This is a genomic window from Sulfurospirillum sp. E15m (assembly GCF_059415145.1).
Genome location: NZ_JCAHZS010000007.1, coordinates 1 through 173,286, shown reverse-complemented (window position 1 = coordinate 173,286; position 173,286 = coordinate 1). Strand labels below are relative to the sequence as shown.

The 173,286-nt window shown below is 38.7% G+C and carries 198 protein-coding genes, 2 tRNA genes and 3 pseudogenes; 147 read left to right on the top strand and 56 right to left on the bottom strand.

The genetic code is table 11. The features are described from left to right. The 6 genes from AC5SLP_RS10770 to AC5SLP_RS10745 form a co-directional block, all read left to right on the top strand. On the top strand, positions 1-414 hold a 414-nt coding region (locus AC5SLP_RS10770; RefSeq protein WP_495255150.1), incomplete at its 5' end, for a formate dehydrogenase subunit gamma. Positions 415-524: 110 nt separating this feature from the next. Continuing rightward, the gene (fdhD, locus tag AC5SLP_RS10765; protein WP_495255149.1) at positions 525-1,307 is read left to right on the top strand and encodes a formate dehydrogenase accessory sulfurtransferase FdhD; all 783 of its coding nucleotides are present in this window, start codon (positions 525-527) and stop codon (positions 1,305-1,307) included. Continuing rightward, entirely contained in the window at positions 1,300-2,037 is a 738-nt protein-coding gene (locus AC5SLP_RS10760) for a winged helix-turn-helix domain-containing protein (protein WP_495255148.1), read from the top strand. Before fdhD ends, AC5SLP_RS10760 begins: the two co-directional genes overlap by 8 nt. A gap of 217 nt (positions 2,038-2,254) precedes the next feature. After that, complete coding sequence (wtpA, locus tag AC5SLP_RS10755) at positions 2,255-3,205, top strand: tungstate ABC transporter substrate-binding protein WtpA (RefSeq protein ID WP_495255147.1); 951 nt, start codon at positions 2,255-2,257, stop codon at positions 3,203-3,205. Next, positions 3,202-4,185, top strand: coding sequence for an ABC transporter ATP-binding protein (locus AC5SLP_RS10750; protein WP_495255146.1), 984 nt, complete (start codon positions 3,202-3,204; stop codon positions 4,183-4,185). Before wtpA ends, AC5SLP_RS10750 begins: the two co-directional genes overlap by 4 nt. Beyond that, positions 4,182-4,952: an ABC transporter permease gene (locus AC5SLP_RS10745; protein ID WP_495255145.1), complete on the top strand. Its 771-nt coding sequence runs from the start codon at positions 4,182-4,184 to the stop codon at positions 4,950-4,952. Before AC5SLP_RS10750 ends, AC5SLP_RS10745 begins: the two co-directional genes overlap by 4 nt. Before the next feature lie 30 nt (positions 4,953-4,982). Here the strand turns inward: AC5SLP_RS10745 and AC5SLP_RS10740 are convergent, their stop codons facing one another. The 4 genes from AC5SLP_RS10740 to AC5SLP_RS10725 form a co-directional block, all read right to left on the bottom strand. Further along, positions 4,983-6,122 (bottom strand): MFS transporter, encoded by a 1,140-nt coding sequence (locus AC5SLP_RS10740; RefSeq protein ID WP_495255144.1) that lies wholly within the window; start codon positions 6,120-6,122, stop codon positions 4,983-4,985. An 8-nt stretch (positions 6,123-6,130) separates the two neighbouring features. After that, positions 6,131-6,544 carry a MarR family winged helix-turn-helix transcriptional regulator gene (locus AC5SLP_RS10735; RefSeq protein WP_495255143.1) on the bottom strand — a complete coding sequence of 138 codons (414 nt, stop codon included), beginning with the start codon at positions 6,542-6,544 and terminating at the stop codon, positions 6,131-6,133. Between the two features lie 122 nt (positions 6,545-6,666). Then, the gene (locus AC5SLP_RS10730; RefSeq protein ID WP_495255142.1) at positions 6,667-8,907 is read right to left on the bottom strand and encodes a diguanylate cyclase domain-containing protein; all 2,241 of its coding nucleotides are present in this window, start codon (positions 8,905-8,907) and stop codon (positions 6,667-6,669) included. After that, a complete protein-coding gene (locus AC5SLP_RS10725) occupies positions 8,907-9,692 on the bottom strand; it encodes a substrate-binding periplasmic protein (RefSeq protein WP_495255141.1) in 786 nt (261 codons plus the stop codon). Before AC5SLP_RS10725 ends, AC5SLP_RS10730 begins: the two co-directional genes overlap by 1 nt. 123 nt (positions 9,693-9,815) lie before the next feature. On the opposite strand from AC5SLP_RS10725, the gene AC5SLP_RS10720 reads away from it, so the two are divergent. The 3 genes from AC5SLP_RS10720 (at position 9,816) to selD (ending at position 11,804) form a co-directional block, all read left to right on the top strand. Beyond that, positions 9,816-10,004: a sodium-dependent tyrosine transporter gene (locus AC5SLP_RS10720; RefSeq protein WP_495255140.1), complete on the top strand. Its 189-nt coding sequence runs from the start codon at positions 9,816-9,818 to the stop codon at positions 10,002-10,004. Between the two features lie 80 nt (positions 10,005-10,084). Continuing rightward, a complete protein-coding gene (gene yedF / locus AC5SLP_RS10715; RefSeq protein WP_495255139.1) occupies positions 10,085-10,675 on the top strand; it encodes a sulfurtransferase-like selenium metabolism protein YedF in 591 nt (196 codons plus the stop codon). Positions 10,676-10,772: 97 nt separating this feature from the next. Continuing rightward, positions 10,773-11,804 carry a selenide, water dikinase SelD gene (selD, locus tag AC5SLP_RS10710; protein WP_495255138.1) on the top strand — a complete coding sequence of 344 codons (1,032 nt, stop codon included), beginning with the start codon at positions 10,773-10,775 and terminating at the stop codon, positions 11,802-11,804. A 24-nt stretch (positions 11,805-11,828) separates the two neighbouring features. On the opposite strand, the gene AC5SLP_RS10705 is transcribed toward selD, so the two are convergent. Both AC5SLP_RS10705 and AC5SLP_RS10700 read right to left on the bottom strand, forming a co-directional pair. Then, positions 11,829-12,137 carry a DUF1104 domain-containing protein gene (locus AC5SLP_RS10705; RefSeq protein ID WP_495255137.1) on the bottom strand — a complete coding sequence of 103 codons (309 nt, stop codon included), beginning with the start codon at positions 12,135-12,137 and terminating at the stop codon, positions 11,829-11,831. 142 nt (positions 12,138-12,279) lie between these two features. Next, the gene (locus tag AC5SLP_RS10700; protein WP_495255136.1) at positions 12,280-12,468 is read right to left on the bottom strand and encodes a hypothetical protein; all 189 of its coding nucleotides are present in this window, start codon (positions 12,466-12,468) and stop codon (positions 12,280-12,282) included. 142 nt (positions 12,469-12,610) lie between these two features. On the opposite strand from AC5SLP_RS10700, the gene AC5SLP_RS10695 reads away from it, so the two are divergent. Continuing rightward, entirely contained in the window at positions 12,611-12,958 is a 348-nt protein-coding gene (locus AC5SLP_RS10695; RefSeq protein WP_495255135.1) for a hypothetical protein, read from the top strand. Positions 12,959-12,962: 4 nt separating this feature from the next. Here AC5SLP_RS10695 and AC5SLP_RS10690 read toward each other — a convergent pair. Continuing rightward, positions 12,963-13,061 (bottom strand) — tRNA-Sec (locus AC5SLP_RS10690). Positions 13,062-13,153: 92 nt separating this feature from the next. On the opposite strand from AC5SLP_RS10690, the gene AC5SLP_RS10685 reads away from it, so the two are divergent. From AC5SLP_RS10685 to AC5SLP_RS10660, 6 genes are all read left to right on the top strand, one after another. Continuing rightward, complete coding sequence (locus AC5SLP_RS10685) at positions 13,154-13,765, top strand: lytic transglycosylase domain-containing protein (protein ID WP_495255134.1); 612 nt, start codon at positions 13,154-13,156, stop codon at positions 13,763-13,765. A 340-nt stretch (positions 13,766-14,105) separates the two neighbouring features. Next, positions 14,106-16,118, top strand: a complete 2,013-nt coding sequence (locus tag AC5SLP_RS10680; RefSeq protein WP_495255133.1) for a sensor histidine kinase — start codon at positions 14,106-14,108, stop codon at positions 16,116-16,118. Positions 16,119-16,120: 2 nt separating this feature from the next. After that, positions 16,121-16,813: a response regulator transcription factor gene (locus tag AC5SLP_RS10675; RefSeq protein WP_495255132.1), complete on the top strand. Its 693-nt coding sequence runs from the start codon at positions 16,121-16,123 to the stop codon at positions 16,811-16,813. A gap of 141 nt (positions 16,814-16,954) precedes the next feature. Further along, positions 16,955-18,496, top strand: a complete 1,542-nt coding sequence (locus AC5SLP_RS10670) for a flavocytochrome c (RefSeq protein ID WP_495255131.1) — start codon at positions 16,955-16,957, stop codon at positions 18,494-18,496. 66 nt (positions 18,497-18,562) lie between these two features. Then, a complete protein-coding gene (locus tag AC5SLP_RS10665; RefSeq protein WP_495255130.1) occupies positions 18,563-18,967 on the top strand; it encodes a cytochrome c3 family protein in 405 nt (134 codons plus the stop codon). Then, a complete protein-coding gene (locus AC5SLP_RS10660; RefSeq protein ID WP_495255129.1) occupies positions 18,964-19,584 on the top strand; it encodes a cytochrome c3 family protein in 621 nt (206 codons plus the stop codon). The genes AC5SLP_RS10665 and AC5SLP_RS10660 overlap by 4 nt, the downstream gene beginning before the upstream one ends. 176 nt (positions 19,585-19,760) lie before the next feature. Here AC5SLP_RS10660 and AC5SLP_RS10655 read toward each other — a convergent pair whose 3' ends face one another. The 9 genes from AC5SLP_RS10655 to AC5SLP_RS10615 form a co-directional block, all read right to left on the bottom strand. Further along, positions 19,761-20,408, bottom strand: coding sequence for a response regulator transcription factor (locus AC5SLP_RS10655; RefSeq protein WP_495255128.1), 648 nt, complete (start codon positions 20,406-20,408; stop codon positions 19,761-19,763). Next, positions 20,405-22,252 carry a sensor histidine kinase gene (locus tag AC5SLP_RS10650; RefSeq protein WP_495255127.1) on the bottom strand — a complete coding sequence of 616 codons (1,848 nt, stop codon included), beginning with the start codon at positions 22,250-22,252 and terminating at the stop codon, positions 20,405-20,407. The genes AC5SLP_RS10655 and AC5SLP_RS10650 overlap by 4 nt, the downstream gene beginning before the upstream one ends. A 100-nt stretch (positions 22,253-22,352) precedes the next feature. Beyond that, entirely contained in the window at positions 22,353-23,375 is a 1,023-nt protein-coding gene (locus AC5SLP_RS10645) for a type II asparaginase (protein ID WP_495255156.1), read from the bottom strand. Positions 23,376-23,497: 122 nt separating this feature from the next. Further along, a complete protein-coding gene (locus AC5SLP_RS10640) occupies positions 23,498-24,799 on the bottom strand; it encodes an anaerobic C4-dicarboxylate transporter (RefSeq protein ID WP_495255126.1) in 1,302 nt (433 codons plus the stop codon). An 87-nt stretch (positions 24,800-24,886) separates the two neighbouring features. Continuing rightward, the gene (gene aspA, locus AC5SLP_RS10635) at positions 24,887-26,317 is read right to left on the bottom strand and encodes an aspartate ammonia-lyase (protein WP_495255125.1); all 1,431 of its coding nucleotides are present in this window, start codon (positions 26,315-26,317) and stop codon (positions 24,887-24,889) included. Positions 26,318-26,605: 288 nt separating this feature from the next. Beyond that, a complete protein-coding gene (gene aspA / locus AC5SLP_RS10630; protein WP_495255124.1) occupies positions 26,606-28,036 on the bottom strand; it encodes an aspartate ammonia-lyase in 1,431 nt (476 codons plus the stop codon). Between the two features lie 79 nt (positions 28,037-28,115). Next, the gene (locus AC5SLP_RS10625; RefSeq protein WP_495255123.1) at positions 28,116-28,772 is read right to left on the bottom strand and encodes an SDR family NAD(P)-dependent oxidoreductase; all 657 of its coding nucleotides are present in this window, start codon (positions 28,770-28,772) and stop codon (positions 28,116-28,118) included. 104 nt (positions 28,773-28,876) lie between these two features. After that, positions 28,877-30,145, bottom strand: a complete 1,269-nt coding sequence (locus tag AC5SLP_RS10620) for an SPL family radical SAM protein (protein ID WP_495255122.1) — start codon at positions 30,143-30,145, stop codon at positions 28,877-28,879. Then, positions 30,135-30,764 carry a phosphorylase family protein gene (locus tag AC5SLP_RS10615; RefSeq protein WP_495255121.1) on the bottom strand — a complete coding sequence of 210 codons (630 nt, stop codon included), beginning with the start codon at positions 30,762-30,764 and terminating at the stop codon, positions 30,135-30,137. Before AC5SLP_RS10615 ends, AC5SLP_RS10620 begins: the two co-directional genes overlap by 11 nt. Before the next feature lie 87 nt (positions 30,765-30,851). On the opposite strand from AC5SLP_RS10615, the gene AC5SLP_RS10610 reads away from it, so the two are divergent. From AC5SLP_RS10610 to AC5SLP_RS10580, 7 genes are all read left to right on the top strand, one after another. Beyond that, positions 30,852-31,121: a metal-sensing transcriptional repressor gene (locus AC5SLP_RS10610; RefSeq protein ID WP_495255120.1), complete on the top strand. Its 270-nt coding sequence runs from the start codon at positions 30,852-30,854 to the stop codon at positions 31,119-31,121. An 8-nt stretch (positions 31,122-31,129) separates the two neighbouring features. Beyond that, positions 31,130-32,239, top strand: coding sequence for a nickel/cobalt efflux transporter (locus AC5SLP_RS10605; protein WP_495255119.1), 1,110 nt, complete (start codon positions 31,130-31,132; stop codon positions 32,237-32,239). A 23-nt stretch (positions 32,240-32,262) separates the two neighbouring features. Beyond that, positions 32,263-32,922, top strand: coding sequence for a response regulator transcription factor (locus AC5SLP_RS10600; protein ID WP_495255118.1), 660 nt, complete (start codon positions 32,263-32,265; stop codon positions 32,920-32,922). Then, on the top strand, positions 32,912-34,132 hold the full coding sequence (locus AC5SLP_RS10595) for an ATP-binding protein (RefSeq protein ID WP_495255117.1): 1,221 nt from the start codon (positions 32,912-32,914) through the stop codon (positions 34,130-34,132). Before AC5SLP_RS10600 ends, AC5SLP_RS10595 begins: the two co-directional genes overlap by 11 nt. An 88-nt stretch (positions 34,133-34,220) precedes the next feature. Then, a complete protein-coding gene (locus tag AC5SLP_RS10590) occupies positions 34,221-34,658 on the top strand; it encodes a hypothetical protein (protein ID WP_495255116.1) in 438 nt (145 codons plus the stop codon). 9 nt (positions 34,659-34,667) lie between these two features. Beyond that, positions 34,668-35,180 carry a cytochrome b gene (locus AC5SLP_RS10585; protein ID WP_495255115.1) on the top strand — a complete coding sequence of 171 codons (513 nt, stop codon included), beginning with the start codon at positions 34,668-34,670 and terminating at the stop codon, positions 35,178-35,180. A 10-nt stretch (positions 35,181-35,190) separates the two neighbouring features. Next, positions 35,191-35,655: a hypothetical protein gene (locus tag AC5SLP_RS10580; RefSeq protein ID WP_495255114.1), complete on the top strand. Its 465-nt coding sequence runs from the start codon at positions 35,191-35,193 to the stop codon at positions 35,653-35,655. A 75-nt stretch (positions 35,656-35,730) separates the two neighbouring features. Here AC5SLP_RS10580 and AC5SLP_RS10575 read toward each other — a convergent pair whose 3' ends face one another. The 3 genes from AC5SLP_RS10575 to AC5SLP_RS10565 all read right to left on the bottom strand — a co-directional run bounded on the left by AC5SLP_RS10575 (position 35,731) and on the right by AC5SLP_RS10565 (position 38,543). After that, entirely contained in the window at positions 35,731-36,477 is a 747-nt protein-coding gene (locus AC5SLP_RS10575; protein WP_495255113.1) for an acyl-CoA dehydratase activase, read from the bottom strand. Positions 36,478-36,488: 11 nt separating this feature from the next. After that, positions 36,489-37,808 carry a double-cubane-cluster-containing anaerobic reductase gene (locus AC5SLP_RS10570; RefSeq protein WP_495255112.1) on the bottom strand — a complete coding sequence of 440 codons (1,320 nt, stop codon included), beginning with the start codon at positions 37,806-37,808 and terminating at the stop codon, positions 36,489-36,491. 162 nt (positions 37,809-37,970) lie between these two features. After that, positions 37,971-38,543, bottom strand: coding sequence for a flavin reductase family protein (locus AC5SLP_RS10565; protein ID WP_495255111.1), 573 nt, complete (start codon positions 38,541-38,543; stop codon positions 37,971-37,973). A 120-nt stretch (positions 38,544-38,663) separates the two neighbouring features. Between AC5SLP_RS10565 and AC5SLP_RS10560 the strand changes: the two genes are divergently transcribed. Together AC5SLP_RS10560 and AC5SLP_RS10555 are read left to right on the top strand one after the other, a co-directional pair. Further along, complete coding sequence (locus AC5SLP_RS10560) at positions 38,664-39,410, top strand: hypothetical protein (RefSeq protein WP_495255110.1); 747 nt, start codon at positions 38,664-38,666, stop codon at positions 39,408-39,410. A 74-nt stretch (positions 39,411-39,484) separates the two neighbouring features. Next, a complete protein-coding gene (locus AC5SLP_RS10555; protein WP_495255109.1) occupies positions 39,485-40,252 on the top strand; it encodes an undecaprenyl-diphosphate phosphatase in 768 nt (255 codons plus the stop codon). Between the two features lie 50 nt (positions 40,253-40,302). Here the strand turns inward: AC5SLP_RS10555 and AC5SLP_RS10550 are convergent, their stop codons facing one another. After that, positions 40,303-40,887, bottom strand: a complete 585-nt coding sequence (locus AC5SLP_RS10550) for a DUF134 domain-containing protein (RefSeq protein ID WP_495255108.1) — start codon at positions 40,885-40,887, stop codon at positions 40,303-40,305. Positions 40,888-41,006: 119 nt separating this feature from the next. Between AC5SLP_RS10550 and AC5SLP_RS10545 the strand changes: the two genes are divergently transcribed. The 6 genes and pseudogenes from AC5SLP_RS10545 to AC5SLP_RS10520 all read left to right on the top strand — a co-directional run bounded on the left by AC5SLP_RS10545 (position 41,007) and on the right by AC5SLP_RS10520 (position 46,543). Next, entirely contained in the window at positions 41,007-41,474 is a 468-nt protein-coding gene (locus tag AC5SLP_RS10545) for a NifB/NifX family molybdenum-iron cluster-binding protein (RefSeq protein ID WP_495255107.1), read from the top strand. A 158-nt stretch (positions 41,475-41,632) separates the two neighbouring features. Continuing rightward, a pseudogene (locus AC5SLP_RS10540) lies at positions 41,633-42,526 on the top strand (methyl-accepting chemotaxis protein); the annotation flags it as partial. Positions 42,527-42,529: 3 nt separating this feature from the next. After that, positions 42,530-42,955 (top strand): CZB domain-containing protein, encoded by a 426-nt coding sequence (locus AC5SLP_RS10535; protein ID WP_495255155.1) that lies wholly within the window; start codon positions 42,530-42,532, stop codon positions 42,953-42,955. Between the two features lie 2 nt (positions 42,956-42,957). After that, positions 42,958-43,326, top strand: coding sequence for a response regulator (locus AC5SLP_RS10530; RefSeq protein ID WP_495255106.1), 369 nt, complete (start codon positions 42,958-42,960; stop codon positions 43,324-43,326). Positions 43,327-43,335: 9 nt separating this feature from the next. Beyond that, the gene (locus AC5SLP_RS10525; RefSeq protein WP_495255105.1) at positions 43,336-45,027 is read left to right on the top strand and encodes a PAS domain-containing sensor histidine kinase; all 1,692 of its coding nucleotides are present in this window, start codon (positions 43,336-43,338) and stop codon (positions 45,025-45,027) included. Next, on the top strand, positions 45,017-46,543 hold the full coding sequence (locus AC5SLP_RS10520; protein WP_495255104.1) for a PAS domain-containing sensor histidine kinase: 1,527 nt from the start codon (positions 45,017-45,019) through the stop codon (positions 46,541-46,543). Before AC5SLP_RS10525 ends, AC5SLP_RS10520 begins: the two co-directional genes overlap by 11 nt. A 39-nt stretch (positions 46,544-46,582) precedes the next feature. Here AC5SLP_RS10520 and AC5SLP_RS10515 read toward each other — a convergent pair whose 3' ends face one another. Further along, a complete protein-coding gene (locus tag AC5SLP_RS10515) occupies positions 46,583-47,773 on the bottom strand; it encodes an EAL domain-containing protein (protein ID WP_495255103.1) in 1,191 nt (396 codons plus the stop codon). A gap of 410 nt (positions 47,774-48,183) precedes the next feature. Between AC5SLP_RS10515 and nikA the strand changes: the two genes are divergently transcribed. Genes nikA through AC5SLP_RS10485 form a run of 6 tightly spaced genes read left to right on the top strand, consistent with a single transcriptional unit; the run spans position 48,184 to position 53,621 of the window. After that, the gene (nikA, locus tag AC5SLP_RS10510; RefSeq protein WP_495255102.1) at positions 48,184-49,776 is read left to right on the top strand and encodes a nickel ABC transporter substrate-binding protein; all 1,593 of its coding nucleotides are present in this window, start codon (positions 48,184-48,186) and stop codon (positions 49,774-49,776) included. 12 nt (positions 49,777-49,788) lie between these two features. Next, positions 49,789-50,721 (top strand): nickel/cobalt ABC transporter permease, encoded by a 933-nt coding sequence (gene opp1B / locus AC5SLP_RS10505; RefSeq protein ID WP_495255101.1) that lies wholly within the window; start codon positions 49,789-49,791, stop codon positions 50,719-50,721. Beyond that, positions 50,718-51,563 carry a nickel/cobalt ABC transporter permease gene (gene opp1C, locus AC5SLP_RS10500; RefSeq protein WP_495255100.1) on the top strand — a complete coding sequence of 282 codons (846 nt, stop codon included), beginning with the start codon at positions 50,718-50,720 and terminating at the stop codon, positions 51,561-51,563. Before opp1B ends, opp1C begins: the two co-directional genes overlap by 4 nt. Then, positions 51,560-52,351 carry an ATP-binding cassette domain-containing protein gene (locus tag AC5SLP_RS10495; protein WP_495255099.1) on the top strand — a complete coding sequence of 264 codons (792 nt, stop codon included), beginning with the start codon at positions 51,560-51,562 and terminating at the stop codon, positions 52,349-52,351. Before opp1C ends, AC5SLP_RS10495 begins: the two co-directional genes overlap by 4 nt. Then, positions 52,339-53,061: an ABC transporter ATP-binding protein gene (locus AC5SLP_RS10490; protein WP_495255098.1), complete on the top strand. Its 723-nt coding sequence runs from the start codon at positions 52,339-52,341 to the stop codon at positions 53,059-53,061. Before AC5SLP_RS10495 ends, AC5SLP_RS10490 begins: the two co-directional genes overlap by 13 nt. 20 nt (positions 53,062-53,081) lie before the next feature. Next, entirely contained in the window at positions 53,082-53,621 is a 540-nt protein-coding gene (locus tag AC5SLP_RS10485; protein ID WP_495255097.1) for a GNAT family N-acetyltransferase, read from the top strand. Here the strand turns inward: AC5SLP_RS10485 and AC5SLP_RS10480 are convergent, their stop codons facing one another. The 5 genes from AC5SLP_RS10480 to rarD form a co-directional block, all read right to left on the bottom strand. Further along, positions 53,622-54,095: a DNA-deoxyinosine glycosylase gene (locus AC5SLP_RS10480; RefSeq protein ID WP_495255096.1), complete on the bottom strand. Its 474-nt coding sequence runs from the start codon at positions 54,093-54,095 to the stop codon at positions 53,622-53,624. It abuts the gene before it with no gap. A 41-nt stretch (positions 54,096-54,136) separates the two neighbouring features. Next, on the bottom strand, positions 54,137-55,696 hold the full coding sequence (locus AC5SLP_RS10475) for a phosphoethanolamine transferase (RefSeq protein ID WP_495255095.1): 1,560 nt from the start codon (positions 55,694-55,696) through the stop codon (positions 54,137-54,139). 63 nt (positions 55,697-55,759) lie between these two features. Continuing rightward, positions 55,760-57,160, bottom strand: a complete 1,401-nt coding sequence (locus AC5SLP_RS10470; RefSeq protein ID WP_495255094.1) for a sensor histidine kinase — start codon at positions 57,158-57,160, stop codon at positions 55,760-55,762. Beyond that, on the bottom strand, positions 57,153-57,818 hold the full coding sequence (locus tag AC5SLP_RS10465) for a response regulator transcription factor (protein ID WP_495255093.1): 666 nt from the start codon (positions 57,816-57,818) through the stop codon (positions 57,153-57,155). The genes AC5SLP_RS10470 and AC5SLP_RS10465 overlap by 8 nt, the downstream gene beginning before the upstream one ends. Further along, positions 57,818-58,714 (bottom strand): EamA family transporter RarD, encoded by an 897-nt coding sequence (gene rarD, locus AC5SLP_RS10460; RefSeq protein WP_495255092.1) that lies wholly within the window; start codon positions 58,712-58,714, stop codon positions 57,818-57,820. The genes AC5SLP_RS10465 and rarD overlap by 1 nt, the downstream gene beginning before the upstream one ends. A 130-nt stretch (positions 58,715-58,844) precedes the next feature. Between rarD and AC5SLP_RS10455 the strand changes: the two genes are divergently transcribed. Together AC5SLP_RS10455 and AC5SLP_RS10450 are read left to right on the top strand one after the other, a co-directional pair. Beyond that, entirely contained in the window at positions 58,845-60,959 is a 2,115-nt protein-coding gene (locus AC5SLP_RS10455) for a diguanylate cyclase domain-containing protein (RefSeq protein ID WP_495255091.1), read from the top strand. After that, complete coding sequence (locus AC5SLP_RS10450; protein WP_495255090.1) at positions 60,956-61,297, top strand: arsenate reductase family protein; 342 nt, start codon at positions 60,956-60,958, stop codon at positions 61,295-61,297. Before AC5SLP_RS10455 ends, AC5SLP_RS10450 begins: the two co-directional genes overlap by 4 nt. Here the strand turns inward: AC5SLP_RS10450 and AC5SLP_RS10445 are convergent. Next, positions 61,294-61,917 (bottom strand): LysE family transporter, encoded by a 624-nt coding sequence (locus AC5SLP_RS10445; RefSeq protein ID WP_495255089.1) that lies wholly within the window; start codon positions 61,915-61,917, stop codon positions 61,294-61,296. The genes AC5SLP_RS10450 and AC5SLP_RS10445 overlap by 4 nt on opposite strands. 115 nt (positions 61,918-62,032) lie before the next feature. Here AC5SLP_RS10445 and AC5SLP_RS10440 point away from each other — a divergent pair, with 115 nt between their 5' ends. Genes AC5SLP_RS10440 through AC5SLP_RS10415 form a run of 6 tightly spaced genes read left to right on the top strand, consistent with a single transcriptional unit; the run spans position 62,033 to position 66,468 of the window. After that, entirely contained in the window at positions 62,033-62,344 is a 312-nt protein-coding gene (locus tag AC5SLP_RS10440; RefSeq protein WP_495255088.1) for a hypothetical protein, read from the top strand. Beyond that, positions 62,334-63,521 (top strand): ABC transporter permease, encoded by a 1,188-nt coding sequence (locus tag AC5SLP_RS10435; protein ID WP_495255087.1) that lies wholly within the window; start codon positions 62,334-62,336, stop codon positions 63,519-63,521. Before AC5SLP_RS10440 ends, AC5SLP_RS10435 begins: the two co-directional genes overlap by 11 nt. Next, on the top strand, positions 63,518-64,186 hold the full coding sequence (locus AC5SLP_RS10430; protein ID WP_495255086.1) for an ABC transporter ATP-binding protein: 669 nt from the start codon (positions 63,518-63,520) through the stop codon (positions 64,184-64,186). The genes AC5SLP_RS10435 and AC5SLP_RS10430 overlap by 4 nt, the downstream gene beginning before the upstream one ends. Beyond that, positions 64,183-65,145 carry a hypothetical protein gene (locus AC5SLP_RS10425; RefSeq protein WP_495255085.1) on the top strand — a complete coding sequence of 321 codons (963 nt, stop codon included), beginning with the start codon at positions 64,183-64,185 and terminating at the stop codon, positions 65,143-65,145. The genes AC5SLP_RS10430 and AC5SLP_RS10425 overlap by 4 nt, the downstream gene beginning before the upstream one ends. Then, a complete protein-coding gene (locus AC5SLP_RS10420) occupies positions 65,142-65,648 on the top strand; it encodes a hypothetical protein (RefSeq protein WP_495255084.1) in 507 nt (168 codons plus the stop codon). The genes AC5SLP_RS10425 and AC5SLP_RS10420 overlap by 4 nt, the downstream gene beginning before the upstream one ends. Position 65,649: 1 nt before the next feature. Further along, positions 65,650-66,468 (top strand): TIGR01777 family oxidoreductase, encoded by an 819-nt coding sequence (locus AC5SLP_RS10415; RefSeq protein ID WP_495255083.1) that lies wholly within the window; start codon positions 65,650-65,652, stop codon positions 66,466-66,468. On the opposite strand, the gene AC5SLP_RS10410 is transcribed toward AC5SLP_RS10415, so the two are convergent. Further along, positions 66,465-67,091 carry a LysE family translocator gene (locus AC5SLP_RS10410; RefSeq protein WP_495255082.1) on the bottom strand — a complete coding sequence of 209 codons (627 nt, stop codon included), beginning with the start codon at positions 67,089-67,091 and terminating at the stop codon, positions 66,465-66,467. The two genes, AC5SLP_RS10415 and AC5SLP_RS10410, sit on opposite strands and share 4 nt — an antisense overlap. A gap of 328 nt (positions 67,092-67,419) precedes the next feature. Between AC5SLP_RS10410 and AC5SLP_RS10405 the strand changes: the two genes are divergently transcribed. Both AC5SLP_RS10405 and AC5SLP_RS10400 read left to right on the top strand, forming a co-directional pair. After that, positions 67,420-67,866: a hypothetical protein gene (locus tag AC5SLP_RS10405; protein WP_495255081.1), complete on the top strand. Its 447-nt coding sequence runs from the start codon at positions 67,420-67,422 to the stop codon at positions 67,864-67,866. 10 nt (positions 67,867-67,876) lie between these two features. Beyond that, positions 67,877-68,383 carry a flavodoxin gene (locus AC5SLP_RS10400; RefSeq protein WP_495255080.1) on the top strand — a complete coding sequence of 169 codons (507 nt, stop codon included), beginning with the start codon at positions 67,877-67,879 and terminating at the stop codon, positions 68,381-68,383. Between the two features lie 125 nt (positions 68,384-68,508). On the opposite strand, the gene AC5SLP_RS10395 is transcribed toward AC5SLP_RS10400, so the two are convergent. From AC5SLP_RS10395 to AC5SLP_RS10385, 3 genes are read right to left on the bottom strand one after another with little or no spacing between them, the layout of a single operon-like run. Next, positions 68,509-69,018, bottom strand: coding sequence for a DUF1007 family protein (locus AC5SLP_RS10395; protein WP_495255079.1), 510 nt, complete (start codon positions 69,016-69,018; stop codon positions 68,509-68,511). Positions 69,019-69,027: 9 nt separating this feature from the next. Beyond that, on the bottom strand, positions 69,028-70,479 hold the full coding sequence (locus AC5SLP_RS10390; protein WP_495255078.1) for a HoxN/HupN/NixA family nickel/cobalt transporter: 1,452 nt from the start codon (positions 70,477-70,479) through the stop codon (positions 69,028-69,030). After that, on the bottom strand, positions 70,480-71,226 hold the full coding sequence (locus AC5SLP_RS10385; protein WP_495255077.1) for a nickel/cobalt transporter: 747 nt from the start codon (positions 71,224-71,226) through the stop codon (positions 70,480-70,482). Between the two features lie 158 nt (positions 71,227-71,384). On the opposite strand from AC5SLP_RS10385, the gene AC5SLP_RS10380 reads away from it, so the two are divergent. From AC5SLP_RS10380 to AC5SLP_RS10205, 36 genes are all read left to right on the top strand, one after another. After that, positions 71,385-71,702 (top strand): DUF2325 domain-containing protein, encoded by a 318-nt coding sequence (locus tag AC5SLP_RS10380; protein WP_495255076.1) that lies wholly within the window; start codon positions 71,385-71,387, stop codon positions 71,700-71,702. A gap of 12 nt (positions 71,703-71,714) precedes the next feature. Then, on the top strand, positions 71,715-72,452 hold the full coding sequence (locus AC5SLP_RS10375; RefSeq protein ID WP_495255075.1) for an EAL domain-containing protein: 738 nt from the start codon (positions 71,715-71,717) through the stop codon (positions 72,450-72,452). A gap of 11 nt (positions 72,453-72,463) precedes the next feature. Beyond that, positions 72,464-72,889, top strand: coding sequence for a TonB-system energizer ExbB (exbB, locus tag AC5SLP_RS10370; RefSeq protein ID WP_495255074.1), 426 nt, complete (start codon positions 72,464-72,466; stop codon positions 72,887-72,889). After that, entirely contained in the window at positions 72,876-73,259 is a 384-nt protein-coding gene (locus tag AC5SLP_RS10365) for a biopolymer transporter ExbD (protein ID WP_495255073.1), read from the top strand. The genes exbB and AC5SLP_RS10365 overlap by 14 nt, the downstream gene beginning before the upstream one ends. Then, a complete protein-coding gene (hemP, locus tag AC5SLP_RS10360; protein WP_495255072.1) occupies positions 73,252-73,386 on the top strand; it encodes a hemin uptake protein HemP in 135 nt (44 codons plus the stop codon). Before AC5SLP_RS10365 ends, hemP begins: the two co-directional genes overlap by 8 nt. 10 nt (positions 73,387-73,396) lie before the next feature. Then, positions 73,397-74,080 (top strand): TonB family protein, encoded by a 684-nt coding sequence (locus tag AC5SLP_RS10355; RefSeq protein WP_495255071.1) that lies wholly within the window; start codon positions 73,397-73,399, stop codon positions 74,078-74,080. A gap of 62 nt (positions 74,081-74,142) precedes the next feature. Beyond that, on the top strand, positions 74,143-76,296 hold the full coding sequence (locus tag AC5SLP_RS10350; RefSeq protein WP_495255070.1) for a TonB-dependent siderophore receptor: 2,154 nt from the start codon (positions 74,143-74,145) through the stop codon (positions 76,294-76,296). Beyond that, on the top strand, positions 76,296-77,450 hold the full coding sequence (locus AC5SLP_RS10345; protein ID WP_495255069.1) for a PepSY-associated TM helix domain-containing protein: 1,155 nt from the start codon (positions 76,296-76,298) through the stop codon (positions 77,448-77,450). Before AC5SLP_RS10350 ends, AC5SLP_RS10345 begins: the two co-directional genes overlap by 1 nt. A gap of 77 nt (positions 77,451-77,527) precedes the next feature. Further along, on the top strand, positions 77,528-77,947 hold the full coding sequence (locus tag AC5SLP_RS10340; RefSeq protein ID WP_495255068.1) for a hypothetical protein: 420 nt from the start codon (positions 77,528-77,530) through the stop codon (positions 77,945-77,947). Between the two features lie 152 nt (positions 77,948-78,099). Continuing rightward, entirely contained in the window at positions 78,100-79,227 is a 1,128-nt protein-coding gene (locus tag AC5SLP_RS10335) for an Opr family porin (protein WP_495255067.1), read from the top strand. 10 nt (positions 79,228-79,237) lie between these two features. Next, positions 79,238-79,747: a Fur family transcriptional regulator gene (locus AC5SLP_RS10330; RefSeq protein ID WP_495255066.1), complete on the top strand. Its 510-nt coding sequence runs from the start codon at positions 79,238-79,240 to the stop codon at positions 79,745-79,747. A gap of 71 nt (positions 79,748-79,818) precedes the next feature. Next, positions 79,819-80,136, top strand: a complete 318-nt coding sequence (locus tag AC5SLP_RS10325) for an HMA2 domain-containing protein (RefSeq protein WP_495255065.1) — start codon at positions 79,819-79,821, stop codon at positions 80,134-80,136. A gap of 1 nt (position 80,137) precedes the next feature. Then, positions 80,138-80,803, top strand: a complete 666-nt coding sequence (locus AC5SLP_RS10320; RefSeq protein ID WP_495255064.1) for a ferritin-like domain-containing protein — start codon at positions 80,138-80,140, stop codon at positions 80,801-80,803. 30 nt (positions 80,804-80,833) lie between these two features. Next, positions 80,834-81,040, top strand: coding sequence for a hypothetical protein (locus AC5SLP_RS10315; RefSeq protein ID WP_495255063.1), 207 nt, complete (start codon positions 80,834-80,836; stop codon positions 81,038-81,040). Next, positions 81,037-81,381, top strand: a complete 345-nt coding sequence (locus AC5SLP_RS10310; RefSeq protein WP_495255062.1) for a magnetosome protein MamC family protein — start codon at positions 81,037-81,039, stop codon at positions 81,379-81,381. The genes AC5SLP_RS10315 and AC5SLP_RS10310 overlap by 4 nt, the downstream gene beginning before the upstream one ends. Beyond that, entirely contained in the window at positions 81,381-81,701 is a 321-nt protein-coding gene (locus AC5SLP_RS10305; protein ID WP_495255061.1) for a YtxH domain-containing protein, read from the top strand. Before AC5SLP_RS10310 ends, AC5SLP_RS10305 begins: the two co-directional genes overlap by 1 nt. A 5-nt stretch (positions 81,702-81,706) precedes the next feature. Continuing rightward, positions 81,707-83,833, top strand: a complete 2,127-nt coding sequence (locus AC5SLP_RS10300; RefSeq protein WP_495255060.1) for a heavy metal translocating P-type ATPase — start codon at positions 81,707-81,709, stop codon at positions 83,831-83,833. A 100-nt stretch (positions 83,834-83,933) separates the two neighbouring features. Continuing rightward, positions 83,934-84,260: a hypothetical protein gene (locus tag AC5SLP_RS10295; RefSeq protein ID WP_495255059.1), complete on the top strand. Its 327-nt coding sequence runs from the start codon at positions 83,934-83,936 to the stop codon at positions 84,258-84,260. Between the two features lie 344 nt (positions 84,261-84,604). Continuing rightward, a complete protein-coding gene (locus AC5SLP_RS10290) occupies positions 84,605-85,045 on the top strand; it encodes a metallophosphoesterase (RefSeq protein WP_495255154.1) in 441 nt (146 codons plus the stop codon). A gap of 82 nt (positions 85,046-85,127) precedes the next feature. Continuing rightward, complete coding sequence (locus AC5SLP_RS10285) at positions 85,128-86,567, top strand: hypothetical protein (RefSeq protein WP_495255058.1); 1,440 nt, start codon at positions 85,128-85,130, stop codon at positions 86,565-86,567. Between the two features lie 261 nt (positions 86,568-86,828). Next, on the top strand, positions 86,829-87,833 hold the full coding sequence (locus AC5SLP_RS10280) for a virulence RhuM family protein (RefSeq protein ID WP_495255057.1): 1,005 nt from the start codon (positions 86,829-86,831) through the stop codon (positions 87,831-87,833). A gap of 165 nt (positions 87,834-87,998) precedes the next feature. Then, positions 87,999-89,441, top strand: coding sequence for a dGTPase (gene dgt, locus AC5SLP_RS10275; protein WP_495255056.1), 1,443 nt, complete (start codon positions 87,999-88,001; stop codon positions 89,439-89,441). A 306-nt stretch (positions 89,442-89,747) separates the two neighbouring features. Continuing rightward, a complete protein-coding gene (locus AC5SLP_RS10270) occupies positions 89,748-90,527 on the top strand; it encodes a cytochrome c biogenesis CcdA family protein (RefSeq protein ID WP_495255055.1) in 780 nt (259 codons plus the stop codon). A 1-nt stretch (position 90,528) separates the two neighbouring features. Beyond that, the gene (locus tag AC5SLP_RS10265; RefSeq protein ID WP_495255054.1) at positions 90,529-90,924 is read left to right on the top strand and encodes a thioredoxin family protein; all 396 of its coding nucleotides are present in this window, start codon (positions 90,529-90,531) and stop codon (positions 90,922-90,924) included. A gap of 4 nt (positions 90,925-90,928) precedes the next feature. After that, complete coding sequence (locus tag AC5SLP_RS10260; RefSeq protein ID WP_495255053.1) at positions 90,929-91,537, top strand: pentapeptide repeat-containing protein; 609 nt, start codon at positions 90,929-90,931, stop codon at positions 91,535-91,537. Continuing rightward, on the top strand, positions 91,528-92,265 hold the full coding sequence (locus AC5SLP_RS10255; protein ID WP_495255052.1) for an alpha/beta hydrolase: 738 nt from the start codon (positions 91,528-91,530) through the stop codon (positions 92,263-92,265). The genes AC5SLP_RS10260 and AC5SLP_RS10255 overlap by 10 nt, the downstream gene beginning before the upstream one ends. Before the next feature lie 51 nt (positions 92,266-92,316). Further along, the gene (gene soxC / locus AC5SLP_RS10250) at positions 92,317-93,630 is read left to right on the top strand and encodes a sulfite dehydrogenase (protein ID WP_495255051.1); all 1,314 of its coding nucleotides are present in this window, start codon (positions 92,317-92,319) and stop codon (positions 93,628-93,630) included. Continuing rightward, positions 93,608-94,726, top strand: a complete 1,119-nt coding sequence (locus AC5SLP_RS10245) for a c-type cytochrome (protein WP_495255050.1) — start codon at positions 93,608-93,610, stop codon at positions 94,724-94,726. The genes soxC and AC5SLP_RS10245 overlap by 23 nt, the downstream gene beginning before the upstream one ends. A 10-nt stretch (positions 94,727-94,736) precedes the next feature. Next, positions 94,737-95,105, top strand: coding sequence for a sulfur oxidation c-type cytochrome SoxX (soxX, locus tag AC5SLP_RS10240; RefSeq protein WP_495255049.1), 369 nt, complete (start codon positions 94,737-94,739; stop codon positions 95,103-95,105). 15 nt (positions 95,106-95,120) lie between these two features. Then, positions 95,121-95,573 carry a thiosulfate oxidation carrier protein SoxY gene (soxY, locus tag AC5SLP_RS10235; protein ID WP_495255048.1) on the top strand — a complete coding sequence of 151 codons (453 nt, stop codon included), beginning with the start codon at positions 95,121-95,123 and terminating at the stop codon, positions 95,571-95,573. Between the two features lie 51 nt (positions 95,574-95,624). Then, positions 95,625-95,918, top strand: coding sequence for a thiosulfate oxidation carrier complex protein SoxZ (soxZ, locus tag AC5SLP_RS10230; protein WP_495255047.1), 294 nt, complete (start codon positions 95,625-95,627; stop codon positions 95,916-95,918). Between the two features lie 102 nt (positions 95,919-96,020). Beyond that, a complete protein-coding gene (gene soxA / locus AC5SLP_RS10225) occupies positions 96,021-96,929 on the top strand; it encodes a sulfur oxidation c-type cytochrome SoxA (RefSeq protein WP_495255046.1) in 909 nt (302 codons plus the stop codon). Between the two features lie 11 nt (positions 96,930-96,940). Beyond that, on the top strand, positions 96,941-97,267 hold the full coding sequence (locus AC5SLP_RS10220) for a hypothetical protein (protein ID WP_495255045.1): 327 nt from the start codon (positions 96,941-96,943) through the stop codon (positions 97,265-97,267). A gap of 13 nt (positions 97,268-97,280) precedes the next feature. Then, positions 97,281-99,071, top strand: coding sequence for a thiosulfohydrolase SoxB (gene soxB / locus AC5SLP_RS10215; RefSeq protein ID WP_495255044.1), 1,791 nt, complete (start codon positions 97,281-97,283; stop codon positions 99,069-99,071). Positions 99,072-99,118: 47 nt separating this feature from the next. Next, entirely contained in the window at positions 99,119-99,556 is a 438-nt protein-coding gene (locus AC5SLP_RS10210; RefSeq protein WP_495255043.1) for a DsrE family protein, read from the top strand. Continuing rightward, positions 99,540-99,974 carry an MOSC domain-containing protein gene (locus AC5SLP_RS10205; protein WP_495255042.1) on the top strand — a complete coding sequence of 145 codons (435 nt, stop codon included), beginning with the start codon at positions 99,540-99,542 and terminating at the stop codon, positions 99,972-99,974. The genes AC5SLP_RS10210 and AC5SLP_RS10205 overlap by 17 nt, the downstream gene beginning before the upstream one ends. Before the next feature lie 93 nt (positions 99,975-100,067). Here the strand turns inward: AC5SLP_RS10205 and AC5SLP_RS10200 are convergent, their stop codons facing one another. From AC5SLP_RS10200 to AC5SLP_RS10185, 4 genes are all read right to left on the bottom strand, one after another. After that, entirely contained in the window at positions 100,068-101,303 is a 1,236-nt protein-coding gene (locus tag AC5SLP_RS10200; protein ID WP_495255041.1) for an OprD family outer membrane porin, read from the bottom strand. Positions 101,304-101,374: 71 nt separating this feature from the next. After that, complete coding sequence (locus tag AC5SLP_RS10195) at positions 101,375-102,217, bottom strand: dimethyl sulfoxide reductase anchor subunit family protein (RefSeq protein WP_495255040.1); 843 nt, start codon at positions 102,215-102,217, stop codon at positions 101,375-101,377. Then, positions 102,210-102,842 (bottom strand): 4Fe-4S dicluster domain-containing protein, encoded by a 633-nt coding sequence (locus tag AC5SLP_RS10190; protein ID WP_495255039.1) that lies wholly within the window; start codon positions 102,840-102,842, stop codon positions 102,210-102,212. Before AC5SLP_RS10190 ends, AC5SLP_RS10195 begins: the two co-directional genes overlap by 8 nt. 21 nt (positions 102,843-102,863) lie before the next feature. Next, positions 102,864-105,554: a molybdopterin-containing oxidoreductase family protein gene (locus tag AC5SLP_RS10185; protein WP_495255038.1), complete on the bottom strand. Its 2,691-nt coding sequence runs from the start codon at positions 105,552-105,554 to the stop codon at positions 102,864-102,866. A 602-nt stretch (positions 105,555-106,156) separates the two neighbouring features. Here AC5SLP_RS10185 and AC5SLP_RS10180 point away from each other — a divergent pair. After that, entirely contained in the window at positions 106,157-106,453 is a 297-nt protein-coding gene (locus AC5SLP_RS10180; protein WP_495255037.1) for a transposase, read from the top strand. Positions 106,454-106,533: 80 nt separating this feature from the next. Here AC5SLP_RS10180 and AC5SLP_RS10175 read toward each other — a convergent pair whose 3' ends face one another. The 5 genes from AC5SLP_RS10175 to AC5SLP_RS10155 are packed head-to-tail and all read right to left on the bottom strand — an operon-like array spanning position 106,534 to position 110,473. After that, positions 106,534-107,580, bottom strand: coding sequence for a 4Fe-4S binding protein (locus AC5SLP_RS10175; RefSeq protein ID WP_495255036.1), 1,047 nt, complete (start codon positions 107,578-107,580; stop codon positions 106,534-106,536). A 22-nt stretch (positions 107,581-107,602) separates the two neighbouring features. Further along, positions 107,603-108,481 carry a 4Fe-4S binding protein gene (locus tag AC5SLP_RS10170; protein ID WP_495255035.1) on the bottom strand — a complete coding sequence of 293 codons (879 nt, stop codon included), beginning with the start codon at positions 108,479-108,481 and terminating at the stop codon, positions 107,603-107,605. Positions 108,482-108,483: 2 nt separating this feature from the next. Then, positions 108,484-109,110 carry a 4Fe-4S dicluster domain-containing protein gene (locus AC5SLP_RS10165; protein WP_495255034.1) on the bottom strand — a complete coding sequence of 209 codons (627 nt, stop codon included), beginning with the start codon at positions 109,108-109,110 and terminating at the stop codon, positions 108,484-108,486. A gap of 15 nt (positions 109,111-109,125) precedes the next feature. After that, positions 109,126-109,872, bottom strand: coding sequence for a TorD/DmsD family molecular chaperone (locus AC5SLP_RS10160; RefSeq protein ID WP_495255033.1), 747 nt, complete (start codon positions 109,870-109,872; stop codon positions 109,126-109,128). Positions 109,873-109,906: 34 nt separating this feature from the next. Next, on the bottom strand, positions 109,907-110,473 hold the full coding sequence (locus tag AC5SLP_RS10155; RefSeq protein ID WP_495255032.1) for a hypothetical protein: 567 nt from the start codon (positions 110,471-110,473) through the stop codon (positions 109,907-109,909). A gap of 402 nt (positions 110,474-110,875) precedes the next feature. On the opposite strand from AC5SLP_RS10155, the gene AC5SLP_RS10150 reads away from it, so the two are divergent. Further along, complete coding sequence (locus AC5SLP_RS10150) at positions 110,876-111,544, top strand: transposase (RefSeq protein WP_495255031.1); 669 nt, start codon at positions 110,876-110,878, stop codon at positions 111,542-111,544. On the opposite strand, the gene AC5SLP_RS10145 is transcribed toward AC5SLP_RS10150, so the two are convergent. After that, a complete protein-coding gene (locus tag AC5SLP_RS10145; RefSeq protein WP_495255030.1) occupies positions 111,539-111,901 on the bottom strand; it encodes a transposase in 363 nt (120 codons plus the stop codon). The genes AC5SLP_RS10150 and AC5SLP_RS10145 overlap by 6 nt on opposite strands. A gap of 180 nt (positions 111,902-112,081) precedes the next feature. Between AC5SLP_RS10145 and AC5SLP_RS10140 the strand changes: the two genes are divergently transcribed. Then, positions 112,082-112,753 (top strand): response regulator transcription factor, encoded by a 672-nt coding sequence (locus tag AC5SLP_RS10140; RefSeq protein ID WP_495255029.1) that lies wholly within the window; start codon positions 112,082-112,084, stop codon positions 112,751-112,753. Then, positions 112,746-114,050 carry an ArsS family sensor histidine kinase gene (locus tag AC5SLP_RS10135; protein ID WP_495255028.1) on the top strand — a complete coding sequence of 435 codons (1,305 nt, stop codon included), beginning with the start codon at positions 112,746-112,748 and terminating at the stop codon, positions 114,048-114,050. The genes AC5SLP_RS10140 and AC5SLP_RS10135 overlap by 8 nt, the downstream gene beginning before the upstream one ends. A gap of 214 nt (positions 114,051-114,264) precedes the next feature. Here the strand turns inward: AC5SLP_RS10135 and AC5SLP_RS10130 are convergent, their stop codons facing one another. Further along, positions 114,265-115,620 (bottom strand): DUF4145 domain-containing protein, encoded by a 1,356-nt coding sequence (locus AC5SLP_RS10130; RefSeq protein WP_495255027.1) that lies wholly within the window; start codon positions 115,618-115,620, stop codon positions 114,265-114,267. 194 nt (positions 115,621-115,814) lie between these two features. On the opposite strand from AC5SLP_RS10130, the gene AC5SLP_RS10125 reads away from it, so the two are divergent. The 6 genes from AC5SLP_RS10125 (at position 115,815) to AC5SLP_RS10100 (ending at position 121,684) form a co-directional block, all read left to right on the top strand. Continuing rightward, complete coding sequence (locus tag AC5SLP_RS10125; RefSeq protein ID WP_495255026.1) at positions 115,815-117,689, top strand: DUF262 domain-containing protein; 1,875 nt, start codon at positions 115,815-115,817, stop codon at positions 117,687-117,689. 26 nt (positions 117,690-117,715) lie between these two features. Next, positions 117,716-118,651: a hypothetical protein gene (locus AC5SLP_RS10120; protein WP_495255025.1), complete on the top strand. Its 936-nt coding sequence runs from the start codon at positions 117,716-117,718 to the stop codon at positions 118,649-118,651. Positions 118,652-118,803: 152 nt separating this feature from the next. Further along, on the top strand, positions 118,804-119,013 hold the full coding sequence (locus tag AC5SLP_RS10115; protein ID WP_495255024.1) for a hypothetical protein: 210 nt from the start codon (positions 118,804-118,806) through the stop codon (positions 119,011-119,013). Continuing rightward, on the top strand, positions 119,003-120,364 hold the full coding sequence (locus AC5SLP_RS10110) for a hypothetical protein (RefSeq protein WP_495255023.1): 1,362 nt from the start codon (positions 119,003-119,005) through the stop codon (positions 120,362-120,364). Before AC5SLP_RS10115 ends, AC5SLP_RS10110 begins: the two co-directional genes overlap by 11 nt. Further along, positions 120,361-120,582: a helix-turn-helix domain-containing protein gene (locus AC5SLP_RS10105; RefSeq protein WP_495255022.1), complete on the top strand. Its 222-nt coding sequence runs from the start codon at positions 120,361-120,363 to the stop codon at positions 120,580-120,582. The genes AC5SLP_RS10110 and AC5SLP_RS10105 overlap by 4 nt, the downstream gene beginning before the upstream one ends. Before the next feature lie 25 nt (positions 120,583-120,607). Then, positions 120,608-121,684, top strand: coding sequence for a tyrosine-type recombinase/integrase (locus tag AC5SLP_RS10100; RefSeq protein WP_495255021.1), 1,077 nt, complete (start codon positions 120,608-120,610; stop codon positions 121,682-121,684). Between the two features lie 4 nt (positions 121,685-121,688). Here AC5SLP_RS10100 and AC5SLP_RS10095 read toward each other — a convergent pair. Both AC5SLP_RS10095 and AC5SLP_RS10090 read right to left on the bottom strand, forming a co-directional pair. Continuing rightward, a tRNA-Ala gene (locus AC5SLP_RS10095) sits at positions 121,689-121,764 on the bottom strand. 51 nt (positions 121,765-121,815) lie between these two features. After that, positions 121,816-122,346, bottom strand: a complete 531-nt coding sequence (locus AC5SLP_RS10090; protein ID WP_495255020.1) for a J domain-containing protein — start codon at positions 122,344-122,346, stop codon at positions 121,816-121,818. 159 nt (positions 122,347-122,505) lie between these two features. Between AC5SLP_RS10090 and AC5SLP_RS10085 the strand changes: the two genes are divergently transcribed. From AC5SLP_RS10085 to AC5SLP_RS10035, 11 genes are all read left to right on the top strand, one after another. Next, positions 122,506-122,892, top strand: coding sequence for a response regulator (locus AC5SLP_RS10085; RefSeq protein WP_495255019.1), 387 nt, complete (start codon positions 122,506-122,508; stop codon positions 122,890-122,892). A 2-nt stretch (positions 122,893-122,894) separates the two neighbouring features. Then, a complete protein-coding gene (locus AC5SLP_RS10080) occupies positions 122,895-123,407 on the top strand; it encodes a chemotaxis protein CheW (protein ID WP_495255018.1) in 513 nt (170 codons plus the stop codon). Next, the gene (locus AC5SLP_RS10075) at positions 123,408-125,387 is read left to right on the top strand and encodes a HAMP domain-containing methyl-accepting chemotaxis protein (RefSeq protein ID WP_495255017.1); all 1,980 of its coding nucleotides are present in this window, start codon (positions 123,408-123,410) and stop codon (positions 125,385-125,387) included. A 67-nt stretch (positions 125,388-125,454) separates the two neighbouring features. Next, on the top strand, positions 125,455-125,724 hold the full coding sequence (locus AC5SLP_RS10070; protein WP_495255016.1) for a hypothetical protein: 270 nt from the start codon (positions 125,455-125,457) through the stop codon (positions 125,722-125,724). Beyond that, positions 125,717-127,777 (top strand): chemotaxis protein CheA, encoded by a 2,061-nt coding sequence (locus AC5SLP_RS10065; RefSeq protein ID WP_495255015.1) that lies wholly within the window; start codon positions 125,717-125,719, stop codon positions 127,775-127,777. Before AC5SLP_RS10070 ends, AC5SLP_RS10065 begins: the two co-directional genes overlap by 8 nt. Further along, a complete protein-coding gene (locus AC5SLP_RS10060) occupies positions 127,777-128,604 on the top strand; it encodes a CheR family methyltransferase (RefSeq protein ID WP_495255014.1) in 828 nt (275 codons plus the stop codon). Before AC5SLP_RS10065 ends, AC5SLP_RS10060 begins: the two co-directional genes overlap by 1 nt. 1 nt (position 128,605) lies before the next feature. Then, positions 128,606-129,517 (top strand): sensor histidine kinase, encoded by a 912-nt coding sequence (locus tag AC5SLP_RS10055; protein WP_495255013.1) that lies wholly within the window; start codon positions 128,606-128,608, stop codon positions 129,515-129,517. After that, positions 129,517-129,987 (top strand): chemotaxis protein CheD, encoded by a 471-nt coding sequence (locus AC5SLP_RS10050; protein WP_495255012.1) that lies wholly within the window; start codon positions 129,517-129,519, stop codon positions 129,985-129,987. The genes AC5SLP_RS10055 and AC5SLP_RS10050 overlap by 1 nt, the downstream gene beginning before the upstream one ends. Further along, a complete protein-coding gene (locus tag AC5SLP_RS10045) occupies positions 129,980-131,002 on the top strand; it encodes a protein-glutamate methylesterase/protein-glutamine glutaminase (protein WP_495255011.1) in 1,023 nt (340 codons plus the stop codon). Before AC5SLP_RS10050 ends, AC5SLP_RS10045 begins: the two co-directional genes overlap by 8 nt. Positions 131,003-131,011: 9 nt before the next feature. Next, positions 131,012-132,532 carry a PAS domain-containing sensor histidine kinase gene (locus AC5SLP_RS10040; protein WP_495255010.1) on the top strand — a complete coding sequence of 507 codons (1,521 nt, stop codon included), beginning with the start codon at positions 131,012-131,014 and terminating at the stop codon, positions 132,530-132,532. Continuing rightward, positions 132,525-133,811 carry a response regulator gene (locus tag AC5SLP_RS10035; protein WP_495255009.1) on the top strand — a complete coding sequence of 429 codons (1,287 nt, stop codon included), beginning with the start codon at positions 132,525-132,527 and terminating at the stop codon, positions 133,809-133,811. The genes AC5SLP_RS10040 and AC5SLP_RS10035 overlap by 8 nt, the downstream gene beginning before the upstream one ends. Positions 133,812-133,855: 44 nt before the next feature. On the opposite strand, the gene AC5SLP_RS10030 is transcribed toward AC5SLP_RS10035, so the two are convergent. The 5 genes from AC5SLP_RS10030 to dnaG all read right to left on the bottom strand — a co-directional run bounded on the left by AC5SLP_RS10030 (position 133,856) and on the right by dnaG (position 138,549). Continuing rightward, entirely contained in the window at positions 133,856-134,884 is a 1,029-nt protein-coding gene (locus AC5SLP_RS10030) for a diguanylate cyclase domain-containing protein (protein ID WP_495255008.1), read from the bottom strand. A 2-nt stretch (positions 134,885-134,886) separates the two neighbouring features. Beyond that, a complete protein-coding gene (locus tag AC5SLP_RS10025; RefSeq protein WP_495255007.1) occupies positions 134,887-135,486 on the bottom strand; it encodes a chemotaxis protein CheC in 600 nt (199 codons plus the stop codon). Then, positions 135,487-135,867, bottom strand: coding sequence for a response regulator (locus AC5SLP_RS10020; RefSeq protein ID WP_495255006.1), 381 nt, complete (start codon positions 135,865-135,867; stop codon positions 135,487-135,489). Between the two features lie 62 nt (positions 135,868-135,929). Then, positions 135,930-136,913: an argininosuccinate synthase domain-containing protein gene (locus AC5SLP_RS10015; RefSeq protein WP_495255005.1), complete on the bottom strand. Its 984-nt coding sequence runs from the start codon at positions 136,911-136,913 to the stop codon at positions 135,930-135,932. Further along, entirely contained in the window at positions 136,891-138,549 is a 1,659-nt protein-coding gene (gene dnaG / locus AC5SLP_RS10010; RefSeq protein WP_495255004.1) for a DNA primase, read from the bottom strand. Before dnaG ends, AC5SLP_RS10015 begins: the two co-directional genes overlap by 23 nt. 102 nt (positions 138,550-138,651) lie before the next feature. On the opposite strand from dnaG, the gene AC5SLP_RS10005 reads away from it, so the two are divergent. The 4 genes from AC5SLP_RS10005 to aroC are packed head-to-tail and all read left to right on the top strand — an operon-like array spanning position 138,652 to position 141,900. Then, on the top strand, positions 138,652-139,698 hold the full coding sequence (locus tag AC5SLP_RS10005; protein ID WP_495255003.1) for a tetratricopeptide repeat protein: 1,047 nt from the start codon (positions 138,652-138,654) through the stop codon (positions 139,696-139,698). Next, positions 139,673-140,098 carry a ribonuclease HI gene (gene rnhA / locus AC5SLP_RS10000; protein WP_495255002.1) on the top strand — a complete coding sequence of 142 codons (426 nt, stop codon included), beginning with the start codon at positions 139,673-139,675 and terminating at the stop codon, positions 140,096-140,098. Before AC5SLP_RS10005 ends, rnhA begins: the two co-directional genes overlap by 26 nt. 9 nt (positions 140,099-140,107) lie before the next feature. Next, on the top strand, positions 140,108-140,830 hold the full coding sequence (gene rnc, locus AC5SLP_RS09995; protein ID WP_495255153.1) for a ribonuclease III: 723 nt from the start codon (positions 140,108-140,110) through the stop codon (positions 140,828-140,830). After that, complete coding sequence (gene aroC / locus AC5SLP_RS09990) at positions 140,827-141,900, top strand: chorismate synthase (RefSeq protein ID WP_495255001.1); 1,074 nt, start codon at positions 140,827-140,829, stop codon at positions 141,898-141,900. The genes rnc and aroC overlap by 4 nt, the downstream gene beginning before the upstream one ends. A 6-nt stretch (positions 141,901-141,906) precedes the next feature. Here aroC and AC5SLP_RS09985 read toward each other — a convergent pair whose 3' ends face one another. The 4 genes from AC5SLP_RS09985 to rnhB all read right to left on the bottom strand — a co-directional run bounded on the left by AC5SLP_RS09985 (position 141,907) and on the right by rnhB (position 146,783). Further along, positions 141,907-143,478 (bottom strand): transporter substrate-binding domain-containing protein, encoded by a 1,572-nt coding sequence (locus AC5SLP_RS09985; RefSeq protein ID WP_495255000.1) that lies wholly within the window; start codon positions 143,476-143,478, stop codon positions 141,907-141,909. A gap of 92 nt (positions 143,479-143,570) precedes the next feature. Further along, positions 143,571-145,676, bottom strand: a complete 2,106-nt coding sequence (gene feoB, locus AC5SLP_RS09980) for a ferrous iron transport protein B (protein ID WP_495254999.1) — start codon at positions 145,674-145,676, stop codon at positions 143,571-143,573. Further along, complete coding sequence (locus AC5SLP_RS09975; RefSeq protein ID WP_495254998.1) at positions 145,673-145,900, bottom strand: FeoA family protein; 228 nt, start codon at positions 145,898-145,900, stop codon at positions 145,673-145,675. The genes feoB and AC5SLP_RS09975 overlap by 4 nt, the downstream gene beginning before the upstream one ends. Positions 145,901-146,234: 334 nt before the next feature. Next, positions 146,235-146,783, bottom strand: coding sequence for a ribonuclease HII (rnhB, locus tag AC5SLP_RS09970; protein WP_495254997.1), 549 nt, complete (start codon positions 146,781-146,783; stop codon positions 146,235-146,237). A gap of 64 nt (positions 146,784-146,847) precedes the next feature. Here rnhB and AC5SLP_RS09965 point away from each other — a divergent pair, with 64 nt between their 5' ends. Beyond that, entirely contained in the window at positions 146,848-148,098 is a 1,251-nt protein-coding gene (locus tag AC5SLP_RS09965) for a SpoIIE family protein phosphatase (RefSeq protein WP_495254996.1), read from the top strand. Here the strand turns inward: AC5SLP_RS09965 and AC5SLP_RS09960 are convergent. Beyond that, entirely contained in the window at positions 148,087-149,160 is a 1,074-nt protein-coding gene (locus AC5SLP_RS09960) for an AAA family ATPase (protein ID WP_495254995.1), read from the bottom strand. The two genes, AC5SLP_RS09965 and AC5SLP_RS09960, sit on opposite strands and share 12 nt — an antisense overlap. Positions 149,161-149,331: 171 nt before the next feature. On the opposite strand from AC5SLP_RS09960, the gene rpsJ reads away from it, so the two are divergent. From rpsJ to AC5SLP_RS09770, 38 genes and pseudogenes are all read left to right on the top strand, one after another. After that, on the top strand, positions 149,332-149,643 hold the full coding sequence (gene rpsJ, locus AC5SLP_RS09955; RefSeq protein ID WP_012857732.1) for a 30S ribosomal protein S10: 312 nt from the start codon (positions 149,332-149,334) through the stop codon (positions 149,641-149,643). A gap of 9 nt (positions 149,644-149,652) precedes the next feature. Further along, positions 149,653-150,231, top strand: a complete 579-nt coding sequence (rplC, locus tag AC5SLP_RS09950; protein WP_495254994.1) for a 50S ribosomal protein L3 — start codon at positions 149,653-149,655, stop codon at positions 150,229-150,231. After that, positions 150,228-150,842, top strand: coding sequence for a 50S ribosomal protein L4 (rplD, locus tag AC5SLP_RS09945; protein WP_495254993.1), 615 nt, complete (start codon positions 150,228-150,230; stop codon positions 150,840-150,842). The genes rplC and rplD overlap by 4 nt, the downstream gene beginning before the upstream one ends. Positions 150,843-150,844: 2 nt before the next feature. Beyond that, a complete protein-coding gene (locus AC5SLP_RS09940; protein ID WP_025345777.1) occupies positions 150,845-151,126 on the top strand; it encodes a 50S ribosomal protein L23 in 282 nt (93 codons plus the stop codon). A 2-nt stretch (positions 151,127-151,128) separates the two neighbouring features. Next, positions 151,129-151,959, top strand: coding sequence for a 50S ribosomal protein L2 (gene rplB / locus AC5SLP_RS09935; RefSeq protein ID WP_495254992.1), 831 nt, complete (start codon positions 151,129-151,131; stop codon positions 151,957-151,959). Continuing rightward, positions 151,960-152,241 carry a 30S ribosomal protein S19 gene (gene rpsS / locus AC5SLP_RS09930; protein WP_495254991.1) on the top strand — a complete coding sequence of 94 codons (282 nt, stop codon included), beginning with the start codon at positions 151,960-151,962 and terminating at the stop codon, positions 152,239-152,241. It begins immediately after the preceding gene. Between the two features lie 7 nt (positions 152,242-152,248). Next, a pseudogene (gene rplV / locus AC5SLP_RS09925) lies at positions 152,249-152,578 on the top strand (50S ribosomal protein L22); the annotation flags it as partial. 4 nt (positions 152,579-152,582) lie between these two features. Then, positions 152,583-153,296: a 30S ribosomal protein S3 gene (gene rpsC, locus AC5SLP_RS09920; protein ID WP_495254990.1), complete on the top strand. Its 714-nt coding sequence runs from the start codon at positions 152,583-152,585 to the stop codon at positions 153,294-153,296. Further along, the gene (gene rplP / locus AC5SLP_RS09915) at positions 153,296-153,721 is read left to right on the top strand and encodes a 50S ribosomal protein L16 (protein ID WP_025345772.1); all 426 of its coding nucleotides are present in this window, start codon (positions 153,296-153,298) and stop codon (positions 153,719-153,721) included. The genes rpsC and rplP overlap by 1 nt, the downstream gene beginning before the upstream one ends. Further along, the gene (gene rpmC, locus AC5SLP_RS09910; protein WP_495254989.1) at positions 153,708-153,896 is read left to right on the top strand and encodes a 50S ribosomal protein L29; all 189 of its coding nucleotides are present in this window, start codon (positions 153,708-153,710) and stop codon (positions 153,894-153,896) included. The genes rplP and rpmC overlap by 14 nt, the downstream gene beginning before the upstream one ends. A 9-nt stretch (positions 153,897-153,905) precedes the next feature. Beyond that, positions 153,906-154,157, top strand: coding sequence for a 30S ribosomal protein S17 (gene rpsQ / locus AC5SLP_RS09905; protein WP_495254988.1), 252 nt, complete (start codon positions 153,906-153,908; stop codon positions 154,155-154,157). After that, positions 154,157-154,525, top strand: coding sequence for a 50S ribosomal protein L14 (rplN, locus tag AC5SLP_RS09900; RefSeq protein WP_495254987.1), 369 nt, complete (start codon positions 154,157-154,159; stop codon positions 154,523-154,525). Before rpsQ ends, rplN begins: the two co-directional genes overlap by 1 nt. Beyond that, complete coding sequence (gene rplX, locus AC5SLP_RS09895) at positions 154,525-154,761, top strand: 50S ribosomal protein L24 (protein WP_263833948.1); 237 nt, start codon at positions 154,525-154,527, stop codon at positions 154,759-154,761. The genes rplN and rplX overlap by 1 nt, the downstream gene beginning before the upstream one ends. Further along, on the top strand, positions 154,761-155,306 hold the full coding sequence (gene rplE, locus AC5SLP_RS09890; RefSeq protein WP_495254986.1) for a 50S ribosomal protein L5: 546 nt from the start codon (positions 154,761-154,763) through the stop codon (positions 155,304-155,306). The genes rplX and rplE overlap by 1 nt, the downstream gene beginning before the upstream one ends. 1 nt (position 155,307) lies before the next feature. After that, positions 155,308-155,493: a type Z 30S ribosomal protein S14 gene (locus AC5SLP_RS09885; RefSeq protein ID WP_495254985.1), complete on the top strand. Its 186-nt coding sequence runs from the start codon at positions 155,308-155,310 to the stop codon at positions 155,491-155,493. 11 nt (positions 155,494-155,504) lie between these two features. Then, a complete protein-coding gene (gene rpsH, locus AC5SLP_RS09880) occupies positions 155,505-155,900 on the top strand; it encodes a 30S ribosomal protein S8 (protein WP_495254984.1) in 396 nt (131 codons plus the stop codon). A 72-nt stretch (positions 155,901-155,972) separates the two neighbouring features. Beyond that, positions 155,973-156,509, top strand: a complete 537-nt coding sequence (rplF, locus tag AC5SLP_RS09875; RefSeq protein ID WP_495254983.1) for a 50S ribosomal protein L6 — start codon at positions 155,973-155,975, stop codon at positions 156,507-156,509. A gap of 10 nt (positions 156,510-156,519) precedes the next feature. Further along, positions 156,520-156,876: a 50S ribosomal protein L18 gene (gene rplR / locus AC5SLP_RS09870; protein WP_495254982.1), complete on the top strand. Its 357-nt coding sequence runs from the start codon at positions 156,520-156,522 to the stop codon at positions 156,874-156,876. A 25-nt stretch (positions 156,877-156,901) separates the two neighbouring features. Further along, positions 156,902-157,345, top strand: a complete 444-nt coding sequence (gene rpsE / locus AC5SLP_RS09865) for a 30S ribosomal protein S5 (protein ID WP_012857714.1) — start codon at positions 156,902-156,904, stop codon at positions 157,343-157,345. Positions 157,346-157,365: 20 nt separating this feature from the next. Continuing rightward, positions 157,366-157,770 (top strand): 50S ribosomal protein L15, encoded by a 405-nt coding sequence (rplO, locus tag AC5SLP_RS09860; protein WP_495254981.1) that lies wholly within the window; start codon positions 157,366-157,368, stop codon positions 157,768-157,770. Continuing rightward, a complete protein-coding gene (secY, locus tag AC5SLP_RS09855) occupies positions 157,767-159,029 on the top strand; it encodes a preprotein translocase subunit SecY (protein WP_495254980.1) in 1,263 nt (420 codons plus the stop codon). The genes rplO and secY overlap by 4 nt, the downstream gene beginning before the upstream one ends. Before the next feature lie 4 nt (positions 159,030-159,033). Beyond that, the gene (gene map / locus AC5SLP_RS09850; RefSeq protein WP_495254979.1) at positions 159,034-159,792 is read left to right on the top strand and encodes a type I methionyl aminopeptidase; all 759 of its coding nucleotides are present in this window, start codon (positions 159,034-159,036) and stop codon (positions 159,790-159,792) included. Positions 159,793-159,808: 16 nt separating this feature from the next. Beyond that, a complete protein-coding gene (infA, locus tag AC5SLP_RS09845) occupies positions 159,809-160,027 on the top strand; it encodes a translation initiation factor IF-1 (protein ID WP_012857710.1) in 219 nt (72 codons plus the stop codon). A gap of 162 nt (positions 160,028-160,189) precedes the next feature. Further along, a complete protein-coding gene (rpmJ, locus tag AC5SLP_RS09840; RefSeq protein ID WP_038533455.1) occupies positions 160,190-160,303 on the top strand; it encodes a 50S ribosomal protein L36 in 114 nt (37 codons plus the stop codon). Between the two features lie 2 nt (positions 160,304-160,305). Beyond that, positions 160,306-160,674 (top strand): 30S ribosomal protein S13, encoded by a 369-nt coding sequence (gene rpsM / locus AC5SLP_RS09835; protein WP_495254978.1) that lies wholly within the window; start codon positions 160,306-160,308, stop codon positions 160,672-160,674. Between the two features lie 21 nt (positions 160,675-160,695). Beyond that, positions 160,696-161,088 (top strand): 30S ribosomal protein S11, encoded by a 393-nt coding sequence (gene rpsK / locus AC5SLP_RS09830; protein ID WP_039673494.1) that lies wholly within the window; start codon positions 160,696-160,698, stop codon positions 161,086-161,088. 74 nt (positions 161,089-161,162) lie between these two features. Beyond that, positions 161,163-161,789: a 30S ribosomal protein S4 gene (gene rpsD, locus AC5SLP_RS09825; RefSeq protein WP_495254977.1), complete on the top strand. Its 627-nt coding sequence runs from the start codon at positions 161,163-161,165 to the stop codon at positions 161,787-161,789. Between the two features lie 15 nt (positions 161,790-161,804). Continuing rightward, positions 161,805-162,818 (top strand): DNA-directed RNA polymerase subunit alpha, encoded by a 1,014-nt coding sequence (locus AC5SLP_RS09820; protein ID WP_495254976.1) that lies wholly within the window; start codon positions 161,805-161,807, stop codon positions 162,816-162,818. A gap of 3 nt (positions 162,819-162,821) precedes the next feature. Next, a complete protein-coding gene (gene rplQ, locus AC5SLP_RS09815; protein ID WP_495254975.1) occupies positions 162,822-163,172 on the top strand; it encodes a 50S ribosomal protein L17 in 351 nt (116 codons plus the stop codon). A gap of 150 nt (positions 163,173-163,322) precedes the next feature. Beyond that, entirely contained in the window at positions 163,323-163,604 is a 282-nt protein-coding gene (locus AC5SLP_RS09810; protein ID WP_495254974.1) for a NifU family protein, read from the top strand. Then, positions 163,604-164,167, top strand: coding sequence for a tetratricopeptide repeat protein (locus AC5SLP_RS09805; protein ID WP_495254973.1), 564 nt, complete (start codon positions 163,604-163,606; stop codon positions 164,165-164,167). The genes AC5SLP_RS09810 and AC5SLP_RS09805 overlap by 1 nt, the downstream gene beginning before the upstream one ends. Positions 164,168-164,176: 9 nt before the next feature. Then, positions 164,177-165,490 carry a UDP-N-acetylmuramoyl-L-alanyl-D-glutamate--2,6-diaminopimelate ligase gene (locus tag AC5SLP_RS09800; protein ID WP_495254972.1) on the top strand — a complete coding sequence of 438 codons (1,314 nt, stop codon included), beginning with the start codon at positions 164,177-164,179 and terminating at the stop codon, positions 165,488-165,490. A gap of 44 nt (positions 165,491-165,534) precedes the next feature. Continuing rightward, positions 165,535-165,900 (top strand): aspartate 1-decarboxylase, encoded by a 366-nt coding sequence (gene panD / locus AC5SLP_RS09795; protein WP_495254971.1) that lies wholly within the window; start codon positions 165,535-165,537, stop codon positions 165,898-165,900. Beyond that, on the top strand, positions 165,900-166,217 hold the full coding sequence (locus AC5SLP_RS09790; RefSeq protein ID WP_495254970.1) for a YbaB/EbfC family nucleoid-associated protein: 318 nt from the start codon (positions 165,900-165,902) through the stop codon (positions 166,215-166,217). Before panD ends, AC5SLP_RS09790 begins: the two co-directional genes overlap by 1 nt. 10 nt (positions 166,218-166,227) lie before the next feature. Further along, a complete protein-coding gene (locus tag AC5SLP_RS09785) occupies positions 166,228-167,310 on the top strand; it encodes a DUF7488 domain-containing protein (RefSeq protein ID WP_495254969.1) in 1,083 nt (360 codons plus the stop codon). Positions 167,311-167,325: 15 nt separating this feature from the next. Then, on the top strand, positions 167,326-168,186 hold the full coding sequence (locus tag AC5SLP_RS09780; RefSeq protein ID WP_495255152.1) for a polyprenyl synthetase family protein: 861 nt from the start codon (positions 167,326-167,328) through the stop codon (positions 168,184-168,186). 23 nt (positions 168,187-168,209) lie between these two features. Further along, entirely contained in the window at positions 168,210-170,168 is a 1,959-nt protein-coding gene (gene tkt, locus AC5SLP_RS09775; RefSeq protein WP_495255151.1) for a transketolase, read from the top strand. A gap of 1 nt (position 170,169) precedes the next feature. After that, positions 170,170-170,826: an HAD family hydrolase gene (locus AC5SLP_RS09770; RefSeq protein ID WP_495254968.1), complete on the top strand. Its 657-nt coding sequence runs from the start codon at positions 170,170-170,172 to the stop codon at positions 170,824-170,826. An 11-nt stretch (positions 170,827-170,837) separates the two neighbouring features. On the opposite strand, the gene AC5SLP_RS09765 is transcribed toward AC5SLP_RS09770, so the two are convergent. Together AC5SLP_RS09765 and AC5SLP_RS09760 are read right to left on the bottom strand one after the other, a co-directional pair. Next, on the bottom strand, positions 170,838-172,721 hold the full coding sequence (locus AC5SLP_RS09765) for a methyl-accepting chemotaxis protein (RefSeq protein ID WP_495254967.1): 1,884 nt from the start codon (positions 172,719-172,721) through the stop codon (positions 170,838-170,840). A gap of 152 nt (positions 172,722-172,873) precedes the next feature. Beyond that, positions 172,874-173,286: pseudogene (locus tag AC5SLP_RS09760) on the bottom strand (methyl-accepting chemotaxis protein); the annotation flags it as partial.

The following is a 173,286-nucleotide window of genomic DNA, read 5'->3' as shown; positions in this document are numbered from 1 at the left end:
AATTCAGATGATATTAAATGGATGATGATTGTAGGAGGTTACCTCTCCAAAGAGAAAAAACCTGTTCCTGCAGGAAAGTTTAATGCAGGACAAAAAGCATGGTTCTGGATTGCAATGCCAGGTGGTATTATTATGATTCTTACCGGAGGGTTGATGTATTTTCTAAATCTTAACCTCTCACCAATAGCAACCTCTTTTGGTCTAAACCAAATAGATTTGCTTCGTATCAGTGCGATGATTCATAATATCTTAGGTATGGTTGTAGCTACCTTCTTTATGGTACACGTTTATATGGCAGCTATTGCTATTAAAGGAGCAATTTACTCTATGATTAACGGATACAAAGAAGAAGAGGAAGTTGCAATACTTCACAGCTCTTGGTATAAGCAACTCAAGGACCAAGGTAAGATATAAAGGTTTTATAAATTTTAAAAATTAATGTAGCGTACTTTTTTAAGAATAGTACGCTACAATTTTTTTGACGATAAATATGCCCTTTCGGCATAGTATTTTGAGGAAAACATATGGAAGCCGTTTTTTCAACAACGATCACTAAGATCAAAGGGAAAGAGACGTTTGAGCGAGAAGATACACTTGTTCGTGAAATTAAACTAGAGCTTTATGTGAACGGTGAAAAGGTGGGAGCCGTTATGGCGACACCTGTGGATCAAGAAGCATTGGCGATTGGTTATTTGATGAGTGAAAACATCATTGAAAGTTTTAAAGATGTCTCTTCACTCAAGCTTCTTAATGATGGTATGCGCGTTGAAATTGAAGCCAAAGTCAATGAGGATAACATTAAAAAACTGAATGCCGAAGGCGTTGTTATCAGTGGGTGCGGAAGAAGTATGACGGCTAACATTGACCCAGAAGCCATTGAAGCTAAAGTCATTAAAAGTGATTTTACGCTTGATGCTTCACTGTTGTGCAAAGAGATGAGTCAGTTTTATACGGAGTGCCCTTTGTATGAGCAAACGGGGTGTGTTCATACCGCGAAACTTTTTACCGATGAGCATACGTTTTTTATTGGTGAAGATATTGCACAGCACAATACCATTGATAAAGTGGTTGGAAAAGCTCAAATGGCAGGTATTGATGTTAGCAATGCTTTTTTGATGGTAAGCGGAAGGCTCTCTTCTGAAATGGTAGCCAAAGCGGTTATGCATCAAATTCCTATCTTAGCATCACGCACCGCATCGACGTGTTTGGGGCTGATGATTGCCGAAAAATTTGGATTGACACTCATCGGTTTTGTCAGAGGTGATACGATGAATGTTTATCGACATCCAAGGAGAATTCATGTCTGAAATGGAAGAACTCATTAAAAAATACCTCAATGACAAAGGTAAACTCGATTGTAGTGACGCCTTTAAAATTTCTGCAAAGCTTAAATGTTCTTCGCTAGAAGTGGGTGCGTGTGCCAAAGCGATGGATATACGCATCGATGCTTGTGAGCTTGGTCAATTTGGCAAGCTTGAAGGCGGCATCTATGATGTCGAAGCCGAAAACCGCCTGAAACCACTGTTAGATGAAAAAAATCGTGTTACATGTAAAGCAGCGCGTGCTGCCGCTGCTGGCATTGGTTTGAAAAAAATCAGAGGCACGCTTAAAGAGAAAAACTATGACGTCACTTTTTGTGAGTTAGGCTGTTTTAAAGAAAAAGAGCGACCACGCTTGTATGTCAAAACCAAAACGTGGATTGAAAATGCCGAAGGGGAACTGCTTTTTGGAAAAGGCAAAACAGAAATTTTAGAGCTGATTGAAACAGAAGGCTCTATCTCTAAAGCGTCTGAAATTATCGGTATGAATTATAAAAAAGCATGGACGCATATCAAAATTTTGCAAAAGAACATTAATGATGTGATGGTACAAACCAAACAAGGTGGCGGCGAAGATGCAGGTACGACACTCACCCCAGTTGCCCGTGAATTTATGAAGAATTATCGTCAGCTACAAGCAGATATCGAAAATTATGCCAACGAGCGGTTCAAAGAACTTTTCTTAAAACCACGAAACGAGAAAGAGTTTAAATCCTAAAGCAAAGAGCCAATACATTTTCATTGTGGTAGGCTATTTTGGCGCTATGCAAGTTTTGTAGAATTTCTTCAGAGTGAAAATATCGGTTATGAACGTGATGTTAAAGGTTGATTTTTAGCATCACGCATTGATGGAATATGCTAAAAATACATAGTACATGGTCTTATGTTATGCCTTAAGTTTTAAGGTATTGCATAACATCTACTAAGGAGTAAATATGAAAAAAATGTTGTTGCTAAGCGGATTGGCACTCAGTATGTTGATGGCCAAAGAGCCTGTTGTTGTCTTTCATGCAGGAAGTTTGTCTGTACCATTTGCTGAGATAGAAAAAGTATTTGAAGAAAAATATCCTCAATACGATGTTCAACGTGAACCAAGTGGTAGTGTTGCCGCGGCCCGTAAAGTCACTGACCTAGGACGCAGTGCCGATGTTATGGGAAGTGCAGATTATAAAGTGATTGATACTATGCTTATCCCAAAATATGCAAAATTTAACGCTCAATTTGCCACCAATGAGATGGTTCTTGCTTATACTGACAAATCCAAATATGCTAAAGAGATTAACGATAAAAACTGGCCTGATATTTTCTTAAAAGAGGGTGTTGTGGTAGGTCACTCCAATCCAAATCTTGACCCATGCGGATACCGTTCAATGCTTGTAACGATGCTGGCTGAAAAATATTATGTCAAACCAGGATTTTACAATAAACTTTTTGGATACGGCGATCATTATGAAGTCGGTGAAGAAAACAACAAAAAAGTGGTTGTAAGACCCAAAGAGACAGACTTACTCGGTCTTTTAGAAGCAGGTCAATACGATTATCTTTACATCTATAAATCCGTAGCAGACCAACACCACCTCAAATATGTGACATTACCTGAAGCGGTTTCATTAAAAAGTGCACGTTATGATGACGTTTATAGCCAAGTCTCTTTCAATATTGACGGGAAAAAACCAGGTCAAGTGGTAGAACAAAAAGGTGCGCCTATGGTCTATGGATTAACCGTGTTTGAAAACGACAAAAACCCTGTAAATAAAGCGGGCGCAATTGCGTTTGTAAACTTTGTCTTATCTCCAGAGGGACAAGCGATTATGAAGAAAAATGGACAAGATGCGATGAATCCTCCAGTGATTACAGGAGATGCTTCTATTTTAGGAAAAAAATGAGTTTTCTCTCTTTGCAAGCCCTTGCATGTCATGTAGGGGCCTTTCATCTTCAAGATATTAGTTTTGATGTGGGCGAGGGTGAGTATTTTGTCATTTTAGGTCACAGTGGTGCAGGTAAAACCGTCATTTTGGAGTCTATTGCAGGATTGCACAATGTGGGTGGGAAGATTTTATATAACCATGAAGATATTACATGTAAAGTTCCAGAAGAACGTTCGGTGGGGTTTGTTTATCAAGACTTTGCGTTGTTTCCGAACTTAACAGTCCGTGAAAATATCCGTTTTGCGGGACGTTATAAGCACATTGAAGATGCTGAAGCTTTATTTGAAGATTTGATTGAATTTTTGGGATTGGAAAAACTTTTAGACAGACGTATCGATAATCTTTCTGGTGGAGAAAAGCAGCGCATTGCCATTGCACGTGCCATTTTTGCGCGCCCTAAAATTTTACTACTGGATGAACCACTCAGTGCCATTGACCCGACATTTCGTAATGCGATTATGAAGTTTCTCAAAGATATTCATAGACGCTACGGGCTTACAACATTACATGTAACGCACAATTTTCGTGAAGCCTCTTACTTAGCTGATCGCATTGCCATTGTGATGGATGGGAAAATTCAACAAGTGGGCTCAGCTAATGAAGTGCTCTCGCATCCAAGTTCTCTTAAAGTGGCTGAGTTTTTAGGATTTAAAAATATTTTTCCTGCTTCATTGATTGAAGATGATAGCACAAAACTTTTCTCCATTGACCCGAATGATATTTTGGTTTCAAAAGAAGAACCTGTGGCATGTGACTACCGCTTTGAGGGCGTGTTAGACGAATGTATGGGCATTGTCGATCATTTTAAACTTTTTATCACGGTGGGTGAAAATCAATTTTTTGTCAAAATGCTGAAACGTGAGCATGAAGGCTGTTCTATTAATCGCGGTGAAACCATTTACATTGGGTTTAATCGAAAGGATGTATGTTACCTATGAAACGATATTGGTTTACAACGTTTTTAGCGCTTTTGGGGCTTGTGATGCTTCTTTTCTTGACGACGCCTTTGTTTAAGATGCTCATTGGCAATGATATTGCCACTTTGCTTAAAACATTAGGGGAAGCAGATGTCTCAGCGTCGGTTATTCTCACGATGAAGGTTTCTTTGTTTTCAACACTGTTTGCTTTAGTCACAGGGCTTCCATTGGCGTATTTAATTGCACGTTATGAGTTTTTTGGTCGTTCTTTTTTGGAAACATTGGTTGATATTCCGATTATGATTCCACACACTGCCGCGGGTATTGCACTCTTAGTTGCGTTTGGCAGTGGTCGAATCGGTGATTTTTTCGGTTATTTTGGGATTAAATTCATTGGCTCTGAAGCGGGCATTATGATAGCGATGATGTTTCTCTCGGCTACATTTCTTATCAATGGCGCTAAAGAGGGATTCAAAAAAGTGGATGTAAAGCTGGAAAAAGTAGCTAGAACATTAGGGGCGAGTCCTCTAAAAGTCTTTTTTGCCATCTCTTTGCCCAATGCAAAAAAAGACATCGTCAATGGTTGTTTGATGATGTGGGGAAGGGGTCTTGGCGAATTTGGCGCGGTGGTCATTTTAGTCTATCATCCGATGACAGCACCTGTATTGATTTATGATCGTTTCACGAGCTTTGGATTGCAGTACTCTGCACCGGTTGCTGGGGTAATGATTATCCTCTCCATCTTTGTTTTCTTAACCGTAAGATTTATTAATAATAAACTTCGCTAAAAGAACCATCTTTAAAGATGGTTCTTTATTTTAGACATATTTCTTAGCCGTATGTCTAATGATAGTGAATGAAAGAAGCGCTAAAAGTGCCGCCACAAGATAGGGCAGTTTCATGCCAAAGCTCTCACCGATAAATCCTGAGGCAATGGGCGCGAGTGCGGCTCCTGTCCAACGTAAAAAATTGTATCCACCTGAGACGATATTGCGCTCAAAATGGCTTTGCATGACATACGTTGTAAAGAGCGAGTTACTGATACCTGAGAGCAGACCACTTAAGACAATCAAAAATGACATAAACGACAATGAATTGGCACTCATAAGTAAAATCAAAACCGTCATAAAGCATAAAAGAGTGGCAGGAATAATTTTTTTAGCATGCCAGTAGCGCTCTAATTTGGTACTCAAAAAAACCGAGCCAATCGCAAGTGCAAGTCCCCATCCAAAAAAGAGCAAGCCAATTTCAATAGGACTCATGTGAATGACAAGCGGCGAATAGGCTAAAACCACAAAAAATCCATAATAATACAACATTGCGGCAACAGCGATTTTAAGAAACTTAGCATCTTTGAAAAGGGCTTTTAATTCTTTTAGACCTGCTGGTTTATGGGATTTCTTCTCTTTAGGTTCTTGCACAAAGAAAATGACCAATACAAAGGCGAGAAAGGTTAAAGCGCCTGTCACTAAAAAAGGATAACGCCAAGAGTATTGCCCTACAAAACCACCCAAAAGAGGTCCTGAAGCAATGCCAAACCCGATGGAGCCCTCAAAGAGACCAATCGCTTTGTGTTGGTCACTTGAGAGCGCGATGAGAAGAATGAGGGCGGTTGCAAAAAAGTGCGCATTGCCATATCCCCAGCCTGCTCTAAAAAGTGCTAAAGAGGTAATATTTTGTGCCATAGAGCATAAAATAGCAGAGATAGAGACGATGCCAAGCCCTAATGCCATAATTTTTTTATCCCCAAATTTACTCGCAAGCATCCCTGCTGGAATCATGATCAGTGCCATCATAAAGATGTACGTGGTAAACAGAAGTTCGACTTGCCAGTTGGTCGCACCTAGATGTTGTGCAATATCAGGGAGGATGGGATCAACCACGCCCATACCCATAAAGGCAAGGAAGGTTGCAAAAACGGTAACTTTTTGTGCGATGTTATTGTGTGAATGACTCATAAAATGCCTTACGATAATTTTTCTAAAAGTAAGAAGAGAAGTTCTTTCTCTTCGGAAGTTAATTTTTGTGCTAACGTTTCTCGAAATGCTATGACTTTTGCTTCCGTGCTTTCTAAAATAGCTTTACCTTGTTCTGTGACTTCGATGACATTGACACGCTTATCGCCTTTGATCGATTTTTTGACGATAAAATCTTTTTTTTCTAACGAATCCAAGGTGCGACTAATGGTGGTGGCACTTTTGTTAAGCATCGTGGCTAACGTAGTTTGATTGGCTTGGTCGCATGAGGTTAAAATTTCTAGTAAAATTCTCTGCTCAGGCGCAATACCATCTTCACTGAGTATCGAGGTGATTGCTTGGTTGATTTTATTTGCTGTGCGTGCGATACGAAAACCGACACTTTCTTGAACGGATTGTTTCATTGGGAACTCCAATTTATTTGCATATGCAATTATTGCATATGCAATCTTTTGTCTGCATTAAAAATTTTTGCTGGAAAATTTCTGCAAAAGAACATTAAATGGATTGGTATGTGGTGTAAAAATTAAGAGATAATGTCAAAAAAGTAGATGGAGTTGCGCCCTTTATCTTTGGCATTATACATCGCTTGGTCAGCTTCTTTGAGAATGTTATGCGTGTCTTTGGTAACGTCATCGCCAAAAAGTGTACATCCTATACTTGCACCTAAAACATAATTTCCATGTGTTAAAGAATATGGCTCGCACAGCAAAGCAAGAATCTTTGTGGCAATGGCTTGCGTCAAATAAAAAGCAATGCCTCGTTGATTTCCCAAATTAGGCAGAATAACAATAAATTCGTCTCCGCCTAAACGAGCGGCAAAATCACTTTGGCGTATGCAATCTTTTAATCTTGCAGCCGCTTGAATGAGAAGCATATCTCCTGCGTCATGTCCAAAAGTGTCGTTTAACTCTTTGAAATGGTCCAAATCAATAAAAAGTAGTGCTCCAAAGTTTTTATCTTCATAGCTTTTTTTGAGTGTTCTGTTAAGCGTATCATCCAAAAGCCGTCTGTTGGCAAGATGTGTGAGTGGGTCATAATATGCCATTTCTTGAATCTCTTTTTGCGCAACTTTGTGCGTTGTAATATCGCTGAAATTGGCTAAATAGTGCGTAACGATGCCAGCATCATCACGAATGGCTGTAATCGTGATGTACTCTGCATACACTTCCCCATTTTTACGTTTATTCCACATTTCTCCTTGCCAAAATCCTTTGGTTCGTAATGCCCTCCACATATCATTGTAAAAGGCTTGATTGTGGTGACCTGAGCGTAAAATACGAGGAGTTTTGCCCAGAATATCGGATTCATTGTAGCCCGTGATTCGACTAAATGCTTCATTGACTTTTAAAACTTTTTCATCTGCGTCGGTGATTAAAATTGCCTCTTGTGTTTCAAACGCAACCGCTGTTAAATGCAACTGTTCGGCTTTCTTTTGTGCGTCTATATTGATATAAACACCCATGAGCATTAAAGGTTCATGCGTGGAGGTGTATTCGGTGACTTTTCCTCTGGCTTGTATCCATTGCCACTCTCCTTGTGCTGTTTGCATACGTCGTTCTATCAAAAAACTGTGATGCGCAAGGAGTTGTTCTTTAATCGCAAAGAACATAGCCGCCGATTCTTCAGGGTGCGTTAGTTCGTAAATTTTTTCCAGCGATGTTGGAAACGCATTAGGCGTATAACCTAACAGTAAAAAACACTGGGTATCCCATGTAATTTCGTTGGTGATGAGATTCCATGTCCACAGCCCTGTATTGGTTGCTTCCATGGCTAAACGAAACTGTTTTTCATATGCCAATTGTTGTTTTTGTCTCTCATTTTCCCTCGCATAGCGAATAATGAGTGTTAAGGCCAAGCTTCCTATGAGCGTGAGGAGTAAGATACTAATACCTAGCACCTTTTGTCGTTCTTGGTCCCAATACCCCAGCGCATTTTTTTCATCGGTTTTTACTTCCATAACGAAAGGGAAAAAACGTGCTACTTTATAAACGTTTAACGCCGAATGATTTTGTTTCATCATATGATTAAAAAAATCCTCACTATCCAGAGGATGTGTCGCTGAAAAGTGCGAGATTCCCAGTGGCGTCGCTTGGTTGGTTGAAAAGAGTAAAATTCCATCCAATCGCCATAAAGAGACAAATCCTTGATCTTGTGGCAAAAGGGTTATGTAACGATTGGCAAGATAATCCATATTGAGATTGGCAATAATATAATACGGTTTCTTATTGAAAAATACTTTCTTTAAAATAGGAAGAAAAAAAAGCTCTTTAGCAAGAACAGGAGAAGAGGGTGTACTCATACGTGCATTATCGAAATCTCTACCGCTCCAAGGAACTCCTATCCTCAGTAAAGGATTTGATCCAAACGGAATGGGTAAAAAATTTTCCAGAGATATCTTTTTACCTAAGTTTTGTGCGTGTGAACTTGCTGTAATGTCGCCATTGGTATCCAGAAGGGATAATGAGCGGAGATAAGGAGCATTTTGTAAAAGTTCCGTCAAAATGGGTGTGATAGCTTGCGTACTGGAAATATTTTCACTCAACAAGGCTATGCGGTCAATTGTAATATCAAGGTGTTGAAGCAGTTGTGAAAAATGCTCTTCAAGGGTAGTCGCATGCAGTATTGCAACATGACGATGCGTTTGGATAGCCTCTTGGCGCAAGTTTGACAAAGTTATAATGATTAAACCTATCATGAGTGCAACCGTAAAAAAACCAATGAGGATATACCGAAAAATCTTTTGATGCGGTAGCAAGGCGTTCATCATTCATCCGTAACGATAATAGGCTCTAAATGGTGACGCGAAGCGGCTTGTAAAAGTCTGCCATCTTTTTTAATGGCTTTGATAAATGCTTCGACACGCTCATATAACGCTGGTTCATCTTTGTTCAATGCCCAACCGTATTGTGTCATATGAAAGGGTTTTGTCGGGCGAATCAGCTTTGCCCATTCGCGCTGTTCAATCATTCGCATACCAAACGGATAGTCTGTCATAAAAACATCCGCACGTCCTGATTCAACTTCTTGTTCTCTTGCGTGCATGGAATCGACAATCAATAATGTTGCTTTTTTAAGCTCTTTTTGCATTACTGCCACATGGTAGGTTCCTTTGGCAACAGCGACCACCACGCCTTCTTGGTCAATATCGTCCCACGTGTGAATGCGTCGATTACTTTTCGTGGTAATCGCGTAAATATCACTGGCAAGATGCGGTGTTGTGAGTTTGAGTTTGGCTTCACGTTCAGGCGTATGCCCTATGGCAAACATAGCAATGTCACAACGCTTTTTGGTCACATCATCAACAAGCGTTGCAAATGAGCTTGCAATAAATTCAATATTGACACCTAAGGTCTGGGCAAACTCATGCGCCAAATCAACATCAATGCCAATCAGTTTTTGGGTACGAGGATCCACATACGAGATGCCATAATATTCTGGCCAAATGCATACACGTATTTTATGACTTTGTTCAATCGAAGTGAGTGCATCTGCGCTGAGCGGAGAAAAAAGTGTACAAATAATCAAAAAGATCCAAAGAAAATACTTCATGCCCGTGACCTTTTTATGGCAAAAAATAAGATACTTTACAGTATAACACAAAATCATTACCTATATTTAGTATTTACAAAAATCGTGCTACAATGAGGTCACTTATTGACACAAGGAGCAAACATGTTTGTAAAATTAAATGATAGAGTGTACCTCAATGCAGATCGTATTACGCGTATTAAAATCGACGAAGTACAAGATGGCATTCGTGTACGTTTTTATGAAGGGCAAGTGCAAGTGGCAAAAAGCCAAAAATTTCCTTCTGTCGAAGCAGCAAGTGCTTGGATAGAGAATATGATGAATAAAAAATAAAAGAGACATCTGTCTCTTTCCCTCTTTTCGATAGGTCTACGGTGTAGACAAACTTAATTTTAACTATGGAGAAAAAAATCATGAAAATCGATTGCAGTGGCTTGGCATGTCCAGAGCCAGTTTTACGTACTAAAAAAGCATTAGAAGAACTTCCGAATGATTCTGTCTTGGAAGTGATGGTCAGCTCGGTTGCCTCTAAAGAAAACGTTCTTCGTTTTGCACAAAACGGTGGATTTGATGCACGCGCAGAAGATGTGGGCGAGGGTAAAAGCCTTGTGACGATTGTCAAAGGGTTTGCATGTAATGTTGTTGCAAAAAGCACAGAGGACGCATTTTTAGATAAAACACTCTTTTTAAAAAGCGATAAAGTGGGTGACGGTGAGTTGGGTGCTAAATTAATCGTCGGTTTTTTAAAATCGACCTTAGAGCTTCCTAAGCTTCCAAAACGTGTTGTGTGTGTTAATCAGGCGGTTCTTTTAACCACAGCAGATGAAAGTGCTCCTATTATGGAAGTGCTTAAAGCCCTTGAAGCAAAAGGCGTTGAAATTTATTCCTGTGGCGTGTGTTTAGAATTCTATGGCGTCACCGATAAACTAAAAGTTGGTAAAATCGGCAATGCCTATGGCACGATTGAAATGTTGTTTGGTGGAGAAGGAACCATTTCACTTTAGTGGTATTGCATTCAATGCTATGAATAGAGTTTAAAAGCAAAGTTCACCGTATTTCTTGTTCATTGTATGTTCAAGAAGTTTGAAATTAAGGTATTAAATGAACAACGAAGCAAAATTGACGAAATTTGTCAAAGCTGCAGGTTGTGCTGCCAAGCTGGGTCCGGGCGACCTCACAGAAGCGATAGGTGGCTTAAACTGCACGCATGAAAATGTTCTTGTCGGTATGGATGAAAGCGATGATGCGAGTGTCTATAAACTGGACGATGAACGTGCACTCGTACAAACGGTTGATATCATCACGCCGGTTGTGGATGACCCTTATGTGTATGGACAAATTGCCGCTGCAAACTCACTCAGTGATGTTTTTGCAATGGGTGGAGAGGTTGCCACCGCTTTAAATATTGTTGGATTTGATGGATGCCATCAGCCTCGTTCTGTTTTAAAAGAGATTTTAGCCGGTGGCGAAAGTAAAGTGAGAGAATGCGGTGGCGTCATTATTGGTGGGCACACCATAGAAGCACCCGAAATGACGTATGGGTTAAGCGTCACGGGTTTTGTGCATCCTCAAAAAATTTATCGCAATAATACGCCAAGAGTAGGCGATGTACTCATCATCACAAAACCGCTTGGTATGGGCATCTTAACCACAGCAATTAAAGCAGATATGCTCGAGAGTCATGTGGTTGAGAAGGTGGCGTCTTTACTGGCGACTTTAAACCATAAAGCGTCACGTATTATGCAACAATATGATGTGAGTGCGTGTACGGATGTCACTGGATTTGGTCTTTTTGGACACGCGTACGAAATGAGTTTTAATCGTGTCAGCATCGCGTTTGATATGAGCGCGATACCGATTGTAGAAGAAGCCAGAGCAATGGCAGATATGGGTATTATCCCTGCGGGTGCTTATACAAATAAAGCCTACCTGAGTGATAAAGTCGATGCCAAAGTGTCGCATCGCGATGAAATTATGCTGTACGACGCACAGACATCAGGTGGTCTTTTAATCGCTGTTTCAAAAAGTGATGCGCCAAAACTTTTACGCCATCTTCACAATGAAGGATTGGCTTATAGTGCAATCATCGCTGAAATACAGCCACTAGGAGTGAAACCGTTAGTTTACATGTAAGGAAAAATCCTTACATGTAAAAGTTTAGCGTCCCCCGCGTCCGCCACCTCTACCGCCGTTTCCCATGCCACCACCTAGGCCATTCCCCATTCCTCCAGCATTGGAGCCCATGCTTCCTGTTGCTGGATTTGATGTGCGTGATTGCGTGAGTGTTTGGCGTTCTTCTTGACTCATTGTTCGCATTTTCTCCTGCATGGCAGCTTGAAATGCGGCACGATCTTCAACAGGCACAGAACCTCGCATTGCAGCAAGTTGTGTCGCACTCATAGCCGAATAATCCGTTGCCATTAAACTGCATCCTAACACACACAGTGTCATCAACACTTTTTTCATAAAAGCCCCCTTTAAATGAACTATAAGAGCAGTATAAAGCATAAGTGTTAGTTATGTGTTAATTCATATATAATGATTTTACTAAAAAAGAGTGTTGGGTTAAAACGAGAGAAGAGATAGCATGACGCTATCTCTTAAGAGCTTACGCCTTGAGATCAAGGTTCTGCCCAATGCCTTCTGATGCAAGTCCAGATACCTGTGTTGATGAAGTTTCTGTTGGCTTAGGAAGAGATTCCATCAGTTGTGCAACCATCTTTTCTTGAACCTTCGTCGCTTGCTTCAATACAGGAATACCAGTACTTACAGAGCCGCTTGTGCCTAGTGCGTCCATGAACTACTCCTTCTATAGAGCTAATCCTATATCGACATATTTCAAGGAACTCTGTAGTACAATAAAAACGATTGGAATTGGAAATGCTTATAAACCGTGAAGAAATTGTTATAGTCCATATTGATTCTTTGAAGGACGATACATGGAACCAAGATATTATCTTTTATGCCCTCTTTGCAGTTACGAAACAGAACATATTACGCTTTCAAGAAGCTATCGACATACACGTTTGAGAAAAAAGTGGATGGTCTGTTTGGATTGCAGACATCTTCAAGAAAAGTCGCATCCCAAGAAGATTCTTTTTCATGCTTTTTACCTGCTATGGTTACATGTAAAACATTTATTTACACACAGGCGTAAGCATAAAACAACAGTGATACCCAAATTATTACAAAAACCTATGTGTCATCACTGCCATAGTCATCATCTCTTAGATTGGGATGGGCATTGCCCAAAATGCGGAAGTGCTTTTTTAAAAAAAGTCGTATAATTGTTGGCGAGAGGGTGTAGGAATCGAACCTACCGGCAAACGGTCAACCGCCCACCCAATCGGCTTTGAAGGCCGTGGTGCACACCAGAGTCACATACCCCCCAGAAAGGAAATTATTGTAACCAAGTAATGCTTTATAGAGAATAAAGTTTGCTTTATTTATAATGGAAAATCACACAATAAAAGGAGATTTGTATGCTTTTGCGTTTCATTGCATTTATGTGTATGCCTCTTTTTATATGGGCGCAAAGTGAAAATATATGGGTCAAAGTAGGGCAGATTTACGGTATTGAACCAAGACTTCTTTACTCTATCGCTAAAGTTGAAAGCGATTTAGACCGCTATGTGGTTGCTTTTAGTGCCAATAAAATGTCACCCAAGCAAGCACAAGAACTGCAACTTTTTTTGAAGCAAAAAGGCATTGAAAGCAAGCAATATTCTCAAGTGATTTCTATTAAGAGTAAAAATAAGTACGAAGCAAGTCATGTCGTACATTTTCTCTACACGCGCAACTATCCACGGTTTGATATGGGCATTATGCAAATCAACTCAATTCATAAGCCACTGTTAGATCGCGCCAATATCTCATTTTATGATTTGTTTGACCCTAAGATTAATATTCAAGTGGGTGCTTATATCTTGGCGACCTGTTTTCAACGCCATAAAAATAATAAAGACGCTATCAATGCCTATAATGGCAAGATAGATGACAACCCTTATTCGGCGAAGGTCTTCTCCGAGTTTAAAAAGCTTTACAGCACTTACCAAAAAGATAAAACCAAACTCTACTACCGCAATCCTTCTTAAATGACTCAAATAAAAATCAACTTTTTGTACTAATTTATAAATAATGAAAAAATGGATGGATAGCTTTTAATTTTCTCGCTATTTTAGATAATGAGAAAGGTAATTTTAAAAGTTGAAATTAGCATTACTATGCTCTGATAATCTTTTTATAAAATGATTATCAGAGCAGTAGGCTCTTTAATGAAAAAAGCTTAACTTGAATTAAAATAGGGCAACTTCATAAAGGCAAATTTTACAATAATTTATAATAATAAATTATTATTTATATTATAAAATAAAATAAAAATAAATTTTTTGCTATAATATTACTGTTTTCATTTAAGAGTTTAAGTAAAAAGCTATGACAAAATACTTATTAAAGAATAGCAAAATAATTTTTTTCTTTAGTGTTGGTTTCTTCGTTTTGATTATTGCAAATTATTGGGTAAATTTATATGTACTTAAAGGTAGTATCTATGATTTGCAAGTTCAATCTATGCGAGATATATCAAATCACATTAATAAATGGCTAGAAACCAAAATAGATGCTATTCATATAACGCAGGCGTTCATCGTAGAATTAAGCCCAGATAATGATAAAAAGCGAATTTGTGAGATTTTGCAGAATTGTTCTCGAATGGCAGGTTTTGCTAGTATGTTTATTGGCTATAACAATACTATGACTATTTCAAGCAAAAATGGCTATATTCTCCAATCCTATCATAATATTTCAAATTTTTGGTATCAAACAACTATTTTGAATAATAAAGTAACTATTACAGAACCTTACAAAGATGATGAGCTACAAGATATGGTTGTCTCTATTTGTATGCCTTTTAATAAAAAAAATAATTTACAAGGCGTCTTATGTGGCACTCTTCCTATAGAATATATTAAATCAGAAATTTTAGATATTTCGTTACCGTATGATGGCAACGCTTTTATTGTAGATCAGAATCAACATATATTAGCCCATAAAGATGATAAGAAGCTTTTTAATACGTTTACATATAATTTAAATCAACATTCATGTACGCTTACAACCGATAATTGTGATTATGAAAAATATATTTTTTCTTATGCGTATATAGAGTTTCCTAAATGGTATATTATTGCACAGCTTGATAAAAAAAAGCTTTATGAAAAAGTTGATTTACAATTGGAAATCAATATTCTCATTTACGGTATTAGTTTAACATTATTTTTGATTTTGAATCTTTTTTATAATTACCGTGGGTATAAAAATGCGGAAAAACTTATCAGAGCTCAAACACTTATTCATAGCTTTATTGATCATAATGAAAAAGGTTTTTTAATTGCAGATAATGATCAAAATGTCACATACTACAATCAACAGTTTTTTAATTTATTACATGTAACAAAAATCAAACCAGAAAAATCTTTTCCTTCGGTCAAAAATCTTTTAGTTAATTACTTCCCACGAAAAACTCAACACGATATAGCGAACAAAATTCAGACAATACTTAAAAAGCAGATAACATGTGAAACTAAGTTTAATATTTGTTATGAAAATACAACTATTGCTTTTCTATGCACCTTATCACCTGTGATAAATACTCAATGTATATGTCAAGGAATTATTATAATCTTAGAGGATATAACTCAAAAAGAAAAAGCAAAACTAGAGAAGAAAGAACAAGAAGATATTCTCTTTCAACAATCTAAAATGGCAGACTTAGGAGAGATGATTGGTGCGATATCGCATCAATGGCGACAGCCTTTGAATGCTATTTCCATTATGATGGGGAATTTATTGCAATTTAAAGAAATGGGATGTCTCGATGATGCAATTTTTGAAGAAAACATTAATCGTACTCTCTGTAATGTTCATTATTTATCTAATACATTAGATACATTCAGAAATTTTTATAAACCTTCTCAAAATTTACAACTATTCAACATAGAAGAAACTGTGAAGGAGACGCTTTTAATTATTGATCCTTATTTTAAAAGCTCAGAGATTACTATTAAAATTAGTAAAGAGATACAAAATGATCTTTGTCATAATTATAAAAATGAATTTCAACAAATTATTGCTAGTTTGATGTTAAATGCAAAAGATGCATTGCTTGAAACAAACAAAAATCAGAATAAACAAATTAATATACGTATTGAAGAAACAGATACAGCGTATCATCTTAAAATAGGAGATAATGGCCCAGGTATAAAAACTACTTTTCGCCCTATGCTTTTTAAGCCTTTTAAAACAACCAAAGGAGTAAAAGGGACTGGAAATGGTCTCTATATTTCTCAATTGATTGCGCGAAGAAAATTACAAGGTGAACTCTCTCTCTTATCTTATGAAAATCCAACTATATTTCTGCTATCGATACTAAAAAATAAGGAAGAATGATAATGCTTGATATTAAGGTATTAAAAAAACTTTCTACAATTCATGTTCTTATTGTAGAAGATGATGAAATGACTGCACATGCTTTACGTCAATCTTTGGTGATGTATTGCCGGCGTGTTGAAGTTGCGGGGAATGGTATGCTTGGATTTGAGATATTTGAACGTAGTAAACCTGATGTTGTTATTGCAGACATTCAACTTCCTGAAATCAATGGACTTGAAATGGTTGCGGCAATGCATAAAATCTCACCTCATTTACCTGTTATAATCATTACATCGTATGATAATTCTGAAAATATTTCTGAAAGCATTAATCAAAGAGCTTATAGTTACTTACGCAAACCGATTCGGATTGAAGATCTTCAAACAGTACTACTAATGGCTACAAAAGATATTTGTAATACCAATATACTCTTAGGACGTGGTTTTAGTTATGACTGTAAAAGAAAATTTCTTTTTAATCGAAATCAAGAAAGAATCGTTTTAACAAAGCAAGAAAGAGACCTTTTGCATTTATTAATCTCAAATATAAATACCATCGTAGAATATTCAATAATTGAGAGTTACGTTTGGCAAGAAAAAAGTATGAGTATTGAGGCTTTGCGTATGTGTGTTCAAAAAATCAGAAAAAAAATATATTATGCTTTGATAGAAAACATTTCTGGCTATGGCTATCGACTCAATACGCCGTCATGATCATAACTCAATACTGCTCCCAATCTCACATAAATATTTTATAAATAATAATAATTATATTTTTTATGTTCGAAAAAATTACTTTTTTATTATTTTATTATGTTTAAATTCTTATGTAATAAAATATTAAGGAGGTCTATTATGGCTGATATTTCAAGACGTAAGTTTTTTAAAGTTAGTGCTATGGGTGCTGGTATTTTAGCTCTTGGAAATGGTGTTGCAAATGCGGCATCTGTGTCTCCAAATAATGTTAAATATGATGATGAGTATGATGTTGTCATTATTGGTTCTGGTTTTGCGGCTCTTGCTGCGGCAATTACTTCAGTTGAAAAAGGCAATAAAGTTGTTGTTGTTGAAAAGATGGGGCGTTTGGGAGGTAACTCAATTATTAATGGTGGTCTTTTAGCTGTTGTCAATAGTCCTAAACAAAAAACAGAAGGTGTTAAGGATTCTGTTGAATTGTATACTAAAGATACTATGAAAGCAGGGCTTAACCTCAATCACCCTGAAAACCTTAAAGTCATTGCAGAACGTGGAAATGATGCTCTCAAATTAGTCGAAAAATGCGGTGCTAAATTTTACGAAAAACTTTCACATTTAGGAGGACATTCTGTCCCTAGAACTTATTTAACGGCGAATGGCAGTGGTTCTGGTATTGTACAACCAATGCTTGCTTATCTGGAAAAATTACCAGGTGCTGTTATTAAAAGTAGAACAAAATTTGATGATTTTATTCTTGATGATAGTGGCCGTGTTGTCGGAGTTATTGTCAGAGAAAATTATAAGTTTGATATGAAAGCGTTAGATGATAATGCAGAAAATAAAACGGGTGATCGAAAATACTATAAAGCGAAAAAAGCCGTTGTTTTAGCCAGTGGTGGGTTTTCACGTGATGTCTTTTTCCGAAACATGCAAGACCCTGGTATTCCTGTCGAAACAGATTCTACAAATCAGCCAGGAGCAACAGCAGAAGTACTCCTTAAAGCATTTGATATCGGTGCTGTACCAGTTCAAGTATCTTGGATTCAATTTGGCCCTTGGGCATGTCCTGATGAAAAGGGATTTGGTTCAGCTTCAAATTTTAATATCAACGCTACCTTTAGATACGGAATTTCTGTCAATCCGAAGACAGGTAAGCGATTTATGAATGAACTTGCAGACCGCCGTACACGTGCTCAAGCAATGTTTAAAGTGATCAACGGCGATGAAAAAAACTATCCTATTAATATTTGTGATCAAGTGGCTGTTGATAAAATTATCCCTGATATTGCAGAAAAAGCTATTCAATCAGGTGTTGTTAAAAAATACAATACAATTGATGAGATAGCCGCTACTTATAAAATATCTCCAGTGGAGCTTAAAAAGACGATAGAAGCTTATAATAGTTATGTCACTGCAAAAAAAGACCCTGAATTTGGAAAACCTGTTAATGAAGTGGAAGGTGTTCAAATTATCAAAGCACCTTTTTACGCTACGAAAGGTGTGCCAAAACTTCATCATACCATGGGTGGATTAAAAATTAATACGAAAGCTCAAGTCATATCAACAAAAACAAAAAAACCAATCCCAGGCCTCTATGCTGCAGGTGAAATCACAGGTGGAACCCATGGTGCTAGTCGGCTAGGAAGCTGTTCTATTCCTGATTGTCTTGTCTTTGGTATGGTAGCTGGAGAAAATATTTAAGTGATGAAACAGGCACATCATTTAATGAGTGTCTTTTGTTTTCCTTTATTCTTGTCAAGTATATGTATGACAATAATATTTGCAGGAGAAGATAATGCTTCTCTTGCAAATGCAAACGAAAGTGAAATCAAAGTGACACAAGAACAAAAAGAGAAGTATCCTTTAAAGCCAATTCATGCAAGCCTCTCTTTAAAGTGTGTCTTTTGTCATGAAGGACAAGGCAATAACGTAGAAGAGTTTAAAGTTGTTAGAGAAACTACATGTCTTGAATGTCATGGAACAAAACAGAAGCTTGCTGAACGATTAGGGATGATCGGTACTATTAATGCAAATCCACACAATTCAATTCATGATGGAACAAGATTAGCATGTGATGAATGTCATAATGAACATAAGCCTTCAACAAATATGTGTGCTGAATGCCATGAAAAAGAGATTCAAACCAATATGTGGATGAGGCAAACACCATGAAACGAAAACTATTTATCTTAATGTTTATAGGTATAGGTATTTTAATAGGTGTGATTCTTTGCTATGGTACTTATTATGGTATGCATAAAACGAGTGATGAAAAATTTTGTGTATTATGCCATGAAATGGATACTATGGTTATAGCCTATACAGAGGATGTTCATGGTGGCAAGGGCAAGGTAGGTGCAAGTGCGAAATGCGTTGATTGTCATCTTCCTCATGATAATCTCATAGGGTATATTTTTACAAAAGCACGTAATGGTATTGTTGAAGGAAGTATTCATCTTTTCGGAAATCCAGAAGATATTAATTGGTTGGAAAAAAGACATTATAGAGCAAGTTTTGTTTTTGATAAAGGTTGTTTAGAATGTCATGGTAATATTCTAAATAATATATCTTCCACCGCACAAGCACAAAAAATGCATAAGCATTATCAAAGTTTACAAGGAACAGAGAAAGAAATTAAATGTGTTTCATGTCATATTGATGCTGGTCATAAAGGGCTAAGAAATATATTAAACTATTATATGCCTGAGCACGATTCATATAAGGCACAGATGGCTCAGAAGAAGAAAGAAGTACAAGAAAAATATCAAAAAATTGGTATTAAACAATAAGACTCAGCAGAATAATTTCACTATTGCTCTGCTGAGTTGATTTTTAGACATCATTAAGTATGCTCAAAATTTATGCCACGATCAAGACATATCATAAGTTTAAAATTTGATTGAGTTTACCCTCAAAATGAGAAGGTTAGATTCAAATTTTGTCTTGAGAGAGAATATTAAAATTTTTATAGTTCCCCTAAACGGTATCCTACTTCTTTAATCATCTCAATAGCACCCTCAGGTAATTTTTTACGTAATCGTTTAATGAGTGCACGCATATTGAGTACACTGGTCTCTTCGCCTTCCCAAACATACTCTTCAAGTTCGTTAAACGTGATGACACGGTGTCGGTCTTTGATAAAAAGGTCTAAAAACATGCACTCTTTTTTTGCGAGTTTTATCTCTTCATTATTCGGGTCAAACAAGCGGTGATTGACAAGGTCGTAGTTGTAGCCTATCCACAATGCGATAGTTTGGGATGGCTTGTGGCAGAGCTTTTTGACTTTTTGCACCAACTCATAAATGAAAAAAGGCTTTTTAAGGTAATCATCACAGCCAATTTCATAAGACATCTGAATTTTCTCTAAGTCATGATTGGAGCTGATGATAATGGCTGGTATGTCCTTGTGGTATAACCGAATGGTCTCTAAAATAGAGATGCCATCAATGGAGGGAACATTAATATCCAGAATAAAACAGTGATAACCGCGGTTTAATGCGTCTAATGCTTGTTCGCCATCCATAAACACATCCACACTATAACCCTCTTTGATGAGGACACTTTTAATCACATTGGCAAGGCGTTCGTTATCTTCTAAGACTAAAATTTTCATAGTTCACTTCCTAAAATGATTGTAAAACATGCACCTTCGCCATGATTGGAAGCGAAAATGCGACCACCCATCTTATCTTCGATGATAAGTCTTGACATATAAAGTCCTATCCCGTGTCCTTGTTCTTTGGTTGTAAAGTAAGCATTAAAAATGTGAGGGAGCTTATCTTCAGGTATGCCTCCTGCGTTATCTTCAATCGTGATAAAGAGGTATTTCGTTTGATTGTAAAGCGTGATATGAATGAGCCCTCGTTTAATTTTTTTGGCGTCGCGCGCCTCTTTGATTTCGTCTTTTGCGTTATTGACAATGTTTAAAAGGGTTTGCATAAACTCATTTTTATAGCCACTAATCATTAAATTCGTTGCATTGCTGACATCAACGGTCACATCAATGTAATTGTATTTAATCGTATGGTTAATGATTTTAAGCATGGTTTCGACTGCCTCGCTCGCGTCGAACACTGTTTTAGTCGTTGAAGGCATAATAAATTTTTGAAAATCATTGATGGTGTCGGTCATATAGCGTACTTGCACCATAATGTCATGGACGTATTGATTGTTTTGTTCATCATCTTGCGCTTCACAACTGTAAACATGCTCTTGCGCAATCGTGGCTATTTCGACTAAAGGATTTTTCCATTGGTGTGCAATGGAAGAAAAAATCTCCCCGATTTCGGCCAGCTTAGACTGTTGGATGATAAACTGCTGATGTTTATTTTTTTGCAATTCAATCGCGCGTAACTCTTTTTCAGAACGAATCCGCATATAAATGTTGTGAATCAACCCTAAAATAAGAAAGACTAAAAAAGGTGATATCAAGAAAACGGCATCTATAAACTTGCGATATTTATCAAAAAACGTTTGAGGTGCATTGACCAAATCAAATTTTTTGACGGCACTGTTGGGGTAAATGTCAAATTGTTTCAATTTCTGAACGTCAAATTGGTAGCTATATTCGTTAAAAACTTGAACGGTGAGGGGTGCTACTTTGTGGTCTAAAATATTAATTGCCATTTGCCCCGTTTGCATTCCTAAATTTTTAACAAGAACCAACTTCCCGCCAATAGCACCTTTACCGATAAAGAGTGTATCGGTGATAAAGACAGGCAACTCGCTTTTGTTAATCATAGAAGCGATTTGACTGTTCTTATACAGATTCCCATTGCGGTCATTGTAAAAACGAATAAAAAAGACGGCTTCATCAGGGTTAGGTTTAGAAAAACGCTCTTCAAGTTCTGTGAGTGTTGATTGGCGGATGTATTCAATTTCAAATTGCGCATTATGCTCGTGGATGGCTTCTTTGATAAACGGTTCACTATCATCGCCATTAGCGCTGGTGTCATTAATGATGTAGAGTTTTTTAAGATGCGGTAGCATTTTAGAAATCATCGGAATGGTCTCAGGAATGGCACGTTTTTCTAAAATACCATACATCCTGTCTTCAATCTGTTGTGCGCGTGCGTCGTTAGGATCAAACTGCTCCAAACCCGTAAATAAAACAGGTTCGTTTGTAAAAAGCTTATGGTAGTATTTGATAACAAAGTCGTATGCAAAATTATCCAAAGCGATGATGAGGTCATAATTATGTTTTTTGAGTTGAAGTTTATAGAGTTCGCGAAGCTTGGTGTAATACTCTTCAGAGCTGATGCGCTTAGAGTCCATATACCAAACATTGATAGTGATTTCGGGATGATTGTAAAAGACTTTTTCCATACCAGAGAGCACATCGTCGCTCCACTGAAAGCCTCGATGGTAAGAGTTTATAATGAGGATTTTTTTATCATGGGCGAAAAGCGGCAAAGCACCCAGAAGCATGATCAAACTGATCAAAAGAATTTTTTTCATCCTGTCCTCTGCTTAAAATTTTGGGAGGTCATTATAACACCAACCTTTTTACATGTAAAGGTGCTCCATCCTATGCCGCCAAGCAGGATGGAGCATTTTTTTAATACTCTAAGAACATTTTTTGAAGTGCTTTTTTATCGTTGGTTTTCGTAAGTCCCAACATTAAAAGAACACGTGCTTTTTGTGGATTAAGCGTAGTGGTTGCAATAAAACCATACTTCGCATCATCGACTTCACCTTCAAGGGTTGTACTTCCACTTCCGACACGGCTACTACGAGCGACAACCACACCTTTTTTAACTGCTTCTGCGAGTGCATCTTGAGTTAAAGGGAAAGGATTGCCATTACCCATACCTGCATGAATGATGCCTTTTGCGCCTGCAGCAACAGCTGCTTTTACCATGACGTCTGTATCACTTGGATGTCCATAAACGATATCAACACGTGGTAAATCTTCAAGTTTACTGACATCAAATTCAGTTGCAACGGTGTGTTTACGTGTTGGTTGCATATAATACTCTACATTGCCGTAATAAACCGTACCAATTTTACCTGAGTTTGGCGAAGCAAAAGCATTCACGGATGTTGTGTTTACTTTAGTGACTTCTCTTGCACTGTGGATTTCATCGTTCATAACAACTACAACACCTTTACCGGTTGTCTCTTTGTTGATAGCGACATTGACTGCGTTAAAAAGGTTCATCGGACCATCTGCACTCATAGATGTTGAGGAACGCATTGCCGCTACAAATACAACAGGTTTTTTACTTTTAACAGTTAAATCAAGAAAGTATGAAGTCTCTTCAACGGTATCGGTTCCGTGTGTAATGACAACGCCGTCAATATCCGGTTGTGCTAAAAGCTCATTGACACGTTTTGCAAGTTTTAACCAGACTTGGTTGGTCATCTCTTGTGAACCAATATTAGAGATTTGCTCACCTTTAATGGTTGCCATTTTATTGATTTCTGGTACCGCGGCTAAGAGTTTATCTACGGTAACAGCACCCGCTGAATAAGAGCTTTTAAGCTCAGACGTTCCCGCTCCTGCAATCGTTCCGCCCGTTGCTAAAATGGCAATCGTTGGTTTTGCCATGAGTGAAGAGGCACCAATAAGTGCAACCATAAGTGATGTTTTAAGAAAATTCATCCTAATACTCCTTTTTGTAAAGTTGGTTTACATGTAAATAACACGGCTTATGAGCATTGCCCAAAAGCCGTTATAAAAAGAGTTCCCTAAGGGCTCTTTTACAGAATCATACCGCCGATAACAAAGGCAAAAACAACAGAAAGAGCAATCGCAATAACACCAGGAATGATGAATGGATGGTTAAATACAAATTTACCGATACGCGTTGAGCCTGTATCATCCATTTCAACCGCTGCGATGAGTGTTGGATACGTTGGAAGAACAAAAAGCGCGCTTACAGCCGCAAAAGATGCTACAACAGTTAGAGGTGAAACTCCTAGCAACAATGCACTTGGAATCAACGCTTTTGTCGTTGCTGCTTGTGAATAAAGAAGCGTACTTGCAAAGAAAAGAACCACTGCTAACATCCATGGATAAACATTTAAAAGGTCACCGGCAACTGCTTTAATTTGAGCGATGTGGTTAGCTACAAATGTATCACCAAGCCATGCAACACCTAAAACACAGATACATGCGCTCATACCTGATTTAAACGTTGCAGAGTTAAGTACTTGTGCACATTCGATTTTCGTAAAGAAAGAGATGAATGTTGCTGCTGCAAACATGAAAAGCATAATCGCTTCGTTTCTTGGAACAACAGGGTGTTTAATAACGCCTACTTTATCACTAATCAATGTCGCATAGGTAACAACTGCTAGGATAGAGATAAGGAAAATCGCAACAGAAAGCTTGGCACCTGGTTTGATTTCAAGTTTTGTAGCGCCTCTTGTTTTAACTAAGCCTTTTGCCAATCTTTCTTGATAAACAGGATCATCTTTAAGCTCTTTACCTAAAAAGTTAGAAACAAATGCTGCGACCATACATGCTAAAAACGATGAAGGAATACAGACAGCTAAGAGTTCAAGATAACCGATACCTTGTTTTTCCAACGCACCGCTTAAGAAAACAACAGCCGCAGAAATTGGAGAAGCTGTAATGGCAATTTGTGAAGCAACAACCGCGATACTCAAAGGACGAGACGGGCGAATGCCTTGCTCTTTTGCTACTTCTGCAATAACAGGTAAGGTTGAAAACGCTGTATGACCGGTTCCTGCAAAAAATGTCATAACATACGTCACGATAGGAGCTAGGAAAGTGATTTGTTTAGGGTTTTTGCGTAAGATTTTTTCCGCAATACTGACCATATAATCCAGTCCGCCTGCTACTTGCATCGCACCAATGGCTGCAATAACAGACATAATGATAAGAATAACATCGATAGGAATTGATCCTAATTTTAAGCCCATGCCAAGTGTTAAAACAAGAACACCTAGCCCTCCAGCATACCCAATACCAATACTACCAAGTCTTGCACCAAAAAAGATGGCGGCAAGAACGACAATGACTTCTAACCATAACATGGTAACTCCTTTTAATAGGTTTCTTTCATGGTTTAAAAGAACCATCAAAGAAACCTAACGTTGGGGCATTTCTGCCCCAAATCGTTGTTAGCGTTTTTCGAATTTATCTTTCTCTGAAAGACCAAAGTTACGAGGTTTAATCATATTTTCTGGTTTGATAATGTCATCAAGTTCTTCTTTTTTGAGAAGTCCTTTTTCCAAAACGATGTCATAAACAGAACCACCACTATCAAGTGCTTCTTTAGCCACTTTGGTTGAGTTTTCATATCCGATAAATGGGTTAAGTGCTGTTACAAGACCGATACTATTAAGTACCAATGCTTTACATCTCTCAGGATTTGCAGTAATTCCATCAACGCAGGTGTAAGCCAACGTCTCAAATGCATTTTTCATCATGTTGATAGAGTTGAAAATGTTAAACGCGATAACCGGTTCAAATACGTTTAGTTGAAGCTGACCGCCTTCACATGCCATAGTAACTGTGATGTCTGAACCAATGACTTGGAAACAAACTTGGTTTACTACTTCTGGGATAACAGGATTGACTTTACCCGGCATAATGGAGCTACCTGGTTGCATTGCTGGAAGGTTGATTTCGCCAAAGCCTGTACGAGGGCCAGAGCTAAGTAAGCGAAGGTCGTTACAAATTTTTGACATTTTGGTTGCAACGCGTTTAAGAACACCAGAGATTTGTACATAAGCACCTGTATCTTGGGTTGCTTCAACTAAGTCACCTGCTGTTACAAAAGGGCGACCTGTCACTTCTTGAAGTTTAGCTTCAACCGTTTTTGCATAATCAGGATGCGCGTTGATACCTGTACCAATCGCTGTGGCACCCATGTTGATTTCACGAACCAATTGTCTTGCTTCGCTTACACGTTGAACGTCTTCACCAATCATAACGGCATACGTTCTAAATTCTTGCTCCAATGTCATAGGAACAGCGTCTTGCAATTGGGTTCTACCCATTTTGATAACATCTTTAAATTCTGTTGCTTTTTTTGCAAAAGAGTCTTTAATGATGACCATAGATTCGTTAAGTTCTCCAAGTTTTTCATAAAGTGCGATTCTTAGAGCTGTTGGGTAGGCGTCGTTTGTTGATTGAGAGAGGTTTACATCGTTGTTTGGGTGTAGGAATTTATACTCGCCTTTTTGGTGTCCCATCAGCTCTAAGCCGATATTCGCAATGACTTCGTTGGCATTCATATTGGTTGAAGTACCCGCTCCGCCTTGGATCATATCTACCACGAATTGGTCGTGGTATCTACCTGCAATGATCTCGTCGCACGCTTCACAGATAGCGTTTTTCTTGTTCTCTGCCAAAAGTTCTAGTTCAAAGTTTGCCAAAGCGGCTGCTTTTTTAACTTTTGCCAAAGAGATAATAAAAGTAGGGAAACTTTTTAAAGTAACACCTGTAATGTGAAAGTTCTCAGCCGCACGTGCGGTTTGAACACCATAATAACATTCGTTTGAAATTTCTTTATCACCGATAAGGTCATGTTCGATTCTAGTAGACATTTTGTCTCCTTAAGATTTAAAGGTGATGGAAGTTTAAACCTCTAAAGAGACTTGAAAATGACTTTTCGGCATTTTTTTAAAAAATATTTGAAAGATGCTAATTAATTTTAATATCTAAAAAATATGCAGATAAAAGCTTACATGTAAAAAAGAAGAGGAAGATGCCTTAATTGCTTTTTAGGATAATTTAGGATAAAAAGCACCGGAGGTGCGCGGGCTTCCTGTCGAAGGAAACCCAGCGCTAGCGAAGAGCTTGAAGCTTTGCTGTGAGCACGTCTAAAAAATACGTTAGAGTTTAACGAATTTGTCTTTTTCTGAAAGACCAAAATTTCGGGGTTGAATCATGTTTTCTGGCTTGATAATCTCATCGAGTTCTTCTTTAGCCAACAAACCTTTTTCCAAAACGATGTCATACACAGAACCACCTGTTGCGAGTGCTTCTTTGGCGACCATTGTGGAGTTTTCATAGCCTAAATAAGGATTAAGCGCCGTGACCAAACCGATACTGTTTAAAACAAGCGATTTACAACGTTCCGTATTGGCTGTGATGCCATCGACGCAACTATATGCCAACGTTTCAAACGCATTTTTCATCATATTGATAGAATTAAAAAGGTTAAACGCGATGACAGGTTCAAACACATTGAGTTGAAGCTGACCGCCTTCACACGCCATGGTCACGGTGATATCTGAACCAATGACTTGGAAGCAGACTTGATTCACCACTTCTGGGATAACGGGATTGACTTTTCCCGGCATGATGGAGCTGCCCGGTTGCATCGCTGGAAGGTTGATTTCGCCAAAACCGGTACGAGGACCAGAGCTTAGAAGACGTAAATCGTTGCAGATTTTTGACATTTTGGTGGCAACGCGTTTAAGCACACCCGATACTTGCACGTACGCCCCCGTGTCTTGGGTTGCTTCAATAAGGTCGCTTGCGGTGATAAAAGGGCGTCCCGTCACTTCTTGGAGTTTGGCTTCAACCGTTTTGGCATAATCAGGGTGCGCGTTAATACCTGTACCAATCGCCGTTGCGCCCATATTGATTTCACGAACCAACTGTTTGGCTTCATGCACACGCTCGATATCTTCGCCTATCATAATGGCATAGGTTCTAAATTCTTGCTCCAATGTCATAGGAACAGCGTCTTGCAGTTGGGTGCGACCCATTTTAATGACATCTTTAAACTCGCTGGCTTTTTTAGCAAATGACTTTTTGATAATCGCCATAGACTCACCAAGTTCGCCCAGTTTCTCAAATAAAGCAATGCGAAGCGCGGTAGGGTAGGCGTCATTTGTGGATTGAGAGAGATTGACATCGTTGTTTGGATGGAGAAATTTGTACTCACCTTTTTGGTGTCCCATCAGTTCCAAGCCGATGTTGGCAATGACTTCGTTGGCATTCATATTGGTAGATGTTCCCGCTCCGCCTTGAATCATATCGACCACGAACTGGTCGTGGAATTTGCCTGATATAATCAGGTCGCATGCTTCAACAATGGCATTTTTCTTTGGTTCAGAGAGTAAATTAAGTTCATAATTGGCAAGGGCTGCTGCTTTTTTAACGTTGGCTAAAGAGGTGATAAAGGTTGGAAAGTTGGAAAGGGTAACCCCCGTGATGTGAAAGTTCTCTGCCGCACGCGCGGTTTGAACACCATAATAACATTCGTTTGAAATTTCTTTGTCGCCGATTAGATCGTGTTCGATTCTAGTAGACACACATTCTCCTTGTGATTGTAAATTCACTTTCGCGTCTCATTATAACATGAGCGCATTGTAAAATCTTTACATGTAAAGATTACTTTTTTGCAATGCCCACTTTTTGAGGTCGGATAGTCAAATCAGTCACAACACCCTTGATTTGTAATACATCTAAGATACTTTGTGCAATGGTTTCAGGCAGTAAATGGGTATTTTCATCGTCACTTGGAGCAAAATGTAAGTTGTTGAAAAAAGGTGTTTGGGTCATATCGGGATTGATAGAGGTGACTTTTACACCACTTTTACGCACTTCCTCAAAAAGGCAGTGCCCAAAATCACGTAATCCACTTTTGGTAGCGGTATACAAAGCCGAGTATTTTGCATGGCGGGTAGCCTCGATGGACGTAATATTGATGATATGACCACTTTGTGTTTGTAATGAGCGCAAGCAAAGGCTTGAGAGCATGATAGGCGCACTCAAATTAACATCTATCAGGTTTTTGATTTTAGCAACGCTTAGTGTTTCATGGGGGTCAAACAATCCAATACCTGCGCAGTTGATAAGTACATCGACTTCATGGGTTTTAAGCCACGACTTAACGACAGTTTCAAGCTTCTCACCATCTCGTAGGTCACAGAGTATGTCTGCTTCGTTTCGCCCGATATTAAACACCTCATAGCCTTTACATGTAAGCGTGTTTTTAATCGCTTTACCAATGCCGCTACTACCACCGCTCATTAACACTGTTTTCATTGTTTTCCTTATCATTGTGCAATCGTCGCGAAGAAAAAACCTGAATGAAACACTTTGAGCCGATGGGATAAAAAGCATATGTGTTTTAGGGTTCCCATCGTGTCTCAACCTTGTTGAGAAAAGGTTTGTTTCGAAAGCTGACGATTATTTATTTTATCGCTATATGTCTTTAACATCGCTTCCTCAAAAGCTTCATTATCAGTATACTCATGCCCGAAAACCTTTTGCCACAAACTCTCATCTTCCATGCATAAATAAAAAAAGACATCCTTGTGCCAAGGCTTAAAAGCTTGGTAGAGTGTGCTAAACATCTCTTCTTTGAGTGAAAGAGGGTAGGAGTATTTGCCGTTAGCATCGACAAGCGGCATTTGCAGAATTTTACTGTTCTGCGCTCTTAAGCGGATTTTTTTTAGAACAGGCTTGATGAACGTGAGCGTTCCCATGGAAACGAGCGCGACCTCTTTGCATGTAAAAAGGTTCGTCAGTTCATGAGCGATAGCAGTGTAGGCTTCTTGCCAGCCTTCAAATAAAACAATAGGGTGAAAATGAAATCCAACGAGCACGCCTTTATCTGCCAAAGCTCTAGCACTTTGGATGCGCGCTTTCAAGCTTGCGGCACGCTTTTCTTCATTGTCGATGATGACCTGCGGATTGAGTGACCATGTACAGATAACATTTTTGGGTACGTTGTTTTCCAAAAGATAAGCGATATTATCAGACTTGCTTTTGAGTTCTACAATCACGTTAGGGTGTTTGCGAGCAAAAGCAAAAAGCGCTTCTAAAACACCCACGCGGTTGCCCCACATCAGTGAATCCGATGATTGACCTGTGCCGATGTGATACGTTTTTGTGGGGTCAAGTTCTAGACGTTCTAGTTTTTGCGCGAATGTTTTGTCAAATGTGATGGTGTTGTTTTTGTAAAAGCTCTGAATCGAACAGTACGAGCAGTCAAATCCACAACTCTCCACAGCGTCCAAGGTCATTAAGTTGCAACAACGTGTTTTAGGCGAAGCCACAGGACAACTGCCAAGACCCAAACTCTCTTTTTTGACTTCTACGACCTTGAAGCTCTCTTTTTGAAAATCTATCGGCGTTTGAGGGTAGCGTTTCAGGTTGGTTTTTAATGCTTCGTAATGGTTTTGAAGGTGCGTCAGTGTCTCTTTTTTATGTTCTTTATCTTCCCAGAGCATGGCAATATCTTCATTCCACATTTGTAAATCAATGGCGATAATGATGCAATTTTGAATTTCAGAAAAACTCAAACGATAGGTATTGGCCTTGTTCCGTAAGAACGTTTGCGTTTTTACATGTAATTTTTCAAATGCCGTATTTTCACAGGCTTTTTCAAAATGCGCTTGTCTATCATCTAACATATTTTCCCCATAATTTTAAACTTTTGTTTATCCAGTTTCCCACATCACTTTTGCTTGGAATGCTCCCATCGCAATAATCAGAGACGACCTTAAAGACGTACCTTTCAATGGTGTTTGGAATGGCATCTAAAAAGGCTTTCGCTTCCATATCGACCAGTGTCGTTTTTATGGAGGAATCGCTGTAAGTCGCGCACTCGACACGGTTGCTCACGACGGGAGCCCCGAAACGCTCCGCTTTTTCGTCCCGACGGAGCGAAAGTGTTTCGTTTGGACTTCGGCGCATGCCTTTTTCAATAGGATTTTTATGGCTTGAAAGTGTTGCAAAAGGAATACCTAGATTTTTATGTGAAGTGCAAAAGAATGTGCCTTTAGCGATAGTCGCATCCGTGCATCCTGCGATGCCCACATTGATGGCAACTTCGGGCTCATAAAGGCTCAATGCATACGTAAGTGCCGCTTGTGTGTTTTCACTTCCCATACCTGAGACGATAAGCGCGACGTTTTCGTTTTCATACAGGTTGTACGGTTGCTTGGCTGTACATGTAAGCCCAAAGTACCCAACGATGGGCTTGGCTTCGGCGACAAGGGCAGTATGAATAAGAATAGAAATGGTACGCACGGATAAACCTTTATTTTTATGTGGTCATTATAGACAATCTTTGAAAAAATTGCTATAATTATCCTATCCCCTAGTATAGGATATAAAATGTCACAACATACTTCACACGACGAGGTTGTCAAACGGCTCAAACGCGCCCACGGGCATCTGCATAGCGTCATCGCGATGCTTGAAAGTGAGCGTTCGTGTACCGATATCGCACAACAACTGCATGCCGTCGAAAAGGCTGTCAATAACGCTAAAAAATTACTCATTCACGATCATATCGATCATTGTTTAGATGGAGCCGTGGGTGAGGGGAGTTTGAGTTCCAAAGAGATTCTCAACGAATTTAAACTCATTACAAAATACCTCTAGAGAAAAATATGGATATTACTTCTTTGATTAGTGAGGGTGCAAACCTCTGGATTTTACTGCCGAGTGCCATCGTTTTAGGCGCTTTGCATGGGCTTGAGCCAGGACATTCCAAGACGATGATGGCTTCTTTTATTATCGCGATTCGAGGAAGCGTCTGGCAAGCCGCGATGCTTGGCGTTGCAGCTACGATTTCGCATACGGCGATTGTTTGGATCATCGCGTTAGCAGGTCTTTATTTTGGAGCACAGTACAGCGACGGCGCCATCGAGCCTTATTTGCAAATTGCCTCTTCCATCATTATCTTAGCCATTGCCGCGTGGATGATACGCCAAACCTATAAAGACCAACACGCATGCTTAAATCATTGCCATGACGACCATCATCACCATCACGATGAAATCTTCACGATAGAGACGCAAGTGGGTGTTATCGAACTGTCGATTTTTGAAGAGAACCAGCCACCGAAATTTTACATCAAAAGTGATGTGCAATCTTCTTTGGCGCACGATAAAATCATTCTTCAAACCGAGCGCAAAGATGGAAGCGTTCAATCCTTTTCGTTTGCCCGTCACGGTGATGGTTTAGAGTCTTTGGAAGCAATCCCCGAGCCGCATGAATTTATCGCTCGCCTTTTTTTCACGCACGAGGGTGAGAGCGAACACTACGACGTTGAGTTTGTCGAACACCATCACGAACACGTTCATGAGGAGCTTGTCGGTCTTGATATCACGGCACCTGGCTACCAAGACGCGCACGAACTTGCCCACGCCAATGATATTCGCAAACGCTTTGCCAATCAAGAAGTCACGAACTTTCAAATTCTTCTTTTTGGATTGACAGGTGGACTTATTCCATGTCCTGCAACCATCACGGTCTTACTGTTGTGCCTTCATCTCAAAAAAGTGACGATGGGTGCCGTATTGGTGTTAGGCTTTAGTATCGGGTTGGCACTCACGTTGGTGCTTACGGGCGTTATTGCAGCGCTAAGTATTCGTTACATGTCAAAGCGATTTAGCGGTTTTGGCGATATCGTGAGAAAAGCGCCTTATTTTTCCAGTGCGATTATTGTTTTAATTGGTCTGTATATCGGATATGAGGGATTGTCGCATTTAGGTTAGGAGATATTTCAAAAGGATGAAAAATGAAGCGTCTTTTGCTCATTGAAGACGATGAAGAGTTTGCATGTTTGATTCAGGCTTTTTTGGCTCAACGAAGCTTACATGTTGATATGTGTAATGATCCTTTTTTAGCTCTTGTTACGCCACTTGAGCCGTACAGCCTTATTCTTTTAGATTTAGGCTTACCAGGGATGGACGGTTTGGAGGTGTGCAGAGAGCTAAGAAAAAAGAGTCAAATCCCTATCATCATCTCTTCGGCTCGAAACAGCACTGCCGACAAAGTCATGGGGCTTCAAATCGGCGCGGACGATTATCTACCAAAACCGTATGACCCAGATGAGCTTTACGCACGCATTAGTAGTTTGCTTCGCCGTGTCAATGCATTTAGCAACGAAAAGCAGAAAAGGGCTTTTATGATTGACGCACAAGCCCATGACGTCATTTTTTTAGAGCATCCTTTGCTGCTGACCGAAGCGGAATTTGAAGTCGCTTCGCAATTGGTAAAACAAAACGGCCATGTTATCTCAAAAGAGCAGTTGCTCTACGATGCTCCTGCCATCTCTTCGATGGAAGGAAAAAGTTTGGAGATGATTATCAGTAAGATTCGTGCTAAAGTAAAGCCATATTCTTCGAAAGAACACATCGTCGCATTGCGAGGAAGGGGGTATCGTCTTGTTGAATAATATCAAACGCTCACTTTTAGGGCAAATTCGCTTGCTATTTGTTGTATCTTTTGTCGTTATTCTTGGATTGTGGGGCTATTTTTATCTGCGCCAAACACATTTGCAAAATGAGCACGCCATGGCACGTTACTTTAGTATCGCAAGTTCATTACAACCTTTTTTGTTTCAGTCGTATCCTTTAACGAACAAAGAGCTGCAAGAGTATCATGTAACTTTGTTTACGCAAGCGCTTAGCACCAAAGCCAAGATACAAGAGCACAGAGGCGACGATATCAAAGGGTTTACGATTTTTGAGGAGAACGGAAAACACATTTTACACGTGTATAACCCTATCGGAGAGATTTACCTTGAAGATAAAGAAGAGGATTATACCCTTAGCCTCATTCATACCATTTTTTTAGCTCTCCTTGGCATCCAAAGCATTTTGTTGGTTGTTTCACAAAGACTGTTGCATCCAATTTTAGAGATGGGGCAAAAACTTAAAGAGCTTCAACAGGGTGATTTTTCAAAATTGTCCATTCATTCTTCCTATAAAGAGTTACAACAAATCGAGCATTCCTACAATCATGCGATTGATTATATTCATTACTTGGTGCAAACCAGAGAGATGTTCAATAAAATATTGATGCATGAGCTTAAAACACCACTTGCAAAAGGGATGTTTTACCTGAAAAATGTACCCTCAACACAAAGTCATGCAGATATCAAAAAGGTGTTTGAAACCATTAATTCGCAACTCGATACCTTCCGCATGCTCGAAGAACTCATCGCCTATAAAGGGGAGGTCTCATGCGAGGAACACTCTGTTGTAACCGTCTTAAATCACGCTATAAAAACCTTACATGTAAAGAAAGATGAAACGATAGATGTTCATCAAAGTTGTGAAACCTGTTTGATACAAGGCGATGGCGCATTATGGCAGATTTGTTTTAAAAACCTCATGGACAATGCTTTGCGTTATTCGCCCAATCATCATGTTTTTATTGAATGCTCACAGACGGCTATAACGTTTGTGAATGAAGGTGAGCCTTTACCCCTAGATATTTCTGCTCCTATTCGTGATTGGAAAATAGAGCGCTCAAAAAATCATCGAAGTACAAGCGGATATGGTTTTGGGTTATTTATTGTTAAAAATATTATTGAATTGCACGGGTACACTTTGCGTTATCATTATGAAAATCACCGTCTCGCTTTAAGTATCCAAATCTAAACGCTATTTACCTTCATTTACCTTCGCTTGGGAAAGAGGTTACCTTCATCTTTTATACTTTCATCATATATCAAAAAAAGGATTAACGATGAAAGCAAAACTTATCACACTTGGTTTAACGGTTATGGTAGCATCAAGCTCTCTGTATGCTTTTGGAGGAGTGCAAGGGTGGAATTGCGATAGTAAGCAAAACAGAATGCCTTTTTCGCAACCCATGTCTTTTAACGGTAACAGTATGCGAGACATTATGATGACGCTCTCTAGCATGGACTTATCCAAAACGCAATGGAGTGAAATTCGAAAAGTGATGTTTGAGATGCGCGATCAGCACTTTGATGCATCGGCTGAAAAAGCATCGGTAGAGGTGATTCATAAAGACGGCAGTTTTGACAAAGAGCATTTTATCAAAAACAGAACGTCTTTGTCCAAAGAGATGATTGATACTCAAGCCAAGAGTATCGAAAAAATCTTAAGTATCCTCACAGAAGCTCAACGTAAATCGTTAGCCGACAAGCTTGCGATTTAAGGAGCCGTTATGACACGCTATACATCACGCTCCATCTTCCTCCATTGGCTTAGTGGGGGATTGCTTGCATTTCTTTTGGTGACGGGTACGTTCGTTTTATCCGATATCCCCAATACGGTTGAAAAACTTGGTTCTTTGAAAATACATATGATTTTAGGCATCGTTGCGACGCTAGTAAGCGTGGTGCGCATTTTTGTCATCATTAAATCGCCAAAGCCCGAAGTATTGCTGATGAGTCCATTGCGCGCTAAGCTCATGCACGCCAATCATATAGCGATTTACGCGGTTATTCTTGCTGTTGGAATAAGCGGCCTTATGTTGGCGCAAAGTGCTTCTTTAGGTCAGATGATTTTTTTTGGAGTAGAAAAAGAGTTATACAGTAGTTTTCACGATTTTGGCGTGGGAGTCGTGCATGGTTTTTTAACCAAAGTGCTTCTCTTTTTAGTTGTGATGCATATTGTAGGAGTGTTTTCTTATACGCTAAGTCATCAGAGCAACATTATAAAACGCATGTGGTTTTAAAGGAGTATAGATGCGTAAATATAATTTTTTAGGAACTTTGATATTAGGTACTGCTATTGCATGCACTAGTTTGGTTGCAGAGGAAAAGACAGCCGATGATTTGGTCGCAAGCATGCAAAAAGAAGACATTACTTACGCGCAACTCATGAGCGGAATGGGTATGGCGTATGAGAGTATTCAAAACGGTGTCATCAGCATGAATAAGCTGCTGGTTGATCGAGGAATCTATTTTATCCGTACCCATCCTGCTCCCAAACAAAAGCCATGGGTGATTATGGATAAAGAGGACCAAGAGGGATTTAAAGCGATGTTGGTCTATTACGATAAAAAGATGGACGAAGATGTTGCTGTTATTGAAAAAGCAACACAGCAAAAAGATTGGATCAAAGCTTATGAAGGTGCGAAAGAGCTAGGCAATAGCTGTCTTTCGTGCCATATGGCGTCTAAAGATAACGTCAAATACGTGATGAAGTAATCTCTTATCAAAGAGAGTCTATTCTCTCTTTGATTGGATGCATTTTTACTACACATGTGAACTTACATGTAAAAACTACTGCATCACCTCAAATCCCGAAAGTGCCGCACCGACGGCGCCGATGAGTTGGGGATGATTTGGAATGATGATTTTACGCTCAAGTTTAAGTTCAAGCATATGGTGCAAGAAAGGATTGAGTGCGCCACCACCCGTGAAGACGATGCAGTCATCTTCTTTCACGACAAATTTTTTAGCCATGGATGCCAAACGAGAGGCGATGGATTCATGCACGCCATAGCAAATATTTGCTAGCTTCTCTTTTTTGGCGATGAGCGAGATGACCTCGGATTCTGCAAAAACGGCGCACATGCTTGAAATGGTCAGTTCCTTGTCGTACGCAAACCCAGCTTTGGCAAAGGCTTCCATCTCCAAGCCTAAGCGATTGGCGGCGATCTCTAAAAATTTGCCCGTACCAGCCGCACATTTGTCGTTCATACGAAAGTCGGTAAAGCCACCATCATCGCCCATTTTGATGACTTTGCTGTCTTGTCCGCCTAAGTCGATGACGGTTTTGACCTCATTGTGAAAAAAGTATGCCCCTTTGGCATGCGCTTTGATTTCACTGATGACAGGAGCTCCATGTGAATCTGCTAGCATATGCCGTCCGTAGCCCGTGGCGACGAGCATCTTAACCTCTTTGTCCGCCAAATACTCGCCCACGATGACATCTTGATTAAAAATGGTTGGGATCACCGCATGATGGGTGATCTCCTTCTCTTTTCCGATACCGATGATTTTTGTATAGGTTGAGCCTATATCCACGCCCCAAAACATTATTTTGACTGGAACGCTTGCGCTTTTTGTTTAAACGTAATGCTCTCCAAAAAGGCCTCCACACGGGTTTTGATCTGTCCTGCATCTTCCGGTGAGTAGTCCGACTCAATGACGAGGCACGGGATGCCTTCTTTCGCTAAGGCTTCGGTCACAAGGTGTGATTCGACATTGTAGGTGTGGCAGAAAGAGAGCGTGTAATAAATCACACCATCAGCTTTTCTATCTTTGTACATTTGCACGATTTTATCGGTTCTACCTTGATTTGGCGTGAAGCAGGCACAGTCGATTTTAGAGTAGCGTTTCATCAAGCGTTCGTAAAGTTCATCTTCGCTCTGAACGCCTTCGATGTCCACATTGTCTTTAAAGTAACGATGACCGATGCAACCTTCTTCATTGATGATGCACGCCCCTGAGCCCTCAACGGCGGTGTGAAGTTTCCAGTTTGGAGGAGCAATTGGAGTACCTAAAACCATGATACGAGGCGTATTTTCAGGAAAAACGCTCACTTTTTCTTTGATGCGCTCATCCAGTTCATCGCAGAGCTCATTCACTTTTTCTGTAAAGCGTTTTGGGTCATCTAAAAAGCTCATTTGGCTGATGAAAAGCGCGTCTTTACCGCTAATAGGCATAACGTCTGGGTGCATACCACGAAGCGTATCAAGACGTTTCATCGCGTCGCGTTTAGCGTTGATGACTTTAACGCCTTCAAGCATCTCGGCAAGGCTGAGCTTTTTCTCCGCTACTTCTTCGATGTGCTCTTTAAACTCTTTAATCTCCTCTTGCCACATTTTTAGGTCACGTTCGCGTTTCATGTGAGGAATATTCATCACATGCACAGGGTGGTGTTTGCCCAAAAGTTCCCATGTTTTTTTCTTCGCTTCACAAGTGGTTTCACCGTAGATAAAATCAGCGGATTGGGTGTACGCACAGGTGTGTTGGAGTTTGAAGCCATAAGCGGATTTGATGAGCGGGCAGATGTTGCGAGGCAGTTCGCTTTCCGCGTCTGCAATAGGAGGATTGGCCCCGCCACAGAGTCCAAAACACGCTCCGCCTGCACCGACAACAATTTCTTCGGGAACGAAGATACAAAACGTCCCCACGGCAGGTTTTTTTTGTGCTTTAAGTGCGTTAATCTCAGCAATGCGTTCGGCTTGGATTTCACTCATAAACCAGTCAAAATACGCCATCGCTTTGGGACGATTGGGTTGGCTCATAAAACCTGCTTGATACCCTGCAAGTCCCATGCCCATCATTTTTGCGTGACGTTCAACATCAACACCAATACTTTCGAGTAAATCTTTATGGAGTTCAACACCCATTTTGTTTCCTTGTATGAAAATGTAGTGCTGTGTGGGTTTACATGTAAAGCGGTAAGCAGAAAAAAGAGTGCTACTTCATGTATGTCTAAGCCTTAGACTAACAGCAATTAATGTATTGTATAGCACTCAAGATTAAAATTTGGTAAATTATACTTTACCAAATTAAGAGATAATTTCTCCGTTTATAAGAAATTTTCCACCCACACGTCCAACATTTTCCAGTGTTACATGTAACGCTTCATCGATGACGTCATCGGCATAATAAGCATGCTCTACTAGCAGTAAACACGGCGTGGTTTCACTGCCTTTTATGGGCATGGTTTTAACAAAACTGCAAAAGAGTGCGGCTTTAGTTTTGTGAACCATCATGGGATACTCTGCGATGATTTTCTCCCCTTCAATTCCAAACGTTTTAAATTCACTCTGCTCGTAATCAAGTGCTTGAGCGCTTTGACTCATCACCTCTTTGAGCTCTTTGGAGACAAAATTAATAGTGACTTTTGAGCCTGCTAAAAAGTTCGCCAGTGTGTCTTTAGGATTTCCATTTTCTTTTTTGCCGATGGAGACAATGAGCATCGGAGGATTGGAAGAAAGCGGTATAAAATAGCTAAAAGGAGCTAGGTTGGTGATGCCTTCATGTTCGGTGCTGATCCACGCAATGGGGCGAGGCGTGACAGTGTTGGAGATGAGTTTATAGATGCTATTGACATCTAGTTTTGAAAAGTCTAAAAGCATGATTTTCCTTTTACATGTAAAAAGCAATTTTAGCATAGAAAATCAGTGTTTATCGGTATGTTTTTTGCTTTTAACTCTTTGCAATCAGCCTTTTTAAACGTATCGTTAGGGGGGTGAAAAATGTATGTACATGAAAGCGGCGTGAATTATACGCTTTATCTTCAAAATGACAAATTTGCAAATGAATTTCTTAATGAACATTCATTGTTTATTGGGATAGCAGGTGAAAACTATGCTCAAGATACAGCATCATCGGATTTAGGAAGTTACCTCAAAAAAGTGGTCGATAGTGTTCCCGAACTTAAAGCAGCCATGGACACAAGCAGTGCGAGTCTTACCGTTTTTATCTTACCCGAAAGCACCTCTTCTGTTGTTAAAGATGCCGTAAGCCAAACCACTGATAAAATGCTCGATGAAGGTACGGATGAAACTATTCTCAAAAGTATTTTGGGTATTGTAAAAGATAATTATTCTTTTGATATCGAATATGGTCCCGCTGTTTCACATATTAAAAATGACACAGTAAACTATGATATGGACGCACTCAACACTGTTCTTTCTAAATTCAAAGATATTTATAGCTCGAACACTGAACTTGCAAATGGACTGGGTAAGTTTTCCCAGTATGTGAATGAAATCTACGATTTTTTAAAGCATGAAGCCAATCCTACAAGCGATGAAGAAATAGCGAATGCTACAACAGATGAGACGAAAAATGATTTGGTTGATACTTTAATGCAAGAGATGGATAAGAGCGAAGAGGACAAAACATTTGGAGATAAAGAACTGGATAAAAAACTCTACAAAAAGTACATCAAATCTTTAACCACTACACTTAAGGGCAACTTACTTCAACAAAGCAGTTAAGCCATTTTTTTACATGTAAAGACTAACGTCTAGTATGCTACAATCTCATATTTATTTTACATGTAGGATTTTTCGTGGATATTTTGCAATCGGTTATTATGGGAATCGTGGAAGGTTTTACCGAATTTTTGCCTATCTCTTCTACTGGGCATATGATTATCGTAGGTGATTGGCTGGGTGTCAAGCAAGACAGTGTGGTAAAGGCGTATGAGATTATCATTCAGTTTGCGGCGATTTTAGCCGTTGTGCTCAATTATAAAGAAAAATTTTCTCCCAAAAAAATTACTTTATGGATGAAACTAGCGGTTGCTTTTTTCCCTTTAGGCGCGGTAGGGTTTTTATTTGCAAAGCAAGTCAAAGCGATGTTTAGCATCGAGATTGTGGCGTTGATGTTTATTATCGGCGGTATCATTTTTTTAGTGGTCGAAAAATTTTACAAACCCAAAGAGCATTTTATTGACGATGTGGAAAAAGTGAGTTATAAACAAGCCCTTTGGATTGGTGTCGCCCAAGTGTTTGCCCTCATTCCTGGTACGAGTAGAGCAGGCTCAACCATTATCGGCGCGATGTTGGTAGGGCTGACACGCAAAGCCAGCGCAGAGTTTTCATTTCTTCTTGCGTTCCCCGTTATGTGCGCAACTACTGCATACGATTTGGTGAAACATCGCCATGAACTCTTTACCGATGCCAATTTTACAGTCCTTGTGGTAGGATTTGTGGTTGCGTTTATCGTCGCCTATGCGACTATCAAACTCTTTTTGAAATTTTTAGAGAATTTTACGTTTGTCGGGTTTGGTATTTACCGCATTGTGTTTGGTTTGGTACTCTTAGCGTTTTATTAAGCTTCTTATCGTGAGAGAGACAAAGACAGCGTTCATGTTTGTCTTTGTCTCTAAAAAAGTTTGATAATTTCTTCTTCGCTGATACTCTCTTTGATAATCACCTGAATACCCCCCGTTGCGAGTGTATTTTTGAGCCCTTGTCCTAAGGCAGAAGTCAAGAAAAAATTAACTCCGTGTTGTTGAAAAATAGGGGTTAATGAGAGGGGTGGTTTTGCTTCTTGAAAATACACAGGATTGTCTATACAAAGAGAATTTTCAATATGTCGGTCTTGAACGGTAAAGATAAAGATGTATTTGCCTTTAGGGCTTAAATGCGTAAAATGCGCTTTATCATCACAGCAAAAGGCAACGGTATAACGATCTCTTTTGACTTCAAGGTGAAGCTGATGCCCGCATAAAAGTGCTAAAGCGACTTTTTGTCGTGCCATTTTGATAATACGTGCAAATGTCGGGCGCGAGACTTCCATTTTTGCCGCGGCATCTTCTTGGTACAACCCTAATAAATCCATCAAATACAACGCTTCAATCTCTTCAGGTATCAAGGTGACAGGTTCATCTTGCACATTGCCCTTGGGAGTAAAACGGGTGACAATAGGCTGATAAGAGGTCAATCGTTTGCATTTCTGACGTGGCATTAGCATACCTTGTGTATAAATTATTAAGGTATCTTAGCATATTTTGGTTGAATATACTTGACATATGTTCATTTAAAGTGCTATTATTTTGAACATATGACCAATTAAGGAGTTTTATTATGATTGCTGCTGCTGTTAAAACCGATAAAGAAAAGGGTGTTTTATCACCACTTTTTGGGAAAGCGAAGTTCTTTTCAATTATTGATGATGTGGGAAACATTACCACGTATAAAAATACATTTGAAGGTGGTATGAAAGTAGCCCGTTGGATAAAAGGCTTAGGCGTGACAATACTTATCGCGAACCATTTAGGAGAAAAGCCGTTTCATGCGCTTCAAAATGCAGGCATTAAAGTCTATTTTGCAGGGAAAGAACGTATTGAACTAGACGATGCTTTAGAAAAAATGAAAGCTGGTGAACTCGAAGAGGTCAATAGTACAAATTATATGGCTCTTCTCGGTGAGGAGGCAGATGAACATAATAAAGCCCATGCAAAGCATTCATGTTGTGGACATAGCCATCGCCATGGAAATGAAAATGCACTCTCTAAAAAAACGGCTCATCGAGGAAGTCATTTTCACCTTTAAAAGCTTTCATTGGGGTATTTACATGTAAGATAGAGAAAAAGTAACACTCTGTGACATAAATGTTTAAAATAAAAGCATTTGCTTTACATGTAACCGTAATTATCATGTTATAGTTATAAATTATAATCATTTTAAATTACGTGTTTAAGGGGTTTGAGATGTTTTTTCAAAAAAAAGAGCCTGAAGAGCTTTATACCCTGAGAAAAGAGATAGAAGCACTCAAAGCTGAAAATGTACTGCTTCAATCCTTGATACAATTTTCGCAAGAAGAGATGATTGTCGTTGTGGATAAATCGCGCACGATTGTCATGCAAAATGATTTAGCCAAAGCAACCATTAAAGACCCTGTAAAACTCGGTTCTTCTTTGAATGAAAACGATCAATCTATCAGCATGGACGGATGCCAAGGTGCGGTATCGTCAAAACGTTTAAATGCCGATTTGGTAGCGTATAGCATCATCAAAACCGATGTCCGCAATGCCAAAGATAGCAATATCCTTACAATGCATCAAAACTCAATTGCAGGCGCACTTAAAAACTCTCAAGCTACTTTTTCCGAAATATTAGAAGACCTCAAAATAATGAAAGAAGAGTCTGCTCAAATCTCACTTGAATCAAGAGAAGGACTCGACCTTGCAAGTAAATCTTCCTCTGCGATGGATAAACTTAGCGTATTGATGAATGATGTTGTCGGTAACGCAAAATCGCTTTTAGAGAGAAGCAAAGAGATATCAAGCGTGGTTCAGCTTATCGAAGATATTGCCGACCAAACGAATCTTTTAGCGTTGAATGCAGCGATTGAAGCCGCACGCGCGGGGGAACACGGACGAGGGTTTGCCGTTGTTGCCGATGAAGTACGCAATTTAGCAGAACGCACTCAAAAAGCAACCAAAGAGATAGCCATGGTTGTTCAAACTATGCAACAAGAATCTTCTGATACCGAGCAAAGTACGATGGAAGTCAGCAAAATTGCTCAGACAACAAAAACACATACGGATGATTTAAAAAGAAAAATTGTCTCTTTTGAAAAAAATGCAACGCGCTCAACATTTGAGGTGAGCCACTTAAGCGATAAAATATTTGCCTCTTTAGCAAAAATTGACCATGTTATTTACAAAAACAATGTCTATGCACTTCTTTTTGGCGAAAAAAATGAGTTTAAAGCCTCAACGCACCACGACTGTCGTCTGGGACATTGGTACGAAAACGGCATTGGTAAAGAGGAGTTTCATAGCACGCCTTCGTATGGTAAACTTGAAAATCCTCACGCGAAAGTTCATGAGATTGCCAATCGTTTGGCGAAAGAGTGTGGCGGAGATAAAGCCATCTGCTCTAAAGCAGAAATTGAAGCAATGGTCAAAGAGATTGAACATGCAAGTGGCGATGTCTTCGTGACACTCGATGCTATGGTAGAAGAAAAAGCAAAAACCCTGATGCTTGAAGCAAAAGAGCATCTTTTTGATAAATCGATAAAGGTATGAGCATGAGTAAAGTGATCAAAGTAGCCGTGATTGACGATGAGCAAGACATCTTGGATATGATTGAAAAATATCTTAAACGTTCATCGGGATTTGATGTAACACTCTTTAACAACCCTCACAACGCAGTTTCGCGCATTGATAAAAGTTATGACGTGGTTCTTCTTGATATCATGATGCCACAAATGAACGGCTTGGATGTTTTAAAGTCGCTTCACGATAAAGCGCCTCAGCTTAAAATTATTATGATGACAGCGTATTCAACGTTGGATAAAGTCTTAAAATCGCATCGAGAAGGTGCAACACACTATATTATGAAACCATTTTCTTCTATGAAAGCGTTAGAAGAGAAGATATTAGAATTGGTTCAGTAAGAGTTCTGTGTGAAAGATTTACTTGCTAAGATCGCTGATTTAGAGCAAGAAATAGATGTACTAAAAAGCCAAAATAGGCGTATTTTAGAGTGCGCGGTTATTGAAAAAAAAGAGTTGGAAAAGCTTGCCAAAAAAGCAAAACTCTATTTTAACAATGCTGATTTAGGGTATATTATTCTCGACAAGCATCAAAATATTATTGATGTCAATGAAACCTTTACTACACTGCTTGGTTACACGAAAGAAGAGGTCTTTAGTCTGTCACTGAACCACTTTTTTACGGCACAAAAGCGATACGATAAATGGTTGCAAGAGCATTTAACAAGATGTGATTGCGAAAATGTGTGTAACCTTGAATACCGTCTGCGTAAAAAAAATCGCCTTACTTTTTGGGCGGAGCTTTTTGGTCGAAAATTTGTCGATGAGGGTGAGGATTTTACAATTTGGAGTGTACGAGACATCTCATTGCGCGTTAAATCACGTAATACCATTGCAAAACTCAACCTCAAGTACCAAAAACAACTGCGCGATATAGAAGCTATCTTAGACATCATTCCTGTTCCCGTTTTTATTAAAGACCGCCACTTTAAATACATAGGATGCAGTAGAGCTTTTTGTAATTTTTTTGGATTGGAGAAAGAAGATATTATCGGAAAAACGGTTTTTGAGCTTTATCCAGAATCGCTGGCACGTATCTATCAGACTAAAGACGAAGAGATGCGTTTCGGAAATCTTCAAGTTTATAAAATCACAACACCAAGCCATTTGGGGCGAAAAGAGATGACGCTGGAGATTCAAAAAAAGAGCATTATGAAAGAGGGTGAATTTGACGGTTTCATCGGTGTTATTATCGATATAACCGAATCGGAAAAACAAGAGCTTTATCTACAAAATCGCATCAGCGAAGAGGTTAAGAAAAATTTAAAAATTCAAGCGCTCTATCAAGAGGAGATGATTCGAAATGCCAAATTTAGCGCTATTGGACAGATGGCAGCGGGTATTACGCATGAAATCAATACGCCTTTGACGTACATCAAAGGCAACTTTGAGATGTTGGTAGAAGATATAGCGCTTTATATGAATGAAACGCCTCGCAAAAATTTAATTCTCCAAGATACGAAAACGATTCAAGAAGGTATTGAGCGTATCGAAAGCATCATAGAGACAATGCGAGAGGCATCCCAAAAGAGCCGTGAGCAAAAAGAGCGTGTTAATGTCTATGAAAGCGTTATTTCCGCATTGATTTTATCGTACAACCGTTCCAAACAAGTGGTCACCATTACCATTAATAAGGTTCCTTTCTCTTTGACGACTTCTAAGCAAGCTTATCATTTTACATGTAATCTTCAAAAGCAACGTATTGAGCAAGTGTGGATTATTATTTTAAATAATGCCTTGGATGAGCTTGTCAAAATTGACTCTTTTGAAAAGCGCGCTTTAAACATTGATGTTTTTGAAGAAAAAGAGCATGTAATCGTTCGCTTTCAAGACAACGCTGGAGGCATCGATTCTAAGATATTGCCACGAATTTTTGAACCGTTTGAAAGCACCAAGGAGAGCTCTGGTATCGGGATAGGACTCAATATCGCTCAACAAATTGTTTTGCAAAATGGCGGCGAGATTGTTGCGTTTAATAAACATAATGGCGCGGTGTTTGCGGTACGATTTCCACTGAGCAAAGAAGAACATCATGAGTTCTAATTTTTTAGACACCTTATATAACACGATGCGTGAGGGAATGTACGCATTTGATAGCGATGGCAAAATAACCCATTTTAATCCATCGGCTCAATCCATTCTAGGCTATAGCGAAGAAGAGCTTTTAGGGCAAATAGGTCACTTTATTTTTCATGCGCATCATGGAAACCAAGGACTGCTTCAATGCTCTTTGTATAAAGCGTTTTTACAAAATATGCCGTATGAGGGCGAAGAGGTTTTTCTTACCAAAGAGGGGCGTTTTGTCCATGTTTACGTCAGAGCCAATCCCCTTATGAGAGAGAACGTTAAAGAAGGATACGTTGTCATTTTTTGGGACATCAATGCTCAAAAATCTATTGAAAACAGTTTGGTATTTGAAGAGGTAAAAAACCGAATGTTTCACGAACAGAGCGATGCGGACGAGAGCGAAGCGTTTTATGAACAAATCTTTGAAACGGCCAATCTTGGTATCTGTTTGATTGACAAAGAAGGACGTTTTGTTGCTTTGAACCCAACGTGTTGTAAGATTTATGGGTACTCGGAAGCAGAATTGATTGGCAAATCGTGTACGCTAGTCGTTCCGCCTGAAAATAAGCAACACATGCAATCGTTACACCACGATTTTATGGCAGGCGCGTTGCATGAATTTAGCAATGAATGGGAAATCGTACGCAAAGACGGCACACGGATTTTTGTGTATGCTTCCGTCGGTATTTTACGCAATATTATTGGCGGACCTTATAAAATCACTACGATTTTTGATATTACACCGATGATAGATGCAAGGCGTGTCCAAAAAGAGCAAGAAGCGATGCTGGTTCAGCAAAATAAACTGGCGGCGATGGGTGAGCTCATCGGACATATTGCCCATCAATGGCGACAACCTCTTAATGTCATTAACCTCACAACGCTTGATTTAAAACTCAAACATGAACTCGGCTCTTTACATGTAAACCATCTCAGTGACTCTTTGCAAAACATACAAATGATTACCGAGCAGATGAGTCAGACCATTGATGATTTTATGAATTTTTATAAACCAAATAAAGAGAAAAAAAGCTTTTATCTCCATGAAACGATTTCCTATGCGACCCATATTATTTCAGCGCAATTGGCACTTGAAGGTATCCAACTCTCTTTAAATATCGACCATTCTGTCAAAGTCCATGGCTTAAGCAGTGAACTGCAACAAGTCATTTTAAATCTGATTTCCAATGCCAAAGATGCGTTTGCATCCAAAACATTAGATACAAAGCAGATTTGTATTTTTGTGTGGAATAGCCCCCAACGTGTGGAGCTGTGTATTGAAGATAATGCCGGCGGTATCGATGAGGCGTTAATGGAGCGTATTTTTGAGCCTTATTTTACGACAAAAGGACAATTGCAAGGCAGCGGTATAGGTCTTTACATCTGTTCGATGATTATGAAACAGAGTTTTAATGGATTGATTCGCGTGGAAAATATTAGCTATGAAGATAAAAAAATTGGTGCACGCTTTATTTTAGAATTTCCAAAGTAACACTCTTGATGAATTCTGCACTTGAATTACCAAAGCATCTTAAGAAAGTGTTTGCACTTTAAGGTCTAAACACAAGATTTTTTCTTCGTTATTTAAAACAAATTTTTGTGCAAACGTGCGGCACATACGCCCTGACGCACGGGAAATGTATTTTTGGCTGAGGTAATTACCCCGTTTGGATTCTTTGGTGATATAAAAGTACTCTTTGAGCGCATGATTGTCCCCATCGCGCGCGGGTTGAAAAAACTCATTGGTATCGGCACTGATGTATGTTTTTCCTTCTTGAATGCCTGTGTTCGCATCAATACAATAAATAGCTTCCAAAGGATCAAACTCTTTTAAAAACTCCGATAAATCGACATCTTTAGAGGTTTTAATCGTTTCAATAATCGTGTATGTGTACGCCTTGGCACTTTGAATAAGAAACTCTTTGTGTTGCATAGAGGCTCTGACATTTTGGGTGTGCTTCTCACCAATAAGAATAATTTTCTCATCTAAGAGTGCCTTATCATAAGGTGTTCCGCTAGGTCGCGCAAACCAAAATCCTTGAAAGAGGTCAATGTCAAGCTTCAATGAACGCAATATCTCCTCTTCTTCTTCCACCCCTTCTGCTAAGACAAGCGCTCCAATGTTAAAGCACATATTGGCGATGGATTTTAAAATCTCTTTATGAATAAAATTCAGATGGACGTTATAGACGATGGAACGATCCACTTTGACGACATGCGGCAGTACGGTTGAAATACGGTCAAAATTGGCATTGCCTGCACCAAAATCATCCAAGGCAATTAGAAAACCACGTTGCTTATAAAAATCGCAAAATTGCTTGAGACGTTCACTGTTTTGGATCTGATACTCTTTAATCTCAATCACAATGTGTGAAGGCGGAATACCAATATCGTTCGCTAAAGCGCAAAAAGCAAAATCGTTAAAGCTAATCATGCTATCTAAAAGATGCGATTCAAAATTAAGAAATAAGAGAAGCTCACTGTTCTTTTCGAGTAAGGGTTTAAATGCAATAAGCGCAAGCGTGCGTACATATTTGTCAAGTTCAAACGAGAGATTTTCTTTTTTAGCTTGGTCAAAGACGAAAATGGGTGAAAGTGGTTCGTTGTTTTCATCATGTGCGCGCATCAGCGCTTCAAGCCCAATGACTTTAGCACTTCGAATAGAAACAATCGGTTGAAAATAGATGCAGATACTATTTTCATTAATCAATTTTGAAACCACAATAATGCCTTTTCTTGGTCTGAGGGAACATTATAACATGCGCATTTTTTTCCAGTTGATTAAAAAATAGGCAGATTTTTCTTCTTAAATTGAGTGGTTTATAAGGAATTACCTCTACGGTTTATAAAGAAATGGCAAGTTTTTCTTAACGAAATAAAAGATGTCAGGCTCGATAGGAGCGTAAAACTTGCTAGTAAATGCGTATCTGTATTGGTAACGTAACGAAGTATTTCATCTATTGTAAGAAAGTTTTTATGACATGTAATATTGCTTTTAAAAGCATCAAAGAGAAAATTTAACGCCACTATACCTGAATGAGATTTGATAATTGAGCGCTTATTTAATACTAAAATAAAATTAGTGTGTTATAATAATACTAAATAAATATTAATATTATGAATTGGAGTTGTATGAATCTCTCTTTTAGAACGGCTATCAAGATAGTTTTAATCGCTATTGCCCTGTTTTTTATAGGTTGCCAAAGTAAGCCAAAAAGTGTATTTGATGGTAAAAACGAATTGGTCTATGCGAGTACTAAAGATATACGCAATATCAACCCTCACCTCTATGGGGGTGAAATGTCTGCTCAAAATATGGTTTTTGAATCCTTGGTTATCAATACGTCAGAAGGCGTTAAGCCATGGTTGGCTGAGAGTTGGGAGATTCGTGATGGTGGGAAAACTTATCTTTTTCATCTGCGCAAAGGTGTGAAATTTAGTGATGGTTCTGCGTTTAATGCCACTGTTGTGAAACAAAACATTGACGCTGTTTTAGAAAATCGTTCAAGGCATGCGTGGTTAGAGCTGGTCAATGAAATCAATGGCAGTGAAGTTGTTGATGAATACACTTACAAATTAAGTCTCAAAAACGCGTATTATCCGACATTATTGGAGCTTTCGATGACAAGACCTTTTCGTTTTATCGCTTCAAGCTGTTTTAGAGAAGGTAGTACAAAGAATGGCGTCAATGGTTATATTGGTACGGGTCCTTGGATTTTGGAGAAACATGAAAAGAATGCCATGGCGCTATTTGTTCGCAATCCTCATTACTGGGGTGAAAAGCCAAAATTACAGAGTATAAAATGGCGTGTCATGCCCGATCATCAGACGATTTTATTGGCGCTTCAAAAAGGCGAGATTGATCTCATTTTTGGTGCTGATGGCGATATGATTGACTTGAATGCTTTTGAAGTGCTTCAAAAAGAAGGTAAATACACAACGCTTTTGAGTCAGCCTACAGCTTCAAGAGCTATTTTAATCAATACAAAACAACCGATTACGCATGATGCAAACGTACGTGAAGCTTTGCAACATGCTGTCAATAAAAATGCGATTATAGAGGGTATTTTAAATCACTCTGAAACAATAGCACACACGCTTTTCTCCCCCACAACGCCTTACTGTAATGTTGGACTTCAGCCAAAACTGTTTGATTTAGCGCAAGCAAAAGCCCTATTGGATGAAGCAGGCTGGAAGATGGATGATGCAACAAATTTCCGCAGCAAAGAGGGCGTGCCACTTTGCTTGCGCCTTTATTTCAATGCGAAAAATGCGCAAGAGAAAACAATTAGTGAATACATACAAAGCAATTTCAAAGAGATTGGCGTAGAGCTTAAAATCATTGGAGAAGAAAAACAGTCCTTTCTGGATCGACAAAAAAGCGGTGATTTTGACCTCCAATACGCGCTTTCATGGGGAAGCCCTTACGATCCACAGTCTTACATCTCTTCTTGGCGTATGGCGGCACATGGTGATTACCAAGCGCAATTAGGTTTGGAACGCAAGACTTGGGTCGATGAGAGCATTCAAGCAATACTTATTGAACCAGATATTACAAAACGGCAAGCGCTTTATGCACAGTTACTCCACTATATCCACGATGAAAATGTCTATATTCCGCTGAGTTATTCACGTACCAAAGCGGTGTTTACACCACATCTTAAAGGGGTTATTTTTAATCCTTCGCAGTATGAAATTGCCTTTGAAAAGATGTATTTTGAATAAAAAAGAGATGTAATGCTTCGCTATGCCTTCAAACGTTTAGTATTGATAGTGCCCTTATTGGTGGGAATCTCTTTAGTGACATTTACACTCATCAACCTGAGTCCAAGTGATCCTGCGGAGGTGGCACTGAGGGTGAATGACATTACCCCAACCGCAGAGGCAATAGCGCAAATGCATCAAGAACTAGGGCTCGATAAACCTATTGTAGAGCGCTATACCTTATGGCTTAATGCTCTTGTGCATGGTGATTTTGGAGTGAGTTACGCTACCAAAAGACCGGTCTTAGAAGAGATACTGCATGCACTGCCGACAACCTTAATGCTCGCATCTCTCTGTTTGGTTTTGATTGTTTCGTTTGGGCTTGGTTTTGGGATACTGTGTGCTTTATATGAAGGCACATGGCTTGATACATTGGTACGAGGGCTAGTCTTTTTTTTCACAGCCATGCCCAGTTTTTGGATAGGATTGTTGTTGATCTGGTTTTTTGCATTTTATATGGGAGTGCTACCTACGAGTGGGTTGGAGCATGCAAGTGGCATTGTATTGCCTGCTATTACGTTATCGCTGAGTTATGTTGCCACCTATATTCGGCTGATGCGCAACACCATGATTGAGACGCAGCATGAACCTTATGTGCTCTACGCACGGGCAAGGGGGCTTAGTGAGCGGGTGATTACAAAGCATATCGTGCGAAATGCGTTACATCCTTTTATGGTGGCTCTTGGTATGTCCATTCCTAAATTGATTGCAGGGACGGTCATTGTAGAAAATATTTTTGCTCTGCCTGGCATTGGAAGGGTGTGCGTAAGCGCCATTTTTAGCAGGGATTATCCGATGATTCAAGCGTATGTTTTGTTTATGGCTCTGCTGTTTATGCTTTTTAATTTAGCCGTTGATTTATTAGCCACGCACTTTGACCCTCGTTTAAGAAGAAGAATCGCATGACTCTCTTTTGGCATAAGCTCAAAAAAGATCCGTTAGCACTAAGCGCACTTGTGATTATTTTTGGGGTAATTCTTTTGGGAATATTGGTGCCTTATATTGCTCCTAATGATCCGCTAGAACCACATTTAAATGAGAAATTTTCGGCATGGAGTGCCACATACCCACTCGGCAGTGACCACCTAGGAAGATGCTTGTTGTCAAGGCTTTTGTATGGCATTCGAACAACGCTTTTTCTAGCACTGTTGGCGATGACACTTACCATTACTTTGGGAACGATTTTCGGGCTAGCCGCAGGCTTTTGTCGCAAAGTTGAAGAGAGCATAATGCGGTTGTGCGATGTGATGCTTTCTTTCCCCAGTGAGTTGTTAATCCTAGCCGTTGTGGGAATGTTAGGTGCTGGCATAAAACATGTTATTATTGCTAATGTCATCGCAAAAGTGGCGTGGTATACGCGTATGATTTATTCGTTTGTCATTTTACATCGACAGAAAAACTACCTTTTGTTTTCACGTGTTGCAGGGGTCTCTTCATGGACAATTATGCGTAAACATCTCTTTCCTTTTATCGTGGATGATGTGGTGATGCTTGCGACACTTGATACAGGTTGGGTCATCTTAAGCATTAGCGCTCTCTCGTTTCTAGGACTTGGCGTACAAGCGCCCACCCCTGAATGGGGAATGATGCTGAGTGAAGCTAAAAATGTAATGAGTATCTATCCGTTGCAGATGATTCCCTCTGGAGTAGCGATTTTAATAGTGGTTGCGGCTTTTAACTTTTTGGGCGATAGCATACGTGATGCGCTTGATCCTAAACACTATCTTCTGCCTAAGAGTATCGTATGAGTCTGCTTTGTATCCAAGACCTTTCAATAACCGATGTGCGAACCAATACAGTACTGGTTAAAAATCTCTGTTTTGAACTCTCTTTGGGACAGGTGTTTGGAATAATCGGTGAGAGTGGTAGTGGAAAATCCCTTACATGTAAAGCAATTTTAGGATTGAATCCCTCATGGTTGAAACCTTCAGGCAGTATCCTTTTTGAGGGAAAGGAACTTATAGGCGCATCTGAGATCACTTTACGTCAGGTACGAGGTAAAAAGATTGCGATGGTGATGCAAGATGCAATCAATGCGTTTGACCCACTGTATCGTGTGGGCGAGCAAATGGTAGAGAGCTTGTGTGAGGTGAATGAAAAGTCGCATGCGAGAACGCGTAGTCTCGCATGGCTTTTTAATATGGGATTTAAAGAACCAGAGGTGGTGTTTAGAAGTTATGCCCATCAGCTTTCAGGTGGGATGCTTCAACGCGTGATGATTGCTCTTGCACTTGCGCAAGAGACACAAATCATCATCGCGGATGAGCCAACATCGGCATTGGATGTTATTCATCAACGCCAAATGATTGATATTTTTGCCTCTTTGCGCGATGAAAAACGCTCATTACTCTTTGTCTCACACGATCTTGCCATTGTTTCGCATCTTGCCGATAAGGTTCTTGTGATGAGAGAAGGTGAGGGCGTTGAATGCCAAGACACCCAAATGCTTTTTGAAAATCCACACCATGATTATACGCGCTACCTCATTCAAATGCGTCGCATGCTTTCACAAAGGTTTCATCAATGCTTCGCGTAGAGAATGTCTGTAAAGAGTACACCAAAGGGGTACGCATTTTAGAGGGGCTTAGTTTTGAGATGGCCGCTCATACATGTGTAGGATTAATTGGGGAGAGTGGGAGTGGAAAGAGTACGCTTTCACGGCTTATTTTGGGTTTAGAGAGAGCAAATTCAGGGTCAATTTTCATGGACAATGTACCAATTCATGCGTGGCATAAAAACAATCATGGAAGAATGAGTGTGGTATTTCAAGATTATACCACCTCCGTTAATCCACGCTTTTGTGTTGAACAGATACTGCAAGAGCCTCTGTGGCCGTTGCATCAAGAACTGTCGCATCAAGAACTGCAAGCATTGTTGCAAAGCGTGGAATTACCTTCAACATTTTTACATCGTTATGGGCATGAACTGAGTGGAGGGCAACTGCAAAGAGTCTGCTTAGCGCGTGCATTGGTCAGCAAACCTCAGTTTTTACTCTTAGATGAAGCGCTCAGTTCTTTGGATGTCTGTGTTCAAGCACATATGATTACGCTTTTAAAGCACATTCAAGAAGAGAAGCAGATGAGTTTTTTGCTGATTGCGCATGATATACAAAGTGTTTGTGCGTTGTGCGAGTCTATGATGGTTCTTTATGAGGGAAAGATTGTGGAGACGCTACGAAGTGATGCCCTGAGTGAAGCCAAGCATCCATACACGCAAAAATTATTAGAATCAATTCTCTCTTTTTAGATGAGAAATTAAGGAGCCAAATGATGTTACATGTAAAACCTATCGTATATGAGCAAGTCAATGACACAACACAGTTAAAAGCGGAGCTTTTTTTACAACAGCAGTGCCAATTACACTATGGAGATAAAATAACACCTGAACGTTATGAAGAGCTCTTTTTTCGTCTGAAACAGGAGATGAAGCGCACAGATCACAGGCTGTTGCTTGCTCTTAATGAAGACCACGAAGTGGTAGGGTGCATCACGCTTTCTCGTTACGATAATCGCATAGCATCTCTGAAAGAGCGCTATGATCAAGGAAACGTGGCAGAAGTAAGTCGTTGTTATGTGCATGAACGCTATCGACGAAGAGGCATTGGTGCGCAGTTGTTTGAACAAGCATGCTCTTTTGCCAAAGCAAAAAAGTATGCGATGCTCTATTTGCATACTCACTATTTTTTACCGGGAGGCTTCTCTTTTTGGCGCGCCATGGGATTTGAAATCACCGTGGATGAAGGGGGAAGTTGGCAAACCGTTCATATGGAACGTTTGGTAGAAGACGAAGCGCTCCGTTACGCGTAGTTACTGCGTGATAATACTCCAAGCGTTGATGAGTGTTTCCAAAGAACATGCCGCGTTTGCGGGGCTGGTGGAAGGAAGCTTAATAATGGGTCGATGGGTTGTTGCCTCACAGTACGTTTGGTAAAGCTTATGAGCCATCGCGCCATTGGCATAGATGTGTTGAATATTACTTTGCTCTAACAAATTGGTAAAGTCCATCGGTACAACATTTTTGATGCTACTATCGCTGGAACCTGTGATTTCGCAACTTTGAATGACATCCCAAAGGGCGATATGGTTAGCTAAGAGCATCGCTTTTTTTGCTTCGACGGTTGTAGGAAGTGGTGTTTTCGTAAGCGTGGCGATGACTTTCCAAAAGCGATTTTGAGGATGCGCATAGAAAAAATGCTGCTCACGGGATTTAACAGAGGGAAACGTGCCTAAAATAAGCACGTTTGAATGAGAATTATAAACGGGGTCAATCGTATGATGCATCTGTTTTCTTTTACATGTAAAATTGTTGTGTAGTACGAATTTTAGTGTAAAAGGTCTAAATTTGGCAAATACTCTTTTGTGTGGACGTTAAAAAGTCCTAAGATCGTATGAAACAGATTGTCTTGTGAAAAGCGCTCGGTTGCTTTTACATGTAAAGCGTCTAATTTTGCCTTTTGGCCATTGCCTAGGTAGATAACTGCTGGAACGTGTTTCTGCGCGTCGGGCGCTATAAGATAGGGCATCCCATGAAGGTAGATACCATTTTCACCCAAAGATTCACCGTGGTCTGATACATAAATCAAAGAGGTTTCATACTTGTCTTCGTTGGCTTTTAATAAATCAATCGTTTTATTTACAAAATAATCGGTATAAAGAATCGTGTTGTTGTAGGTATTGACAATTTGCTCATGCGAACATTTATCGAGTTCTTGCGTGTCACATGTGGGTGTGAAGCGTTTAAATGCAGCGGGATAACGTTTAAAATAGGTCGGTCCATGGCTTCCTTCTTGGTGCAACACAATAAAGGTATCTTCATAAGCTTGATCGACATTACTTTGAAAATCTTGCAATAAAACCTCATCAAACGTTTTTCCACCGTACTCTTTAACATCTTTCATCCGTTTAGCGACTTGCTTATCTCCGCCTGAATTATTGTCTCTCCAAAAAACACGAACACCCGTTTTTGCCAAAACATCTACAAGGTTTTCGTAGTACTCTTTATCACTGCTCCACTCATCGTGACCGTATTTGGAAAACATACAAGGTACGGAAATCGCCGTTGCGGTACCACAAGAGTAAAAATCAGAAAATGAGACAATGTCGTTTCGTTTAGAAAGTAATGGGTTGGTTGCAACATCGTATCCATCCAATGAAAAATTTTGAGCGCGAGCCGTTTCCCCGACGATAAATACGACCAATTTTTTCTTTGCTTCACTGGTCCTAGTTGCATCGGTTGCAATGGCTTGAAAGGTTGGTTTTGGTTTGATTTCGCCGTAGATGAATTTTCCAAGTGATGCAAGTGGAAAATAAGGATTCAGATACATTTTGAGTTCATGGTGATTACGAAAAAAGGAGCTATAGGTTTTACTCACGCCCATATAGAGTCCTACCGTTGCAAGTAGGGTAATGAGAACGACAAACGCTTTTTTCAGAAACTCTTTAGGATAACTCTCAAAATTGATACGCACTTTAAGAATGAAAAATGAGACAATCAATGCTAGTACGAGATAGATAGTGAGTCGAAGCGTGATAAGGTCTAAGACTTCATGCATATCAGTTTGAGCGGCATTGGTGAACATGTTTTTATCAAGAACCGTGCCAAACGTATCGATAAAATAACTGCTCAGCGTACTGGATAGCAATAAGAAGATAAGAATCAGTCGAAAAGCAAGTTTATTGGCAAAAAGCAAAAGAAAGTTTAAAATACATATCAGCATCAACAATAAGACAAAAGGAGAACTGTACATCAAAAAATAGTTTTTTTCATCCAAGGCAAAATGAAATACTTTTGAAAAAAAAGTAATGTTAAAGAAGAGGACGGTACTTACTGCCGCGAGAAAAATCGTTTTTTGGGTTGGAGAGAGAAAAAGCTTGAAGAGCATTACAAAAATCCTTATTATTTTAAATGAAGGTATTGTACCTAACAAGCATGAATTGTAGATGAATTAAAAAGTAATGGCTATTTGTGTGGAGATTTCTTTCGTGCTCGAAATATGAATCGTAAAGTCATGCAACTCAATAATGGATTTGACTAACGCTAGTCCTAGTCCACTCCCTTTTGCCGTCTGTTTTCCTTGCTCACTGCGGTAAAATTGTTCAAAAACATGTTCGAGTGCGTCTTTATCAATGCCAATGCCTTGGTCTTGAATGCATAAGTGATTTTTTTCAAGTGTAATGTGCACTTCTGAGTTCGGGTGGGAGTATTTAATCGCGTTATCGATAAGATTGGCGAACGCGATTTTAAGCAGTGTCGCGTTGCCTTGTCGGCTTAAAGGCTCTAAAAAATCTAATTTAAGCACAATAGAACGTCCTTTTGCAAGCACCTCTTTTTCTTGAATGGCATCGAGTAAAATTTCATCAATATAGACTTCCGTAAAATGTTTTTTAAGGTCCACTGTGGTGTTGCTAGATAAAAAAAGAATTTTTTCGATGACCTCTTGAAGGTGACTTACCTCTTTGTCCACATCGCTTAAAATGGCTTGGTACTCTTCAGGAGTACGCACTTTCCGAAGGCCTACTTCCACTTCTCCTTTTATGATAGTCAGAGGCGTTTTAAGCTCATGCGAGGCATTTTGCCCAAATTGCTTTACCTGTTCATAAGCGTGTTGCAGTTCATGTAAGAGGGTATTAAAGGTTTCAATCAAATCATCGACTTCATACGCAACATCTGATTTTGGGATAATGCTTTTAGTATCTTGCATACTTATTTTTTTGGCGGCATTGGTCACCGTTTGAACACTAGAGAGTGATTTTGAGATCAGGTAATAGGCAAGAAGTAAGATGACTCCTAGCAGCAACGAGAGTCCAACCCATAGCGTAGCAATCAGTTCTTTAATCTGTGGGGTATGTTTCTCGTAGGGAAGCGCGCATTGTAAAAAGATGAGTTGTTCCCCTTTATCGGCCAAAAAAAGTGTTCCAATCCGAATTTTACGTTGCGTGAGTTTTGGAAGAGCCATGCTCGAAAATGTGATTTTATCAGAGCGATTGGTGACTTGATGCAATAAGGTTTCAGTGACTTCAAGGCTTTCGTCTTTTAAATCCAAAGAGCGCATATCGATATTGGTACTATTGAGTCTTAAATCAAAGGTGACGACTTGTGTGTATAAAAGAGGCATATCAAATTCATCTTTAACTGCGTTAATCATTGTTTCAATATGCTCAGGATTTTCCGTATATTCGTGTTTGATGTCTTTGAGTACTGTAAAAAGCGAGCTATCGAGAGATTGTTTATAAGAGTTTTCAAGGGTGTGAACCACCACATATCCAAAGCTGTAAAAAAAGATGAATAAAATAATAAAAAGAGCCAGAAGCAATCGTACTTTTAAATTTTTAAATACATTAGTCATGAAGAGAATAGCCTAAATTTCGATGTGTTACAATCAATTTGGTTTCGTTGTTCTTATCAATCTTCGCACGTAAGCGGTACATATAAACATTGATGATATTGCTGTTGATGTTTTGGTCGGTATTAAAGAGTTGTTCTTCGAGCGTTTTTTCTTCGATAATGGCATTTTTATGGCGCATCAAGTACTCTAACAGCACATACTCTTTAGCCGTTAAAACAATGATTTCGCCGCCTCTTATCACTGTTTTGGTCAAGGGATTTAATTCAAGGTCGGCTGCTTTAAGCACAGGTTCTTTATGGTCGTTTTTACGCAGTTGTACATGAATGCGCGCAAGCAACTCTTCAAAACTAAACGGTTTTGTAAGATAATCATCTGCCCCTGTGTTAAGCAATGTGACTTTATCACTGATAGTACTTTTCGCACTGAGCATGATAATCGGTGTCGCGATTTTCTGGGTGCGAAGTTTTTGACAGACTTCATCACCTTGTATGCCTTTGAGCATAATATCTAAAATAATGACATCGTAAAGGTTGGTTGTTGCAAGATAGATGGCATCCTCGCCATTGTCACATACGTCCACACAAAAGTATTCTTCTTCCAACCCTTTTTTTAAAAAAGAAGCAATTTTGGGGTCATCTTCAACAATTAAGAGTTTCATTAAGCCTCTTTTATCCCTCTTTTCTTAAAGTAAGCGTCCAGACTAAAGATAAGCAGTGCTACCCAAATAAGCACAAAGCTGATTAATTTTTCTGGAACCAAAACCTCATTATAGACAAAAATTGCCAATAAAAAAGAAACGGTTGGGCTAATGTATTGAAAAAACCCCAAATGCATCAACGAGATTTTTGTTGCTGCTGCGTTAAACCATAGCAACGGTAAAACGGTGATAACGCCTGCTAAGACTAAGAGCCATGAGGTGCTATCAGGAGGGAAAATAAAGGCATTTTCGTGCTGAAAAACCAAATAGCTAAAATAGCCAAGTGCAAGGGGTAAAAGAATGAGTGTTTCAATATACAAACCTGTCATAGAAGGGAGATTGATTTTTTTACGAATGAGACCGTAAAAACCAAAGCTAAAGGCTAACGTTAAAGAGACAATGGGGACCGTTCCTAGTGTTATCATCTGATAGGCAATCGCAAAAAAGGCTAAAGCAATGGCTATTTTTTGCCAAAAAGTGGGGTGTTCTTTAAAAAAGATAATGCCTAAAGCAAAATTGACTAAAGGATTGATGTAATAACCAAGACTTGATTCAGCAATCATATTGTTTGAAACCGCCCAGATGAAAACCAACCAATTAATCGAAACGAGTAACGCTGTCAAAACTAAGTATTTGATTTTATGAATATCGCGTACAAGTAATTTAAATGCTCCAAACTGACGGCTGAAAACAATCATTCCAAAAAGAAGAAATACTGACCATATAATGCGATGAGCCAGCACTTCACCCGCAGAAACGTGTTGGATAAGTTTAAAATAAATCGGGATAAGTCCCCAAAAGCCAAAGGCAAGTAAAGCATAAATATACCCTTGAGCTTCTTGTGATAAATTGCGCATAAAAACCAACTTTAAAAAAGATAAAAAGTATTATAGACGAAAGCAACTTATAAGTAAAAGTTAATCATAGAACTTCATATTATTTTGTAATTAAAGAGTGTTATAATGGTGAAAAATCTAGGAATTGACAATGACTCTCAAATCAAAATTGTACATTTTTATGTCCATACTTTTTGTCATTTTCTCAACCTTAGTTTGGGTTTACTCTTCCTTTTTATTTGAAAATATCAATGAAGAGTGGACAAAACGTTTTGTAAAAAAACAGATTATTTTTGATAAAAACCGAACCCTCTTACCTATTATGCATGAAGAAGCAATCGTCAAAGAGATGGCACACGAACCCGCTATTATTGCTATGGCACAAGATGATATGAATGAAACGCGTAAAGCAAATGGGCTTGCTGTGTTAGAGAAGTATCGCCTAAGGCTTCAAAATCGCACCTATTTTGCAGCTTTTACAAAAAGCGAAAACTACTATTTTAATGACAGCAAAGGCAGTTATAAAGGCAAAGAGTTTCAGTACAAGCTTTCTGCATTGACCAGCAACGATTCGTGGTTTTATACAACCATTGCCGATGATAGGCTTTTTCAAGTAAATGTGGATGTCGATGAAAAGCTAGGCAACACAAAAGTCTGGATCAATTACCTGCTTAAAGTCAATGGTAAAACGATTGGTGTTGTGGGAACAGGGTTTGATTTTAACCAGTTTATTGAAGAATCCGTTGGCATTGAACAAGACGGTGTCCGCAATTTTCTCATTGATTCAAAACTTTTGATTCAACTTGCTAGAGATACAAAATTGGTTGATTATGCCAACTTGACGCAACCCGATGGTGAACATAAAAGTATTGGGCGGTTATTTCCCAAAGATATCAACGCTATTGAGAGCGCCATTGATGAATTACATGTAAAACCTGATGCCATCAAAACACTTTGGGTAGAGTTTGAGGGCAAGAAGCATTTGATGGGAATTGCTTACCTTAAAGAGATTAATTGGTTTAGTCTGACAGTGATTGATTCAAAAGAGCTCGCCATCTTAAAAGACTTTACAATACTTCCAATGCTCAGTATTCTCTTTTTTGTCGCCTTGCTCGCGGTTGGCTTAGCGCTTCATACCTTGGTTTTAAACCCTCTCGACCAACTCAAAACGTCTATGAAGCATGTTGAACATGGAGATTACGATGTGGCGTTTTCTCGTATAGGAAGTGCTGAAATAGCCGCACTCGCAGAACAATTCAAACAGATGGTGCAACATGTCAAAGAGACCAATAACGCATTAGAAGCCAAAGTCAAAGAACGCACGGAAGGCTTGATGCAAAGTGAGAAGAAACTCAATACCATATTAGATACGGTAGAGGCTTTTATTTACATCAAAGATGAACAATACCGTTATGTTTATGCGAATCAAAAGACATGCGAGTATTTTCATAAGTCACTGGATGAGATCATCGGACAAACCGATAGCGCTTTTTTTGATGCGTATACGGCAGAAAAGATTCATAAGATGGACCAAGAAGTCATTGAGCTTGGGCGTAAAATCAGTCGCGAAGAGTCCAATACAAACCATAATCAAGTCACCCGCGTTTTTTTATCGACTAAAATCCCTCTTTTACGAGATGATGGCTCTATTTATGCGTTATGCGGTATCTCAACGGACATTACTGAGCGTAAAAAACAAGAAGAGATTATCAAAACATTTGCATTTCATGATACACTAACGCAACTGCCCAATCGAAGACTCTTTGATGAACGCTTAGAGCTTTTACTAGGATTGTGTCGAAGAAGTCATAAATATGGCGCTTTGATTATTGTTGATTTGGATAATTTCAAACCGTTAAATGATTTTTGTGGGCATCAAGCCGGAGATGCATTGTTGGTTGAGGTGGCTCAGAGGTTGCGTCATTGTGTTCGTGAAACAGATACCGTGGCACGTTTTGGCGGCGATGAGTTCGTCATAGCACTTGGCGAATTAGATGAAAACAGTATTGTGGCGTATCAAGAAGCCTATAAAATTGCCTTTAAAATTTTGGTTCAGTTGGGCAATCCTTATGTCATTACGGTCACTTCGGATGATGAACAGATGCAGACTATTGAGCATCGGTGTACGGCGAGTATTGGTGTGACGCTTTTTGGTCACGAGAAGCAAAATAAAGACCAGATATTTAATGAAGCCGACAAAGCAATGTTTGAAGCCAAAGAAAAAGGGCGAAATCGCATCGAATTTTATGAGGAGTACAGTGTATGATTAAAGTGTATGGAATTACAACCTGTGGGAGTGTTAAAAAAGCGACGGCTTTTTTAAAAGCGCATCAAAAAGCCTATGAATTTGTGGATTTGAAAAGTGTTGCAATCCCTGCGGCAAAACGTCAAGAGTGGCTCTCAAAACAGAGCATGAGCGTTCTTTTTAATACAAAAGGAACAAAGTTCAAAACGCTAAAATTGGATAAAACAATGAGCGATAGTGAAAAAGAAGGGTGGCTCGAAAAAGAACAACTACTCTACAAACGCCCCATCATCGAGTGTGACGATGGAACGCTTGTCGTTGGTTTTGATGAAGCGTTGTATGCGCAAAAATTTGCTTAAGCACGCTTGGCGGTTGAGATAAAAAAGGCCGCCACGAGTAAAAAAGCGCCCGTGATACGATTTTGAATTTTAATCGCGCGAATGGATTTAATGACATTTTTAAGACGGGAGGCTAAAGAGCTATACCCTGTCATCACGATAATATCAACGCAAATGAGTGTGGCGCAAATAATCGTAAATTGCTTTAATAATGGCTCGTTTGGATTTAAAAATTGAGGGATAAATGCCACTAAAAAAACAGTCGCTTTGATATTGGTAAGATTGATAAGCGTCGCTTGGAAGTATGCACGTGAGGCTGAAAAGGCTTTAATATGCTCTGCTTCACTTGGCAAATGCGGCTTTTCAATAAATTTCATTACGCCTAAAAAGACCAAATAGACAACACCAATCCATTTGATAATATTAAACAATAGAAGAGATTTTAAAATCAAAGAGCCTAGGCCAATGACAACCACAAATGTTTGAATCAAAAGTCCTGTTTGAAGCCCAAAAATAGCCGCGTATGAGCGTTTTAAACCGTATTTTAGACCATAATTCATTGAAACAACGGCTCCAGCACCCGGAGAGACACTGATTAAAATCGAAGCCACTAACATCGTTAGCCAAATATCAAGAGGCATACTACATCCTTGAAGAAGTTTTGCAAAGCATTATTTTAACACACGAGGGCTTATGGGGTATTGATAAATGAGCCTACGTGTGGTACAATCTTCTCTTATTTCAAAGGGAGGCGTGATGCGAGCAAGAGGTGTGCTTTTAGCAGGGTTTATCATTCTTAGTGTCACGATAATGGCACAAATCACCTACTTCTCAAAAACACATGCCCTATCTCCCGAATCTATTATATGTAAAGAGTCTTTCACAAGCCTTGTGGGGCTTCCTGATCTTGCTTTAGTGAGTGAAGCGCACTTCATTCGCCATCGGAGTTTGAGCGATGTTTTTTCAGCGTTTGCCGACGCGCCTGAACTGTTGGAGTATTTTCCTTCCACCTTTGTCTATCATGCCGCGTCTTTGCCCATTCCTTCAAGGATAGAACGTGCGCATTAGTCTCAATTTTTTACTCTTAGAGTATGCACTGCGCGCTTTAATCCGCCAACGGGGCAAAAGTTTTTTCATTTTTATCATCTTAAGTCTGCTTATTTTTTTACTTGCTTCTATTCTTATGATTGCCGATGCGATTAAACTAGAACTCAATACCACCCTTAAAACGTTGCCCGAAATTACGTTACAACGCTTTGTGGCAGGCAAACAAAGTGACGTGAGCATCGACAGGGTAGATGCTTTGCTTGAAATTGCAGGCGTGAGCCGTGTTGTTCCACGCATTTGGGGGTATTACTATTTTAAACCCGCGGGGGTTAATTTCTCAGTCGTGGGTGTGGATGCTTTTGAGGAGCCGTACAAAGAGCGTTTAGGCGCCTTATTGCAAAATGTCAATCTAAAAGCACTGGAAAAAGATGAAGCGATGATTGTCGGGGAAGGCGTGAAAAGGGTACTTGAAGAGAACTACTATACTGATTTTTTTAATTTTATTACCGAAAAAGGCACATGGAAAAAAGTCTCTATCGCAGGCGTTTTTCACTCCAACCTCTCTTTAGAATCCAATGACTTGATTTTAATGCCCAAAAAAATGGTGTATGAGATTTTTGGCATGGATAGAAACAGAGCCACCGATATTGTGGTACATGTGGCAAATCCAAAAGAAATTGCAACGATAGTGCAAAAAATTACGGAAAAATACCCCGATATGCGCGCAATCACGCAAGATGATATCCGTGTGAGCTATCAAAATATCTTTGATTATAAAAGTGGATTTTTTCTTTCGCTCTTTAGCGTCTGTGCCTTTGCTTTTTTTATCATTATCTATGATAAAACCAGTGGTTTAAGTTCAGAAGAGAAACGAGAAATCGGTATTTTAAAAGCGCTTGGTTGGGGCATGGATGAAATCATGAAAGAGAAATTTTATGAGAGCTTTATTCTCTCTTTGAGTGCTTTTTTAGTTGGAGTTTGCGCAGCGCTCTTTTTTGTTTATGGTTTGCACGCACCTCTTTTACGAGCGGTGTTTATCGGTTACTCGGAGCTAAAACCTTCGTTTGTTCTTCCTTTTAGCCTTAATGCAACGATGCTCGTACTACTTTTTTTCCTAAGCGTTCCTATTTACGTTGCGGCAACCCTGATTCCTGCATGGCGCGCTTCAACGCTTGATGCCGATGAGGTGATGCGATGATTGTGCTGAATGATGTAAGCAAAACATTTGCGCAAGGTGATGAGATATGCCATGCTTTAGAGCATATTTTTTTACATGTAAAAGAGGGTGAATGCGTGGTGATACGAGGGGCGAGTGGCAGTGGAAAGAGTACATTGCTCTCTTTAATTGCAGGATTGTCAAAGCCTACCAGTGGTGAAGTCAATGTCATGGGAAAAGAAATATCCAAATTGCCGGAGCATTTAAGTGCCCAGTTTAGACGCGCGCATATAGGATTTATCTTTCAGAAATTTCATTTAATTCCTAGTTTAACTGTTGAAGAAAATATCATAGCGCCTCTTATCCCAGACAATCCTCCGTTAAAAACCTTATCTGAAAAAGCTCATGCTGCTATGAATCAGTTTGAGCTTACATCAAAAGCCAAACGTGCTATCAAGCAGCTTTCAGGAGGAGAACAACAGCGCGTTGCGATTGCGCGTGCTTTGATTAACACGCCTTCTATCGTCCTTGCTGATGAGCCAACGGCCAATCTGGACGCAAAACTATCAAAAGCATTAATGGAGCAGTTGTCAGAATTAAAACGCCGTGGTGTGACGCTCATTATTGCCACACACGACCCACTCTTTTTTGAACAGCCTTTTGTCGATAGAATCGTAGAACTACGCAATGGGAACGTTGTGTCATGAGTTTAACGCCTCAAATCGTTGCGCTGTTAGTGCTTGATGTCATTTTTATCTTCTTTGGGCTGATCGCTTTTTTTCTCAGTGCAAAAATTGCATTGCTATGGAATGCCAAAGCAACAACACCTCTTCAGTATAAGCTGTATCAGCAAAGCTACTTGGTGGCAGTTATCATCAAGTATTTGTTTGTGCTTAAATTGCCGTTGTTTCTCTTTTTTATCTTCACGTGCGATACGCTCTCATCCATCATCACGGGTGCGATGTGTGCGAGCGGGGTCGTAAACTCCGTTGATTTTGGACTCAATTTAACACTCTTTAAACTGGTCAATCTCTATCTTTTTGGATTTTGGCTCCTTTTGCACCACGCCGATATGAAAGAGGAAACGCAGCCTTTTACGAAGCTAAAATTTTTTCTTTTTACTTTGTTTGCCATACCGCTTTTTGTGGAAATTTTCTTAGAAATCGACTTTTTTACAAGCCTGAATATCAGCAAAATTGTCAGCTGTTGTGGTACCTTATTTTCTGCGGCAAGCACTTCGTCCGTGTCGTTGCTTTTCTTGGTGGATGCCAACGTCTGGATGCTTCTTTTTTACGCGAGTTTTGCTGTGGTCATCGTGGCTTATAAAGTGAAAAACACGCCACTTTTAATTCTTTCCAATATCTTTTTATGTTTTTTTGCTATTGTGTCGCTCATTTTATTCTTTAGCCCTTACGTGTATGAACTTCCGACGCATCATTGTCCGTTTTGTTTGTTGCAAAGCGACTATTTTTATGTGGGATATGGCTTGTACACGCTTTTGTTTATCGGAACGTTTTATGGTATTTGCGGAGGTATTTTAGATGTGCTGCGCCATACAAAAACAAAGCGTTTTTTTGATATATCTCTCGTGGTCAATGCGCTGTATGTCATCAGTATCTCAGCGTATCCTTTGAGTTATTATGTGCGAAATGGAGTGTGGTTATGAAGCGTTATTCGGGTATTTTAGTTTTAATTTTATTTCCGTTGATTGCTCTTGGTAGCGTCTTTTGGTTTTTACATGTAAAACATCAACTCCCTACGGATATTACGAATACAGAGGCAAAGCCGTTGGAATTTAAAGACAATACAATTCAATGCCCCGAATGCCATATGTATTTAGTCGGCAAGAAGCATACGGCGCAAATCATTACGGCTGATAAAAAAACACATTTTTTTGATGACGTTGGTTGTGCTATACTGTGGCTCAAAACAGAAAAAATAGACCCTTTTCAAACAACGTTTTTCGTGTTTAGTAACGATACCAATCGTTATATTGACGCCTTTAAAGCGAGCTATACGTTGGATGATGAAACACCTATGAAATATGGCTTTGGAGCCTATGAAAATGCAAAAGAAGGCATGATAGACTTTCGTTCGATGCGCTTGCGTATGCTTCGAGGCGAAACGATGCAAGACCCAAAAATTAGACAACATCTGAAAGGACATTAACATGAAAGTAGCAATGAACGGAGCGAGTGGATTTGTCGCAAACGCACTTAAACAAGCTTTTCCTGATTTTGTGGTGATTGAACGTCATGATGACGTCGCAACGATTGTTGCGAAACTGCAAGGTGTGGACGCCGTTTTTAATCTTGCAGGTGCGCCCATTGTCGCAAAATGGGATGAAGACTATAAAAAAGTGCTTTATTCCAGTCGCATTGAAACCACGAAAACACTGGTTGAAGCAATCAATCAAAGCGATATCAAGCATTTTATCTCCACCTCTGCCGTTGGTATTTACCCTAACAATGTGCCTTGTGATGAGCAGAGTCAAAAATTTGGAGAAGATTTTTTAGGCACACTCGCTCTTGCATGGGAGAGAGAAGCGCAAAAATGTACGAAATGCACCACGATTTTACGCTTTGGGGTTGTGTTAGGGAAAGAGGGTGGCGCTTTGGATAAAATGTTGCCAGCCTTTAAAATGGGTATGGGCGGCATCATCGGTGATGGGAGCATGGTAACGAGTTGGATAGCCTTAGAGGATTTAGTCGCCATCTATGCGTTTGTACTTGAAAACCATTTAGAAGGGATTTTCAATGCCACGGCACCGCAACCGCTCACAAACTTTAAATTTACAAAAATCTTAGGAAAAGTGTTGCATCGACCTACGTTTATCCCTGTGCCTGCATTTATCATTAAAATGCTTTTTGGAGAAGGTTCTACGGTTTTATTGGACAGTAAAGAGGTCTATCCTAAAGCCCTTTTGGAAAAAGGTTTTGTCTTTCAATACCCTGATTTACAGAGTGCTTTAACAAAGATACTCTCTTAGCGTTTTTCTAAAAAGAGTCTAATACCAAGTCCTATCATGACGATGCCAGAGATGGCATCTAAACTTTGGCGTACACTCTTTTTCGTGATAAAACCGTTGGCGGAGACAATCGTATACACCAAAATGCCTTGCCAAATCGTCCCTACGATAAAATGTAAAAGGGCTAAGAAGAGCGATTGAAGCAGTGCGGAGTGTTCATGCGAAATGAATTGCGGTAAAAACGCCATGTAAAAAATGACCGCTTTGGGGTTGAGAACATTCGACAAAAATCCCTCTCTAAGAGACGTCCAAAATCGAAATGGTTTTTGTGCGATGTGTTTTTGATGTACCCCTTTGGCATTCCAAAACGATTTGAGTGACGAAAAACCAAGCCACAATAAATAGAGCGCCCCTAAGGTTTTAAGAAGCATAAACGCAGTGGCTGAGTAAAGCAAAACCGCGGAGATACCCACCGCTGAAAGTGTTGCATGCACAAAAAGCCCTGAGCAAATCCCCAGACTTGAAACAAGACCATCTTTCGCACCACCTCTTAGTGTATTGCGCATAACGATCATCGTATCCGCACCCGGTGTCATTGTAAGCAGCGTAATCGCGATAAAAAATGTAACAAGATCAAGTGGCATCGTAGACTTCTTTGTAAAAATTGTGAAGAAATCATACCGAAAAAGCATTTAAACAAAAGAGTGTGAAAGCTATTTCCTTGCAGGAAAATTTTAGCTATTTTGCTTTATATAATGCACCAAAGATTATTACATGTAACTATTTTTATCAACGTTTTTTGCGCCATTAAAAATACAGTGCCTTTTTCTATCTTGCCATGTTAAGTCTTTTAAAATCCCTAAAATAGGGAACTGTACACTTTTTTAAATTTATTTTGAACGCAAAAAAGTTTATTTTCTTGACTTATTAATTGAAAACGGTTATCATTTCAAAAATAAACAAGGAGCCAAAATGTCCGAAGCCCTTTCAACGTTAAATGAAATCAGTCAGCGTTTTGATAAAACCGATTTAGAACTACTCGCATCGCATCCGCAGTTTTGCTTTACCATCAATTCGTATGAATTGTTTGCACACCATGTTTTTCATCGTGTTAAGCGTCAAAATCCCGACAAGTTCATCACGCAAGATGCGCTAAGCATTGTCATTGAAAGTGAAGAATGTGCCGATGCTTTGCATCTTTATCCGACATGGAAAATAATCGAGCAACGTGTGGATATGGAAGCGTGCGAAGAGATCAATCAAGCGATAGAGCGTTTAGAATCTAAAGAGTGCAAGCATATCTACTTACTGTTTCCTCGCAATGAAAATTTTAGAAAACATGTTCCCATTAGGAGTCCAAAGCTTGATGCCTTGGGACTAGAATACACCCTTAAACTGGTACCTTATACAATTTATTAGGAGAAATATTATGAAAATAGGCATATTTTATGGCAGTACAAACGGCAATACCGCTGAAGCGGCTAGTATCATTCAAAAACAATTAGGTGCTGATTTATACGATGTGGGTAAACTTAAAAACGGTGATGATTTGGCACAGTATGATTTACTCATCTTAGGCACATCGACATGGTATGACGGTGAATTGCAAGATGATTGGGAATCGTTTATGAGCCATCTGATTAAAGCTGATTTGGAAGGCAAAAAAGTAGCCCTGTTTGGCTTAGGTGACCAAGAGAGTTACAGCAGTGATTTCGTCAGTGGGATGCGTTTGATTTATGATAAAGTCATCGAAAAAGGCGCTCATGTCATTGGCTCATGGGATGATGTTGGTTACAGTTATGACCATTCGGCTTCTATCATTGATGGTAAATTTGTGGGGCTTGTATTGGATGAAGAGAACCAAAGTGATTTAACCTCTAGTCGTATTGACGCGTGGTGCAAACAACTTGAACTGTCATTAAAGGAGAGCGCATGAGTGTGCCAGTTTTGCTTCTAAAAGAAAGCATCGCTTCGTCTAAAAATGCACCTCATGTGCAACAACCGCGCAAAGAAAAACTGCTTTTTTGCAAATGTACGTGCTAAGAAGAGGGCTTCCTCTTCTTACTCGTTAATGCTCACTTTATATCCGTAGTAAAAATCCGCGTCATACCCCTCAACTTTGCAGGTAATTGGACTTTTACATGTAATAAATTCAGGGCGCACGACCATCGCCACATACATCTCTCCGTCGTAAAAACGCAGTTCATAGTGCTTGAGTTTTGGTTTGGGAATGGAAAAAATATAAATAACTTTATTGTCCTGAAATGCTGCAAAAAAATCATTCACCGTGGTGATGTCTAATTCATCGTTCCCATCAAAAATATGACAAAAATAACTGTATGGCGCTAACGTATTGAAATGGTCTTTTCTCATAAAAGCGATCTCTTTTTCGTCTAACTTTTTGTCTTTATTTTTATCGTAATCGCTCATGAGCATGGACGATGTCATCTCATCAAACGAGAAGACAAGTAAAATTTTATCGCTTTGGACATCGACATGCGCATCGACAAAAACATGCGGATGCGCCAAGAGGATAGATGAGAAAGTTACAAGCCACACAAGGTATCGCATCGTGTTTTCCTAGGCAATGAGTAACAAAAGACCAAGGATGAGCATCAGCCCAAGTCCAATGATTTCTGAATAATCAAAAATACGTAACGATTTATTTTGAAATCGTTTTTTGAGAAAGATAGTCGAAAAAGCGGCTATGGCGATGACACTGCTCATGCCAAAACTCATGGCTAACGCGGCTAAAAAGCCTAACGCATACGCGCCACTACTGAGAGCAAAAATAAAAATAGCGACTGTACCGGGGCAAGGGACAATGCTTGCGCTTAAAACAACACCCCATTCGGTACTCTGTGACTTAGGTGAACATGCCGCGCAACTACATGTAAAAGGATGGGCTGAAAACGCAACAATTTTGGGCTGTTTACGGGATATTTTGATTTTTTTGCTTCCCAAATAAATGACGATAGCGATGATGACAACCGCAGAAAGTTTAGTCGCATAAAACGTAACATTATTGAAAAATGCATTGAAAAAAAGATCAAAAACGGTATAGATAACGACGGTTAAAATAAATGCCGCAAAGGTATGCGCAATGCCTATTAAAGCGGCCATGCTCAGTGCTTTTGAGTAACGATGTTCCGATGCAAAAAGGTAAGAGCTGACCAATGTTTTTCCATGTCCTGGACCTGCCGCATGTAAAATACCATATAAAAATGCGGAACCTAAAAAGAGAATATATCCGATGAAAGAGCTTTTTTCTTTGAGCTGACTCATCATAGTTTGCACCTCTTTTTGCAGTAACGTTAAATGCTCTTTGAGCCATGTGAGCCATGACGATGGTGTCGCATTTTGCTGTATTTGAGGCGCTGTGATATGTGGGGTGTTTGTCGTTACGGGAGTGATGGTTTGCTGTTGAGGCTGTTGTACACTGCTTTGAGCAGCATCGGCATTGGTGATTTTTATAAACGCGATATAGCTGTTAATATTGGACTCTAGTGCAAAAGGTTTGGCGATGGAGTGTTCAACTTGATGAATGAGGAAAAGGAAAAATCCCTCTTTGTCTTCAATCGTAAACGAAAATTCGTCTCCGATTTTAAAAGGCTGTTGCACTAAAACCGTAAAGCGAAAAATCAGCTCTTGGTTGGTTAAAAATAACTGCGTGTGATTGACATGAATCGGCAGATGCTTTACCGCCGCATTTTTGTCGGTATTGTCTGTATATTCGATGGAGGTAAGGTAGTGTTTTTTTGAAATGTAATTTTCTAAAACAATCTGGATATGTTTTAATTCATCAGGGTCAATCTTTTTGTTGCCATTGTCATCGTAACGCTCTAGCAATGTTTTGACAAATTCTTGGCTAAAGTGCCACTCAAACGTCGCTGTGTCGATTTGGGATGGCGTGCCGTCTAACAAGATTTTGACGGTTGCAGAAGGGGTATAAAGTGCGCATAAGGCACAGGCAAAAAGATGATACGGCAGTGCAATAAAGAGACATGCGAAAAGAAATTTTTTTATACTCATTTAAAAAGCCCTTTTTGGCATAGGATTGGATAAAAACCAAAGTCCTAAAAGAATGATAAATATAGCCCCTAAAAGGCGAATAACCCAAAACCATTTGGGTTGGGTTGTGATTTTACGTGAAGATTGCACAATGTGCGTGAGAAGACCCGCAAGTGAGATACTAAGCCCCATGCCAATGCTCATAAAAAGAGCGGCGACCATTCCAATGGCAATATGACCTAGCGTGATGGCGAAAAAAGAGAGGGTAATAACACCCGGACAAGGCACAACGCCTGCTAAAAAAACGACACCAAAACGGCTTTTATGCGCCGAAATTGTTTCGGTTCGAATGCGTTTGTCTTTCCAAACTTCATACACCAACCAACAGCCCATTAACAAAATCAGTCCACCTGAAATTTGAAATAATGGAGGATTGACATCGCGAAAGAGTTTGGTTGCGCTCACTTGAATGAAGTAAGTTGCGACTAAGGTGACGGTGAGTGCGGAAAGCGCATGCACGATGGCGATTAAAAAGCCAATTTGGAAGACATGCGAACGCTTGGTCGGATTGGCTAAAAGGTAGCCTGCAACCAATGCTTTGCCGTGTCCAGGTCCTAGGGCGTGGATAACACCGTAACCAAAAGCAAGAGCGAAGATGAAAATCATCGGTTGAATATTTCCTGCATCAATGGCATGAAAATGGTTTGAAAGTTGTGCGTTAAAGTAGCGATTTGCTTCGGCAAATGTGATGGCAATAGAAGAAAGCATGCGTGTCTCCAAAGTTTAAGAAAGCGCCATTATAGCTTAGTTTTTTAAACAAAGAATCCTGAAAATAAATCATAAAGTGATAACAATTCTCAAAGTTATTAAAAATTAAGCTGACTTATTTTATTATTTCAATAACAATTATCAAAAAAGGAGAAACGATGTCGGTACTTGTCATTGGTGGCGATAAAATTGATTCAATTTCGTCTGTATTGCAAGATTTCTCTTTTCACAAAATTACCCATTGGGATGCGCGCAATCCTTCGGTGGTTAAAAAAGAGATTCCACAAGATGTTCAGCTTGTCATTATGCTGACCAATTTTTTAAATCACAATGCGATGAATAAATTCAAAAACGAAGCAAAGCGCAAAGCGATTGAATTTATTTGTGCCAAACGTAGTGAAAGTTCTGTTTTTTGTGAGTTGTGTAAAAAATACAGCCCTGATGGATGTATGCTCGAAAAAGCGTTACGAAAATAAAGAGAGGGTTAGATGTCGTTACCACCGTTAAATAATGAAATGAAATTGAGTTATGAAGATATTTTTTGGATGATTGAGCGTAAAAGCTTTTGGGTGGAATATGAGCCTTTGATTGATATGCAAGACGGCGATATTTTTGGCTATGAAGCGCTTGCAAGGTTTGTGTTACATGGTCAAAATATTGCGCCTTCTCCTGTTCTTGAAGTGGCACACCAAGTGAACGAGCTTTTTTTCAAGTTGGAAAAAGCGCTTAAAATTGAGCAGTTAAAACATAGACCCAAAGAGGGCATGTTGTTTTTAAATATCGACCCACACAATTTTAGCGATGGCGAAAAAATAGCGTATTGGCATGATTTGTTTGAAGACCAAGAGGCGTTGTGCATCGAAGTGACTGAAAACACCGATGGCATGCAAACCCTGCTGCTTTCTCACTGTTTGGATGAGATTCAAAAAAGCGGTGTTCCCATCGCGCAAGACGACATCGGCAATGACCAAAAGCCGTTCTGTTTTGACCTGACGCGAAGAGCGGAGTTTTTGAAGTTTGATCGCACATGGCTCACTAAAATTAAAGCATGCAGGGATTACCAAGAAATTTTAAAAGGGTTTATGGCGTTTGCCAAAGCGCAAAAGAAAAAGTGCGTGTTAGAAGGCATTGAGAGTGAAGAGGATTTTGCGATTGCAAAGGCATTGGGCGTTGATTTTGTGCAGGGGTATCTTTTTAAACACCTCAATCATCAATCACGCCATTAAAAGAGGAATGAATGGACAGTATCAAATTAGCGGTGGATTACGGAGCTTTAGGCGTTTTATTGCTGATGAGCATTTTAGTGGTTGGGTATGCGTTTGAGCGCATGCTGTTTTTCAAATCTTTACATGTAAAAGCGTTTAAAAGTAAATATGCCTTGGAACGTGAAGTTTCCAAAAATCTGACTATCATCTCTTTGATTGGTTCAAACGCTCCTTATGTGGGGCTTTTGGGAACGGTTGGGGGCATTATGGTCGTTTTTTATGAAATCGGTATCAGCGGAGGCGCTTTAGATACCTCAAAAGTGATTGTGGGTTTAGCATTAGCGCTTAAAGTAACTGCGGCAGGACTCATTGTCGCGATTCCGTCCACGATGATTTACGGCGCTTTTTTACGCAAAGTCGATGTGGCGTTAAGTGAGTGGGAAGATGAAGTCGCTTAAAAGAGTGGAGGGCATCAACGTTGTGCCGCTCATCGACATTATGTTGGTTTTGCTTACGATTGTGATGACGGTTTCTTCTTTTATCGCGCTGGGGAAAATCGAAATATCGCTTCCTCAAGCAACCCATTTTTCCAAAGTGGAGCCAAAATTTTACGAGATAGGCATTAACGCGGATCATCAGTTTTTTATCAACAATGAATTAACACCAAAAGATGAACTTTCCAATAAATTTGAGAGTTTAACTAAAGAAGATTCGGTGGCGATTAGTGCCGATAAAATGGCGGCTTATGAAGATTTTATCTATGTAATTGACCTTTTAAAAGCCAAAGAGATTGAAAAAATTGGCATGGTGGTTCATAAAAATGAATAACACTGAAATCAAACACATTGATTCCAAAAAACTGTTCGAAGCGGCAACGGTGGTTCACATTATTCACAATGGCGCAGTCTATCAACTGCGCATCACCAAAGAAAATAAACTGATTTTGACAAAGTAAAGGAGCTAAAATGGTACATCAACACTATGTGATTGCAAAGCGTTATGAAAATAAAGCCCTTTTGCTTTCTTTCTTTTTACATGTAATCGTTGTGGGGTTTTATTTTTTGATGATGCGAGAGCATACGTTTGAGATAGCGGCTCCCAAAACCGTTGTGTTAGAAATTGCTTCCATTGAGCGCGTATTGCCAAAGCCTATGCCTCCTCTTCCTGAAGTCAAAAACGTTGAGCCGATAAAGCCTGTTGAAGAGGTCAAACCAAAGAGTATTTCTAAACCAAAGCCTATCGTAAAACATGAAGTGAGTGTGCCAAAGCCTGTACAAGAAGTGGTAGAGCCTACACCTGTGATGGAGCATTCTGTCGTTACACCGCCACAAGAGGTAGTGCCTTCTGCTCCTGTGACGACACAAGAGCCGTTTGTCAAAACCGATTTTGAAATTATTCGCGACAAAGTTTTGGCACGCTTGGTGTATCCTAGTGCGGCAAAAAGAATGCGACTTAATGGTGTCGTACATGTCGCTCTTGTGATAGGAACCGATGGTTACTTAATCAGCGCTACGATACAGCAAAGTTCGGGAAAAGAACTTTTGGATAATGCCGCTTTAGCAGCTGCAAATAAACTCAAGGGCATCGTATTACCTAAGCCTCAGATAATCAGTACGGTCATTTTGCCCATCGCCTTTAAAATCAAATAATTTTATACTTAGCCAGCCTAACGCCAGCCATAGTGAACTAAACTCATATCAAAGGATAGTCTATGTCTATGGTTCAGCGGATTAAGGCAGTAAGCCTTATCGCTTCATTGATGCTTTGCAATACATTACACGCGGCAAGCGCAAACGAACAAAATTATGATACAAATACAAGTGATGCGAGTACACTTGAGGGCATTTCCATCACCGCCAGCGATGATGCCTCAGCCATTACGGAGGGAACAGGCTCTTACACCACCAAACGGATGAATACCTCTACAAAACTGGGTCTCTCTAGCAGAGAAACACCGCAAACTGTCACTGTCTTAACGAGCCAAAAGCTTGAAGATTTAGGGGTCAGTTCGTATCAAGAGATGCTAAATTCTGTCACAGGTGTCACCCTAAACCGATGGGATGAGCGGGTGTATCCTACCGCGCGTGGGTTTGATGTGGATTATTACCTGCTCGATGGAATGCCTACTTATTCTATCTCTGATACGACGGCAAGCGATATGGATTTGTCCATTTATGACCGTGTAGAAGTGGTTAAAGGGGCGAATGGCTTGATGACAGGAGCAGGAAATCCCTCTGTGGGGCTTAATTTTATTCGCAAACATGCCAACTCCAAAGAGGTCAAAGGCGATATTGAAGTAAGCGCTGGGTCATGGGATGCGTACAGCTCCATGATGGATGTTTCCGCACCGCTTAATGAAGAGGGAAGCGTTCGAGGGCGAATTGTTGCCAAACACGAAGATAAAAATTCGTTTATGAACGGCTATAACAAAACCAACGATGTCGTGTACGGTGTCGTGGATATGGACTTAAGCGATACGACCTATCTCTCCATCGCAGCGGAGTACCAAAAGTTAGATAGAAGTGGTATTCGTTGGGGTGGCTTGCCTGCGTTTTACAGCGATGGAACACGAACCCATTTTTCAAGGTCCGATACGGTGAGCGAAGACTGGACGTATTGGAACGATGAGACCAAAAGCGTCTATCTTGATTTTAAACAGTACCTCTACAACGATATCTCTTTAAATCTTTCGTATTCGTATCGAAAACTGTACAGTGAATCGTCATTGCTCTATTTTGGTGGCACGGTGGATAAAGACAGCGGCATCGGTGAAGGCTCTGTCTATCGGTACGTGAATGAAGCGCTTTATAATGAACAAAACATCGATGTGTACGTTTCAGCACCTTTTACACTCGGCAATTTGGAGCATGAAATTCTCTTTGGCATGATGCGCAATACCAGCGATTTGAAGTACAACAATTGGGGTATGGATTTTCCTTCTTCGAGTTTAGCCTCGCCGTTTATCAACCTTTATAACATCAATGTCGCCAATCCTAATTTATCGATGGATTATGCAACAACCCCCGATAAAACAACACAAATGGGCATGTATGTGGCAGGTAAGTTCTCTTTGAGCGACTCTTTAAAGCTGGTTACGGGGGTGAGGGTGTCGAACTGGAAATATAAAAGCGAAGACGGTACGGGCAATCGGGAATTTAATGACGAACTAACGCCGTATGTGGGCTTGATTTACAATCTCAATGAAAACCATTCGGTTTATGTCAGTTACACGGACATCTTTAAACCGCAAGATAAACGCGATGTGAATGGTAATTATCTTGACCCAATTCAGGGGAAAAACTATGAAACGGGCATCAAGGGAGAGTATTTTGATAAACGCCTCAACGCCTCTTTGTCCGTTTTTAGAATTGAGCAAGAAAATGTGGCAGAGGAAATCTCTGGCGTGTTTGTCCCAGGCACAACCGATACGGCGTACCGTGCAGTTTCTGGCGTGGTCAGCAAAGGTTTTGAACTCGATATCAACGGTGAAATCACCGATAATTGGAATGTAAGCTTTGGTGTCGCTAACTTTGAAGCAGAAGATGCCGATGGAAATAAAGTACAAACCAAATCTTCACGAACCATGGCTAATTTATTTACCAAATATACCATTTCGCAGTTTGGTTTTGGTCTTGGGTTTAATTATCGAAGTAAAATTTATACGGGAAGTGGCGCTACGGAAATTACACAAGATGCGTATGTTTTAACCAATGCGATGATTTCGTATAAAATTGATAAAAACATGAAATTACAGCTCAATGTCAATAATATTTTTGATAAAAAATACTACGAAGGCATTGCCTCCGATGGCATGGTATATGGCGCGCCACGAAACGCGACCCTTAGTTTCAAATACAGCTTCTAATGCGTCTGTTTTTTCTTAAACTGCATCGTTATTTTGGCATCGTGATAGGGGGATTTATCCTTATCGCGAGCCTTACAGGCTCCGCAGTTGCCTTTTATCATCCCTTAGATGCGCTTATCAATCCTTGGCAAAAAAGTATCTCCAAAGACGACAAAACGCCTCATGACCCTTTGAACCTTATTGATGCCGTAGAATTACATGTAAAAGATGCCAAAGTCGCGTGGGTGAGTCTTTCGTTGTCGCATCAGAGTTCATGGCTTTACTTTTTAGAAGGGGCACAGCCGAAGAAGTTTCCAACGAACAATGAAGTGTATGTCAATCCTTACAACGGCGAAATCAAAGGCATGCGCTCGTGGGGCGACATTCGCCAAGGCATCACCAACTTGATGCCGTTTTTATACGCACTGCATTACAGCATGGCACTAGGCACGTTTGGAACAGGACTGATGGGCTTTTTTGCACTCTTTTGGTGTGGGGCTATTCTCATCGGGGTCTATCTTACGCTCCCAAAACGTCAGGGTAAAGGATGGAAAGAGTGGAAAAAAACGTGGCAATGGCGCAACTCTTCGACGATGCATGGCAAACAGTATCATTGGCATAAAACAGGCGGACTGTGGCTCTTGGGATTGATGTTACTTCTCTCCTACTCATCTTTTGCACTCAATTTGCCTAAACTGCACCAAAAGTTTTTGGGAGAGAGCAATTTTCAACGTGAACACGAGCAGGTCAAACCGCTTAAAAAGCCTCTCATAAACCCTAAAATGAATTGGTACGATGCAAGAGAACAGGGCAGAGTTTTAATGGCGGAGGTTGCCAATAAAGAAGACTTTGACGTGCTTGAAGAAAGCGCTTTGATGTACGAAAGAGAAGAGGGCATGTACGTTTATACCGTTAAAAGTACGCGTGACATTTCACAAGAGCATGGCTCAACCAGCGTCTATTTTGATGCTAATCATGGGAACTTTCTTGCTTCGTTCATTCCCACAGGCAAAAAAGCGGGAGACACGCTCACGCAATGGCTGTATGCCTTGCATCAAGGCGTGCTTTTTGGAACTGCTCATAAGGTTGTTCTTTTTCTTTTAGGCATTGCAAGCAGTTTTTTTGTCATTAGCGGATATTATCTCTGGTGGAAAAAAAGAAAACCAAAACAGTGAGGAAAAAAGAGGCAAACGAACGCCTAAAAATGTGCGCAAGATAGATTATACTGTTACATATTTTTTAAAGGAAAGCGATGAATTTTCTCATCATGGCAAAACTGTTTCATATTGCTTCGGCGATTTTGTTTATCGGATGTGTCTATTTTCGTACCTTTATTTTACCAAAGGCATTGGTGACGTTAGGAGGCGAGCGTTTTGAAGCAATGGAAAGCGCTCTGTCACCTCGCACACGTTTGATGGGAAAAATCAACACGACCATTTTGCTTTTCAGCGGTCTTTTTTTAGCGTATAACTATTTTGAGCCGACCAATGTACTTTTACATGTAAAGATGACGCTAGGGCTTGTCGTTGTGACAATGTTCTGGTGCGCACCGCTCATCATGCATCGTTTTATGGGCGAGAAAAAACGCAAAATCAAGACAGTATATCATCACAGTATGTTTGCATTGATGGTGTGCATTGTCATTCTTTCCCAAACCATGTTCACCCTTTAAATACTTTTTTACATGTAAACCCTTTTACATAATCCCACACATGAAATGCATTCCTAATTTTATATTTGATAATAAGTATCATATTATTAAACATTAAGCTCTTTTAGTTTATTATTCGATAATAGTTATCAATAATAAAAAGGAGATATTGGATGCAATTACGGTATTCACACGTTTTAGTGGCGTTATGTTTAGGGAGTACACTTGGTTTTGCAACGGAAGCAACAAATTTAGAAGAGGTATTCACCAAAGGGGAACTTACAGGAAGCATCGGCTGGTTTGGGCAAAGTGTCGATGCCAAAGGCAGTACGCCTAACAGCGGTTTTTCAAATGGCTATTTAAACGTTGGTTTTGAGACAGCGCCTCTGTATGGCATTAGTGTCGGCGTATCGGGTTGGGGCAGTGCAAAAACCAGCGAAAAGAACGATGATGATTACAAAAGCACGATAGAAGACAGCAGTGTTCTTTCTCAAGCGTATATCAAAATTGAGCATGAAGGCATGGGCAAAGTAATTCTTGGTCGTCAAGCAGTGGATTTTAATTGGCTGACCGACTACATCGATGGTGCAACGGCAGAAATCAGCGCGGTTGAAAATCTTGTCGTAAGTCTTGCTTGGGCACGCAAATATTCAGTGGTAGATATTGATGAAATCTCAGAAGATTTTAGCAAGCTCAACGGCAACAAAGGCATCTACATGCTTGATGTCAAATACACACCTATCGAAGCGTTAGAACTCAATCCGTATCTTTATTATGGCGATGATTTATTGAGTGCGTATGGTCTTAAAACAACCCTCAAACTAGAACCAATGGACGATGTAAAAACAGAAACAGTGCTTCACTATGTAGCGATAAACAGCGATGTGGTTGATGTCAAAGATGGTGCGTTCACTCAAGTAGAACAAGGCGTTGAATTTTTAGGTGCTAATGTCGCTCTAGGTTACATCAAAGTCGATAAAGACGGCATGGCAGGACTAGGAGAATTTGGTGACCAACTACCTTTTGAAGAGGGCAATCACGTCATGGACGCCGATGCCAAAACGCCATATGTGCGTGCTGAGTATGAAATAGAAGGCGTAAAATTGGGCGCGATTTACGGTGAAACAAAGTATCTTGATGCCGCATTAGCCAGCAAGATAAAAGAAAAAGAGCTCAATCTCAGCGTTGGGTATGAGTGGATTAAAAACCTTGAAACTTCTCTCATGTACGTCAATGTCGATAACGACGAAAAGTCTGAGAGTTACAATGCCATCAAAGCGCATATCGTCTATACCTTTTAAGGAAGCGTGATTGTCTGAAGCCACGATGGAGGAGAAGGAAGATAATTTTTCTACCGCTTCTTTTGAAAACTTTTACACCTATTTTTTAAAGCTCACAACTAAAGTAGGGATTCGCAACTCGAGCAAACGCGAATCCTTGCTGCGAGCGCTTTATGCTTGCGAGACGTACCTAAGCGCTGAGCAGATTCATGCCTTACTGTATGGAGAATACCGTATACGCATCTCTTTAGCAACGGTCTATAAAATTTTGGCTTTTTTTGAAAGCATCGATGTCATCAGTACGGTTATGACGTATCCTCATAAACTTAAAAAATATAAACTCAAGCGCGCTGTGCATCATGACCATTTGCTCTGTCTAAAATGCGGAACCATTACACGTTTTTACGATGCGACTTTGGAAAAAATTCAAGACGAGATTCTTGCCACACATCGTTTTAAAGGAACTCATCATACATTAACGTTGTACGGCCTTTGTGAACAATGCCAAGAAAAAGAAAAACGATTGATAGCTAAAAATTGATAATAATTCTTAAAAAATATTAAGCCAAGATTTATTCTCTCACTCTAAAATGTACTCATTAAAGGATGCTTATGAACGTTAGCGCAGAAAAATTAATAGAGCTTGGAGCCTATTTTTCGATTGTTCATCATATTAAAGGGCGCATTCGTTTGCGTGTGAGTCCTAAGATTAAAGAGCACAAGCATCATGTAGGTATTGAAGACATTGAAGCTTTGCCTGCTCGAATTGATGGAATCAAGTCGATTAAGATCAATAAAATCATTGGCTCTTTAACCATCGAATACGACCATGCCGTTTTTCCTGACCACTTATGGGAAAACCTCGTCGCAGGCAAAGAGCTGGATGAAATCATCGCCATTATCGACCAACTTGCAAAGGAGATCGTCTGATATGAAAAAAATTCCCATACCACAAGATACGACATCATTAGAAGAGGCGTTGCAGAAGGCATTTGATGATGAAGTAAAAGCGTATGAAACGTACCGTGCGGTCATTGAAAAATTTGGCTCGGTTTTTCCTTTTGTAAACATTGTTCAAGCCGAACAAACGCATCAAAACGCGCTTATCGCCGTTGCCGCGGTGCATGACATCTCTTTAATTCGCACAGAAATAGAACCCATCCATCTCCCTAAAACCCTTCAGGAATGCTGTGAGTTAGGCATTGCTGCGGAGATTGGGAACATTCAACTCTATGATGAATTACTTTTACATGTAAAAACGCATCCTGATGTACAAGACTTATTTTACAGGCTACAAGCCGCTTCGTATAACAACCATTTACCCGCTTTTAGAAACGGTGTCGTCTCGTACGCTTCACCAAAAACAACTCCCGAAGCGAATGCTAACCCGATGGGAGCACTCGAAGGAATGATGGGGCAGTGGGGCGAACTGAGCCAAATGGCGCAAAAAATTGCCAAAGGTGAAGTCAGCCACGAAGAGATGAGCAAGCTTTTAAGCTCCAACTTTTCCCTGATTGCAGGCGCACTTGTAGGTGCTGTTGGGGCGAGTGTACTTGGAAGTGTCCTTAACCCAGAAGATGACAAAACCAAAGCGTAAGCTTTTTAATAATCAATTCAAGGAGAAACCATGTTACCCTTTATCGTAGGTGCAATAGCAGGCGCTGCTACTGTGATCGCTTTTAGTAAGAAAAAAGAGCTAAGAGAAGGTCTTGAGCAAGGCGTGTGCAAAGCCAAAGAAGTTGTGGGAGATGTTAAGAAAAGTGTTGGTGACACGCTTGAGTGCGTGAAGTCCAAAAAAGCATTACATGTAAAAACAAAAGAGGAGGGACAATGAGCCCAAATATCACGATTAACACAGGAACTCCACGCAGTGTCGCTGGCAATATGATCAGTGGGGCATTTGCCGCTGGTATGGTTGCAACGGCGCTTTCATACACCAAATACAAACAAGCTGAGCTGAGCAAAGAAGAAGCGATTAAACAAAGTCTCAAACTCACCCTTCAAGGTGGCATTGCAACAGGAAGTGCGATTGCCGCGGCAAATGCACTTGGGCGCAACAGTTGGCTAGGGCTTTTAGGCTCGCTCAGTGTTGGGCTCGCAGGGATTTACGGTGTTGAAAAATTCTACGACAAAACATGTGCGTGTACCCCATCAACCGAAGAGGAAATGAACTAATGGAACTTTTAAATTCACTCGATAACAATCCATACATTGGCGGCAATGCTACTAACGAAGGCGCCCATGAAGCCAAAAATGGTGCTGATATGTTAGGCGCTATGACACCTGAGCATCTTTTAGGTGCATTTAATACCAAACAATTTGTCCTAGGCGCTCTCATCGGTGCGGTAGGTGCGTATTTACTCACGAATGAAAATGCGCAAAAAAACCTTTTCAAGACCATCGCAAAAGGCACAGAGATGTTCCAAGCAGGCATTGAAGAGATGAAAGAGCGTTTTGAAGATGCCAAGGCTGAGCTAGCATCTAAAGAAGCGTAGATTTTATGCACCAAACACGCCTGATTCATCAAACGCCCAAGCGACTGCGCTACGTCACGCCTGCTCTTCGTCAGACGAATGCCCATCGCCTGAGCATGGATCTTAAAAAAATAGAAGGCGTACGCGAGGTTCGTGTTAATTCCAAAATTGGTTCGGTCATTTTGGAAGGTGAACACTTGGACGCAAACGCTTTGTTAAAACACCTTCAAACCCTCGATATTGCGCCGTATCAGATTTGCGATACCTCAATCAATGCGTGTTTTAACGACCATGACGAGAAGCCTAGCATCAAAGGAATGGTACGCTCAGGCATGGCTTTGGCGTTTCAGCCGTTCATTCCTCAACCGCGATTGAAACTTGCCGTGAGTACGCTTGCAAGTATTCCTCTGTTAAAAGAGGGATTTTTTGAGCTTTTCAGCGAAGGATTAACCTCCAAAGTGCTCGAAGCGATGGCGGTGGGTGTCTCTTTAGCGCGTAGAGATTACAGCGCGGCGAACAGCACGAACGTGATGCTTGAAATCGGAGAATACATCGAAGAAACCACCGTTCATAAAAGTGATGATCTCATCAAAGAGCTAGCCAAACCCAATATCGAAGAGGTGTGGGTAGAAGTGGAAGAGAATGGTAAACGCACCGAAAAGCGCATCAGCACTTCTGAGGTGAAAGTCGGTGACATCGTCATCGTAGGCTCTGGCGATACGATCCCCATTGATGGACATATCATTGATGGAACCGCGTCCATTAACCAAGTGTCGATGACAGGAGAGGCGGAGCCTGTGAAAAAAGAGCGTGGTGGACGTGTCATCTCTGGAACGATTGTGGAAGCAGGGCGCATACGCATTTGGGCGGAGCAAGTGGGGGATGATACCGCGACACAACGCATCAGACACTACATCAAAAGTTCTCTCGATGAAAAATCTGCTATCGGTCTAAAAGCGACCCATTTGGCAGACAAACTCGTCCCGATTACTTTGGGTATGGCAGGACTTTCGTATCTGATATGTCAAGATATGGCAAGTGTGGCAGCGGTTTTACAGGCGGACTATTCGTGCGCATTGAAACTGGCTACGCCTGTGGCATTTAAAAATTCACTCTCCATCGCTGGACATCATGGCATCCTCATCAAAGGGGCGAAAGCACTCGAAGCATTGTCACATGTCGATACGTTTGTATTTGATAAAACAGGTACATTAACGCATGGTGAACTTGAAGTGGTTGAAATTTGTTCGTTTGATACTGCCTGGAGTGAAGAGGCAATCTTAAACCTCACTGCCAGTGCGGAAGAGCACTACTTTCACCCTGTGGCAGAAGCCGTGGTCAAAGCAGCCAAAGAGCGCGGTTTTGTGCATATGCACCATGATGAGGTCGAGTTTATCGTAGCGCATGGTGTTCGCACCCAAATCAATGGTAAAAATGCAGTCATAGGCAGTCGTCACTTTTTAGAAGAAGATGAACAGGTCTCTTTTAAAGAACATGAAGTCAAAATTGCAAAGTGTTTGGAAGATGGCAAAATTTTGCTCTACATCGCGTATGACAACAAACTTTTAGGTACCATCGGAATGATGGATCGCGTACGGGCTAATGCCAAAGAAGCCCTTTTAAAACTTCGCGCATTAGGTGCAAAAGAGATCGTCATGCTCACGGGCGATGTGGAAGACAAAGCACACGCTTTAGCCAAAGAGCTTGGCATCGACACCGTGTATGCAAAACTCTTACCTACCGATAAATCAAGCATTGTGCAAGCACTCAAAGAGAGCGGAAAACAAGTCGCGTTTGTGGGCGATGGCATCAATGATGCCCCCGCACTTATGAACGCCAATGTGGGCATTAGCATGTATAAAGGCGCGGATATTGCCAAAGCAACCGCCGATATTAGCTTGCTCAAAGATGACATCGAAGCGGTGGTCGAAGCAAAAATGCTTGCCAACAAAACGATGGCACGCATCAATGGCAATTTTAATGCCACTGTTGGCATTAACAGTTTCATCTTAATCGGGGCGGCAGTTGGATGGTTAAGTCCTGTGAAAACGGCGTTTTTACATAATGGCACGACCATTGGATTATTACTGAGTTCCATGCAAAAAATTCGTATTGAAAAAGCTAAGCTGAGTCTTAGGGGAGGGGTTTTATAATTATGATAACATATATCATAAAGGACATCTATGCCTCTTCTCTTTCCCCTTGGAATCGCCGCGGTTTTAACCTTGGCATTAACATATGAGACAGGAAAAAATGCAAAACGAAAATTTGACAAAAAAAGAGCTAAAGCTACCAAGCTTTAAAACGTGGGACTTAGACACTAAAAAAGAGGTCTCAAAAATCGGCATGACCGCTTCGATGGCGATAGTCGTAGGAACCTCGTTTGGGATGAAATCTAAGGTGATGAAAAACCTTCACATCGGTGCGGGAGTGGCGTTGGTTGGTTTTTCACTGTGGCATCATATGCTCTACCAACCACCTAAAAAAAGCAGCACAAAAGTAGCGGTACAAGAGACAACGCCTACACGTGAGGTAAGCCCTACAAAACCTAAGAGAACGCGTAAACCAAAAGAGGCATAGACCTCTTTAAATGGTTTAAAACAAACTTATTAACGATAATGTATATAAAAAATGACATCATTTAGGAATTATTTACAAACGGTTCACATCTTGTTTAGTCTAAGGTTCTATACTTTCACTTGTAAGACAATTACCTCCTTTTTGTAGATAATCTAACCATTTTAAGGCAAACGCTCGAATTGCCCGGTTCGAGCGTTTCTTTTTCTTCAAAACTTCCCAAATCTCTCTTTTTTCATCACAAATTTTTCTTCACTTGTATTAATATTGGCTATAATCGAATAGACTTTTTTCAATTGGTTATGAAAAAAGTCTAACTAATAATACAAAGAAGTACCGTGAAACTGATGAATCTTGCGGACACGCATTTAGGCTTTAACGATTTAGACATTATCAATGAGCTAGGCATCAACCAACGAGAGGCTGATTTTTACGATGCTTTTACGCAAGTCATTGAACAAATCAAAGCAATAAAACCTGACTACACCATCCACACGGGTGATCTTTTTCACCGTACTCATCCCTCTAATTTTACCTTTACAAAATATGCACAATATCTCGCCAACCTAGTGCTTCGCATCGCCATCTTAAAAACACTCAGTGAACTAAGCGGTGCCAGTAGCGTGGGATTTTTAGCGTTTGATGAAGTCTTTGGAAGCCAAGATGAAAACCGAAAAATGGAAATCTTAGAAGCGTTTCATACCATAAAAGAACAGTACAGACAGATATTTTTGATAAGCCATGAGATGGAGATAAAAGAGATGTTTGAGAGAGTTGTGGAGTTGTAGAGAAAAAATATATTTCTCATAATTCTTGAATTATGTATCTAATATTAAAATACATAATATTTTTGATAAATAGAGATAAAAAATGTTTAAAATATATTATAAAAACAATAACCAACAATACTATAATTCAATACACAAAACTACAATTGAAGATGTTATGGAAAGCATTTTTAAATACGGGAAAAGTGTTCCATATATAATGGTTACAGATGATAATGACCTTTGTGTTATTGAAACAAAACATGGAAAAATAATCTATCCCCCTGATATTTATTTTTTAGAACAATGTTCTATTCTAAACTTAGATAACATTCAATACAATATCGATTTTTTAATTTCTGCGTACAATGAGGCTTTAGAACTAATTAGTAAAGGCAATACGATACCTTACCTCGAAGAACTGGATGAAGAAATACATGTAGTTGCAGCAATGAAAAATACAGAGCTACCCTCTTTGGGTTATAAACCTCAATATTTGATTGAAGAAGATTCTAATTTTTTTGAAGAAAGTGCATTGCCAGATTTTTTTAATTCTCTAGACGAAAAAATGCAACTAGGCGAAACTTTGATAATTATGCCAGTATCACGTGTATTGTTTCAAGGGATATTGAACTTAGAAAATTTTGTTTTTATTGCCCCTCACGCAATAAAATATAAAAAGATTTTTAAGGAATCAAAAGCTTTTTTTAATAATAACTTGAGAGCTATGCAAAGTAAAACTACATTTTTTAACTTAGACACTTTGGAAAATAGTTTTTGTATTGCTTTTACATATCCATTGGATTGGGATAAATTCCAGAAGCAAGATCATAAAGATGATATAGGCTTATTGCAAATTTTATCTGACAGAGTAGAGTCTATTCTAGATGTAGTAAGATTAGAATATTGTAGATTACATTTTCCAGATGAATTACCAGGTGAAGCTGGCACTTGGGGAATGAATGATTACCTTGGGGCTCTTGTTTATAATAAGAAATATACTGCTAGTCTGTGCTATTTAATTGCAGGGTCAGCAATTGAGTCTACAAAAATAGTAAAAGGACTTGGGCTAGAGATTCAAAATATTTCTTCAGACATAAACTATGAAAATGATGCATCAAGTGAAATGTTAAGTGTTATTAAATATTCATTAAAACTTTATAGAGATGCTTTATATGCTAATAGTAAAACTACAAAGTACGTTAAAATAATGACACTATTTGAATACATGGGATCTCCTTATAAATATATGAAGTTTCAAGATATTAAAACAAATATTATATGTTTTGTAGCAAAAGATAAAAGAGAATATCATAGATTAAGCGATAGGTTTAAAGTACTTTCACAATCTTATCGAACAGAAATTATCCATAATGGAAAAACTTTGGAAGAGATTATAACTAACTATGATGAGAGAATAGAGCTACTAAAAGAGCTTGAAGGCTATGTTATAAGTGTATTTGATATATTTGTTGAGAATAAACATCTAACATGGGAAGCTTTTGTTATAAAAAGAAATGCAAAGATACAATCTTTTTCATAAATTATCTTTTAGAACAAAAACGGGGACGAGGCAACTTTAAATTGATGTATAGTTAAATTTAGAGGCTAATTTTGAAGACTATGAGGCATAAATACCTTTACATGTAAACCCACTTTAAATGAAGGTGACGCAAAGAAATTTGACGTGGGTTGTTGCGTTGTAAGGCATTTCATATTGAAATTTTTTCAAAGCAATGGAGCGACGAAGAGTAAAATAGTTGTAAAAATGGAATGTTACACATGAATAATAAGGTTGCACTAGATGGATAAACTCATAAGAAACTCGACTGCTGAATTTTTGATATTTACCTCACAAAGTGGTGAAAATAGCATCGAAGTAAAAGTTTTTGAAGAGTCGGTTTGGCTGACGCAAACGATGATAGCTCAGCTTTTTGATAAAGGTCGAACAACTATAATTGAGCATCTTAAAAATATATTTGAGAGTGAAGAGTTAGTTGAAAAATCAGTATGTCGGGAATTCCGACATACTGCCAATGATGGTAAAACCTATAACACAAAATACTATAACCTAGATGCCATCATTTCTGTAGGGTATAGAGTAAACTCCAAAAAAGCGACACAGTTCAGGCAGTGGGCGACAAGCGTACTGAAAGAGTTTGCTATCAAAGGGTTTGTGCTTGATAAAAAGCGACTCGAAAACGGTACCTTTTTAGGAAAAAACTACTTTGATAAACTCTTAGAAGAGATACGAGAGATTCGCCTGAGTGAGCGGATGTTTTATCAGAAGATTACAGACATATATGCGACTAGTGTGGACTACAACAAAGACGACGAGACGACTAAAACGTTTTTTGCAAAGGTGCAGAACAAACTTCATTTTGCCATTCATGGACATACGGCGGCGGAACTTATCTACAATAGAGCAGATAGTGAGAAAGAACACATGGGGCTAACTTCGTGGGATAATGCACCTAGTGGAAAGGTGCTTAAATCAGATGTTACCGTAGCGAAAAATTATCTTTCAAAAGAAGAACTTGACTCCCTTGGTCGAATCGTCAATGCTTTTTTAGACCTCGCAGAAAATAGAGCCAAGAGAAATATCCCTATGAGTATGGAAGATTGGGCTAAAAGACTCGATGCCTTTTTGGAGTTCGATGATAGAGAAATTTTGCACGATGCAGGAAAAATTACTAAAAAGATAGCAGACGAAAAAGCTTTGAGCGAATTTGAAAAATACCGTGTCGTTCAAGATAGACTTTTTAGGAGTGATTTTGACAAACTATTGCTAGAAGTGGACACTAAATAACATGTCCTTCTCCAAATCCCTCTGAACAGGTGCCAAGGCAAGATATAACTTTACATCTAAATATTTTGGGAACGCAAAATGTGGTGCGAGAGCAAGTTATTGAAATATTTTGAACTTGATACTTTTGCTATGGTTAGGGTACTTAGAAAATTAAAAAGGTAAGTGATGATAAATTACAGCAAAAAACTAACCACCGATAGAGAATTTTATCCTATTGAAAATCTGGAGTATTCCATCGAGAGTGACCGAGGGCGGATTCTTTCTGCTCCTGCGTTTAGGCGGCTTCAAAAGCGTACACAGGTGTTTGCGTTGGAGCTCAATGCTTCGATTCGTACGCGTTTGACGCACTCTTTGGAAGTGTCTCAGACGGCGCGGTTTATTGCTAAAAGTATTTTGAGTAAGCTCAAAGAAAAAGGCTTGCACGCTTATGGATTGGATGGGCTTGAAAATGCCTTTGTCTCCACGGCAGAAATGACGAGCCTGCTGCACGACATCGGCAATCCTCCTTTTGGGCACTTTGCAGAGCAGACGATCAACAAGTGGATGAGTGAAAATGCGTTGCCGTTGCTTGAAAAGATGCCCTCTACTTCCGATGAAACCACAGAGCTTAAAGCGATGCTTGCACAAGATTTGAGCCATTATGACGGTAACGCCCAAGCGATTCGAGTCATTAGCAAATTGCAACGCCTCAACCTCTCTTATACGCAAATCGCTTCGGTGGTGAAATACACGCGTGGGGCTTATGAAGCCAAGCCAAAAAAAGGCGAAGCGCTTGATTATCTGATGAAAAAGCCAGGGTTTTATTACAGCGAAAAAAGTTTTATTGAGAAGATTCAAAAGGCTTTACATGTAAAACACGGACACCGTTTTCCACTCACGTACATCATGGAAGCCGCAGATGACATCTCTTACCTCACGGCGGATTTGGAAGACTCGGTGGAGAAAGGCATTTTGAGTTTGGATAAGGTGTATGAGCTCATCAAATCAGAGTGCGAAAAAGAGAGTGAAACGTACTTGATGGAAGTGATTCAAGAGCGGTACAATCAAGCTAAAAAGAACGATGAGCCGTATCAGTTTAGTATGTTTTTTACGCTGGTTCGTGCCAAACTCGTGACCTCTTTAGTGAGCCATGTGGTCGATGTTTATCTGAAAAACCATGACGCGGTTTTTGAGGGGAGATTTAATGCCGCGTTGCTCGAATACGACAAGCAGAGCAAATACTACAAAGCGGTGAAAATCTTACAAAACATCTCGACCAAACACATCTACCAAAACAAAAATGTGCAAACCTTGGAGCTTCAAGGCTACGCCATTATCAATGGGCTTTTGAACATTTACAAACCGCTTTTAGAACTTACATGTAAAGAGTTTGAAGCGCTTTTAAACGATGAGCCTATCGAATGTTTTATCGCAATGCGGTTGATTAAGCGCATCTCTTCTAAGCAAATCGTGGCGTATCAAAACGATGTAAAAGCGTTGGAAGCAAAAGAGAGTGAAAGCGCTCATATTTTGGAGTTTTATTACCGTGCGCGCCTTGTTATTGACTATATCAGCGGTATGACGGATGATTTTGCATTGCATGAGTATAAAACACTCTTAGCACTTTAAGAAATTACATGTAAAACACGTTTATGATTAAATATTTCGTCAAGAATGTGTAAAATTACTCAGGTTAAATTTTTAAAACTGCAAGAAATATGCGTAAAATGCACAATCGATTATGTATGAAAAATGTAAGAAATATGCCAATTTTAGGCCTCTAAACTCAAACAATCCCTTATGTGAACGAAAAAAACAAACTATTTTAATCAGCTATAATTTTAAAAAAAAAATAAAACTAAGTTACAAATTTATGTTATTTTTATAAATATTTAAATTACACTCATTTCAATAGCCGTTCATTGGAGGTTGTAAATGAGTGAAACTCTTTTAGCTGCATTTACGAATGCACCGTACCTTGTTAGCTTTATCGCAGGGATTATTACGTTCCTCAGTCCGTGTGTGTTACCGCTGATTCCTGCGTATCTGTCGTATATTTCTGGGCTTTCATTAGCAGAGCTTAAAGACGACGAAAAAATGAGTTCAAGCACAAAAACCAAAGTTCTCACTGCGTCGCTTCTCTTTATTACGGGGTTTAGTCTTATTTTTATTCTCTTGGGTGCGGCGGCTTCAACATTTATCGGCGAATGGATGCGCAATAAATACGCCGCGATGATTGCAGGCGGTATTATCATCGTTTTTGGTTTACATGTCATGCATGCGATCAATATCAAATTTCTCAACTACGAACAACGCGCGGATTTTGGCGGGATGAAAAAGAGCGAAACAGGGATGTTTCGACACATTTTAAATTTCTTTGCTCCTTTTTTACTCGGCATGTCGTTTGCGCTAGGGTGGACACCGTGCGTGGGACCTCTTTTAGGAGGCATCTTAGGAATGGCTTCGTTTGGCGATGACACCACCAAAGGAACGATACTCATGACGCTTTACGCCGCAGGTTTGGGAGTTCCTTTTTTCCTCAGTGCGCTTTTAACAAGTCGCGCCATTGGCGTGATGAATCGCATGAAACAGCATTTTAAACTCATTGAAATTGTTGCAGGCTCGCTTTTAGTGCTCATTGGTGTCGCCATCGCCACTGGCGGTATTAGCTTGCTCACAGAATTCTTCCTCAATCTCGGTTTTAAAGGAGTGTGATATGAAAAAAATCTTTGCCTTGATGTTACTTCTTAGTTCACTGCTTTTGGCCAGCGATGGTCCAAAGCTTTATCATGATTATAAGTCAGGATTTGAAGCGGCGCAAAAAGAGAAAAAAATGATGATGATTATGATCCATCTCAAAGGGTGTCCTGAGTGTGCGTACATGGAAGATGTCGTCTTTAAAGATGAGAAAGTACGAGCCTATATGGATGCCAATTTTATCAACATTGCCCTTGAGTTTAGAGAAACAGAAGTGCCTGCAAAATACCCACGCATTGGTGTTCCAACGTTTTACATCACTGACAAAGACGGCAATATCGTTGCCAGACAGATTGGTGGAACAAGAAGCGATCGGTTTTTGCAGTTTTTAGAAAAAGCAAAAAGCAAAGGATAAGGTTATGCGAAAAACAGTCATTTTAATCTCCTTTGTGCTTTCATCGCTCTTTGCGAATGAAGCCGTTGATTTGTTGATGAAACACAAAGAGTGTACAGGATGCGATTTGAGTGGGGCGGATTTGAGTGGTATCAAAGCCAAAGGGTTTGTACTCGATAATGCGAACCTTTCACTTGCGACACTGAGTCAGGGTGATTTTAGTGGAGCGAGTTTTGCCAAAGCCAATGTCTCCGATGCCGAAGCCGTTGGTATCAACCTAGAGGGTGCGACGATTTATTCGTCTAATTGGAGCGGAACCAATCTCAAAAATGCACGTTTTGTCAGTGCAGATGCGAAAGGGATGTCGCTGGAAAATGCCAACTTAGAAAATGCGGATATGACAGGTGGACGCTTGTGGGCGGTCAATTTTCAAGGTGCCAATCTTAAAAATACGATTATGGTCGATGCCCAACTGGGCAAAGCAAACATGACGGGTGTTGATTTGAGCCAAGCCAATTTGGACGGTGCGATTTTTTGGGAAACCAAACTTCAAGGAGCGAAACTCATGAAAAAAGATTGTGATGCCGCCAAAAAAGATGGCGCTATTTTGGACATGTTTACCCAATGCATTTAGTCATCCTTTTAGCACTAATGTGCTTCTCTCTTTTTGCTAAAGAGATAACCATTACAAGTGATGATGGCTTTGTGATGCATGGATGGCTTGATTTCCCTGCTCAAAAAGAAGCGCACTATCCCGTCGTCGTATTTGCGCATCAATTTGGCGCGGATCATACGATTTGGAATGAGATGGCTGGGGAGTTTAACCGCAAAGGCTATGCCACGTTGATGGTCGATTTAAGAGGGCATGGCAAGTCAATTATAAAAAATGGCAAGGTCACTAAAATTAGTGCAGACACAAGAATGGACCACATCGCAAGTGCGATTGAAGAGAGTCGAAAAAACGTGGGATTTGAAAAAATCACCAGCGATATGTCGCAGTGGTTGAACAGACTCTCCGATGAAAAAGAGATTGATATGCATAAGCTCATTTTGGTGGGTTCATCGCTTGGTGCAGGAGCCATCATTCCTTTGATGGTTGAAACTGACCCCATCGCATTGATTGCTTTATCACCAGGTGGAGGGGACAGTGAAGCGATTAAGACTTCGCTGATGTATTCAGAATCTCCTTCATTGTTCATCGCAGGGAAAGATGACCCTTTAGGCGCACAAGAGCGTGCTATTGCGTATACGAAAGAAGCTCTTCGCGGTTCTTTGGTGCTCATCTCAAGCGATGGGCATGGAACGGTGTTGTTACCAAGAGTCAAAAATTATATTGATGGCTTTTTAAAAATGAACCATTGATTTACATGTAAAAATGAAAATTTGAAATACCCATGTTTTAGGAGGAGAAATTTGCAAGATAGATATGAAATAGACTCTTTGAAAGAAGAGAGCAGTAGACGAAATTTTTTCAAAAAAAGTTTTCTCTATTCAGCTGCAGCGTTGGCAACGATTGGTAGCGCTACACAGCTCAATGCTGAGTATCAAATCAATCCAAATAACTTGCCTCCGCACAATCCTGATTGGGGATTGAAATGGGGGCGAGATAATAACAGTGAACCGTATGGCATGCCCTCACGGTTTGAGAAACATGTCGTAAGACGTGAAGTTCCTTGGCTCACAGCAGATAAAAAAGCATCGGTCAGCTTTACGCCATGGCAAGATTTAAAAGGCATTATTGTTCCTAATGGGCTTCATTTTACAAGATGTCACGGAGGTGTCATTGACATCAATCCTAAAGAGTATCGTTTACTGATTCATGGCTTGGTGGAAAAAGAGGTCGTTTTAACGCTGGAAGATATTAAACGTTATCCTAGCATTAGCGTCATTCACTCGTTTGAATGCGCGGCGAACAACGGTATGGAGTTTAGGGGACCTGGAATGGATTCGTTGCAAGTCACACATGGTATGTTGGCATGTAGCGAATGGACGGGCGTGCCTTTAAAAACAATCCTAGAAGACATAGGTCTTAAACCCGAAGCAAAATGGATGTTTCCTGAAGGCTCTGACCCCGCAGGTGTTGGACGCTCGATTCCAATTGAGAAAGTTCTTGATGATGCGATGCTCGTGTATGCTCAAAACGGTGAAGCACTTCGTCCAGAACAAGGCTATCCTATCAGACTTTTCTTGCCGGGTTGGGAAGGCGTTATGCAGGTGAAATGGTTGAAACGCTTAAAGTTTGACACCAAATCATGGATGGTACGAGAAGAGAGTACCAAATACACCATGCTGATGAAAGATGGTCATGCCATGATGTATAACTGGGCGTTTGAAGCCAACTCCGTCATTACGTCACCGTGTCCTGAGCGCAACTGGGTGCATCAGAAAAAAGGGCCTATTATGATTGAGGGCATTGCATGGTCAGGCAAAGGAACGATTACCCATGTTGATGTCTCCACCGATGGTGGCAAAACATGGAAAGAAGCTAAATTTACAAGCATACAACTGCCCAAAGCGGTCACACGTTTTGCGCTTAAAATAGAGTGGGATGGAAAGCCAATGTTGCTTCAAAGCAGGGCAACGGACGATACAGGCTTTACGCAACCCACCGCCACACAAATCAATACTGCAAGGGGCAAAGAGGCAGTGTATCATCGAAATGCCATTCAAACATGGGAAGTTAAAAGCAACGGGGAGGTTCACAATGTTCACATCTATGAAGCATAATATCGCGCTAATGGGTGTTATGACACTGCTTTTTGCAACATCAGCGATGAGTGAATCATTGAGCTATACACCCGCCAATCCCGATAAATACCCTTATCCGAGCGAGACAATCGACATGCACGGCAATAAAATCAATAACGACGGCGCGATTAAAAAGCCTCAAAATTTTAATGTCAATCATGTCTATGCCTCGCCCTTTAGCGCCAAAGGATTTCATTTAGGTGAAAAAGCCACCAAAGAGCAAGTCGATGCATGGAATACCGATGTCAGACCGGATGGTAAAGGCTTACCAGAGGGCAGTATGAGTGTTTCCAAAGGTTCGGAAGTCTTTATCGCCAAATGCGGTGCATGCCATGGCGACTTTGGTGAAGGTGTGGGAAAATTCCCTGTGCTTACGGGTGGTATGAATACCCTCAAACTTCATCCACAAAACGGTGGCGAACCCGGCCCTCAAAAAACCTTTGGAAGTTACCTTCCCTACGTTGCACCGATGTTTTGGTACATCCAAACGGCGATGCCTCTTTCTTCACCTAAGTCACTGACTAACAGTGAAGTGTATGGCATTTTGGGCTACTTGCTCCAAGCCAATGACATTAAAGTCAATGGAAAAGCCATCGAAGATGACACGATTATCGACGCTGCTTTCATTAAAGCGGTGCATATGCCCAATGAAAAAGGGTTTGAATACAACAATCTTCGAAAACCAGACACACACAATACGCGATGTATGAAAGATTGTCTAGATCCTAAAAAGATGACGGTTCAAAAAATTGTCACCGATGGTACGCAAGTCGAACCTGAATTTGGAGAAGAACGCTATTTCTATGGTGACGTCAAAAACAAAAATGAAGGAGAAGTACCTGGAGAAACGACGTATGTGACGTATTGTGCAGGCTGCCACGAGGCCGGTCTTGCGGGTTCTCCAAAATTTGGAGATAAAGCAGCGTGGGCAAAGGTGATGAGTAAAGGCTTAGATACGGTATTAAAGGACGCTATTATGGGAATTGGTGCGATGCCTCCTAAAGGCGGAGCAACAGATCTAAGCGATGATGCAGTGAAAGAAGCTGCATCATACATGATCAACCAAAGTAAATAAAGGAGTAAAGATGATGCCTAAGAAATTAGTACTCGCTCTTTCGTGTACGGCGCTACTGGTAACGGGTATGGTAGCGGCGGAAAAAGAGATGAGTCAAGATGCCAAGATTAAACTTGGAGAAGCCGTCTATAAAGATATATCAAGGGGAAACTGCTTGGCGTGTCATGCGCTAAGAGGTTCAGGCATTGAGCAAGAAGGCAATATGGGACCTAATCTTGCCGACTTTGCAGGAATGCCTGATGAATATTTCTTTAACAAAATTTGGGATCCAAATGTCCAGACTCCCAATTCAATTATGCCACCGCTGGGAAGAAACCTTCGGGTGAGTAAAGATGAAATTAACGCAGTGATTGCGTACATTAAACATACAGCTAAATAAACCTAGGAGAAAAATATGCAAAGAAGAAATTTTATAAAAATGGGCGGATTTCTTGCACTGGGTGCACTTTCGCCATCACTTTACGCAGGGTTTTTAGAAGACCATGCCAAAGCGTTTACCTTTAAAAGCGCCCCTGAAGCGATGGGAGATTTATACGGAAAAGCAAAATCAGCAGCCGATAGTAAAGTCGAGTTAAAAGTCCCTGATATCGCAGAAAATGGTGCGGCTGTGCCTGTGACGATTTCAACGACGCTACCAGATGCCGTGGAGATGTCTATTTTTGTTGAGAAAAACCCTTATCCATTGATTGCCGTTTGGGAAATTCATGAGAACACTATTCCTGATTTTTCAACACGTATCCGAATGGGTGAGACCAGTAATGTTATTTTAGTCGTTAAAACAAAAGACGGCACGCTTCACACGGCAACCAAAGAGGTTAAAGTCACTGTTGGCGGATGTGGCGGTTGATAAACCCCACTAAAAATAACATAGAATATAAATACATCATGGAGAACAACAATGGGAATCAAAGTAATCGCAAAAGTAAAAGATAACGTGGCTGAAGTGAAACTTCTTATCAAACACCCGATGCAAATGGCAAGTACAAAGACCAATAAAACGGCGAAATTTATTAACGAATTGTTGGTTAAACATGGCGGAAAAACAGTCTATACCATGTATCCAAGCGTAGGTATTTCTGAAAATCCTTTTATTAAGTTCATGTTTAAAGGTGCTAAGGTCGGTGATAAAATCGATGTTTCATGGAAAGACAATACAGGCGCAACGGAACAGGGTGAATTTGAGCTTAAATAACACGCTGCAATAGGCTTTTAGTACACAAAAAAGCGGGTACTTGATGCGATGAAGAACATGTTTTTCACGTGCGTCAAGAGCTAAAATGAAAAAGGTGGAACAATGTTAAAAGCAATAGAAAAAATAATTGTAGCATCTACGGTGCTATGTGCCTTCTTAAGTGCAGGGGAATTTGATGTGCAAGCTGAAAAAGATAGGCTTGCGATGCAAAACTATTTTTTAGTTAAGTTTAGTGATCCACTGGGAAAATCTGCCAGTTATTTCCCCTATGTTGATCCTGAAGAGATTAAAAAAGATTATATCTATCCTGTGAAACTTGAAGATTTTGCACACGGGACAGCCGCTTGGTATCGACCAACAAAAGAGCAGCTCAGTGAAATCAATGACTTCCCTCCTTACGAGATACCATTGGATGAGGGAAAAGAGTTGTTCTATAAAAAGTTTGCTAATGGAAAATCGTATTCTGATTGTTTCCCAGACCCTGCAATCAAAAATATGTATCCATTATTTGACACAAGCAAAAATGAGGTAGTCACACTTGGCGTTGCTATCAACGAATGCCGTGCTAAAAATGGTGAAAAACCATTGAAATATGGAAAAGATGATATCGCAAAGATTATGGCGTACATGGCGTTTATGTCACGCGGTAAACCCATCGCCATTAAAATCCCAACAAAAGAGGCGATGGAAGCCTATAACGACGGTAAAAAAGAGTTTTACAAACAACGAGGCTACTTTGCTCTTAATTGTGCGGAATGCCACGTTGCAGGCTCAGGTCAGAGAATTAGAGCAGAAGCATTAAGCCCAACACTTGGAGATGTCACACATTTTCCTGTTTACAGACTCAAGTGGGGTGCATTTGGTACGCTTCAACGAAGACTACAAGGGTGTATCGAAGATACGGGGTCTTTAGCACCAAAAATACAATCCAAAGAGCTTAGAAACTTGGAGTATTTTTTAACATACATGTCAAATGGGTTTAAAATAGATGGCCCAGATACACGTAAGTAAAGGAGAAAACGATGAAAAAGATAGCTTTACTAATCGGTACCATAACACTGTTGCTCCTTACTGGATGTACCACAAACCCTGATGCGCCAATGGAAGCGACGCAACAAAATGCCGAAAAAGCGATTGCGGCGGCTGAAGCGAGATACGCTGAAGCGATTCAAGTGCATATCGCATGGCGAAAAACCCATGAGTTTATCGCTAAGGCTAAAGCAATGGCAAAAGAGGCTAAATACAAAGAGGCGATTGATTTGGCCAATCGTGCCAAATTGGAATCTGACATTGCGTTTCAAGAATCGGCTGAGTATGATAAAACGTGGCCAGATGCTGTCGTAAAGTAAAGGAAAAACGTTCATGAGTTCATTAAACAGAAGAGAGTTTTTCTATCTCTTGAGCATCTTGGGGCTTGGTGGAACGCAAGTATTCGCAAAGTCGCATAAGAGATTGTATGGCATTGATAAACTTGAGGATTATTACACCCTCGAGAATTTCGGTAATGCACGATTTTTACACATTACCGATACGCATGCGCAATTGATGCCGGTCTATTTTAGAGAGCCAAGCGTCAATCTTGGCTTTGGTTCTAATCTTGGAAAGCCTCCACATATCGTAGGCTCTAGTTTTGCAAAACGTTATGGGATTGCCAGCGGAAGCAAAATGGAATATGCGCTAACGTGCCTCAATTACGATGACAATGCTAAACGCTTTAATCGTGTCGGCGGTTTTGCTCAAATTAAGACCTTGGTAGACCACCTTAGAGGCAATTTTGGTGCGGATAAAACACTCTTCTTAGATGGTGGCGACACGTGGCAAGGAAGTTGGACGTCGCTTCAAACCCGTGGGAAAGATATGGTTGAAGCCTTGAATATTTTAGGCGTCGATATCTGTACGGGGCATTGGGAGTTTACCTACACCCAAGAAGAGATTATGGCAAACATTAAGCGCCTCAAATCAGAATTTATTGCACAAAATGTCTTTGTCAAAGAAGAAGCGTTGATGGAAGGCTCTGTGCCAAATGTCTTTGATGAAGACAGTGGCAGAATGTTTAAGCCTTATTCGATGAAAAAAATGGGCAACAACAGGGTCGCTGTCATCGGACAAGCCTTCCCTTACACGACCATTGCCAATCCTCAGCGGTTTATTCCAAATTGGTCGTTTGGTATTAAGCCTGAGGAGATGCAACAGCTTGTGGACACCATCAAAGAAAAAGAGAAGCCCGATGCGATTATCTGTTTGTCTCACAACGGCTACGATGTCGATAAAAAAATGGCAGAAGTGGTCAGTGGCATCGACTTTATCTTAGGCGGTCATACACACGATGGCGTGCCTGAAGCGTACCCTGTGAAGAACGCATCGGGAACAACCTATGTCATGAACTCAGGTTCCAACGGTAAGTTTTTATCGGTGCTTGATTTGGAGATTAAAAACAAAAAAGTGGCTGATTTTAGATACACGCTTTTACCTGTTTTCTCTGACATCGTGCCTGAAGATAAAGTGATGAAAGCGTACATTGAAACTGTTCGCGCACCCTATAAAGCGCTGTTAGAGAAAAAGATAGCCACTACCGATGAAACGCTGTATCGAAGAGGCAATTTCAATGGTACGTTTGACCAAATCATCTGCGATGCTTTGCGCGAGGTCAAAGGTGCAGATATTTCCATGTCTCCAGGGTTTAGATGGGGTACGAGTGTTCCGATGGGACAAGCGATTACGTTTGAAGATATTGCCACCCAAACGGCGATGACCTATCCTGAGACCTATCTGCGTGAGGTTAAGGGGAGCGATATTCATTTTATTCTCGAAGACGTTGCCGATAACTTGTTTAACGAAGACCCTTTCTTGCAACAAGGCGGAGATATGGTGCGAACCGGTGGACTTTCGTATACGATAGACCCTCAGAAAAAGATAGGACAACGCATCACCAATCTCAAGCTTAGCTCTGGTAAAGAGATTGAAGCGTCAAAAGTCTATAAGCTCGCAGGATGGTCTACGGTTGGGTCACAATCGGATGGTGAGCCTATCTGGGATACGGTGACTAAGTATCTTGAAGACCATAAACATATCAAGAGTATCAAGCTTGATTCTCCCGATATTATCGGTATTAAAGACAACCCAGGCATTGAGCTCTCTTTATATAAACGTTAAGATTTCATGGGGTAAGGAATTCCTTTGCCCCATAGTGAGGTGCATACATGAAAAAAATTCTTCTTTTTTTAATGCTCGGTCTGTCATTGTTTGCCAAGATGGATTTTAGTGATCCCAAGCCTAGTTTTGAAACGCCACGGAAATGGGTGATTAAAATTTCTACGAACGACCTTGAAACCATGAATCACACACTCGATGCGGTGAATAATGTGCTCAAAGAGTACCCACCAGAGTCTTTAAAAGTGGCACTTGTCTTTTACTCAAAAGGGTTACGTGCCATTAAAAAAGATTTTGACGTTACGACACTGAGTCGAATTCAATCGCTTAAAGCGTATGATATTGAGCTGATTGCATGCAAAAATACAATGGAAACGATGGGTTGGAAAAAGAGTGATTTTATCGAGGGCGTGAGCTATGTCCAAGCAGGTGTCGCTGAGGTGATAGAGCGCGTTGCCAATGGATGGATCGATGTTACACCTTATTGACCTCTTTAGCGCTACCCAAGAATTTAAAGGTCCTGTTCGCCCGCGTGTGAAACACCTTGAATTGATCGAAGGGCATGGCATTAAAAACGATAAATTTGCGGGTAGGAATGTCGAACGCTCGGTGATGGTCGTAGGAAAGATCGCGTATGATATTGCACATACCAATGGCATTCATCTTGAACAAGGCTCTTTAGGTGAGAACATACTGTTTAATTTTGACCCGCATGATCTCTCATTAGGCGAGACGATTCAAATTGGCGAAGCTAAACTTCAAGTCACAGAAAAATGCTCCATCTGCACGCATCTAGTAGCCTTTGACCCACACCTTCCAAAACTCATTCAAGAGCACCGTGGGATTTATTGCAAGATTATTCAAGGTGGCATTGTCACCAAAGAGTCGAATGTGGTACTTCTTTAAAACCTCAAAAATTTTTTTACATGTAAAAGATTTGATGGATGAAAAGAGCTTTGAAGAAGTAGTAGCCCAGATAGGCTACTACAAAAATCAGTCTTAGAATTTATAAATAGCTTTAAACCATAAATCATGGCCATCGCAATCTTTAGACCAATCTTGATATGAGACGTCAAATGTTAAACCTTTAAGTGCTTGGACATCATACACGGTATAGATATCCGTATAGCCGTAATCTTTATGGTTTGCATCATCATTCACTCCTGTATAGCGTGCGCCTACTAACAATCCAATGGCTTTAAAGGTATAGTTTGCGTCAAAACTATACGAATCGGTATTTTTTGTATAGGTACCCGCTTTATTTTGGTAGCCTTTCGCAAATGCTGTTTGTGCGCCACCGCCAATACCGCCTGTTAATGCTGTTCCTTCAATATCGCCATCTTTAGAAATTGTTGTGTACGCAACATAGGTATTAAAATTTTTGTAATCTAAACTGCCTTTAATACCATACATCGTTCCATCATCTTGACCAATTTCGTGAGTCGCTTTATACTCATAATTGAGTGCTAGGCCATATTTGAAATCACCCATTGGAAGAATGTAATTCCCTTCTAAGTAGTAAAAGTCTGCATCAACTCCTGTTGTAGCATTGCCATACATTCCCGCCCATTGTGCTGTTAAGGTGGTATTGGTAAGCGATTTATTGACAACTAACAAGGTATAGGCATAATCGCCATATATCGCACTATTTTTCAAATTGACAAACTCAGCAATATTACCAGCAACATCTGTTCTATTTTGATACTTTGTAATCATACCCGCTAAAATTGTTGTATCCGGTATGTTCGTATTGGTGAGAGTTGCACCTTCAAACGATTGAGTAACTAAACGTGATGGACTGACCCCTACAAGTGGCGTATTGAGAAATTGACGACCAATTTTTAGGACCGTTTTATCTAATGTATATTGAACGTATGCTTCTGAAAGTATTGCTCCCGAACCATAAACATCACCTTTGAAATCATCTTTTGCCGTGCCTGCCGTACCTATTGAGCCATCAGCAAAGGGTGCATAACTTGATTGCAGTGTTGTCCCTAGTTTAAAACCGTAAAAGTTATCTGTTACGTATTTTAAAATCACACCTGTCACGAAGATATTTGAATCAACAGGAGATGTTTTGCTATTTGTCGCACCTTCTCTATCATAATAGAAAGCCCTAAGTTCCCCATGAATCTGACCATTCTTAAATGCATCGGCTAGTGTATCTGCTGCAAAAGATGTTGTTGCTAACCCAGCCATAATACCCGCTACCAAGCTTAAACGAGCTAATTTCATACTATTCCTTTGTTGTATAAGAAGTAAAAAAAGAAGTAGCCCCTTTGACTACTTCTTAAGATGATAAATGATTAAAAGAACTGCCAGATAGGCGTACCAAGATTAAACATTACCAAACGATAAACTGCTGCACCGACAAAGGCGCAGATAACACCTAAAATAAACGGTGTACTTGAAATAGCAATCATGTCAGCTGTTTGGCTTTTAAACGACGCAATACCCAGAGGAATCACAAGTCCAATCACAACCATGCCACCCCAGAACAGAGTTGCCAATCCTCCTGTCAAAACGTACCCAACAGAACGGCTAGCATCTGGATAATCCGCAGAACCAAGAGCAATTAAATAAGCCATGATGGTAAAAGCTTGTAAGAGCACCATTCCTTGGATAATACGTTTCATCTTTTCCATCAGTGCTTTGCTTGGATTTGACAATAAGGCGGTATACGCTAAAGAGCCCATAAGTCCCGCAGATGCCAAGTAAACAAATGGAATGGTTAAGGTATTCCACGCAGGACGAGCTTCCATCACATAAGAGTCACCTACGGCAAAGGCTAAAATGATTGAAGGAATTGCCCCAATCAACGTGATTGTTTTGAGTGTCTGTTTTGATGTTTGTCGTTTTAGCGCATAGAGGTAAGCTATCACACAAATACCCGTCAATCCAATCATGGATGATTCTATAAAAATACCCGATGTCGGATGTCCGAGTGCACCAAAAATTCGCTCAGGATGACCTAAGTGAAGGACGCTTGAAAAACCACCTAAGGCTAAAATGACCAAAACACTTAAAGCACCTTTAGCTTTCACTTCTTCGTTAATATTGAACCATTCATTGATGCATAATGCGATGAAAAGTCCTGTGCCTAAATCTACCAATGAGGTAAAAAAGACCAATGCCCATTCGCTACCCATGATGTGCCTCCTTACCCGTATGATACGGTGTTCTCCATGTCTCTTTTGGCTCTATCTCTTGCCATGTCGCTGTTTTACGATGTAAGATATACTTCACGGATGGGTGATTGCCACGATCAGGGAGCGTATGGATATTCGCTTCACCTGCTTCGCGTAACACACGAGATACATCACTATTTGGATCATCAAGATCACCAAAAAAACGACATTTTGCACAGCATACTTTGACGCAGGCTGGTTTTTCACCCACCGCTGTCAAATGTTCACACAACGTACATTTTTCAACAACTTTTTGCTCCGCATTGTAGGAACGCGCACCGTATGGACACGCCATCATGCAGTATCGACAGCCGATACAAAGCTCTTTATTAACCAAAACAACGCCTTCGCTTGTTTTATAGGATGCTCCTGTTGGACAGACATCCACACATGATGGGTTGTAACATTGCTGACAAATGGTTGGTAAGTTATATTGCGAAATATCAGGGAAGATTCCCATTGGACCGATTGTCAAAACTTTATTGTAATAAACGCCTAGTGCCACATCGTTTTCCATCTTGCACGCCATTTCACAAGAGAAACATCCGATACAGCGATCTAAGTCTATAACCATTGTTTTTTTCATTGTTTTATTCCTTTATCCAGATTACAATGTCACAACACTTGTTGGGTCAGACGGTTGAGGCATCCACGGTTTAAATTCTTCAGGTTTTTCCCAAATACCTTTTGGGGCACCATCTGCTTTATAGATTTTGACACGATACCCTCGTATAGTATACGTACCAAAAATATCGTTATAAGGGCCAGATTCTCTAGAAAGAACATTGACATTCATCTCTTGCCAACCGTGTGTTGGGGTATCTAACGTTTCTGGATTCCAGAATCGCTCCATATAAACCGTATCGGTTGGTATACCCTCAGTGACTCTTACTTTGGCTCGAATTTTACCTCTTGCGGATTCTATCCATGTCCAATCTCCTTGTGCAACACCGTATTTGATTGCTGCTTTTGGATTGACCCAAACTTCTGGCACAGGATAAATTTCTCTAAGATACGGAATATTACGCAATGTGCCATGATGATACATTGGTAAACGACCATTGGTCATAATGAGAGGATAGATTTTCCCTTCAGGGGTTTTGTCATTTTCTGCAGGCTCTCGGTAATACAATAAAGGATCGTAGTCTTTCGATGCAGGGGGCAGATCAAAAGGTGATAGAGGGCGTCCCGTACGACCTAATTTGATGAAACACTCACCATAAACTTCGCATTTTTTGGATGGAGTTCCAAACCCTTTTTCTTTACCCGTTTTTGGATCAATGTCTAAATAACGATAGTAGCGTTTAAACTCATCAAAGGGGATGTGCTCAAACGGAACTTTTTGAATATACTCTTTCCATGTCATGCCAAAGAATTTAGTCCATGCATCTAACTTTTCTTCATATGTATTAAAGTAAGGTATCTCAGGAGCCGTTGCTTTTGGATCAAATGCCCGCTTACAATTCTCATGCCCCAATTCTCCGCATCGTTTTACAAGTTGTGACCAGAAAAAGACTTCATTACATGTTTCCCACGTATGCGTAACTGCCCTTCGTGCAAACATTTTGTTAAAAGATTGCGTAACAAAATCTGATTCTAGCCATTCTGTCATTGGCAAGAGATAATCCGCATAAGCAGAGAAAGATGTCGGATAGAGAAAAGCATGCACAATTAAATCTAATTTTTGCATTCCTTCTACCCATTTAGCAGCATTGGCAACAACACCCATTTTATTGCCAGAACGCTCTATCCATGCATGAATGCCATAAGGCTTACGTGTGAGCATTGCTTCAAGTAAAGGTCCAGGTTGTGCGACCCACCACTGTAACATTCCCTTATGTTCAATACCCCCTAAGCGTTTTAAGAGTTGCTCTTTAGGTAGGAAATGATTCAAGCGCGTTGTACGAAGCGCTCCGCCCGTGTCGCCTTTATAGCGTTGCAAGATCGTACCTGGTTTTTCAACATTACCCATGATGATATCTAAAGTAGCACCACCCATCGCAGCTTCTGCTGAATTGATACCATGATCTACCGCAACACCTAATGCGATGCTTGAAGGAGTATCTTCTGCATACATTTTAATTGCGGTGATAATTTTACGCTCATCCAATCCACATTCGGCAGCGGCTTTGGCAATCGTAAAAGGCTGAACACGTTCTCTTAGTAAAGTAAAACCGGTTTTATATTCTGTACCATTGATCGTATAAGTACCTTCTAGCGCAGGTTTAAGGGCATCATCCCATGGATATGTCAATCCTTTTGGCGCTTTTGTTTTTGTATCCCAAATGACATAAGTATCGGAACGACCACCTTCAATAAGTTCGTTTTCACGTAAAATCATCTTTGTTTTTGTATTGACTAAGAACGGTAAGTTTGTCCATTTCATCACAAAATCATTATCATACAGTTGATGCTCGATAATATAATTCACCCATGCCATCATCAAAGCGACATCTGTACCTGGACGAATCGGTAACCATACATCTGCTTTTGCGGCATCTGGCGTAAAGCGAGGGTCGATAACCACTGTTTTGACACCTCTCGCACGAAGTTCAGCAATCGCTCTACCTGCTTGTGCAGGACCACTATAAGAAGGATCCGTTGCCCATAAAACCAAGGTTTTGATTTTTATCTCATTGTAAAAATACAGCTCTAATCCATTTGAATCTGCAAGGCTTGGATTTCCAGCAGGACCACCACCATACATCATCCAGTAGATAGATTGTCTTGGCATATAACATTGAGAAGCACCTGGCTCAAACCAGTTTGGTGATTCAAAAACATTGCAAAAGCGACATACACTAGGGAAATTGGGGTTACCACCACCACCGGTGCTACCCATGACAGCTTCAGCGCCATATTTTTCACGGATTTCCATCAATTTTTGAGCAATTTCGTCAATAGCTTCTTTCCATGAAATGCGTTTCCATTTATTTTCTCCGCGAGCTCCAATGCGCTTCATAGGATACTTATTGCGGCTTGGATGGTACAATGCTTGAATGCCCGCCAATCCTTTTGCACATAAAGCACCCCTGCTGCGTTCAAATTCTGGATCACCCTCTAATTTAATCACACGACCATTTCTAACATGGGCTAATACACCACAATCTGCTGTACAATTACGACAGTTTGTTCGGATAATTTCTGTTTTATCGGGTGTTTGACCTAAAGAAGCGGCATTAGCACGAGGCACCAATCCATCCGACCACGTACTGCTAAGTGCACCAAATGCACCGATAACAGCGGTTGTTTTTAGAAAATCTCTTCTCCCAAACGCTGCTTGTTCTTTTTGTTCCATACAATTCTCCTTCTTACGGCAAAAATCAGGAATGTAAATACACAGAAGATAGTGCGCTTGCTGTGCATTCACGTGAATCAAAATTTTATTGATGGATAACAATAAAATTCACCTAACCAACAAAAGTACCTTGACGTTAAGTCATCAAAAGTTTCAAATCTTGGTTATAAGGACGTATCTACTTGTTTAAGCCTTTTTGTTCAAAAGAGAATAAATTTATAGATATTTATGTTTTAATAAATCGATTTATTGTGGAAATTATAAGCATATTTGCCACTGTTTGTCAATACAAATTATTTTATTATTTTATTCAATTTACACAAAGACTGATGTGGTCGAACTTTTCATGGGAATAAAATTTTTTAAAAAGAGGTAGTGCAGGCTATCACGGTATAAAATTTAGTAAGTTTTTTAGAAAAACGTAGAGAATAAAGTGTTGTTTTTGTTTTATTTGATGACGAAAAAATTTAAAATACTAATTTGTAAATAAAGTTTTTTTGTGCATCGTATATAAAATAAAGTTGAGTTTTGCTATGATGTGAATAAGAAAAAATTCCGTGATTACGTTGATTTAAAATATCATTTTGGGTTAGAATATAAAGATGGCACGAAAACGTTCGACTTTCACTCCTGATTTTAAAATGCTAGTTGTTCTTGAGGCGTTTCAAACGCAACTTACATTACAACAGTTGGCAGACAAACATCAAATTTCAGTCAAAAACATTATGAATTGGAAGCAACAATTTTTAAACAATGCACACCTCGCCTTCCAAAGCGCACCTACAAAAGAGACGCTTGAAACACTCAAAAAAGAAAATTTAGAATTGGAAAAAAAACTTACTCAAGCCACTGAAGAAAAAAGTTTTGTGACGAAAAAAATTAAAGAATTAAAGCTTTAATATTTTTGACTTTTTAGGAACAATTTTAGTGAGAGTTTTGTTCTGTTTTGTACTGTGCTACCTTCTGCTTATTCAGAAAATTATGTTCTATAAATAACAACATTTTTCTGCAATTCTTCTGGATTAACACGAAAATCATTTTGAAATAAAATGTTTACATTGTTTTCAATAATATCAAAGAGCGTTTTACTCTCTTTGGAGATCGCATGTGTAAAACACACATCTTCACATAAATAGCATTCAATGCATAAAGAAGGATCAAACAAAATACCAAATGAAGTTTTTTGCAGCAATGATAATGCCCCCGATGGACATACATGTGTGCAAATGGAACACTGCTGGCAATCATCAGCATTAATGATTGGCTTAGTGCCAATAACGGTCGATAATAAACTCTCTTTTTTTTGAAAAAGCGTCTTTAACATCGTAAGGTAACGCTGATGTTTTGCATATGTGTGTGGTTTTGTAGTCAAATGATGATAATGATGCAACGTTTTATCGGCGCAAAGTTCGGTTTTATCTTGTGTGCCCGATTCTTTGCCTAACAATTTGAGTAAAAATCTTCGTCTGATTTTTCCTTGTCTGTTCTGCTCATTTTGGCGATCTTCACGAGAAACGATAGACTGTTTTTGTTGATTTAGGTGAACTTTAATCGGTAAATTTGCACGTGAACAAAGCATTGTAACCGCATTGATGGTTGTTTCAATCAGTGATTGTGTTGATGACAAAGAGCACGTTGTGCATTCACCATGAACGATATGAATGTCTTGTTTTGTTGTTATCGCCGTATATAACAACATTGATTGATCTAATCTAGCAAGGCAGGGTAATGCAATAGCTGCATTGTCAAGCGTTTGAATGTTTTTACATGTAAAAATAATTTTTTCATTTTGAGAGCTTCGAGATTGGATGGATGCCATAATCGCTTCATCCAAAAGTGTTTGGCTTTCAAAAGCATCCGTAGGACATACTTGCATACATGCACCGCAGTCTAGACATTTAAGCGTATCGATACGTGGAATGCTCGTGAAAAAGTTAAGCGCATGAGAAGGGCATACGATTTGGCACTTCTCACACGTTGATTTTTGATGAATCGTTTTTAAACAACGCTCTACATGTAAAATCATCTCTCCAACCTATTGCGCATCTCTAAGCATCTTTAGACTTTTTTTTAAAAAAGGAAAAGGAAATTGCATGCATTGGGCAAGCATCTGAACAATCCATGCATTTGGTACATCGCGATACGATGCTTGGCGTTAAAGGGCGGTGCAAATTAATATCTTCATGGCATACTGTTTGACAGATTTTACAATCAGCACCTTTGGTTGTTTGAAGACAACTTTGTTGATCAATTTTTGGTTTAAAAAAAACATTAGCACGACTCATTAACGAGATCAAAGCGCCTAATGGGCAAAATTTTCTACAGGAATATCGAAATAAAGCAAGCTCCAATATCAATAAAGCAGGAAAAATTGCCAAGGACCATGTCGGTTCATTAAATTGAATCAATCTCCAAAAACTCACGATGACAGCAAACGTGAGTCCAATAGGACATATTAAACAAAAAACTGGAAATCCAAACAAGAAAGTCGAACCAAGAGCCCCGCCTAAAACATAATAGCTGGTATCAATAGGTTTTTTTGTTTTTGATGCTGTTTGTATCTCTTGTGCCGTAACAGTGTTTGTCTCAACAATTTTTTCCCCTGGTAAAACGGGTGTAGTGACGGATGTCTTTTTAGGAAACCATTTTCTAAACAGCGGTACAGGACACACCCAAGCACAAAAAATACGTCCAAAAATGATAGATATTGCGAAAAAAACGGCCAATGAGATAAATACCGCAGGTACAAATGTTTTACTAGCGAGGAAGGTTTCAACAGAACCTAAAGGGCAAATGGCTGTAATGGTTTTATATCCGAATGCACTGAGTGTCCCTGTGCCTGAATGAAAGAAAAGTCCAAAAACAACAAGTGCAACAAAAAAAAGAATCGTATACGTACGTAACGATGAAAATTTAAACTGATTCATAGCTAAACTTCTTTATGAGAGATGGGTTTGATCTCGACACCGCGTACTTTTCCACCGACGTAGGAACGAAGTATCAGTGCTGGACAAATATTTTCACATACACCGCAACCATTACATTTTTCAGAATCAATGATCGGTCTTTTTTGAGCGTCTAAGGTGATGGCTTTATACGGACAAGCCGTGTAACAAAGGGTACAAGCACCAAAATTAAGGGCAATGCACACATCCGTCAATTCAGCTATTCCTATCTTAACGCTCTTTTTATCGAATGGCTTTAGCGCATCGGTAGGGCATACTTCCACACATTTGTTGCAAAAATCACAGCTTCCCAAGTGAAATTTCATAATAGGGGTGCGCGCTTGAACAAATCCTTCTTCAATGGAAGCAATTCCAATCGCAGAAGTGTGACAAGCACTTCTGCATCGATCGCATTTAATACAATTGGCTAAAAAAGAGGCTTCATCTTGCCCACCAGGTGGTCTTAATAATGCTTTTTTTGTTTCAGCTTTTCCCGCAATACCCAACCCAAACATCAAGGCAATGCCTGCACCTGCTGCTACAAATTTGCGTCTTTGAACATTGGTTCTTCGTACGTTATGTGCTTGATGTAATAATGATTCGTTTTGCATGATCTTTTCTTTTGGCTAAGAAAGAGTGTCGCTAGAAACGGCTTCTTGTGCAATATATTCTGCATGGGCTTCTGCTTTGCGACCACTGATAAGAATCGTTGTTGTTAAATAGTGCAAGATCTCTTGATCGAGCGTTAAATAACCGTTGGTCATTTTGGCAATGGCTAAATAAAAATCAGAGCTTGCACATCGAGCGACATCATTACAGAAAGAGGGCACCCAGTTTAAGAGATGTTCTTTCAAAAAGGTGGTTTGCGTGTCAATGAATTTTGCAGCTTTTGAATAATCTTCTTCGTGCAAAGCTTGTTTACATTCATTGCATAAATATGCCATGAATTCTAATTCGAGTCCCAGTTGATCTTTTGGCATATTTAAACTTTCATCTATATCAAGTCCAAAATGTCGGTACATAGCGAGCACCTTATCTCGAGCCTCTTGCATAACTAAATGCTCCGTACTGGTATAAACAGATTCATAAGGATAGGCCGCCTCAGTATTTTCAAGTGTACCAGCACCTAAAAATACTCGCGCATAATCAACGGCAAGGTCTGTTAGGGGGTCTAAGTGTTGTTTTTGAAAAAATGCTTCAAAGAGTTTGTACCCTTCAGCGAGTTCCTGATCTTCACATTCTGTGAAAAAACGCATTTGAGAAAGTTGTTCGTAAAAAGTTACGTCAATCTCTTCTTTATAGATTTTTCCTAATAACCGATACATGTAAGCTCTGTTTTCCATCAATAAGATGTTTTCACTCATAAGTCCCATTTTCTATCCTTTTGTGATATGTTTATTTTTGCATCTATACAAGTTTTGATATAGCCGTAGATGTTGTGACCCAATGACGGTTCCACTCTAACCCACCGGCTGTTTCTAAAGAGTCAATAAAATACGATGGATAAATCTTTGGGCTTTCCAAAAGAGGATTACCCATCAAATGTTTTTCAATGTCGATTCGTGATTTTGGATTTTTACATAATGACAGGATGTCTAAGTACACCGATTTATATTCAGGCTCTTTCGTAAATAACGCTTCTATCTTGTCGTCACGTTGTTCTTGTTCAAGTGCAATCAATCCTTCCAACGTTGTTTGATACTGAGTTTCGTCGTTAGAAGTTGGATGCACAGCTAATATTGCTTGACATTTTATAAGCCACGTTAAAAGAATTTGAGGTGTTTGTAACGGAACTTTCATCTCAGGATACGCTAAAACTGCAGATTCTACCTCCATAAGCTTTTTTGGATTTTTACACAAAGAGAGCATTTTATACAGTATGGCTCTAAACGCAGGCTCACTTTCTATTCGCTTCTGAATCAGCGCTACTCTTTCCTCCGTAGATAGTTGTATGTCATCGTGTGTTTCTCGCATGATTTTTCCTTTCTATAAAACCTTACATGTAAAAATTAAAATTGAATAAATTAAAACAGATAAACTGTTTAATTATATAAGTTTAATTTTTACAATTATAGAAGTATTGCCACTATTTGTCAATACTATTTTATATATTTTTATTTTCTACTTTTCAAGTAATTATTTACAGTAACCCCTGTTTCTAGGCATTTTTATTAATATGTTAAAAAAAATGATGAATTTTATTGATTCATTGCTATTTACTTTATTGAGAAAAAAAGATATTATTTCATTATATATTTTAAAATATAACGATAATATGTAATTTTCTTGTTTTTCATGTAGTGACGTAAGAATTTTTTTGATACTATATTGAAAACAGTTCATATTAAACTAAACTTATTCGTATGGAGAGGTAAAATGGCTCGACAAAAAAACTCATTTTCACCTGAATTCAAAATGCAAGTAGTCTTAGAGACTTTCCAGAATAAAGACACATTAGTACAATTAGCGAGTCGCTATAATACTTCCGTGAAAAACATTGAAAATTGGAGAGAGCAATTTTTACAGAATGCCCATTTAGCCTTTAATTCGTTAGCACCATTGGAAAGTGTCGCGTCATTAAAAAAAGAAAATTCTAAACTAGAAAAGATGCTTGAAAAAACTCGTCAAGAGACAAAAGAAGCGGCAGATAAACTCAAACAACTTGATATTACGACAAAAAAGCAGTTGATTGATACAACATCATCTTCGTTATCTATTGCACAACAGTGTAAAATCATTGATCTCAATAGGCCTTCTTTATATTATGAACCCAAACCTTCTAATAGTAATGATGAAATCATTATGCAAAGAATTTGTGAGATTTATAATCATGCACAATCCTCAAAAGGGTATCGTGCAATGCATCAAAAATTGATAGAAGAGGGATTTAAAATAGGGGTTAATAAAGTTCATAAACTGATGAAAATACTAGAAGAACAAAATGCTCTAAGCCGTTCATCCAATTATGAAAGCCAACCCAATAAAGTACAAGTTCATTCTCGTTCTTTGCATGATCTTGCACTGATTAAGCCGTACAAATTATAAGGTACAATGATTTCTTGCTGAACATTCATGAAAGGTAAATATAAAATTTTTAGCTGCATCATGAATAGCTACAAAGTGCTGGTATTGTTCGAGTATATTGTCTTTTTGTTTGGCTACAATTTCCAATTTCTTTTGTAAAATTACTTTTTTTCGTAGCAATGTTGTAACTTGTTTTTTTTGAACAGGAATAGTAGGCTTTGCACAAAAAATTAATGCAGCACTCTCTAAAAATCTTTTTTTCCATCGATAAATGGTTTTACTGTTAATATGATATTGTTGGGCTAGTTCACTTACAGAAGCTTGATTTTGCACTAATGCAAGCATGATATTCGTTTTAAGTTCAGAAGTATAGTACATAATAACCTCTCTTTTCTGAAATATTTTTCGTTATCTTTACATCAAAATCATAGCACCATCTTTTGCATTGTGTGGTAAACAATTGGTAACTAACCTTAATTTATACAAAATAATTTTTTTTAAGTATATATTTATATATGTAAATAATTTTAGTGACTTATTTTTGATATAATTGTACGCATGATTAAAATATTATTGATTGAAGATGATGTCGATTTGGCCATCTTATTGCAGCGGATGCTTTTGTTGGAAGATATAGAAACAACGCTTGCTTATCACCCCTTTGAAGGACTCAAACTCTTAGAAAGTGATACTTTATACGATGCCCTTGTGTTAGACCTCTCTTTACCCGGTATTGACGGTTTTGAAGTTTGCCGAAGAGTAAGAACCCTGCATCCTGATCTGCCTGTCATTATTTCTTCTGCTCGTTCTGATACTCTTGATAAAATTATGGGGTTTGAATTAGGAGCAGACGATTATTTGCCTAAGCCATACGAACCCATTGAACTAGCGTTTCGATTACGAGCAATATTGCGTCGAGGGCTTCATGTTAGCGTATCAACCAATAGTTTTACGATTGATCATGAACAACATATGATTAAGCGTAATAATCGTGAAATTCAACTTACCAAAGCGGAATACGATATTTTCTCTTTTATGATTGAAAAAGAAGGATACGTTATTTCGAGAGAAGATTTATTGCTCAATATTAACTCGATCAAATTTCAAAGTGGTCTTAAAAGCATTGATGTCATCATTGGGCGCATACGCCAAAAAATTGGAGATGATCCTAAAAACCCTCATTTTATCCACTCGGTCAGAGGCGTAGGATATAAATTTATCAATGCATAATGTATCCATCATTCGGCTTATATCCTTCTTCTTTGTGATCGCCTTACTGATCATTAATGGTTCGTTCATTATCGAATATAAACGCCAAATTAAAGACATTGAGTATTTTACGTTTCAGCGCTTTATGCTAGGAATGCGAATGCGGGAAAATGATGATCCTAATGCCCCTCAAGCCCTAGCAAAAATAGGTCTTAGAAATAGTTCTCTTTCCAAATTAGAAATCAGGGAAAATGGTAAAAAAATCCTTGAAGACTCTTACTGTGATATGATTCAATATAAAAAGAAGCTCTATTTTGTTCCAAGAGATCCTCTTCCTCCTGAAAAATCTCTCTTAAGAATTATGCTTTTAGCTGGAATTAAAGTGTCTGCAGAAGGTAATAAAATTTCGATGAATGATAAACCGGCTCTGGAAAATATTGAAGAATTTTCGTTACATAATTTGTGGATATTATGGGGAACGATTAATAGTGTTACAATTATCTTCTTTAGTATTGTTTTACGAAAATTGTTGCGTCTGAGAAATTTAAAAAGTGCTATTCGTGTGGCTGGGGATTCCAATAAATTTGAAGCCATCCCAATAGATAGTCATGATGAATTGGGGCAGATCGCAACAGAATTTAATCTTGCAATGAAAAAACTGCATTTAATGAAAGAAGCACGTACGCTTTTTCTTCGCAATATTTTACATGAGCTTAGAACGCCTGTTATGAAAGGTAAAATCTTAGCGAGTATTATTAAAGATGAAGAATTTAAAGACCAATTACGTCAAATTTTTATTCGACAAGAGGTCCTTGTAGGAGAGATGGTCAAAGTTGAAAAATTAACTTCAAACGAATGGAAACTAGCAAAAAAAGAGTATCGCCTCGTTGATATTATCGATCATGCTATCGATCTCCTTTTGATGAAAAACACGGATAGAATAGAGATAAATGCAGAAGATGAAACACCTGTATTAGTAGTAGATTTTGAACTTTTTTCGACAGCCATCAAAAACTTGATTGACAATGCACTTAAATATTCCAAAGATCATGTCGTGATTGATATCTATCAAGATGCTCTTAGAATTGGGAATACAGGTGAAAAAATACCAGAACAACGTCTTGATTTTACTCGAGCATTTAATCGTGAAGTGGAAAGCACAAATTCAGGACTAGGTTTAGGCTTATATATTGCTAATCAAATTTTTCTGAAACATGATTGTGAACTAACATATCAATATATTAATACGACAAATTACTTTTTACTTCATTTTATGGCTGTAAGTAATAATTTGCTTGAATTAAAAAGTAAAGTGTAGCAAAGGTGTTTAGACTGAGCAGTACACGTTTTGAGTTTTGATTGATGAAAATAGAGCTGAAAGTTTTATCATGTCATGGTGGAGTGTAGGGGGATCGAACCCCTGACCTCAACGCTGCCAGTCACCTTTAAAGTCCTAAAATAGGGAATTTTGAAACAAAAGAGTACACAAATCGGCAACATTTAGGGTACAAAATAGGGTACAAACATCTCTGTTAAGAATCAGTTTTTCCACAACATTTTTTATATTTTTCACCTGACTTGCAAGGGCAAGGATCATTGCGCCCGATTTTTGGAGTATTAATGAGAGGCTTATTTTTGTTGTCCAAAAGTTCCACAAATTTTTTTGCTCTAGAGACAAAAACTTCGCAAATCTCTTTCTTCCCTTCTTTAAATTCAAGTAAATAATATCTTTTTGCATTAATATTACCTTTGCTGATCGCTTGCTGCAAATAATCTTCAGCTAATTGATCATTTTTTTCGACAAATGTGCCACGATGATAGGCTTCACCTAATTGAAATAAAGAATCTGAGCAACCTAAATGAATAGCTTTTTGTATATGGTTAAAGGCACGCTCATTGTCAATAGAATTTATTTCTTGATTACTATAATACCCACAAAGTAACCGATGGATTAGAGGAAGCTCTTGCACATAATCTTTATTTGCATATTTTAAAACCTGATCAAATTTTTTTTCGTTATAAAGATGTACTGCATAATGAGCAGTTGCCTCTGGATGTTTTCTATCGCAAGCAATTTTTAAATATTTTAAGCCAAGCTCTTTTTGCTGACTGCCATCTAATTCTTCGTATAATATTTTGCCGTATCTATATAATGGTTCTAAATCGCAATTCTGTAACACTATATCTTCTTTATTTTTAGAAACACGTTCAACTAGCCTTTGATCCAGTTTTGCACTAATATTGAATGAAGTTTGATAAAATGATATGGCATGTTTATAGAAGTTTTGAATGTAACATAATTGTTTGTCATTAACAAAAGGTATAATTTTATCTGATGTTATTTTATTTTGTTCATTTTCGGCCATTGCTTCACATAATAACCCAGCTTTCAAATGTTTTTGAATATCTGAAGATGTTAATGCATCATATATAATTTGTTGATACTCCGAAGTATCAATTTTTATAGGTGTAATATGGAGCTTATCTAAATTTAAAATTTTTTTGACGACGTCAATAATTAGATGTCTTCCTCTCTTAGCATCTTCTAATAGTTGTTTATTTGTATATTCTATAAATTTTTGATCGTCTTCTTCTATAATTGTATAGTTTTTATGCGCACTTTTATTGCCAAGTAGTCGTATTTGGTCAAGTAAGCTTTTAAGATTAGAATCAATTATATTTTTGGAAAATAATTCTTTAATTTTGTTATCAGTACTACCGTAAAGTTTTAAATTATTGGATTTGGCTATTTCATCGCATATGTATGATAAACAATCTCTAAATATAATTAAAGAATGTCTGGGGGTAAGCTTAATAAGCTCTATTGCCTTTAAGTAGTCTTCTGCAATATCAGGATTTAATTTTTTCATTAATCCTATGTCAGTCATTTTATGCCTTAGATAATATTTTTTATCTTATTTAAAATCGTTTAATCAAAAAATAAATAATTAAGAATAATTTAAAAATGCAACATAATGGAAGAATTTTGATTATTTAATGGAAAATAAAATTTTTTACTAAAATAAATTCTACCATTTTATGCTATTCTATATCAAAATAATATTATTTCTTAAGGTATAAAATGACTTTTATAAATCATCATTTACGTCCTGTTCATGAATTACTACAACAAAAGTATGCAGTTCCTTATTACCAACGTGATTATAAATGGAATAAAAAGCAATTTGAAGAACTTTTAAATGACTTACAAGAGGAATTTTCATCAAATTATAAACCAGAGCATGGACGTACAGATGTCGCTAAATATAGTAATTATTTTTTAGGGACGGTACTTACAACTAATGAAAATGAGAGTCCAAGAAAAATTATTATTGATGGACAACAGCGAATAACATCTTTATGTATTTTATATATATACTTATTACGACAGAATCAGCAAAAAAGTCTAAGTATTGGTGGATATATTACACTTGTGAAAAGTGAATCATATGGAACTAATGACTTTAATATTGAAGTAGAGACTAGTCGTAATCAATTGTTTAATGTATTAGTCGATTTTACAAAAACAGATGATGAACTTATAGGTTTAGACTTTATGGAAAGTTGTGATGATGGCACAAAAAATTTATATGAACGATATCAAGATATTAGCAATCTTTTGGATGATGAAATTAAAGAAAAATTAGAATTTTTTGCTGATTGGATCGCTAATAAAGTTATTTTATTTGAGATAGTTCTTCCAACGGAACATGATGCTCATAAAGTATTTTTAACAATGAATGATAGAGGACTGAATTTATCTCCAATTGAGATGTTAAAAGGTGAGCTCTTATCAAAAATAACAGATCCAACAAGACACAATACAGCACATACAACATGGGTAGATTATACGCGAAAGTTACAAGATATAGATAGAGATGAAGATTCAAATTTTATCAAAACATGGCTGAGAGCAAAATACGCTACCGGTATGCGAAATAAAAGAGAAGTGGGCAAAAAAGACTATGAAGAAATTGGTGATTTTTATCATCGATGGGTACATGATAATAAAGATAAACTTGAATTAAGAACACATGATGATTTTTATAATTTTATTGAGGTTCAATTTAAAAAATATTCAAATATTTATTTGAAAATTATTCAATACTCTAAAAATCTTACAGCAGAGTATCCGGAAGTTTTTTTCAATGCTGATAAAGATATTACTTTTCAGCCATTGCTTATTTTGGCGTCAATCTGTGATTCAGATTCAGATGCTGTAATCAATCAAAAAATTAAAATCGTTTCAAAATATTTAGATATTTATACCACTGCTAGAATTGTGAATGATAAAAAAAATACATATGATAATTTAAAAGAACCTCTATTTTCATTAGTATTATTAATTCGAAATAAAACTGTAGATGACCTTATCACTAGTTTAAAAAATGAGTATATAAGTCAAAGGTTGATGATTGAAAATATTATTAATTTAGAATATGGGAAGGCATCTACATCATCGATTCTTCATATATTAGCGCGAATTGCAGCATATTTGGAAAACCAGATTAGTCAAACAACGGCTGTCGGTTTTGAAACGTATATTGATCGTAGAAGAAATTCGAAAACATTTGATATAGAACATATCCTTGCAGATAGTTATGATATATTTCAAACTTCTTTGGGTACAACTGTTGTAAATGACTTTGACAATCGAGATGAATTTAAAAGGATGAGAAACAATATTGGAAATTTAATTTTATTACCAAGATCTAGGAATAGAAGCTTACAAGACAAGAATTATGCGACTAAAGTTCAAGCATATGCTACGGAAAATATAACTTCACAAACACTATGTCACAATTTTTATCAAAGTAATCCAGTATTAACAACTTTCATGACGTCTAGTGGAATCTCAATTACTCCTTATGTTAACTTTGTAAAATCATCATTATTGGAGAGACAAAATTTATATAAGATAGTAGCTCAAAAGATTTATGATATTGAACAATTATGAACTTAATATATTAAGATAGTCAAATATTGAACCAGTCGTTTTTTGAATCAATTTTAGAACTCAATCAACTCGATCCATATCGAAATCAAGAAAATGATAAATACTTTGATACATTTATTGTTTCATTTGGTGAAATTCCTTATGAAGATATGCTCAAATTATTTAAGGGTTTATTTTTACCATCTGCTATATTGAACTTATTTGAAAACACTTATAAATTAATTGACTATGTTGAAACCAATACAGCGCAAAGAGATAAAATTCTTAAACTGAAAAAAGATCGTTTAGACTATTTAACGCCAATCATTAATACTTTAGAGCGAAAGTGTAGAGAAGCGCAACTAGAAGGTGATGCCCAAAAATACAAGAGGCTTTCTTTTGCTATGAGCGTGCATCAAAACTTTTTAAATGATCCCATAGCTACTTTGCACTTATTTCAAAAAGTAGAAATATATTTATTTAAAAATAGAGAAAAAATATATACGCTAGAACGAGATAAAGTAAAAAATAGAAAACAAAAAGAAGCTCAAAAAAGAGTAGATTTGTATAGGCAACTAAGGGAAATAGGGAAGTTTTATGAAGGTTACGAATTTTTTTCAAAAACGTATCAGAAAAGATTATGGCACTCAACCGCTATAAAAATTTATAAACTATGTAAATTTTTAAATCCTAGTTTAATCGATAATGTTCTTAAAGAAAAAGTAGTATATTTATTTGCGCAAGCAGACATATCAATAACGCTTAATACAACACGTCTCAATAATGCTGATTTATTTATTATGCTCAATAATATGCCAATTTGGGCATATGAACCATATCTCAACAAACGAAGATTAAGTATAGAAATTCAAAGTGAAAAAGCTAGTTCACTCATTAACAAAGAAAAACAAAATACTAACGTAGAATCACCTTATGCAAACCTATTGGGAAATACGCCTTTAGCGCTTTTTTTACTTTTCTAAATATATTAAAATCTCTCAATTTACAAAATCTCCCCTTCCTTCACGGAACTTTTGACAACGTCAAAATTTTTCACTTTGCTAGAGTTCGTTTTATCTTTTGCGTGAAAGAAAATCACATAAACGATATGCGCATATCCTGAAAAGGAAAAAAGATGACAACTTCAAATGTCAAAGAATTGTTAAGTCAAAAAGGTGAGATAAAGTCTCTTATAAAATGCCTCGATGCGAGAGCATCATGGGGCTGTGCCCCTGTGGCGATTGCACGAGAGGCAGTTCATCGAGTAGGTTTTCTAGTAATACTCTATGGTAAACGTCATGGAGGTAAAAAGCATAGTTTTAAGGTGGTTTCTTATGGAAAATAATCCACTTCTTATGACATCAGGTGTCGATAGTTTGTATTTTCATTATGAAAGCTCATTGGAATATGATGAACTCTTTATGGATATTGTCGAACAAATAGAAGATCAAAAAGATCGTTTTGCTCGAAATGAAATGAGGTATCAGCCACATGATCTACTTATTACGATTGCAGATACTACGTTTAACTACTTAGGCTTTGCAGAGGGGTATTATTGGTTTAGAGATCATAATGAGTTTTTCAAAATAGGTTTTAAAGATAAACAAAAACAGCGTCGTTTGCATGATATTCGTGTGCAGTTGCAAGGTCGAGGGATTTATACCCTTGGCATTACTTCCATGCTTGCCTATATTGATTCAATATTAGGAGATTATACAACAGGATTAAAGCCAATCATTCGAGCGGATATAAACGCTTTTGTGCAATATGATTTCTCGTTTGTGGATCGTTCTATGTTTGTGACACGTAAAAAGAATTATTCGACCATTTCTGAAATTGGTGATGCTAATAGTATTCAAACGCTTTATGTGGGGAAACCTCCTTTTATGAAGAGGCTTTACAATAAAACTTTAGAGATGAAAAAATCTAAAAAAGAGGAGTTAATGCGTGAATACTTTGCCAATTATGGTTTTGATTTAGAAACTCCAATTTTTAACGTAGAGTTTCAAATGCACAGACCTCATTTAAAAGCTTTTTGTGTTCAAACGGTAGATGATTTGCTCTTGAATGTCAATAATCTTTTTAAGTCTGCTATGGATGAGATACGACTTATTGATGCTTCAAGCATATCAGAAAATGGAATTGAGCATAATAATAAACATAGAGCGCAAACATTGCCGATTTGGGAGCAGATTAAAGAACAATTTGATGCCAAAGAGTTCTTGCAAATTCAAACAGATTTGAAACGTATTAAACGCATTGAGTACCTTTACGATTATGAACGCTTCCAAACGGATTTTCATGCTTTGATGAAAAAAGCGTATTTGAATTGTCTCTTTATCAATGAAAAAACATTAGTTGAAAATTTAGAACGATTTGTGAAAGATACGAATAAAGTCATGCCATTTTATGAACGGGAAAAGTCCATCCCTGTCGAAATTGTGGATATGTCAGCTAATGCGTATTATTATAAGCTACAAAATAATGAGCTTAAAGATGCCAAGTTACCGCTCTCTGTAACACGTATGGATGATATGGCTCTCTTGTATCATGTGAGTAAGTTAGAAAATGAGGTAAAAAAGGAGAATGTATCCGATCTTACGCAAAAGCAATACAAACTCGCATATGAAGAAGCCATAAGGCGTAAATTGATTAATCGTAGAGCAGATGAGTTTCATTTTGAGGAGCCAAAATGAGCCATTTTTTAACACAAAAAGAAGCGGCAGAATTTCTCAAAATCTCCGATGAAAAGCTTAAACGTTATAAGCAACGTGGCTCATTGGTATGTGGCGTTCATTTCTTCAAACGTGAGGGGATAGTGCGATTTGATAGTGAACAACTTACACAATGGATGAAAGGAGCGCCTAATAGGCTAGCTTCAAGCATTGTTGATGATATTTTGGCTAGTATTTAGTGCCGATTTGTGAGAAAGGTCACAAATGATTTATCTACGAAGTAGAGAAGGCAAATTGTACGTTCGTTTTTTTATCGATGGTAAAGAAGTGAGTAAATCGCTTAAACTTGAAGATACTAAGGCAAATCGTACATTTGCCAAAAAGCATATCTTCCCTGAATTAGAGCGTAAAATTTATTCAGGAGAGTATAAAAGGGTAGCTAAAACATTGGCATATTACAGTGAAAAGTATCTTTCACTAAAAGCAAATGCAAAAAGTTATCCTGAAATAGTGAGACGTGTTGAAGCCATCAATGAGGCTTTCGGTAATAAACGAATTGACACTATTACCAAGTTATCCATTAAAGAGTGGCTAAATAGTTTCAAGATTAAAAATATCTCGAAAAAAAACTATTTAGTGGCTTTAAAAGGTATCTTTGGTGTAGCGTATGATGATGAAGCACTGGCAAAAAATATCGTTAATGATATTTCTATTGGTGCGTATGAGTCTGTAGAAGCAGAGCCATTTAGTGAAGATGAAGTCAAACGTATTTTAGATGCGAGTGAGGGAGAATTTAAAAATTATCTCGGTGTCGCTTTGAATACGGGTATGCGTACGGGTGAAATTTTGGGATTAATGCTTTCTGACATTGATGGAACAACCATTAGTGTGAAACGAGCAGTTAGCAGAAATGCTAAAGAACCAACTACCCCTAAAACGCAAAAGAGTATTAGGAAAATCCCTATACTGGAAGCGTGTATGCCATATCTTCAAGATCAAATCAGAATAGCTATGCAAAAGAAGAGTTTGTATTTGTTTTCAAGTGAAACAACAGGTACACATTATTCTGATGCAACGGCTTTAAAGACTAAGTGGAAAAGAGTCATCACACGTTCCAAAGTTCGTTATCGTAAGTTGTATAACACTCGTCATACTTTTGCAACAGCAATGTTAAGAAGTGGGCAAGTGAGTGTTTTAACAGTTGCTAAAATGTTGGGACATTCAAATTCTAAAATGGTTTTAACAACCTATGGTGGTTTCATCGCATCTGAAGAACTAAGGATTGATAGAAGTATCAAACTTTATGGAACAAATCATGGAACAGTAGAGAAAATGGCTTAGGGAATGGTGGAGTGTAGGGGGATCGAACCCCTGACCTCAACGCTGCCAGCGTTGCGCTCTCCCAGCTGAGCTAACACCCCGAAGTAGAAGAAAAAAAGTATTTTAACCAAGCAAAACTTAAAATTCTTCTTTTATGCTGCAAATTGTTTTGATTTTTCTGCTTTTATTGTGGCATATGCCTCTTGAATTTGTTGAAACTTTACTGTAAAATCTTTGAGTTTTGTTTCATTCTTGCATTCGATAGTATCCGGGTGATACGTTTTTGCTAAACGAAGGTATTTTCTACGAATACTTTCTAAACTCTCCTGCTCATGGGCATTCAATAAATAATAAGGATTGTATGGTTTATGATAGGTCTGTTTAGAATGATATAGCACTTTTTTTGTGACAAGTTTGATAGGTTTTTCTGACGCTAAGAGAAGTTTTTGAAGAAATGATGCGTTGTGGGTTTTCGAAGCGATAGTGCACAACTGATACAGAGACACTAAAAATGATCTTCGTTGGTGGGGATTTTCGTTACGAATGGCAAAATTAATGAGTGTTTCGTTTACCCAATAGGAACGACCTAATGTGCTATTAAGCACGTGTTTTACATGTAAATAGTGTGAAGATGCCTCTGAGATATGGATACAAATACAATCAGCTGTAAGACGTAGTTGCATGAAGCCTCCTTAGTTGAAAGATAGAAGCAAAATCGATTCCTCCTTACAGAAATGCTGAAATAATGGGCTTTTATTAACGGGTTTTTAATATTTTTTAGTTATGATTTAGCACTATGACGAAAAATTATCAATAGCCTTATTAGATACAAAGGGGATTATATGAGTAAACGTGTTATTTTAGTTGATGACTCCAAAACAATTCTTGCAACAGCTCAAATGGCGTTAGAAGAGATGACGCAACAAGGAGTGATTCAATTTGCGACGTATCTCAATCCTGTCGAATTACTGGATGCTTTATTAATGGGTAATGAAGATTATGATCTTTTAATTAGTGACATTAACATGGCACAAATGAGTGGACTTGATCTTGCGACTCAACTTAAATCTCACGAAAAATTTAAAAATAGACCTATTCTTATATTAACTACGGAGAGCTCACCCGAAATGAAGGCGAGAGGCAAAGCCATTGGCGTAACAGGCTGGATGGTAAAACCTTTTAGTGATGACAAGCTTGTGAAAGCTATTACGATGGTATTAGGGCTATAAAAATGGAAAAATCAAATAAACATGCGGATTCGAAAAGCATGCAACGCTTTTTGACGTTTTATTTGGAAGATGAAGTGTATGGTGTACATATCTCTGATGTAAAAGAGATTATCGCCATGATGAAAACAACTCCTGTCCCCAAAACACCTAAGTTTATACAAGGGGTTATGAATCTAAGGGGTAATATCATTCCTGTGGTGGATATGCGTCTTAAATTTGAGATGCCTTCTATCCCTGCACAAATGTACACCGCTATTGTGATTATCAAATTGGGCGAAAAACAGATTGGTTTTATTGTCGATAAAGTTGAAGAAGTCATTAATGTGGAAGAAGAACATCTCTCTTTGCCACCGGAATTTGGAGCACAGATAGATACCCGTTTTATTAAAAACATGGCGCAACATAAAAATAAAGTCGTCATGATTTTAGACCTTATTGCTCTTTTTGGTGAAGAAGAGTTAAGCATCGTACAAAATCTTAGTAAATCAAACAGCGATATGGCAAAGGAGAAGTAAATGAAAAAGGCAACGTTAGGATTTAGAATCTCATTAGGATTTGGTATCCTAGTCTTTATTATTGTAGTTTTAGGCACAATTGGTGTAGTAAATATGCGTAATGCTTCTTCAGCAGCCACAAAGCTTGCTGTGACATATGTCCCTGAGGTGCAGTTGGCGACAGATATTTTTAAAGTATCGAATCAAATTCGTTATGAAATGCGCGCGTTTATGCTAAGTGACAATGAAGCAGCGCTGGCAAATGCCAAAAAAGCTTTTACAGAGTTAAAAACGTATTTGGATGAAGCTGATGCTCATGCCAAAAAATATAATCTAAAAAATCTTCAAGACAATAAAAAAATTGCTGCTTCTGCGCTTGAACGATATATCGAGGCAACCGATAAGAGCGAAAAAATCTTGGCGCGTAAAAAAGTTTTAGATGCGCAAATGGTTGATAATGCAGCATTATTTGTCAAAAGTGTTGATGAGTATATGGCGTCACTTAAAAGCTCACTGGATGATGACTTAAAAAGTGAAAGACTCGATAAAACAAAACTTGCTAACCGAGGAGAAAAATTTGCCAATCTTCATACTATTATCAGTGTCACAGCAGCTGCTAGAGTTTATGGACAGCGTGCACAGTTGAAAAATGATGTTTCATTGATTGAAGGAGTACTTCCAAAGTTTGAGACAGGTTATAAACTACTAGCTGATATGCGCGCAACAACATTGAAAACTTCAAACCTTGAACACCTTAAAAACGTTGAACAAGCGATGCGAACGTATGAGGCGTCTATGCGAGGTTTTGTCAGTATCATGCAAGAAAGTAGCACTGAATCTAAAATCATGATAACACTTGCTAATGAAATGCTTAGTGCCGTAGAAGCTGTTGTCGATGATGGTCTAGAAAATGTTAAAACCGTCTCAACAGAGACATCTGATTCACTAAGTACGGCTTCTCTTATTATGATTATTGGATTAGTGATAGCAATTATCTTAAGTTTATTAAGTGCTTATATTATTATTAAAAGTGTTGTGAAAGTCGTAGTTGATTCTGTAAAATCTCTCTCTGAAGGAACCTCTCAAGTGGTCAGCGCGAGTGAACAAATCAGCTCCGCTTCCGTTTCGTTAGCGGAAGGTGCAAGTTCTCAAGCGAGCAGTGTGGAAGAGGTGAGTGCAACCATTGAGCAAGCAACCGCAAGCAATAATCAAAATGCTGATAACAGCCGTGAAGCTAATATTTTAGCGCAACACTCAAATGATGCGGCTCGCCAAGGCAATCAGCAAGTGGCTGATTTAATGGTTGCTATGGAAAAAATTACGGATTCTTCACAGAAAATTGCCAAAATTATTAAAACGATTGATGAAATTGCGTTTCAAACGAACCTGTTAGCGCTCAATGCCGCTGTTGAAGCCGCGCGTGCAGGTGAACACGGTTTAGGTTTTGCCGTTGTCGCAGAAGAGGTGAAAAACTTGGCTGAGCGCAGTGCGGGTGCGGCTAAAGAGATTACAGGAATTATTGAGGCGAGCATTGATCAGGTAAAAATGGGAACAGAGGTTGCCAATCGTACCAAAGAGTCTTTCAGTGAAATTTTAATGAGTATTAAAAAAACATCTGATCTTATCGGTGAAATTGCCATTTCGGCAAAAGAACAAGCAGAGGGTATGAATCAAATCGCAACAGCGATGGGGTCAGTAGACCAAATCACACAGCAAAATGCATCTGCGAGTGAAGAAACCGCTGCCGCGGCAGAAGAGTTAAATGCTCAAGCGTTATCTATGTTAGAAAGTGTCGCGGAAATGGCAGCCCTTGCAGGGTATGATATGGGCAAAGAAAGCCTTAAAACAACGCCAGCACATAAACGTGTTGCATCGCTCAGCATGGCGCCAAAACGCCTCAGCGTTGCACCTAAAAAAGCAAAAAGCACATTGAATACGACGTCAAAAAGAAACAATGAAGAGGTTTTTCCTCTTGATGAAGATGATTTAAAAGAGTTTTAGTTCGGTTGCTTTTTACAGGTTTGTGTAAGGCGTAGAGTATAAAATTTCTTTTGAATGAAGGTGTATGATGTATATAGATGGCGATGTCCTTGAACTTGACCTTGAGATGGACTTAGAAGAAGTAAAAGCGTTAGAGATTTTTATCAAAGATAGACTTGCTTATGTTGAAGAGATTGTTTTGTTACGTTCCAACGATAGCATACCTTCAACATCAGCGCTCTTCTCATTACTTTTTTTTATTAAAGCTCAAAAACCTTCAATAAAGATAGAGTTTATGGAGACGATGAGTCTTAATCTAGAAACATACGGCACAATGTATTGGACAACGAATGAGTAAAGAAAAATTACGACAAATCTTCATCGAAGAGGCCAATGAAATTATTGAAAAGATGGATGTTGATATCCTAAGCTATGAAGAATCACCTTACGATAAATCTCTTTTAAATGAGATTTTCAGAGGTGTGCATACGCTGAAAGGCAGTGCCAATGCGTTTAATTTTTCACGCCTTGGTGAGTTTGTTCACCATTTTGAAGATGTCTTAGATTATTTTCGTACCAGTGATGCTGTGCCAAATTCGCAAGACGTGGACCTCTTTTTAGACAGTGTCAATGTGATTAAAGAGACGCTATTATGCGAGGTTGAAGAAAAAGAGGGGTTGCCAAGTAGTTATGCCTCTTGTTTGGAAAGTATTCGTCATATTCTTTTACATGTAAATACAACGCAAGTACCTCTTGAGGAAACTCCTATGGCAGACCTTGCCGCGGAGTTTGGCAATGAAACTTTTAATGCTCCTCTTTCTCATACCCTCTGTGATGACCAAGCATTTTTAAATGAATTACAAGACGGTGAAATGCTGTTTAAAATCACACTTCGCTTGGATGAAGATATTTATTTAAGAGGGTTTGATCACTTTTTGTTTTTCAAAAACCTAGGACATCTAGGACGGATTTTGGCATCCTATTGGACGGTTCCAAAAGAAGTTCCCCCTGAAGAATTCAATGTTGAACGCAATCTTATTCAGCGCGTAACCCTCTTTTTTGCTAGTAATAAAGCATATGAAAGCATTGTGGATGTGTTTGCCTTTTTAGATGATGAAGAGTTTGAAGTAACGCCTATTGCTGCCCAAGAGCCAGTGCCCCTTGTGGAGCAAATTTTAAATGAAGCTCCTGCCAATGAGCAAGAAATCAAAGTAGAGCATAAAGAAGAGGCTCAAATTGCCCCCAAAAGTACTGTCATCACTAAAAATTTTCTAAAAATTGATGCACAAAAATTGGATGAATTGTTTGATTCGATTGGTGAATTGGTTATTGCTCAAAATTACTTAGGTGAAAATGAAAAAATTAAGGCAATGCACGATGCTGAAGTTGCTAAAACGATTGAAAACCTCTCAAAAATTACACGATTGATTCAAAACCGTGTGATGTCGTTGCGTATGATTCCTATTCGCGATACTTTTGAAAAGATGAAACGTGTTGTACGCGATTCGTCTAAAAAAGTGAATAAAGTCATTCATCTTAATTTAGAAGGGGAAGACACGGAGATTGATAAGACAATGGTTGAAGCGCTTTCAGACCCATTGGTTCATATCATTCGAAATGCTATTGATCATGGAATAGAAAGTTCTGAAGAAGAGCGACTGAAAAATGGCAAAAGTGTTGAAGGAAATGTTCTATTAAGAGCGTATCACAGAGGTGGCAATATCATCATTGAAGTGAAGGATGACGGTAGAGGTATCAATAAAGCAAAAGTTTTCCAAAAAGCGCTATCAAAAGGACTTGTAAGTGTGGATGAAGAGCTGAGTGATTCACAAATTTACAGTCTCATTATGCAACCAGGATTTTCGACAGCCGATGTGATTAGCGATATTTCAGGACGCGGCGTTGGCTTGGATGTCGTGAAAACTGCCATCGAAGCCGTGCGAGGAAAGATTGATATTAGCTCCGAAGAGGGCAAAGGAACCACGTTTTCGATTGTATTGCCTTTAACGTTAGCGATTATTGATGGTATGTTGGTGCGTTCAAGCGAGAAGATTTTTATTATTCCGACATTATGCATTACCGAGTCCTTTAGACCAAAACCAGAAAATGTTCATTCCATCAGCGGTAAAGGTGAATTTGTACAGCTTCGCTCAGAATTATTGCCTATTATTCGGCTTAATAAGGCGCTCGAGCTCGATCAAACCATGCCAAATCCTTCAGAAGCAACATTGGTTTGCATTGAAAATACACGCGGAAAATTTACACTATTGGTCGATGAATTGGTTGGGCGTCAGCAAGTGGTGATTAAAACGCTTGGAGAATTTTTATCTAAAACGGAAGGAGTCAGTGGAGGAGCGGTTATGGGTAATGGAGAAATCGCCCTAATCTTGAATGTTGAAGAGCTCTTTTAATGGAAAGACTGGTTTTAAAACGTAAAGAGTTTCAACTCTTACAAGCATTTATTTATGAAAACATCGGCATTTCTTTGGGTGATCATAAGATTTATTTAGTGCAGGCCAGACTTGCAAAACGTGTAGCACAATTAGGGTTGGAGAGTTTTAGCGCCTATTATGAGCGTTTAGTGAATGATAAAAATGCGAATGAACTGGAGTATCTCTCTTCTTTAATTTCGACCAATGTGACCTCTTTTTTTAGGGAAGCTAAACAGTGGGATTTTTTAAAAACATGCCTTCTTCCTTTATGTGAACGAAATGGTGGGAAACTGCGCATTTGGTCAGCTGCATGTTCTTCGGGAGAAGAACCGTACAGCATTGCCATGTTTTGTGCGGAGCACCTCTCCAATTACGAACAACTTGATATTAAGATTTTAGCAACAGATGTCTCTTCTAAGGTGCTTAAAAAAGCTATGAACGGGGTATATGCGCAAAAAGCATGTCACTCCCTCAATGAAGTTTATTTACGAAAATATTTTACACCATTACGGATGGAAGATGAAATTTATTACCGTATGACTGAGCGAATGAAACAACATGTTTTATTTCGAGAATTCAATCTTGTCACAGGAGATTATGCTCTTTTTAAAGAGAAAAAATTCGACATTATTTTTTGTCGTAATGTCATGATTTATTTTGATAAACCAACGCAAACAGCACTGGTTGATAAGTTTCATGGCATGTTAAGCGATGGCGGATATTTATTTATAGGAAGTTCGGAGGCTCTTACCGATATGAAAAAGGACTTTAAATCCAGAAGCGCTTCAATTTATCAAAAGGGATAGGATGACTGAAAAACAAAATTTTGACGCTATTAGCGATGAACGACTTTTAGAGGAAGTCAAGCGCCGTTTTGACCAAAAGAATAGTACCTTAGAGGAGATGAAATTCTTAACGAAAAAGCTTTATGATTTAAATGAGAAGCTGAAAGAACATGACTCTATTAAAGGTGAATTTTTATCGTTAATTAAAAACGTGTTCAATAACCCCTTAAGTTCATTACTGAATCTCTCTTCTATGATGCGTAAAAATGATGACTCTCCTAAAACGCAAGCCATGAAACAGCTTTTAGATATGGAGCTTCGTAAGCTTGATTTCCAAATTAACAACATCTTTACAGCTGCAGAAATTGAAGCGGGTGAAATAGCGAATTATTGGTGCGAAGTTGATTTACGCAGAATTATTGATGAAGTTTGTGAGTCGTTTATGTATCTTATTCAGGACAAATCGCTCGTCATGGATTTAGAGTTGAATATTCATGAGCCAATCATTAGTGATGCTAAAAAACTGCATACGATTTTTATGAATCTTATCTCCAATGCATGTGAATACTCTTTCCGCCAAAAGAGCGTTACAATCAAAGCTTGGATAGAGGAAAATAGTTTACATGTAACGGTTAAAAATATTGGCGACACCATTGCAAAAGAGTATAAAAAAGAGATATTTAGCCGGTTTAAAAAAGTGGTTTCCCCCAGTTTTGCACGTGAAAGTGTGGATGGTTTGGGCTTAGGCTTAAGTGTCGTCAATGCGCTGCTTGAGTCACTTGATGGCGCGATTTCTTATGTTTCATCCGATGCTACGACAGTTTTTACGCTCATCTTACCACTGCAAGATAGAACGATAGCCGAAGCATCCATGAGCGAGAGTGCCAATGAATTTATGTTTGATGATACGAATAGCGATATGAAAGAATTTTGATGCTACCCCGTAAATTTATCCATGTCGGTGAAATTTTTGTTGGTATTAAACCCACTGAAATTGTCACGGTGCTTGGTTCGTGTGTAGGGGTTTGTCTTTACGACAAAATTGAATTCATCGGTGGAATGAACCATTATCTCTTGCCTTTGTGGAATGGAAATGGATTGGAAAGCCCAAAATATGGCAATGTTGCTATTCCAAAACTCATTGAAAATATGGAAAACATAGGGTGTCTTAGGCGTAATCTGGAAGCAAAAATCTTTGGAGGTGCGAATATTCATAAGAGCAACAGCGAAGGGCAGTTGATTGGTCAGAAGAATATTTTGATTGCAAAAGAGATTTTAAGAGAGTATAGCATCCCTATTCGCGCGGAAGATACGGGCGGCAATAATGGCAGACGTATTATGATGATTAGTGATGCCAACCGCATTATTTTGAAGTACGTACAAAACGAGATGATGAATGATTAGAGTCCTTATTGTGGACGATAGTGCCACAGCCCGCCATGTTTTACAAGAAATTCTTGAGAGCGATTCTCGTATAGAGGTAGTGGGATTGGCGGCTGATGCATATATTGCGCGTGATATGGTTGTTGAGAAGAAACCCGATGTCATTTGTTTGGACGTGGAGATGCCGCGGATGGATGGTGTGACATTTTTACAGAAATTGATGGTCCATTTTCCAACACCGGTTGTAATGGTCTCTTCTTTGACACGAAGCAGTGCTCAAGTGACGCTAGATGCACTTGAAGCGGGGGCAATTGATTATGTTGAAAAGCCTCATTCGCATATTTATGATGGAAAAGAGCTGATTAAAGATGAGTTGATTCAAAAAGTTATCAGTGCTTCTTCAGCAAGAGTTCAAAAGAAAATTCCTTTAAAGCAAACCATAACTAATCGGTTAAGTCTTGCCGAAACCACGCATAAAGTCATTGCAATTGGTTCTAGCACGGGAGGAACAGAGGCCCTCAAAGTGGTGTTACGTGGATTGCCTAAAAATGCACCTGCCGTTCTTGTCGTGCAGCATATGCCTCAAAGTTTTATTGAATCATTTGCGGCACGACTCAATCAATTGTGTGATATAGATGTTAAAGTGGCTCAAAATGGGGAATTCTTACAAACAGGTACCGCGTACATCGCACAAGGCGGTAAGCATATGGTTTTGCGAAGATCCGGTGCTCGTTATTTTATTGAGCTTGGATTAGGGCAAAAAATCAGCGGGCATTGTCCAAGTGTCGATGTTTTGTTTAATTCGGTTGCTAAAGTAGCCGGAGCAAATGCCATTGGAACGATTTTAACCGGTATGGGGAGTGATGGCGCGAAAGGGATGTTGCATATGCATCAAAATGGTGCAAAAACCATTGCCCAATCCGAGGAGAGTTGTGTTGTTTTTGGTATGCCTAAAGAGGCGATAAAATTAGGGGGAGTGACACAAACGCTGAGTCTTGAAGAGATTGCTTCAGGTATTTTGAAAATGCTCTCTTAGGAGTTACTGATGGAAAAAACACTTTGTCCTGCACATACAACTTCCGTTTTATTGATTGGGGAATTGGCCTATGATGCGACGTTTGTGAAAGCCGCTGAAAAACTCTGTACTTCTTTACATGTAAACGTGCTTCCAGACACGCTCTATCAAGTGATGTCTGAGGAAAAAATCGACCTTATTTTTGGTTCGCTCTCTCATGCAAACGAGCAGGTTTACGTCCCTTTACTGCGACATATCAAGCAAAGTTATCCTCTGATAAAGATTATTTTGTTCTTACAAGCAGAACATCTGACGTTGTTAGATGAGATATTAACGCTGCAATGCGAACGATATCTCAGTATGCGCAATGAACGACTGCTTGCTTTGGAGCATCTTGAAAAGAGCTTAAAACAACTACACGATGACAGATACATTGCTGAGCGACACTATTTTGAAGAGTTGCTTGATTTTGCGATTGTCTCGCAAACGGATTTGGATGGCAATATTACCTATGTGAACGAAAATTTCATCAAGACAACGGGCTTTAGTTACGAAGAGCTTATTGGTAAAAACCACCGTTTGATTAAGCACCCATTGACACCACCAGAATTGTTTACGGAACTTTGGCAAACTATTACACAAGGATTAGTATGGAGAGCTCATATCCTTAATCGTAATAAAGATGGGAGTGATTTTTGGGCGGAGACGGTTATTATTCCTTTTAAAGAGAGTAAAACGGGTAAAATTTTGCAGTATTTAGCGATTCGTCACGATATTACAGAGTTTTTACAAAAAGAGAGAATTGCAAATGAATTGAAGCAAAAAGCGGATGAACAAGAACAACTCTCTGAAGCCAAAGATGCTTTTTTAGTGTTGTTTACGCATGAACTAAAAACACCGCTCAATGCAATTTTAAATTTTGCGCAGTATCTTTATAAACATATGCCTCATATTGAGGAAGTTCCTAAAGAGAAGCGCTTGTATCTTTTGGAGCAGATTTATAAAAGCGCGACATCCATGCTTGAAAATGTGACCAATATCTTAGACCTTGGCAAACTGCGCCATCAAAAACTGTACTATAATCTAACGCTTTTCAATCTCAAAGAGAGTATTTTAGACGTCATTGAAAAGCACGGTTCGTTAGCGTTAGAGTACAAGCGCACCATGCTTTTCCAAAGTGATGGAGGTGATCCTTTTATTACCAGCGACGAGTATCGTTTTAAACAAATTCTCTCCAACATCCTCTCCAATGCCATTAAATACGGCACATCCATGGTTGAGGTGTATCTGGTTTCAAGCCCTGAAAAAATTGACATTATCATTCAAGATGATGGCAAAGGCATCAAAGATAAAGAAGAGGTCTTTGAACTCTATACGCAAAGTTCAGCAGGGCTTAGTAGCATGGAGAAAAAAGGAACCGGAATTGGATTGCATTTTGTAAAGCTGTTATGTGAAGGATTAAATCTTGAATATAAGGTCGAAGATTCAACCACTTTAGGTGGTGTAAAATTTATTTTAACGAAACGATTGAAGGATACTAAAGATGTGTAAAGTTCTCATTGTAGATGATAATGACAATAACCGTTTAACACTCAATTTATTGCTCGAAGAGGTCGAAAATATTGAAGTTTTTGAAGCCGAAGATGGTCAAATTGCCGTCGAGATGTGTGTAAAAAACCATTTTGACCTTATTTTTATGGACATCATGATGCCCAATTTAGATGGGTTTGAGGCAACGCAATATATTAAACAAGTGGATAAGAAATGTATGATTATCGCTTTAAGTGCGTTGGATGATGAGGCTTCCAAGCATAAAATGCTCTCTTTGGGCGCAGAAGATTACTTGACAAAGCCATTGAATGCTGAGCACTTTTTGCAGCGCATTAAACAGTATATTCGTATTCTTGAGTTACGCAATCAAGACATTAGTAAAAACACTCAAGCACTCAATCCTTTTAATTCACATGTATTTCATCGTCTCATTACTTTTAAAATTGATACCGAAGAGGCACTCGCAGAATTTTGGGATTACTGGTTAAATGGTCCTAAAGATGTGATTAACTTAAGTGATTGTGTGCGCCTTACCTATGGGTTTAGTTTATGGTTACTCAAACACAACTTTATATGCGAAGTCCTTGTTGAAGAGAATGAAGAAAAACTTTACATGATGCTTTTACATGTAAAACCTCTCAAGAACAATGTGATTAAAAATATTCTGCTCAAACACTTTGCAAATGCAAAATACATTTTGAGTCAAGAGATGCTCTCTTTTCAGTTAGATAAAGAGGTAAAACGTGATAATGGTGTTTTAGCCGTGAGTGAAGAGGCGCAAAAAATTCTTTCTAAAACGCATGATACCGTCTTAAGTGCGAGTGAATACATTGACTCAACTGCGATATCCTTTATGTCTAAAATTGATGGACTAGAATTACTCAATGATGAAACCGATAAAGCGATTTTGATTTTTGAGAAAGAACCTACTAAACATAATTTAGCGGTTATTTATGATAATTTTCAAGAGTATGCAACCTTGTTAGAAGAGTTGATGGATTTCGAGCATTTAGGGTTTGCTATTCAAACATTGATTAATTTCTTAGGAACATTAACAGAAGAACAATTCGAAGCTGAAAAAATCAAACGATTGTCGGCGATGTTGCTGAATTTGTTGCATGATTTAAGTTCGTGGCGCGAAAATGTCTTTATTACGCAAGTGGCCCGTGATATTCACTATCTCGATTCATCGCTTTTGAGTTCTTGTATTCAAATCGAAGCCATTTTTGAAGAAAAGAGCATTGATGCTAACCATGACGATGACATTGAATTTTTCTAAACTTTAAAACTGTGTGCCGTTGTCAAAACGGCATACTTTTTAAATTATGAATGTGATACGCTAGGTGGAAGGTAGATTTGATACGTATTACGTCCAGCAGATTTAGCGATATAAAGGGCTAAGTCCGCATTTTTAATGAGTTGGTTAAAATCATTGCCGTGATCAGGAAACAAGCTAATACCAATGCTTGTTGTAATGCCTAAGTCAAAGTTTCTTACGCGAATGGGTTGTTGTAAATTGTGGACTAATTTTTCTGCAATATGTTGTAAGCTTTTTTCGTCTGTAATGTCATCAACAAGAATAATAAACTCATCGCCACCAAAGCGTGCAACGGTATCGGTCTTACGTGTTGCCAACAGCAATGTTTTAGCTACATGAATTAAAATCATATCGCCTACGTCGTGTCCGAGTGAGTCATTAATCTCTTTGAAATTATCCAAATCGAGAAATAAAACACCAAATTTCTTTCCACTCATCAAGTTACTTTCGATCAGAAGTTGCATTCTTTGATGCAATAAGGTTCGGTTCGCCAGAGATGTTAAATGGTCATAATGTGCTTGTTTATAAATGATATCTTGTTGCTTCACCAATTTATTTTTGGCTGTTTCGAGTTTACGAATAGTCGCATTAGCCACTTTAATCGCTCTTGCAAGTTCTTCGCTCTCTTTGTTGCATTTTGCTTTTTCTTCCATCAAACTGGTTTGGTCGTAAATGAGGACGGTAACCATCTTTTTTTCAATATCGTAAGGCATAATGGTGACATCTTGTTGCATGAACTCAAAAATAGACTTGGTTGTGATGGAGTTTTTCATTGGTAAAAGATAGTGATTCGCATCTGCCGTGAAAAAAGAGGGGCTGTTGAGTGTTAAAGCTGCCTTTATATGGCGTTTGAGCGCCTTGAGTTGCTCATCAGTAATTGCAAATAAAGAGAGTAAATTCTTACCCACAGCTTCTTCGGGAATAATTTCACTGTGAATACCCACCCACTTGTTGAGGTAATAGATATTGAAATCTGTGTCAATGGTTAAAATGCCTACGTTGATTGACTCAATGGTCTTTTCACAATTTATCATAATTAGAGCTTATCAATAGTACTTTTTAGATGCTCTAGCATCTCATTATTCAATAGGATAAACATATGTCCTAAAATATTTTCTTTCTCAATATCCAAAGCGGTTTTAATGACAATCACATTGTCATAGCCTTCGATTTTGTCGTATTTGTCCATCTCTGAGGTTTCGCGTTTTTCAATCGAAGGAACTTTGAAAATCGTCTCACCATTAATAATTTCACAAAATTTACCAATACACGCAGACGTGATGATGTTAGTCAGTTCTAAAATAGAAGATTTGATGTCGTTTTCATCGCTCTCTTCTTGTTTGAGCAAAAGGTTGCTAAAAACATTGGCCGAGTAGTGATTAAATACGAACAGTACTTCGCCATTAAAAGAGCCTAAAAAACGTTGTTTTGTAAGGTAAAATTCACAATCATCTTCTAAAACTTCAACAATTTTGTCATCCAAATTGAGAATGTCAATGCTGGAAATTTCAGGAATATGTAATTTTGCATGATTGTCGAGCATGTCACCGATTAAAGAGGCTGAGAGTCCAAAGGAAACGTTAATCAGCTCTTTTAAAACATCTTCTTGTTGCGCATTAAAATACTTTTTTGTCATTTAAAATACCAACTTTAATAAGGTTGTACGAAACTCTTCTTCATCAACAGGTTTTGAAATAATGGCAGAGGCCCCAAGAGCTAAAACTTTCTCTTTAGTGCTTTTTTGGCGGTCCGCTGAAATCATGACAACGAGTGCTTCAGGGTTGAGCGTACGAATGTGTTGTAACGCTTCAAAACCATCCAAAACAGGCATCGTAATATCTAAAAATACGATATCAGGCTGATGCTCTTGAAACAACTTTATGGCTTCTTCGCCATTCTCACCTTCAATGATTTCTGCGCTTTCAGCTATCTTTTTAGGAATCATCTCAATAAGCCATTTACGTGATATTTTTGAATCATCAACGATTAAAAAAATCATTTTATTTGATAAGCCCATCTCATAATCCTAATAGTTAAATTCTATAAGCTTTAAATAATACAAAAAATATCTTTAAAAAATTATATAAGATATTTTTTTGCATCCTCTTTTTGGAGATACGGCGATGCGTACATCACTTTATCACCTATGCCAAGTGCGTAGGTTTTTTCGGGTAGTGCCTTCGTAAAACTGAGCACAATGCGGCACGCTTCTGCTTCATCTTCCACGCTTGCCGTGCACGATAAAAGCGAACTAGGCGCGCTCATTTCCTCTTTTACATGTAAAAGAGGAAACTTAGCATTGGATAGAGATTCTAGGGCATCGTTTTCTGCTTCATTGCGTCCGACAATCAGTTTTGCACCGTCTTTTAACCTAAAATGTCTCCCATTTTTTAGCAAAGGAATATCTTCTTTTGAAAAACTGTCATGAGCAACAAAATCCCGTAAACGGATACTAAATTGAACATCAGTTAGCAAACAGCCACCTGCGGGTGTTGGGTAATCTTCCCATCCAAACTCTTTGGCAAGTGCTAATTGTGCTTGACGACCTCTTCCGTTAATACCCAACAACAAACTTCGATCAACCCATCCTTCCCGTTCGGGCTTGGTTTCATCGAGTACCTGTGCGCATAAAGGACGAAGAATTAAATCTTCATCAATGTCATCGGCAATTTTTCTTACAATGCGCAAAGCATCCTTGTTTTGGCTCATAGGGCGTTGGCCCACAACTTCTCCTGTTGCGATAAAAGACGCGCCAAAATGGGGCATCAATGATTTAGCAACATTGAACATAAATCCATGACAATCAATGCAAGGATTAAACTGTTTCCCATAGCCATATTTTGGGCTAAAAAGAACCTCTTGGAGGTAACGATCTTGTACATCAATGACTTCTAAACGAGCCCCTGCAAGGGCTGCTCTTCTTTGAAGTGCTTCGAAATGATCTTCTTTGACACCAAAACCGATGTTGATATGTGTGGCAATGACTTCAATGCCTTGTGATGTAAGCAGTTTGATAGCCAGCATGCTGTCTAAACCGCCACTAAAGAGTACTAATGCTTTCATACGGAACGAGTTCACCTTTTTTTAATTTCATCATTTTTTCTTGAATTTTACGAATCAAAAATTGCTTTTGCTCATAATTCATCGTTTTGGAGTTTTTGATCTCCTGAAACTTCTCATTGTAATAGTGGTATAAAAATGCTACCATGGAAGCGATGAGCTCTTTTTCATCGTAGATTTTGATATCTTCCCACAAAGAGATGCGTCTAAGTTTTGGATGGTCCAATTGATTTTCCAATAACAGTAAGAATTCTTCATGATGCGTTTTGAACATCGAGTTATCAATCGTGTCTAAAACCGTATCGATTAGATTAGGCTCACTCAAAATGGTTTTAATAATGGTAAGTTCCAACATATCTTCAAAACTGCGCTCTTTTTGTTCCATGCGTTTGGGCTTATGCGTTTGAATTTTGACCAAGTTATGGTGCAATCCTAACTTTTCAGAAAGCATACCTGTGTAGCTCTCTTGAACCGCTTGCGGTAATGTTTTAAGATACCCCATGGCTTCAGTTAAAGCTTGTTGTTTAGAAAGCGGGTCTTTGAGATTGTATTTTTTAACCATACGCTCTAGTGCAAATTCGATAAAAGGCTGAGGTGACAAGAAAAGGTGATTGAGTGCGTCTATCAAACCATTTTGTACCATGTCCGCAGGGTCCATGCCATTACTAAAGAGAACAACACCGCCTTTAATGCCATGCGCACTTAACAGTAACGAAGCTTTGAGTGCCGCATTAATACCGGCATCATCCCCATCGTATGCGACAATCACTTCAGGATCACCACGCAGGATAAGAGGAATATGCTCTTGTGTCAGTGCCGTACCAAGGGTTGCAACCGCTTGTGTGAATCCTGCTTGATGCAGCATAATGACATCCAAATAACCTTCTGTGATGATGATTCTCTTTTGTTTAAAAATACTCTCTTTTGCGAGGTGATACCCATACAGTAACTGTGATTTATTAAAGTGCTTGGTTTGGGGAGAATTGACATATTTTGCTGGATGATTGGTGAGTGTTCGACCTCCAAAACCAACGAGTCTATTACTTGGGGAGTAGATGGGAAATGTAACGCGCTCGATAAAACGCGCATAAGGATTGTTATTCTCTCCAATACCAGCAACCCCATACTCCATCGCTTCGCTCATCGCATAACCTCTGGTTTTTAAAAACTCTAAAGTACTAAAAGAAGCAGGTGCATAGCCGATTTCAAATTTTTCCACCGAAGCATCCGAAATACCTCGTTTGATAAGATATTCTTTGGCAAAAGGTGTTTGATCGAGCTGTTTGATGTAAAAAAGATTGAGATTTTCCATCAATTTGCGGTCTTCTTTTTTTATGCCGTCATTCGTGGTATATGTGAGGGAAAAATTGACCATATTGGCGAGTTTTTCAAGGGCTTCTGGGTAGGAGAGTTTTTCATATTCCATGACAAACTTGAGGCTATCACCGCCTGCACCACAGGCAAAACAGTGGTAAATTTGTTTGGAAGGGCTTACTACAAGACTGGGTGAAGTATCGTTATGAAAAGGGCAGACACACTTGTAGTTTGCACCGTTTTTTTTCAGCTCCAAGTACGAGCCTACGACATCAACAATATCAAGTCGTTGTTTTAAGTTCTCTATCGATGTTTTATCTATCATAGTCATATTATAGCAAGTTTGGTATAATAGAGTTCTTTCGTTATTCACAAGGCACCATTTCATCATTTATGAAGATGGGCTTAGAGCATAAAAGGGTAAGATTTGGATAATTTTTTTATAGCATACCGCGATCCACTTTTTGGTGTTATCATCTTGTTTGCCATTGTTTTTGTTATCTCCTTTGCCAACTACTGGTGGGGTGTTTTCAAAAGTAAAGAAGAGAAACAAAGCATTGATAAATTTGTCAAAAAATTTGAAATAGTGACCGATGAGAATGAGTACAAGAAACTGCTGGAAGACTCATCCATTCCTCTAGAATCTCTAGCGCTTTTAGCACATGCTTATGCTAAAAGCGGTGATTTTGAAAAAGCAATCAATATTTATCTTGTCACGTTAAAACGAGTCAAAGGCAAAGATGAGAAGCAGTATCTGCTCTCAGCGCTTGGAAAAACATACTTTAAAGCAGGTTTTTTGCGCCGTAGCTCAGAAGTCTTTTTAGAATCTTTACGCTTGCAACCTCGTAATGAAGAGTCGTTAAAGTATCTTACGGTTGCGTACGAACAACTTCAAGAGTATAGTAAAGCAGAAGAAGTGCTGGACTCTTTGGAAGAATTGGGCGCAAAAGTCGTGTTACAACGCACCTACCTTAAAGCCCTTGCGACCCTCAAAGATAGTGCATTAAAAGAGAGCGAAAAGGTTGAGCGCTTTTTAATTTTGTGTGAAAAAGCACCTTTCTTACGACGAAAACTTTTTGAGTATATGCAAGAGACAGGGTTAAAAATAGAACCAAGCTTTTTTGAAACATTGCCGTATGCTGAGATGATAGACCTCTTGTGGTACGTTGATCCGATGGTCTATAATATTCTGACATGTAAAAACGCTTTGGTTGAGCATATCGCGATGGCACGGGGATTAAAGCCTTATGAAGCCACGGAAGAGGAGATGCCTTTTGCCATTGAGATTTTAGCCAAGCTTCGTACACTGGATTTTAACAAAGCCACGGTTGGATTTGAATATCTCTGTTCTGAGTGTAAGCAGATTTTCCCTATTCATTTTTATCGTTGCCCTAATTGCCAAGGAATTCATACGGCCTCCATTCAGACCAAACTTATTAAAGCTGATGATGAAGAAAATATCTCTTTTCTGTGATGGCTCCTCTTTAGGCAATCCTGGAGCTGGGGGCTATTGCGCCATTTTGCGGTACGGTGATGTGGAAAAAATTGTCAGTGGCGGTATGGCAAATGTGACCAACAATCAGATGGAACTCCTCGCGGTCATTGAAGGCTTGGCTGCTTTAAAAGAGCCGTGCGACGTAACGCTTATTAGCGATTCAAGCTATGTGATTAAAGGTATTAACGAGTGGTTAGAAGGGTGGAAGAAAAAACAGTTTGCCAAGGTCAAAAACCCAGAACTTTGGCAGCGTTATGTAGACGTTTCACAAGCACATAAGGTGCGCGGAATCTGGGTAAGAGGGCATGATGGGCATACTGAAAATGAGATGTGCGATAAAATTGCTAAAGAAGAAGCAACCAAAATAAAAATGGGCTAATGAGCTTTTCTGCCTCAAAAGCGCTGTAAAAATAATAAAGGAAAAAGAATGCAAAAAAGATTAGAAGCGTTACAGAAGCGTTTGGGTTATCAGTTTAGCAACCAAGACCTGATAATCGAGGCACTTACGCACAAAAGTTCAAAACAACCCTACAATAATGAGCGTCTGGAATTTTTAGGGGACGCCGTTTTAGACTTGATTGTCGGAGAATATCTCTACCATGAATTTAAAGATGTCGCAGAAGGTGAACTTTCCAAACTGCGTGCGTCACTTGTCAATGAAAAAAGTTTTGAAAAACTAGCGCGTTTATTGCACCTTGGCGAATACATTTATATCTCGTTAGCAGAAGAAAACAACAATGGACGTGAAAAACCTTCTTTGCTCTCCAATGCGTTTGAGGCAATTATTGGCGCACTTTATCTGGATGCGGGATTGGAAAAAGCACGAACACTTGCCATCATGTTGCTTGAAGAGGCGTATCCCAAGATTGATATGGATGCCATTTTCAGAGACCATAAAACAACGTTGCAAGAACTCACCCAAGCTCATTTTGGCATGACACCCGAATATCGTTTAGTACGCGCTTTTGGGCCCGATCATAAAAAAGAGTTTGAAATTGCGGTGAGTGTCAGAGGACGCGATTTATCGCTTGCAAGCGGAAAGAGTAAAAAAGAGGCGCAACAAAAAGCGGCTATGCTGGCACTTGAAATTTTGAAAAAAGAGATTGTATGAATAGGTTTGGTCAAAAATTAACATTTACAACATTTGGTGAATCTCATGGACGCGCGATAGGCTGCGTGGTAGATGGCTTGCCTGCGGGTCTTTTGATTGATGAAGCCTTTATCCAAAGTGAACTTGACAGACGAAAACCGGGGCAAAATAAGTATGCCACGGCACGTAAAGAGGGCGATAAAGTAGAAATTTTAAGTGGCGTTTTTGAAGGCGTGAGTACAGGAACGCCGATTGCCATGGTAATTTTTAATGAAAACCAAAAAAGCAACGATTATGAAAATGTGAAAAACTTGTTTCGACCCGGCCATGCCGATTTTACCTATTTTCATAAATATGGATTGCGTGATTACCGCGGTGGCGGACGAAGTAGTGCGAGGGAAACAGCGGCACGTGTAGCAGCAGGTGCTCTTGCAAAATTACTCTTAAATGCATTACATGTAAAAGTACAAAGCGGTATTTGCTCCATTGGCGGCATTGAAGCAAAAGCGTATGATTTTGAACGTGTCGCTAAAAGTGATATTTATGCACTGGATGCTTCTGTGGAAACAGCACAACAAGATGCGATATTAGAAGCGAAAAACAGTCATGATTCTATTGGAGGTGTCGCCTTAGTGCAAATTATAGGCGCACCCATAGGTCTTGGCGAGCCGCTGTATTATAAGCTCGATGCTATCTTGGCTGATGCAATGATGGGCATCAATGGTGTCAAGGGCGTTGAAATTGGCGAAGGACTTCACGCTTCATCGCTAAGAGGTTCGCAAAACAATGATGCCATTACGCAACATGGATTTAAGAGCAATCACAGCGGCGGCATTTTAGGCGGTATCAGTAATGGCGACGTCATTACATGTAAAGTCTATTTTAAACCGACGCCTTCCATTTTTATTGAACAAGAGACGATTGATACGAAAGGCAATGCGCTCACCTGCGCGCTTAAAGGTCGTCATGACCCCTGCATTGCTGTGCGAGGAAGTGTTGTCGCGGAATCGATGGCAGCACTTGTGATTGCCGATATGATGTTACTCAATCTTGGCTCTCGAATGGAGCATCTACACGCTATTTATCCTTAAGTCTCCTTATACCGGTAGGGCGATTATAAAGCGTGTATCGCCATAGTAGCTTTGGACTTCTAAGGTTCCCTTGAAATGCGTTTCAATGATGGTTTTACCCATATATAACCCAAGTCCCGTACCATTGGCATTGCTTTTTGTCGTAAAGTAAGGCTCGAAGATATGCTCTTGCACATCTGGCGCAATGCCACCCGCATTGTCTTCAATCTCAATACATACGGTATGCTCATCTCGTAGATACGTTCGTAGGAGAATATGTTTTTTAGCAGAAATGCGCTCCTTGAATGCCTCACTAGCGTTCTTGAGGATATTAAGAAGTACTTGAATCAACTCATTGGTATGAAGTGTCATCGCTGGTAGATTCCCATACTCTTTAATTACTTCTATGCCATGATTCTCCAATGATTTTCCAATCAGCACAAGTGCATTTTCTATAATAGAATTGACATCTTCGACATATTGTTTTTCTTTATTGGGTTTAAAATAGTCTCGAAAATCGTCAATCGTATGAGAAAGATAAAAGACTTGGCGATGGAGTTGATCGTAGTAATTTTGAAGTTTTTCAGACTGAATGATGCCTCGCTCACTGTCCATCTTAATGTTATTTGCAATCATAGAGAGAACGGCTAAAGGTTGTTTCCATTGATGCGCAATCAGACTAATCATTTCGCCCATAGCCGCATGGCGTGATTGGATAATAAGCCTCTTTTCTGCCTCTTTAAGAGCGGTTACTTTCACATCCAAAAGATGTTTAAAAAAGACAATCAGTCCCACTAAAATGAGAAATACAATAAAAATACCCCCTAAAAACCACTGTGTCCAAAGAGGAAGTACAAGCGAAGGATTGGATTCAAACCACCTAGTTTTTGCTTGATAGAAGAAGGAATTTGTATCATGTTTAGCCTCTGCAAGTGTTTGGTCGAGTTGATGGATGATGATTTCATGGGTATGCTTAGGAAACGCAAATTTTAAAATAACAGGGTTGAGTAAAATAGATGTTTTTGTGAAGTGGCGCAAATTGGATGCTGTATCGGTGTAAAAGTTATTGACAATGGCTGCATCGACTTTTTTAGCGCGAAGAAGCTCAAATGCTTGCTGAAAACTCTCCACTTCCACAAAAAAAGGTTGAATATCAAACAGTGCCGCATCGGCTTTGATGGTTTGCGCTTGGATGCTGTTTTTCAGCACGGCAACTCTTTTTACATGTAAATCCAAAATAGACGTAATGGTACTTTTTTTATTGGTGTAAACAAGCGACCAACTTGAGAGAGCTACTTCATGATTGAAGTCAAATTTTTCCTCGCGCTCTTTTGAGTATGCCACATCGGGCATAATGTCAATTTCGCCTTTTTCCAGCTTACTAAGGCACTCTTGCCACTGGCAGGGAACATAATTTAATTGCCATTGATTTTGTGTTGCAATAGGGTTGAGTATATCAACAAAAAATCCTGATGGCTTTTGTTCATTATCTAAAAAAATTTTAGGAGGATTGTTATAAATACCAACATTTAAGGATGTTGTCGCATACAATGGAATAACATAACAAAAGAGTAAGAGATAGAAAAGATGTTTGCTCATTGCAACTTCCTCACGTCAATCGTTACTCAATCTTATCCCTTTTTTATTAATAAATCATTAAAAAGGTGGCTCAAACAAGAGCCACCTTTAGGTTATGCAAAGAGTGTTAAAATTCGATACGTGAAGAACGCTAAGACCCATGCTGTTGCAAAAGTAAAAAGAACAAGGTAGACCGTGTATTTTGTATTTTCTGCTTCTTTATGAAAAACTACCGTCGCGGCAAGGCACGGTAAATAGACCATAACAAAGACGATAAACGCCATAGCCGAAGCAAAGCTAATATTAGAAGAGATAATATCGCGTAAGGAGTTGTCATCTTCGGTGACATCATCTCCCAATGCGTATAAAACACCTAGCGTAGAGACGATAACCTCTTTAGCCGCTAAACCACTAATGGTTGCAACTCCCATTTTCCAGTCAAAACCCAGTGGAGAGAAAAATGGCTCTACGGTTTTACCCATCATCCCAAGATAAGTGTGCTCCATCAATTTTTCACGTTTTTCATTTTCCAAGTTGGTTTTTTCTGCATCGGTTTGAACGGCTTCAATTTTGGTTGCGTAGGTATCTTCGATAAGACTGTTTTGAGGATACGAGCTGATAAACCAAATCAACATAGAGGCCAAAAGGATAAAAGTACCCGCTTTTTTGATGTACATCAGTGATTTAGAGTAGACCATAAACCATAGCAATTTTAGACTTGGAAGACGGTATTTTGGCATTTCCATAACAAAAGGCTCATCTTCGCCTTTAAACGCTGTTAAACGTAGGATTTTTGCCGCAATTAAACCTAAGAGCACGCCAATGATATAGATACCAAATAAAACGTTTCCTGCCATATTTTCATCAAAAAAAGCTCCTGCAAAGAGAACATACACAGGAAGCCTTGCGCCACAACTCATAAAGCCTATGATAAACATCGTGAGCAATCTATCTTTTTTATTTTTAAGCGTACGTGCTGCCATGTACGCAGGAACAGAACATCCAAAGCCTGTTACTAATGGAACAAAGCTTTTGCCGTGCAGACCAAATTTATGGAAAAATCCATCCAGTAAGAAAGCTGCTCGTGACATATATCCCGTGGTTTCAAGGAGTGCAATTCCCAGGAAGAGAATCATAATGTTAGGTAAGAACATTACAACACTGCCTACACCTGCGATGATACCATCAGAGATAAGGGATTTTAAGGCTTCATTGGTAATGGTTTCTCCAATGGTATCGCCCAACCAACCAAAGCTACCCTCAATCCAATCCATTGGAATGGCTCCAAGCGTAAACGTGAGTTGAAAAAGTCCCCACATAAGAAAAACAAAAATAGGAAGCCCAAAAAGTTTGTGAATTAAAATAGCGTCAATCTTTTGTGTGAGATTGGTACTTTTAGATTTTACTTGTGTCATAACTTCAGCGCTTAGTCCTGTCGCAATCGCTGAATGTTGCTTATGAATGACCTCCTCGATATCTTCACTTTGGCAGTACATATAGACATGTCCTAATGCACTGTTTAAAATAGGGTGGAGTTCAACATACAGGGGATGCTCATGCATCATAGAATACATCTCTTTTTTCTGCCACAAAAGACCAATAGCAATTTGTCGGTAACTTAAAGAAGATGGTGCTTTAAAATGCTTGTCTTCTAAAAAGGTGACAATGTTTTGCAGTTGTTCTTCGATGGCATCATTGTAGATGATTTTTGGTTCAACCAATGGATGTTTGATTGTCTCCAAAATACGGTCAATCAGATAGTCAATATTAGTCTTTGTTTTGGAAGACACTCTGATACATGGAACAAAAAGCAATTTGCTCATCATATCCGTATCGATTTCAATGCCTTCTTTAATCGCTTCATCGTCCATATTAAGAGCTATGACCATTTTACGATTGAGCTCGAGTAACTCTGTGGTAAGCAGTAAATTTCGCTCTAAGTTTGTCGAATCAACTACATTCAAGATGAGGTCATAGTGACCTTGGAGTAAAAAATCTTTCGTTACTTTTTCATCTGCCGCAAAATCTTCCAACGAATAAAGACCCGGAAGGTCAATAAACTCTATCGCAAAATCTTCTGTGCTAAAGCGTGCCGTTGCTTTTTCAACGGTAACGCCTGCAAAGTTTCCAATTTTGAGGTTTGAGCCACTGATGGCATTAGCAAGATGGCTTTTGCCAACGTTGGGCTGTCCTACGAGCGCTATCACTATTTTCTTCATGCAACATTCTCCACTTCTATCAGTTTTGCCTCATCCAAACGCAATGCAATGGAGGTACTGCCCAATGCAATTTTAATCGTATTTTTTTGTAGGCTTGTTTCTAGCACAACAACTTCTTTGTTGATGCTAATTCCCAATGAAAAAAATCTTTTTTTCAAGGTGCTTTGCGCATGAACATCTTTGATAAGCACTTTTTGATTTTTATCGATTTGTGATAAATTCATTCTCTTTCCTCCCTTTGACCCAAAAAAATTATTTATTTCAGGTTTTGATAATTATTATTGAAATAATAGGGAAAGAAAGCTTTTGTTTTGCTTTATTTTGATTGTTGTTATCAAATTGTACTCTTGAAATCTAATAATCACGAACTACGAACTAAAAGCACCGAAGGTGCGCGGGCTTCCTGCCGAAGGAAACACAGCGTTAGCGTAGTCTTTGGAGCTTTGCTCAAAAGGCGTGATAAAAATAAAAGCCGAAGGTGCGCGGGCTTCCTGCCGAAAGAAACACAGCGTTAGCGTAGTCTTTAGAGCTTTGCTCAAAAGGCGTGTAAAAAGAGAATTAAAAAAGCGATGGTTGGGTGAGTGCTTTGAGTTTAAAGCTTTTACGGTGGATTTCGCAGTATCCGTATTGCTGAATCATTTTTACATGTAACGCACTTCCATAGCCTTTGTGTTTTTCAAAATGATAGAGAGGATACAAAGAAGCGATCTCATACATATATCGATCACGACTGACTTTTGCCAAAATACTAGCCGCACTGACTTCTGCTACTTTGGCATCGGCTTTGACCATAGTATCAATCCCCAAAACGCCAAACGTGCAGTTGCCGTCCATTAAAATCTCATAGCCGTCAAAATGTGCTTTAATAGTTTCAATGGCATAGTTTAAACAGTAACTCAATCCTTTCGTATCAACCATGATATGGTCGCAAAAGACGATTTTGAAGTCGGCTTTGTCTTGTAATTCATCAAAGAGTTTTTCTCGTTGTTTTTCACTGAGTTGTTTTGAATCGTTCAATCCATGAACAGGCTCTTTCAATACAGCACCCGCTACAACTAAGGGACCTGCAAGACATCCTCGTCCTGCTTCATCTATACCACACAACATCCATGACTCCTTTTAAAGAGTGAAGTTTAATATAGATTTGCTAAAATATCTTAAAGGAGATGGTATGCCACAAGAACAAGAAGATTTGGATAAAGCATTTAATAAAGAGCTTTTTATTATTCGCAACGACCTCTACTATCAACAAATGGAGCTCCTTCGCAATGGCAAAAAAGAGCTGTTGCGCGTGGACATCTCTTATAAGCCCCACAGTTCATTAAGCGGCGATACTTATTCACTTCGTAAAACCAAAAATGGTCGTTTAGTAGGATTTATCGCAGATGCCATGGGAAAAGGTATTTCGGCTGCGGTAACGGCTATGGCAATCACGCGATTTTTAAATTATATTTTTGATGAACTTGAAGAAGAGGGTGATTTTATCTTTGAACACTGGATTCGCAAAGGGTTGAAATTTTTACAAAAAAACCTTTTGGATGAAGAGATTATTAGTATTTTATTTGTAGAGTTTGACATATTCCATTCTCAAATCCATTATGCATCGTGCGGAATGCCTGCTTTTTTAATTGTAACGGAAGAGGGCGAGATGATGCCGATTCGTAGCAACAATCCGCCTCTTGCCATCTACTCCGATGCGATACGCACCACAACTCTTCAAGCAGAATCACTCGTGAAAGTCTTGTTTTACAGCGATGGTCTGAGTGAATGTCCGGTGAATGAAAATTGCATTTATGCCACATACCTCAAATCAGACTTTCAAGAATCCACGTGTGTGCAAGATTTTCATCAAAAAGTTGCTTCACGTATTAAAGGAGGGGAAGATGATGTAACGTATCTTTATATAGAACGCGTCGTGCCCAAGCATCATTTTATGAAACTTGAGATTCAAAGCAGTTATGAAGCCGTCGAAGAAGCTTTGCATACGATTTCACTCTATCTTAAAGAGCACAAAGTCAGCTCAAAAACCACTAGCGAATTGGTCTTAACGCTCTCAGAACTACTCCTCAATGCTTTGGAACACGGTAGTTTTGGCGTGGATAAAAAACGTAAAAATTATTTGATAGAGCACAACTTATTTGACGAAGAGATGGCACGGTTAGAGGTACTTCATAAAAGCAAGAAAATAAAAATTAGCTACAATGTGTTTATGCACGGGAGTAAAGAGCTGTTTGAAGCAACCGTTAAAGATGAAGGCGAAGGGTTTGATCCTAAAATCTTAAAGAACATTGTCATCAATGGCGCGAAATTTAATGGACGCGGTTTTGTGATTATTCGAAAGCTGCTGGATCATTTTTATTTCAATGAAAAAGGCAATGCCATTACGATTCAAAAATTTCTTTCCCAACCTTTAGAGCTGTAATGCCCACTCCCAAAAAGGAGCGATAGAAAAGCTAAAGCCTTCAATGTCTTTGGCACTTTCGCTGCTGAGGGTTACTACTTCAATACGTTTTACATGTAATGTCCAAAAGGTTGGCAAAAGTTTTTGAAGTTTCATCTCAATGACTTCTGTGGTAGCAAATCCTACACATAAAACCGCCAAGGATTCTTCTGGAATATAAAAGTCTATGCCTTCAAAATAAAAGATTTTTTTATCGCGCTTGATGAGTTCTAAAAAGACCATATTTTCAAAACGCTTTAGAAAATCTTTTTTAAACGTAAGCGCATCTTTCAGTGCAAAATCAATCACATAGACCTTTTTAGCCGCATTGGGTTGCTCAAATTTTTCGACCAAAAAAAGAAGCTTTTGGTCAATCAATTCCGACGTGATAGCATAGAGCTTATCTTTAGAAATTTTAATCAATGTCTTAAGATAGGTGTAGATTTGAAAAAGCGATATTTTCATACCTTGGAGTTCACAAAACCGTCTGAAAATGCTATACGCTGTTGAATCTGGAAGTATCAAATGCACGATTTCTTGGAGCGATCTATTGACATCAAATTCATTGCTTTGCACAATTGATGGAAGGGTTCCATGATTGGTATATACATTAAAAAGATGCTCAATGTTAGAGTGCTTTTTATCAAATGCCAAAAATTCCTCAAAATCTAAAGGGTAAAGTGTGTACGCACGAAACCCTTCAATACTTTTACATGTAAAGGAGGTTGTAAGGATGATTTCATCGACTTTTGGGAGTGTGAAGGAAAAATCAAAATGCTCAATTACTAAGAGATGAATAGGATTTTTAGCAATAAAAACCGCTAAATGTTCAGCCATTTCGCTGATATTAATACGATCATCGGATAAGTCAATATACAGATAATTTTCTTTTTCATAATGAGAAAGATGATCGATAATCAAATAACTTTTACCACTTTTCCTAGGACCATACACAATAATTTTTTTATGATTGAGTGAAATTTTTCGATCAATAAAGGCATGATTTTTGTGAATGGTTTCGTACAAAATTTGAAGTGTTTGCATAGTGAAATCCTTTGAAAGTAGTTTAATATTTTCCTTATTAAAAGGAAATAAAATTGCATTTCATAAGCCAAAAACCCCTATATTTATTGACTTTTGCTATCTATTAGTGTAAAATCACAGTCCTTTAATTAGGCCATCATCAGGGTGGCAAGTTCTTTACAGGGGTCCTAAATGGAAAAAATTAGACTTAAACTCAAGGCGTATGACCATAGAGTTTTAGACAGATCAGTTGCAGCTATCGTAGAAGCTGTTAAACGAACTGGAGCCGAAATCGTCGGACCAATTCCTATGCCTACAAAAATCAAGCGCTATACTGTGCTTCGATCTCCGCACGTAAACAAAACTTCAAGAGAGCAATTCGAGATGAGAATCCATGCACGTATGATCGATATCGTGTCTGCGACTACGGATACAGTTGATTCGCTTATGAAACTTGACCTCGCACCTGAAGTCAATGTTGAAGTTAGAGCAATGGGTAAATAAGGGGTAATGATGGAATATATTATCGAAAAAATCGGTATGAGCCGAACAATTGCAGTACCAAGTGTTCCTGTCACTTTACTCAGAGTTTTAGAAGCAAAAGTATGTTCAGTTGATGAGAATAAACGTGCTTTAGTTTCTTATGCAAGTGGCAAAAAGATGAATAAAGCCATTGCGGGTCAGCAAAAAAAATATAATCTTTCTGCTGAATTTAACCGTTTTGTGACACTTGATGTTGTAAACCAAGAATCAGGTGACCTAGATACAGCACCTTTAGGTGAAGCAAAAACACTTAAAGTTTCTCTTAACACAAAAGGTAGAGGTTTTTCAGGTGTTATTAAACGCCACAATTTCCAAGGTGGTCCTGGTGGACATGGTAGCCGTTTTCACAGAGCTCCTGGTTCAATTGGTAACTGTGAATGGCCGGGTCGTGTTCAAAAAGGCAAAAAAATGCCTGGTCACTATGGTAACACGCAAGTAACCGTAAAAAATGAGATCGTTTCATTTGACGCTCAAAACAGCATTTTAGCTGTTAAAGGCTCTGTTCCTGGCGCAAATGGTTCATTAGGTAAAGTAAGGATTGTTAAATGAGTAGCGCAATCGTATTAAATGAAAAATTAGAAAATGTTGGTGCATTGGCTCTTCCTGCAAGTTTTGAGGAAGTTCATTCACACAACTTATATCTTTATGTCAAATCATACCAAGCTGCGCTTCGTTCAAACACTGCTCACTCTAAAACAAAAGGTGATGTAAGTGGTGGTGGTAAAAAACCATGGGCACAAAAAGGCCGTGGTGGTGCACGTGCTGGTAGTAGAAGAAGTCCAGTATGGGTTGGCGGTGGTGCTGCATTCGGACCAAAAGCTAACAGAAATTATGATTTAAAAGTCAATAAAAAACAAAAAAAATTAGCACTTGAATATGCATTGAATGAAAAAGCAGCAAACAACGCATTATTTGTTGTTGATTCTTTAAGTATCGAATCTGGAAAAACGAAAGATGCTGCAGCAATCATGAAAGCATTGGGTGCGCGTGATGCATTAATCGTCAAAGAACTTGTCGATGAGCCAACTTTATTGGCGTTTAGAAATCTTCAAAACTGCTACCTTGTGGAAGCAAACGAGCTAAATGCTTACTTAGCAACTGCGTTCTATGCTGTCGTTATAGAAAAATCAGTGCTTGAAACAATCACAAAAGAGGGCTAAGAATGGCTGATATTACTGATATTAAAGCAATCCTTTATACTGAAAAGAGCTTGAGCCTTCAAGAGAATGGTACCGTTGTAATTCAAACATCTGTTAGAATGACAAAAAATGGTTTAAAAGAGGTATTAAAACAATACTTCGGTTTTACACCATTAAAAATCAATTCTCTTAGAGTTATGGGAAAAGTTAAGAAGTTTAAAGGCATTGAAGGCAAACGTAATGATTTTAAAAAGTTTTATGTTCAGTTGCCAGAGGGCGCTAAACTAGAGAATGTGGAGGCGTAATCATGGCAATAAAATCATTTAAACCCTATACTCCGAGTCGTAGATTTTTAACAAGTCTTGATTCTGGTGATATTACTGCAAAAGCAAGCGTACCTTCACTTCTTGTGAAAATCGCAGCAACAGCTGGTAGAAATAACAATGGTAGAATCACATCTCGCCACAAAGAAGCGGGAGCAAAAAAACTCTACAGAATTATTGATTTTAAACGTACAAAATTTAATATCGAAGGTACTGTAGCAGCAATCGAATACGATCCAAACAGAAATTGTAGAATCGCACTTGTTAATTATGCAGATGGTGAGAAAAGATATATCCTTCAACCATCAGGCTTAAAAGTTGGTGATAAGATTCAAGCGGCTGAAGGCGGACTTGATATTAAACCAGGTAATGCAATGAAATTAAAAAACATCCCTGTTGGTACTATTTTACATAACATCGAACTTAAACCAGGTAAAGGCGGACAAATGGCACGTAGTGCTGGTGGTTACGCTCAACTTATGGGTAAAGAGACTCAATATGTTATGGTAAGACTTCCAAGCGGTGAGATGAGACAAATCTTGGCAGAGTGTATGGCTACGGTTGGTGTTGTTGGAAATGAAGATTGGGCAAACGTCGTTATCGGTAAAGCGGGTCGTAACAGACACCGTGGTATTAGACCTCAAACACGTGGTTCTGCAATGAACCCAGTGGATCACCCACACGGTGGTGGTGAGGGTAAAACCAACTCAGGACGTCATCCAGTAACTCCATGGGGACAACCAACTAAAGGTAGAAAAACTCGTAAGAAAAAAGCGAGCGACAAACTGATTATTTCTAGAAGAAAAGGAAAATAGATGGCTAGATCGCTAAAAAAAGGTCCTTTTGTTGACGTTCATTTGTTGAAAAAAACACTAGAAGCAAAAGAGACAAAATCAAACAAGCCGATTAAGACATGGTCTCGTAGAAGTACTATTATTCCTGATATGATCGGTATTACATTTAACGTCCATAACGGTAGAAACTTTGTTCCAGTTTATGTTACAGAGAACCATATCGGTTATAAAATGGGTGAATTTGCACCAACTCGTACGTTCAAGGGTCATAAAGGCTCTGTTCAGAAAAAAATTGGTAAGTAGGTAGAATATGAGTAAAGCAATATTAAAATTTATCAGATTGTCTCCTACCAAAGCTAGATTAATCGCACGTGAAGTTCAAGGAATGAATGCAGAACTTGCTATGGCAAGTTTAGAATTTATGCCAAACAAAGGTGCTAAAGTTATCTCTAAAGTGATCGCTTCTGCTGTATCTAACGGTGGATTTGAACCTGAAGAAGTTGTCGTTGCTTCATGTCGTGTAGACGCGGGTCCTGTACTCAAACGTTTTACACCAAGAGCAAGAGGTAGTGCTAGTGGCATTCGTAAACCAACTTCTCATATCATTGTTGAAGTAGCAAAAGCTGCAAAGAAGGAAGACTAAGATGGGTCAAAAAGTAAATCCGATTGGTTTAAGACTTGGTATTAACAGAAATTGGGATTCACGTTGGTTCCCAGGCAAACAAACTTTGGCTGTTAGTATCGGTGAAGATTATAAAATTAGAACATTTTTGAAAAAAGAGCTTTATTATGCAGGTGTGAGTCAAATTTTGATTGAAAGAACCGCTAAAAAGCTTAGAGTCACAGTCGTTGCTGCGCGTCCAGGTATCATTATTGGTAAAAAAGGCTCAGATATTGAGAAACTAAGAGTTAAACTTAGCAAACTTATCGATAAAGATGTAAACGTTAATATTAAAGAAGAGAGACGTCCTCAATCTTCAGCACAACTTTGTGCAGAAAACGTTGCAATGCAACTTGAGCGTCGTGTCGCATTTAGACGTGCAATGAAAAAAGTAATTCAAGGTGCACAAAAATCTGGCGCTAAAGGTATCAAAATTTCTGTTGCGGGTCGTCTTGGTGGTGCTGAGATGGCAAGAACTGAATGGTATCTTGAAGGACGTGTTCCTCTTCATACACTTAGAGCTAAAATCGATTATGGTTTTGCAGAAGCACATACAACGTATGGTGTTATCGGTGTAAAAGTTTGGATATTCAAAGGTGAAGTACTTGTTAAAGGACTTGCTCCAGAAAAAGAAGAAGCACCTGAGAAAGAAAATTCACGCAAGCCAAGAGCACGTAGAGAGAGAGGTAAAAACTAATGTTAATGCCTAAAAGAACAAAATATAAAAAGCAGATGAAAGGCCGCAACCGCGGTGAAGCCAGCAGTGGTGCTTCAATCTCTTTTGGTGAAATAGGTCTTAAAGCTGTTGAAGCGGGTCGTATTGATTCACGCCAAATCGAAGCAGCGAGGATTGCGTATACAAGACATGTTAAGCGTCAAGCTAAGACTTGGATTCGTGTATTCCCAGACAAACCATTAACCGCTAAACCTATCGAAACTCGTATGGGTAAAGGTAAAGGTTCTGTTGATAAGTGGGTAATGAATATTAAGCCTGGCAGAATTATATTTGAAATGGCTGGTGTTCCAGAAGAGTTAGCGCGTGAAGCATTAACCCTTGCAATGCACAAATTGCCTTTCAAAACAAAGATTGTAACTCGAGAGAGCGAAAATGAAGTATATTGATTTAAATAGCAAAAGCGCAAGCGAGCTTGTAGAGTTGTTAAAAGAGAAAAAGGTTCTTTTGTTTACATTAAGACAAAAGCTAAAAACGATGCAACTGACTAATCCAAATGAGATTAAAGAAGTTAGAAGAGATATCGCACGTATTAATACGGCAATTTCTGCTCAAAACAAGTAGGGGTAACTAATGGCTTTAAAACGAGAGATTCAAGGCGTAGTTGTTCAGAAAACTGGTGATAAAACCGTCACCGTTTTGGTAGAGAGACGTGTAATGCACCCACGATATCGTAAGTTCGTTAAACGTTTCAAAAAATACTTAGTCCATGATGAGAGCAATGAAGTAAAAATTGGTGACACTGTAAGTGCTATCGAGTGCAGACCACTTTCAAAAAGAAAGTCTTTTAGACTTAGCGCAGTTGTCAAAGTGGGAGTTGAATAATGATACAAAGTTTTACAAGATTAGCCGTAGCTGACAACAGTGGTGCTAAAGAAATTATGTGTATTAAGGTACTTGGCGGTAGTAAACGTCGTTATGCAACCGTAGGCGATGTTATTATTGCTTCAGTTAAGAAAGCTTTACCAAACGGTAAAGTGAAAAAAGGCCAAGTTGTTAAGGCTGTTATTGTTAGAACAAAAAAAGAGATTCAAAGAGAAAATGGATCACTTATTCGTTTTGATGAAAATGCAGCTGTTATTCTTGACAATAAAAGAGAGCCAATCGGTACAAGGATTTTCGGACCAGTGGGCAGAGAAGTTCGTTATGCTAACTTTATGAAAATTGTATCTTTGGCACCGGAGGTACTATAATGGCGACTAAGATGAAAATTAAAAAAGGCGATACTGTAAAAGTAATCGCAGGCGACGATAAAGGTAAAGAGGCAAAAGTTGTTCAAGTATTGCCAAAAACTTCACAAGTCGTTGTTGAAGGTTGCAAGGTAGTAAAAAAAGCCATTAAGCCAAGCGAGAGCAACCCAAAAGGTGGTTTTGCAAACGTTGAAAAACCAATTCATGTCTCTAATGTGGCTAAAGTAGAGGGTAAATAATGAACAGATTGCAAGAAAAATTTAATGCTGAAGTTCAACCGGCATTAGTAAAAGAGTTTAATATTTCAAACCCTATGCTAACACCTAAACTTGACAAAATCGTCATCAGTGTTGGTGCTGGTGAAGAGGGTAAAGACAGTAAATTAATGCAAAACATTGCAGATACTATTGCTTTGATTGCAGGACAAAAAACTGTTATTACCAATGCAAAAAAATCTGTTGCAGGTTTTAAAGTACGTGCTGGTTACCCAGTAGGTGTTAAAGTAACATTACGTAAAGATAAGATGTATGCATTTTTAGACAAACTTATCTGTGTTGCCCTACCAAAAGTAAAAGATTTTAGAGGTCTTCCTAGAACAGGTTTCGATGGTCGATCAAACTATAACTTTGGTTTGAATGAGCAACTAATGTTCCCAGAAGTTCAATATGATAACATCATGAAAACTCACGGTATGAATATTACAATCGTAACAACTGCTAATAGTGATAAAGAAGCATTTAGACTTCTTGAACTAATTGGTTTACCGTTCGTAAAAGGCAAATAAGATGGCTAAAAAATCAATGATTGCAAAGGCAGCGAGAGCGCCTAAGTTTAAAGTAAGAGCATACACAAGATGTCAAATTTGTGGACGTCCACACTCTGTATACAAAGATTTTGGTATTTGCAGAATTTGTCTTCGTAAAATGGCGAATGAAGGTCTTATTCCAGGCCTCAAAAAAGCAAGCTGGTAAGGAAATAGACTATGATTAATGATCTAGTAGCAGATTCTTTAACAAGAATCAGAAATGCATCAATGAGAAAACTTGATGTTACGAAATTAATGCATTCAAAACTTGTTGAAGCAATTTTAGTGATTTTTCAAAACAAAGGCTACATTGAGAGCTTTAATGTTGTTGAAGAAGGTCCTAAAAAATTTATCAATGTTGTTTTGAAGTATGATGCAAGAGGTAGCCAAGTTATTAATGAAGTGAAAAAAATCTCAAAGCCAGGACGTAGAGTCTATAAAGGCAAAGATGAAATCAAACGCTTCAAAAATGGTTATGGTACAATCGTTGTTAGTACATCAAAAGGTGTTCTCAGTAATGACGACGCTCACAAAGCTGGTCTTGGTGGCGAAGTTATCTGTAGTATTTGGTAATTAGCTGTTCTTTTATGGTATTCGATATCCATTCTAAGATGTAAGCTTATCGTAGACAAGTAAAGGAAAAATATGTCACGTATTGGTAAAAAACCTGTTAAGATACCTGCTGGGGTTGAAGTCTCAGTTAATGGTGCCATAATAGCGTTTAAAAAAGGTAATGTTCAAAAAACTTTGGACACAAAAGGTCATGTTGAAGTAAAAGTTGAAGGCGAAGAGCTTTTATTCATACCAAAAGGTGCTGATAGACAAAGCAGTGCGTTTTGGGGAACTTATCGTGCCCTAGGTCAAAATGTTATTACTGGTTTAACAGATGGGTTTAAAAAACAACTTGAAATCAATGGTGTTGGTTATAGAGCTGCCGTAAGCGGTAATGTTCTTGAACTCCAACTAGGATATTCACATCCAATCAATTATGAATTTCCTAAAAATATGCAAATTACCGTTGAGAAAAACGTAATTACTATTGTAGGTGATGACAAGCAAGTAGTTGGTCAAATTGCTGCCGAAATTAGAAGTTTTAGGGCTCCTGAACCGTATAAAGGTAAAGGTATTAAGTATGTTGATGAGACTATTATCCGTAAAGCCGGAAAAACTTCCAAGAAGTAAAGGGTAGGAAATGAGAGCAAATATTTTAAAACGAAAGCTTGATTTAAGAGCAAAACGTAAAAAAAGAATTAGAGCTGATATCTCTGGTACAGAGCAAAGACCAAGAATTTCTGTGTTTAAATCTAACAGATTTATCTATGCTCAAGCAATTGACGATGTTACTGGCGTTACTCTAGCAAGTGTAGATGGCAAAAAATTAGGATTTAATTCTAGTAAAGCAGGCGCAACGGAAGTTGCAAAAGTGTTTGCAGAGACACTTAAGGCTAAAAACTTAACACAAGTTGTTTATGATAGAAATGGTTATTTGTATCATGGCGTTATTGCTGCGTTTGCAGATGGCCTTAGAGCAAACGGCATAGTGCTGTAAAGATCAAGAAGAGGATAACGATTCAATGGAAAAATATAACAGAGAAGAGTTTGAAGAAGTCATCGTTAACATCGGCCGCGTAACAAAAGTTGTTAAAGGCGGTAGACGTTTTAGATTTACAGCACTTGTCGTTGTTGGAAATAAAAAAGGTCTTGTTGGCTTTGGTTTCGGTAAAGCTAAAGAGGTTCCTGATGCTATTCGTAAAGCGGTTGATGATGCATTTAAAAACATCGTTAAAGTGAACATCAAAGGTTCAACAATCGCTCACGATGTTGAAGTGAAATTTAATGCAAGTCGTATTATCTTGAAACCAGCAAGTGATGGTACCGGCGTAATCGCTGGTGGTGCAACACGCCCTGTTGTTGAGCTTGCAGGTATTAAAGATATTTTGACAAAGTCATTGGGTTCAAATAATGCTTCAAATGTGGTAAGAGCAACAATTAAAGCTCTTAGCATGATTAAAAGCTAAGTGACAAAGAAGGACAAATAATGGCATTAGATAATCTAACACCCGCTGAAAACTCAACAAAAGAGATTAAAAGAGTCGGTCGCGGTCAAGGTAGCGGTATGGGTAAAACGGCTAGCCGTGGTGCAAATGGTCAAAAATCCCGTACAGGTTATAAACGTAAAAGAGGTTTTGAAGGTGGCCAACAACCACTTCAAAGAAGATTACCAAAAGTTGGTTTTACTTCTAAAATAGAAAAACCTTATGTTATCAATGTAGAAAAAATTAAAGCAGTCGCTGAGCTTAATGAAATTACGGTTGATACACTTAAAACTATCCATAAAATGGCAAGTACAGTTGTAAAAGTCAAATTAATCGGTACAGGTGCAAAAGAACTTGTAGCAAAGATTAAAGATGACAATGTCGTTGTTACTGGAATGAGTAAATGAGTCAAGATCTCACTAAGAAGATTTTAGTTACATTAGGGTTTATTTTTGCATACAGGATACTGGCATATGTGCCAGTACCTGGTGTAAACTTAGCTGTAATTAAAGAATTCTTTGATTCCAATAGCTCTAATGCTCTTGGAATGTTTAATATGTTCAGCGGCAATGCTGCACAACGTCTTAGTATCATATCTTTAGGTATTATGCCTTATATTACCGCATCCATTATAATGGAACTTCTTGCTGCAACTTTCCCAACACTTGGTAAAATGAAAAAAGAGCGTGATGGCATGGTGAAATACATGCAAATTATCCGCTATGCAACCATTGTCATTACAATTATCCAAGCCATTGGTGTTTCAGTAGGTTTAGGTGGCTTAAGTGGCCGTGCTGGTGAAAGTGCAATTATGATCGATATGACTACTTTTACTGCTATTGCAGCAGCAAGTATGCTTACAGGAACCATGTTGCTTATGTGGATTGGTGAACAAATCACACAGCGAGGTATTGGTAACGGTATTAGTTTGATTATTTTTGCTGGTATTGTTTCAGGTATTCCTCACGCAATTGGTGGAACTATCAATCTTGTCAATACAGGTGAATTAAACTTTCTAGTTGTCATCGGTATTTTATTGGTTATCTTAGCAACAGTAGGTTCAATTATTTATGTTGAAATGGGTGAGAGGCGTATACCAATCTCTTATTCTCGTAAAGTTGTTTTACAAAATCAGCATAAAAGAATTATGAATTATGTGCCTATTAAAATGAACCTTAGTGGTGTTATCCCTCCAATTTTTGCAAGTGCGATTTTGATGTTCCCATCAACCATTATGCAAGCGAGCACAAATCCTGTTGTTCAAGCTATTCACGATTTTCTTAGCCCAAATAGCTATGTTTTTAACGTTCTAACATTTGTTTTTGTTATTTTCTTTGCGTATTTTTATGCATCAATTGTTTTTAATGCAAAAGATATTTCTGAAAATCTTAAAAAACAAGGTGGCTTTATTCCTGGCGTTAGACCAGGTGAAAGTACAGCACTTTTCTTAAACGAAGTTGCTGGACGTTTGACACTTTGGGGTTCAATTTACCTTGGTTTAATTTCAACACTACCATGGGTTTTAGTTAAATTTATGGGTGTACCATTCTATTTTGGTGGAACAGCGGTGTTGATCGTTGTGCAAGTAGCGCTGGATACGATGCGTAAAATTGAAGCACAAATGTATATGAATAAGTATGAAACATTAAGTGCTGTAGGGCTCTAATGGCATGTCTATAACCATCAAAAAAGCAAATGAAATTGCAAAACTTTCAGTTGCGAATAAAATTGTTGCTCAAACATTAGAATACTTAACAGCAAATATTCACCCAGGGCTTAGTTTAAAAGAACTCAACGCCATGGGTGAATCATTTATTCAAAGTCATGGTGCAAGACCTGCTTTTAAAGGTTTGTACGGCTTCCCAGCTGGCGTATGCACTTCGGTTAATGAAGTCATTATTCATGGAATCCCATCAGATTATCGTCTTAAAGAGGGTGATATTGTGGGGCTTGATATTGGCACAGAAATTGAAGGTTGGTACGGCGATTCTGCTGTAACAGTAGGTGTTGGGACTATATCCAAAAGCGACGAAGCACTTATTGCTTGCGCTAAAGATGCACTGTATTTTGCAATTGATTTTATTCGTCCAGAAATGCGTTTTAAAGAGTTGAGTTACGCAATTGAACAATTTATTCTCCAAAGAGGTTATGTTCCCCTGCGTGGATTTTGTGGACATGGTATTGGGAGAAAACCCCATGAAGAACCTGAAATTCCGAACTATTTAGAAGGGATTAACCCTAAGAGTGGTCCTAAAATCAAAAATGGCATGGTCTTTTGCATTGAGCCGATGATCTGTCATAAAGAGGGGACTCCAAAAATTTTGGAAGATAAATGGGCTGTTGTTTCAACAGATGGTTTGAGAGGTAGCCACTACGAGCATACAGTTGCTATAGTAGATGGTAAAGTAGAAATTTTGTCTATAGTTTGAGAAGACAGGAGGTAAAATGGCAAAAGACGACGTGATTGAAATTGACGGTAAAGTAATTGAAGCTTTGCCAAATGCTACTTTTAAAGTAGAGGTTCAAAACAGCCATGTGATACTATGTCACATTGCAGGAAAGATGAGGATGCATTATATTAAGATAATGCCAGGAGATACCGTGAAGGTGGAGTTGACCCCGTATAGTTTAGATAAAGGGCGTATAACATATAGGTATAAGTAAATTATTAGCTTAATTTGTGTATAATTTACCCCTTTTGTAAAGCTGTGTGAAGAATAATCGAAAAAAAACCACTGTTTTTTCGATTGTTGGTTTGAGATACATCATCAAACCTGTGACAGTTTAACTCAAAATTCCAGTGGAAAAAAAAGTTCAGGAGTCACAATGAAAGTACGACCTTCTGTAAAGAAGATGTGCGATAAATGCAAAGTGATCAAACGAAAAGGTATCGTTAGAGTCATTTGCGTAAATCCAAAACATAAACAGAGACAAGGATAAGCATGGCAAGGATTGCAGGTGTAGACCTTCCAATGAAAAAGAGAGTAGAGTATGGTTTAACATATATCTACGGTATAGGTTTGACAAGTTCTAGAGCTATTTTAACAGCAACTGGAATTTCGTTTGATAAAAGAGTTCATGAGCTAAGCGAAGATGATATTGCTGCGATTCGTAAAGAAATCCAAGCAGGATTCCAAGTAGAAGGTGATCTTCGTAAAAAAGTGGCTATGGATATTAAAGCTTTGATGGATATGGGAAGTTATAGAGGTCTTAGACACAGAAAAGGCTTGCCAGTTCGTGGACAAAAAACAAAAACGAATGCGCGTACCCGTAAAGGTAAAAAACGCACCGTTGGCGCAAAAGCTAAATAACGAAGTCTCAAAGGGAAACAGATGGCAAAAAGAAAAGTAGTACGTAAAAAAGTTGTTAAGAAAAATATTGCTAAAGGTATCATTTTTATCTCTGCAACATTTAATAACACTGTCGTAACTGTAACTGATGAGATGGGAAATGTTATTGCTTGGAGTAGCGCAGGTAGTTTGGGCTTTAAAGGTAGTAAAAAATCTACTCCTTATGCTGCTCAACAAGCCGTTGAAGATGCACTTACTAAAGCGAAAGAGCATGGTCTCAAAGAAATCGGTATTAAAGTTCAAGGACCGGGCAGTGGTCGTGAAACAGCGGTAAAAAGTGCTGGTACAACAGAAGGTATTAAAGTGTCTTTCTTAAAAGATATTACACCTCTACCACACAACGGCTGTAGACCTCCAAAAAGAAGAAGAGTGTAATTTCTCTATTGTGAGAATTATACTTTCTAAGAAACAAATAATTTTTTCGTTTACGCAATAGATTAGGAGAAAAAATGGCAAGATATAGAGGACCAGTCGAAAAGCTCGAGAGAAGACTTGGTGTTAGCTTGGCCCTTAAAGGTGAGCGCAGACTTGCTGGTAAGAGCGCATTAGACAAGCGACCATATGCCCCAGGCCAACATGGACAAAGAAGAGCAAAAATTAGTGAATATGGACTCCAATTACGTGAGAAACAAAAAGCTAAATTTATGTATGGAGTTTCTGAAAAACAATTCAGACGTATTTTTGACGAAGCAGCAAGAAGAGAAGGAAATACAGGTATTAACCTTGTCCTTTTAATCGAAAGAAGACTTGACAATGTTGTTTATCGTATGGGATTTTCAACAACAAGAAGATTTGCACGTCAATTAGTAACACATGGACACATTTTAGTGAATGGCAACAAAGTTGATATTCCTTCTTATGTTGTACGTCCAGGTGATAAAGTAGAAGTATGTGAGAAATCTAAAAATAATCCACAAGTCAAACGTTCTCTTGAATTGACACAACAAACAGGTATCGTACCATGGGTTGATGTTGAAAGAGAAAAAGCGATGGGTATTTTTACACGTATCCCAGAAAGAGATGAAGTAGTTATTCCGGTTGAAGAAAGATTAATCGTTGAGCTATACTCTAAATAATAAAGTAGGTAGCATATGAAAAAAATCAATACATCAGCTTACATGCCAACTGAAATTGAAGTAGAAACCATTGCATCAAACAAGGTTCAAGTGAGTGCCTACCCATTTGAATCTGGCTTTGCAGTGACATTGGCACATCCATTACGTAGATTGCTTCTTAGTAGTACTGTGGGATCTGCACCGACGGCTGTAAAAATTGAGGGCGTCACTCATGAATTTGATAGCATGCGTGGTATGCTTGAAGATGTTGCTCTTTTTATCATTAATCTAAAAAATATTCGTTTCAAAATCAAAGGCGATGAGAAACGTGTAGAAGTTAACTACTCATTTACAGGCCCTAAAGAGATTAAAGGTAGTGATCTTGCGAATGCACAAATTGAAATTGTAACACCTGATGCATATTTGGCTACAATCAACGAAGATGCTGAGTTCAACTTCTCTTTAATTATCGAAAAAGGGATCGGCTATGTTCCAAGCGAAAATATTAGAGGCTTGGTTGGAGAAGATTATATTGCGCTAGACGCATTTTTTACTCCTGTAAAAAGAGCTGTATATGATATTGAGAATGTTTTGGTTGAAGACAATCCTAATTATGAAAAAATTGTTTTTACAATCGAAACAGATGGCCTTGTATCTCCAATTGAGGCATTTAAAAATTCTTTGGAAGCAATGTATGCTCAAATGTCAGTATTTAATGGCATTTTAGATATTGCAGTAGCTCCAAAAAGTGAAAGTTCTAATGAAAGCGTAGAATTTGGAAAACTTCTTCAAAGTATTGAAGAGTTAAATCTAAGTGCACGTAGCTTTAATTGTTTAGACAGAGCAGAGGTTAAGTATATCGGTGAGCTTGCATTGATGAGCGAATTAGAACTTAAAAACCTTAAAAATCTAGGCAAAAAATCATTAGAAGAAATTAGACAAATCATGGAAGAAAGTGGTTATCCTGTTGGATACAACTTTTCTGATGAGACGGCAAGTTTGCTCAAGAAAAAAATTGAAGATTTAAAATCTGAAGCTAACGAGGGTTAATATATGAGACATAAGCATGGATATAGAAAGCTTGGTCGTACTTCATCACACAGAGCAGCGCTGTTGAAGAATATGGCTATTGCTGTTATTAAATATGAAAAAATCGAAACAACACTTCCAAAAGCAAAAGAGCTAAGAGGATATGTTGAAAAATTGATTACAAAAGCTGGAGTTGGTGGCGATCATGCACACAAAACAGTTTTTGCTGCACTTCAAGATAAAGAGTGTACAAAAAAACTTGTTAATGAAATCGCTCCTAAGTATGTAGAGAGAAACGGTGGTTACACCCGTATCATTAAAACACGTATTCGTAAAGGCGATGCTGCGGCAATGGCCTTTTTAGAGCTTGTATAAATCTCTTTTATAGGTTTGGAAGAGTTCCTCTTTCAAACCTAACTTCTTGTTAAAAAATTTTATCCTTTTACTTCCCTTTCGCCCTCTTAAATTAAGTCCTTTTTAACTCAAACTATTGTTAAATTAGAAACTTTTGCTATAGGAGAATCTATGATACCATTTAGTGACGAAGAGTTGCTTCCCGTTGTTGAAAAATCACTTGAAAAGATTAAGCCCATGCTCGCTTTGGATGGCGGAGGACTAACCCTCTTAGGCATCAAAGAAGGTCGCGTTTATGTCCAATTGCAAGGAGCTTGCCAAGGATGTGCTTCAAGTGGTCAAACACTCAAATACGGTGTTGAGAGACAACTCAGAATTGATATTCACCCCGACCTTGAAGTTGTAAATATTTTACCTGGATCTGAACACGAATTTACATCAATAGGAGAGTAATGAGTACGTATTTTCAAAAAGGTGTTGATAAATTTTATGAAAAAAACTTTTCTGAAGCAATGTTACAATTTGCTTTAGCATTAAGTAATGATCCAAAATCGAAAGAAGCACGTATTGGTGCTATTTTGTGCGATATGGCTGTTCATAACGAAGAACAAGCAACCGCACTTTTTGAATACTATCTTTTGACCAGAGAGAATGGTGCTGAAGATTGTGAAGATGTCATGGAAGAGATTATAAACTCAGTTGAAAAACACAGTGAAAAAATTGCTCATTTATTTAAAGAAAATGATTTTGAAGCACGCATTAATGCCGAAAATGGTATTAAATACGATGATTTCATGGCTCTGATAGAATCGCGAGGCAGTTTTAAAGAAGCCTTTGAAGATATTATGTTTTCAACAAAAGTCATTATTTCAAAAAAAGAAGATTTTGTGGATTTTTTAGCAAAGCTGATTGAAAACGGATTCATTGAGATGTCGCTTAATTACCTTGAAAGTGCCGTCACGCTTTTCCCAAATGATGAACAACTACTCTCACTCATTAAAAAAGTACAAAAATAAAGAAAAACAGTGAAAATAGATTTACAAAATAGTGCGCCGTTTTTACATGTAACGGATAATTCGAACGAATGTAGTGCATCAAGTCTCTTTCTCATCACGGATCAAAATAAGCAATATATTGAGTCCGCTAAAAACAATGGTTGTGTGAAAACGATTACTGCGCAAGAATGTTTAGACCTTCTAGGCATATCTCATAATATCAAAATTATAGGTATTACAGGAACAAATGGTAAAACGACAACAGCAGCAGCCATTTACTCGATTTTATTAGATATTGGGAAAAAAGTTGGTTTACAAGGAACGCGCGGTTGTTTTATCAATGACTGTCGTATCGAAGATAAAAGTCTTACAACACCGCCCATCCTGCAAACAATTAAAAATCTTAAAATGGCAGTCGAGGCTGGGTGTGAGTATTTTGTGATGGAAGTGAGTTCGCATGCTATTGTGCAAAACCGTATTGATGGGCTCTCGTTTGCACTCAAAATTCTAACCAATATTACGCAAGACCATCTTGATTTTCATAAGACGATTGATGAATATATCGCTGTTAAAAGTCGTTTTTTTGAAGATGACAGTGTGAAGTTAATCAATAAAGACGAAAGTAAGATTCGCTTTAATCGTACGAATGCGATGAGTTATGGCATTGAACATCCTGCAACATATAAAGTGATTGCGTACTCTCTAAAAGACGGAATAAGCGCTGCCATTGCAAAAATTGATAAAGTCTATGATTTTGAATCTCCTCTGCATGGTTTTTTCAATCTGTATAATCTTTTGGCCGCGATTAGTGCTGTTGATATGCTAGGTGTTGCTCCTATGGAGGCCATCTGTGAAGCAGTAGAGCACTTTGGTGGTGTTGAAGGTCGTATGGAAGTGGTAAGCACTGAACCTTTGGTTATTGTCGATTTTGCACATACGCCTGATGGAATGGAAAAAGTTTTAGAGAGCATGAAAGATAGAGAAATGGTGGTTGTGTTTGGTGCAGGCGGTGACAGAGATCGAACAAAGCGTCCAAAAATGGGAGCGGTTGCACAAAGATACGCCCATAAAATTGTCGTTACAAGTGATAACCCTCGCTCAGAAGAACCTCAAAGTATCATTCAAGAAATTTTGAGTGGAATGAACAAAAGCGAACAGTTACTTGTCGAAGTTGATCGCGCCAAAGCCATTGAAAAAGCACTGCGTATGCAAGCACCAAATGAAGTCTTGCTGATACTGGGAAAAGGGGATGAGACGTATCAAGAGATACAAGGAAAGAAGCATGCCTTTGATGATCGTGAAGTTGCAAAAAAACTTATCCATCAATTGACTAAGCTAAAATAGGGTAAAATAAGAAAATTTGTTAAAGTTAAAGAGGTTAAAAAGCGATGACGCTTGAAATGCTATACAGTAAAATTCATCGAGCTACCGTAACAGATGCCAATCTTAATTATGTGGGGTCTATTACTATTGATAAAGAGTTAATAGAGGCCGCTAATCTTCGTATAGGGCAAAAAGTGGAAGTAGTCAATATTAATAATGGCGAACGCTTTACAACTTATGTCATTGAAGGCAAAGCAGGTCAAAAAGATATTTGTCTCAATGGTGCAGCAGCACGAAAAGCACATATTGGCGATAAAATTATTATCATTGCGTATGCTCATATGAATGAAGTTGAACTTGAAACATTCAAGCCTACGGTAGTCCTTGTGGATGAAACAAATGCCATGGTTGAAGTGAGAGATTATATCTGATGTTCGATAACTTTGATTTTTCAAAAATGGGTGCAATGCTTGAAGAGGCTCAAAAACAAGCTCAAAAAATGCAAGAAGATGCTAATTCCAAAGAATTTACTGCGAAAAGCGGTGGAGGTCTTGTTAGTATCAGCATGAATGGCAATAATGAAGTCATCGATATTACGATTGATGATTCACTGATGAGTGATAAAGAATCATTACAAATTTTATTAATCAGTGCAATGAACGATGTGACTAAAATGGTTGAAGATAATAAAAAACTTGCCACAACTCAGATGCTTTCAAGCATTGGAGGATTTGGTTCAAAAAGCTAAGGGGTGACATGTGAAATACATAGGTTTTTTTATTCTTTTAATAGCTCAAATCGTTTTGGCCGCTGATACCGAGGCTCCTGTTCCTGCTTCAAAGGCGGAGTTTGTTTACCCGGATTTTTCACAATGCTATGACAAAAACAAGCACTCTATTGTCTATTTCGGAACAACTCGTGCTGTTGCTATTAGTGAAAAACAAGCAGTTGCCTATTCAAAAGAGAAACCTAGTGTTCCTTATGTACGTTATGATTATCTTTCCCATTTATACCTTTTTGACTCTCCTAAGCCTTTAATGCCAATTAAATTAAAACCTACCAGTGAATTAAAAGTTGGTGAATGGTTGGAAAGTCTGACAGATAATTCATTGATTGTTGTGAATGCATCAAAAATTGGTCAAACAACGGGTGAGTTTTTTGAATTTGCTGGTAAAGGCGAAATCAATAGTATCGTAGGTGGGTTGTGTTGTGAAATGTATGGCTTAGGCATCGGTGAGCAATTTTTTATTGCTTCTGAAGAATTAGAGCGTTTCATTAATGGTAAATCAATGGCCTATCCAGAATTTGGTGCTCGCTTTGCTGAGAATAATGAAAGTGTTGTCGTTGATTTTGTGGATCCAAACTTTAAAGCAGCGAAAATTAAAGCCGGTGATGTTATTACCGAACTCAATGGTCAAAAAATTAAAACATTGGCACAGTTGAATGATATATTAAAATCACTCAAGGATACTTCTAAAGTAAGTGCCAAAATCAAGCGCGATGATGCATGGATAGAAGAAAATATTCGCGTTCCAAAACCTGAGCCTAAAAAAGTACCACTCCCTAAAAAGAAAGTGCCATTGCCAGCACCTAAAAAAGAGAGTTTTTTACATACAAAAGGGTTTACATTTAATAATGATTTGCAGATTATTGATATTAAACATGGATCTTTCGCAGAGCAAAGTGGTCTAAAAATTGGGGACCGTCTCATGCAAATTAATGGGCAACCTGTTGGGAAAGTTGTAGAAGCAGATGCTTATTTGAATAACAAACATGACGTTGAGACCAATCTTTTATTTGACCGTGATGATTTTCAGTTTTTTGTTACATTAAAACGTTAATAAAGGGTTGTATTGATTTTACGTCATGAATTGCTAGCTCAATTTGAGCATTTTTTACAAACAAACATTCCACAGATTGAAAGTTTTCATCCATATTTTAACCAAGCATTCCGTGAGATGCTCGATGTTGGTGGCAAGCGTTTCCGTCCTCTTTTATTGCTCAGTGTCGTTGAGAGTTGTAATCCTCTGCTCATACAAAACGCCTTGCCGGTTGCATTGGGCTTAGAAATGATGCACACATATTCGCTGATCCATGATGATTTGCCATGTATGGATAATGCAGCACTAAGGCGAGGTCATGCTACGTTACATGTCACGTATGATGAGACAACTGCTGTATTGGTGGGCGATGCACTGAATACACATGCATTTTATCTTTTAGCCAATGCTCCTTTGAGTGCTGAAGTTAAAATCAAATTGGTTTCGATTCTTTCAGGCGATGCTGGAATCTACGGCATGGTGCTAGGTCAAGCCATTGACTGCTTTTTTGAGGACAAACATCTCAATGTGGATGAACTTACCTTTTTGCATCTGCACAAAACGGCAAAACTTATTGCCGCTTCATTAGTGATGGGCGCAGTTATTTGTGATTTAGATGCTGCAATGCAAGAAGCACTGTATCATTTTGGACTCAAATTAGGACTTTTATTTCAAGTGCAAGATGACATTATTGATGCAACATTGACAAGCGAAGAAGCAGGCAAACCCACGTTGAATGACGGGCATAAAAACTCATTTGTGAATTTGTTGGGTTTACATGGTGCAGAGGGCGAAAAACAAAAGCTTTTACAAGAGCTTGATAGAGAACTAGATAAGCTAGATACAGCTTTGTCAGAGAGACTAAAAAGTATCGTTACTGATTATTTTAAAGGATAAGTATTATTATGGAAAATCTTAAAATGTTAAAAAAACAAGCGGATACGATACGTTTTCTAGCAGCCGATATGGTACAACGAGCTAACAGCGGTCATCCAGGGGCTCCTATGGGGTTGGCAGATATTGTGACTATTTTAGCACGTCATATCTCACACAATCCAAAAAATCCAAAATGGTTGAACAGAGATCGTCTCGTTTTTAGTGGTGGACATGCCTCCGCACTTGTGTACTCTTTCTTACATTTAACAGGTTATGACTTAAGCCTTGAAGATTTGAAAAATTTTAGACAATTAGGAAGTAAAACACCAGGCCATCCAGAATACGGTGATGTCCCCGGTGTTGAAGTCACAACGGGACCTTTAGGACAAGGTATCTCTAATGCCGTTGGTTTTGCGATGGCTTCTAAATATGCTTCAGCTATTTTAAATACACCTTCAGCTGAAATTATCACACATAAAGTCTATTGTTTATGTGGAGATGGTGACTTACAAGAGGGTATCAGCTATGAAGCGTGCTCACTTGCTGGACATTTAAGTTTAGATAATTTAGTTGTAATTTACGATAGCAATGCTATCACGATTGAGGGTGACACTTCTATTGCTTGGAGTGAAGATGTTAAACGTCGTTTTGAAGCACAAGGTTGGGAAGTATCGCGTATTGATGGTCACGATTATGATGAAATCAATACCGTTTTAGAAAAATCAAAAGAACAAACAAAACCTTATTTAATTATTGCCGATACAACCATCGCTAAAGGTGCATGTAAAATGGAAGGTAGCCATCATGCTCATGGCGCTCCCTTAGGATGTGACGAAATTAAAAATGCCAAAATAAAAGCAGGATTTGACCCTGAAAAAGAGTTTCAAGTCGATGAAGATGTCAAAGCACGCTTTAGTTGTGCTCTTGAAAAAAGTGACCTTGCAGAAGCACAATGGAATGCGTTGATTAAAAACAGTGTGAGTGCTGAACAAAAAGACCTTTTAGCTTCATTGCAGAGCCCTGATTTCTCAAAAATTGAGTGGCCTATGTTTGATGCAGATATTGCCACACGTGATAGCAATGGTAAAATTTTGAATGCCATTGCAAAAGCAATCCCTGGATTTTTAGGGGGTAGTGCTGATTTAGGACCATCCAATAAGAGTGAACTCAATGGCATGGGTGATTATCCATTAGGTCGTAATATCCATTTTGGTATTCGCGAACATGCAATGGGTGCGATTAACAATGCGTTTGCATTGTACGGCCTGTTTCTCCCTTTTGCAGCAACGTTTTTTATCTTTAGTGATTATATGAAACCTTCCGTTCGTTTGGCTGCATTGATGAAATTAAAGAATTTTTATGTCTGGACGCACGATAGTATTGGTGTAGGTGAAGATGGTCCAACCCACCAACCTATTGAGCAACTCAGCCAGTTTAGAGCTTTACCAAATTTCTATGTGTATCGTCCATGTGATGGAAGAGAAAATGTTAAATCATGGCAAAAAGCACTCAGTATGCAAGCACCATCGGCTTTTGTTTGTTCACGCCAAAAACTCAAAGCTTTAAAAGACGATCGAGCGTATGGTGATGTTGAAAATGGTGGATATTTGCTTAAAAAACGCGATAATGCTACAGTGACCTTGCTTGCCAGTGGTAGCGAAGTCTATATGGCCCTTGAAGTAGGGTGCATGCTGACAAAAATGGGTGTTGTAACAAACATCGTGAGTGTGCCTTGCTTTGATCTCTTAGTGGAACAAGAGCAAGCGTACATCGACACTATTATTGATCCGAAAACAAAAACATTTGCTATTGAAGCGAGTGCTGGCGTTGAATGGTACCGATATGCTGATGAAGTGATTGGTATGAAACGTTTTGGAGCGAGTGGGCCTGCGGAGCTTCTATTTGAGAAATTTGGCTTAACAGCGGATAGTGTGACTGAAAAAATATGTGCAACATTAGGTGTAGTTTATCAAAAAAGCAGCGGTACCGGTTGTAAGTGTTAGTATGAATAGAACCATTATTTTTGATCTCGATGGTACGCTTTTAGATACACTAGAAGATATTGCCATTAGCGCAAATTTTGCTTTAACGTCTTTAGGTTTTAAACAAGAGCCTAAAGATGCCTACCGTTATTATGTTGGCGAAGGTGTTTTTAAACTCTTTGGAAATATTTTTGCCAACAACCCACAATCTGAAGAGACGATTCAAAAAGCTGTTGCGCTTTTTGAAGAGCATTACGCCAAACAGTTTTATCAAAATACGAAACTCTACGATGGTATCAGTAAGATGCTGACTTTTCTTCAAAAACGTGGCTTTAAAATGGCAATTCTCTCTAACAAACCCGATAGTTTTACAAAAATGTGCGCGCTTAAGTATTTAAGAGCTTGGCAGTTTGATGTTGTTTTTGGTGCACGTAAAGAAGTACCTAGAAAACCAGATCCTACGAGCGTGCTGGAGATTGCACAGCTTTTACATGTAAAAGTAGAAGAGTGTTTTTATCTAGGCGATACGATGATTGATATGCAAACAGCAAATCGTGCAGGTGCAATTGCATTGGGCGCATTATGGGGCTTTAGAGATGCTGAAGAGTTGCAAAAACATGGAGCAAAATACCTTTTAAACTCCCCCAGCGAAGTGATTAAACTCCTCGCTGAGGTCTAGGCTTTAAGTGTTTAGGATTTAAATTTTCCTAGCTCATTGTTGAGGTTTTCCGTCATGACATGTAAATGTTCACTGGCTTGAGAAACATTGTCGATACTGCCCACATTCTCTTTAGAAATGACATTGATTTTTTCAATTTCTGTCACCATGCCTTTAATTTGCTTTGCGGTATCGACAAAACTATTGACGGTCATGTAGGTATCTTCAATCGTCTTTTTAATCGTTGCATCAATCGTGTTCATTCCGTTTTGAAGTTCGTTGGAAATGTTGGCTAAATCATTCACTTCATTAGCATTAGCAGCAATATCTGTGTTGGCATCCATAATGGATTGAACCACCACATTAATGGTGGCATCAATCTCCACCAAACTTTTTTGGGTACGTTCAGCCAACTTTCTTACTTCATCGGCCACAACGGCAAATCCACGTCCATGTTCACCTGCACGTGCTGCTTCAATAGCGGCATTAAGGGCTAATAGATTGGTTTGATCTGCAATATCACGAATAATACTTAACACCTCTTTGACCTCATTAGCGTTTTGGCTCACGGTATTAAGACGTTCTGCTAAGCCTTGCTCTTTTGTTGCAGTGAGTTGCATAGTACGTTCAAGATGTTCCGCTTGATTTTTAACCGTATTGATATCCAGTTCTGTTTTGCGCAATGCTTCTTGTGAAATGGTTGCTTTTTCAACAGAGGCTTCTATCGTTTGTGTGAGTGCAATGCCATTGTCTTTTGTTTGTGTAACAATTTTTGACTCGGTATCTGCATTGCGTACGACTTCAGAGGCGGTACGAGAGAGCTCTTCAGAAATAGAAGCATTTTCATTGCTAATCGTTTTTGATTTTTTTACGATTTCATGGAGCTTTTCAATGAAGAGATTAATATTGTGCGATACTTGACCAAATTCATCGTTACTGTGAACTTCAAGGCGTTGTCTTAAATCACCTTCACTGCTAGAGAGGTCTTTTACGACATCATTTAACTCTTCTAGCGGTTTCAATAATTTTTTAATTAAGAAAATCATGACAATGATGGAAAGTAAAAGCATCCCAATTCCGATGAAAAGGAGTTGTTTCATTTGAATATCTAAGAAATGATACGCAACAGCTTTATCAAACGTAATACAAGGTTTCCAGCCGGTTTCATTGGAACGTTTAAATGCTAAAACTTTTTCTTGAGCATCTGCTGTATAGTTGATAATCGCCTCTTTTTGACCACCCAATTGTTGCGCTAACTGAGAGTTGAGCGTTTTTAAATCTTTTCCAACCATCTCTTTATTAGGATGTGCAAGGATGATATTGGCAGAGTCTAATAAAATGCCATAGCCTCCATTAAACTGAACATCTTCAATCGCTTTAACTATGGTATCTAGCGCAACTGATGTCGCTACAACAGCTATGAGTTTGTTGTCTTTATAAATAGGCGCATAAATAGCGACAACATATTTTTTGAGTGAAGCACTCATATAAGCATTTGTCGCTCCAGCTTTTCCTTTCTCTTTTGCATCTTTATACCAAGGGCGAATACGCGCATCAAACCCTTTAGGTGCTTTTTTTTCTCCGGCATACACCATTTTCCCATCGGCTTCATAGCCAACAAAGGTATCGAGCCCATTGATACTTTTGGTTAAGTGAAGCAGTTGCTCATTAAGTTCAACATCGCTCATAGATTCCAGTGTTTGAAGTTTACTGGCCATAGCATTCACGACATCCCGTTTCGCCTCGACCCACAAATCAATGTAATCTGTCAAAGAGTTCGAAGATATTTGCAAACTGCTTTCTATTTGTGTGATACTGTTTTTTTTGGTTTCAATATAATTGACAATTCCAAATGCCGTAAGACTCGCACACATTAAAAGTGCAATGATAAGGGTCACTTTCGTTTTGAAGTGCATGGCAACTCCTTTTGTAATGTATAAGAACATTTTATTATAGCACTTAATGAGCTCTAAAAAGTTGCTTGTGGTAGAGAAATATATGAGGATGAAGTGTTTGATGAGTGAAGTTGATACACAAAGCCAAGCAAATGCTTGGCTTTAAAAAACAATTATGACTTAAACTTACCCAACTCGTTGTTGAGATTTTCCGTCATAACATGTAAATGCTCACTGGCTTGAGAGACATTATCGATACTGCCTACATTCTCTTTAGAGATGGCATTAATCTTTTCTATCTCTTCCACAATGAGTTTAATTTTATCGGAGGTCTCAATAAAGTTATCTACATTATAGTGACTCTCATCAATGGTTTTATGAATAATATTCGCCACATTATTCATTCCTTCTTGCAACTCATTGGATAGGGTTGAAAGCGCATGCACATCTGCAGCATTAGCAGCAATATCTGTGTTGGCATCCATAATGGATTGAACCACCACATTAATGGTGGCATCAATCTCCACCAAACTTTTTTGGGTACGCTCAGCCAATTTTCTTACTTCATCGGCCACAACGGCAAATC

Coding starts and splice junctions, on each gene's coding strand:
- fdhD (WP_495255149.1), top strand. CDS start 525: ATGGAAGCCGTTTTTTCAACAACGATCACTAAGATCAAAGGGAAAGAG.
- AC5SLP_RS10760 (WP_495255148.1), top strand. CDS start 1,300: ATGTCTGAAATGGAAGAACTCATTAAAAAATACCTCAATGACAAAGGT.
- wtpA (WP_495255147.1), top strand. CDS start 2,255: ATGAAAAAAATGTTGTTGCTAAGCGGATTGGCACTCAGTATGTTGATG.
- AC5SLP_RS10750 (WP_495255146.1), top strand. CDS start 3,202: ATGAGTTTTCTCTCTTTGCAAGCCCTTGCATGTCATGTAGGGGCCTTT.
- AC5SLP_RS10745 (WP_495255145.1), top strand. CDS start 4,182: ATGAAACGATATTGGTTTACAACGTTTTTAGCGCTTTTGGGGCTTGTG.
- AC5SLP_RS10740 (WP_495255144.1), bottom strand. CDS start 6,122: ATGAGTCATTCACACAATAACATCGCACAAAAAGTTACCGTTTTTGCA.
- AC5SLP_RS10735 (WP_495255143.1), bottom strand. CDS start 6,544: ATGAAACAATCCGTTCAAGAAAGTGTCGGTTTTCGTATCGCACGCACA.
- AC5SLP_RS10730 (WP_495255142.1), bottom strand. CDS start 8,907: ATGAACGCCTTGCTACCGCATCAAAAGATTTTTCGGTATATCCTCATT.
- AC5SLP_RS10725 (WP_495255141.1), bottom strand. CDS start 9,692: ATGAAGTATTTTCTTTGGATCTTTTTGATTATTTGTACACTTTTTTCT.
- AC5SLP_RS10720 (WP_495255140.1), top strand. CDS start 9,816: ATGTTTGTAAAATTAAATGATAGAGTGTACCTCAATGCAGATCGTATT.
- yedF (WP_495255139.1), top strand. CDS start 10,085: ATGAAAATCGATTGCAGTGGCTTGGCATGTCCAGAGCCAGTTTTACGT.
- selD (WP_495255138.1), top strand. CDS start 10,773: ATGAACAACGAAGCAAAATTGACGAAATTTGTCAAAGCTGCAGGTTGT.
- AC5SLP_RS10705 (WP_495255137.1), bottom strand. CDS start 12,137: ATGAAAAAAGTGTTGATGACACTGTGTGTGTTAGGATGCAGTTTAATG.
- AC5SLP_RS10700 (WP_495255136.1), bottom strand. CDS start 12,468: ATGGACGCACTAGGCACAAGCGGCTCTGTAAGTACTGGTATTCCTGTA.
- AC5SLP_RS10695 (WP_495255135.1), top strand. CDS start 12,611: ATGGAACCAAGATATTATCTTTTATGCCCTCTTTGCAGTTACGAAACA.
- AC5SLP_RS10685 (WP_495255134.1), top strand. CDS start 13,154: ATGCTTTTGCGTTTCATTGCATTTATGTGTATGCCTCTTTTTATATGG.
- AC5SLP_RS10680 (WP_495255133.1), top strand. CDS start 14,106: ATGACAAAATACTTATTAAAGAATAGCAAAATAATTTTTTTCTTTAGT.
- AC5SLP_RS10675 (WP_495255132.1), top strand. CDS start 16,121: ATGCTTGATATTAAGGTATTAAAAAAACTTTCTACAATTCATGTTCTT.
- AC5SLP_RS10670 (WP_495255131.1), top strand. CDS start 16,955: ATGGCTGATATTTCAAGACGTAAGTTTTTTAAAGTTAGTGCTATGGGT.
- AC5SLP_RS10665 (WP_495255130.1), top strand. CDS start 18,563: ATGACAATAATATTTGCAGGAGAAGATAATGCTTCTCTTGCAAATGCA.
- AC5SLP_RS10660 (WP_495255129.1), top strand. CDS start 18,964: ATGAAACGAAAACTATTTATCTTAATGTTTATAGGTATAGGTATTTTA.
- AC5SLP_RS10655 (WP_495255128.1), bottom strand. CDS start 20,408: ATGAAAATTTTAGTCTTAGAAGATAACGAACGCCTTGCCAATGTGATT.
- AC5SLP_RS10650 (WP_495255127.1), bottom strand. CDS start 22,252: ATGAAAAAAATTCTTTTGATCAGTTTGATCATGCTTCTGGGTGCTTTG.
- AC5SLP_RS10645 (WP_495255156.1), bottom strand. CDS start 23,375: ATGGTTGCACTTATTGGTGCCTCTTCACTCATGGCAAAACCAACGATT.
- AC5SLP_RS10640 (WP_495255126.1), bottom strand. CDS start 24,799: ATGTTATGGTTAGAAGTCATTGTCGTTCTTGCCGCCATCTTTTTTGGT.
- aspA (WP_495255125.1), bottom strand. CDS start 26,317: ATGTCTACTAGAATCGAACATGACCTTATCGGTGATAAAGAAATTTCA.
- AC5SLP_RS10625 (WP_495255123.1), bottom strand. CDS start 28,772: ATGAAAACAGTGTTAATGAGCGGTGGTAGTAGCGGCATTGGTAAAGCG.
- AC5SLP_RS10620 (WP_495255122.1), bottom strand. CDS start 30,145: ATGTTAGATGATAGACAAGCGCATTTTGAAAAAGCCTGTGAAAATACG.
- AC5SLP_RS10610 (WP_495255120.1), top strand. CDS start 30,852: ATGTCACAACATACTTCACACGACGAGGTTGTCAAACGGCTCAAACGC.
- AC5SLP_RS10605 (WP_495255119.1), top strand. CDS start 31,130: ATGGATATTACTTCTTTGATTAGTGAGGGTGCAAACCTCTGGATTTTA.
- AC5SLP_RS10600 (WP_495255118.1), top strand. CDS start 32,263: ATGAAGCGTCTTTTGCTCATTGAAGACGATGAAGAGTTTGCATGTTTG.
- AC5SLP_RS10590 (WP_495255116.1), top strand. CDS start 34,221: ATGAAAGCAAAACTTATCACACTTGGTTTAACGGTTATGGTAGCATCA.
- AC5SLP_RS10585 (WP_495255115.1), top strand. CDS start 34,668: ATGACACGCTATACATCACGCTCCATCTTCCTCCATTGGCTTAGTGGG.
- AC5SLP_RS10580 (WP_495255114.1), top strand. CDS start 35,191: ATGCGTAAATATAATTTTTTAGGAACTTTGATATTAGGTACTGCTATT.
- AC5SLP_RS10570 (WP_495255112.1), bottom strand. CDS start 37,808: ATGGGTGTTGAACTCCATAAAGATTTACTCGAAAGTATTGGTGTTGAT.
- AC5SLP_RS10565 (WP_495255111.1), bottom strand. CDS start 38,543: ATGCTTTTAGACTTTTCAAAACTAGATGTCAATAGCATCTATAAACTC.
- AC5SLP_RS10560 (WP_495255110.1), top strand. CDS start 38,664: ATGTATGTACATGAAAGCGGCGTGAATTATACGCTTTATCTTCAAAAT.
- AC5SLP_RS10550 (WP_495255108.1), bottom strand. CDS start 40,887: ATGCCACGTCAGAAATGCAAACGATTGACCTCTTATCAGCCTATTGTC.
- AC5SLP_RS10545 (WP_495255107.1), top strand. CDS start 41,007: ATGATTGCTGCTGCTGTTAAAACCGATAAAGAAAAGGGTGTTTTATCA.
- AC5SLP_RS10530 (WP_495255106.1), top strand. CDS start 42,958: ATGAGTAAAGTGATCAAAGTAGCCGTGATTGACGATGAGCAAGACATC.
- AC5SLP_RS10520 (WP_495255104.1), top strand. CDS start 45,017: ATGAGTTCTAATTTTTTAGACACCTTATATAACACGATGCGTGAGGGA.
- nikA (WP_495255102.1), top strand. CDS start 48,184: ATGAATCTCTCTTTTAGAACGGCTATCAAGATAGTTTTAATCGCTATT.
- opp1B (WP_495255101.1), top strand. CDS start 49,789: ATGCTTCGCTATGCCTTCAAACGTTTAGTATTGATAGTGCCCTTATTG.
- opp1C (WP_495255100.1), top strand. CDS start 50,718: ATGACTCTCTTTTGGCATAAGCTCAAAAAAGATCCGTTAGCACTAAGC.
- AC5SLP_RS10495 (WP_495255099.1), top strand. CDS start 51,560: ATGAGTCTGCTTTGTATCCAAGACCTTTCAATAACCGATGTGCGAACC.
- AC5SLP_RS10490 (WP_495255098.1), top strand. CDS start 52,339: ATGCTTCGCGTAGAGAATGTCTGTAAAGAGTACACCAAAGGGGTACGC.
- AC5SLP_RS10485 (WP_495255097.1), top strand. CDS start 53,082: ATGATGTTACATGTAAAACCTATCGTATATGAGCAAGTCAATGACACA.
- AC5SLP_RS10480 (WP_495255096.1), bottom strand. CDS start 54,095: ATGCATCATACGATTGACCCCGTTTATAATTCTCATTCAAACGTGCTT.
- AC5SLP_RS10475 (WP_495255095.1), bottom strand. CDS start 55,696: ATGCTCTTCAAGCTTTTTCTCTCTCCAACCCAAAAAACGATTTTTCTC.
- AC5SLP_RS10470 (WP_495255094.1), bottom strand. CDS start 57,160: ATGACTAATGTATTTAAAAATTTAAAAGTACGATTGCTTCTGGCTCTT.
- AC5SLP_RS10465 (WP_495255093.1), bottom strand. CDS start 57,818: ATGAAACTCTTAATTGTTGAAGATGACCCCAAAATTGCTTCTTTTTTA.
- rarD (WP_495255092.1), bottom strand. CDS start 58,714: ATGCGCAATTTATCACAAGAAGCTCAAGGGTATATTTATGCTTTACTT.
- AC5SLP_RS10455 (WP_495255091.1), top strand. CDS start 58,845: ATGACTCTCAAATCAAAATTGTACATTTTTATGTCCATACTTTTTGTC.
- AC5SLP_RS10450 (WP_495255090.1), top strand. CDS start 60,956: ATGATTAAAGTGTATGGAATTACAACCTGTGGGAGTGTTAAAAAAGCG.
- AC5SLP_RS10445 (WP_495255089.1), bottom strand. CDS start 61,917: ATGCCTCTTGATATTTGGCTAACGATGTTAGTGGCTTCGATTTTAATC.
- AC5SLP_RS10440 (WP_495255088.1), top strand. CDS start 62,033: ATGCGAGCAAGAGGTGTGCTTTTAGCAGGGTTTATCATTCTTAGTGTC.
- AC5SLP_RS10430 (WP_495255086.1), top strand. CDS start 63,518: ATGATTGTGCTGAATGATGTAAGCAAAACATTTGCGCAAGGTGATGAG.
- AC5SLP_RS10425 (WP_495255085.1), top strand. CDS start 64,183: ATGAGTTTAACGCCTCAAATCGTTGCGCTGTTAGTGCTTGATGTCATT.
- AC5SLP_RS10420 (WP_495255084.1), top strand. CDS start 65,142: ATGAAGCGTTATTCGGGTATTTTAGTTTTAATTTTATTTCCGTTGATT.
- AC5SLP_RS10415 (WP_495255083.1), top strand. CDS start 65,650: ATGAAAGTAGCAATGAACGGAGCGAGTGGATTTGTCGCAAACGCACTT.
- AC5SLP_RS10410 (WP_495255082.1), bottom strand. CDS start 67,091: ATGCCACTTGATCTTGTTACATTTTTTATCGCGATTACGCTGCTTACA.
- AC5SLP_RS10405 (WP_495255081.1), top strand. CDS start 67,420: ATGTCCGAAGCCCTTTCAACGTTAAATGAAATCAGTCAGCGTTTTGAT.
- AC5SLP_RS10400 (WP_495255080.1), top strand. CDS start 67,877: ATGAAAATAGGCATATTTTATGGCAGTACAAACGGCAATACCGCTGAA.
- AC5SLP_RS10395 (WP_495255079.1), bottom strand. CDS start 69,018: ATGCGATACCTTGTGTGGCTTGTAACTTTCTCATCTATCCTCTTGGCG.
- AC5SLP_RS10390 (WP_495255078.1), bottom strand. CDS start 70,479: ATGAGTATAAAAAAATTTCTTTTCGCATGTCTCTTTATTGCACTGCCG.
- AC5SLP_RS10385 (WP_495255077.1), bottom strand. CDS start 71,226: ATGCTTTCTTCTATTGCCATCACATTTGCCGAAGCAAATCGCTACTTT.
- AC5SLP_RS10380 (WP_495255076.1), top strand. CDS start 71,385: ATGTCGGTACTTGTCATTGGTGGCGATAAAATTGATTCAATTTCGTCT.
- AC5SLP_RS10375 (WP_495255075.1), top strand. CDS start 71,715: ATGTCGTTACCACCGTTAAATAATGAAATGAAATTGAGTTATGAAGAT.
- exbB (WP_495255074.1), top strand. CDS start 72,464: ATGGACAGTATCAAATTAGCGGTGGATTACGGAGCTTTAGGCGTTTTA.
- AC5SLP_RS10365 (WP_495255073.1), top strand. CDS start 72,876: ATGAAGTCGCTTAAAAGAGTGGAGGGCATCAACGTTGTGCCGCTCATC.
- hemP (WP_495255072.1), top strand. CDS start 73,252: ATGAATAACACTGAAATCAAACACATTGATTCCAAAAAACTGTTCGAA.
- AC5SLP_RS10355 (WP_495255071.1), top strand. CDS start 73,397: ATGGTACATCAACACTATGTGATTGCAAAGCGTTATGAAAATAAAGCC.
- AC5SLP_RS10350 (WP_495255070.1), top strand. CDS start 74,143: ATGTCTATGGTTCAGCGGATTAAGGCAGTAAGCCTTATCGCTTCATTG.
- AC5SLP_RS10345 (WP_495255069.1), top strand. CDS start 76,296: ATGCGTCTGTTTTTTCTTAAACTGCATCGTTATTTTGGCATCGTGATA.
- AC5SLP_RS10340 (WP_495255068.1), top strand. CDS start 77,528: ATGAATTTTCTCATCATGGCAAAACTGTTTCATATTGCTTCGGCGATT.
- AC5SLP_RS10335 (WP_495255067.1), top strand. CDS start 78,100: ATGCAATTACGGTATTCACACGTTTTAGTGGCGTTATGTTTAGGGAGT.
- AC5SLP_RS10325 (WP_495255065.1), top strand. CDS start 79,819: ATGAACGTTAGCGCAGAAAAATTAATAGAGCTTGGAGCCTATTTTTCG.
- AC5SLP_RS10320 (WP_495255064.1), top strand. CDS start 80,138: ATGAAAAAAATTCCCATACCACAAGATACGACATCATTAGAAGAGGCG.
- AC5SLP_RS10315 (WP_495255063.1), top strand. CDS start 80,834: ATGTTACCCTTTATCGTAGGTGCAATAGCAGGCGCTGCTACTGTGATC.
- AC5SLP_RS10310 (WP_495255062.1), top strand. CDS start 81,037: ATGAGCCCAAATATCACGATTAACACAGGAACTCCACGCAGTGTCGCT.
- AC5SLP_RS10305 (WP_495255061.1), top strand. CDS start 81,381: ATGGAACTTTTAAATTCACTCGATAACAATCCATACATTGGCGGCAAT.
- AC5SLP_RS10300 (WP_495255060.1), top strand. CDS start 81,707: ATGCACCAAACACGCCTGATTCATCAAACGCCCAAGCGACTGCGCTAC.
- AC5SLP_RS10295 (WP_495255059.1), top strand. CDS start 83,934: ATGCAAAACGAAAATTTGACAAAAAAAGAGCTAAAGCTACCAAGCTTT.
- AC5SLP_RS10290 (WP_495255154.1), top strand. CDS start 84,605: ATGAATCTTGCGGACACGCATTTAGGCTTTAACGATTTAGACATTATC.
- AC5SLP_RS10285 (WP_495255058.1), top strand. CDS start 85,128: ATGTTTAAAATATATTATAAAAACAATAACCAACAATACTATAATTCA.
- AC5SLP_RS10280 (WP_495255057.1), top strand. CDS start 86,829: ATGGATAAACTCATAAGAAACTCGACTGCTGAATTTTTGATATTTACC.
- dgt (WP_495255056.1), top strand. CDS start 87,999: ATGATAAATTACAGCAAAAAACTAACCACCGATAGAGAATTTTATCCT.
- AC5SLP_RS10270 (WP_495255055.1), top strand. CDS start 89,748: ATGAGTGAAACTCTTTTAGCTGCATTTACGAATGCACCGTACCTTGTT.
- AC5SLP_RS10265 (WP_495255054.1), top strand. CDS start 90,529: ATGAAAAAAATCTTTGCCTTGATGTTACTTCTTAGTTCACTGCTTTTG.
- AC5SLP_RS10260 (WP_495255053.1), top strand. CDS start 90,929: ATGCGAAAAACAGTCATTTTAATCTCCTTTGTGCTTTCATCGCTCTTT.
- AC5SLP_RS10255 (WP_495255052.1), top strand. CDS start 91,528: ATGCATTTAGTCATCCTTTTAGCACTAATGTGCTTCTCTCTTTTTGCT.
- AC5SLP_RS10245 (WP_495255050.1), top strand. CDS start 93,608: ATGTTCACATCTATGAAGCATAATATCGCGCTAATGGGTGTTATGACA.
- soxX (WP_495255049.1), top strand. CDS start 94,737: ATGATGCCTAAGAAATTAGTACTCGCTCTTTCGTGTACGGCGCTACTG.
- soxY (WP_495255048.1), top strand. CDS start 95,121: ATGCAAAGAAGAAATTTTATAAAAATGGGCGGATTTCTTGCACTGGGT.
- soxZ (WP_495255047.1), top strand. CDS start 95,625: ATGGGAATCAAAGTAATCGCAAAAGTAAAAGATAACGTGGCTGAAGTG.
- soxA (WP_495255046.1), top strand. CDS start 96,021: ATGTTAAAAGCAATAGAAAAAATAATTGTAGCATCTACGGTGCTATGT.
- AC5SLP_RS10220 (WP_495255045.1), top strand. CDS start 96,941: ATGAAAAAGATAGCTTTACTAATCGGTACCATAACACTGTTGCTCCTT.
- soxB (WP_495255044.1), top strand. CDS start 97,281: ATGAGTTCATTAAACAGAAGAGAGTTTTTCTATCTCTTGAGCATCTTG.
- AC5SLP_RS10210 (WP_495255043.1), top strand. CDS start 99,119: ATGAAAAAAATTCTTCTTTTTTTAATGCTCGGTCTGTCATTGTTTGCC.
- AC5SLP_RS10205 (WP_495255042.1), top strand. CDS start 99,540: ATGTTACACCTTATTGACCTCTTTAGCGCTACCCAAGAATTTAAAGGT.
- AC5SLP_RS10200 (WP_495255041.1), bottom strand. CDS start 101,303: ATGAAATTAGCTCGTTTAAGCTTGGTAGCGGGTATTATGGCTGGGTTA.
- AC5SLP_RS10195 (WP_495255040.1), bottom strand. CDS start 102,217: ATGGGTAGCGAATGGGCATTGGTCTTTTTTACCTCATTGGTAGATTTA.
- AC5SLP_RS10190 (WP_495255039.1), bottom strand. CDS start 102,842: ATGAAAAAAACAATGGTTATAGACTTAGATCGCTGTATCGGATGTTTC.
- AC5SLP_RS10185 (WP_495255038.1), bottom strand. CDS start 105,554: ATGGAACAAAAAGAACAAGCAGCGTTTGGGAGAAGAGATTTTCTAAAA.
- AC5SLP_RS10180 (WP_495255037.1), top strand. CDS start 106,157: ATGGCACGAAAACGTTCGACTTTCACTCCTGATTTTAAAATGCTAGTT.
- AC5SLP_RS10175 (WP_495255036.1), bottom strand. CDS start 107,580: ATGATTTTACATGTAGAGCGTTGTTTAAAAACGATTCATCAAAAATCA.
- AC5SLP_RS10170 (WP_495255035.1), bottom strand. CDS start 108,481: ATGAATCAGTTTAAATTTTCATCGTTACGTACGTATACGATTCTTTTT.
- AC5SLP_RS10165 (WP_495255034.1), bottom strand. CDS start 109,110: ATGCAAAACGAATCATTATTACATCAAGCACATAACGTACGAAGAACC.
- AC5SLP_RS10160 (WP_495255033.1), bottom strand. CDS start 109,872: ATGGGACTTATGAGTGAAAACATCTTATTGATGGAAAACAGAGCTTAC.
- AC5SLP_RS10155 (WP_495255032.1), bottom strand. CDS start 110,473: ATGCGAGAAACACACGATGACATACAACTATCTACGGAGGAAAGAGTA.
- AC5SLP_RS10150 (WP_495255031.1), top strand. CDS start 110,876: ATGGCTCGACAAAAAAACTCATTTTCACCTGAATTCAAAATGCAAGTA.
- AC5SLP_RS10145 (WP_495255030.1), bottom strand. CDS start 111,901: ATGTACTATACTTCTGAACTTAAAACGAATATCATGCTTGCATTAGTG.
- AC5SLP_RS10140 (WP_495255029.1), top strand. CDS start 112,082: ATGATTAAAATATTATTGATTGAAGATGATGTCGATTTGGCCATCTTA.
- AC5SLP_RS10135 (WP_495255028.1), top strand. CDS start 112,746: ATGCATAATGTATCCATCATTCGGCTTATATCCTTCTTCTTTGTGATC.
- AC5SLP_RS10130 (WP_495255027.1), bottom strand. CDS start 115,620: ATGACTGACATAGGATTAATGAAAAAATTAAATCCTGATATTGCAGAA.
- AC5SLP_RS10125 (WP_495255026.1), top strand. CDS start 115,815: ATGACTTTTATAAATCATCATTTACGTCCTGTTCATGAATTACTACAA.
- AC5SLP_RS10115 (WP_495255024.1), top strand. CDS start 118,804: ATGACAACTTCAAATGTCAAAGAATTGTTAAGTCAAAAAGGTGAGATA.
- AC5SLP_RS10110 (WP_495255023.1), top strand. CDS start 119,003: ATGGAAAATAATCCACTTCTTATGACATCAGGTGTCGATAGTTTGTAT.
- AC5SLP_RS10105 (WP_495255022.1), top strand. CDS start 120,361: ATGAGCCATTTTTTAACACAAAAAGAAGCGGCAGAATTTCTCAAAATC.
- AC5SLP_RS10100 (WP_495255021.1), top strand. CDS start 120,608: ATGATTTATCTACGAAGTAGAGAAGGCAAATTGTACGTTCGTTTTTTT.
- AC5SLP_RS10090 (WP_495255020.1), bottom strand. CDS start 122,346: ATGCAACTACGTCTTACAGCTGATTGTATTTGTATCCATATCTCAGAG.
- AC5SLP_RS10085 (WP_495255019.1), top strand. CDS start 122,506: ATGAGTAAACGTGTTATTTTAGTTGATGACTCCAAAACAATTCTTGCA.
- AC5SLP_RS10080 (WP_495255018.1), top strand. CDS start 122,895: ATGGAAAAATCAAATAAACATGCGGATTCGAAAAGCATGCAACGCTTT.
- AC5SLP_RS10075 (WP_495255017.1), top strand. CDS start 123,408: ATGAAAAAGGCAACGTTAGGATTTAGAATCTCATTAGGATTTGGTATC.
- AC5SLP_RS10070 (WP_495255016.1), top strand. CDS start 125,455: ATGTATATAGATGGCGATGTCCTTGAACTTGACCTTGAGATGGACTTA.
- AC5SLP_RS10065 (WP_495255015.1), top strand. CDS start 125,717: ATGAGTAAAGAAAAATTACGACAAATCTTCATCGAAGAGGCCAATGAA.
- AC5SLP_RS10060 (WP_495255014.1), top strand. CDS start 127,777: ATGGAAAGACTGGTTTTAAAACGTAAAGAGTTTCAACTCTTACAAGCA.
- AC5SLP_RS10055 (WP_495255013.1), top strand. CDS start 128,606: ATGACTGAAAAACAAAATTTTGACGCTATTAGCGATGAACGACTTTTA.
- AC5SLP_RS10050 (WP_495255012.1), top strand. CDS start 129,517: ATGCTACCCCGTAAATTTATCCATGTCGGTGAAATTTTTGTTGGTATT.
- AC5SLP_RS10045 (WP_495255011.1), top strand. CDS start 129,980: ATGATTAGAGTCCTTATTGTGGACGATAGTGCCACAGCCCGCCATGTT.
- AC5SLP_RS10040 (WP_495255010.1), top strand. CDS start 131,012: ATGGAAAAAACACTTTGTCCTGCACATACAACTTCCGTTTTATTGATT.
- AC5SLP_RS10035 (WP_495255009.1), top strand. CDS start 132,525: ATGTGTAAAGTTCTCATTGTAGATGATAATGACAATAACCGTTTAACA.
- AC5SLP_RS10030 (WP_495255008.1), bottom strand. CDS start 134,884: ATGATAAATTGTGAAAAGACCATTGAGTCAATCAACGTAGGCATTTTA.
- AC5SLP_RS10025 (WP_495255007.1), bottom strand. CDS start 135,486: ATGACAAAAAAGTATTTTAATGCGCAACAAGAAGATGTTTTAAAAGAG.
- AC5SLP_RS10020 (WP_495255006.1), bottom strand. CDS start 135,867: ATGGGCTTATCAAATAAAATGATTTTTTTAATCGTTGATGATTCAAAA.
- AC5SLP_RS10015 (WP_495255005.1), bottom strand. CDS start 136,913: ATGAAAGCATTAGTACTCTTTAGTGGCGGTTTAGACAGCATGCTGGCT.
- dnaG (WP_495255004.1), bottom strand. CDS start 138,549: ATGATAGATAAAACATCGATAGAGAACTTAAAACAACGACTTGATATT.
- rnhA (WP_495255002.1), top strand. CDS start 139,673: ATGAAGAAAATATCTCTTTTCTGTGATGGCTCCTCTTTAGGCAATCCT.
- aroC (WP_495255001.1), top strand. CDS start 140,827: ATGAATAGGTTTGGTCAAAAATTAACATTTACAACATTTGGTGAATCT.
- AC5SLP_RS09985 (WP_495255000.1), bottom strand. CDS start 143,478: ATGAGCAAACATCTTTTCTATCTCTTACTCTTTTGTTATGTTATTCCA.
- feoB (WP_495254999.1), bottom strand. CDS start 145,676: ATGAAGAAAATAGTGATAGCGCTCGTAGGACAGCCCAACGTTGGCAAA.
- AC5SLP_RS09975 (WP_495254998.1), bottom strand. CDS start 145,900: ATGAATTTATCACAAATCGATAAAAATCAAAAAGTGCTTATCAAAGAT.
- rnhB (WP_495254997.1), bottom strand. CDS start 146,783: ATGTTGTGTGGTATAGATGAAGCAGGACGAGGATGTCTTGCAGGTCCC.
- AC5SLP_RS09965 (WP_495254996.1), top strand. CDS start 146,848: ATGCCACAAGAACAAGAAGATTTGGATAAAGCATTTAATAAAGAGCTT.
- AC5SLP_RS09960 (WP_495254995.1), bottom strand. CDS start 149,160: ATGCAAACACTTCAAATTTTGTACGAAACCATTCACAAAAATCATGCC.
- rpsJ (WP_012857732.1), top strand. CDS start 149,332: ATGGAAAAAATTAGACTTAAACTCAAGGCGTATGACCATAGAGTTTTA.
- rplC (WP_495254994.1), top strand. CDS start 149,653: ATGGAATATATTATCGAAAAAATCGGTATGAGCCGAACAATTGCAGTA.
- rplD (WP_495254993.1), top strand. CDS start 150,228: ATGAGTAGCGCAATCGTATTAAATGAAAAATTAGAAAATGTTGGTGCA.
- AC5SLP_RS09940 (WP_025345777.1), top strand. CDS start 150,845: ATGGCTGATATTACTGATATTAAAGCAATCCTTTATACTGAAAAGAGC.
- rplB (WP_495254992.1), top strand. CDS start 151,129: ATGGCAATAAAATCATTTAAACCCTATACTCCGAGTCGTAGATTTTTA.
- rpsS (WP_495254991.1), top strand. CDS start 151,960: ATGGCTAGATCGCTAAAAAAAGGTCCTTTTGTTGACGTTCATTTGTTG.
- rpsC (WP_495254990.1), top strand. CDS start 152,583: ATGGGTCAAAAAGTAAATCCGATTGGTTTAAGACTTGGTATTAACAGA.
- rplP (WP_025345772.1), top strand. CDS start 153,296: ATGTTAATGCCTAAAAGAACAAAATATAAAAAGCAGATGAAAGGCCGC.
- rpmC (WP_495254989.1), top strand. CDS start 153,708: ATGAAGTATATTGATTTAAATAGCAAAAGCGCAAGCGAGCTTGTAGAG.
- rpsQ (WP_495254988.1), top strand. CDS start 153,906: ATGGCTTTAAAACGAGAGATTCAAGGCGTAGTTGTTCAGAAAACTGGT.
- rplN (WP_495254987.1), top strand. CDS start 154,157: ATGATACAAAGTTTTACAAGATTAGCCGTAGCTGACAACAGTGGTGCT.
- rplX (WP_263833948.1), top strand. CDS start 154,525: ATGGCGACTAAGATGAAAATTAAAAAAGGCGATACTGTAAAAGTAATC.
- rplE (WP_495254986.1), top strand. CDS start 154,761: ATGAACAGATTGCAAGAAAAATTTAATGCTGAAGTTCAACCGGCATTA.
- AC5SLP_RS09885 (WP_495254985.1), top strand. CDS start 155,308: ATGGCTAAAAAATCAATGATTGCAAAGGCAGCGAGAGCGCCTAAGTTT.
- rpsH (WP_495254984.1), top strand. CDS start 155,505: ATGATTAATGATCTAGTAGCAGATTCTTTAACAAGAATCAGAAATGCA.
- rplF (WP_495254983.1), top strand. CDS start 155,973: ATGTCACGTATTGGTAAAAAACCTGTTAAGATACCTGCTGGGGTTGAA.
- rplR (WP_495254982.1), top strand. CDS start 156,520: ATGAGAGCAAATATTTTAAAACGAAAGCTTGATTTAAGAGCAAAACGT.
- rpsE (WP_012857714.1), top strand. CDS start 156,902: ATGGAAAAATATAACAGAGAAGAGTTTGAAGAAGTCATCGTTAACATC.
- rplO (WP_495254981.1), top strand. CDS start 157,366: ATGGCATTAGATAATCTAACACCCGCTGAAAACTCAACAAAAGAGATT.
- secY (WP_495254980.1), top strand. CDS start 157,767: ATGAGTCAAGATCTCACTAAGAAGATTTTAGTTACATTAGGGTTTATT.
- map (WP_495254979.1), top strand. CDS start 159,034: ATGTCTATAACCATCAAAAAAGCAAATGAAATTGCAAAACTTTCAGTT.
- infA (WP_012857710.1), top strand. CDS start 159,809: ATGGCAAAAGACGACGTGATTGAAATTGACGGTAAAGTAATTGAAGCT.
- rpmJ (WP_038533455.1), top strand. CDS start 160,190: ATGAAAGTACGACCTTCTGTAAAGAAGATGTGCGATAAATGCAAAGTG.
- rpsM (WP_495254978.1), top strand. CDS start 160,306: ATGGCAAGGATTGCAGGTGTAGACCTTCCAATGAAAAAGAGAGTAGAG.
- rpsK (WP_039673494.1), top strand. CDS start 160,696: ATGGCAAAAAGAAAAGTAGTACGTAAAAAAGTTGTTAAGAAAAATATT.
- rpsD (WP_495254977.1), top strand. CDS start 161,163: ATGGCAAGATATAGAGGACCAGTCGAAAAGCTCGAGAGAAGACTTGGT.
- AC5SLP_RS09820 (WP_495254976.1), top strand. CDS start 161,805: ATGAAAAAAATCAATACATCAGCTTACATGCCAACTGAAATTGAAGTA.
- rplQ (WP_495254975.1), top strand. CDS start 162,822: ATGAGACATAAGCATGGATATAGAAAGCTTGGTCGTACTTCATCACAC.
- AC5SLP_RS09810 (WP_495254974.1), top strand. CDS start 163,323: ATGATACCATTTAGTGACGAAGAGTTGCTTCCCGTTGTTGAAAAATCA.
- AC5SLP_RS09805 (WP_495254973.1), top strand. CDS start 163,604: ATGAGTACGTATTTTCAAAAAGGTGTTGATAAATTTTATGAAAAAAAC.
- panD (WP_495254971.1), top strand. CDS start 165,535: ATGACGCTTGAAATGCTATACAGTAAAATTCATCGAGCTACCGTAACA.
- AC5SLP_RS09790 (WP_495254970.1), top strand. CDS start 165,900: ATGTTCGATAACTTTGATTTTTCAAAAATGGGTGCAATGCTTGAAGAG.
- tkt (WP_495255151.1), top strand. CDS start 168,210: ATGTTAAAAAAACAAGCGGATACGATACGTTTTCTAGCAGCCGATATG.
- AC5SLP_RS09770 (WP_495254968.1), top strand. CDS start 170,170: ATGAATAGAACCATTATTTTTGATCTCGATGGTACGCTTTTAGATACA.
- AC5SLP_RS09765 (WP_495254967.1), bottom strand. CDS start 172,721: ATGCACTTCAAAACGAAAGTGACCCTTATCATTGCACTTTTAATGTGT.